The organism is Bartonella sp. B39, assembly GCF_053795145.1.
Genome location: NZ_CP200036.1, coordinates 57,672 through 288,357, shown reverse-complemented (window position 1 = coordinate 288,357; position 230,686 = coordinate 57,672). Strand labels below are relative to the sequence as shown.

At 38.9% G+C, this 230,686-nt stretch carries 176 protein-coding genes, 2 tRNA genes, 1 other RNA gene and 10 pseudogenes (2 of these 189 only partly in view); 94 read left to right on the top strand and 95 right to left on the bottom strand.

The features are described 5' to 3' along the window. The 3 genes from V4P57_RS01230 to V4P57_RS01220 form a co-directional block, all read left to right on the top strand. Positions 1-240, top strand: the 3' end of a protein-coding gene (locus tag V4P57_RS01230) for a major capsid protein (protein WP_455466395.1). 837 nt of this gene lie to the left of the window's left edge; only the last 240 of its 1,077 coding nucleotides appear in the window; its start codon lies beyond the left edge, outside the window; the stop codon is at positions 238-240. A 1-nt stretch (position 241) separates the two neighbouring features. Then, the gene (locus V4P57_RS01225) at positions 242-610 is read left to right on the top strand and encodes a head-tail joining protein (RefSeq protein WP_455466394.1); all 369 of its coding nucleotides are present in this window, start codon (positions 242-244) and stop codon (positions 608-610) included. A 145-nt stretch (positions 611-755) separates the two neighbouring features. After that, positions 756-5,699 carry a DEAD/DEAH box helicase gene (locus tag V4P57_RS01220; RefSeq protein WP_455466393.1) on the top strand — a complete coding sequence of 1,648 codons (4,944 nt, stop codon included), beginning with the start codon at positions 756-758 and terminating at the stop codon, positions 5,697-5,699. Positions 5,700-5,925: 226 nt separating this feature from the next. Here V4P57_RS01220 and V4P57_RS01215 read toward each other — a convergent pair whose 3' ends face one another. From V4P57_RS01215 to V4P57_RS01200, 4 genes and pseudogenes are all read right to left on the bottom strand, one after another. Next, positions 5,926-6,222 (bottom strand): HigA family addiction module antitoxin, encoded by a 297-nt coding sequence (locus V4P57_RS01215; RefSeq protein ID WP_455466392.1) that lies wholly within the window; start codon positions 6,220-6,222, stop codon positions 5,926-5,928. Positions 6,223-6,238: 16 nt separating this feature from the next. Continuing rightward, positions 6,239-6,520, bottom strand: a pseudogene (locus V4P57_RS01210) (type II toxin-antitoxin system RelE/ParE family toxin). 33 nt (positions 6,521-6,553) lie between these two features. After that, positions 6,554-6,826, bottom strand: coding sequence for a CopG family antitoxin (locus V4P57_RS01205; protein WP_455466391.1), 273 nt, complete (start codon positions 6,824-6,826; stop codon positions 6,554-6,556). Next, entirely contained in the window at positions 6,813-7,016 is a 204-nt protein-coding gene (locus V4P57_RS01200) for a BrnT family toxin (protein WP_455466390.1), read from the bottom strand. The genes V4P57_RS01205 and V4P57_RS01200 overlap by 14 nt, the downstream gene beginning before the upstream one ends. Positions 7,017-7,186: 170 nt before the next feature. Between V4P57_RS01200 and V4P57_RS01195 the strand changes: the two genes are divergently transcribed. The 10 genes and pseudogenes from V4P57_RS01195 (at position 7,187) to V4P57_RS01150 (ending at position 16,624) form a co-directional block, all read left to right on the top strand. Continuing rightward, positions 7,187-7,723, top strand: a complete 537-nt coding sequence (locus tag V4P57_RS01195; protein ID WP_455466389.1) for a hypothetical protein — start codon at positions 7,187-7,189, stop codon at positions 7,721-7,723. Next, the gene (locus V4P57_RS01190; RefSeq protein ID WP_455466388.1) at positions 7,716-8,405 is read left to right on the top strand and encodes a phage baseplate assembly protein V; all 690 of its coding nucleotides are present in this window, start codon (positions 7,716-7,718) and stop codon (positions 8,403-8,405) included. Before V4P57_RS01195 ends, V4P57_RS01190 begins: the two co-directional genes overlap by 8 nt. Beyond that, positions 8,402-8,743 (top strand): GPW/gp25 family protein, encoded by a 342-nt coding sequence (locus V4P57_RS01185; RefSeq protein WP_455466387.1) that lies wholly within the window; start codon positions 8,402-8,404, stop codon positions 8,741-8,743. The genes V4P57_RS01190 and V4P57_RS01185 overlap by 4 nt, the downstream gene beginning before the upstream one ends. Beyond that, on the top strand, positions 8,740-9,567 hold the full coding sequence (locus V4P57_RS01180) for a baseplate J/gp47 family protein (RefSeq protein ID WP_455466386.1): 828 nt from the start codon (positions 8,740-8,742) through the stop codon (positions 9,565-9,567). The genes V4P57_RS01185 and V4P57_RS01180 overlap by 4 nt, the downstream gene beginning before the upstream one ends. Continuing rightward, positions 9,567-10,673, top strand: coding sequence for a phage tail protein (locus V4P57_RS01175; protein ID WP_455466385.1), 1,107 nt, complete (start codon positions 9,567-9,569; stop codon positions 10,671-10,673). The genes V4P57_RS01180 and V4P57_RS01175 overlap by 1 nt, the downstream gene beginning before the upstream one ends. Before the next feature lies 1 nt (position 10,674). Next, positions 10,675-13,818 (top strand): DUF4815 domain-containing protein, encoded by a 3,144-nt coding sequence (locus V4P57_RS01170; protein WP_455466384.1) that lies wholly within the window; start codon positions 10,675-10,677, stop codon positions 13,816-13,818. Positions 13,819-13,831: 13 nt separating this feature from the next. Beyond that, positions 13,832-15,178: a Bgr_08870 family protein gene (locus tag V4P57_RS01165; protein ID WP_455466383.1), complete on the top strand. Its 1,347-nt coding sequence runs from the start codon at positions 13,832-13,834 to the stop codon at positions 15,176-15,178. Positions 15,179-15,447: 269 nt separating this feature from the next. Next, positions 15,448-15,678 (top strand): annotated as a pseudogene (locus V4P57_RS01160) (phage tail protein); the annotation flags it as partial. A gap of 307 nt (positions 15,679-15,985) precedes the next feature. Beyond that, complete coding sequence (locus V4P57_RS01155) at positions 15,986-16,261, top strand: type II toxin-antitoxin system RelE/ParE family toxin (RefSeq protein ID WP_455466382.1); 276 nt, start codon at positions 15,986-15,988, stop codon at positions 16,259-16,261. A gap of 33 nt (positions 16,262-16,294) precedes the next feature. Then, positions 16,295-16,624: a HigA family addiction module antitoxin gene (locus tag V4P57_RS01150; RefSeq protein WP_455466381.1), complete on the top strand. Its 330-nt coding sequence runs from the start codon at positions 16,295-16,297 to the stop codon at positions 16,622-16,624. 73 nt (positions 16,625-16,697) lie between these two features. Here the strand turns inward: V4P57_RS01150 and V4P57_RS01145 are convergent, their stop codons facing one another. Next, entirely contained in the window at positions 16,698-16,973 is a 276-nt protein-coding gene (locus V4P57_RS01145) for a hypothetical protein (protein ID WP_455466380.1), read from the bottom strand. Continuing rightward, positions 16,970-17,725 carry an antA/AntB antirepressor family protein gene (locus V4P57_RS01140; protein WP_455466379.1) on the bottom strand — a complete coding sequence of 252 codons (756 nt, stop codon included), beginning with the start codon at positions 17,723-17,725 and terminating at the stop codon, positions 16,970-16,972. The genes V4P57_RS01145 and V4P57_RS01140 overlap by 4 nt, the downstream gene beginning before the upstream one ends. A 391-nt stretch (positions 17,726-18,116) precedes the next feature. Between V4P57_RS01140 and V4P57_RS01135 the strand changes: the two genes are divergently transcribed. The 8 genes from V4P57_RS01135 to V4P57_RS01100 are packed head-to-tail and all read left to right on the top strand — an operon-like array spanning position 18,117 to position 24,390. Continuing rightward, the gene (locus tag V4P57_RS01135) at positions 18,117-19,508 is read left to right on the top strand and encodes a phage tail sheath subtilisin-like domain-containing protein (RefSeq protein WP_455466378.1); all 1,392 of its coding nucleotides are present in this window, start codon (positions 18,117-18,119) and stop codon (positions 19,506-19,508) included. Then, positions 19,508-20,014 carry a phage major tail tube protein gene (locus tag V4P57_RS01130; RefSeq protein WP_455466377.1) on the top strand — a complete coding sequence of 169 codons (507 nt, stop codon included), beginning with the start codon at positions 19,508-19,510 and terminating at the stop codon, positions 20,012-20,014. Before V4P57_RS01135 ends, V4P57_RS01130 begins: the two co-directional genes overlap by 1 nt. Before the next feature lie 2 nt (positions 20,015-20,016). Beyond that, on the top strand, positions 20,017-20,310 hold the full coding sequence (locus V4P57_RS01125; protein ID WP_455466376.1) for a phage tail assembly protein: 294 nt from the start codon (positions 20,017-20,019) through the stop codon (positions 20,308-20,310). 38 nt (positions 20,311-20,348) lie between these two features. Then, complete coding sequence (locus V4P57_RS01120) at positions 20,349-20,420, top strand: GpE family phage tail protein (RefSeq protein WP_455466940.1); 72 nt, start codon at positions 20,349-20,351, stop codon at positions 20,418-20,420. Next, positions 20,417-22,474: a phage tail tape measure protein gene (locus V4P57_RS01115; protein WP_455466375.1), complete on the top strand. Its 2,058-nt coding sequence runs from the start codon at positions 20,417-20,419 to the stop codon at positions 22,472-22,474. The genes V4P57_RS01120 and V4P57_RS01115 overlap by 4 nt, the downstream gene beginning before the upstream one ends. A 5-nt stretch (positions 22,475-22,479) precedes the next feature. Beyond that, positions 22,480-22,860 carry a phage tail protein gene (locus V4P57_RS01110; protein WP_455466374.1) on the top strand — a complete coding sequence of 127 codons (381 nt, stop codon included), beginning with the start codon at positions 22,480-22,482 and terminating at the stop codon, positions 22,858-22,860. After that, positions 22,857-23,078 carry a tail protein X gene (locus V4P57_RS01105; protein ID WP_455466373.1) on the top strand — a complete coding sequence of 74 codons (222 nt, stop codon included), beginning with the start codon at positions 22,857-22,859 and terminating at the stop codon, positions 23,076-23,078. Before V4P57_RS01110 ends, V4P57_RS01105 begins: the two co-directional genes overlap by 4 nt. A gap of 1 nt (position 23,079) precedes the next feature. Next, a complete protein-coding gene (locus tag V4P57_RS01100) occupies positions 23,080-24,390 on the top strand; it encodes a phage late control D family protein (protein WP_455466372.1) in 1,311 nt (436 codons plus the stop codon). A gap of 72 nt (positions 24,391-24,462) precedes the next feature. Here V4P57_RS01100 and V4P57_RS01095 read toward each other — a convergent pair whose 3' ends face one another. Together V4P57_RS01095 and V4P57_RS01090 are read right to left on the bottom strand one after the other, a co-directional pair. Then, entirely contained in the window at positions 24,463-24,774 is a 312-nt protein-coding gene (locus V4P57_RS01095; RefSeq protein ID WP_455466371.1) for a helix-turn-helix domain-containing transcriptional regulator, read from the bottom strand. Between the two features lie 12 nt (positions 24,775-24,786). Beyond that, positions 24,787-25,110 carry a type II toxin-antitoxin system RelE/ParE family toxin gene (locus V4P57_RS01090; protein WP_455466370.1) on the bottom strand — a complete coding sequence of 108 codons (324 nt, stop codon included), beginning with the start codon at positions 25,108-25,110 and terminating at the stop codon, positions 24,787-24,789. A 106-nt stretch (positions 25,111-25,216) separates the two neighbouring features. Between V4P57_RS01090 and V4P57_RS01085 the strand changes: the two genes are divergently transcribed. Genes V4P57_RS01085 through V4P57_RS01070 form a run of 4 tightly spaced genes read left to right on the top strand, consistent with a single transcriptional unit; the run spans position 25,217 to position 26,453 of the window. Beyond that, a complete protein-coding gene (locus tag V4P57_RS01085; RefSeq protein WP_455466369.1) occupies positions 25,217-25,879 on the top strand; it encodes a lysozyme in 663 nt (220 codons plus the stop codon). Next, positions 25,876-26,103, top strand: a complete 228-nt coding sequence (locus tag V4P57_RS01080; protein ID WP_455466368.1) for a hypothetical protein — start codon at positions 25,876-25,878, stop codon at positions 26,101-26,103. The genes V4P57_RS01085 and V4P57_RS01080 overlap by 4 nt, the downstream gene beginning before the upstream one ends. Continuing rightward, a complete protein-coding gene (locus tag V4P57_RS01075; protein ID WP_455466367.1) occupies positions 26,036-26,254 on the top strand; it encodes a hypothetical protein in 219 nt (72 codons plus the stop codon). Before V4P57_RS01080 ends, V4P57_RS01075 begins: the two co-directional genes overlap by 68 nt. Beyond that, positions 26,235-26,453, top strand: coding sequence for a hypothetical protein (locus V4P57_RS01070; protein WP_455466366.1), 219 nt, complete (start codon positions 26,235-26,237; stop codon positions 26,451-26,453). The genes V4P57_RS01075 and V4P57_RS01070 overlap by 20 nt, the downstream gene beginning before the upstream one ends. A gap of 111 nt (positions 26,454-26,564) precedes the next feature. On the opposite strand, the gene V4P57_RS01065 is transcribed toward V4P57_RS01070, so the two are convergent. Together V4P57_RS01065 and V4P57_RS01060 are read right to left on the bottom strand one after the other, a co-directional pair. Next, a complete protein-coding gene (locus tag V4P57_RS01065) occupies positions 26,565-27,722 on the bottom strand; it encodes a tyrosine-type recombinase/integrase (RefSeq protein WP_455466365.1) in 1,158 nt (385 codons plus the stop codon). A 762-nt stretch (positions 27,723-28,484) separates the two neighbouring features. After that, positions 28,485-28,778: pseudogene (locus V4P57_RS01060) on the bottom strand (hypothetical protein); the annotation flags it as partial. A gap of 1,356 nt (positions 28,779-30,134) precedes the next feature. Here V4P57_RS01060 and V4P57_RS01055 point away from each other — a divergent pair. The 5 genes from V4P57_RS01055 (at position 30,135) to lpxK (ending at position 35,527) form a co-directional block, all read left to right on the top strand. Next, a complete protein-coding gene (locus tag V4P57_RS01055; RefSeq protein ID WP_455466364.1) occupies positions 30,135-31,466 on the top strand; it encodes a TldD/PmbA family protein in 1,332 nt (443 codons plus the stop codon). Continuing rightward, a complete protein-coding gene (locus tag V4P57_RS01050) occupies positions 31,453-32,256 on the top strand; it encodes a 3'(2'),5'-bisphosphate nucleotidase CysQ (RefSeq protein WP_455466363.1) in 804 nt (267 codons plus the stop codon). The genes V4P57_RS01055 and V4P57_RS01050 overlap by 14 nt, the downstream gene beginning before the upstream one ends. Positions 32,257-32,301: 45 nt before the next feature. After that, positions 32,302-32,544 (top strand): DUF4170 domain-containing protein, encoded by a 243-nt coding sequence (locus V4P57_RS01045; protein WP_455466362.1) that lies wholly within the window; start codon positions 32,302-32,304, stop codon positions 32,542-32,544. Between the two features lie 651 nt (positions 32,545-33,195). After that, complete coding sequence (waaA, locus tag V4P57_RS01040) at positions 33,196-34,518, top strand: lipid IV(A) 3-deoxy-D-manno-octulosonic acid transferase (protein WP_455466361.1); 1,323 nt, start codon at positions 33,196-33,198, stop codon at positions 34,516-34,518. Further along, positions 34,508-35,527: a tetraacyldisaccharide 4'-kinase gene (gene lpxK, locus V4P57_RS01035; protein ID WP_455466360.1), complete on the top strand. Its 1,020-nt coding sequence runs from the start codon at positions 34,508-34,510 to the stop codon at positions 35,525-35,527. Before waaA ends, lpxK begins: the two co-directional genes overlap by 11 nt. A gap of 45 nt (positions 35,528-35,572) precedes the next feature. On the opposite strand, the gene V4P57_RS01030 is transcribed toward lpxK, so the two are convergent. Beyond that, positions 35,573-35,809 carry a DUF2093 domain-containing protein gene (locus tag V4P57_RS01030; protein ID WP_455466359.1) on the bottom strand — a complete coding sequence of 79 codons (237 nt, stop codon included), beginning with the start codon at positions 35,807-35,809 and terminating at the stop codon, positions 35,573-35,575. 120 nt (positions 35,810-35,929) lie between these two features. Continuing rightward, entirely contained in the window at positions 35,930-37,774 is a 1,845-nt protein-coding gene (gene mutL, locus V4P57_RS01025) for a DNA mismatch repair endonuclease MutL (protein ID WP_455466358.1), read from the bottom strand. A gap of 299 nt (positions 37,775-38,073) precedes the next feature. On the opposite strand from mutL, the gene V4P57_RS01020 reads away from it, so the two are divergent. Next, positions 38,074-39,162: a 2'-deoxycytidine 5'-triphosphate deaminase gene (locus V4P57_RS01020; protein WP_455466357.1), complete on the top strand. Its 1,089-nt coding sequence runs from the start codon at positions 38,074-38,076 to the stop codon at positions 39,160-39,162. Between the two features lie 827 nt (positions 39,163-39,989). Beyond that, on the top strand, positions 39,990-41,141 hold the full coding sequence (gene lldD, locus V4P57_RS01015; protein WP_455466356.1) for an FMN-dependent L-lactate dehydrogenase LldD: 1,152 nt from the start codon (positions 39,990-39,992) through the stop codon (positions 41,139-41,141). 390 nt (positions 41,142-41,531) lie between these two features. Here lldD and V4P57_RS01010 read toward each other — a convergent pair whose 3' ends face one another. From V4P57_RS01010 to V4P57_RS00985, 6 genes and pseudogenes are all read right to left on the bottom strand, one after another. Further along, positions 41,532-41,756: a transketolase C-terminal domain-containing protein gene (locus V4P57_RS01010; protein ID WP_455466355.1), complete on the bottom strand. Its 225-nt coding sequence runs from the start codon at positions 41,754-41,756 to the stop codon at positions 41,532-41,534. Next, positions 41,713-42,221: pseudogene (locus tag V4P57_RS01005) on the bottom strand (hypothetical protein). The gene V4P57_RS01010 and the pseudogene V4P57_RS01005 overlap by 44 nt, the downstream one beginning before the upstream one ends. A gap of 35 nt (positions 42,222-42,256) precedes the next feature. Next, the gene (locus V4P57_RS01000; protein ID WP_455466939.1) at positions 42,257-42,712 is read right to left on the bottom strand and encodes a hypothetical protein; all 456 of its coding nucleotides are present in this window, start codon (positions 42,710-42,712) and stop codon (positions 42,257-42,259) included. 208 nt (positions 42,713-42,920) lie between these two features. Then, positions 42,921-43,106: a hypothetical protein gene (locus tag V4P57_RS00995; RefSeq protein WP_455466354.1), complete on the bottom strand. Its 186-nt coding sequence runs from the start codon at positions 43,104-43,106 to the stop codon at positions 42,921-42,923. 604 nt (positions 43,107-43,710) lie between these two features. After that, on the bottom strand, positions 43,711-44,268 hold the full coding sequence (gene rsmD, locus V4P57_RS00990) for a 16S rRNA (guanine(966)-N(2))-methyltransferase RsmD (RefSeq protein ID WP_455466353.1): 558 nt from the start codon (positions 44,266-44,268) through the stop codon (positions 43,711-43,713). Continuing rightward, positions 44,255-45,649, bottom strand: a complete 1,395-nt coding sequence (locus V4P57_RS00985; protein WP_455466938.1) for a pseudouridine synthase — start codon at positions 45,647-45,649, stop codon at positions 44,255-44,257. The genes rsmD and V4P57_RS00985 overlap by 14 nt, the downstream gene beginning before the upstream one ends. 267 nt (positions 45,650-45,916) lie before the next feature. Between V4P57_RS00985 and V4P57_RS00980 the strand changes: the two genes are divergently transcribed. Further along, a complete protein-coding gene (locus tag V4P57_RS00980) occupies positions 45,917-46,363 on the top strand; it encodes a nucleoside deaminase (RefSeq protein ID WP_455466937.1) in 447 nt (148 codons plus the stop codon). Between the two features lie 127 nt (positions 46,364-46,490). Here the strand turns inward: V4P57_RS00980 and V4P57_RS00975 are convergent, their stop codons facing one another. From V4P57_RS00975 to gshB, 18 genes are all read right to left on the bottom strand, one after another. Beyond that, positions 46,491-47,003 carry a hypothetical protein gene (locus tag V4P57_RS00975; RefSeq protein WP_455466352.1) on the bottom strand — a complete coding sequence of 171 codons (513 nt, stop codon included), beginning with the start codon at positions 47,001-47,003 and terminating at the stop codon, positions 46,491-46,493. Between the two features lie 197 nt (positions 47,004-47,200). Continuing rightward, on the bottom strand, positions 47,201-50,116 hold the full coding sequence (gene ileS, locus V4P57_RS00970; protein ID WP_455466351.1) for an isoleucine--tRNA ligase: 2,916 nt from the start codon (positions 50,114-50,116) through the stop codon (positions 47,201-47,203). A 249-nt stretch (positions 50,117-50,365) separates the two neighbouring features. Beyond that, a complete protein-coding gene (locus tag V4P57_RS00965) occupies positions 50,366-51,526 on the bottom strand; it encodes an outer membrane protein (protein ID WP_455466350.1) in 1,161 nt (386 codons plus the stop codon). A 174-nt stretch (positions 51,527-51,700) separates the two neighbouring features. After that, complete coding sequence (locus V4P57_RS00960) at positions 51,701-52,531, bottom strand: outer membrane protein (protein WP_455466349.1); 831 nt, start codon at positions 52,529-52,531, stop codon at positions 51,701-51,703. A gap of 158 nt (positions 52,532-52,689) precedes the next feature. Continuing rightward, the gene (locus V4P57_RS00955) at positions 52,690-53,523 is read right to left on the bottom strand and encodes an outer membrane protein (protein WP_455466348.1); all 834 of its coding nucleotides are present in this window, start codon (positions 53,521-53,523) and stop codon (positions 52,690-52,692) included. 335 nt (positions 53,524-53,858) lie between these two features. Continuing rightward, positions 53,859-54,692, bottom strand: coding sequence for an outer membrane protein (locus V4P57_RS00950; RefSeq protein WP_455466347.1), 834 nt, complete (start codon positions 54,690-54,692; stop codon positions 53,859-53,861). A gap of 919 nt (positions 54,693-55,611) precedes the next feature. Next, positions 55,612-55,989, bottom strand: a complete 378-nt coding sequence (locus tag V4P57_RS00945) for a hypothetical protein (RefSeq protein WP_455466346.1) — start codon at positions 55,987-55,989, stop codon at positions 55,612-55,614. A 503-nt stretch (positions 55,990-56,492) separates the two neighbouring features. After that, a complete protein-coding gene (locus V4P57_RS00940; RefSeq protein ID WP_455466345.1) occupies positions 56,493-57,113 on the bottom strand; it encodes a ribonuclease D in 621 nt (206 codons plus the stop codon). Beyond that, positions 57,106-58,500: a M20/M25/M40 family metallo-hydrolase gene (locus V4P57_RS00935; protein ID WP_455466344.1), complete on the bottom strand. Its 1,395-nt coding sequence runs from the start codon at positions 58,498-58,500 to the stop codon at positions 57,106-57,108. Before V4P57_RS00935 ends, V4P57_RS00940 begins: the two co-directional genes overlap by 8 nt. A 74-nt stretch (positions 58,501-58,574) precedes the next feature. Beyond that, positions 58,575-59,450: a bifunctional DNA-formamidopyrimidine glycosylase/DNA-(apurinic or apyrimidinic site) lyase gene (gene mutM / locus V4P57_RS00930; RefSeq protein ID WP_455466343.1), complete on the bottom strand. Its 876-nt coding sequence runs from the start codon at positions 59,448-59,450 to the stop codon at positions 58,575-58,577. Between the two features lie 54 nt (positions 59,451-59,504). Further along, positions 59,505-60,752 carry an aminopeptidase gene (locus V4P57_RS00925; RefSeq protein ID WP_455466342.1) on the bottom strand — a complete coding sequence of 416 codons (1,248 nt, stop codon included), beginning with the start codon at positions 60,750-60,752 and terminating at the stop codon, positions 59,505-59,507. Positions 60,753-60,782: 30 nt separating this feature from the next. Beyond that, positions 60,783-61,634, bottom strand: coding sequence for a cell wall hydrolase (locus V4P57_RS00920; protein ID WP_455466341.1), 852 nt, complete (start codon positions 61,632-61,634; stop codon positions 60,783-60,785). Between the two features lie 595 nt (positions 61,635-62,229). Continuing rightward, on the bottom strand, positions 62,230-62,952 hold the full coding sequence (gene phoU / locus V4P57_RS00915) for a phosphate signaling complex protein PhoU (protein WP_455466340.1): 723 nt from the start codon (positions 62,950-62,952) through the stop codon (positions 62,230-62,232). A 21-nt stretch (positions 62,953-62,973) separates the two neighbouring features. Further along, positions 62,974-63,732, bottom strand: coding sequence for a phosphate ABC transporter ATP-binding protein PstB (gene pstB / locus V4P57_RS00910; RefSeq protein WP_455466339.1), 759 nt, complete (start codon positions 63,730-63,732; stop codon positions 62,974-62,976). A gap of 58 nt (positions 63,733-63,790) precedes the next feature. After that, entirely contained in the window at positions 63,791-65,083 is a 1,293-nt protein-coding gene (gene pstA, locus V4P57_RS00905) for a phosphate ABC transporter permease PstA (RefSeq protein ID WP_455466338.1), read from the bottom strand. Further along, the gene (gene pstC, locus V4P57_RS00900) at positions 65,080-66,540 is read right to left on the bottom strand and encodes a phosphate ABC transporter permease subunit PstC (RefSeq protein WP_455466337.1); all 1,461 of its coding nucleotides are present in this window, start codon (positions 66,538-66,540) and stop codon (positions 65,080-65,082) included. Before pstC ends, pstA begins: the two co-directional genes overlap by 4 nt. Positions 66,541-66,602: 62 nt before the next feature. After that, a complete protein-coding gene (locus tag V4P57_RS00895) occupies positions 66,603-67,649 on the bottom strand; it encodes a PstS family phosphate ABC transporter substrate-binding protein (protein WP_455466336.1) in 1,047 nt (348 codons plus the stop codon). 149 nt (positions 67,650-67,798) lie between these two features. Then, a complete protein-coding gene (gene gshB / locus V4P57_RS00890) occupies positions 67,799-68,737 on the bottom strand; it encodes a glutathione synthase (protein WP_455466335.1) in 939 nt (312 codons plus the stop codon). A gap of 87 nt (positions 68,738-68,824) precedes the next feature. On the opposite strand from gshB, the gene V4P57_RS00885 reads away from it, so the two are divergent. Continuing rightward, positions 68,825-69,613, top strand: a complete 789-nt coding sequence (locus V4P57_RS00885) for a molybdopterin-synthase adenylyltransferase MoeB (protein ID WP_455466334.1) — start codon at positions 68,825-68,827, stop codon at positions 69,611-69,613. A 641-nt stretch (positions 69,614-70,254) separates the two neighbouring features. Here the strand turns inward: V4P57_RS00885 and V4P57_RS00880 are convergent. From V4P57_RS00880 to V4P57_RS00870, 3 genes and pseudogenes are all read right to left on the bottom strand, one after another. Next, a pseudogene (locus V4P57_RS00880) lies at positions 70,255-71,424 on the bottom strand (MFS transporter). 441 nt (positions 71,425-71,865) lie between these two features. Beyond that, positions 71,866-72,504 (bottom strand): HesA/MoeB/ThiF family protein, encoded by a 639-nt coding sequence (locus V4P57_RS00875; RefSeq protein ID WP_455466333.1) that lies wholly within the window; start codon positions 72,502-72,504, stop codon positions 71,866-71,868. 846 nt (positions 72,505-73,350) lie between these two features. Beyond that, positions 73,351-73,938: a c-type cytochrome gene (locus V4P57_RS00870; protein ID WP_455466332.1), complete on the bottom strand. Its 588-nt coding sequence runs from the start codon at positions 73,936-73,938 to the stop codon at positions 73,351-73,353. A 123-nt stretch (positions 73,939-74,061) separates the two neighbouring features. Here V4P57_RS00870 and V4P57_RS00865 point away from each other — a divergent pair, with 123 nt between their 5' ends. The 24 genes and pseudogenes from V4P57_RS00865 (at position 74,062) to truB (ending at position 98,812) form a co-directional block, all read left to right on the top strand. Next, the gene (locus V4P57_RS00865) at positions 74,062-74,793 is read left to right on the top strand and encodes a 3-deoxy-manno-octulosonate cytidylyltransferase (protein WP_455466331.1); all 732 of its coding nucleotides are present in this window, start codon (positions 74,062-74,064) and stop codon (positions 74,791-74,793) included. After that, positions 74,790-75,653, top strand: coding sequence for a prephenate dehydratase (locus tag V4P57_RS00860; RefSeq protein WP_455466330.1), 864 nt, complete (start codon positions 74,790-74,792; stop codon positions 75,651-75,653). The genes V4P57_RS00865 and V4P57_RS00860 overlap by 4 nt, the downstream gene beginning before the upstream one ends. 557 nt (positions 75,654-76,210) lie before the next feature. Next, a pseudogene (locus V4P57_RS00855) lies at positions 76,211-76,607 on the top strand (hypothetical protein). Between the two features lie 924 nt (positions 76,608-77,531). Next, positions 77,532-77,629: signal recognition particle sRNA small type (gene ffs / locus V4P57_RS00850), an RNA gene on the top strand. A 233-nt stretch (positions 77,630-77,862) separates the two neighbouring features. Continuing rightward, positions 77,863-79,803, top strand: coding sequence for a DNA polymerase III subunit gamma/tau (locus V4P57_RS00845; RefSeq protein ID WP_455466329.1), 1,941 nt, complete (start codon positions 77,863-77,865; stop codon positions 79,801-79,803). 14 nt (positions 79,804-79,817) lie between these two features. Further along, the gene (locus tag V4P57_RS00840; protein WP_455466328.1) at positions 79,818-80,141 is read left to right on the top strand and encodes a YbaB/EbfC family nucleoid-associated protein; all 324 of its coding nucleotides are present in this window, start codon (positions 79,818-79,820) and stop codon (positions 80,139-80,141) included. Between the two features lie 36 nt (positions 80,142-80,177). Next, complete coding sequence (gene recR, locus V4P57_RS00835) at positions 80,178-80,783, top strand: recombination mediator RecR (RefSeq protein WP_455466327.1); 606 nt, start codon at positions 80,178-80,180, stop codon at positions 80,781-80,783. 67 nt (positions 80,784-80,850) lie between these two features. After that, positions 80,851-81,879, top strand: coding sequence for a YeiH family protein (locus tag V4P57_RS00830; RefSeq protein ID WP_455466326.1), 1,029 nt, complete (start codon positions 80,851-80,853; stop codon positions 81,877-81,879). Between the two features lie 105 nt (positions 81,880-81,984). Beyond that, a complete protein-coding gene (tsaB, locus tag V4P57_RS00825; protein ID WP_455466325.1) occupies positions 81,985-82,668 on the top strand; it encodes a tRNA (adenosine(37)-N6)-threonylcarbamoyltransferase complex dimerization subunit type 1 TsaB in 684 nt (227 codons plus the stop codon). Then, positions 82,668-83,159, top strand: a complete 492-nt coding sequence (gene rimI / locus V4P57_RS00820) for a ribosomal protein S18-alanine N-acetyltransferase (RefSeq protein ID WP_455466324.1) — start codon at positions 82,668-82,670, stop codon at positions 83,157-83,159. The genes tsaB and rimI overlap by 1 nt, the downstream gene beginning before the upstream one ends. A 31-nt stretch (positions 83,160-83,190) precedes the next feature. Beyond that, positions 83,191-84,567, top strand: a complete 1,377-nt coding sequence (gene miaB, locus V4P57_RS00815) for a tRNA (N6-isopentenyl adenosine(37)-C2)-methylthiotransferase MiaB (protein ID WP_455466323.1) — start codon at positions 83,191-83,193, stop codon at positions 84,565-84,567. Between the two features lie 161 nt (positions 84,568-84,728). Next, positions 84,729-85,829 (top strand): PhoH family protein, encoded by a 1,101-nt coding sequence (locus tag V4P57_RS00810; RefSeq protein ID WP_455466322.1) that lies wholly within the window; start codon positions 84,729-84,731, stop codon positions 85,827-85,829. A gap of 20 nt (positions 85,830-85,849) precedes the next feature. Next, positions 85,850-86,326: an rRNA maturation RNase YbeY gene (ybeY, locus tag V4P57_RS00805; protein WP_455466321.1), complete on the top strand. Its 477-nt coding sequence runs from the start codon at positions 85,850-85,852 to the stop codon at positions 86,324-86,326. Between the two features lie 99 nt (positions 86,327-86,425). Continuing rightward, positions 86,426-87,415, top strand: coding sequence for a hemolysin family protein (locus V4P57_RS00800; RefSeq protein WP_455466320.1), 990 nt, complete (start codon positions 86,426-86,428; stop codon positions 87,413-87,415). Positions 87,416-87,418: 3 nt separating this feature from the next. Beyond that, entirely contained in the window at positions 87,419-89,038 is a 1,620-nt protein-coding gene (gene lnt, locus V4P57_RS00795; protein WP_455466319.1) for an apolipoprotein N-acyltransferase, read from the top strand. A gap of 151 nt (positions 89,039-89,189) precedes the next feature. Further along, positions 89,190-89,603 (top strand): helix-turn-helix domain-containing protein, encoded by a 414-nt coding sequence (locus V4P57_RS00790; RefSeq protein ID WP_455466318.1) that lies wholly within the window; start codon positions 89,190-89,192, stop codon positions 89,601-89,603. 131 nt (positions 89,604-89,734) lie between these two features. Beyond that, positions 89,735-91,003, top strand: a complete 1,269-nt coding sequence (gene metK, locus V4P57_RS00785) for a methionine adenosyltransferase (protein ID WP_455466317.1) — start codon at positions 89,735-89,737, stop codon at positions 91,001-91,003. Then, the gene (locus V4P57_RS00780) at positions 91,000-91,743 is read left to right on the top strand and encodes a tRNA (guanine(46)-N(7))-methyltransferase TrmB (protein ID WP_455466316.1); all 744 of its coding nucleotides are present in this window, start codon (positions 91,000-91,002) and stop codon (positions 91,741-91,743) included. Before metK ends, V4P57_RS00780 begins: the two co-directional genes overlap by 4 nt. 85 nt (positions 91,744-91,828) lie before the next feature. Continuing rightward, the gene (gene rimP / locus V4P57_RS00775; protein WP_455467006.1) at positions 91,829-92,479 is read left to right on the top strand and encodes a ribosome maturation factor RimP; all 651 of its coding nucleotides are present in this window, start codon (positions 91,829-91,831) and stop codon (positions 92,477-92,479) included. 48 nt (positions 92,480-92,527) lie between these two features. Then, entirely contained in the window at positions 92,528-94,156 is a 1,629-nt protein-coding gene (nusA, locus tag V4P57_RS00770; RefSeq protein WP_455466315.1) for a transcription termination factor NusA, read from the top strand. After that, positions 94,157-94,792, top strand: coding sequence for an RNA-binding protein (locus V4P57_RS00765; RefSeq protein WP_455466314.1), 636 nt, complete (start codon positions 94,157-94,159; stop codon positions 94,790-94,792). Then, complete coding sequence (gene infB, locus V4P57_RS00760; protein WP_455466313.1) at positions 94,789-97,311, top strand: translation initiation factor IF-2; 2,523 nt, start codon at positions 94,789-94,791, stop codon at positions 97,309-97,311. Before V4P57_RS00765 ends, infB begins: the two co-directional genes overlap by 4 nt. Positions 97,312-97,440: 129 nt before the next feature. After that, the gene (rbfA, locus tag V4P57_RS00755) at positions 97,441-97,848 is read left to right on the top strand and encodes a 30S ribosome-binding factor RbfA (protein WP_455466312.1); all 408 of its coding nucleotides are present in this window, start codon (positions 97,441-97,443) and stop codon (positions 97,846-97,848) included. 4 nt (positions 97,849-97,852) lie between these two features. Then, on the top strand, positions 97,853-98,812 hold the full coding sequence (gene truB, locus V4P57_RS00750; protein WP_455466311.1) for a tRNA pseudouridine(55) synthase TruB: 960 nt from the start codon (positions 97,853-97,855) through the stop codon (positions 98,810-98,812). A 448-nt stretch (positions 98,813-99,260) separates the two neighbouring features. Here the strand turns inward: truB and V4P57_RS00745 are convergent, their stop codons facing one another. Beyond that, on the bottom strand, positions 99,261-100,889 hold the full coding sequence (locus V4P57_RS00745; protein ID WP_455466310.1) for an MFS transporter: 1,629 nt from the start codon (positions 100,887-100,889) through the stop codon (positions 99,261-99,263). 318 nt (positions 100,890-101,207) lie between these two features. Here V4P57_RS00745 and rpsO point away from each other — a divergent pair, with 318 nt between their 5' ends. The 3 genes and pseudogenes from rpsO (at position 101,208) to V4P57_RS00730 (ending at position 104,992) form a co-directional block, all read left to right on the top strand. Then, positions 101,208-101,477, top strand: coding sequence for a 30S ribosomal protein S15 (rpsO, locus tag V4P57_RS00740; protein WP_455466309.1), 270 nt, complete (start codon positions 101,208-101,210; stop codon positions 101,475-101,477). 243 nt (positions 101,478-101,720) lie between these two features. Next, positions 101,721-103,921, top strand: a pseudogene (gene pnp, locus V4P57_RS00735) (polyribonucleotide nucleotidyltransferase). Positions 103,922-103,993: 72 nt separating this feature from the next. Beyond that, positions 103,994-104,992 carry a class I SAM-dependent methyltransferase gene (locus V4P57_RS00730; protein WP_455466308.1) on the top strand — a complete coding sequence of 333 codons (999 nt, stop codon included), beginning with the start codon at positions 103,994-103,996 and terminating at the stop codon, positions 104,990-104,992. Positions 104,993-105,011: 19 nt separating this feature from the next. On the opposite strand, the gene hslU is transcribed toward V4P57_RS00730, so the two are convergent. Both hslU and hslV read right to left on the bottom strand, forming a co-directional pair. Beyond that, positions 105,012-106,322, bottom strand: coding sequence for an ATP-dependent protease ATPase subunit HslU (gene hslU, locus V4P57_RS00725; protein ID WP_455466307.1), 1,311 nt, complete (start codon positions 106,320-106,322; stop codon positions 105,012-105,014). Continuing rightward, positions 106,323-106,904: an ATP-dependent protease subunit HslV gene (hslV, locus tag V4P57_RS00720; RefSeq protein WP_455466306.1), complete on the bottom strand. Its 582-nt coding sequence runs from the start codon at positions 106,902-106,904 to the stop codon at positions 106,323-106,325. Positions 106,905-107,123: 219 nt separating this feature from the next. On the opposite strand from hslV, the gene V4P57_RS00715 reads away from it, so the two are divergent. From V4P57_RS00715 to V4P57_RS00700, 4 genes are all read left to right on the top strand, one after another. Then, positions 107,124-108,113 carry an asparaginase gene (locus V4P57_RS00715; protein WP_455466305.1) on the top strand — a complete coding sequence of 330 codons (990 nt, stop codon included), beginning with the start codon at positions 107,124-107,126 and terminating at the stop codon, positions 108,111-108,113. 119 nt (positions 108,114-108,232) lie between these two features. Then, the gene (gene coaA / locus V4P57_RS00710; protein WP_455466304.1) at positions 108,233-109,231 is read left to right on the top strand and encodes a type I pantothenate kinase; all 999 of its coding nucleotides are present in this window, start codon (positions 108,233-108,235) and stop codon (positions 109,229-109,231) included. Between the two features lie 14 nt (positions 109,232-109,245). After that, positions 109,246-110,613, top strand: a complete 1,368-nt coding sequence (locus V4P57_RS00705) for a leucyl aminopeptidase family protein (RefSeq protein ID WP_455466303.1) — start codon at positions 109,246-109,248, stop codon at positions 110,611-110,613. 166 nt (positions 110,614-110,779) lie between these two features. Continuing rightward, the gene (locus V4P57_RS00700; protein WP_455466302.1) at positions 110,780-111,646 is read left to right on the top strand and encodes a C40 family peptidase; all 867 of its coding nucleotides are present in this window, start codon (positions 110,780-110,782) and stop codon (positions 111,644-111,646) included. A 1,103-nt stretch (positions 111,647-112,749) separates the two neighbouring features. On the opposite strand, the gene mutT is transcribed toward V4P57_RS00700, so the two are convergent. From mutT to V4P57_RS00685, 3 genes are all read right to left on the bottom strand, one after another. Then, positions 112,750-113,163, bottom strand: coding sequence for an 8-oxo-dGTP diphosphatase MutT (gene mutT, locus V4P57_RS00695; RefSeq protein ID WP_455466301.1), 414 nt, complete (start codon positions 113,161-113,163; stop codon positions 112,750-112,752). 134 nt (positions 113,164-113,297) lie between these two features. Further along, entirely contained in the window at positions 113,298-114,536 is a 1,239-nt protein-coding gene (gene argJ, locus V4P57_RS00690; RefSeq protein ID WP_455466300.1) for a bifunctional glutamate N-acetyltransferase/amino-acid acetyltransferase ArgJ, read from the bottom strand. 128 nt (positions 114,537-114,664) lie between these two features. Continuing rightward, complete coding sequence (locus V4P57_RS00685; protein WP_455466299.1) at positions 114,665-115,618, bottom strand: peptidylprolyl isomerase; 954 nt, start codon at positions 115,616-115,618, stop codon at positions 114,665-114,667. Positions 115,619-116,053: 435 nt separating this feature from the next. On the opposite strand from V4P57_RS00685, the gene secA reads away from it, so the two are divergent. The 4 genes from secA to prmC all read left to right on the top strand — a co-directional run bounded on the left by secA (position 116,054) and on the right by prmC (position 121,341). Beyond that, positions 116,054-118,768, top strand: a complete 2,715-nt coding sequence (secA, locus tag V4P57_RS00680) for a preprotein translocase subunit SecA (RefSeq protein ID WP_455466298.1) — start codon at positions 116,054-116,056, stop codon at positions 118,766-118,768. Then, the gene (locus tag V4P57_RS00675) at positions 118,707-119,201 is read left to right on the top strand and encodes a Fur family transcriptional regulator (RefSeq protein WP_455466297.1); all 495 of its coding nucleotides are present in this window, start codon (positions 118,707-118,709) and stop codon (positions 119,199-119,201) included. Before secA ends, V4P57_RS00675 begins: the two co-directional genes overlap by 62 nt. Before the next feature lie 197 nt (positions 119,202-119,398). After that, a complete protein-coding gene (gene prfA / locus V4P57_RS00670) occupies positions 119,399-120,478 on the top strand; it encodes a peptide chain release factor 1 (RefSeq protein WP_455466296.1) in 1,080 nt (359 codons plus the stop codon). Beyond that, positions 120,475-121,341, top strand: coding sequence for a peptide chain release factor N(5)-glutamine methyltransferase (gene prmC, locus V4P57_RS00665; protein WP_455466295.1), 867 nt, complete (start codon positions 120,475-120,477; stop codon positions 121,339-121,341). Before prfA ends, prmC begins: the two co-directional genes overlap by 4 nt. Here prmC and nrdF read toward each other — a convergent pair. Genes nrdF through nrdH form a run of 4 tightly spaced genes read right to left on the bottom strand, consistent with a single transcriptional unit; the run spans position 121,338 to position 125,078 of the window. After that, positions 121,338-122,312, bottom strand: coding sequence for a class 1b ribonucleoside-diphosphate reductase subunit beta (gene nrdF / locus V4P57_RS00660; RefSeq protein ID WP_455466294.1), 975 nt, complete (start codon positions 122,310-122,312; stop codon positions 121,338-121,340). The two genes, prmC and nrdF, sit on opposite strands and share 4 nt — an antisense overlap. A gap of 11 nt (positions 122,313-122,323) precedes the next feature. Then, complete coding sequence (gene nrdE, locus V4P57_RS00655) at positions 122,324-124,474, bottom strand: class 1b ribonucleoside-diphosphate reductase subunit alpha (RefSeq protein WP_455467005.1); 2,151 nt, start codon at positions 124,472-124,474, stop codon at positions 122,324-122,326. Continuing rightward, positions 124,456-124,854 (bottom strand): class Ib ribonucleoside-diphosphate reductase assembly flavoprotein NrdI, encoded by a 399-nt coding sequence (nrdI, locus tag V4P57_RS00650; protein WP_455466293.1) that lies wholly within the window; start codon positions 124,852-124,854, stop codon positions 124,456-124,458. Before nrdI ends, nrdE begins: the two co-directional genes overlap by 19 nt. Then, positions 124,854-125,078 (bottom strand): glutaredoxin-like protein NrdH, encoded by a 225-nt coding sequence (gene nrdH / locus V4P57_RS00645; protein WP_455466292.1) that lies wholly within the window; start codon positions 125,076-125,078, stop codon positions 124,854-124,856. The genes nrdI and nrdH overlap by 1 nt, the downstream gene beginning before the upstream one ends. A 714-nt stretch (positions 125,079-125,792) precedes the next feature. On the opposite strand from nrdH, the gene V4P57_RS00640 reads away from it, so the two are divergent. The 7 genes from V4P57_RS00640 (at position 125,793) to V4P57_RS00610 (ending at position 133,908) form a co-directional block, all read left to right on the top strand. Beyond that, positions 125,793-126,545 (top strand): ABC transporter ATP-binding protein, encoded by a 753-nt coding sequence (locus V4P57_RS00640; protein ID WP_455466291.1) that lies wholly within the window; start codon positions 125,793-125,795, stop codon positions 126,543-126,545. 3 nt (positions 126,546-126,548) lie between these two features. Beyond that, positions 126,549-127,430, top strand: coding sequence for a metal ABC transporter permease (locus tag V4P57_RS00635; protein WP_455466290.1), 882 nt, complete (start codon positions 126,549-126,551; stop codon positions 127,428-127,430). Position 127,431: 1 nt separating this feature from the next. Continuing rightward, the gene (locus tag V4P57_RS00630) at positions 127,432-128,361 is read left to right on the top strand and encodes a metal ABC transporter solute-binding protein, Zn/Mn family (protein WP_455466289.1); all 930 of its coding nucleotides are present in this window, start codon (positions 127,432-127,434) and stop codon (positions 128,359-128,361) included. Between the two features lie 1,309 nt (positions 128,362-129,670). Next, positions 129,671-130,996, top strand: a complete 1,326-nt coding sequence (gene ugpB, locus V4P57_RS00625; RefSeq protein ID WP_455466288.1) for a sn-glycerol-3-phosphate ABC transporter substrate-binding protein UgpB — start codon at positions 129,671-129,673, stop codon at positions 130,994-130,996. A gap of 107 nt (positions 130,997-131,103) precedes the next feature. Next, positions 131,104-131,988: a sn-glycerol-3-phosphate ABC transporter permease UgpA gene (gene ugpA, locus V4P57_RS00620; protein WP_455466287.1), complete on the top strand. Its 885-nt coding sequence runs from the start codon at positions 131,104-131,106 to the stop codon at positions 131,986-131,988. A gap of 10 nt (positions 131,989-131,998) precedes the next feature. Then, the gene (gene ugpE / locus V4P57_RS00615; RefSeq protein ID WP_455466286.1) at positions 131,999-132,850 is read left to right on the top strand and encodes a sn-glycerol-3-phosphate ABC transporter permease UgpE; all 852 of its coding nucleotides are present in this window, start codon (positions 131,999-132,001) and stop codon (positions 132,848-132,850) included. Between the two features lie 2 nt (positions 132,851-132,852). Beyond that, the gene (locus V4P57_RS00610; protein WP_455467004.1) at positions 132,853-133,908 is read left to right on the top strand and encodes a sn-glycerol-3-phosphate import ATP-binding protein UgpC; all 1,056 of its coding nucleotides are present in this window, start codon (positions 132,853-132,855) and stop codon (positions 133,906-133,908) included. A gap of 103 nt (positions 133,909-134,011) precedes the next feature. On the opposite strand, the gene V4P57_RS00605 is transcribed toward V4P57_RS00610, so the two are convergent. The 6 genes from V4P57_RS00605 to V4P57_RS00580 form a co-directional block, all read right to left on the bottom strand. Further along, positions 134,012-134,734 (bottom strand): glycerophosphodiester phosphodiesterase, encoded by a 723-nt coding sequence (locus V4P57_RS00605; protein WP_455466285.1) that lies wholly within the window; start codon positions 134,732-134,734, stop codon positions 134,012-134,014. Positions 134,735-134,912: 178 nt separating this feature from the next. After that, entirely contained in the window at positions 134,913-136,469 is a 1,557-nt protein-coding gene (gene guaA, locus V4P57_RS00600) for a glutamine-hydrolyzing GMP synthase (protein ID WP_455466284.1), read from the bottom strand. A gap of 134 nt (positions 136,470-136,603) precedes the next feature. Continuing rightward, on the bottom strand, positions 136,604-137,890 hold the full coding sequence (locus tag V4P57_RS00595; RefSeq protein ID WP_455466283.1) for an RsmB/NOP family class I SAM-dependent RNA methyltransferase: 1,287 nt from the start codon (positions 137,888-137,890) through the stop codon (positions 136,604-136,606). A 784-nt stretch (positions 137,891-138,674) separates the two neighbouring features. Next, on the bottom strand, positions 138,675-140,174 hold the full coding sequence (gene guaB, locus V4P57_RS00590; RefSeq protein ID WP_455466282.1) for an IMP dehydrogenase: 1,500 nt from the start codon (positions 140,172-140,174) through the stop codon (positions 138,675-138,677). Between the two features lie 148 nt (positions 140,175-140,322). Continuing rightward, a complete protein-coding gene (locus V4P57_RS00585) occupies positions 140,323-141,894 on the bottom strand; it encodes a phospholipase D-like domain-containing protein (protein ID WP_455466281.1) in 1,572 nt (523 codons plus the stop codon). 426 nt (positions 141,895-142,320) lie between these two features. Further along, complete coding sequence (locus V4P57_RS00580) at positions 142,321-143,706, bottom strand: sigma-54-dependent transcriptional regulator (RefSeq protein WP_455466280.1); 1,386 nt, start codon at positions 143,704-143,706, stop codon at positions 142,321-142,323. 260 nt (positions 143,707-143,966) lie between these two features. Here V4P57_RS00580 and V4P57_RS00575 point away from each other — a divergent pair, with 260 nt between their 5' ends. Further along, positions 143,967-144,329: a hypothetical protein gene (locus tag V4P57_RS00575; RefSeq protein ID WP_455466279.1), complete on the top strand. Its 363-nt coding sequence runs from the start codon at positions 143,967-143,969 to the stop codon at positions 144,327-144,329. A gap of 259 nt (positions 144,330-144,588) precedes the next feature. On the opposite strand, the gene V4P57_RS00570 is transcribed toward V4P57_RS00575, so the two are convergent. After that, positions 144,589-145,584, bottom strand: coding sequence for a KpsF/GutQ family sugar-phosphate isomerase (locus tag V4P57_RS00570; RefSeq protein ID WP_455466278.1), 996 nt, complete (start codon positions 145,582-145,584; stop codon positions 144,589-144,591). Between the two features lie 39 nt (positions 145,585-145,623). Then, positions 145,624-146,523, bottom strand: coding sequence for a UTP--glucose-1-phosphate uridylyltransferase GalU (gene galU, locus V4P57_RS00565; protein WP_455466277.1), 900 nt, complete (start codon positions 146,521-146,523; stop codon positions 145,624-145,626). Positions 146,524-146,788: 265 nt separating this feature from the next. Between galU and V4P57_RS00560 the strand changes: the two genes are divergently transcribed. Both V4P57_RS00560 and V4P57_RS00555 read left to right on the top strand, forming a co-directional pair. Next, positions 146,789-148,045, top strand: coding sequence for a lytic murein transglycosylase (locus tag V4P57_RS00560; RefSeq protein WP_455466276.1), 1,257 nt, complete (start codon positions 146,789-146,791; stop codon positions 148,043-148,045). A 15-nt stretch (positions 148,046-148,060) separates the two neighbouring features. Beyond that, positions 148,061-149,127: pseudogene (locus tag V4P57_RS00555) on the top strand (SGNH/GDSL hydrolase family protein). A gap of 158 nt (positions 149,128-149,285) precedes the next feature. Here V4P57_RS00555 and V4P57_RS00550 read toward each other — a convergent pair. Continuing rightward, complete coding sequence (locus tag V4P57_RS00550) at positions 149,286-151,310, bottom strand: M3 family metallopeptidase (protein ID WP_455466275.1); 2,025 nt, start codon at positions 151,308-151,310, stop codon at positions 149,286-149,288. A gap of 349 nt (positions 151,311-151,659) precedes the next feature. Between V4P57_RS00550 and mgtE the strand changes: the two genes are divergently transcribed. The 3 genes from mgtE (at position 151,660) to ppa (ending at position 156,317) form a co-directional block, all read left to right on the top strand. Continuing rightward, entirely contained in the window at positions 151,660-153,036 is a 1,377-nt protein-coding gene (gene mgtE, locus V4P57_RS00545; RefSeq protein WP_455466274.1) for a magnesium transporter, read from the top strand. An 855-nt stretch (positions 153,037-153,891) separates the two neighbouring features. Continuing rightward, positions 153,892-155,718: a translational GTPase TypA gene (gene typA, locus V4P57_RS00540; protein WP_455466273.1), complete on the top strand. Its 1,827-nt coding sequence runs from the start codon at positions 153,892-153,894 to the stop codon at positions 155,716-155,718. A 68-nt stretch (positions 155,719-155,786) separates the two neighbouring features. After that, positions 155,787-156,317, top strand: coding sequence for an inorganic diphosphatase (gene ppa / locus V4P57_RS00535; RefSeq protein WP_455466272.1), 531 nt, complete (start codon positions 155,787-155,789; stop codon positions 156,315-156,317). Between the two features lie 39 nt (positions 156,318-156,356). On the opposite strand, the gene V4P57_RS00530 is transcribed toward ppa, so the two are convergent. The 25 genes from V4P57_RS00530 to V4P57_RS00410 all read right to left on the bottom strand — a co-directional run bounded on the left by V4P57_RS00530 (position 156,357) and on the right by V4P57_RS00410 (position 206,362). Then, complete coding sequence (locus tag V4P57_RS00530; RefSeq protein ID WP_455467003.1) at positions 156,357-156,686, bottom strand: DUF167 domain-containing protein; 330 nt, start codon at positions 156,684-156,686, stop codon at positions 156,357-156,359. A gap of 24 nt (positions 156,687-156,710) precedes the next feature. Continuing rightward, a complete protein-coding gene (locus V4P57_RS00525) occupies positions 156,711-157,004 on the bottom strand; it encodes a YggT family protein (RefSeq protein WP_455466271.1) in 294 nt (97 codons plus the stop codon). Positions 157,005-157,364: 360 nt separating this feature from the next. Further along, on the bottom strand, positions 157,365-157,925 hold the full coding sequence (locus V4P57_RS00520; RefSeq protein ID WP_455466270.1) for an invasion associated locus B family protein: 561 nt from the start codon (positions 157,923-157,925) through the stop codon (positions 157,365-157,367). 110 nt (positions 157,926-158,035) lie between these two features. Next, positions 158,036-158,557: an RNA pyrophosphohydrolase gene (locus V4P57_RS00515; protein WP_455466269.1), complete on the bottom strand. Its 522-nt coding sequence runs from the start codon at positions 158,555-158,557 to the stop codon at positions 158,036-158,038. A gap of 41 nt (positions 158,558-158,598) precedes the next feature. After that, positions 158,599-159,909: a S41 family peptidase gene (locus V4P57_RS00510; protein WP_455466268.1), complete on the bottom strand. Its 1,311-nt coding sequence runs from the start codon at positions 159,907-159,909 to the stop codon at positions 158,599-158,601. Next, complete coding sequence (locus V4P57_RS00505; RefSeq protein ID WP_455466267.1) at positions 159,899-161,170, bottom strand: murein hydrolase activator EnvC family protein; 1,272 nt, start codon at positions 161,168-161,170, stop codon at positions 159,899-159,901. The genes V4P57_RS00510 and V4P57_RS00505 overlap by 11 nt, the downstream gene beginning before the upstream one ends. A gap of 111 nt (positions 161,171-161,281) precedes the next feature. Beyond that, positions 161,282-161,764 (bottom strand): 23S rRNA (pseudouridine(1915)-N(3))-methyltransferase RlmH, encoded by a 483-nt coding sequence (gene rlmH / locus V4P57_RS00500; RefSeq protein WP_455466266.1) that lies wholly within the window; start codon positions 161,762-161,764, stop codon positions 161,282-161,284. 1 nt (position 161,765) lies between these two features. Beyond that, positions 161,766-162,194, bottom strand: a complete 429-nt coding sequence (gene rsfS / locus V4P57_RS00495; RefSeq protein ID WP_455467002.1) for a ribosome silencing factor — start codon at positions 162,192-162,194, stop codon at positions 161,766-161,768. A 73-nt stretch (positions 162,195-162,267) separates the two neighbouring features. Further along, on the bottom strand, positions 162,268-162,861 hold the full coding sequence (locus tag V4P57_RS00490) for a nicotinate-nucleotide adenylyltransferase (protein ID WP_455466265.1): 594 nt from the start codon (positions 162,859-162,861) through the stop codon (positions 162,268-162,270). Between the two features lie 29 nt (positions 162,862-162,890). Beyond that, on the bottom strand, positions 162,891-164,147 hold the full coding sequence (locus V4P57_RS00485; protein WP_455466264.1) for a glutamate-5-semialdehyde dehydrogenase: 1,257 nt from the start codon (positions 164,145-164,147) through the stop codon (positions 162,891-162,893). Positions 164,148-164,196: 49 nt separating this feature from the next. Further along, positions 164,197-165,336: a glutamate 5-kinase gene (proB, locus tag V4P57_RS00480; protein WP_455466263.1), complete on the bottom strand. Its 1,140-nt coding sequence runs from the start codon at positions 165,334-165,336 to the stop codon at positions 164,197-164,199. 1 nt (position 165,337) lies between these two features. After that, positions 165,338-166,363 carry a GTPase ObgE gene (obgE, locus tag V4P57_RS00475; protein ID WP_455466262.1) on the bottom strand — a complete coding sequence of 342 codons (1,026 nt, stop codon included), beginning with the start codon at positions 166,361-166,363 and terminating at the stop codon, positions 165,338-165,340. Between the two features lie 173 nt (positions 166,364-166,536). After that, complete coding sequence (locus tag V4P57_RS00470) at positions 166,537-167,265, bottom strand: RlmE family RNA methyltransferase (protein ID WP_455466261.1); 729 nt, start codon at positions 167,263-167,265, stop codon at positions 166,537-166,539. Positions 167,266-167,290: 25 nt separating this feature from the next. Further along, entirely contained in the window at positions 167,291-168,610 is a 1,320-nt protein-coding gene (locus V4P57_RS00465) for a Ppx/GppA phosphatase family protein (protein ID WP_455466260.1), read from the bottom strand. An 820-nt stretch (positions 168,611-169,430) separates the two neighbouring features. Further along, positions 169,431-170,021: an invasion associated locus B family protein gene (locus V4P57_RS00460; protein WP_455466259.1), complete on the bottom strand. Its 591-nt coding sequence runs from the start codon at positions 170,019-170,021 to the stop codon at positions 169,431-169,433. A gap of 7 nt (positions 170,022-170,028) precedes the next feature. Then, on the bottom strand, positions 170,029-185,610 hold the full coding sequence (locus V4P57_RS00455; protein WP_455466258.1) for a Vomp family autotransporter: 15,582 nt from the start codon (positions 185,608-185,610) through the stop codon (positions 170,029-170,031). Positions 185,611-186,434: 824 nt separating this feature from the next. Continuing rightward, positions 186,435-197,054, bottom strand: coding sequence for a Vomp family autotransporter (locus V4P57_RS00450; RefSeq protein WP_455466257.1), 10,620 nt, complete (start codon positions 197,052-197,054; stop codon positions 186,435-186,437). 824 nt (positions 197,055-197,878) lie between these two features. Then, positions 197,879-199,480: a Vomp family autotransporter gene (locus V4P57_RS00445; RefSeq protein ID WP_455466256.1), complete on the bottom strand. Its 1,602-nt coding sequence runs from the start codon at positions 199,478-199,480 to the stop codon at positions 197,879-197,881. Positions 199,481-199,545: 65 nt separating this feature from the next. Further along, complete coding sequence (locus V4P57_RS00440; protein ID WP_455466255.1) at positions 199,546-199,683, bottom strand: hypothetical protein; 138 nt, start codon at positions 199,681-199,683, stop codon at positions 199,546-199,548. Then, on the bottom strand, positions 199,661-200,038 hold the full coding sequence (locus V4P57_RS00435) for a phage DNA encapsidation protein (protein WP_455466254.1): 378 nt from the start codon (positions 200,036-200,038) through the stop codon (positions 199,661-199,663). The genes V4P57_RS00440 and V4P57_RS00435 overlap by 23 nt, the downstream gene beginning before the upstream one ends. 14 nt (positions 200,039-200,052) lie before the next feature. Continuing rightward, a complete protein-coding gene (locus tag V4P57_RS00430) occupies positions 200,053-200,235 on the bottom strand; it encodes a hypothetical protein (protein WP_455466253.1) in 183 nt (60 codons plus the stop codon). Positions 200,236-200,351: 116 nt separating this feature from the next. Next, positions 200,352-200,546, bottom strand: coding sequence for a hypothetical protein (locus V4P57_RS00425; protein ID WP_455466252.1), 195 nt, complete (start codon positions 200,544-200,546; stop codon positions 200,352-200,354). 196 nt (positions 200,547-200,742) lie between these two features. Beyond that, positions 200,743-200,934 (bottom strand): hypothetical protein, encoded by a 192-nt coding sequence (locus V4P57_RS00420; protein ID WP_455466251.1) that lies wholly within the window; start codon positions 200,932-200,934, stop codon positions 200,743-200,745. A gap of 11 nt (positions 200,935-200,945) precedes the next feature. After that, complete coding sequence (locus tag V4P57_RS00415; protein ID WP_455466250.1) at positions 200,946-201,221, bottom strand: hypothetical protein; 276 nt, start codon at positions 201,219-201,221, stop codon at positions 200,946-200,948. A gap of 443 nt (positions 201,222-201,664) precedes the next feature. After that, positions 201,665-206,362, bottom strand: a complete 4,698-nt coding sequence (locus tag V4P57_RS00410; protein ID WP_455466249.1) for a Vomp family autotransporter — start codon at positions 206,360-206,362, stop codon at positions 201,665-201,667. 1,309 nt (positions 206,363-207,671) lie between these two features. On the opposite strand from V4P57_RS00410, the gene V4P57_RS00405 reads away from it, so the two are divergent. From V4P57_RS00405 to V4P57_RS00355, 11 genes and pseudogenes are all read left to right on the top strand, one after another. Then, a complete protein-coding gene (locus V4P57_RS00405; RefSeq protein WP_455467010.1) occupies positions 207,672-208,004 on the top strand; it encodes a hypothetical protein in 333 nt (110 codons plus the stop codon). Positions 208,005-208,045: 41 nt separating this feature from the next. Then, positions 208,046-208,252: a hypothetical protein gene (locus tag V4P57_RS00400; RefSeq protein WP_455467001.1), complete on the top strand. Its 207-nt coding sequence runs from the start codon at positions 208,046-208,048 to the stop codon at positions 208,250-208,252. Next, positions 208,233-208,502 (top strand): hypothetical protein, encoded by a 270-nt coding sequence (locus tag V4P57_RS00395; RefSeq protein WP_455466248.1) that lies wholly within the window; start codon positions 208,233-208,235, stop codon positions 208,500-208,502. The genes V4P57_RS00400 and V4P57_RS00395 overlap by 20 nt, the downstream gene beginning before the upstream one ends. 2,184 nt (positions 208,503-210,686) lie before the next feature. Further along, positions 210,687-211,462: pseudogene (locus V4P57_RS00390) on the top strand (class I SAM-dependent methyltransferase). A gap of 1,772 nt (positions 211,463-213,234) precedes the next feature. Further along, positions 213,235-213,393 carry a hypothetical protein gene (locus V4P57_RS00385; RefSeq protein ID WP_455466247.1) on the top strand — a complete coding sequence of 53 codons (159 nt, stop codon included), beginning with the start codon at positions 213,235-213,237 and terminating at the stop codon, positions 213,391-213,393. 165 nt (positions 213,394-213,558) lie between these two features. Then, entirely contained in the window at positions 213,559-214,002 is a 444-nt protein-coding gene (locus V4P57_RS00380) for a hypothetical protein (protein WP_455466246.1), read from the top strand. Between the two features lie 40 nt (positions 214,003-214,042). Continuing rightward, entirely contained in the window at positions 214,043-214,261 is a 219-nt protein-coding gene (locus tag V4P57_RS00375) for a hypothetical protein (protein WP_455466245.1), read from the top strand. Next, entirely contained in the window at positions 214,258-214,515 is a 258-nt protein-coding gene (locus V4P57_RS00370) for a hypothetical protein (protein WP_455466244.1), read from the top strand. Before V4P57_RS00375 ends, V4P57_RS00370 begins: the two co-directional genes overlap by 4 nt. 13 nt (positions 214,516-214,528) lie before the next feature. After that, positions 214,529-214,690 carry a hypothetical protein gene (locus V4P57_RS00365; RefSeq protein WP_455466243.1) on the top strand — a complete coding sequence of 54 codons (162 nt, stop codon included), beginning with the start codon at positions 214,529-214,531 and terminating at the stop codon, positions 214,688-214,690. After that, complete coding sequence (locus tag V4P57_RS00360) at positions 214,684-215,265, top strand: hypothetical protein (protein WP_455466242.1); 582 nt, start codon at positions 214,684-214,686, stop codon at positions 215,263-215,265. The genes V4P57_RS00365 and V4P57_RS00360 overlap by 7 nt, the downstream gene beginning before the upstream one ends. Positions 215,266-216,111: 846 nt before the next feature. Then, on the top strand, positions 216,112-216,582 hold the full coding sequence (locus V4P57_RS00355; RefSeq protein ID WP_455466241.1) for a hypothetical protein: 471 nt from the start codon (positions 216,112-216,114) through the stop codon (positions 216,580-216,582). 1,624 nt (positions 216,583-218,206) lie between these two features. Here the strand turns inward: V4P57_RS00355 and V4P57_RS00350 are convergent. From V4P57_RS00350 to rplU, 4 genes and pseudogenes are all read right to left on the bottom strand, one after another. Further along, positions 218,207-218,296 (bottom strand) — tRNA-Ser (locus V4P57_RS00350). A gap of 489 nt (positions 218,297-218,785) precedes the next feature. After that, positions 218,786-221,292, bottom strand: a pseudogene (gene ptsP, locus V4P57_RS00345) (phosphoenolpyruvate--protein phosphotransferase). Between the two features lie 1,430 nt (positions 221,293-222,722). Then, complete coding sequence (gene rpmA / locus V4P57_RS00340) at positions 222,723-222,992, bottom strand: 50S ribosomal protein L27 (protein WP_455466240.1); 270 nt, start codon at positions 222,990-222,992, stop codon at positions 222,723-222,725. Between the two features lie 15 nt (positions 222,993-223,007). Beyond that, positions 223,008-223,499: a 50S ribosomal protein L21 gene (gene rplU, locus V4P57_RS00335; protein ID WP_455466239.1), complete on the bottom strand. Its 492-nt coding sequence runs from the start codon at positions 223,497-223,499 to the stop codon at positions 223,008-223,010. Between the two features lie 290 nt (positions 223,500-223,789). Between rplU and V4P57_RS00330 the strand changes: the two genes are divergently transcribed. After that, positions 223,790-223,879: transfer RNA gene (locus tag V4P57_RS00330), tRNA-Ser, on the top strand. 438 nt (positions 223,880-224,317) lie between these two features. Here the strand turns inward: V4P57_RS00330 and V4P57_RS00325 are convergent. The 8 genes from V4P57_RS00325 to V4P57_RS00290 all read right to left on the bottom strand — a co-directional run. Beyond that, on the bottom strand, positions 224,318-225,136 hold the full coding sequence (locus V4P57_RS00325) for a DNA adenine methylase (RefSeq protein ID WP_455466238.1): 819 nt from the start codon (positions 225,134-225,136) through the stop codon (positions 224,318-224,320). A 153-nt stretch (positions 225,137-225,289) separates the two neighbouring features. Then, positions 225,290-226,270 carry a phage late control D family protein gene (locus V4P57_RS00320; RefSeq protein ID WP_455467000.1) on the bottom strand — a complete coding sequence of 327 codons (981 nt, stop codon included), beginning with the start codon at positions 226,268-226,270 and terminating at the stop codon, positions 225,290-225,292. After that, on the bottom strand, positions 226,270-226,524 hold the full coding sequence (locus V4P57_RS00315) for a tail protein X (RefSeq protein ID WP_455465472.1): 255 nt from the start codon (positions 226,522-226,524) through the stop codon (positions 226,270-226,272). The genes V4P57_RS00320 and V4P57_RS00315 overlap by 1 nt, the downstream gene beginning before the upstream one ends. Next, positions 226,521-226,982: a phage tail protein gene (locus tag V4P57_RS00310; protein ID WP_455466237.1), complete on the bottom strand. Its 462-nt coding sequence runs from the start codon at positions 226,980-226,982 to the stop codon at positions 226,521-226,523. The genes V4P57_RS00315 and V4P57_RS00310 overlap by 4 nt, the downstream gene beginning before the upstream one ends. Positions 226,983-226,995: 13 nt before the next feature. After that, positions 226,996-229,338 carry a phage tail tape measure protein gene (locus V4P57_RS00305; protein ID WP_455466236.1) on the bottom strand — a complete coding sequence of 781 codons (2,343 nt, stop codon included), beginning with the start codon at positions 229,336-229,338 and terminating at the stop codon, positions 226,996-226,998. A 131-nt stretch (positions 229,339-229,469) separates the two neighbouring features. Beyond that, the gene (locus tag V4P57_RS00300; RefSeq protein ID WP_455466235.1) at positions 229,470-229,880 is read right to left on the bottom strand and encodes a hypothetical protein; all 411 of its coding nucleotides are present in this window, start codon (positions 229,878-229,880) and stop codon (positions 229,470-229,472) included. 38 nt (positions 229,881-229,918) lie between these two features. After that, positions 229,919-230,437 carry a phage major tail tube protein gene (locus V4P57_RS00295; RefSeq protein ID WP_455466234.1) on the bottom strand — a complete coding sequence of 173 codons (519 nt, stop codon included), beginning with the start codon at positions 230,435-230,437 and terminating at the stop codon, positions 229,919-229,921. Further along, on the bottom strand, positions 230,434-230,686 hold the 3' portion of the coding sequence (locus V4P57_RS00290; protein WP_455466233.1) for a phage tail sheath C-terminal domain-containing protein. It continues 1,037 nt past the right edge of the window; only the last 253 of its 1,290 coding nucleotides appear in the window; its start codon lies off the right edge, out of view; the stop codon is at positions 230,434-230,436. Before V4P57_RS00290 ends, V4P57_RS00295 begins: the two co-directional genes overlap by 4 nt.

The following is a 230,686-nucleotide window of genomic DNA, read 5'->3' as shown; positions in this document are numbered from 1 at the left end:
ATAGGGATTAAGCCTGATGAATGTCAGTTCTTTCCCGTTGATGCACCTGGTGTGTTCCAGAAAACCTTTGCTCCAGGGGAAAGTCTAGACTTTGTTAATACGGTTGGGAAGCCTCTTTACACTATGTTGATAGTTGATCACGATCGTAACGCATGGGTCAAGCCTGAAGTGTACAGCTATCCTCTTTATATTTGCACACGTCCTGAAATGCTCTTTAAAGCCGTTATAGGGGAAAAATAAGATGTTATGGCATGGGCTGTTGGATAAAATGGTTGAAAATGTGCGCGACACTTTCGGGCAGCCCATCATTTATACACGAAAGGAAACAGGGCAATCTTTCCGTATTACAGCGATTTATGGCATCAAGCATTCAGAATCGGAAGCTGGTGGCAGAATCCCCACAACAATCCCAAGAAAAGAACTTAATGTTTATATCAATGACATTGGCGGATTGCCACCAAAGCTCGAGGATAGTGTCATTGTTATGTCTTCTAAAAACACTGGAAATGCCCTTCAAGAGCATTTCATTGTGGCAGATGTGAAAGCTTCAGAATCCGGAATGTATAAGCTGATTTTGCGGGAGACGTCTTCGCCTAGCAAGCAGTTTTGATTATTTTTCTTAGAATCATATTTCATTGTACATAATCAGTAGATTAAGCTGTTTTTAAGTCTTCTAGGCAAAACAATAAGCATTGAAGAATTTGTCTAGATACAGTAGTTGAAGGCATAATTAATGAGGATGATTGAGAGGAAACATGACGACGCTACAATCGCTTTTACAGACATATCGTGATGAAGCGCTCACCGAACGGGACAAAGGTACATATTTTGAGCGTTTTGCTCTTGCTTATCTGACCCATGATCCTCTGCAGTTTGATCAGTATGAAAAGGTTCAAACTTTTAAAGATTGGGCTCACGAACATGGTTGGGATGGTCGTGATATTGGTATCGATCTTGTTGCCAAGATTCGTAATGAAGAGGGTTTTGCAGCAATTCAATGTAAATTTTATAATGCAGCGTATCGGATTAGAAAAGAAGACATTGATAGTTTCATTGCAGCATCAGGTAAGGATCCGTTCAAGCGGCGTGTTATTATAGATAGCACTGAAAAAGCTTGGAGTGAAAACGCTGAGACAATGATAAGAGGACAGGATATTCCTGTTATACGAATTAATCTTTCCGATATGCAAGAAAGTCCGATCCGTTGGGAAACTTTTGCAGCCAAAGGCAAAGTTGTGTTGGCGGATAAAAAGAAACTCCTTCCACATCAGAAGGATGCATTATGTTGCGTGCGTGCTGGACTTGCTGAAGCAGATCGTGGCAAGCTCATTATGGCCTGTGGTACAGGTAAGACATTTACCAGTCTCAAGATTGCTGAGGACTTAGCTGGTGAAGGGAAGTTTGTCTTGTTTCTTGTGCCATCTTTGGCTTTGATGTCACAGACGGTACGTGAATGGACAGCGGATACAGAAATCGGATTACGATCCTTTGCTGTGTGTTCAGATACACAGGTTGGAAAGCGTCGTAAAAATATTCATGATATTGCCGAAATTGATGTGTTTGATCTTGCTTTTCCGGCGACAACCGATGCTGCTAAACTTGCAGAATGTGCGAGAGATGGCATCGCAGATAAAATGACAGTTGTGTTTGCAACCTATCAATCCATTCAGGTTATTGCGGATGCTCAGAAACAGCATGGTTTTCCGACATTTGATCTTATCATTTGTGATGAGGCTCATCGTACAACAGGTGCAACGCTGGTTGGAGAGGATGAATCCAATTTTGTTAAAGTGCATTCTAATGACGTTATTCGTGCCAAGAAGCGCCTTTATATGACAGCAACACCACGCATTTTTGGTGATAATGCAAAAAGTCGTGCGAATGAAGTTGATGCAGTTCTTACCTCGATGGATGATGAAAAGCTCTTTGGTAAAACACTTTTTTATCGTGGTTTTTCATGGGCAGTACAAAATAATCTTTTAACAGATTATAAGGTTATTGTCTTAGCAGTGGATGAAAAATTAGTCAGTTCAGCTGTTCAGAAACGTCTTAGTGACGGTGAGTCTGAACTTGTTCTTGATGATGCAACGAAGATTATTGGTTGTTATAAGGCGCTCACCAAACAAGACATAAGGTCTGATGTTGGTGCTGATCCACATCCTATGCATCGTGCTTTGGCATTTTGTAAAGACATTCGAAGTTCCAAATTAATTCGTGATGAATTTTCTGCAGTTGTTAAAGAATATCTTGATTATACTAAAAAGGATATTGAAAAGGAGTACTCTCTGAAGTGTGACGCCAAGCATGTTGATGGCACTTTCAATGCGAAGGAGCGTGGTGCATTGCTCGATTGGCTGAAAGCGGATAGTGGTGATGATGTTTGTCGTATTTTGACCAATGCCCGTTGTTTGTCTGAGGGAGTGGATGTTCCGGCTCTTGATGCAATCATATTTTTAAATCCACGCAAGAGTCAGATTGATGTTGTTCAATCTGTTGGGCGGGTAATGCGTCGCTCTGAAGGCAAAAAGATGGGATATGTCATTTTGCCGATTGGCATTCCTTCTGGTATTTCGGTAGAACAGGCTTTAAACAATAACGAGAAGTATCGAGTTGTTTGGCAAATTTTGAATGCTTTGCGTGCGCATGATGATCGTTTTGATGCTACGATTAATAAGGCATCCTTAGGGCAAGATGTGAGCAATGTGATTGAGATTATTGGTGTCACTCAAAGTTCCGAATTACAGGCTGTTACTGCTGTTGTAGAGGATCTTCCTATTCGATCACAATCTGCACAATCGGGAATTGGAACACCGGAGTATGATTTCACGATCACAGAAAATGTACAAGGGGAACTTTCTTTTTCTGTCGATGAACTTTCTCGTGCAATCATGGCAAAGATCGTCAAAAAATGCGGTACGCGTGATTATTGGGAAGATTGGGCGAGTAATATTGCTGAGATTGCTCAGAATCATATCATGCGCTTAACAGGCATTTTAGCTGAACCAGATACTGAAGTGCGTCAAGCATTTGACAAATTTGTAGCAGAACTGCGTGGTGATTTAAACGATACTGTCACAGAGACTGATGCGATTGAGATGTTGGCACAGCATATCATTACGCGCCCTGTATTTCAGGTGTTATTTGAAGGATATCAGTTTACGCGTGAGAATCCTGTATCGCGTGCTATGCAGCGTATGCTCGATGTTCTTGATGAGGCGAACCTTGATAAGGAATCTAAAGATCTTAAAAATTTTTATGCAAGTGTAAAATTACGAGCAAGTGGAATTACGGATCCAAAAGCCAAGCAGAACTTGATTATAGAGCTTTATAATAAGTTTTTCCGTTGCGCTTTTCCACGCACGGTAGAAAAATTAGGGATTGTTTATACTCCCGTTGAGATTATAGATTTTATTATTCACTCAGTGAATGAGGTGTTACAAAATGAATTTAAGCAAACGCTTGGTTCATCTGGTGTTCACATCATGGATCCTTTCACGGGAACGGGGACTTTTATCACGCGGCTTTTACAGTCAGGTTTGATAAAACCAGAAGAGATGAAACACAAATTTTGTCATGAGATTCATGCCAATGAAATCGTGCTTTTAGCCTATTATATTGCCGCTATTAATATTGAAACGACGTATCATGGCCTTATGGGGGGTGATTATATCCCGTTTGAGGGAATTTGTCTGACCGATACTTTTCAGCTTTATGAGCAGGGAAAAGACCTGATTAGTGATTTGATGATGGATAATAGTACACGTCGTTCGCGCCAGAAGGAACTGGATATTCGTGTTATTGTTGGCAATCCTCCTTATTCTACTGGACAAAAAAGCGAAAACGACAATGCAAAGAATATCAGCTATGCAAAATTGGATCGTCGTATTCGTGAGACTTATGCTGCTCAATCTAAAGCAAGTCTTATGCAAGCGATTTATGACAGTTACATTCGTGCAATTCGATGGGCAAGTGATCGAATAAAAGATTGTGGTGTTGTTGGTTTCGTTACAAATGCAGGTTTTATCAATGGATATTCTATGGATGGTTTGCGAAAAGAATTAAGTAAAGAATTTTCGAGCATTTATGTTCTTAATTTGAGAGGAGATATTCGCAAAAATATGTTGAGCAAAGGGCGTGCTCAAGAGGGGCAAAATGTTTTTGGAAGTGGAAGTATGGCAGGTGTTGCTGTGACATTGTTTATTAAAAATCCAAATGTCACTGAGCGGTGTAAAATTTACTATCATAACATTGGTGATAATCTCGCAACAAAAGAGAAATTATCTGAACTTCAACGTTTTGGCAGTGTTGACGGTATTAAACGCGAACATGGCTGGCAGATAATTAAGCCAGATGAGCATGGTGATTGGTTGGCTCAACGCAACAGTGACTTTGAAAAATTTCTATCCTTAGGTGATAAGAAGGGTGGCGATAAGAAGCTTTTTGAAACTTTTTCTGGCGGTCTAAAAACTAATCGTGATTCTTGGGCATATAATTTCAGCCGTGAAGCTTTAGCGAAGAATATGAGCAATATGATCGCCTTCTATAATAGTGAAGTAGCGCGTTTTAATGTTGCGCATTTACATTCTGACCGTAAAGCGCGTGCAAATGCTGTAAACAATTTTGTCAATACAGATGCTAAAAAGATTAGCTGGAGTTCTCATATTAAACAAGAAGTAGTAAAAGGAAGGGTTTTTAAATTTGAAAGCGGTTGCTTAGTTCAAAGTCTTTATCGTCCTTTTACACGGCAGTGGCTCTATTATAATCGTACTTTTAACGAAAGAGTTTTACAAATACCACGGATATTTCCTCTAGAGGAAGTGGTTGAAAATAGGGTAATACAAGTCACAGGTATAGGAGCAAACAGTGGATTTTCTGTTCTTATGACTAAAAATTTACCTAATTTTCATACAATGGATACTAGTCAATGTTTTCCGCGGTATATTTATGAAAATGTTGAGTCCTTAGATGATAAAGAAGAGAAACAAATTCATTTATTTGCAAATTTTGCAGGGCAAACTAAGAGAGATGGCCTGCAGCGGCGTGATGCAATTACTGATGAAGGGCTGGCATATTTTAAAGCGGCTTATCCTGGTGAGATGATTACAAAGGATGATTTGTTTTATTATGTTTATGGGGTGTTGCATTCTGAGGATTATCGTGTGCGTTATGCGCATAATCTATACAAACAATTGCCGCGTATTCCAACAGTTAAAAGGGTAGAAGATTTTTGGGCTTTTGTTACAGCGGGTCGAAAGCTTGGTGATTTGCATATGAATTATGAAGAGGTTGAGCCATATCCCGTTACATATAAACAAGGTGATCCAAGCACTTGGATTATTTCTGATGAGGTAAGTTTTTATCGTGTCGAAGCGATGAAATTTGCTGGCAAACGAGATGCACTTGATAAAAGTACAGTGATTTATAATGCAAACATCACTATGCAAAATATTCCTATAGAGGCTTATGATTATGTGGTGAATGGCAGACCTGCTCTCGAATGGGTTATGGAACGGCAGATTATCAAGACCGACAAAGCAAGCGGTCTTGTCAATGATGCTAATCGCTATGCTATTGAAACAGTTGGTAATCCATCCTATCCCTTAGAATTGTTTCAACGGGTTATCACTGTAAGTTTAGAAACAATAAAAATTGTTCGCAATCTTCCAAAATTGGAAGTTAGAGAAACTGAAAATATTTAAAGAGTTATTTTTGAGATGCAACGAGTGAGCGTCCACGTTTATGGAGTTATTCTGACACATGTTTAAAAAAGGAAGCAGATAAAACTTTTTTTGTTTTCTTAAGGCGTATAAATTTTTCATTTGTCTTGAAAATGCGTATCTGTTTTAATTTAGAAGTTTTCATAAAGACCAATCTCTTTGTGGTATATTCTATTTTTTCTTCATCCTAAAAAATAAGAAAGGAGAATTAAAGCATACATTTAAATTTATTGATTTTGGCAAATTCTTCTGCTTTTTCTGATTGCAAAACATTGACGTCGTAAGCAGCTTGCATGTTAAGCCAGAATTCAGCTGTTGTATCAAAAAAATAGGCTAATCTTAGTGCTGTATCAGGGGTTATTGGACTATTTTCTGCAACAATACGTTCTATCCGAGTCCGTGGAACATTTAACGCTTTTGCAAGGGCATAAGCAGAAAGGGCATATTCTTTTAAATATTCCTTTCGTAAAATTTCTCCGGGATGAATAGCTATATAATTTTTCATCTCGCTCTCCTATAGATCAATGATAATCTACGATTTCAACTTCATAAGCGTTATTAGAACGCCATCCAAAACAAATACGAAACTGATCATTAATACGGATAGAATATTGTCCTTGTCGACTACCTTTCGATGCTTAGAGATGATTGCCAGGAGGGCTACGTAAATCTCTGAGATCAACCGCTTTATCAAGCATAAATAATTTCCTTTGGGCTATCCGCACTAGATTCGTGGGAAAGCCTTTTGGCGGGTTGTCTTCCAAAAGATCTTTACACCGCTTATCAGCAAAGGATTCAATCACCAAATCACCTTTATCCGTTTTATAGAGACAAAGCTAGTTCCGATGACTTTTTTGTAAATCTTGTTCGATGAGATATCGGATGTAGCGTGTGTAAGGAACAGCTTGACTTTTAGCTTTTTCCTTTAAAGCTTTCATAAGTGCCTGAGGCAATCGAACGTTAACAGATGTTTCTTTTGGTAGAAATTCGAAATGAACAGGCTTAAAGTTGGTTAAATCATAATTAGTAAGATCAGCAGTATCAATAAAATTTTCTGCTTCTTCATCCGTCTTGAAAACGGGTATTTTCTTTAATTTAGTTGTTTTCATAAAAATTGACCTCCTTTTGGTGCATATAACGTGCACTAATAGGGCACACAAATAATTCGTTATTCATTTTTCTTAAGGTAAAAACCAAAAAAATGTACCGTTCGTTATAGCTTTTTCCAATAGCTCTAAACCGCTCCTCTTTATCACTTGGATCGTTTTCCATGAAGAGATTACCGGAACTAGTAAACAAATACTCGATTTCTTTTTTGGAGACACCGTGCTTAGCGCATTTAGGTCAATTTCCTTTATCCCAGTTTATGCCATGAATTTTGATGTTTAATGTCATAACGTATGTATATTAAAATGTATCCACAAATACAACAAAATAAATAAAAATCCCATTATTAAACAGGAGCGTTTATGCAGCCGAGAGAGACGATCAGGGAAAGCTTTGTTGCGTTGATAAAGGCAGCAAAGACTGCTGCTGGTGAGCATGTTTTCAATATGCGTGATTTCAACTTTTCCCCTGAGAACACGCCGGCCATTAATATCTCCACACAAAGTGAAACAATTGAAGATGGACATGATTTTGGAGCAAGGCGGCGTGTTTTAACAGTGGACGTTGAGTGCTACGACACACGAGAAAACGGTGCACATTTTGTTGACCAACTAGCATGGGAAGTTGAGGAGATTTTCTATGCTAATCCCAATCTTAACAACACAGTTGAAACATGCCGCCTGCAAAATATTGCGATGGCCTTTGGTGATAACGGTGTTGTAGCGCTCCATGGTGCAATTTTAACCTTTGAGGTCATTTATGTGACGAATATTCCCAACATGGATGAAGGAGAAGGCAGTGTAACAGCACAGTTCATTGAACCTTTCCTAGGTTTTGAACCAGAAACAGGTGTGAGAAACAAAGACAAATACCATAAAATCAAGGATAGTCATGCTTGAGCGGCGCGATAAAGAAATCACCGATTTAAAAAGACGCGTAGCCAATATGGTTGTGGTGGGTAAGATTAGCCATGTCGACCATAAAAACGCCCGCTATCGGGTAAAAAGTGGCAACCTTATCAGTGACTGGATTGCAGACACCCAAGCCCGTGCTGGTAAAACGCGTTCCTACGAGGGACGCGATGTTGGAGAGCAAGTTGTTGTTGTGTCTTCATCAGGAGATTTATCGCAAGGGGTGATTGTTGGCTCTATTCATACCGATACTAACCAAGCAGCCGATAAGGGGAGCATTCACCGAACCATTTATCCCGATGGTACCAGCCTTGAATATGATGATGAACAAAACACTTATGGAATTCATATCAAATCAGGAGGAAAGTTTATCCTGACAATCTCTGATGGCGTGTCACTCAAAGGGGATGGTGGTAAGCTAGAGCTTAGCGCACCGGATGGTATAAAAATCACCTCAGAACGTGACCTGAGTTTAAAGGCAAAGGGCAACATTTCTGTAAAAGCAGATGGAAACATTTCACTCAATTCGCAAGATGGTGTTTCTCTTCATTCAAGCAATGAGGTTTCCATCAATTCAAGTGGCTTAAAGCATAACGGCACCAATGTAGGAGCAACCCATGTTCACGGGGGTGTTTCCCCTGGTGGCTCCATGACAGGAGTTCCCAATTGAACACAGGAATGGACCGCACAACAGGAAAACCATTGGTTGGCATCGATCATTTGCGGCAGTCGATTATTGATATTTTGTCAACACGGATTGGCACGCGGGTGATGCGTCGTGATTATGGTTCACGGGTTCCTGAATTGATTGACGCACCGATTAATGATGCTTTTGCGGTTACGCTTTATGCCGCCATTGCTGAGGCTTTAGACCAATGGGAACCACGTTTTAAGCTCAAAAAGATTGATTTTAAAGTGGTTGAGGCTGGACAAGTTTCTCTGTCCTTTGAAGGCATTTATTTGCCATCAGGCAAGCCCATCACCATGGAAGGATTATTGATAAAATGAATGGAGTGCTTGCAAAACCTGAAATTATCACAGAACTTTCTTTTGAGGAAATACGTGCCGCGGCTCTTGCCCATTTAAAAGAGCTTTTGCCTGAATATACGTTTCTCGAAAGTGATCCAGCCGTAAAAGTCATTGAGGCTTTTAGTTATCGAGAATTGCTTTTAAGGCAGCGTATTAATGAAGCAGCACGCAACAATATTCTTGATTTTGCCACCGGCTCTTCTCTTGACGCTTTAGGAAATTGGCATGGTGTTCAACGCATGGAGGATGAAAGTGATGAAAGATACCGTGAACGCATTCAACTTCATGCCCGTGGTGGCAAGGGTAGCGGGACAGAGCCCTATTACAAGCTTATAGCCTTAACTGCAGATAGTCGTGTCAAGGATGCCATTATCTATCGTAAAAGTAAAGACCCAACCATCTATGTAGCGGTTTTTGGCAACAATGAAGAAGGAACGGCGTCTGAAGACCTTATACAAATAGTTTCAGAGGCTCTTCACAGAAAAAATATCATCATGACCAATGATACAATCATTGTTCACGCTGCTGTTAAAAAAGTATTGGACTTAGAAGCAGATGTTTGGCTGCTACCGGAAACATCTTTGAAAATTCTCACGCAAATGGAAGCAAATTTAAGAACCGCATGGAGACAAGAACAAGCCATTGGTCGTGAATTAAGCCTCTCATGGTGGATTTCAAAACTGATGATTGCTGGTGTTCAGAAAGTGATTGCCATTGCACCAACAAGGGACAGTACGGTTTGTGATGAAGAAGTTTTATCGATTGGTAAAATCACCTTAAACTTTAGAGGGCGTGCCCGCTAATGGTTGGCTCTCTACTCCCCACACATGCCACAGAATTTGAGAAACGCCTTGCCGATGCTTGTGATTTTCATCAAGATGTTGATGGATCTATTTTGGAGATTTCACGTGCTAAACTGATTACGCGCCCTCCCCGCTTTTTACCATGGCTGATTGAAGAATACGGACTTGGAGAGCTTACACCTTATGTCCAAAACCTCTATGATTTGATTGATCGGGGTCTTTCCTGGCAGCGCTTGCGCGGTTCCCTTGCGGCAATAGAGTTGGGGCTTGAATGGCTTGGGATTACAGCACGCTTTACACCCGCATGGACGGGGCGCGCATGGTGGAACGCGTTTCAGCTTGAGTTTGACCGCCTTCCTGAACGAACGCTCCTTGAAGCCATTGAAGCAATCGTGAGACTTTCCAAAAGTTTGCGCTCTGATTTTCGCCGTGGTGTCAGTGGTTATGATGTGCAAGCCCTGGAAGGTAATATGTCGAGGCTTGATAACAGTATGCTGGAGTATGAGAGCGGTGTGCGTATAACAGCTGGTGGCACTTTGTTTTCCTTTGGACGCACGACAGAGATTAACCATATTCTCGAAGAAGAAGAAGGCAAACTTATTGGCAATTGGATGGATGATGGGGATGAAGAATTAAGCTGGAACCTTATTGATTATCCATGGGACATGGCAAATTTTCCGTGGTGTTCGGTCAAAAAGCATGAACGCGATATACTCATGGCAGAGTGGTTTAGCAACCGCACGCTTTATCTCGGGTTAAGAGACACTCAAAATGCGGTGATTGGTTATCGCAGATGCTATGCTGTACAGCCTGTCGAACAGGCTTTGGACGGCGTTTATAACCATTCAGGAAACAGATTTAAACCCTCTAAAACAGGCACAATGTTGTTTCTTGCTGCCCGTACAGATTTTAAGGATGTTGAGGACAAACAAGCCGCCTCTGTTTCCCTTCTCATTCATGGTTCCCTAGAAGAGCAGACACCCCCTGGCAAGCTTTGGTTAAAGCTTGATGAACTGAGTGGTGGTGTGGAAATATTCAAGACGCCCATCAACATTCCTTTGCGCGCCGATGTTCGTGAACAATTCAAGATTTTATTGAGGTTTTAACATGAAGCATGAAAGTGGTTTACCCTTTGCAATTGACCGATCTCGCGGCAAAGAGGAGCAACAAAGTGTTGTGTTTTATGGAGAACGCTCCTTTCTTCAAAGTGGGGAACTAAATGAAGTTCAAACCATCATAAGGGGACGGCATAACCGCTTGGGGCGTCTTGTGGCCAAAGAAGGTGACCGTGTTGAACGGGCTGATGCTTTTGTGAACAAAGAGAGCCAAACGGTCACTTTAACCGATGGCAAGATTTATATCGCAGGGGATATCTTTCCCGTTGCACCCGCTGTACTCAACAATGTTTCCATGATTGGGCGCATGGAAATTGGTGTTAAACTGCAAAAACAATGGATAACCCATGAGGATGATCCAGAATTGTTGGGGCAAGTTCCAGGCACCTTGGCTGAAGGTGAAGCAGGAGCAGCGCGTGAAGTCGCAAAGCTTGTTTGGGCACTAAAAGATGATCCACAGCAAGGCACTTTCTTTCCGGTTTATATTTTGCAAGATGGCGTTCTGATTGATCAAAAATCACCCTCGCTGCTTGAACCGGCCATGCAAGCCATTGCCACTTACGACCGTGCCCATGGGCATTATATTGTAAGCGGTTGCCGTGTGACAGCTTTGGGCAAAGAGGAACAAAATCAACGGTTCAGCATTCAAGAAGGGGAAGCCAATATCAACGGCTTTAAGCGCAAACGCTTAGCAGCTTTGAGATATGAAGAACTCGAGGACTTTTCAACAAGCGCGGTTCCCAGTGAAACACATCTCTTTTCGACAAAAGCAGGGGAAACAAGCTTTACCTTTCAAACTTATTACGCCCCCATTGCACATATTCATTCTGTTTTGCTGACAAAGGAAAAAACCGTCACGCTAACGCGCGGTGCGATTGTCTCAGGACGTGATGGCGTTCCCGATAAAAGTATCACCTCTTTTGTCAAAATTGTTCAAGGGAATAAAGAATTTAAAGAAGGCACGGACTTTAAAAAGACCGGCGATACGATTGATTGGGCTCCCGTGGGGGATGAACCGCGCCCGGGCAGCACCTATAAGGTGACTTACCGCTATCGTGCACAGGTGAGTGCTGATAAAGTGACAGCACAGGAAATTACCGTATCGGGTGGTGCTGAGGGCGGTGACATCATTGTCAGTTACACTTACAAATTGCCGCGTATTGATCGCATAGGGTTGAATGCGCAAGGCAAAGTTGTCTATATCAAAGGCATCTCAGCGGATCAGCCCATGGCACCAAGTGTCCCTGAGGATGTGTTATCCCTTGCAACCATTAGCAATAATTGGCTTGAAACGCCGCTTGTTGTCAATGATGGCACTAGGGTTGCCCCCTATGATGAGATGTGGCGCTATTTTCAACGGGTACTTTCCCTTGACCGGTTGATGCAGTTAGAGCGCATTAAAAGCAATGTTGACTCTAAAGAACCTGTCGCTAAAAAAGGTATGTTTGCTGACCCTTTTCTGGATGACTCTTACAGAGATGAAGGGTTTACGCAGACAGGTGCTGTGGGCAACGGCATTTTGCAGCTTGCCATTGATCCAACATTTTACACTGCATCTCTGAAAGAGCCTGTCACGCTTGACTGGACAAACGAAGTGATTATCGCCCAAGAGTTGACAACAGCTTGCGAAAAAATCAACCCTTACCAAAATTTTGCACCACTTCCCGGTACGGTTACACTTACCCCCGCGACAGATTTTTGGCATGAACAGCGCACCCATTGGCTTTCAAGCGTGACCAATCAACTGAATATGGGCTGGAATCGTGGCAGCACTATCCGGACAAGGGAAACAAAAGATGAATTGGTCAATGCCCATCAGGAACAAATTGATTTTTTAAGGAAAATAGAGCTTGTCTTTAAAATTGAAGGCTTTGCCAAAGGTGAAATCTTAGAGAGCCTTACCTTTGATGGCGTCAATGTCTTGCCAAAGAACCGCCTCGTTGCCAATGCTAACGGTAGCATTGAAGGCAGGTTTAAAATTCCTGAAAACATTCTTTCTGGCACAAAAAGCGTTGTGGCTGTTGGTAAAGGTGGAACGACTGCTACGGGTCTTTTTACCGGTCAAGGTGTGATTGATGTGAAAGTGATGCGACGCATAACAACGGTGCGGATATGGACACAATTTGATCCACAAGCGCAAGTGTTTACTCCCGATGAAACACGGCAAATAACCGGCATTGACTTTCATCTTTGTAAAATTGGCAATCGAAACCATGATTTGGTGATTGATTTGGTCACCACTCAAAACGGTTATCCGACAGCTGATATTCAAGCACAAACGTCTTATTCCATGAAAGAAGCTGAACCAGGATGGGCACATGCACGCTATGATGTTCCCTTGACGGTACCAAATGACCGCTTAACGGCCTTTGTCATGAAAACCGATGATGGTGAGCATGCTGTCTCTTTGGCAAAACTTGGAGGCTTTGATGAAGAAAAGCAAAGATATGTCTCAAGCCATCCTTATGTGACGGGGCCGCGTTTTTCTTCTGTTAATGCGCAAAGCTGGACAGCCCATCAAGATGAGGCCTTGACATTCCGGGTGCTGGCTGCGCGCTACACACAAACAGAAAAAACCATTGATCTTGGCAGTTTTGACCTTGTTGAGTGCTCTGATTTGCAAGTTCGTGCGGCCATTGAATTGCCTTCAAGCGATTGTTCTGTCATCTTTGAAATTGAAAGAAGCAACGGCACAATTTATCAACTCCTACCCTTTCAATTGTTGAGCCTTACCGAATATATCAGTGAAAAGGTTCAGCTTCGTGCCATTCTCAAGGGCACTGAAAAACTCTCACCGGTTTTATTTGCTCCTGTTCAGTTGATTGCGGGAAAAATTCATAAAACGGCAACCTATATTACCCGTGCTTTTGTCTTTGGCGAAAAGGCGCGATTGACCAGCTATATCAAAACATTTTTGCCGGGCGGTTCATCTTTTAGCATGGAGATGCAAGTAGATGATGGTGCTTTTGTCCCTCTCACATTAGAGGATACAGAACAATTGTCCGAGCCCCTTTGGGTGGAGAGAAAATTCATCAGTGGTGACAAAACAGCCAAACAGGCGCGCTTAAAACTCACACTCACGGGTGATCCATCAGCACGATCCATGGTGCGTGATTTTGGTGCCGGCATATTGTGAGGGGAGAAAAGAGATGGACAAAACAAAAAAATTGCAGATGGAACTGCCCAAAGAAGGCCGCTTTATCAGTTCTGAATTTCCAATTTTGCGGGAAAATTTAAGCAAAATTGATCAAGCCATAATGGACGTTGAGGAAAAGATAGATGAAAAGGCACCTTCAAAGCATACGCACACCATAGATGATGTCGCAGACCTTGAAGCGGCTCTTAAGGCCAAGATGGCAGCGGACAAAACTTTTACTTTTGCTGATTTAAGCGATGTCGAGGGTGCTAGTGATGCGGCCAACAATTATGTTCTCTACAAATCAAGCAACAAGAACTTTACCTTTGGCAGTGCTGTTTCCTTGTTGGGAGCACACCAACACAAAAGCGAAGATATTGTGGGATTGGATGAATTTAGAGCCAAGATTAATCAAGATATGACAGCTTATGGCCGCTTAGCACGGCCAAATGAATGGCGAAGTTACAACAAATTTACCAGCAAAGTCACCATGAGTGGTGGGTTAGAGCTTTTGGATAACACCTCACTGAATCTCACCCATAATAATGAAGTCATCACAAGTTTAAACGCAACAGGAAGCGCGTTGAAAGGACCACTCAAAGTCGATGGTGATCTTGTTTATACAAAAGCGCAAGTGGATGCGGCCATCTTGGCAGGAATAAAGATTCTTAAAAAAGATTTGATTGAGAATATTATAAATTGGCCGGCACTTGCTGATGCTGAATTACTCTATACGCAAGATGGAAAAATTGAGTGGCCCGATTGGGTAACAGATAAAACCAAGGTAGAAATTCAAGTATGGGGTGGTGGCGGTAGTGGTGGTGGATCTGATACTCCATATTTGGGTGGTGGAGGTGGTGGAGGCGGTTGTTCCGTGTGGTACGGCTATAAAGCCAGTTTAAATGGGCATGAGGATATAGTAATTGGGAAAGGAGGTATTAGTAAAGCAGGTCGAGGTTATTCAGGTGAATCTGGAGAAAAAACAATCGTTGGAAAGAATTTTATTACCGCTACAGGAGGGCGCCACGGCTATGGTGCTTCTTCATCTTATTCAGGCTCTGGCGGTTCTGGCGGAGATGGCGGAAACTTTGGCTTAGCGACGGACGATAAGCCCGGTTTTGCAAATGGTGGGAGTGGCAATCCTGGAATGAATGGCATCACTGGAAAAACAAGCGGGAGTGGCGGCGATGCTGGAGGCGATACATCAAGGGGTGGCGCTGGAGGAATAGGGCAAGGTTCCTATAGTTCAGGAAAAGCAGGGCGTGGTTTTGGCGGCGGCGGTGCTGGCTCGCATGCTGATTCTTCGCCAAGCGGTGCTGGAGCTGATGGTGCTGTCCTTATAAGATTATGGAAAGATTAAGCAGATGCACGGCTGACCAAAGAGAAGTCACAGGATATATGCAGACAGTAACGGAACCTATAAGCATTACCTGTCTTTTTCTTTTACTGCTTATGGTATGGTTTAATGGATAGTTGTTTTCTCATAACTTATAGATTTGCATATTTTCTTTATAGCCCTTTTATCGCTCTTTAAAAGCCCTTTAAAAGGTCTTTTTTTGACTGACAGTGTCAGGCTTATGGTACTCATTCGTTTGTTGTTATGGTCTCTTCATTGATTTGGAGAGCAAAATGGCAACAGAATTTAATCATAGGATTCGCCTTGTTGAGGCTGGTGAAGAATCGCGGCCGTTGGAGATGTTTAGTCAGACGGCCATTGGTGCCGTTGTCACGGCGCCTGATGCCGATGCACAACTTTATCCCCTTAATGAACCTGTACTTATCTTCACGCATGAAGTGGACAAAATCAACAAGCTTGAGCAAAAAGGCACGGCTGTTGATGTGATTAACGCTGTGTGTGCGTAGGGGAAAAACCACAAGAGAAAGCTTAAACGGGATAGTGTGTTGCTTCATACGATTCAATTAACGAAACAAGAGTTTTCATTCTATCAAATTCTGGAGTCCCCTCTTGAGGCTGATTGTCAAACATTGCAGACAATTTTTAAAGCTTCTTGATAATCTTTTTCAGTGCGTATAGGCTTGATATTCATTTCTTAAATTCTTTTAGTTCTACAGTGTTCGCATTAACAATATTTAACTGTAACATTTTTGTTGACAATTGTCACTTAATACATTACATCTTATTCAAAATAAAGTTATTGAGTTTGCTATGATCAAAACATTTAAAAATAAAAACCTACAATCTCTCTGGGAAACAGGAAAAAGTAAAATTGATAGCAGACTTCAACAGCGTATTATTCGCCGTCTTGATACCCTTGATGCGGCTTCTCAAGTTAGTGATATCAATATACCAGGTTATAACTTTCATATGCTTAAAAGCTTTACTCCGACTCGCTACACAATCCATATCAATGGTCCTTGGTGTATCACTTTTGAATTTAAAGACGGACACGTTTACCATGTTGATCTAGAGCAATACCATTGAAAATTTTAAAATCAATTGTAAAGGAAACTATCCATGACCACACGCAATCCTAATCGTTGTCCTACTCATCCAGGAGAAATTTTGGCAGAATCTTTGGAGCATTTAGACACAAGCAAAACTGAAATTGCTCGGATTCTTCAAATATCACGTCAACATCTCCATGGCATTCTTAAGGGAGAACGCCCTGTCACGGCTGTAACAGCGGCTCGCATTGGCAAATTATTAGGCAATGGACCTGCCTTATGGCTACAACTTCAAGCCAATTATGATACATGGCATGCATTGCGGGATATAGATGTCTCTTCTATTCCAACACTAGAAGCTAGTAAAAAAGTAGATGTGCAAATGGAACATAGCCGTTAAGAAGGTGCCATTTTGAAAGCATTTGATCTTCTCCCCGCCTTAAAAGACGAGGAGATAAAATCATGTTTTAAGTCTAAGCCACTTTCTTAACAGGGCTTTCTAACGTTGGATCGTAAGCTCTTAGCAAAGGATCGATACCACGAGGAAACTCTGAATCTCCAAAATCTGTAAGAACTACTAGAAGCTTAACAATATACGCATCTTTCTTGATCTTTGAAACCAAAGCTTTTTCTATCACACTCATGGCATTAACTATGGCTTTAGATTCTTCGCCTTCAATGCCATCACGATTACAAAGCTGAAACAATGCTATCCACAAATCACACAAAGAATCGATATTAGTATTCATTGCACACCTCCATGGATTTGTTTTCTCAAACATGCCAAGCCTTTCGTGGTGATCTTGGTTGAAGGTAGAACCTTTTCTGTGCCATCGGGTCTTTGAATGGTAATGGTCGGGCAATCCATAAGCCCCTTCTTTATCTTATCCTGATAAGGCAACAAGGAAGAACCTGGAGCACGGCGATAAACCCAATCATTGCTACGTAAGTAGTCAATTAAATCCTTTGACCGTACCTCCAATACCTTTGCCGCTTCTGTAAGACCGAACAGACCGTCAGAGCGTGTTAAACCTTCAAGTGCTTTTGCCTTTGGTTCTAATTTAGCAATAACATGATCTTTCTGCTCTATTTGACTTTGTAAGTGATTCAAAACACCAAGTAATGCTTCCGGTTTGGAATAGTCAGCTTGTGGTGTTGCTATCTGTGGGGTTGCTACTTGTTTTAAAAGCCGTTCACATTTGATAAAGTATAAACGAGCTTCTCTACCTTTCTTATTATTCTCAAGCATAGAGAGTTCTTTTGCTACACTTAAAGTTAGATGATAATCTTTAGAGGGACGACCGCCTTGGAGGTTTTCCCCAAAATTGGTGAAAACTAAATAATCCTGATTTTCTAATAAATTATATTTGTTGATGCGATATTTAATCCAAGTAGAGAAATCTTTACCTACTTCTAAAAACGCATGCAAATCACAAGCGTTAACAGTTTGAACAGTTTCCTGATCAATAACCTGTTCTCTAATTTCTATAAGAGTATTCATAATGAATTCCTTATGGTTAGATGTTTTTCATTGACACTCTGAAAAGAGTGCCGGGTGCTGAAAAACACGGCCATAAGTCCGTCGTTACACCTTTCCCGTGAGGGTATTATATAGCGTAACCACACCCGACAGATATTATTATACGCACGTAGCATATAATGAGTCAAAGTCTTTAATGTATAGAAGACTGATTATTTCGGTAACCAATCCGCTTATGGTTCTAAGGTGTTTTTCAAGCACCTGATTCGAAAATACACATTACAGAAATAATGTCAAGCAGCTTCCGATAGTTTTTTTATCTCTTGGTGCCGAGCACTAAAAAATACAGCATTTCGCCCCTCATTTTTTCCCATTCATTTTAATTCATCCCTCATTTAAAGGAGCATAAAGCATGGCAACAGGTTTTCTACATGGTGTTGAAGTTGTCGAGGTTGACGACGGCACCCGTCCCCTTCGCGCGGTACAATCGGCCGTTATCGGAATTGTTGGTACAGCACCCGATGCAGATGAACAAGCATTTCCTCTTAACACACCCGTTTTGGTAACGGGTTCTCTTTCACAAGCAGCTAAACTGGATAAAACAGGGAAACGACGTGGCACTTTGCCCAGTGCTCTTGATCTGATTTTCAAACAAGTAGGTGCCATTGTTGTTGTTGTCCGGGTAGAAGAAGGCGACAATGAAAATACAACATTGACTAATATTCTAGGCGGTGTGAACGCAAATGGTGCTTATGAAGGTGTTCACGCTTTGATTGGAGCGCAATCCACTCTTGGACAAACACCACGCATTCTCATTGCTCCAGGTTTTACGCATAAACGCCCTGTAACCCTTAGCAAGATTGATGTTACAAACCAAGGGAGTGGTTACACCAAAGCAAGCGTTAAAATTGCTGATGGTGCTAAAGCAGAAGCAATCCTTACCGATGGGAAAATCACCTCACTTGTCATCAAGGAAAATGGTTTTGATTATCAAACAGCCCCAAGTATTACGATTGAAGGTGATGGCACTGGTGCGACTGCTAAGGCTGAAATTCAAGCAACCTCTAACCCCGTCGCAGCAGAACTCATTGGCATTGCTGAACGCCTACGCGCCATTGTAGTGATTGACGCACCAAACACAACGGATGAAGCAGCTCTTGTCTCAGCAAAGGATTTTGATTCAAAGCGCGCTATCATGGTTGATCCATTTGTAAAGGTGAATCGTGCTGGAAAAATTGTAGAGCAGCCTGCAAGTGCAGCGGTTGCTGGTGTCATTGCCAAAACAGATTTTAACAACGGTTTTTGGCATTCCCCTTCAAATAAAGTGATTAATGGCATTGTTGGAACTGCGCGTCCGATTGATTTCTCCATTGGTGACAGGTCTAGTCGCGCTAACCTTCTCAATGAACAAAACATCACAACAATCATTCGTGAAAATGGTTATCGCTTATGGGGAAACCGTACGCTTTCAAGCGATACGAAATTTGCTTTTTTATCGGTGGTGAGAACTGCCGATATGATTAATGACGCCATTTTGCGCGGGCATCTATGGGCAGTCGACCGCAATGTCAAAAAAACTTACATGAATGACGTAAGTGAAAGCGTCAATGCCTATTTGCGTGATTTAAAAGCGCAAGGCGCCATCCTTGGTGGGCATTGTACTCCTGATCCAGAGCTCAACACAGCAAGCGCTATTGAGAGCGGCAGAGTCTATTTCAATGTTGAATTCACACCAACAACACCAGCAGAACACATCACATTCCGTTCACGCATTGTGAATGATTATTTAGAGGAGATTTTTTAATGACTATCCCTGTTTTACCAAGAGTTTTGAAATATTTTAACATTTTTGTCGACGGCATTCCTTATCAAGCAAAATGTGAAAGCGTGACGTTACCGAATTTGAACTTGATTGTTGAAAGTTATCGTGGTGGCGGCATGGGAACCCCCATTGAAATTGACCTTGGTCTTGAAACTCTCACGCTTAGCATGACCATTTCTGATTGCTCTCCAGAATTGATGGTGCTGTTGGGACGATCTGATGTCAACATTTCATTGCGAAGTTCAATGCAAGCGCAAGGCACACCCGCAGAAGGTGCTGTCATTACCATGAGAGGACTTTGCAAAGGTTTTGAAATGGCAGAATGGCAACCGGGAAGCAAAGCAACCTCCACGGCTACCTTTACATTGCATTATTTTAAATATGTCCAGAAAGACGTTGAAATTGTTGAGATAGACGCCCTCAACATGGTGAGAAAATTTAATGGCGTTGATGAATTAGCAGAACACAGAGAAAATTTAGGAGTATAAAAATGACAGTCCAAACAAGCTTTACATATGAATTACTTGTACCTGTTACATTTGAAGGAAAAGAGCACACTGAAATTACTTTACGGCGCCCCAAAACAAAAGATGTGCATGAGGTCTATAAACAGAAAAAGCCAGATATTACACAAATACTAGAAATGATTTCGCGTCTTTCTGGTTGGCCCATGGATGCCGTTGAGGGAATCGATTCTTACGATATGGATGTTATTGTAAAGAAAACAGAGTCTTTTACCAAACGGCAGGATTCCGAGACTGGGAAACTGCCACGAAACTCATAGCCGATATTGCCATTGCTTTTCATTGGCCACTTTCAGACATGATGGAAATGGAGCTGGAAGAATTGGTCTTTTGGCAAAATCAAGCAGTAGAAAGGTATAAAACAAAATGAGTGAAAAAGTTGCCGATGCAAAGGTGAAATTGTCTCTTGAAGACAAACTCACCGCACCTCTTAAACGTGTACAAGAGCGTTTTCAGAAATTGTCGCATACATTAAGTATGCCACGCTTTTCTGCTGCTATAAAGAACATGACAAAAAGCCTTCATGGTGTTCAAGGTGCTCTTAGCACGGCGGCAAGCCGTGCTTCGGTCTTTACCGGTGCTTTAGGGCTTGCTGGTGGTGGTCTTGTGGCAAGTGTGACCGCCCTCACCATGAAAACCATGCATCTTGGAGATAGTCTTCACCATGCCTCACGCCATTTAGGCATGAGTGTTGCATCGCTTCAGTTATGGGGTGATGCTGCTGATAATTCAGGATATTCTGCCGAGCTTTTTCAACAATCCTTGGCAACTTTAAATAGGCGTTCGGCACAAGCATATGCCGGACAAAAAAGAGGCATTATGGGCTTTGAGGCGCTTGGCATTTCTGTAAAAGACGCCTCTGGAAAACTCAAATCAAATTCGGCTTTGTTGGAAGAAATTACCGACAAGATGAGTGAGATGAAAAATCAAGCACAAAGACAACATATTGCCGCTCTGCTGTTTGGTGGTGATGGCAAGGAAATGGCGGCCATGCTTGCGCAAGGCATGGCACCAATCAAAGAACTGTTTGCAAAGGCGCGGAAAGGAAAATGGCTGATAGGTGCCGATGTCGCACGCTATGCAGCAGATTTAAGTGACAAACTTGGTGCTTTTAAGAAAAAAATAGGCGGTATCACGAGCTTTATTGGCGCACGTTTTATGCCCATTCTCAATGATATGATTGATGCTTTTTCAAAGTTGATTGATGAAAACCGTGTCCTCATTCAAACAACCGTTGCGGGATGGGCAAAAAACCTAAGAAAAGTCTTTAATGATTTGCTTAATCCTACCTCTGATTTGAGAAGAGGCATAAGCGATCTCACAGAGAGAATAAAAGGCTGGTTTCAATGGCTAGAGCCGTTGATTGGTGAAATAACCCTCCTTAAGGTTGGCCTTGTAGCCCTTGGTTCATTTATTTTTGGTCCACTGATTGCATCTTTAGCTGCAGCGGGAGCAGCGTTTGTCACGCTTGGCTATACTCTTATGACCACGCCTATCGGTTGGCTCATTGGCGGTATTACAGCGCTCTTTGTACTCTATAAATATTGGGACAAACTCAATGGTTGGGTGGCTGCATCTTTAGCCGCAGTTGGAGTAGTTCTTATAGCTTCAGCTATTCCAGCAATAGCAGCCGTTGGTTCTGCTTTTATATCGCTTGGTGTTGCTATCATGACCACACCTATCGGCTGGATTATCGGCGGTATTGCAGCCCTTGTAGGTGCTGGATATCTGCTCTACAAAAATTGGGATACAGTAGTGAACTTCATAAGCAAATTATGGGAATCTTTTGCCAGTTTATTCAGTAATGTTTTCAATAAACTCTTTACTCTGTTTAAAAAGTTTTCCCCGCTCTATTGGATAGCAAAAAAAATCAATGAACTGATTAAATGGTTGTTTGGCGTCGATTTAATGGAAGCAGGTGCCAATCTAATTAACGGGCTTTGGGAGGGCATAAAAAGCAAGTGGCAAGAGCTGTCCGAATGGTTTAATGGCATGACAAGCAAATTAACCAGCTGGATACCTGGCTGGGGAGGGAAAAAGTCAGAATTTAAGGCTACAATCAACAAAACTTCAACCCAAACAATTAAAACCTTTGCCAATGAAACCAATGCGCGCGTAAAGAGAATGGTTGGCACAGCAATTGTTCCAAATATTCTATCTGGAAAAGGCAAAAGTGGTTTTAATACAGGCATAGTCGAAACAGGACACATAGAAACTCCAAATGCAAAAGTGAGTGCCTTCAAAGTTTCCAAGCCAATTACGGTTCATAAGCCTGTTGAAATAGACGCCCGCGTGACCATTACAAATTTAAATATTTCCGTACCAAATGGTCTCAAGGACGAAATCAGAGACGCAGTCAATCAAGCACTTGAACGCTATGCGAAGCAACAACGTTTAGCCATAGCCTCTAGCCTTTCGGATTAGATACCATGATGTTAGCTTTGGGAGGTTTTATTTTTTCGATTGAAACAGCAGCTTATCAAACCCTTGATATGTCTTATGGGGTTCCATGGGTGGAGCAAGGGCGATTAGGAAGAAAGGCTGCTCTTCAATTGCCAGCTGTTGCAAATGCGGAATTTTCTTTAGCAGGAGTGATTTATCCAGATTTCAAAGGTGGTCACAGACAGCTCGAATATTTGCGACAAATGGCACATAAAGGACCTCACATCCTTGTGACCGGTCAAGGCAAAATCTTAGGCAAATTTGTCATTCTTTCCGTAGAGGAAAAACAAAGCGTTTTTCATCATAACGGCTCCCCGAAAAAACAAGAATTTAGCGTGAAATTAAGAGAATATGGTGAAGACCAATGAATGACCTTTATGTAACCAAAGAAGGCGATATGGTCGATGCCATTTGCTGGAAATACTATACCAAAGGTCAGCAAGCGCTTGCCGTTGAACGCGTCTATGCAGCAAATTTTGGTCTTGCAGACTATGGACCAATCTTAAAAGCAGGCATCACGATACTCTTGCCATCCCTCCCCTATCCTAAAGCCACACCAGTAATCAGAATTTGGGGACGCAAATAAAATGAAACCTTTTTGCACGGTTTTGGCAAATGGAGAAGACATCACAAAAACGCTCATGGATTATGTTTTATCAATTGAAATTACCGATGAAGCAGAAGACAAAAGCGACCGTATCACCATAGAGCTTGATGACCGCGCCCGTGAGTGCGATAACGGCTTTCTTGATATCCCTTTAATTGGGACGGTTATTTCCGTGACACTTGGCTATGAAGGTGGTAAAAACCGCGATATGGGAGCCTATCTGATTGATGAAATCTCTGTGAGCAGCCCACCACAGAGCTTAAGTGTTACAGGACGCGCCGCCTCCATGAACACATCTTATAGAACACCTAAAAGTCAATCCTATCACCAACAAACAATAGGCAATATTGTTCAAGAGATAGCACAGCGCAATGGCTATATACCAAAAGTTGATCCTGCACTTGCAAAAATTGTTGTGCGTCACATTGACCAAACTTCTGAGAGCGATATGGCTTTTGCCACACGTCTTGCAGAAGAATATGACGCGGTAGCAAAGCCTGTTGACGGCAAACTGGTGATTGCCAAACGGGGGGAAGGTAAAGCCATCACTGGTGAGACGCTTCCCGTCGTTTTAATCCACGAAAAACTTTGTATTTCTTGGGATTTTAAGTACAGTGCACGTGATGAAGCAGGTGCAGCCAATGGTTTAGCAACAGATGCGGGGGATGACCAAAAAACCGCTGCTGATGCACGAAAACCAGCGGAAATTGAGGAAGGTGAAGGCATTATCCATATGAATGATAGTGATATGCCAAAATTGCCTGAACCAAAAACAGAAGAAAAAGGCGGAAAAGAGCCTGAAAAGCAAGAAGAAGAGAAAAAAGGCGGTGTTCTCGCAACTTATCATGACATCCGCAGTGGTGAGAAAAAAGAGGTAAAAGTTGGTAAACCGCCATTTCATGAACTAAAATATACCTACCACAATCAATCAGAAGCGGTTGCAGCTATTGCTTCTTATCGCAATAAATCATTGCGCGGAAAATCTTCTTTCTCATGTGATATCGGTGGTGATCCCTTTGTGCAAGCAGAAGCAAAGCTTGTTCAAGAGCCGCCTTTCCGCCCTTATATCCCAGCAGAATGGCGTATCAAAAGCGTCAAGCACAAACTTGATAAAACCGGCGGTTACACAACAAAAATAGAGTGCGAACTTTTTGACAAAGCGCAAGAAGACACTGCTAAAAACGTAGCAAATACAACACCAGACAAAGACGATACCCTTGACCCAAGCGCTCCACCCGATGCATACGACGAAGGAGACGGCGTTATCCATATGGATAAAGAGGATACATGATAGGTTGCCATAACTTGCCGTAAAACACTATTGTTTAGGTCTAGAAAATGTTTAATACACTCAACACTGATATCAAATATGTGGAACTGATCGTTCAAGAGGTTGTACAGCCAAGCGAAATCCCATAGTACGCAGTAAAACATTTAAACTGCGGAGCTCTGGATTACCTTTTTCTGAAAGTGTACGGTAAAGCTGTGTTGGATTCAGGTTGGCTGCTTTAGCTACAGCTTGAACACCACCATAGGCTTTTGCCATTTGACGAAGCGTTACAAGCAGTTCACCCTGATCTCCATCTGCTAAGATAGCATCAAGGGTAGCTGCTGCCAACTCAGGGTCATCATGGAATACTTCTGCCATCGCATCATCATGGTTACGGTCTTTCATTCTCGCACTCCTTTAATCTTCACGGTTTTGCCAATCACGCCAGCAAGCACATGCACGAGTGATATCAGAGTTTTGTGTTTTTTTGGTACCACCGCATAATAGCAATAATACTGTCTTTCCAGATTGGGCATAATAAACTCGGTAACCAGAACCAATATTAATACGCAGTTCATAGACACCATCACGAAGCGGCTTAAAATCGCCAAAGTTGCCTTGCTCTAAACGATTAAGACGGCGAATAATTGCAGTTTTAGCCTGCACATCACAGAGCTTTCGCAGCCAATCAGCTATCAAGTCTTTGCCATCAGAGGCAAGGTAGTGACGTATTTCAAACATAATGTATATTCGTTTATAAACGAATATTTGTCAAGATGGAAATAAAGTTATTTTTAGATTTTCACTCAGCCTCACCTTGTATGGGGCTTTTTTTATGGAGAAGCATATGCGAAAAATATCACAAGAAGGGCTAGCACTGATTAAACAATGGGAAGGCTTGCGGTTGAGTGCCTATCAAGACGCCGTCGGAGTGTGGACAATAGGTTATGGACATACAAACAGTGCTGGAAAACCTTTTGTTCACACAGGCATGACAATCACCGAAAAGCAAGCCGAAGAGCTTCTTTGTCAAGATTTAAGACAATTTGAGAATGCTGTTGAACAAGCGGTTCAGGTTTCCTTAACGGATGAACAATTCGCAGCACTCGTATCCTTTTGCTATAATGTGGGAACAGAAGCTTTTTGCAACTCGACCCTTCTAAAAAAACTCAATAGAGGTGAATATGAAGCGGTACCAGCTGAATTACAGAAATGGATCAAAGCCGGTGGAAAATCTTTACAAGGTCTCGTACACCGTCGTGCAGCAGAAGCAGGGTTATGGGCTAAAGGGGCTTATGTTTCTTCCAACTACCAAACCGTTGAAACGCAAGCACCAACAGGGCTTTTCAAAGCCGAAGCCCTTGCCCCGATCATTGGTTCTTTTTCTGGGCTTGGAGGTTTGCTAGCAGGCAATGGTCCTATTCAATGGGCTTTAGCTGTTGTTATGGTTTTAGCCGCCTGTGCTGGAATTTTCTTTGTCACCAAACGTTTTCAGGAACAACGCTTATGATCTGGTGGATGAAAAAAAATCTGATGGTAACCGGTGCGGCTTTAGCCGCTTTTTTTATCGCTCTTGCAAGAGCTTTTACCCTTGGAAAGAAGAGTGAGCAGCAAAAGGAAGCAGAGCAAGCCTTAAAAGCAGAGACAACGCGACTGGAGATAGAGAATGAAATTAATCAGAAAAGTGATGCTGATGTGCGTACTGAGCTCTCTGACTGGTTGCGCGATCAATAAATATGCTTCTTCTTGTGTAGGTTGGTTGCCCATTTACTTAGATAGACAAGATATAAACGTCATCAGTACGCACTTAGCAAGAGATATCTTAAAACATAACAAACAGGGTGAGCGCTTGTGTGGGTGGAAACATGGTCAGAAAAAAAACTGAAAAAACAACAGAGCTTACGGAAGCAGAAAAAGAAATGCTTCAAGAAATGATTATTACTTACCAAAGTGTGAAAATGATGTCTCGCTTGATGAAGTGGATAGCATTCTTCATCTTTTTGTTGATCCTTGATTTTGCACGTCTCATAGATGCGATAGAGGATATCTTCACCCATTTAAAGCAATGGCTCTCAAAAAAATGAAAGCTCTATCCCCTCTCCGCTTTCAAAACGGAGAAAGAGAGATTATATCGTAATCCATCCGCTAATCGCTTAAGTGTTTCTTAGACACCTGACTCGACAATAGACATATTATCAAGCCTCTCCTGATATAAAAGACGCCCATTGTTCTAAGAGGACACAGCGTTGCTCTAAAAAGTCTGTTCGCATATAAGCTTTTGTCACTGAACTCCCAACTGAATGCGCAAGAACAGTTTCTGCAATCTCAAAGGGTGTTGACGTTGTCTCTGCTATCCAATCCCGTAAGCTTGAACGAAAACCATGTGGACGATAAGTCAAACCACAAACTGTCATATATTTTGCCATGCTTGCATCAGAAATTGGCTTGCCTGTAAGACCAGAAAAGAGAAAACCATTCTTTTCAAAGGGGAGAGTTTTTTCAATGACTCTCAAAGCTTCATCACTGAGTGGCACGCGAAAGTCTGAAACTTTCCCTACAATACCTTTCATGTTTTCTTTTGGTATCGTCCATATATTTTTGTCAATTTGTTCAAGACGCAAATATCGCAATGAATATGACCGTGCTCCAGTCAAAATTAGTAACTTCAGTGCTAAATTTGAGAGGATATCATCCTTTAAGTTTTGATAAAAAACCGGCACTTCTTGCCATGGCATAGCAGGAATATTTGTTGATGTAGCACGTGGTTTTCCTAAAAGAGCGCGTGCTTTCATACAAGCTTGTAGATCAACATCCAAACCAAGAGCCGCCGCATATTTCAAGCAAATGTTAATACGGTTTAACGCTTTTCGTGCTGTGTCTGCTTTTTCATGCCAAAGGGGCGCGAGAACATTGCGAATAATATTGGCTGTTAATTTTTCTATAGGTAATTTGCCTATGTGTGGAATAACGTGCAACTCTAGTGGAGAAAACCAGCGGCCGTTTTTACCTTCATTTTTCAATTCTGCTTTTTTGCTTTCAAAAGCCGCTTCTGCAATTTCACTGAATATGTTGCTTTGCTGTTTTAAGATAGTTTGTTCCCGAAAGACAATAGGATCATTGCCTTCTTTAAGAATATCACTATAATGCCTAGCAAGCTCACGCGCTTCTTTTAAAGAGAGTTTCGTAACAGAACCAAGCCCCATTTCACGGCGTTTATTGTGGTATGTGTAACGAAAAAACCAAGAGCGTGTATTGTCTTTTCGAACATTTAACCATAGCCCTGCCCCATCACAATATTTACCCTGCGGAGACGTCTTTACGAATGATGCTGATAACCGATGAATCGCCCTCACTTAACGTCCCCTCTCGTCCACCTTTTTTGGTCCACCTTTTAGACCACCTTTAATTTCTGATTTGAGATTTTTTCTTTAATACTTAATTTTTTTATTGAATCATAAAAAGCTATAGACATCAATACATCCTTGCGCTTCTTTATATAATTTGATTCTTGCTAATAAAGCCCGCTCTGCCGGCATGCGGCACCATCTTATTATTTTAATATATAGATTTTTTCTTTAATTGTATGTAGCTGTAGCTTGCCAGCGGGTTTTGCACTATTTGCCACCTAGTTTTGCACCAATTTATTTTTTTCACAGGGTTTTTTTAAAGGGTTCTCAAAGGTCACTTAAAGACCCTTTTTATGAGTCTTTATTTTCTGTTAAAAATCACGATTTAAAATGATGAGTTCTTGAGCCCAAGTCGGATTATTTGAGAAGCAGCCTTTATAAGATGTAGTGACCTCTTTTAGTCAAATTGACTGATAATTTTTCTGTATCATAAGCACATTACTAAAGAGACAAATGTTTAAGCAATTGGGTCAAGTTGACCGAATTGCTCTTCAGTATGCAATTGTGCAATGTTTGCACTATTGCTCTTTTAGGAATTGGATAAACATTACCCCATTGCTGTACTCATGCAATTGGATCAAGTTGTCCCTATTCTTCTCTCCCACCCAAAATGCAAACATTGCATTTTGATTTCAGGAGGCATCACGACAGATCAAAGGTGCAAGGTGCACTTTTGATTTTTTTCCTACCAGCCTCTATTTCCAGCCTTTATTTATTGTATCTCTCCTCCCTCTTGTTTGGTGCTTCCAGTGTAATTTCTGTGGTGTATCCGCTTGATTTCTCATAGCGATGGGTGACGGTTGCGGCTTTCCATGAACCATTGATTTCGCTGCGGAACCCCTGTAGCAAAAGAGGTTGATCGGCCATGATTTCTGGATAACCCTCAAGGGTCAAAGAACCACTTTCCACAGCACGGCAAAGTCGGTCTGATTCTGATGCCGCTGCTGCTAGCGCCTCTTCCTTGCAGGTATAACAAGTCCGCAGACGACGCACAGATCCGCTTCGCGATGCAATGATTGAAATGAGCCAGCGTGCTCTTACTGGCAATAAAACTATCTCATAGCGATGCTTCATTCATAAAGAAAATTGGTATTTTTTTTAAAAATAAATGATGTAGATATCATAGCCTATGCGAGAGTAGATCCTTTGTACTACAGATGTTTTATACCCCTCCACAAAACATTCTGGAATTATGTGTTTAAAACCAATCAAACTCTTGTGTAAAATTCATTATACACTAAAGCCTTTATAAAAAACTTTATTCTATTTTCTCATAAAAGAAGCTTATAATGTGCTTCTTTTGTTGAAAAGAAGAAAATTATAACTGTTAACTGTTATCCTATAAAAACATAAAAAATAGCTCATTTCTTCTTTATTATCTCTTTTAGAGTGTGCTGTTTGAAGACACGAAGTAATAAAATAAGAGCAATATCCACTCTATAAAAATTAGCCTTATCCCATTGGGCCTATCTCTTCAAAAAATGGTTGGTTTTTTATGTGCAGAGATGTTTCATTACTGGTACAGATTTTTGTGCCTGTTAAAACGATTATAACTTGTGATTTTGTCAGTATTCATTGGATCATATATGCTGATTTCCGAACTGAATTGTGGAATGTATACAGAGGAAGCTAATCAATCTTTTCGCTTTAATAACACAGTAGCTGATTAATTACGACGCATGAGAAATAACAAAGTACTATCACCACCTGACCCTGTAGTAGCGAAAAAGAATGTCATGATTACAATTTATTTTTGATAAAATAAATAATAGAAAGTCTAGGCTGACATCGCACGCAAGATTAAGAAAATATATAACTGTTGATGTTGGTAAAATCATAACGAAAGAAGTTGTTTTTCACACTATCTTTAATTTTTGTTTCATTCATAAGATTATTACATTCATGAAGAAAGAGCTCATAAGCATCAAGAAGGAGTATTATAGTAAGACATTTCTTACACTTGCGTGAGAATTAAAGAATGTTATAGGCCAGATAATACGAAGATTTCTTTAGTATTTAGTAGCCAAGAGACCCGTGGTTCAGGATATCTGCAAATTATCGGAACACTTGAATATTTGATTAAAAAGCCAAGTATCATCGTGTGATCGCATCTTTTTGGAATTATAAATGCAGATTTAGCTTGTGTCATGATATGAAGTGTATTGTAATGGTGGAACTCAAAAAATTGAGAACATATTGCACCTTTTTGAAAAGACGCTAAAAGAGAAATTGCTTAATTCATTGAAAGAAAAAGAGTGCGTTAATGACGCATAATTTTTTATTGATCAACATACAAAACCTACATTTTATGTAAGCTCGCCAAATGGCTTAACCATATAAATATTAAGGGAGTCCATGATGACTGACAAGAACCAGATTGATAAGGCTGCTTCACTAGTTGAATCAGCAAGACGTTCTGGGGCAGATGCTGCTGATGCTATTATTGTTCATACCCATTCTACAAGTGTGTCGATTCGTTTTGGAAAAGTCGAATCGACAGAAGCTTCAGAGAGCAATGATTTCACATTAAGGGTTTTTGTCGGCAAAAAAGTAGCGAGTGTTTCTGCTAATTTAGCGGCTTCTCCGCAAGAACTTGCGGAACGTGCTGTTGCAATGGCGAAAGCCTCTCCTGACAGTTTATTTGAAGGTTTAGCAGATAAAGATTCTTTGGTTAAACATCCTAAAGATCTTGATCTTTTTGATGATTTTGTTCCACACAGTCATTTTCTAACAGAGGATGCTTTGAAAATGGAAGCAGCAGCTCTTGATGTTAGAGGAGTGAGCAATTCTGGTGGAGCCGCGACAGCTTATGGTCGTAGCGGATTTGTTCTTGTGACCAGCGATGGTTTTTGTGGAGCCTATCACTCCAGTTGTTTTTCACGTTCTTGCAGTGCCCTAGCTGGTGAGGGTACAGCGATGGAGCGCGATTATGATTATACAACTGCCTTACATTTTTCTGATTTGGAATCTGCAGAAAATGTGGGAAGAAATGCAGGCGTTGGAGCAGTTCGACGCTTGGGAGCAGTTCGTGCTGCTACAGGGACGGTAAATGTTATTTTTGATCCGCGTACAGCTCGTGGAATTGCGGGGCATATCGCATCTATGGTGAATGGAGCATCTGTAGCGCGCAAAACGAGTCTTTTACAAAACCTCTTGGGAAAAGTAGTAATGAAATCGGATGTTAATGTGACAGATCAACCTTTGCGCCTGCGTGGAAATGCTTCTCGTCCTTTCGATGGAGAGGGAGTAGAAGGGCAAACATTGAACATTATTGAAAATGGTATTTTAAAGCACTGGCTTCTTTCATCGTCTTCAGCTCGCGAATTGGGACTTAAAACCAATGGGCACGGTGTACGTTCAGCGTCATTGGTTCAGCCATCCAGCACAAATTTTGCTATTGAACCGGGTTTAATATCGCCTCATGATATGATAAAAGATCTGCAAAGTGGATTTTATGTCACAGAATTATTCGGGCATGGCATTGATTTTGTTACGGGTCAGTATAGTCGTGGTGCCTCTGGTTTTTGGATTGAAAATGGCGAAATCACTTATCCGGTAAGCGAAGTAACTCTAGGTTCTGATTTGCTCCATATGTTAGCACATTTAACACCAGCAAACGATATTGATCGGCGTTATGGTACAGCAGCTCCAACATTATTAATTGAAGGGATGACACTTGCAGGAAGATAACACGCATCATTCTTCTGATTTAAACCTTTTGCTTGATGTTTGTCGAGAAGCAGGGGATTTGGCAATGAGGTATTTTGGATGTGCGTTGGATGTTTGGATGAAGGAAGGCAATTCACCAGTCAGTGAAGCAGATTTTGCAGTTGATCGCTTTTTGAAGGAAAGGCTTCTTGGGATGCGCCCAAATTATGGATGGATTTCAGAAGAAACAAAAGATGATCGAGGACAAAGAGCTTATGCGCGCTATTTTGTTGTTGACCCTATTGATGGAACGCGTGGTTTTCTTTCTGGCAGCACATATTGGTGTATCTCAGTTGCTATTATTGAGAACGGGCGCCCTATCGTAGGCGTTGTGCAATGTCCAGCTCAGAGGGATGTTTACGCAGCTGTTACTGGTAGAAGGGCAACATTAAATGACATAAAGATTCCTCTTTTGACATCTCAGACGAATAGAAAATATAAAGTTTCACTTGATAAATCGTTAGCACAAAAATTGCCGGATAATTTTTGCAGTCAGCTCAGTTTTTATCGTCACATTCCATCACTTGCATATCGTATTGTTCTTGTTGCTCAAAATGAGATCGATATCGTATTGATTCGCCCAAATTGTCATGCATGGGATATTGCTGCAGCTGATCTTATTTTACAGGAATGCGGAGGATGTCTTCTATCGCTTGATGCATCTTTTATATCTTATGGAATCAAACCTTATCAGTATGGACTTTTAATCGCTGGCAAAAATAATTGCTGTCAAGATATGATAGATGTTGTTCGTCACGTAAAGTTAGTTTAACCACGTAAAAATGCACTAAAATCTCTTAATGATATGGAGGCACATATGTCCAAAACCAACGAAAAGAAACAATATTTACATCTTGTATTTGGTGGGGAATTAAAAAGTCTTAGCAGTAACCAATTTAAGAATATTGATGATTTAGATGTGGTTGGTATTTTTCCAGATTACCAATCTGCCCAAAAGGCATGGCAAGCAAAAGCACAAAGCAGTGTGGATAATGCATTACAACGTTATTACATTTTAGACTTGTATCGACTTCTTGATACTGAAACAGACGATACGTAAGAAAAGTTGAATATTTAATCATTATTTTCTTAAACTTTCTGCATAAAGAGAGATTGAATATCGGGATGGGTGAAAAAATTTAGATAGCGTTGCGAAATTAGAAAACGTCTATAATTTACTTTCTTATCATTTTTTTGCATGAACAACGTATCTGAAATATCTTTCTTTGTTTTCAAAATAAAAAATTTTCTACCATATTTTTTCGTTTCACTCATTCAAAAATCAATGTCCAATTTACAAAAAGTGAAAGCTTCAATTTATGTATAGTTCAAGAAAACAAGAAAATATCTTATGTTTATAACGATGCGTATGGAAATTTTTAATGCTCAAAATGCTTTTAAATCTAACAAAAGACAATATAATTGTGGATATAAAGCGCGTAGAATAAGAAAACAGATTGTGTTATTAGCTGAATTATTTACCTGTTCTATCATATTCTGTGTACATGCATTTTTATGGGAGAATATTCTTGAAAAATAGGGAATAAGAATGTGATTCCATTTTCCTACAACCCTACAGTGTTTTTTATGGACTAAAATGCGCAAGATATCCTTTTATTAGCTAAAAAAATGAATCAATAAATAGGAACAATAAATCGTTTAATGGAAGAAGTTTATAGACGTCCCAAAACAGATAAATGAAGTGGTTTTAATGATGGAACTAAAGGCATATATGGTTCTTTTAATCTATCGGATGGTTGGTTTTTGCTTACATCCTGTTGTGCCTTTTTATTTGTTTCTTCGTGCTGTACGTGGAAAAGAAGAACGAAGTCGCCAAAAAGAGCGTTTGGGTAAAAGCCATAAGGCGCGACCTCAAAATCCGTTGATTTGGTTACATGCAGCAAGTGTTGGAGAAACACTTTCTCTTGTTCCGCTTATTAATTACATTTTATCATTGAAAATCAATATATTGTTGACAACAGGGACCGTGACAACTTCTTCCATCGTGAAAAAGCATTTTGGTAATCGGTTAATTCATCAATATGCTCCATTGGATTTAGACTTGGCAGTACGTCGTTTTATTAATCATTGGAAGCCTGATTTAGTACTGATTTGTGAATCGGAAATTTGGCCTCTACGTATTAAAGAACTTGCCAAAATGCGCATTCCACAGATTTTGGTGAATGCCCATATGTCGGAACGTTCTTTTAAAGCTTGGCAAAAGCACTCTGTTCTTGCTAAATATGTTTTTAGGCATATCGACTTAGCCATTTGTCAAAACGAAAAAGATGTCGCTTATTACTACGCACTTGGAGTAAAATCTGTTGCATTTTCTGGTAATCTTAAGGCTGATGTTTTACCGGTTGAAGATCAAGATTTGCTTACACATTATCGTGGTGCTATTGGAAATCGCCCAGTTTGGGCAGCTATTTCAACCCATGAAGGGGAAGAAGAAATTGCTTTTGAGGTCCATAAGATTCTTAGAAACTATTTGCCAGATTTATTGACGATTATTGTTCCCCGTCATCCTGAACGGCTAGAAAATCTTATCAGAAAATGCGACAATAAGAGCTTGCATTTTATCCGTAGAAGTAACAATGCTGTTCCAGATGCAAATACAGACATTTTGTGGGGCGATACGATTGGAGAAATGGGACTTTTTCTTCGCTTATCGAAAGTTTCTTTTATCGGTAAGTCCTTGTGTGGGAATGGTGGACACAATCCATTGGAGTTGGCCTTACTGAATTCAGCGATTTTAACGGGGCCCCATGTCTCAAATTTTCAAGAGATGTTTGAACAATTCTTAAAGCATGATGCAGCATATATGGTTCAAGATACAAAACAGCTTGCTATTCAAGTGTATAAACTTTTAACAAATGAAGCCTTGCGACGAGAAATGGTTGATAAAGCCTATGAAGTCGCAACAAGTATGGCAGGTGCACTCGAGCGTACGTTAAAAGTTCTTGATCCCTTTTTGCAACCTCTTGTGATACAAACAGGTTTAAGTCAACATCGGGATAACTATGCACATTAGCGCTCCGCATTTTTGGTGGAAAGATAAAAGTTTTTTGCGTATTCTGCTAACCCCCGTTTCTTGGATATATGGCTATTTTTCACGTCGTCATATGGCAAGAAAGCTCCCTGTTATTGATCTTCCTACCTTGTGTATTGGCAATTTTACATGTGGTGGTGCTGGTAAAACACCTGTTGTTATTGCTTTTGCTCAAGTGGCTAAAGAGCTTGGTTTTGTGCCTGGAATTGTATCACGTGGTTATGGTGGAGCAATTAAGGAAGTACATCTTGTAAATAAAGAATGTGACAATGCGCGCGATGTTGGAGATGAAGCACTTTTACTTGTACAGCACGCTTTTGTTGCCATATCAGCTGATCGTTATGCAGCAGCACAACGACTGAAGAAAGAAGGATGTAATCTGATTTTAATGGATGACGGATTCCAAAGCCGCCGTCTTTATATGGACTATGCACTACTTGTTGTAGATGCGATGCGTGGTTTTGGTAATGGAGCTGTTTTTCCAGCAGGACCTTTGCGTGTACCATTAGAAACACAGCTTTCTTTAACGGATAGTGTTTTATTAATTGGTCATTCAGATGCGTATGATAAAATCGCTTTTCTTGTCACACGTACTAGAAAACCTTTGCATCATGCACATCTTACATCACTAGCATCTGGTGAGGTTGCAGGAAAATCATTTTTGGCATTTGCAGGTATTGGTAATCCAGATAAATTTTTTAAATCCATTAAAGAACTTTCCGGTCATGTGGTGCAAACTTACTCTTATCCTGATCACTATTTTTTTACCGACACAGATTTTAAAAATCTTGCACAAAAGGCAGAAATGCAAAACCTATGGCTGGCTACAACTGCGAAAGATTACACACGCATACAAACAAACAGTGCGCAAAAAAACTTAAAAAATCTTATTGTATTTGATGTCAAAGTCGATTTTGCTCAAAAAGATTTTTGCCGTATGCTCCTTGAGGAGGTCATGACTCGCTTTAGAGAGCGCAAGCATCTTCTTTAATTTGCATTTTTGAAAGAAAAGGCTGAATTTATAGTTTTCAATTGGTTATTTTTTCTGTGTTTCTAACAATTGGCTGAGATATGGATTGCATTCAAGTTCACGATGATAGGAAATTTCACAACTAGCATATGCTTCTTGGCGGTTATGATTCCAATATTTTAAATCATCTATCGAGATTTTTTGTCCACTAACAGCACAAAGAGTATATGTTCCATATTTTATGATTTCATATCCATTATTAGAATAACGAATCTTTGCTTCACGTTCATCACTAGAAAACATTCTTTTATACTCTCTTTCTATTGTTGTGAGAGGTTCTAAAAATTAAAGTGCCATAAGATACCTATAAAGTCTAGAATGAATTCAAAATATTTCTTTCTTGCTAAAGTAGTGAATAGAAATTTATTTTCTACCGAAAAGCCTCTCTATATCAGCCAACTTGAGTTCAATATAAGTAGGACGCCCGTGATTACACGTTCCTGTATTGGGGGTTGCCTCTATTTGTCGTAACAATGCATTCATCTCTTCAGGACGCAAAAGACGCCCTGACCGTATAGAACCATGACAAGCCATAGTCGCTGCAACATAATCAAGCATTGCTTTTAAATTGTCTGTGGTATCATATTCAGCGGCCTCCTCTGCAAGATCTTTGATGAGCGCTTGTACGTTGATCTCCCCTAACATGGAGGGTGTTTCGCGCACAATGATTGCACCAGGCCCAAATGATTCTATTCCCAAACCAAACTTCTGTAAAGCATCTTTGTGCATTAAAAGGCATGTTGCATCTTCTTCAGAGAGCTCTACAATTTCAGGGATAAGCAGCAATTGTGACGGAAGCGGTTTGGAATAAAGTGCATTCTTAAGTGCTTCATAAACCAATCGTTCGTGAGCAGCATGTTGGTCGACAATGATCAAACTATCTTGGGTTTGGGCAATAATGTAGTTTTTATGAATTTGCGCTCTAGCTGCTCCTAATGGATAAGATAACTCTTCTGATGATGATGCAGTGCTTGGAATGTAGGCATCACCGCTTGGTGTATCTAAGCCCTCTATAAGAGAAGTAGCATCTTCTTTTAAACCAAAAGAGCTGGTAATATCTAGTGGTTTATGAATCATTGATGCAGCTGCTGGTGCAGGATGATGGGACTGTAAGCTATAAGAAAACGGTTGGTGAGTGCTCTTAAAAGTTCCAAACGGCTTTGGTGCCTGAAATGCAGACAGCATTGCTTCAGAGCTCGTTGAAGTAGGACGCACACCAGTCTGATGCAATGCTTCATGGATTGCTCCAACGATTAAACCGCGAATTAATCCTGGATCACGGAATCGTACATCAGCTTTGGTTGGATGCACGTTAACATCCACATCAGTGGGTGGTAGATCAATAAAAAGAATGCATACAGGATAACGATCCCGAGCTATGACGTCAGCATAGGCTCCTCGGATTGCTCCCCAGAGAACTTTATCGCGCACTGGACGTCCATTAACATAAGCAAATTGATGAAGGCTATTGCTACGGTTGAAGGATGGCAAACAGGCAAATCCGGTTAAACGCACTGTTTCACGTTCAGCATTAAGTGCGATGCTGTTGGGAGCGAATTCATTTCCCATAATTTGTGTAATACGCTGTAATTGCCCTTTGGTGTTATTTTGCGTGGCAAGCAGTTCCATAGAAGTTCTATCTGAACCGGAAAGAGAAAAACGAATATGCGGAAATGCAATAGCAATTCGTTTAACCATATCAGTAATGGCATTCGTTTCAGCGCGGTCAGTTTTCATAAATTTTAACCGTGCTGGAGTGACAAAAAAAAGGTCACGAACTTCAACGATAGTTCCGGAATTTGCAGCAGCCGGCTTTGGTCCGATAATTTTTCCTGCTGTGATGGTAATTTCACTAGCACTATCAGCATCTTGCGTTCGTGAGATTAATTTAAGTTTAGCAACAGAACCAATAGAGGGTAAGGCTTCTCCTCTAAATCCTAGGAAACAGATATTATGCACGTCATTGGTAATTTTTGAGGTACAATGACGAGAAACTGCTAAAGTCAACTGGTCTGCCGGAATGCCGCAGCCATTATCACTCACCTTTATAAAATTTTTCCCGCCGTTTGCTGTAACAATTTCAATTCGAGTTGCTCCAGCGTCAATAGCATTTTCGACAAGTTCCTTGACAACATTTGCTGGCCGTTCAATAACCTCGCCGGCGGCAATTTGATTAATAATATTTTCGCTGAGATGGCGTATGGTCATAATAAATCTTAGCAAGACTCTTGCGGACTCTACAAGAGTCTTTAACATAATAACATTATTTGCTCAACATTCAAGAATAAGAGTGTGTGAGAAATATTATTCTTAAAATAACTATTATTTACTTTCAAAGAATATTTTACAAAATGTTGTTTCATTGTTTGTGGCATCCTATTATTGATTGTGGTAGCAAATTAACTGGCAAAATTGGGAGGAAGTCATTTTTATCATCATAAAACATTTTGTACCAATCGATTATCTAGGTCAAAAAAGAAGCAAACTAAAGATGGAAGGCAAGACATATGGTTCGTATGAGCGGTATTTTGGCAGATAGTGATATACAAGCTTTAATTGATAATGACATTCTCAAAGCTCTTTGGCCGTTTGATGCAGCTCAAATACAACCTGCAAGTCTTGATCTTCGCTTAGGGGACAAAGCCTATCGTATACGTGCTTCCTTTATGCCGGGACTTGATGTAAAAGTTTTAGATAAACTCGAACGGTTAAAATTGCACGAATTTGATTTGCAAAACGGAGCAGTCTTAGAAACAGGATGTGTTTATATTGTTCCTATTTTAGAAAGTTTGGCTTTACCCGAAACTTTATCGGCCGTTGCCAATCCTAAAAGTTCTACGGGACGGTTAGATATTTTTACGCGTGTAATTACAGATAATGCTCAGGAGTTTGATAAAATTTGTGCAGGCTATCATGGTCCGCTTTATCTTGAAATTAGCCCTCGTACATTCCCAATTTTGGTACGTACCGGTTCGCATTTATCTCAACTTCGGTTTCGCAAGGGGCAAAGTTATTTAAATGAAATTGAGCTGCATGCTTTGCATAAAAATGAAACACTGATATCAGATGATTTGCCTAATATTAGTGAGGGTGGTATTGGGCTTTCCATTAATTTGAAGGGAGATGAAAACGGGCTTGTGGGCTATCGTGGTAAACGCCATACAAGTGTTATTGATATTGATAAACGTGCTGCCGCTCACGTTCTAGATTTTTGGGAACCCCTTTTTGATCGTGGTCAAAAGGAACTGATTCTTGATCCTGATGAGTTTTATATTTTAGTTTCGCGAGAAGCTGTCCATGTTCCTCCGCTTTATGCTGCTGAAATGAAACCTTTTGACCCTTTAGTTGGTGAGTTTAGAGTGCATTATGCAGGTTTTTTTGATCCAGGCTTTGGGCATATGAAGGCAGGAGGGAAAGGAGCAAAAGCGGTTTTAGAAGTACGCAGCCGTGAAGTTCCATTTATCTTGGAGCATGGTCAAATTATTGGCCGTTTAGTGTATGAACATATGCTCAATAAACCCTTTACATTATACGGACATAATGCTGGATCTCATTATCAAGCTCAAGGATTAAAGCTATCTAAGCATTTTAAATAGTTTAAAAACACGAACTTTGATAAAGCATTTGCAAGAAGCGCGTATTTCAATAAAGAGAAAACTTCATTTTTACGAATATGATACACTGTTGGCATATTCATTTCTCAAATTGAATATGCAAAATCGGTTGTTAGCACTCGCTCTATTTTAAAAAATTTAAATAAAGGAATCACGTATTTTTCCATATAAAATATCGTTAAATGATAAAAAAGCGACTATTTGAAAAAAATGATATTTTTCTGTTTATACATACTCATATTTAAAATTCTTTAAAATATCCTAAGTAACTCAAGGAGTATGTGTTTTGATAAATTTTGATGAGCAGAAGACTTACGAAAAAAACATTCTGTATGCCTGTAACAAATTGATTCCTTTCTATTAACGGTTTTCTAGCTTTGTAGAAAGCTTTTGTAATATATACTCAATAGTTAACTATACAACTTTTATGAGCTGTAATGTTAGATATCTTTACAACTATGCAAGGAGGATATCGCTTTAAAATTGGAATAGATGACTAAAAAACATCTCTCGAAGGGTATTGATTACAAAAATGCTATCACGTCTTACTTCTTGATTTTTCTATATATATTAATAACATGTGCATTTGTAAGTTATTGATTAAGGTTTTGCACCCACAGATTTTTAATCTAAAAAAAGAGCAATAAAAATTTTGTTTTCATTTATGTATTTTTTGAGTTGCAATCTTAATTGCTTGCATCTACTGAATGGAGTGTTTTGGGAGGACGTCAAATAGGAGGCGTGCGGGTTAATCCTTATTAGTTTTAAAATGTATTTATACTTTTCATTCAGGAATATTGGTGCTACTCATGATTATTTCCTCAACACTTGATTACCGCAAAGCAGCAGAACGTCGACTTCCTCCTTTCCTTTTTCACTATATTGATGGTGGAGCTTATGCTGAGGAAACGCTACGACGTAATTGTACTGATCTTCAAGCGCTTGCACTACGTCAAAGGATTCTGAAGCAAATCGGTAAAGTTGATCTTTCAACCAAAATTTTTGATCAAACACTTAATTTGCCAATTATACTTGCTCCCGTTGGATTAACGGGCATGTATGCACGCCGTGGTGAGGTGCAAGCTGCACATGCAGCCGTTGCAAAAGGTATTCCCTTTACTTTATCCTCAGTTTCAGTTTGTTCTATTGCAGAAGTCCAGAAAGCAGTTGGAAGTACATTTTGGTTTCAACTTTATGTGCTTAAAGATCGTGGATTTATGCGTGATGTATTGGAGCGGGCTTGGGCATCTGGTGTGCAAACATTGGTGTTTACAGTCGATATGCCGGTTCCTGGTGCGCGTTATCGTGATGCGCATTCAGGGATGTCAGGGCCTTATGCTGGGTTACGCCGTATTTTACAAGCTTTTACCCATCCCCATTGGGCTTGGAATATTGGTGTTATGGGGCGTCCTCATGATCTTGGAAATGTTTCTACCTACTTACAAAAGAGGATTGCATTGGACGACTATGTTGGTTGGCTTGGTGCTAATTTTGATCCATCAATTGGTTGGCGCGATCTGCAATGGATTCGAGACTTTTGGAAGGGAAAAATGATTTTGAAAGGTATTCTTGATCCAGAGGATGCGCGAGAAGCGGTACAATTTGGTGCTGATGGTATTGTTGTTTCCAATCATGGAGGGCGTCAACTTGATGGTGTCTTATCAACTACACGCGCATTGCCAACAATTGTAGAAGCTGTAAAGGGTGATTTGACCATTTTAGTGGATTCTGGTATTCGTTCTGGGCTTGATGTTATACGCATGATAGCACAAGGTGCGGATGCCGTTATGATTGGTCGTGCTTTTGTTTACGCGCTTGCGGCAGCAGGGGAGAAAGGCGTTGCTCACCTCCTTGATCTTTTTGCTAATGAAATGCGAGTCGCTATGACGTTGACCGGTGCACAAACGGTTAAGGAGATTACAGGTGAGAGTTTAGTGAACATGGATGCTTTTGCAAAATGAAGAAAGTGCATTATACTCTCTTTAGAAAACAGAGAGTGTTGTTTCATTAAAAGTAGGAAAAGCACAGTTTCATATGCTTATGTGTCTGATTTTCATATTCTTAATGATTTATGGTATTTTAACTAGTGAGTATATTTAGATGCAATTTAACGTTTTTATGTATTATTTCATTGCTAAAATAGTTTTCCTTATATTATCTTGGCTGATCCCATAATTTGCTAAAACGTCTAATTGGCTTCAATTACAGATTGGTTCATTCGGTATTCCTAGCGATACAAATTTGCATGCAATTCCCTGTTCCATAAGTAATCTAGCAGTTGCATCTCCAACTCCTCCATTTATACTGTGCTCTTCACGGACAATAACAAATCTGTGAAGTTTGCATAGTTTTTACACAGATGTATCATCCAAAGGTAGAATTGTTGGTATACTTACAACTTTTGCTATAACTTTATATTTTTCGAGTTCTTCAGCAGCATCGAGACAAATCTGAACAGTCTCTCCAGTGGCAAATAAGAGAATATCTTTTTCTATAACAGAAGCTTTGCTGATATTGATTTTTGAAGAATCTTTATGAATATTTGTAACAGGGTGCTTTCCTAAACCTATAAACATGTATAGAATTGATAAGTGTCAAGAGGATTGCAGCTTCTGTTTCTTTATTATCCGCCGGAGCAATGATGTGTATGTTAGAAATAGCACGAAGCGAATCAAAATCAGAAATGGCATGATGTGTAGCCTCCAGTGGTTCATAGCTAATATCGGCGCTAATACCGATCAATCGGACAGAATTTTCACAATAAGCAACATCTACCTTTATTTGTTCAAGTGCGCGTGTTGTCAAAAAACAAGCTTGCGAAACAACAAATGGCTTTTTCCACACGAGGCAAGACCAGCAGCAACGCCTATCAAATTTTGTTCAGCAATACCAACCTCTATAATACGTTCTAGATAGAGCTTCGCGAATTGATCAATCTTTTCAGATATTTGTGAATCGGCTGTTAGAACGATAATATCCTTATCAAATTGCGCTATTTTTATAAAGGTCTTATTCACAATTTCGAGGTTTGAAAATTTCATGACAGTTCGCGTTTTTTTATGAGGAGTATCCACGCTCATTCCCCCATTAATTGAATTTTTGTCTGAATTTCATCAACAACAATATTGTATTCTTCATCTGTTAAAACTTTACGGTTCCAGCATATATCGTTTTCCATGGTGGAAATTCCACACCCCTTTATTGTGTTTATCAGTATTTCTATTGGTTTATCCTTATGAAATAGAGAAGAGCCTAAGGATTTTTTCAATTGCGTTATACCGTGACCATCAATTTCTACAACATGCCAACCAAAACTTGTAAATTTATCTGCTAAAAGCTCTGTTTTCATTAAAACATCAGTTGTGTCAGTAAGTTGGATCCTATTTCTATCGACAACCGCGATAAGATTACTGAGTTTATAATGCACTGAGAACAGTATAGCCTCCCAGACTGATACCTCTGTCATTTCGCCATCACCAAGAAGCACAAAAACACGATAGAATTGAGAATTAAGCTGTCCAGAAAGAGCTATTCCCGCACCAAGAGATAAGCCATGACCAAGAGAACCTGTGCTTTATTCGATACAAAGATTTTTTTTGCTTACATGGCCAATAAAATACGAACAAAATTTTAAATAAGTATCGAGAAGTTGAGGATCAAAATACTCCATTTCTGATAATACAATATACAACGCTTCAACCGCATACCTCTTACTTTGAACATATCAATCGCGATTGGGATCATGGATATGTGTTGGATTTATTTGCAGAATATATTTTGTATAAGATATAAATGAAATCAACGAAGGAAAGACTGCTAGCTGTATGACCGGATTTTGCTTTTTTAATGAGATCAAGTATTTTAAGGCGTAAGCGAAGAGCATAAATTGCATCGTCAATATCTGCTTTATTGGTTGTATAAGTCATACATTATTCCCCCGTGAAAGATTTATAAATAATGATCTCAAATTATAATTTTATGCACTACATATCTCTTATTTTGAACGTGTAAAATAATTTTCATGATAAAAAAGATACTGTGTCTGATAAAATTTTTGCAGATAGTATGTTAAGGATACAAAAACAGCAGATTTATTTTAAAAATAATTTTTTATGTATTGCGTCGATATCTTTTACAAAAGCATAAAAAGCTATTAAAATATCGATTTTAAAAGGGCATTATTATATAATGTTGTCAAGAGTTTTATACGTGTGCAACAACATTGCAAGGGCAATTACACTTTTAATACTACTTATATTTCCCACCTGAAATTAGCATACTGTGATGATCAGGAGAAAATCACTCAAATCACGCTATATATCCTTAGATATACCGTGTTAAAAATAAGAAATTGTACGTTGGTAATGGAAAATAAGCGCATAAAAGCTTTCAACATCTTTACATGGTTTTAAAAAAACAGCTGTTAATTAATGAAGTAATCTCTTCATAAAAAAGTGCTATGAAAAAAGATACACAAAACAATCTCTCTCATCCTATCGGATAAAAATGAGAACTTTCTTGAGCCTGAAGTTATGAACATAGTTTATAAAAACGTATTGCTGTCTCACCATAAAAACGTTCATCATCTAGATAAAAAATATCAGGTAAATGAATAATTGAATCTTTCTTTTCTTCAAGCACAAAGAGTGTATCAGCTTTTGCCCACCCTCCTCTCAAGGCTTCTACAAAAGCACGCTCACCTAAATAATGGCCATAGGGAGGATCTGCGAAAATAACATCGAACGGAAGCATTGTCCCAATATTGCCTAATTTTGTTGCATCACGACGCAAGATACGTCCAATCGACTGCAATTCAAAAGCTTCAATATTTTTTTGAAGCAGTCCACGTCCCTCAACTGAATTTTCAACAAAAACTGCTGCTTTTGCACCACGCGATAGAGCCTCTATGCCCAAGGCACCAGTCCCAGCAAAAAGATCAAGGATGCGTTTATTGGTCAAAAATTGTTCTTCTCGGCTCGCAAGAATATTAAAAAGGCTTTCACGCGTACGATCACTCGTTGGGCGAATTGACTGCCCCACAGGCGCAAACAAAACACGCCCAGCAAACTTACCGCTAACGACCCGCACGCGGTCCTCCAAATGGCTTCGATGTTTTTGCATCACTACTATATGGTTTGGATTTTTTCATCGCACCATCAAATGATTTCTTTTTTCGCTTATTCTCAAAAAAACACTCATCATGATCGCCTTTCATAAACTTCCCCGCTTTCTTTAAAAAACGATCATTATTGCTAGAAACACGCGCCTCACAATAAGATTTTTTACCATGTTTTTTATCAAAATGCTTGCTCCTTTCTTCTTGCAGCTGAATTTTTGATGGCTTTTCCTTACCTTTATGAGCAAATCCTCGACCAGCTAAATTGCTTTTATGTTCATGAGGGGGATTCTCACTAAGGGGAGACTTTTTACGCGCGCTTTGCGGACGTGCACCAGGAGCCATCCAAACATTAGAACGGCGCGAACGAGGCAAAACACGCTCTGCTTTTTCTTCTTCACTCTTATCCTTACGCATAAACTTCTCATCAGATTTTGTACCCAATCTTGATTGATCATGCTTAACAGAACCACCTCGCTGTCTACGTTGCACATCTCTTCCACTCGAGAAAATCCAGCTATCATTGGTGACAGCAAGATTTTTATCACTTTGTTTTTCCAAAACAATAGCAGAATTTGAAAATGGCTTAAGAATAGGAGAATCAAAATCTGCATTGGCTTGCACAATTAAACGCTCACCTAATTGCTCACGTAACATCCGACCTTTTATTTCACGAACTGCTCCCCCTTCCAAGTCAGAGAGCTGAAATGGACCATAAGATATACGAATTAAACGGTTAACTGATAACCCTAATGCACCCAGAACATTTTTTATTTCACGATTTTTTCCTTCACGTAAAGCTACAGAAAGCCACAGATTTGACCCTTGTTCACGTTCAATCGATGCTTCAATCGAACCGTAGAAAATACCATCAATCGCGATACCATTTTTAAGGTTATCAAGTGCACTCTGTTTTACTCTTCCATGAGCACGAACCCGATATTTGCGCACCCATCCCGTTAAAGGAAGCTCTAATACACGTGCTAAACCACCATCATTGGTTAACAGCAAAAGCCCTTCCGTGTTAATGTCAAGCCTGCCTATAGAAAGAACACGAGGCATTCCTTTCGGCAAATGACTAAACACTGTTGGTCTACCTTCAGGATCACGGTTCGTGGTGACAAGACCCGCTGGCTTGTGATAAAGCCATAACCGTGTTCGTTCTATAGGAGACAAAGATTTGCCGTCAACTTTAATAACATCAGAGCGGGTAACATTAAAAGCAGGCGTCGTCACAACTTTACCATTAACAACAATACGACCAGCAGAAATCATCATTTCTGCGTCACGACGCGAGGCAACACCAGCACGTGCTAACCTTTTGGCAATCCGTTCACTTTCATTTTCATCCATTTGCTCTTCACACCAATCTTTTCCAGTACATTCAGAAAATCGTCTTCCTGCACTATACCGCTTATCCTGAAAAGGGGAAGAACACAATCATTTATCATTTTCTATCCTTTAGCAGCAATAATGCACCTGTTTACTTGCAAGTTGGTTTTAAATATTTAAAAAATAATACCCTTTTGTTAAAAAGGGTTATAGCTTATTTGTTTTACAGTACTCTTCTCTCCATGGAGAGACCTTTTCGATCCCCTACACTTCAGTAGAAAGAACATGATGACTTTGACGCCCATGGAAATAGCCCTCTTAGAAGCGCAAGAGGCAAAAAAAAAAGACGAGGTCCCTGTAGGTGCCGTTATCATGCGCGGAAAAACAATTATTGCACGCGCTGGTAACTCCATAAAAACCCCGCATGATCCTACAGGACACGCAGAAATGCGGGTAATCCGTATGGCTTGTGAAACACTCCAAAGCGAAAGACTTCCTGATTGCGACTTGTATGTAACACTCGAACCTTGTGCTATGTGTGCCGCAGCCATTTCATTTGCACGCATACGGCGTCTCTATTATGCAACAAGCGACCCAAAAGGAGGTGCTATTGAACATGGTCCACGCTTTTACCAGCAACCAACCTGCCATCATAGACCTGAGATCTATTCTAGTTTTAAGGAAAAAGAAGCTGCTCAACTTCTTCAAGAATTTTTTGCACAAAAGCGGCGTTAAAAACAATTCCTTTTCTTACCAACGCTCATCTCTAAAAACATGAGAAATCTCTGGCTATAGCTCTTCTTTTCATCAGACTCCATTTCTAGAGCACTTTTTCTTTGATGCCCTCTTAACGCCTTGACTCTCATTTGCCAACAGGCGCAATCTTTGCCGGCTGACGATAACTTAAAGGTGGCTCAGTGAGATATCGGCGATATTTTGCACTTCCGACCCGTGCTCTCTGAAGACGTAAATATTCCTGCCGTTGTTTCACATTCAACCGTGAAATACTTTCTGAATCAACAGTATCAGCATGCTCATCAACTGATGATACTTTCTTGGGAAGAACAGAACCCCTCCTTCCATCAAAATGCTGCTTCGATGTTTCTGCTCCACCAAAAGAGTTATCCTGCTGTGGCAAAGGTAAAACTCTGAGCGAACCGGGCTTCGGCATCACAAGTTTCGGATGAGATTTCATAACAAGCTGACTATTGTCATTTGCCGATGTTAGCGAGGCAAGGTTAGCAACATCTTCAAAAAACTGTAACGAAACTGCCTTATCTGTACCATAAGTAGGAGCAGATAGACCGCATCCTGTTAAAATAAAACACATGCTCAAAATGCTTGCTGGCAATATTTTTACTGCACATTTTTTCACTGTTTATCCCATTTTCCTAAGTATACAACTGACTGCTCTTCCCGCAATTTATCGGAGATCTGGTCAACACACACAACCCCCACGGAAAAACAATAGGTTCCACCACTATCATAAAATACTATATGCATCAATGACAGAATTCAAACCGTAATGATACTCTGCACAACTCTGTATTTCTACCTATTGATCTTAAAATCTTAAATCTTGCCAAGCATTTGCAATTCCCGCAAAGCAGCCGCATCGCGAGCAGATACATCAGGATAAGCTGGATCACTCCCAATATCTTGTGTATAACGCCATGATCGAGCACATTTTTTTCCCAGCGCCTTCTCTGGATACACACCAACACCTTCAACATCACCCAGATTAAAAGCATCCGCAGGTGCTACATCCTGACTAATTGTTAAAGCACTTGTGATACAAATTTCCGCCATATCCAAATTCTCTAACGCCTTCAGTAAAGCTGGGTTAGAAATAAAAACAACAGGTGCGGCTTCTAAAGATGATCCAATACGCTTGTTGGCTCGTTCAAGCTCTAAGGCACCCGTCACAACTTTACGAACTTGTCGAACTTTTTTCCAACGTTCAGCCAAAGATTCGTTTTTCCATTCCCTTGGAACAGAACGGAATTGCTCCAAATGCACTGAATAACTTTCGGGATAAAGCTCCAACCAAGCCTCTTCCATTGTAAAAGGCAACATTGGAGCAAGCCATGTTACCATTCGTTTAAAAACTTCACGGACAACCTGTAAAGAAGCTTTACGTTTTGGTGATGAAGGTGCGTCACAATAAAGAGAATCTTTACGGATATCAAAATAAAATGCCGATAACTCAATGATTGAAAAATCTAACAATGCACGCATAATCTTTTTGAAATCAAACTCATCATAGGCTCGATTAATCAATTGATCGAGTTCAAAAAGCCGATGCAATATAAATTTTTCAAGATCTGGTAATGCGCAATAAGATATTTCTTCTCCTTCATCATGCGCCAACGTCCCAAGCATCCAACGAATCGCATTACGCAATTTACGATATGAATCCACATTTGTCTGAAGAGTTTTTTTACCTAAACGCTGATCTTCCCAATAATCCGTTGTCATGACCCAAAGACGAAAAATATCAGCACCGGATGTTTTAATTATCTCTTGCGGAACAACCGTGTTTCCCAAAGATTTAGACATTTTTTTGCCATTCTCATCCAAAGTAAAACCGTGTGTAATCACCGTCTTGTAAGGAGAACAAGCGCGCGTACCACAGCTTTCCAAAAGAGAAGACTGAAACCACCCACGATGTTGATCAGACCCTTCAAAATAAACATCGGCAGGCCATTTCAAATCAGCCCGATCTTCTAGTACAAAACTATGACTTGCTCCAGAATCAAACCAAACATCAAGAATATCATAAACCTGAACCCAAGACTCATGTGCACGATCACCCAAAAAACGCTCACGCGCTCCTTCAGTAAACCATGCATCCGCCCCTTCTGCTTCAAAAGCCCGCAAAATACGCTCATTCACACGCTCATCTTTCAAAACAACACCATCTTCATTGGCAAAAATACAAATTGGAACGCCCCAAGACCGCTGGCGAGAAAGAACCCAATCAGGACGATCTGCTATCATAGAAGCTAAACGGTTTTGACCAGAAGAAGGAACAAAAAGCGTCTTCGAAACAGCCTCTAAAGCACGACTACGTAGGGTTGAACCATCGCCAAGATTTTTATCCATTGAAATAAACCATTGCGGTGTATTACGGAAAATAACAGGTTTTTTCGAACGCCAACTATGAGGATAGGAATGTTTTAAACGACCGCGTGCAAACAACCGATCTGCTTTAATTAAAGCATTAATAACCTCTTTATTAGCATCACCCATTTTCCCATTATCATCAATAATGCGCACAGCCCCTTCTTTACGGTCTGGTCCAAAACCGGGAACATCCTTCGTATAAAAACCAGCATCATCAACGGGGAAAGGTATAGAGGGATCAATACCCATCTGCTCCAATAAAGGCTTATAAGCATTCCAAATTTCAAAATCTTCACGCCCATGGCTTGGCGCCGTATGAACAAAACCTGTACCAGCACCCTCTGTTACGTGCGAACCGTCAAGCAGTGGAATTTTAAAGTTATATCCCCCAGCCAAACCTTTGAGTGGATGAGAAAGAACAAGCGTTTTAAGTTCATCAGGAGAAACAACGCGTAAACGCTTCAAAACAAGTTTCGCTTTTTCCGCACAGCTCATAGCTAACGCATCAGCAAAGAGAAGTTGTTCCCCAGCTTGAGGACCAAAATCATTTTCCGCGCTTTCAACTTCATAAATACCGTAAGAAATCTGCGACGAATAACTAACCGCACGGTTACCAGGAATTGTCCACGGAGTCGTTGTCCAAATTACAACATAAGCACCATATAAGTCATTAGAATCTGTTTCAAAAATAGGGAACTTAACCCAAATAACCTCTGATTCATGATCGTGATATTCAATCTCTGCCTCAGCCAAAGCCGTACGTTCCACAACAGACCACATCACAGGTTTTGAACCACGATAAATCTGATCTGACATAGCAAATTTCATCAATTCACTGGCAATGCGCGCCTCTGCATGAAAAGCCATTGTGGTATAGGGCGTCTTAAAATCCCCAACAACACCAAGACGTTTAAATTCTTCACTTTGAATAGTTATCCAATGTTGTGCAAATTCACGGCATTCTTGACGAAATTCGTTCAGGGGTACATCATCCTTATTTTTCCCTTGTGCACGATATTTTTCTTCAATCTTCCATTCGATCGGAAGTCCATGGCAGTCCCAACCGGGAACATAATTTGCATTAAAACCACGCATTTGGAATGAACGAACAATCACATCCTTTAGAACTTTATTCAAAGCATGCCCTATATGAATATGTCCGTTTGCATAAGGTGGACCATCATGGAGAATATAAAGTGGACGGTCTTTTGCTTGTTGGCGCAATTGAGCGTAAAGCCCCATATCTTCCCACCGCGCCATCAACTCAAGCTCTTTTTGTGGCAACCCTGCACGCATAGGAAAATTTGTTTGTGGTAAATAAAGAGTTTTTGAATAATCTATTGTTTCATTTTTCACAGCCATTGTGAAATATTCCTGTCCACTTTTACGATTTCATTTTTGCATAACTTCCCCGAACCCTGCAACTCTGGTTTTTTAATCTATAGGGAAAGCCGAGCTCATCATTCGTATTAAGCAGCGATCAAGAAGATATGTCATTATATTTTATGGGCTTTATCACGAAACTATCAAGAAAGGAAACCCAAAAATGATTTTCTTAAAAAAATACAGGCTCCACCAAGGTGGAGCCTCTCTGCAATTTACTTTAAAAAATTAGAATTTGTAAGCTACACCAACACGGAAATCATTGGTTTTAAAGTCAATTTCAAATTTTTCTTTTGCAAATTTCTTTTTGCCAAAATCAGAGTAACGATACTCTGCACGCAAAATAACATTGTCAAGAACTGCAAAGTCAATACCACCGCCAAGAGTATAACCAACCATTGTCTTTGTTTCATCAACTAAGTTATTGGATTCTAAATTTCTTTCATTTTCTTTCTTAAATGATACCGATACAATGTCTTGAAGCTTCGTATAAGCAACACCACCAGAAATATAAGGCATAAAGCGGTCAGCAGCAAAACCAATACGCAACCGTGTAGCACCAACCCAATTCTGCTTCAAAGTATGGCTTAAAGCTTCAATTCTACCATCTTGCCCATGGCTAAGCTCAGAAATCTCTCTTTTCAACTGCTCTAAACCATATAGACTTCCACTGCCATTGTCCTTACCCAGAGCTCTCGCACCATTTCTAACCATTCCCTCTGCACTGTGAGGATTATGACCAACAGCATGCGGATGAGCGCCATGTGGATAACCACCATAATGACCAGCACCCATTCCACCTGGATGACCACCATAATGACCATGACCAGCCCCTACCCCACCAGGAGAACCATCATGATGACCGCGATCAGCACCCACCCCACCAGCAGCATGTCTCACCGATGTTCCTGGTTGTTCTGGAGCTGGCCGCTCCGAAGCTGGCGATTCTGGTGCTGATCGTACTAATCTACCAGATCTTGCCACTGCTCTTTCCACTGTAGTATTATCAGATATATTTAGGGTAACGGCCTTTGTGTATTTTTGTCCAGACCATATTAAATCCGTATCGACACCAAAAACGAAGTTATCACCAAGATCAATATTAGAACCTGCGTAAAGGCCAGCACCTTCAAAACCTGAAAGTTTAGGTGATAAATCTTTAATCAGTGGTACACTCTTACCTTCATCAATAACATCGGTATCAGTTTTACTTGAAAAACCACCAACTTGACCACCAATGTAAGCACCGGTCCAAGTAAAAGCAGGAGCGACAAAAGCTGATGAAGTAACCGGTGTTGGCTGATGTGGAATCACCACATCTGCTGCCTGTGTTGCAGAAGCTGAAATTAAAGCAAAAATAGATGCCGTTATTAAACGTTTCGTGTTCATAAAATATCTCCGAGTATCCAAAATGGATCATATATAGTGCATCTATTTTAAAATATCTGTAGCAAAAATATCACATTCACAAAAAAATAGAGGCTCTATCAAAGATGAAACCTCTTTAGAAATTTAGTTTTGCAATAATAATAATTCAGTCTTGCACTAAACTAAAACACTAAATTAAAATTTGTAAGCTACACCAACACGAAAATCATTGGTCTTGTAGTCAAGTTCGTATTTATCTTTTGAGTATTTCTTCTTACCAAAATCTGAGTAACGATATTCTGCACGTAAAATAACATTATCGGCTATTGTAAAATCAACACCACCACCAAGGGTATAACCAACCAATGTCTTTGTTTCATCCGACAAATTACCAGAAGCAACTACTATACCATCTGCTTTTTTCTGTACCTTAATCGAATATATACCCTGCACTTGAGCATAGGTAATACCACCAGCGACATAAGGCATAAAGCGATCAACAACTGTAAAACCAAGACGTACACGTGTGGCTCCAGACCATTTTTCTTTATAGGTAGTACTCCTCGCATACTCCTTACCAACGTAAAGAGTGCTCCCTTCAGCTACTGTAATCTTAGCTTCTTCAAGCTCTTTTTTAATAGCGTCAACCTCATCTATGATTTTAATTTCCACTAGCCTATTTGTTTTTGTCTCTCCTTTATCAGCCCAAACGGCATCCGTTTCAACCCCAAAAATGAGATCATTACCAAGATCTATGTTGGAACCTGCATAAATACCACCCATGAAACCTGAAAGCTTAGGTGTCATATCTTTAGAAATTTTAGTGTTTGTTGCACCCACCTCATTTAGCTCAATCTTACTTAAAAAATTCCCAATCTGGCCACCAAGATAAAACCCCGTCCAAGAAAATGCAGGGGCAGAAACAACTGGTGCTATTTCATGGGGAATTTCTACATCCGCAGCCTGAGCAGCAGAGGCTGAAATTAAAGCGACAAACGAAGTCGTTATTAAAGATCTTATATTCATAAATTTTTGCTCCTATTTGGTTAGAGCCGAATACGATAAAATAAAGATTATGAAAAATCTGTAACAAAAATAACACAGTCTACAAAAATAGAGGCTCCATTAAAGATGGAGCCTCTTAGAAATCTCATTTTGTAATAATAACTTAGTTTTGCACTAAATTAGAATTTGTAAGCTACACCAACACGGAAATCATTGGTCTTATAGCTAAATCTCTGTGATTCTTTTGCAAATTTCTTTTTACCGAAATCTGAATAACGATATTCAGCACGGAACATAACATTATCGGACATTGCAAGATCAACTCCACCACCAAGGGTGTAACCAACCATTGTCTTTGTTTCATCATACAATTTACCACCAGACGAAACCGTTCTACCATCATCAGTTCTTGTTCCTAAAATCTCCTGAATGCCCTGTACCTGCGCATAAGCAATACCACCAGCGATATAAGGCATAAAGCGATCAGCAGCTGCAAAACCAAGACGTACCCGTGTAGCGCCAGACCATTTTTCTTTGTAAGTGTTATGATCCTTTACGACATCATCTTTTTTAAATTGAGACGCTTCTTTTAGCTTGATTTTAGCATCCGTGAATAGAGTGTTCAGAGTTGTGGCAGCGTTATCATTAGCAAGGGTTCTTTCATTTCTCGTTTTTGCTTCCTCACGTCCGGCCCGAACAGCGTCCGTTTCAATCCCTAAAATGAAACCATTGCCGAGATCTACGTTGGATCCTGCGTAAATACCACCTATGAAACCCGAAGGTTTAGGTGTCTCACCTTTAGTAAAAGTTGTACTAGTTTCTGGAACCCTTATCTCAGACTTACTTGAAAAATTCCCAATTTGGGCACCGAAATAAAAACCTGTCCAAGAAAATGCAGAGTCAGCAATAACTGCTGGCGCAGCTTCATGGGGAATGATAACATCGGCAGCTTGCGCAGCAGAAGCGGAAACCAAAGCGATAACAGAAGTTGTTATTAGAGATTTTATATTCATAAATTTTGCTCCTAATTATTTTATGTACGCAATGTTATACAATAGCGTAAAAAAAATCTGTAGCAAAAATGGCACAGCCATAAAATAAAGGCTCCGCTCAAAAACGGAGCCTCCTAGCAATTTCGTTTTGTACGAAAGCCTGTAAATTACACACATGCGGAACTCATTGGTTTTACAGTCAAATTCCTGCTTGTCGTTTACACATTTCCTTTACTAAAACCAACATACAGCAACATTCTATGCATGTAATAATATGCATCATGTAACATAATAGCTACAGAAAACACCAAAAATGCTGCCCAAATAAACCTCTTAATAATCTAACTTACAATACGTTAAAATTTGTAAGCTACACCAACACGGAAATCATTGGTTTTGTAAGAAGTTTCATATTTATCATTTGAGAATTTCTTTTTACCAAAATCCGAGTAACGATATTCCGCACGGACAATAAAATTATTGCTCATTGCAAAATCAACACCAGCACCAAGGGTATAACCAACAAACGTCTTGCTTTCATCAAACAAGTTACCAGAAGCTATTACTTTACCTGTCTCTTTTTCTGTTATTGATATCGACGCGATATCTTGAAGCTGTGTATAGGCAATACCGCCAGCAACATAAGGCATAATGCGTTCAGCAGCAAAACCAATCCGCACCCGCGTAGCGCCAGCCCACTTTTCTTTAAAAGTGAAGCTGTGCACTTGTTTATCACCCTCTTTAAGTACTTTGTCCCCAATATTAATACCAGCTTCTTTCAGAATCTTATTAACATATACTAAGTGATTTTTAGCAATCTCGTATGCTGTTAGCGTCTTGGTATCACCTTTATCAGACCACATGATATCTGTATCAACACCTAAAACAAGGCCATTGCCGATATCAATATTAGAACCTGCATAAAGACCCGCCATGAAGCCAGATGGTTTAGGTACAAAATTTTCACCAACAGGAATATTTTTTCCTGTGATAAGAATGTCCACTTTATTTTTACTCGAAAAACTACCAATCTGTCCACCAATATAAAAACCTGTCCAGGAAAAAGTAGGAGCAACAATAACCGGCGCAACGGGTGTAGGATTCTGCGGAACAATAACATCTGCCGCATGTGCTGCTGAAGCTGACGCAAAAGCGAAAGCAGAAATTGTTATTAACCATTTCATATTCATAATTTTCCTCCATAGCTGAATATTTGAACACGCAATTCCATATAGAGCCCCCTCTACAGATATCTGTAGTAAAAATGATACATTCATAAAAAAAACAAAAAGCCCACAAATTCCCCTCCTTTAGTCGTTTGGATCTATAAATGGGAATCTGTAAGCTATGCCAACGCAGAAGTTATTATTCTCTCAATGAAATTCAATACTGTCTTATGCGCGTGCTCCAAAATCTGAAAACAACATTCTTCATGAAAAACATACACTGCCAGTTATTATAAAATGCAATGCCTACCAAAACTATACAAGCAACGTACCCAGCTTTAACCATGACATTACCACACTCAACAGCTTGACTTGTTATACTTTCTCGCATCACAAAACTGGCATTATAACGAAAAGCACAAATAAACAGCACCCCTTCCCCACTTTTAAACTCGAAAAAACACCTTGCTTCTCCAAAATCTACTAGCTACACAAAATTATACCTCTTAACATCATTGATTCGCTTATTAAAAACTCACCTCATCCTACGATCATTTTGACCTCTTTGGGCTTTTCCTATATCCTAGGACTCTTTACTTAAACCGGATATGATACAGCTACAAAATGAATAACTGCTTCGTATTTACTATTATCAATACAAAAAACTCCTTTTGAAAAATCTTAGGTAACGCACTGCCCCCCGTTCATTGAACAAGAGAACTTTTAGAAAAAACAACAGAACTCATTCCTTGTTCCAGCTTTGGAGCGACCATAGAAGCCCCCCCCTGAGCGACAGAAACTGAAGTGAAAACCCTTAAAAAATGAAGCCCTATAGCATTTTCAATTTTAAGATAAATGAAAACTTTTAAGCTATCCCCCCCCTAAATTATACTTCTTAACGTCGCTTCTTCACTTAAAAAGGAAGCGCGTTAAAATAGTTGTCTTAGAAAAATAAAGGAGGTACATTGAAAACCTCTATATGTACTTTCTTTTTCTTTGAAGGTTTCCGAACCTTTCTTTTTTTAACAGTACGTGATGCAGCTACAAACTCAATAGCTGCTTCACATTTGCTATTACCAATACAAGAAAACTTCTTTTGAAAAACTTCGGATAATGCACCGCTAACCTGTTCATTAAACCGAGAGCTTTTAAAAGAAATAGCAGAAGCTATTCCTTGTTCCAGCTTTGGAGCGACCATAGAAGTCCCACCCTGAGCGACAGAAACTGAAGTGAAAATAGCAAAAGCTGCGATAAAATATCTTAGATTCATAAATCTTTCTCCATTCAAAGTATCATAATGTGTTTTATCTAGTGCCTTCACTTCAAATTTCCATAGAAAATAATATATTGAGAGATAAAAAGTGAAATTTCCTAAAAAACCAGGCTTTATGCACTTTCAATGCCAACACAAAAATCACTGATTTTGCAATAAATAAGAATACAATGTACCGTTAAATATAAAACCAACTTACGCAAATGTTCACTAACGCACTTCTTTCGCAGAGATTTTTCTCATCCTAATTGCTCAATGCGTTGTGGTAGTGTTAATACATAAAATCTTCAATCAATGTGTTACCAGTAGTCCCACCATAAAACTGTCGATTTTTTTAACCAACGGTTGTTACAAACACAAAAAAGCAAATCCTCATAATTCTATTTTTATTGTATAATCTTTAAATTTAATAACACTCATTAAACTAAAAATTATGTCATAGAATACTCTCATAAGAAGAGATAAAAAACACAATGCCCGTAATATACGGGCATTGTGTTCTATTGCATTATACTTCTTTTGACTCTGATTTTAAAAGCTCATTTTAAAATTCAGCTATGTGCAAAAATATCAACCTCCGACCATCCCAAAAGATCGAGTTTGGCTCTCATAGGTAAAAATTGAAAACATGCCTTTGCAACACTTTCCCGCTCTTCACGTCTTAAGCGTTCTTCAAATATATCTCTTAAACGATGCAAATATAAAACATCCGACGCGGCATATTCAATTTGCGCGCGTGACAAAGTTTCAGCAGCCCAATCTGAAGATTGCTGCTGCTTAGAGATATTCACATTCAGCAGTTCGCTGCAAACTTCTTTTAATCCATGACGATCCGTATAAGTACGCGTGAGTTTTGAAGCAATTTTTGTACAAAAAACCACATTCGGCATAACGCCAAATGTATGCGCTAAAATAGAAAGATCAAAACGCCCAAAATGAAATATTTTGGTGATTGCCTTATCTTCAAGCAATTTGACCAAATTGGGCGCACTCTTTTGTCCTTTAGCAATCTGTATAATGTCAACAGTACCATTTCCAGGAGAAAGCTGAACAACACATAAACGATCACGATGTGGTTGTAATCCCAAAGTTTCTGTATCAATCGCAACGGAATCAATTTGATAATTGTCTAAGTTTGGTAAATCACCTTGATGAACGCGAATCTCAGTCATTTGCCCTCCTATTTGCTAAAGTCGCAAGAATACGCGCCCAAGATCGCTGCCCTTTATGAAATGATTTTAGGTTATACTTTTCATTAGGCGAATGAATACGGTCGTCCGCCAGTGCAAAGCCAACCAAAATAGTTTCCATATCAAGAATTGACTGAAAATCTCCAACAATTGGAATCGAGCCACCCATGACTGTTAATAAAGCCGGTTTTCTCCACTCTTGTGATAAAGCATCTTTCGCTGCCTCGATAAAAGGAGAATCATAAGGAAGCTGAATTGCTGGAGAAGAACCATGCTCCTTAAATGCGACTGTACAGTCAGCAGGAATAAGACTGCGCACATAATCACGAAAAGCTTGGCGTATTTTCTTTGGATCTTGCTTATGCACTAAACGAAAAGATACTTTTGCATTCGCTTGAGAAGCAATAACCGTTTTGATTCCTTCTCCCTCATAACCACCACTAATACCGTTAATTTCTGCTGTAGGACGCGCCCATACCAGTTCTAAAATACTCCGTCCTTTTTCACCAGCAGGGACGGAAAGCCCTATAGGACCAAGAAAATTTTCAGCATTGCAATTAAGCTCATTCCATGATTGCAAAATATGTGGAGGTGTTTCTTCTACTCCATCATAAAAATTAGGAAGTGTCACCCTATTATTTTCGTCATGAAGTCCTGCCAAAATTTTAGCTAAAATACGAATGGGATTGGCTGCTGCTCCCCCAAAATAACCAGAATGCAAATCGCGATTAGCTGCTGTGATAATGATCTCTTCTCCTAGAATCCCGCGAAGAGCAACAGAAACAGATGGTGTATCCGCATCCCACATCGACGTATCACAAACCAATGCGCAATCAGCCTTAAGTTCATCACTATTTGCTTTCAAAAAAGGAACAAGTGAAGGAGAACCACTTTCTTCTTCACCTTCACATAAAATAGTAACTTTAACAGGGAGCTGCCCTGTCTCTTCCTTAAATGCACGACACGCTTCAATAAACGTCATGAGCTGGCCTTTGTCATCTGAGGCCCCACGAGCACAAATCACTTTCTCTCCATCTCTCTCTTTTAAAGAAGGTATAAATGGATCATCTTCCCATAAATTCAGCGGATCAACAGGCTGAACATCATAATGTCCATAAAACAAAACATGCAGACAATCATCTGAAGGCCCTGGATGATGCCCAACAACCACTGGATGACCCGGTGTATCACGCCGTGAAGCCTCAAAACCAATGCTTTTTAAATCATCCACTAACCAATCAGCCGCTTTACGACATGCACCCTTGTAAGCCGAGTCTGTAGAAATCGATTGAAAACGCAAAAGAGAAAAAAGGCGCTCAAGGCTCTTTTCTATATTCTCATCAAGATGTGTCAGTACTTTATTCAGCATAAAAAAACCCTCAAGCCTTGTGTAATTGTAAATATGACTTTAAGCCTCTTGTAGGATTTTGCAAGACACCTTATTCATTTTTGACACTGTGGACAGTAAAAACTTGAACGCCCAAACTGCAAAATACGTACAATAGGCGTTCCACATTGCAAGCATTCTTCGCCTTCTCGTCCATAAACTGAAAAAGTGTGTTGAAAATAACCAAGTGAGCCATCTACATGCATATAATCACGCAAAGAAGATCCACCAGACAAAATTGCTTCAGCAATCACATTGCGTATATTCTGTGCTAAAAAATCTGCAAATTCACGTGCACGTGTAGTTTTCAATGCTAATGTAAATGCACCACGCTGTGGAGATAAGCGACTACGCCAAAGAGCTTCACAAACATAAATATTCCCGAGACCCGCAACGATAGACTGATCAAGCAAAACTCCCTTAAGGGATATTCTTTTATTAACAAAAACTTCTTGTAAATAGCTACCAGAAAACGCATTACTCATAGGCTCGAGCCCTAGCTTCTTTAAAAGCGGATGCTCATAAAGTCTGCTTGTATCTGCTAAAAGCATAAACCCAAAACGACGAGGATCATTATAAGTGAGACGATAAACTTTGTCGTCTTGTGCTAAAACATCCATGACAAAGTGATCATGCGTGACAAATTTACTTTTAGAAGAAGACGTTTCTCTTAAAAGATCATTCTCTACACGCCATGATCCTGACATTCCTAAATGACTCAAAATCGTTTCATTCTGCGAAAGATGAAACAATAAATATTTCGCACGCCGACCAAGTTCCACGATCGTCCTGCCCATAAGCCGCTGAGAAAACGCCTCAGGAAAAGGAAATCGCAAATCTCTACGATTAAGCATGACAGATATAATCTTTGCACCAGTCATAACAGGCTCAAGTCCACGACGAACTGTCTCTACTTCAGGAAGCTCAGGCATCTATCTTCCTAATAATTATGCGCTTTCCAACAATACCATTGAAAAAATATAATATTAAGCCCATTCACCCTTACGAAATACTGGAACTCTCATACCATCCTGCGTAATGCCATCTATATCCATGTCATCTGATCCAATCATCCAGTCAATATGAATCATACTCTTATTACCACCACGTGCTGCAATTTCCTCTGCCGTCAATGATGCCCCATCTAAAAAACACTTCGAATAACACTGCCCTAAAGCAATATGACATGCAGCATTTTCATCAAATAATGTATTATAAAAAAGAAGGTTACTCTTAGAAATCGGTGAAGAATGTGGAACGAGAGCAACTTCACCCAATCGACTTGCACCTTCATCACTTTGCAAAACCTGTTGTAAAACTTCCTGACCTGTCGAAGAACGTGCATTAACAATACGCCCTGCTTCAAACTGCACCTCAATATTATCAATGAGCGCTCCTTGATAAGAAAGAGGCTTAGTCGAACGAACAAAACCTTCAACCTTATGAGCATGAGGAGTGGTGAATACTTCTTCTGTCGGAATATTAGGATTGCAGACAATACCATTTTTAGCAGCTGATGCACCACCATGCCATTCATGATCATCTGCCAAACCAACCATTAAATCAGTCCCTGGCCCTCTAAAATGCAAAGTAGAAAAACGCTGCTCATTAAGCCAAGATGACCGTTGCTTCAAAGTCATATTATGCACAGTCCACGCATATACTGGATCCTCTTCTGTAACACGTGAAGCAGAAAAAATTGCATCAGCTAACTTCTTAATCGCTTCATTAAGCGGCAAAGAAGGAAACATCGCCTCAGCCCACCCTATTGTTGGATAAGCAACAATCGACCAATTTATAGAAAAATTCGATATTTTTTTGAGAGCAGGCTTGTAAGCCATTGAAGTGGCCTTATTCAAACGTGCAACCTTATCAAAATCTTGATTGGAAAGCAGCAAAGGATTATCACCAACAATAGCTAAACGCGCAGCCCCATTTTCAAAAGCCTTCGCCATTCCTTCATACAGCCAAGAAGGTGCGCGATCAAAACTAGCAGCATGCGCATTTTCAAAACGTGTAAGCGATAACATATCATCACTAAAAAGTGGTGTAATTACACCAGCACCGACTTTATAGGCATGATATGCAATACGCCGAACAAAAGGTAATGCGGAAACTGGAGCAGTCAAAACAAGATCTTGCCCCTCTTGTAAATTCAGCCCGATTTTTACTGTAATCTCTGCAAGACGATTAAGCATTTCAGGCGAAATTGTCTCATGAATGTCAAAGTACATTACCAATGTCCTTCTTTGATTGTGAAAAAATTACCGGCTTCTGTACCGTTTTTCTAACACTGCAACAATCGCATTTAACTGATATGATGAGGGCATAGCATAGGCCACAAGCGACTTGCTTTCCGCTTCCTTATCTACACGATGAGGTGCATATGTGGGAATAGGAACTTTATCAAGTTGTACTGTAACAAAAGACGTAGTACGAACTTTGTTCGCCTGTGCTACTTCTATAGAAGAAGACACTTTTTGTTTTTCCTCTGCTTTTATTTCTTTACTTGCTACACTTACATCCATGAAACCCAATGGATTGCTGGAACGTTCTTGAGCAAAAGCATAAGCAACATCATAAGGACGATCATTAGTAGGAACCTGAAGTGATCCATCACGTGAGCGCTTTTCATAGAAGGCATTTCCCCCCGCAACCTGAACATAGTGCATATTTTTATAAGGAAAAGATAAACCTGCTGTATGAAAAAATTTAGCGTTTTTAAGTTTCTTATCTCTTCTGCCACGTAAAACAGCATCAGCGGCCTCTCTAGCACGAGCAACAGATGCCGGCTCCGTCATAGGACGCGTTAAAACACCGGGAGCAAACTGTTTGTATTGACCAACAACACCACAAATCGTTTTTGGATAAGCGCTTGAATTAACACGATTCATAACAACCGTTCCAACAGCAACCATTCCTTCAAAGCTTGTCCGATTTGATTCAAAATACATTGCACGCATAAGGCATTGACGTTCAGTCAGTGGATACATTACTACTTTTGTCTTCTTATTTTCATTCACTCTACCAATACCAACATGATTCGAAGAACACCCCACAACAACAAATGGTGCTAGAAAACAGGTCACAAAAACAGTCCAATAGTTTTTTTTCATCTTATACAACACATTCCCACATCTTTGAAGCATTCAAAATTTGAATGGGTTTTAAATGCATCTTCAAAGAAAGTATATGATTAATTGCCACTACTTGGTAAAATTTTAATACAGGTAGTAATTAAAAGCTATTTATGCGAAATAAAAAATAAAAAACTATTAATTTGTCAATCAATATTGTTATTATTATGAAAAATGAAGCCTCTCAATATCAATCCTAACGCTTTAATAGCGATAAAATATTATGCCTCCGAAAATTCTCCAATGATTTCACATACAAAAAGGTTGTGATACTAAAACTGTCTGCATCAGAAAAAACTAATACGAATATCCCCTTCAATACAAATTTGAGAAAATGACCAAAAAGAAGTTTTTCCTCCGCCCCAAACTAAATGAATGATACTCCCTCTGAATCAAACCTATCAAATAAGGAGTTAAAAATCCGCAATATTACCTTAAGAAAATTCTATATTGCTTCTTTGCACTCACTCATAATCCGTATACAATGCTCTGCCAATAGCCATACTGCAAGAAAGTGCTAAAATGGTTGTTATCTTTAATAACAAGCTCACTTTATACATCTGAGAGAAAAATTTTAATCTATTTTCTTCTCACTTACCCCAACTTTATAGGTAAGATCATCACGAGGACGATCAGAAGACATATGATCGCCCGTTATGATATAATGCAGCATTTCCGCGATATTGGTAACATGATCACCAATTCGTTCAATATTTTTTAAACAAAAAAGCAAGTGCGTACAAACCGTAATATTGCGCACATCTTCCATCATATAAGTCAGAAGCTCACGAAAAAGAGAAGTATATAAAGCATCAATTTTACCATCACGCTCACGTACTGCTTCGACACGTTCCAATAAACGGCCCGTGTAAGCACTCAATACTTCCTTTAACTGATTGAGTGCTAAAGCTGTAATCGTTTCAAGCCCATGATAAAAAGCAGCAGATTGACGTATTTCTGAAAGTGCTACCGTTCGCTTAGCAATGTTTTTGGCCATATCTCCAATCCGCTCAAGATCAGAAGCAATACGAATAGCACCAATAATTTCACGTAGATCAACAGCCATCGGTTGGCGTTTGCAAATAACGGTAATCGCTTTTTCATCAATATCACGTTCTGCTTCATCTAAAAACAAATCATCGGCAATAACTGCTGTCGCGAGTTGAAGATCACTACACACAACTGATGCAACAGAACGTTCAATCATTCTTTCTGCATAACTCCCCATTTCTGTAATCCTTGCTTTCAAATATTTTAGTTCTGCATCGTAAGAACGAACAGTATGGTTCATAGACATATCTTATACTCCTCAATTCGCCTATCCAAAACGCCCCGTAATATAATCTTGCGTACGTTGTTCTTTTGGTGAGGTGAAGATCATTTCAGTTGCACCAACTTCTACCAAATGTCCCAGATGAAACATAGCCGTATATTGAGAAACACGTGCTGCCTGTTGCATGGAGTGTGTCACAATAACAATTGTATAATTTTGTCGTAATGCATCGATAAGCTCTTCAATACGTGCCGTCGCAATTGGATCAAGAGCTGAACATGGCTCATCCATCAAAATAACTTCAGGACTAACTGCAATGGCACGCGCAATACACAAACGCTGTTGTTGTCCTCCTGATAAACTTGTGCCTGCCTCATGAAGACGATCTTTTACTTCTTCAAATAAACCTGCCTGCCTCAAACTCTTTTCAACAACATCATACAATTCTGCACGCGATTTGACTAAACCGTGAATGCGTGGCCCATAGGCTACATTCTCAAATATAGATTTTGGAAAAGGACTTGGCTTTTGAAAAACCATTCCAACACGGGCGCGCAATTCTACAACATCAATCTGCGAGTCATAAATATTCTCCCCATCTAAGGTAATAAGACCCGTTATTTTAGCCCCTTCAATCATATCATTCATACGATTGAAACAACGCAAAAAAGTCGATTTTCCGCAACCTGAAGGACCGATCAAAGCCGTGACCTGATGTTCAGGAATATCAAGAGTAATACCATGAAGAGCTTCTTTTCCCCCATAAAATACCTTCACATCCTGACCACGCATTTTAATCTTCATTACAGACTTTACCTTACTTTAGAATACAAACCTTATCGAAGCAGCCAATTTATCCAAACTATTGGCGCCATTCAAATCGTCGACGTAAAAAAACCGCAGAAATGTTCATGACAGCGAGAAACATCATTAATACAATAATAGCGCCCGACGTCTTTTCAACAAAAGCGCGCTCTGCTTCACCTGCCCACATGAAAATTTGAACCGGCAAAGCTGTTGCTGGATCCATGGGGGTAGCAGGAATATTGACAACAAAAGCAACCATTCCAATCAAAAGTAAAGGCGCAGTTTCACCTAGAGCCTGAGCTATACCAATAATCGTACCAGTCAAAATACCAGGTGCTGCTAAAGGTACAACATGATGAAAAACCATTTGTGTTTTCGATGCTCCTAACCCTAAAGCTGCTGCGCGAATAGACAGAGGAACTGCACGCAAAGCAGAACGCGTTGCAATAATAATTGTTGGGAGAGTCATAAGAGCCAAAACAAGCCCACCAACAAAAGAAGCCGAACGGGGTAACCCAAAAAAATTAACAAAAACAGCAAGTCCTAAAAGACCAAAAACGATCGAAGGAACAGCTGCAAGGTTATTGATATTAACCTCAATAAAATCTGTAAACTTATTTTTGCGTGCATATTCCTCAAGATAAAGAGCCGTTGCTATCCCTATTGGGAGTGAAAACACTAAAACTATGGCTATCATATAAAGAGAGCCGATTATCGCAACCCCTAGTCCCGCAGTCTCAGCACGACTTGAAGCACCAAATGTAAAAAAACCAAAATTAAATGTTTTATAAAGCGTGCCATCATGAGCTAAGCGTCTCATCCATTCTACTTGGCGATTAGAAACTTTGCGGTTTTTTTCTGCTACATGCAAATTAATCTGCCCTTTATAAGCGGAATCAATATCCGCTGCTGCTAAAACTTTGATTTTTTGCATTGTTCCAATTAGCTTTGGATTCTCTGTAACCATTTCACGTAGTTGAACGCGTACGCTGTTTGAAAACATACGGTTAATATCCCGCAAAGATGCGCGATCATTTTGATCTATATCAAGCTTTTTTGCCAAAGTATTGCGTACAAGAAGAGGATAATTAGCAGTTATGAGTACCTGCGGACTTATCTCACGTTGACCACTTGGATCGATTACCTTTTCATCTAAATAAACCGATAATACCATTTCACTTTGAAAAAAAGCTGTATAGCCTTGGCCAATAATAGACCATAAAAGCGCAAATAAAAAAAACAAACCAATAAAAATAGCAATAAGACCATACGCTCGGAAACGACGTTCAGCCCAATATCGGCGTTTAAGACCAATATTGCGACGAGGAAAAAGAAAATCTTTATTCATTCATATTGTTCCCGATATTTACGCACGATGTAAAGAGCAAGAATATTCATCAAAAGAGTCATCGCAAAAAGTGTCATCCCTAAAGCAAAGGCAACGAGAGTTTGTGGAGAATTAAATTCGAAATCACCTGTCAATTGATTAACAATCTTGACTGTCATTGTGGTCATTGCTTCAAATGGATTAAGAGTTAAGTTCGCTGCAACACCTGCCGCCAAAACCACAATCATTGTTTCTCCAATTGCACGTGATGCTGTCAACAAAATGGCTCCCATAATCCCCGGAAGCGCTGCCGGCAGAACAACTTTTTTAATCGTTTCAGATTGCGTTGCTCCTAACCCATAAGAGCCTTCGCGCAAAAAACGTGGAACAGCCGTGATAACATCATCGGACAAAGAAGAAACAAAAGGAATCAACATAATTCCCATAACAGATCCAGCTGTTAAAACACTTTGGGACATAATAAAACCAAAACCACCAGAAAGAGAAACAGAGAGATCACGTAAAAATGGTCCTACAACTTTCAAAGCAAAAAAACCGTAAACAATGGTTGGAATACCAGCAAGAACTTCCAACAAGGGTTTCACAATTGACCGCAATCGAGTAGAAGCATATTCAGCCATATAAATGGCAGAAAATAATCCTATAGGAACAGCAAAAAACATCGCTACAAACGCAATATAAAGCGTGCCGGCAAGGAGTGGTATGAGACCAAATTGCCCCACTTCATTGCCCGAACCGCTGGCTGAAAAACGCGGATCCCAAACCGTTCCCAAGAAGAAATTTGACAGGGGTACAGACTGAAAAAAACTCATCGTTTGAAAAAACATGGAAAGTGCAATGGCTGCTGTTGTTAGAACCGCAACTGTAGATGCGCAAATCAACCCCATAACAATTAAACACTCCACCTTATTGCGCGCACGCTGGTGCGGAGCAATTTGTATAATTCCAAAAATAAAACCAAAGGATGCAATGACAAAAAGGAAACAATGACCAATTAACTGTAGCCTTTGAGAAGAAGAGATCCATGACTGCGCTATACTTAACACATCATCTGGTGCTTCATAAGGCAAAGCAAACCCTTTTGCGAATAATTGTGCTCGCACTTCTTCATACGAAACGGAAGCAAGATCCCCCTCAAAGCGATGAATAATTTTAACCAGACTTCGAATAGCCTCTAAAACAAGGTCATGATTAATAACCTCTATCACCCGCGCACTATATGCCCCAACCTCTCGAGAGGCGCTATACTCCAAATAAATTGCACTCCCACAATCCCAAAAAAATAAAAAAATAAGTGCTGGAATAACAGTTAACAAGAATGTCCACCAACCGTAATAATACGCACGAGAGTGCATTTTATATTGTGCGTATTCAAGAGTGCGAGCCCGCATATAAGAAATACAAAAGCCAATAAAACCAAGAAAAAATAGGAGAAAAATAATGAAGGAAATACGCATATTGTCTTTCAATTTTTACAAAAAAGCACTACAGAAAACTCCTATACCGCAAATTCAGAGAATTATTCCAAACTCATCACTCTGCCAGAAGAAAAAGCAGAACGCTGTGCTTGTCTTTCTTTTTCAGAAGCAACAACCAAACCATATTCAGCCAATGGACCATCTGGACCAATCATTTGATCAGAAAGAAAAAAGTTAACATATTCCCGCAAACCTGGAACAATATCTAAATGCGCTTTCTTAACATAGAAAAAAAGTGGGCGAGAAACTGGATATTCGCCACGAGAAATTGTTTCAACGGTTGGCGCAAAACCATTAATATCTGCAACTTTTAACTTATCAGCGTTATTTTCATAAAAAGATAAACCAAAAACTCCAATTCCTGTTTTATTAGAAATCAACCGCGCAAAAGTTTCAGAATAATCTCCGTCAATATCAATAGCTTTTCCATCTCTACGTACAGCAATACAAGCAGCATGAATCGCTTTATCATCCATCCCTAAAGTTTTCATTACCTCAACCGCTCCACTAGCTTTACAGCCTTCAGCTAGCAATTTTTCTTCAAAAACTTCACGTGTTCCATGCTTTTCTCCAGGAATATAAGCTGCTATCATCCAATCAGGAAAATCACTATTGACAGCATTCCATTTTGAAACGTTATTGGACTGTAACTTTCCGTCTATAATAACCTGAGCAGCAAGTGCCTTATAAACATCTATTGGCTGCAACTTCCAATCAGGACCATTAATATTTGTTGCAAAAACAATGCTATCGTACCCGATGCGTATTTCCTCAACATCTTTTATACCAGCATCAAAACAAGACTGCAATTCACTTGGCTTTATTGCCCGTGAAGCATTAACGATATCTATTGTGTTCTCCCCAATACCACGGCAAAATTCCTTAATCCCAGCACCTGAACCACCCGATTCGATAACTGGAACCTTAAAATGAGGATAAATCTCTCCAAATATCTCAGCAACGATCTTTTGATAAGGCAAAACTGTAGATGAACCAGCAATTTGAATTTGATCGCGTGCATTGACGACATTAACGGACAACAATATCGTAAAAACCAGTCCCACTCCAACTGATAACAATTTGCTCATCCATAGACTCCCTAGAATGTGAATCAGTATCTTCTGTTTGTATCATATGATAATTCTAGTCTACATTTGCATCATAACAAATATAAAATAAAGCAGCATTGAAGACTTTTTCTGACAAAACCACGTTTTAGCTCTCGGCTCAAATAAATTTAATTTGAACGTTTGGACTCAATAACGTCCCAGAAAAGGTGAGCAACATCTGTACCACCAAAGCGTTTAATTTCACGAATTCCAGTAGGAGATGTCACATTGATTTCTGTTATATGATCTCCAATCACATCGATTCCCACAAGAAGAAGACCACGTTCGCGCAAAGCGGGAGCAATGCGTTCGCAAATTTCATGATCACGTTCAGTTAAATCAACATTTTCTGCCCGCCCTCCAACATGCATATTAGAGCGTGCATCCATTTCTATCGGAACACGATTAATCGCTCCAACAGGCATACCATCAAGCAAAATAATCCGTTTATCCCCTTTTCGTACTGCGTCTAAATAGCGCTGAACAATAAAAGGTTCATGATAAATTTGTGCAAACATTTCCAAGAGCGATGCTAAATTGCGATCATCCTTTTTTAAATGAAAAACACCAGCTCCTCCATTGCCATAGAGTGGTTTAATAATGATATCGCCAAACGTAGTTCTAAATTCCGTTATTTCTTCAATATCTTTTGTAATCAATGTTTCTGGCATCAAATCAGGAAATTCAGTAACAAAAATTTTTTCTGGACTATTGCGCACCCATGCTGGATCATTCACAACCAATGTCTTAGGGTGAATACGTTCTAACAAATGCGTTGTGGTGATATAATTAAGATCAAAAGGTGGATCTTGGCGTAAAAGAACCACATCCATATCCATCAACTGCGTACGGAAAGACTTCCCTAATTGATAATGATGTCCCTCTTCATCGCGTACAATCAATGGCTCTAATCGAGTAATCACACAACCATCGCGCATCGATAAGCAATCTGGTGTATAATGAAAAAGAGAGTGTCCACGTTCTTGTGCTGCTAAAGCAAGTGCAAATGTCGTATCTCCTTGAATCCGAAGTGTTGAAACATGATCCATCTGAATGGCAATTTTCATGAATAAAATCTCCCTATACCAAAAGCAGACTAGTCTATGCGCTATAAACTTAGTAAACAATAAAAGAACTATGACAAGAGAACTCCTATGATACAAGAAGTTGATAAAAAATTAAGCGATAAAGAAATCGAACGCTACGCACGACACATCATTTTGCCTGAAATTGGTGGCGCGGGTCAACAAAAGCTCAAAACTGCACGTGTCCTTGTCGTTGGCGCCGGTGGTCTTGGCGCTCCTGTCCTAACTTATTTGGCTGCTGCAGGTGTTGGAACCATTGGAATTGTTGATGATGACATCGTTTTGCTTTCTAATTTACAACGCCAAGTTATTCATAAAACCAGCACAATTAATCAATTCAAAATTGATAGTGCTAAAACCACTATAAAAGAAATAAACCCTTATATTGCAGTTGAAAAACATAATCTACGATTGGATAAAAGTAATGTGGATAAATTGTTAAATGCCTACGACATCATTGTTGATGGTAGTGATAATTTTGCCACACGCTGTCTGCTTGCTGATCACGCTGCCCAATGTGAAAAACCTTTAATAAGCGGTGCTGTGGAACGTTTCGACGGCTCACTAACAGTGCTCATGCCTTATAAAGACAACAATCCTCACTATCGCGATTTATTCCCAAACCTACCAGCTGCCGAGACTATCCCAACATGTGCTGAAATCGGAATCATAGGTGCTTTACCTGGAGTCATCGGGACACTGCAAGCAATGGAAGCCATTAAACTTATCGTAAATATTGGTGAACCCTTAGTGGGAAAAATTCTTCTCTACAATGGATTATTAGCGCAATTTCGTGTCATTACCTATAAGCGGTCAGGTTCTAATGCAAATGCAGAAACCATAAAGGTTTGCGTATAAGAATTTTTGAAGACGAGGAAAATACGCTAAGCAAAACCGTACTTAATCATCTCTTCCCCGCGCTTAACAATCACTTCATGTGTCAGTACTTTAACAGCCTTCAAATTATGACTGATAAACAGACAAGCCAAATGATATCTTTGCTGCAGATGATACAAAAGATCAATACCCTATTCCTGCACACTTATATCAAGAGAAAGGGTTGGCTTATCACGCATAATAAAGCGCGGAGTGGAGAAAATGATTGCACGTAGGAGAACAATGTTCTGTCTCTGTCTACTACGAAAAAACGCCTGCGAATAACGTAGTGGAGAAAAGGTACAGAACCAACCTCATACAAAGCTTCAATATATTAATAATCTCCTCTTTTCCGTATCATCACGACTTCTAAGAAAGTTTTTTCCTCTACACTCTTGAATAAAAGCAAAATTGCATTTTTTCAAAAAAATTCAGAAACTATGTTCGGTGAAATAAACCAGATTTAACATTACAAAATTCTGTATGATTTCAGTGTGCTTCACTTAAGTAATTTACGATATACAAACGTTTTTGGTCGCAGATTATCCTGTTTCTTCAGGAAAAGATCCTGATCGTTTTCCTGATCTATAGAACTTCAAAAACAATCACGTTAATTGTATTTGTCATATAGTTTTTTTCAAAATAGATTTACCAGAGAACGACATCCACCTGATTGTAACTAACCCGCACAGGAAAAAGGTTAAAGTCGGTAATACAAAGTGATAGGATGATAAAATTTTTGCTGGAAAAAGGAAACGACGCTTAACACCGCTATTGAAAATATTCTTCCGCTAAAAGATACAGTACCGATGATGCTAGAAATATGTTGGGTTTGTTTTTGGTTAAGCTCTGAGAAAAACAAACCCTTTGCTCATATCGGTAGAGTGCAAATAAATCCATGAATTAACGAAAATGCGATAACTGACGCAGCAATTTGATTGCTATGAACGAAAAAAATAAAGAGTAATACACATAAGGGCAGAGAAGAATGAAAAATACTTTATAGAATTATTGTATTTTTTATCAAACACGTGATACTTAGACATCAGTGAATTGGAAAAATATTGTGCTGAGAAGGCTCTGATGTGGCAGAACATGAGAACCAGCATTTGTGAACTGTTGAGGTGGTCAATTTTTCTATCAGAGAGTATTATTGGTTTCCAGAAGTGATAAATAACCTGAATACCAGCGCTGAAAAGACACATCAGCAAAATAAACTATGCTCCTCCTACGAGGTTCTGAAATATCCAGAGCGTTCCCCTAGCATTTTGCAAGATCGTTTTCGTTTTTGTTCCTTCATTTACAGATTTTTTTCTTCAGGAACAATAAGAAATACAAAGAAAATTATTCCCATCATCAGACATGAGATAATATATCCCATGAAATATTGCTTGGTATAATATATCGTTGCATTTCCTATAATACCGCTGATAATGCTACCAAAAGAGTTTATTTGGTGAGAGAGATGCGCATAATGCGAAAAGCGATCTTATCTGTTGCCTAGAGAATGGTAAATCCAGCCGTCAATGGCGCTGGCAATGAGACAAATTCCCGCTGCATAGAGAATTTGTGCAATCATAAGCACTATCATATTGGGAGCTTGAAGACAGAGAAGATAAAACGCTCCTGTCATAAAAACTCCAGCCGTAACGGAATATTTACGTCGATATCTGAAAGGAAATCAAGAAGCAAAACAGCTACCGAAAATGCAACTTGAAGCAAAGCCAATTGGAAAAGGCTAACCCCATAGATATTAAAAAAATGGCGTGATAAACACCGATTAACAATAGCAAGTATTCGAGGTCTGTTCATTGTTTTGTTCCACAAACTTTACAGTGAGGGTTCTTTTTTAGGGAACGCTCTTCTATAAAAAGTTTGCTACTCCATATCCTCACACAGCGATCCGCGGCAAGTAGATCACCATAACCACCAAAAAATTTAAGAGCATCATTAGCACACATGGCAGCTGAAAGAGCGTTCACGGGAGAAAACTTCGCAACTTTAAAATTATCATTAATAGCAGCGCAAGCCTCATAGATTAAACCGTCGCTTTTTGGAGAGAGATTTTCTATGAATGAGCTGAATGCATAGCAACCTATTTTTCTAGGTATGTAAAAAGATCCAAATACAGCAATGTCATTGACATAACCAGCATTTATATGAGCTTGTTGATTTCTTACACACCATTCATTTATCCATGGTACCAGATGGTCAGGTTCATCAACAGAAATGCTCTACAAATCGGCTCTGGGCAATTTGTTAATATCTTCTTTCACAGTGATCGACATTTGTAATTCACTAATCTCTATTTGACTGTTTCTTCGTGTCAGCTCACGTCGAAGAACGGTTGTCTTAGGAAATCCAACATCTTGTTCAGTAAAAAGAACTTGTCTGGTAAGGTTGGTTATATCGATCACATCATTGTCAACAAGAATTAATTTTCCCACGACAGAGAATACAAGTATCGCTAATACATGATTACCGATTCCGCTACACCCTAAGATAACCACCACTTTTTGTGAAAGAGTACATTGAACAGACTCTGGATCCATACCATAACTTTGATAATGAAGATGATTTCTGGAATATCGATTATTGAAGATATTGTCTGATGTCTCTGCTAAAATAAGAAAATGGTTAGAAAAAAGAAAATTAAATGCATGATTAAAATCTTCCCTTAACATGATTGACGATAGCGAATTATAAGCTTCTTCTGCCGTATTTTTCTCGATCAATTGTGCGGCGAGAAGTACAAAATTTTCCCAGTCTTTTTTCTTATTGATAACATACTGCTTTGAACCAGCACCGAAAATTGCATCCTCTTTACAGACAAGAACACGGGTGTATTTTCCCAAAATATATTGCTGTTTCATTGCTCCCCCCACTCATTCATTAAATAAACTTTTCTCTGAAAAGTTATTCCAGGGAAAAGAATCCTTTTTATCAATTAAAACCCATATGATCCATGACATCCCCCTTATATTTATATATTTCCGTTATTTATCACTCATGAATATTTTTACACCAATACTCATGGCGCTATTTAAAAAACAGAAAATACCCCAATGCATATTAAAACTCTCTTTTGTATTCGGAATATAAGCGAAGCTTAGTTTTATCGAGTTTTATCTTCTATGGCACTTAGTTGGTTCACTTCAACAAAATTCAAATGACGTACCACGCAACTATTTATTCACTTTCGTTGATAGAGCGCTAACTGGAGATGGTCGCAATTTTATTTTCAAGTGAAATTTTCAATGGAATTTTGTCTGATGCTTGTATTTTCCAACTTCGATTGGATTGTTTTGATCCAATCAATTATAGGCATATTTTGTTTCATTGCCAACAAGAGAAAAAAAAAGGAATACAGACAGAACCTTTATCACCAATGCACAATTTTAAGTGGCTATCGAACTCAACGCATTCTCCCACCTCTTTATCTAATAAATTTGAGATAATAAGTTTTTATTCTTGAGAATGAAAATCTGCTTATGCAGCAATATTCCTCCTCCGCATCATTAATTGCATAAATCTCAAAGTTTTAATGGAATAGCCTTTATATAAAAAACCAACATATGCCAATGATAAACCAACGCGTTAAAGACAAATACCTACATAGTTTTGTGTTATGTAGTGGATTCCACTATGCAACAAACAGTAAATTGATTGAGTGAATTAAAAACACATTGAAACCCCAATACATCTCTTTCTAGAATGCTTTATTTCTCAAATAGTTTATCTTTTGTCTGACTTGACTTACCTTCTTTACCATCCATTGGCAAAGGAACAGGATGATCAGATAAACTGCGTAAATAAAGTAAAAGATCGGCACGATCTTGATCATTTTTGATCCCACGAAAAGACATAATTGTTCCTGGAAACGCTTTACGCGGTGATTGCAGATAACGATCCAAAGTCATAAAATCCCATTTTTGATCAGAGTTCGCACGCAACGCCCTTGAATAGGCAAAACCTTTTCCAGACGCCAAAGGGCGGTTAACTATCTCCCAAAGTGGTGGCCCAACACGACTGGATTCATTGCGTCCAGAGGTATGGCATATAGCGCATTGGTGAAAAATTTTACGCCCATTTTCAAGTTTGCCTTGTTGAAGACGATCTTTTAGTGACAAAGAATTATCAGATACCTTCTGTTTTTCTGAGAATGTATCATTTTTTATCACTGTATGAGAAGGTTGAACTGATGTAGAATTATCGTAAATCATATCGCTGAGTGTGAAAATTCCTACCAAAATAATCAGTACAAAGAGACAAGCAAAAACAAAATAGACGACTGCCGAGCGATTCATAAAAATTCAAACATTTATATTTTTATTACCGCTTTTAGTTTAAGCTTTTTCCATATAATACACAACATTATAAACGCAGCATACAATTATAAATACAGCACACACAGCATTTGGAACTTTGCAATGGTACTTGAACCGATTATTCTTATTCCCGCCCGTATAGGCTCAACTCGTCTACCTCAAAAAGCCCTCGCTGAAATCGATGGAAAGCCTATGGTTGTTCATGTTGCGGAACGAGCAAAAAAAGCCGCATTGGGTCGGACTATCGTTGCAACAGACCATCATGGTATTGCTAAAGCTGTTACAGCTTATGGACATGAATGTATCATGACATCTTGTGATCATAAATCTGGCTCCGACCGCATTTATGAAGCTTTAATTCGTATTGATCCTGAACGGCGTTACAATGTCATTTTGAATCTACAAGGTGACCTGCCAACGATAACGCCTCATGAAATCATCAGTGCATTGCGCCCCTTAGAAAATAGCTTCACTGATATTGCAACTTTGGGCGCTAAAATTGTTGAGGACGATGAAAAAATAAATCCAAATGTTGTTAAAATTGTTGGTACACCACTTTCTCAAAATCGCCTTCGTGCTCTTTATTTTACCCGTGCAACAGCGCCTTATGGAGATGGTCCTCTTTACCACCATATTGGAATTTATGCCTACCGCCGCGAGGCGCTTGAGCAATTTGTAGCACTCAAACCCTCACCGCTTGAGCAATGTGAAAAACTTGAACAATTACGAGCATTAGAGCATAACATGCGTGTTGATGTAGAAATAGTGGATACAGTCCCCTTAAGCGTCGATACACAACGTGATCTTGAAAGGGCACGAAAAATTTTAGCATGAAAACACTTAAAAAAAACAATAAAATTTCCTTCCAAGGAGAATACGGTGCCAATTCTCATACAGCCTGCCTCAATATGTTTCCAAATATGGATGCTGTACCCTCTGCTACTTTTGAAGATGCGCTCAACTTAGTAGAAAACGAGCAAGCTGATCTTGCTATGATTCCTATCGAAAATACTCTTGCTGGCCGTGTTGCGGATATTCATCATCTCTTACCGCAATCTTCCCTTTATATCATTGGTGAGTATTTTTTGCCTATCCATTTTCAACTCATGGTTCTACCAGGTGTTACACATGATGAAATTAAAACCGTTCATAGCCATACACATGCTCTGGCACAATGCCGAAAAATCATACGTGAAAATGGCTGGGCACCTGTCACCTCTGCTGACACAGCTGGAGCCGCAAAATTTATTAAAAAAGATGCAAAACGTTCACAAGCAGCCTTAGCACCTCTGATTGCAGCAGAACTCTACGGACTTGATATTCTTGAAAAAAATGTTGAAGATAGTCCTCATAATATTACTCGTTTTGTTATCCTCTCGCGTTCTCAAAAACGTGTACCTAAACCCAAAAATGGCAAAAAGATCATCACAAGTCTTCTTTTTCGCGTACGCAATGTCCCTGCAGCCCTTTATAAAACACTGGGAGGATTCGCTACAAATGGTATTAATATGACAAAATTAGAAAGCTATCAAATTGGCGAAAATTTCAATGCAACACAGTTTTTCGTTGATATTGAGGGACATCCTGAAGATCCCATGATGAAACTCGCTCTAGAAGAGCTTGCTTTCTTTTCTGCTGAATTACGCATTATCGGTATTTATCCTGCTAAAAACGATCGAACGCCACATGTATGAAGAATAATTAAATTGCATAATTTTTCATGAACCGCACAAGACATCATGAAAATGCTATGATACAGCTTTCTTCGGAAAAACAGGCCTCTTTTTTGCTAAAACAGCTTCATAATGACACTGAAGAAGAAACTGAGCAATAACACCTGTGAATGGAATACTTAAATTATCTTCATAAAATTCTTCCATGAGTTATATAATGAAGGATATGCGTTTAAAAAAGATAAACAGAACACAAGTACTAAAACACAATTTTATTTTGCTATCCCATTTCTCTCATATAAGTCGAAAATACATATCATGTTTTATGGTAATTTATTGTAAATGAATGACTATAAATGTTTCAATTTAGATCATAAAATAATTTAAATTTCTCTCATAATACATCAAATAGTAATGCTTTAATTGTCTTAGATATAAGAAATATTCAATATGATTTTTATAAAGCTGCAAAATATAATTGTACCGTGCTTTTTGTATCAAGTTTGATCTTTTATATTTACGAAAACTGATTTATGATTATTCGTATTTTAGAATAAAAGGGGGAAAATAATGAAAGAATCTTCACTAAAGGATTATTAGCCGCGAACACTCTCGTTTTCTCCAGTGCTGCATTTGCTGGATTTGGCGAAAAAACGGGATTTTACACCATGTGAAAGTGTTACAATTGGTGTGTCTGATACAAGACATCAAGGTGCTGAATGCTCTTGCAAAGCATTTAAGCCCAAGAAAGCATCCTTTACTTTATCATACTCTTTCCCCTCTGACTTAGACAAATTACAAATTGTTGCTGATAATGAGGAAAAAATAACACATGATAAAGTACATGAAATCTTTACACTTAAAAGTATAAAATCTCTCGATATAAGCTTCCCTTCATTAGGAAATCATGTTTTTAAAAATATTACTAAGAAGAAAGTTGTTGGAACAGATTGCGATACAGGAAATTACGATTGATGGTATCTCCGATAGCAGAGAGATTCATACAGAATTATGCAATTGCTTAGATAAGATTTTTTTCAAAATCGGATGTGATAAATTGTTAATGCCAGGTTTTTTGTTGGTTTAAACTCTTAGTGTTTGTATCTAAAAACCAAATATAAGTGATTTTTGCAGCCAATTAAATTGTTTGTATTTTCATTATCGAAGCGAATTTTTTAACAAGGTTATCGCATCCATTTGTGCCGCAAGATTATATCAAAATTCTTAAAAACTGTATCATATATAAGCAAAAAAATAAAAGTCCTGCCTTGGATCCGTATGTGTGTTTCACATCTTGTCGCCATATAGAGTAAAGATGTAAAATGGTAGATATATTCTGTTAACAATAAAATGCATATCGCAACATACATGTGCAGGGAATCCTATTTCATTCTTTTAGTCATACTAAAACGTGTAATTGTACCGCATTTTAGTCTACAGTCATTTAAACTTAGTATAAGAGAAACTAACTTTACTTTTTCTCTCACAGTTCAAGAATTTATCAACCATTTAAAGCGATATCGTGCAGACTACGCCCAATATTTCGCAATAATATTTACCTCTCAGTTACCAATTTCAGCTAATTGAATAACCTGTATGCTCCATATAGTTTTTTACTGCCACAAACTTTCCATAATTCATTGAGAAAATTAAAAAAATCTTCTACACTAAAATCTTTAAATAAATATTAGTCAATGAGTATCTCCTTAATGTTGAACGAAAAACTATTTTTTCATACCCAATTAATATGTTGAACTACTTCAATAAAATTGATAGATTTCCACCCTCTTTATCACCTATAGTACAAAAATTAGGCGCAACGGAAAAAATTCGGTTGTTTTTTTCATACTTTTTGTTTCTTAGCTTGATTTTTCATTTTAAATCGACAATATGAGCGTGGGAGGTTGGTGGTGGACGAACTGCTCGCCAACTGGGTCAGGTCTGGAAAGAAGCAGCCCCAACGAGTTCTGGTACGGGTCATCGTACTAGCCTCCTATTTTGTTGAATAGATCGTGTTTTTGCTGTTTTTCAGTGGAGAATTCTCAATTTTTAGAGTTGTGTTATGTATGCAGCAAATAAAGAAGATGAATTGTCTTTAAGCAGATTGTTCTAATTCTTTCAAAAAATAAATTGATTGAGAGAAAATCCTTTTATATTAGACTACAGTATTAACCTGTGTTTTTATGTTACTGAAATATACGCATAAAGAGCTTCAAAGTTGGAATCGTTGATGGAAAATATGCCGGTAGAAACGACCTATCGTGTTCTTGCTCGCAAATATCGACCTCAGAATTTTTCTGACCTCATTGGTCAAGAAGCCATGGTGCGCACCCTCACGAATGCCTTTGAAAAAGGACGCATTGCACAAGCGTGGATGCTAACGGGAATTCGTGGAGTGGGTAAAACCACAACAGCACGTATTTTGGCACGTGCACTTAACTACAAAACAAAAGATATTGACCAACCAACAACCGTATTGAACACAATTGGTGAGCATTGCACAGAAATTATTGAAGGACGCCATATCGATGTTATAGAAATGGATGCGGCTTCGCATACAGGTATTGATGATATCCGTGAAATTATTGAACAGATACGTTATCGTCCCGTTTCCGCACGCTATAAGGTTTATATTATTGATGAAGTGCATATGCTTTCAACACAGGCATTTAATGGTTTATTGAAAACGCTTGAAGAACCACCAACGCATGTAAAATTTATTTTTGCAACAACAGAAATTCGCAAAGTTCCGATTACAATCCTTTCTCGTTGCCAACGTTTTGATCTACGACGTATTGAATCAGCTGTTTTGGTCGCTCATTTACGCCAAATTGCTCAACATGAAAACGTGGTAGTAGAAGATAAAGCACTCTTTATGATCGCACGTGCTGCTGAAGGCTCTGTACGTGATGCATTGTCCATTTTTGATCAAGCGATTGCTCATAGCAATGGCAACGTTAGTGCTGTTGCAGTGCGCGCGATGTTAGGATTATCCGATCAAGCACGTATTATTGATCTCTTTGAATTCATCATGAAAGGAAATGTAGTAAATGCATTGCATGAATTACGCAACCAATATGATGCAGGCGCCAATCCCCTCACTGTATTGACAGAGCTGGCCGATTTCAATCATTTGGTTACACGTTTGCGTTTCACTCCAGAGATAGCTGAAAATCTCTCGCTTACTGAAGAGGAACGTTTAAGAAGCTTAGATTTTTCACAAAAACTTTCCATTCCTGTTTTGTCCAGAAATTGGCAAATGTTGCTCAAAGGCTTACAGGAAATTAGTCAAACCGCGCGTCCGCTTCAAGCTGCCGAAATGCTCTTGATTCGTCTTGCTCATACTTCAAATCTTCCAACTCTTGATGAAGCTTTAAAAAAGCTTGAGCAAGAAAAAACTTCTCTTACAATTATCGAAAATTCTTCTCATCAAAAATCCACAAGTGCAAATAGTACAACAAAAATGGCAGCTGTAGATGCCCATTCTTTCCAAAACGTTTCAAATACATCAACAAATCAACCAGATTTTAAAACACCCTTGAAAAACCAATTGGACCAAACCTTAAAATCAAAAGATTCAGTCAAAATTCATACTCTCGAAAGCAGTAACACCCCTCAAATAACAGAAACTCTTGAAATTTCTCCGTTTGTTGTCTCGGCTAAACATATTGCAAATTTACCGCATTCTTCTCAGCAAACAACAAAAGAGATTACTGAACCCCAAACCATAGTTATTAATTCCTTGCACGACATTGTTAAATTAGCCGAACAGTATAATGAGATTTCTTTCAAACTCCTTGTTAAAGAATTTGTTCACCCTGTGTCTTTTAAACTAGGGCATATTACCCTAAGACTTGCTGAAGATGCTCCACATTCGCTTGCACGTGATATAGAAAAAAATCTTTTCCAATGGACAAAAAAACGCTGGACTATAACCTTTGTTAATGAAGGAGGCGGACCAACTCTACAAGAAGAAAGTTTGGCTATCCAAAAAACTCTTTTTTCCAATGCACAAACAGATCCTGATATCGCAAAAATACTTGACTATTTCCCAGAAGCAAAAATTGTCGATATTCGTTTGAATAAACAAGAAAACGATTTTGATTTAATTCCCAATAACTTTAAAAATGCTGATATTTGTAAAAATGAAAGTGATATTAATGATGAATAAGGATACCCATTCCTATGCGTGAAATGATGAACGTGATGAAAAAAGCCAAAGAAGTGCAAGAAAAAATGCAAAAAATTCAAGAGGAAATAGCGAATATACAAGCTGTTGGCTATGCAGGAGGTAACCTCGTTAGTATTTCCCTAAGTGGCCGAAATGTTATAACAGCGGTGCAAATTGATCCTTCATTACTCGAACCTGAGGAAGCTGAAATCCTTGAAGACTTGATTATGGCAGCCTATAATGAAGCCAGAGCGAAAATTGAAATAGCTATAGAAGAAAAAACCAAAAGCGTAACAGCAGGGTTACCTCTCCCATCAAGTTTCAAACTTCCGTTCTAATGAACTGGATTTTACCCAATCCCTTGGAATAAGAGTATGTCTAAATACATCGCAGGACCTGAAATTGAGCGTCTCATTCAGCTTTTAGCACGAATACCAGGTCTTGGTCCACGTTCGGCACGCCGTGCTGCACTTCATCTCATCAAAAAAAAAGAAGCATTACTGGAACCTTTAGGAGCGGCAATACAAGCAGCTGTAGACAAAGTCGGTATTTGTTCTGTTTGTGGCAATGTAGATACAACTGACCCCTGTTCAATTTGTACAGATCCCCGCCGCGATGCTACAACGATTATTGTCGTTGAGGATATTGCTGATCTTTGGGCCCTTGAGCGCGCAAGAACTTTAGCCGCACGTTATCATGTCTTAGGTGGCCGGCTCTCTCCCTTAGATGGAATAGGGCCTGATGAACTCAATATCACTTCTTTAATACAGCGTGTTGTACAAAATCCAATTACAGAGATTATTCTCGCTGTGAATGCTACAGTTGAAGGACAAACAACAGCTCACTACATTACTGATCAACTCTCTCATTTCTCAGTTAGAATTACGCGACTTGCCCATGGAGTACCCGTAGGAGGTGAATTGGATTATCTTGATGATGGAACATTAGCTGCTGCCTTACAAGCAAGAACCAATCTTTAAAACTACCCTCACTTGTCTATTGTTCTTTTTGTCCATCATTATTTTATTCTGTAGGAAAATACCCCAAATGCCCAAGAAAAGCTTCTCTCTTCTGAATGATTTTGGACCTGGTATTCTAGCGTGTCTGCTCATATCCGCCTTAGCTTATGGTTTAGAAATTATTGAAAAACAGTTTTTTGTAGAGACGTGGCTTGAAAGCCTTGTTTTAGCAATCTTACTGGGGTCTATTGCGCGTAGTTGTTTTACTTTTCCAGAATATTTTCAAAAGGGTATAAATTTTTGCGCAAAAACACTTCTCGAAATTGCTATTGTTCTTCTAGGTGCAAGCATTAGCATTCATGCTGTTCTTTCAGCCGGCTGGAATTTGCTTGCTGGCATCGTATTCATTACATTCATAACTATTCTTATCAGTTTTGCCATTGGGAAACTTTTTAGGCTTTCCCCACATTTAGCAATGCTGGTTGCATGTGGTAATGCTATTTGTGGTAATTCAGCTATTGTTGCAACTGCACCTGTCATTAATGCAAAATACGAAGATGTAGCCGCGTCAATTGCCTTTACCGCTCTTTTAAGCGTTATTATCATTTTACTTCTACCCTTTTTACAACCAGTTTTAAATTTATCATTTAGTCAATACGGCATGCTTGCAGGTATGGTTGTTTATGCTGTACCACAAGTTTTGGCAGCAACAGCGCCAATATCTTTCATGAGCGTTCAAATTGCAACAATTGTCAAGTTGGTGCGAGTTTTAATGTTAGGGCCTGTCATTTTTATCCTATCCATCATCTATCGTCGATCAGCACAAACACATTTTCGTTTACACACTCTCGTCCCATGGTTTATCATTGGTTTCATTATCATGATGCTTATTCATTCAAGCGGGCTTATTCCTGAAACGGCTATTAACCCGATCAGACTTACTGCTCAGTTGTTCACTGTTATCTCAATGGCAGCATTAGGATTAGGCATTAACATTCGTTCATTAAAAAAAGCAGGATGGCGGATTATTTTAGCTTCAACCTGCTCCATAGTAATCCTTGCTACTTGCAGCCTTGTTATGATAAAATTGGTCGATTTGAACCATATAATATTTTGAAACTGCATCTTCTTAAAAAATATTGCAAAGTACACCAACAAAAAAAACAATACTAAAAAATACAACAGTCTTTTGTGTATCACATTATTCAACGAGAATATTTTTATGCTTATCCTTGCTATAGACACTGCTTCAATCTATTGCGCTGTTGCACTTATTCATCATAAATCTGTTATTGCCCGTATCAGTGAACGCATGAATAAAGGACATGCTGAAAAACTCATTGGGTACATTGCACAAGTAACTGACCAAGCCAACATTACTCTTAATCAAGTTGATCGCATTGCTGTCAATATTGGACCTGGGTCATTCACCGGTGTGCGTGTAGGTGTTTCAACAGCAAGAGCTTTGGCATTGGCGCTCAAAATACCAGCTATTGGAGTAAGTGCACTTGAAGCATTAGCAGCACAAACAAGCAATCAAAACACTAGATCAGCAATCACTGTTGTTATTGAAGCAGGGAGAGATATGTTCTACCATCAAAATTTCAACGAAGACCTCACCCCTTTGGGGGATCCAAGATTAAAAACAATTGAGAATATCCTCGAAGATCTACCACAGCAAACGATATTAACCGGTCCAGCAGCTGATATCGTTGCACTGTACATTAAAAATAATAAATTAAACAGAAAAATCGTACAAGATCAAATCTTCCGCGAAGCAGCTGATGTTGTAAGCTATGCTCACCTTGCTGCAAATAAAAAACCTCAAGATTCGCCCCGTCCCCTCTATTTACGCAATGCTGACACAAAAAAACAAACCGATTTTGCTTTACCACGAAAAAAATAATGTCTCAATTTTCGCTGACAAACAAACATTTTGGGATTGCTCCGCTACAAACTGATGATAGCGCTCCCCTTCATAAAATTTATCAGAATTGTTTTATCCCTGCTTGGGAAAAACAAGCTTTTGATAATTTTCTACAAGATCACTCTATCTTTGGATATAAAGCCTTCTTCATTAGTAAACCAGATCAAATTTTAGGCTTTTGCCTATGCCGTCTCATTCTTGATGAAGCAGAAATCATCACAATTGCTGTCCAACCTCATTTGCGTCAACAAGGAATTGGTACCTTGCTTATCGATAGCATACTTCGCCATCTTCACCACGAAGGAGCTATAAAACTTTTCCTAGAGGTAGAAGAAACGAATCTTTCTGCTCTGAATCTTTATCAACGTTTCAAGTTTGAAAAAATTGCTAAACGTCCTGCCTACTACCAGTCAAAAAACAGTCGCACAGATGCAATCATTATGCAAAAAACTTTTAAGCAAATAGATTGAGATTTGTGTAGAAAACATTTAGACATGCGCTATGAATAAAGTAAATCCTAAAAATATACCTCCTATTTCTCCTAAAAAGGTTTTTATCAAAACCTATGGATGTCAAATGAATGTTTATGATAGCCAACGAATGACTGACAGTCTCAGTTCACAAGGTTATGTTACGACACAAACACCAAATGATGCTGATCTTATTCTTGTTAATACTTGTCATATTCGTGAAAAAGCAGCAGAAAAACTCTATTCTGATCTTGGACGTTTGCGCGTAATGCGTCAAGAACGAGCACCTGACAAACCTTTGATGATTGGTGTAACCGGTTGTGTGGCACAAGCTGAGGGGAGTGAAATTTTGCGCCGTGCTCCAACAGTGGATCTCGTTATTGGTCCGCAAATGTATCATCGCTTGCCAGACTTGTTAGAAAAAGCCAAAAAAGGGAAAAAAATTATCGAAACAGACTATGCTGTTGAAGATAAATTTGCGCATTTACCGCCTCATAATAAACGTGCTGTAAGAAACCGAGGTGTTAGTGCATTTTTAACAGTGCAAGAAGGCTGCGATAAATTTTGCACTTTTTGTGTTGTTCCTTACACACGTGGTGCCGAAATATCGCGATCTGTCGAGCAAATTACTGATGAAGCGCATCAACTCATTGAAGCAGGCGTCAAAGAAATTACGCTCCTTGGTCAAAATGTAAATGGTTGGCACGGACAAAGTGCTAATGGTAAGGTTTGGCGCCTTGGCGACCTTCTCTATCATCTCGCTAAACTAGATGGTTTAAAGCGTCTGCGTTACACAACAAGCCACCCGCGAGATATGGATGATAGCCTCATCGCTGCACACCGAGATCTTGACATATTGATGCCTTACCTGCATCTCCCTGTTCAATCTGGTTCAGATCGCATCCTAAAAGCAATGAACCGTCAACATAAAAGCATTCATTATCTTCGACTTATCGAAAGAATTCGTACCGCGCGACCTGATATTGCTTTTTCAGGCGACTTTATTGTAGGATTTCCAGGAGAGACAGATGAAGACTTTGAAGAAACCATTAAACTTATTCAACAAGTGCAGTACAGTTCCGCTTATTCTTTTAAGTATTCACCGCGACCTGGAACAGTTGGTGCAACAATGAAGAATCATGTTGACGAAACTGTAAAAGATGCTCGCCTCCAACATTTACAAGTGCTTCTTCTTGAACAGCAAAATGCATTTTTGCGTTCTAAAATTGGTCAAACAGCCGATGTTCTCATCGAAAAGGCTGGACGTCACTCGGGACAAATGGTAGGTCGTTCACCTTGGCTTTTACCTGTTGTCGTAGACACAGAAGCCTCTACAGGCACCGTAGTGACAATCCACATTAAAAATGTAAGTTCAAACAGTTTTGTCGGTGAAATGGCAAATGTATAGATATATTACTAATGCCTTGTTCATAATAAAGATTTTAGAAAACCCTTTTATTTTTAAAGAAAATAATTACATCTAAAGCCTATGCTCTATGAAAGATAGATTGTTTTTTATAAAGTTTACTAAAAACGTATACAAAACTTATATAAATATGGGAGAAGAGGTTGAAAGCTTCAACCGAAAAGATCAAGCGCATTAAAGAGAAAATAAATGCTGATCCTGACTGTACTGGTATCTTGAGAAAAGCAAGCGCATTGGATACTAATCATGTTATTTTAATTTTTGAAAATAATAAATATGCGAAAGCGGTTTTTGGTAAACTCGACGAAAATCTTGCTTATATCGAACAAAAACTCGAACTGAGCATTCATCCGCGTGGTAATGAAGTTCTCATCCATGGAAATATTGCTGCTATAAAACGTGCACAATATGTATTACAGCAGCTTTATGAACACGCCAAAACACATCAAGAGCTTACTTTATCAGATACAGAAGGAGCGATTGCTATGGCAAATTTGCTACAGGAACAGGAAGAAGCCCCAAAAATAACCCAACCTGCAAAAAAACGTATCCCTGCACGATTAAGTACTCATAAAAAAACAATCCATGCCAGGACCCCAACACAAGATGCTTATATACGTGCAATGGAGCGTAGTGAGCTTGTTTTTGGTGTAGGACCGGCAGGAACAGGAAAAACATATCTTGCCGTTGCTCACGCTGCAATGCTTTTAGAGCGTGGCATCATTGAACGAATTATCCTCTCACGTCCCGCCGTTGAAGCTGGAGAGCATCTTGGCTTTCTTCCCGGTGATCTCAAAGAAAAAGTCGACCCATACTTACGTCCACTTTATGATGCCCTTTATGATATGATGCCAGTCGAAAAAGTAGAGCGCATTTTGGCTTCTGGTGTCATAGAAATTGCTCCGCTTGCTTTTATGCGCGGGCGAACACTTGCCCATGCAGCTGTTATTCTTGATGAAGCGCAAAACACCACACCTATGCAAATGAAAATGTTCCTCACACGTCTTGGAGAAGGAACACGTATGATCGTCACCGGTGATGTAAGCCAAATTGATTTGCCTGCCGGACAAAAATCAGGTTTAATTGAAGCGATACGCATTTTATCACAGGTAGAAAATATTGTAATCATTCGTTTTAATGAAAAAGATGTTGTGCGCCATCCTCTTGTTACCGCTATTGTCCGTGCTTATGATCATGATTCTGGTATACAAATTCAAGAAATGCCATCTTCAAGCGCTTCATAAAAAAGTGAGTTCAATTTTTCATGATTACTATTGATATAACTGTTGAGAGTTCTGGGTGGAATGATAAGGAAACACTTTATAATATCACTGAAAAAGTATTAACAGCAACAATGCATCATCTTTCATTAGAAAATGTTGTAAGCGAAGTAAGCCTACTTTTTACGAATGATAAACATATGGCACAGATCAATGCGCAATGGCGTGGTAAAAATAAACCCACCAATGTATTGTCCTTTCCTGCTTTTCCACTTAAAATTGGACAAACTCCCGGACTCATGCTCGGCGATATTGTTATTGCGCGAGAAACTGTTTTACTTGAAGCAAAAAATGAGGGGAAGTTATTTCAAGATCATTTGATACATATGATTGTGCATGGCGTTCTCCATCTGCTTGGCTATAATCATGAAACAGATGACGAAGCTCATCAAATGGAAAAGCTTGAAAGAGAAATTCTTCGAAAGCTTTCCATAAACGACCCTTACACTAAAATGTCTTAAAAATGATAAAAATTAACTTTTGAAATTAATATCACCATCATACAATTTAAAAATTCTTATGCCTCTATTACAAAAAGAAAGTTTGAAGATTTCAAAATCATGGCAAACAAAATAAATGCACCAAATGACAATCAAACACCTTCTAATATTGAAGTTTCCTCCTTTCCCCAAGCAAATCAAAAATACTCCCTGATGAATCATTTATTTTCGTTTTTACGTGGACGCAATTCTACATCGCTGCGCGATGATCTTACCGTTGCACTTACTGCTGACAATGAAAAAGATACTACTCTCTTCTCACCTGAAGAACGTACTATGCTGCATAATATCTTACACTTGCGTGAAGCACGCGTTGATGATGTTATGATTCCGCGTTCTGAAATAAAGGCATTAGAAATAAACACTCCACTTGGAGAAGCTCTTCAATGTTTTGCAAAAATTGGCCATTCTCGCGTACCTGTTTATGCTGAAACTTTAGATGATCCACGAGGAATGATCCATATCCGTGATATCCTTAATTATGTGACTTACTTTATTATTAACTCAGTCCAGACCGAGAAAAAATCCGATTCGCTTCAGTTAAATCATACACATTTGCACACCCCAATCGGTAAATTAGATCTGATTCGAACAGTTCTCTTTGTTCCAAGTTCCATGCTAGCAAGCAAATTATTAACACGTATGCAAACCACACGAACACAAATGGCTTTGGTTATTGATGAGCATGGAGGTACGGACGGTTTAGTTTCAATGGAAGACATTGTCGAATTGGTCGTTGGTGATATCGAAGACGAACATGACGATGTAGATAATGCTATCGTGCGCGAGCCTAATAATAAATGGCTTGTGGATGCAAGAACCGAACTAGAAGATGTAGAAAAAGCTCTTGGCCCTGATTTCATCGTGGGAGAATATGGTGATGAAGTTGATACTATTGGTGGTTTAATTGTCTCCATTCTTGACCGCATTCCTGCAAAAGGTGAGGTTGTTGAAGCTGTGCCTGGTTATCGATTCCGTATTTTAGAAGCTGATAAACGTCGAATTAAGAGACTACGCATTTTTCGCATTCCAGAAAATGAGAATTTTTAAAAAATGCTTCCTTTGAAAAATAATCAAGTGTTTTTAAATAATCTCACATCTTTTTTATTTTCCATAACCGGTTGGAAACGGCAGATGTGGGTATTTCTGTGTGGTGCATTAACATCTCTTGCACTTCCACCCTTTTATTTAACACCTCTCTGCTTTTTAACTTTTCCTTTCTTTATTGTTCTCCTTGACTCAATCCATACCATCCAAAACAATAAAAAACGCTTTCTCATCTACGCTCTAAGTTGTGGAATATTTGGCTTTGGTTATTTTATTTGCAGCCTTTGGTGGATGTGTAATGCTTTGTTAACAGACCCTGTTGCTTTTGGTTGGGCGGTGCCATTTGCTATTTTTTGTCCTCCTCTTTATCTTTCTCTTTATTGGTTTTTTGCTGGTTTCATTGTCGGTTTATTATGGACAAAAGGAATAGCACGCTTCTTTGTCTTAGCCTTTGCACTGGGATTGGCAGAGTGGTTGCGCGCATTCTTATTCACAGGCTTTCCTTGGAATGCTCTTGGTTATACAGCTATGCCAACCCCTATGTTCATGCAATCCGATGCAATTGTTGGACTTTACGGAATGAATATTCTTGCCGTCTTAGTCTACAGTTTGCCCACTGTTTTATTAACAAATGAAAAAAAGAAATTTGCTCTTTTTCTTTGCTTAGCGCTTATATTCCTTCACAGTGGCTTTGGATTTTATCGTCTCAACGCTGTAGCCAACACAGCAGATGCCTCAGAGAATAGTTACTGGGTGCGCATTGTTCAACCTTCTATCCAGCAAAACATAAAATTAAGTAATACAACACGAGAAGCCATATTTGCAGCTCATATGCGCTTGAGTGCAACACCAACAGCCGACCACAATCCAGAACCTGACTTTATCGTATGGCCAGAAGCATCCATTCCTTACCTTCTCTCTGATAACTCTACAATCACAATGCACATTGCTTCTCTTCTAAAATCCAAACAATGGGCTATCATTGGTGCCATACGCGCTAACAATGATCCCCTCAATGCGCAACAAATGCAATATTTTAATACAATTGCAGTTATTAACAATAAAGGTAATATTTTAAACACTTCTGATAAACTTCACTTGGTTCCTTTTGGTGAATATCTTCCCTATAAAAGTTTATTAGAAAAAATTGGATTGCATATCCTTGCAGATAATATTGGTGGATACAGTGCTGCGAGTGTGCGCAACACTGTCATAATGCCAAACGGATTTTCTTATCTTCCACTGATTTGTTATGAAGTAATCTTTCCTAATGAAATGACTTTTAAGGGCCTCTCTCCTCAAGCAATCATTAATGTTACTAATGATGCATGGTTTGGTGTAACACCCGGCCCATACCAACATCTTCAACAAGCACAGCTTCGTGCTATTGAATTGGGAATCCCCCTCATACGAGCAGCCAATAATGGGATATCAGCTGTTATTGATTCTTATGGACGAATCATTGTAGCTCTCCAACAAAATGTTGTTGGCATTATTGATTCACCGATTCCATCATCCATTACCCCCATAGGAAGCAATGGATGCAGAATATTCTCTACTTTTATCTTATTCATTCTTATGCTATTGTGCCGTTTCGGTTTTGGTTCTACAAAACAGCTTAAATAATCAGATGCCCATATACTAAGGTATTATGTTGCGTATACCGGTATAATATTGGGAAAAAGTGTTACGTATTATTCTAATTATATGATAAACCAACCTTATATAGATCTGATGTTGGTTTAAGAGTAGGGTGCTGGAAATAAAGAGTTGCATTATGACCGAGACTAGAAAAAAACCTGATCCTATAGATATCTATGTTGGGACTCGTATACGCTTACGTCGTAATATTTTAGGAATGACCCAAGAGAAATTGGGTGAAAAGCTAGGTATCACTTTTCAACAAATTCAAAAATATGAAAAAGGTACAAATCGTATTGGTGCAAGTCGTCTTCAAGCAATTGCAGAAATTATGGATGTTCCTGTTTCTTATTTTTTTGATAAAGGCATTAATACGCAACATGTAGAAGGCTTTGCTGAAAGTGACAACAATTTTATGGACTTTTGCTCCAGCAGTGAAGGAATCCAGCTCATGCGTGCTTTTACTAATATATCTGATGCTAAGGTGCGTCGAAAAATTATTGACTTGGCAAAAGCGCTTTCTGAAGAAGATATGACAAACAAGTTATAAAATAAAAATTATATCTTTTCTCACTCATCTTATAAATCAGGATTGACGATTTGCCGTGGGATTGGCAAATAGGAGCAACTTTAATAAACAATTAATAAACCGTTGATTTTCTTTTTTTTGAAGGAGTTCCTATGCCGCATCAAGATTATCTTTTTACGAGTGAATCGGTATCGGAAGGGCACCCTGACAAAATTTGCGATCGTATTTCCGATGAAATCGTTGATATGATTTATAAAGAAGCTCAAAAAACCAGTACTGATCCATGGCTAGTGCGGATCGCTTGTGAAACTCTCGTCAGTGTAAACCGTGTCGTTATCGCTGGAGAAGTGCGTGTTCCTGATACACTCTTAAAAAGAGATAAAAATAAGAAATTTATTTACGATGAAATGGGGTTTCCACTCATTAATCCTGCCCGTTTTCGTGCAGTAGCGCGTCGTGCTATTCGTGCAATTGGTTATGAACAAGCAGGCTTCCATTGGAAAACTGTTAAAATTGATGTTCTTTTACGCCCGCAATCAACTGATATCGCACGCGGAGTTGATAATGCTACAGATCGACATGGTGAAGAGGGAGCAGGTGATCAGGGTATCATGTTCGGATATGCCTGTCGTGAAACACCTGCACTCATGCCTGCGCCAATTTATTATGCGCATAAAATTCTTAAACTTCTTGCTGCAGCCCGCCATAAAAATGAAGGAGAAACCGGAAAATTAGGACCAGACGCTAAAAGCCAAATAACAATACGATATAAAAATGGAAAACCTACAGAGGTAACATCTATCGTTCTTTCAACACAACATTTAGATGAAAGTTGGGATTCCAATAAAGTACGTACAGTGGTTGAACCCTATATTCGTCAAGCTTTACATGATATTCCTATTTCGGATCAATGCCGTTGGTACATTAACCCAACAGGAAAATTTGTCATCGGTGGCCCTCAAAGCGATGCTGGGCTAACAGGACGCAAAATTATCGTTGACACTTATGGAGGTGCAGCACCCCATGGGGGAGGAGCTTTTTCAGGCAAAGATACAACAAAAGTTGATCGTTCTGCAGCTTATGCTGCACGCTATCTCGCTAAGAATATTGTTGCAGCTGATTTAGCGGAACGATGCACCATTCAACTCTCTTATGCAATTGGCATTGCACAACCCTTATCCATTTATCTTAATCTCCATGGAACAGGAAAAGTCGATGAAAAAATTCTTGAAGTAGCTATCCGTAAAATAATGGATCTTTCACCGACTGGTATTCGAAAACATCTTGACCTTAATAAACCTATTTATACAAAAACAGCCGCCTATGGTCATTTTGGACGCAAGCCAAAACGTGATGGTTCGTTTTCATGGGAAAAAACTGATCTGATTAAAACGCTTCAAAAAATGATTAAAGTACCATGATTGACCACAATACACGCACACGTGAAGCCTTTTTTGGTCGCCGACAAGGAAAACGGCTACGAAACAGTCAGATTGCGCGTATAAAAATGCTTCTCCCAGCTCTTAAAATTGATTTAAATACCCTTCCGCCCTTAAATTTAACATCCTTATTTCCCAGTAAAATAAGAGAAGTCCGCCTTGAAATTGGTTTTGGTGGAGGTGAGCATTTACTTCATGAAATGGAACATTTTCCACAAACTGGTTTTATTGGTGTAGAACCCTTTATCAATGGCATGGCAAAAATGTTGATGTCTCTTGAACAGCATAACCAGCATCAAAATAATATTCGCCTTTATGATGATGATGCCACACACCTCCTTGATTGGCTCCCAAATGCATCACTTGATGGAATAGACCTCTTCTACCCAGATCCATGGCCTAAAAAGAAACATTGGAAACGGCGTTTTATCAACATAAAAAATCTTAACCGTTTTGCTCGCGTTCTTAAAACAGGAAAAAAATTCCGTTTTGTCAGCGATATAGATAGTTACGTAAACTGGGCCCTATACCATTGTGCACAACATAATAGCTTTGAGTGGAAAGCAGAAAGCCCTAAGGACTGGAAAACCCCTTATCCGCTATGGATAAGTACCCGCTATGAAGCAAAAGCTCTGCACGAAGGACGAACACCTGCATATCTTACCTTTATCAAGAAGGAAACGATGAGATACTTTTCTTATAAACAACTTGAAAAAAATTGAATTTGGGAGTATCAGTAACTAAATTCTTGGTCTTATGATGAGGAGTGGGTCGTTGGATCCGCTCTTTTTTAATATCATAAAGATTATGAAAACGACTTGGATAAAATGTATGAATGAAGCTGAAAAAATAAGCGATCTTGACGAACCGCGTCTATTTGAAGAAGATGGCATCGAAGCACACGTTGCTGCTTTTGTCATACCATTGCTTAAACCCTTAGGTTTTCGTTTAGTTCGTGTAAAACTCCTTGGTTTAAATGGTTTAACACTTCAGATTATGATTGAGCGCGCTGATGGCTCTATAACCGTGGAAGATTGTGAAACTGTTAGTCGAACTGTTTCCCCCCTCCTTGATGTGCAAAATATTATTGAACGCAAGTATCATTTAGAAATCTCGTCTCCTGGAATTGATCGTCCACTGGTAAGAAAATCTGACTTTTTTCATTGGCAAGGGCATATTGCAAAAATTGAAACCAAAATAACAATTGATGGGCGCCGAAAATTTCGTGGAACACTCACAAATATCACGCAAAATGGATTTACTTTAAACACTGATAAAGCTGCTTATGGAGAAGCCATGTATACCTTTATTCCCTTTTGTGATATCATAAATGCGCATTTAGTGCTTACCGATGAGCTTATTCGCGACGCATTAAAAAAAAATAAAGATTTGAGTCAACAATTAATTCCCGAAGATAATTCTAATGCCTCAGAACAGACGCTAAATTACAAGAATTAACATTACTGGGAAATGCCCTATTGTGTGGCATAAAGAAGGAGAAAATTGATGGCTACAAGCGCTAACAAGCTTGAAATTCTGCAAATTGCAGAGGCTGTTGCACGTGAAAAGTCAATTGATCGTGAAATTGTCATTTCTGCAATGGCCGATGCTATTCAGAAAGCGGCGCGTTCTCGTTATGGTCAAGAAACCAATATCCGTGCCGAAATCAATTCCAAAACAGGTGAAATTAAATTACAACGTTTGCTTAAAATTGTAGATGTCGTTGAAGATTATACAACTGAAATTACTTTGTCTGATGCACTCAAACGCCAAGCAGACGCAAAAATTGGTGAATTTTTTGCTGATCTTTTACCTCCTATGGACTTTGGACGTATCGCAGCGCAATCTGCTAAACAGGTTATTGTACAAAAGGTGCGCGATGCAGAACGTGACCAGCAATATGAAGAATTCAAAAATAAAATTGGTGAAATTATTTCTGGTACAGTAAAACGTGTGGAATATGGCAATGTTATCGTTGATCTGGGACGCGGCGAAGCCATCGTGCGCCGTGATGAATTAATTCCACGTGAATCTTTCCGCTATGGAGATCGCATTCGTGCCTTCGTCAATGATGTGCACCGTGAATCGCGCGGTCCACAAATTTTCCTTTCACGCACACACCCTCAATTTATGGTAAAACTTTTTACCATGGAAGTACCAGAAATTTATGATGGTATTATAGAAATTAAATCCGTTGCCCGTGATCCGGGTTCACGTGCTAAAATTGCTGTTGTCTCACGCGATGGTTCTATTGATCCTGTTGGGGCGTGTGTTGGAATGCGAGGAAGCCGCGTACAAGCTGTTGTTGCGGAGTTACAAGGCGAAAAAATTGATATTATTCCTTGGTCCCCTGATGCTGCAACATTTATCGTCAATGCGTTGCAACCCGCTGAAGTTTCTAAAGTTGTCCTCGATGAAGACGCAGAACGTATTGAAGTCGTCGTACCTGATGACCAGCTCAGTCTTGCTATTGGTCGACGTGGCCAAAATGTTCGTTTAGCCTCACAATTAACGGGATGGAATATTGATATCTTAACAGAACAGGAAGAATCTGAAAATCGCCAAAAAGAATTTACTGAACGCAGTAAATTATTTATGGAATCCTTAGATGTTGATGAAATGATTGGGCAGGTTATGGCATCGGAAGGTTTTTCCTCCATTGAGGAAATCGCCTATATTGATCTCGAAGAAATCGCCTCCATTGATGGTTTTGACCATGAAACTGCTGCTGAAATCCAAAATCGTGCGCGCGAATATCTCGAACATAAAGAAGAAGAACTTGATGAAAAGCGTAAAAAACTCGGTGTTTGTGACGAATTGCGAACACTTCCTGGAATGACAAGTGCTATGTTGGTTGCTGTTGGTGAAGATGGTGTAAAAACAATGGAAGACTTTGCTGGTTATGCAGTCGATGATTTGGTTGGATGGAAAGAACGCAAAGAAGGTCAAACACAGAGTTTTTCTGGTGTCTTGACCCCATTTGATATTACACGTGCTGATGCAGAAGCTATGGTTTTAGCCGCACGTGTACAAGCTGGCTGGATAGATCAAGTGGATCTTGTTGCAGAAGCCCCTGCGGAAAGTGAAAACTCTGCAAAAGATGAAACAGATAATTTGAACGTGGGTACACTTTAGATGAATGAACGGACCTGTATTGTGACAAGAAAAAATGCTTCAGCCGAAACGCTGATCCGTTTTGTTATTGGTCCCAATAATCAAATTGTCCCTGATCTTAAATCCAATTTGCCTGGGCGTGGCGTTTGGGTTTCTGCTCGCCATTCTGCCATTGAAGCAGCAATCAAACAGAAAGCTTTTAAGAGAAATTTTAAAACAGATGTTGAGGTTGCACCAAATCTTGCGAATATTGTTGATACACTTTTAGTAAAAGCGGCTCTTTCAAGCCTTTCCATAGCGCGAAAAGCTGGTGCCATTGTGATGGGGGCAACAAAAGTCGATGCAGCTATCCGCTCTGGTCAAGTTATTCTTGTACTTCATGCCAAGGAAACTACAGAAGATGGGAAACGAAAAATTGCACAAGCTATCCATACAATACAACAACAAACAAATCGAAATATAAAAATCATATCTTTATTTACAAGTGATGAAATGCGAGTGGCCTTTGGTGCTAATCCTGTAATGCATGCAGCCTTATTAGACACTAAAGTTGCCGAAGGATTTCTCAAAACAATATACAAACTACTCGCCTATCGTGATGAAAAGCACAGCAAGCCTGGTGAGATGACGGCACAGGCCGTGAAGGAAGTACAATGAGTGAAAATAATAACGACAAAATAACAGTCAAGAGGACATTAACCCTAAAACGGTCAGTCCTAGAAACGAGCACGGTCAAACAAAATTTCAGCCATGGCCGTACGAAAGCTGTAGTTGTCGAAACCAAACGGCGCAAAATTACGCGACCTGATGAAAAAGCTGAAATACAACAGCCAATTACGAAACCACATGTGGCTCGCCAACGCTCTAAACCACGATTCGAAGAAACCAAGCAGAGTGAACCTGTCGCTAAAAGCAATCTCTCATCGGCTGAAATGGAAGCAAGGTTTCGCGCGTTAGAAGAAGCACATATCCAAGAAAAAATAACACGTGAACAAGCTGAAGAAGAAGCAAAACGTGCAAAAGAACGTGAAGAAAGTTTTCAGCAGGAAATTCAAGAAACAGAAATACATCAAGAGGAAGAAAATCCACAGGTACAGACTTCCCCTCTTCCCTCTACTCCCTCCCTCATAGAACCGATAGATATCCCTATCACGCCTAAAAATACAACTGTGATTGAAAAACGCAAGGCAGATGAAAATAAAGAAGATGACCGACATAGCCGGCGCGCTAACCATGCAAAATCAGAAGTGCGTGCACCAAAAGTTGTAAAAGGTGCTGATGAGCGACGCCGTGGAAAGCTAACCCTCAGTAGTGCTCTGGATGAAGAAGGCAATGCACGTGGGCGCTCAATGGCTGCAATGCGCCGCAGGCAGGAGAAGTTTAAACGTGCACAAAACCAAGAGCCAAGGGAAAAAATTTCTCGCGAGGTTGTTCTCCCTGAAACAATTACTATTCAAGAACTTGCGCAGCGTATGACTGAGCGCTCCGTTGATGTAATTAAGTTTCTGATGAAACAGGGACAAATGATGAAACCGGGCGATGTTATTGATGCAGATGTTGCTGAGCTCATTGCCGTTGAATTCGGTCACACTGTTAAACGTGTTTTAGAATCTGACGTAGAAGAAGGTATCTTTAATATAGCCGATAATCCTCAAAAAATGCAGCAGCGTCCACCTGTTGTAACGATTATGGGTCATGTCGACCACGGAAAAACTTCCCTTCTCGATGCTATTCGAAAAGCAAATGTTGTTTCTGGTGAAGCAGGTGGTATTACGCAGCATATCGGTGCTTATCAAGTGGAGCAGAACGGTCAAAAAATTACCTTTATTGATACACCTGGACATGCCGCCTTCACTGCTATGCGTGCTCGTGGAGCTCGTGTTACGGATATTGCCGTTCTGGTTGTAGCCGCTGATGATAGTGTTATGCCGCAAACAATTGAGTCAATCAATCATGCCAAAGCTGCTGGTGTGCCAATTATTGTTGCTATCAACAAAATTGATAAACCAGCTGCTGATGCACAAAAAGTGCGTACAGAACTTTTGCAACACGAAGTGTTTGTTGAGAGCATGGGTGGAGAAACTTTGGAAGTCGAAGTTTCTGCTAAAACCGGTCAAAATCTTGATAAACTTCTCGAAGCTATTCTCCTTCAAGCTGAAATCCTTGATCTCAAAGCAGATCCAAAACGAACAGCAGAAGGCGTTGTTATTGAAGCTAAATTGGATCGGGGTCGCGGATCTGTTGCAACAGTTCTTGTTCAAAAAGGTACATTGCATCCTTCTGATATTATTGTTGCTGGCAATGAATGGGGTCGTGTGCGTGCCTTGATTGATGACCATGGTCGCCATATAAAAGAAGCAGTTCCCTCTACACCCATTGAAATTTTGGGCATGCAAGGAACACCACAAGCTGGTGACCGTTTTGCTGTTGTCACCCATGAAGCAAAAGCACGGGAAATTGCTGAATATCGTCAACGGTTAGCACGTGACAAAGCTGTAGCTCGGCAAACAGGTTCTCGCGGTTCTCTTGAACAGATGATGACTAAATTACAAACCACTGGTATCAAAGAGTTTCCTCTTATTATTAAAGGAGATGTACAAGGATCAATTGAAGCGATCGCTTCGGCATTAGAAAAGTTAGGGAATGAAGAAGTACGTGCACGCATTGTGCATTCTGGTGCTGGAGGTATCACTGAAAGTGATATTTCTCTTGCTGAGGCCTCTAACTCTGCTGTGATCGGCTTTAATGTTCGAGCCAATAAACAAACACGTGATGTAGCAAAAACACAAGGAATTGAAATTCGCTATTATAACATAATTTATGATCTTGTTGACGATATAAAAGCTGCCATGTCAGGATTACTCTCACCAGAGCAGCGTGAGACTTTCCTTGGTAATGCTGAAATTCTGGAAGTCTTTAACATTACAAAAATCGGAAAAGTCGCTGGATGTCGCGTTACAGAAGGTAAAATAGAACGGGGAGCTGGTGTCCGCCTTATTCGCGATAATATTGTCATTCACGAAGGAAAACTTAAAACACTTAAGCGATTTAAGGATGAGGTCAATGAAGTACAAAGCGGTCAAGAATGTGGAATAGCATTCGAAAGCTATGAAGATATCCGTGCAGGAGATACCATTGAAACCTTCCGCATCGAACATATTAATCGCACATTATAAAATAACCCAACGGCTTTACTCTTTCGTAAAATGAGAAAAGTTATTGGATTTTATGCATAGTGCCTCTGTTTTTTCTTAATCTTTTAAGCCAATCAAAAGAAGAGTAATTGTAACAAGGATAACATTTTGATGAAAAATGCAGAGCCATCACAACGGCAGTTAAGAGTAGGAGAGCAAGTGCGCCACGCAGTAGCTCATATGCTACAGCGTGGTATTTTACTCGATAATGTCTTGAAAAATATGGTAATTTCTGTCTCTGAAGTGCGTATGTCACCAGATTTAAAAATTGCCACCTGCTTTATTTCTCCTCTCAACACTCTTAAGAACGCATCTCATATTGATGTTGTTGATGTCCTCAATAAACATAGCCGTTTTATCCGTAAAGAAATCAGTCATGCGCTGCGACAAATGAAATATATGCCTGAATTGCGTTTTCGACTCGATAGCAGTTTTGATAATTTTTCAAAAATTGATGCCCTGCTTCGCTCACCTGAGGTAGCACGCGATCTTCACCGTAGTGATGAACTTGAGGATTAAAAATATGGCACGGCAACGCAAAAAAAAAGGCCGTTCTGTTTCTGGCTGGGTAATATTTGATAAACCAAAAGGGATGAGATCAACAGAAGCTGTCTCACAAATCAAATGGCTCTTTCATGCACAAAAAGCAGGACATGCGGGAACACTTGATCCTCTTGCGTCTGGTCTCTTGCCAATTGCATTGGGCGAAGCAACTAAAACCGTTCCCTACGTTATGCAAGGCACAAAAACCTACCGTTTTCACATCGTTTGGGGAGAAGAACGATCAACAGACGATCTAGAGGGAGAAGTAACGAAGACATCTCTCAAACGTCCAACACAAGAAGAAATACTCGCTCTTCTCCCCCAGTATACAGGTGTTATTTTGCAAACACCTCCACAATTTTCGGCAATTAAAATTTCTGGTAACCGCGCCTATAATCTGGCACGTGACGGTGAAAGTGTTGAAATTCCGCCGCGCCAAGTGGAAATAGAAACTTTTAAATTAATAGAAACTGCTACCAAAGAACGTTCTATCTTTGAAGTAACCTGCGGAAAAGGAACCTATGTACGCTCTTTAGCACGCGATATGGGACGTGATCTCGGTTGTTATGGGCATATTGCTGATTTAAGACGTATCGCAGTAGTACCTTTTTGTGAAGATGATCTCATCACATGGAACACGCTAAAAACGGTAGGGCTGAATAAAAGTGTAACAAATGAAAATGATGCTCTTCCCAAAAGAAATTTTTCAACACTTGATACACTTTTAATTGAAACAGGTGCTGCGCTGGATTGCCTCTCTCATTATACCCTTAGCGAAACCCAAGCACAGCGAGTCATGATAGGCAATTCAGTGCTCCTCTGCAATCACAATGCACCTATTGATGAAGATGAGGTTTGTGTCATCTACAAAGGCCAACCTCTTGCTATAGGCACTCTTGAAAAAAGCTTGTTCACGCCAAAGCGGATTTTTACAATTTAATCTGTTCTTTCTTCAAACCATCTCTCAGAAAAAGAGAGTTTCTCAGATCAATATCGCTCTACACTCAATTTTTTATGATAATTCATATCATAACCTAAATCAGTAATATGTTCATAAGTCTAATTCTAGCTTGCACGATAAAGCACAAGTATCTTTTTTATCGTTTTAAATTGTCTCTTTGATTATTACTGAATACACGTGCATATCTATAATGTTAAGAAGATTTTGTAGAATAGGAAACGCAGGATTTATCTTAAATAAATTTGTAATATTTATGATTTCCAACTGCTTGTTTAGCAGAAATTTATCCTCAACTCACCAATGGAATAAAGTGCTCACTGCAATATCTTATTTTTCTGCTGTTCTATTTATGCAGACAAATTTATTCCATAAAAATAAATTGCACACATTTAATAGTTTACAAAAAGCTGTTTTAGCTTTCATACCATTAAGGTAATTGATCGGCAGAGGGCTTTAAATGCATTTCACTAGCATGTGGTATTGTTTGCCGCTCAATCATCCGGTGTACTCTTATGCCGTCAGGCGCACGATTTAAGTGACGCAGCATCTTGTTTACCTCTGCATCTGCTTTTATGCGACGGTGATTATGACGCAAGTAATCTACCCATGTTGGCATATGATACGCTTCTGTCCAATATTCAGGCCTTTCAAGATCACGCAAAAGAACCCATTGACGAGCGCCATCACGTAAACGAATATGACGACGACGTGTCATCACTTTGAGAAATTCTTCGAGATCATTTTCATGAATTTGATAATCGATCATAATCATGATCGGACCACTTTGTGCTTTTAGATCAAGTAAAAGCTCTGGTTCTCTAAAATGATCAAGGGGATCTAGATCTATCTGGGGAATTTCCTGAATTCTAAATTTTATCCCTGTAAAAGCCCCAAAAATCAAGAATAGAGAACAAAGACTCAAAGCAACTGTTGGAGAATAACCATCAGCCAAAACGCCCCAAATTACGCTTCCAAATGCCATTCCTCCATAAGATGCTGTTTGATAAAGTGCTAAGGCACGTGCAACAACCCAGCGCGGTGTAGAAAGTTGTACAGATGTATTAAACAGTGATAATGCTAAAACCCAACATAATCCTGCAGGAAACAAAGCAATATGGCTTACAATCAATGAACGGCTTATTGCTAAAAAAAAGCAAGAAAAGGCAAAACCAATAAATGCACTTGTGATAATCGTTTCTAACCGAAAATAATGCCGTACAGATGAATTAATAAGACCTGCTGTCATGGCTCCAAGACCAAAGAAACCAAGCAATGTCCCATAAAGAAGTGCATTTCCTCCAAGAATTTTATGCACAACAATTGGTAACAGTGCCAAAATCGAAATCGCCCCGATACCAAACAGGAACGCTCTGACCATAATGCTCAAAAGATTGGGCGACATTGCAACATAACGTAAACCATCTGAGACAGCTCCTAAAAGTCTTTCTCGTGGTAACCTGTTGTTTTCATAACTTGGTTTCCATAAAAACAAAGCACCAATTAAAGGAATATAACTTATCGCATTGAATAAAAAAGCTGCGGCTGCACCTAGAGCAGCAATGATAGCACCACCAATAGCAGGGCCTACACTGCGCATCAAATTAAAGCCAACACTGTTTAAACTAACAGCAGCAGGAATATTTTCTCGGCTCACAATATCTCCTATTGTTGCTTGCCAAGAAGGATTATAAAAAGCAGTTCCACATCCAATCAAAAAGGTAAAGCATAATAAAATTCCAGGTGTTAAAAATCCCATATAGGATAAAATAGCCAAGCTCATTGATATAACCATCATCATAATCTGCGCGCACAACATAATTTGGCGGCGATTAAAATTGTCAGCTAAAGCTCCTGCCATTAAAGAAAACATAACAAGCGGTAATGTGGTAGCACTTTGAACAAGACCGACCATGGAATGCGAAGAACTAATCAACGCCATTAACCACCCTGCTCCTACAGCCTGTATAAGCCCTCCTAAATTAAAAATGAGAGTGGATAACCATAAATTCCGAAATACCGAATTACGAAAAAGTTCTAATGTTGAAATGTTTTGCATCTTTTGTCTTCCAATCGATATTTATCGCTTTTTTACCATACACACTCTCTAAAGCAGTAACCTTTGTAACAAAAGGATGCATAATTCTTTAAAAATTTCTCACAAACCCCTGTTAAAATCAATATTTCAAAACAAAATCCTTTATCTAAGGTAAGGCCTTTAAGATTCTTTTAAGGACTAGTATTTTTACATCCTTTCCTATATAAGTGCTAAAGCAGGTGGGAGTTTTTACTCTTCTTGTTTCTTCACAGACCCTTGCTGGACGACATCTCGGCTACGGGTGACTTTTGTTTCTTTGTTTTTTGAAAGGATAACACGATGTCGATTACAGCTGAACGTAAACAAGCTCTTGTCGCAGAATATGCAAACAAAGTCGGTGATACAGGATCACCAGAAGTGCAGGTCGCTGTACTTTCTGAACGTATTTCTAATTTAACTAACCATTTTAAATCTCATAAAAAGGATAACCATTCTCGTCGTGGTCTTTTGAAGATGGTGTCTCAACGTCGTCGCCTTCTTGATTACCTGAAAGGAATTGACCAAAATCGTTATCAGACACTTATCAAAAAATTAGGTTTGCGGCGCTAAAAGAAAAATGGGTGGATGGTTTTTTAAAAAAACCATCCATTTTTTCAGCTTGCTGCTTTTAGTTAAAAACTTAAAAATTGACGAATAATCATCATGGGGCAGAATTGCTAGTTTCTTCGCGTTTAAATTGCGATTTACTCCTTTCTTCTTGAAAAAAGACAGAAGTGTCTTGTTGTCCTGCCCATAGCTTTGAAATATGCTACGCAACACCAGAATGTGAGCGCTAGTCATTAAGGATAAAAAATGTTCAAAACGCATAAGATAGAAATTGAATGGGCCGGACGGCCACTCACCATCGAAACAGGAAAAATAGCGCGTCAAGCTGATGGTGCAGTGATTGCTACCTACGGAGAAACTATTGTCTTGGCAACTGTTGTATCAGCAAAAAGTCCAAAACCAGATCAAGACTTTTTTCCACTCACCGTTAATTATCAAGAAAAATCCTATGCTGTCGGTAGAATCCCCGGTGGTTTTTTAAAACGTGAAAGCAGACCGACCGAAAATGAGACATTGATTTCACGTTTGATTGATCGTCCCATTCGTCCCCTCTTCGCCGATGGCTATAAAAATGATACACAAGTTATTGTTTCCGTTATACAACATGATCTCGAGAATAATCCCGATATCCTTGCAATGATTGCAGCTTCTGCCGCATTAACTTTGTCAGGTATTCCTTTCATGGGGCCCATTGCTGGTGCCCGTGTTGGTTATTGTAATGGACAGTATGTTCTCAATCCTCATATCGATGAAATGCCTGAATCAAAACTTGATCTTGTTGTTGCCGGAACAGAAAGTGCTGTGTTGATGGTTGAATCAGAAGCACACGAATTGCCGGAAGACATCATGTTGGGGGCCGTTATGTTTGGACATAAAGGTCTTCAACCTGTTCTTGATACCATCATCAAGCTTGCCGAAGTTGCTGCAAAAGATCCACGTGATTTTGTTCCCGAAGATCTCTCTGATCTCGAAAAAGCTATGATGGAAATGGCCGAACAGGATATACGAAAAGCTTACACAATTACCGATAAACAAGAACGTTACGCTGTAATTGATGCACTGAAAACAGAAATTATCAATAAATTTATGCCGGAAACGGAAGAAGACTGTAAGTTTAATGCAGATCAAATTGCAACTGTTTTCAAACAATTGCAAGCAAAAATTGTTCGCTGGAACATTCTTGATACGGAAAAGCGTATTGATGGACGCGACCTTTCAACAGTACGCCCCATCCAATCAGAAGTTAGTATTTTACCTCGCACACATGGATCAGCACTCTTTACCCGTGGAGAAACACAAGCAATTGTTGTTGCAACATTAGGAACCGGTGAAGATGAACAATATGTTGACTCCTTAACAGGTATGTATAAGGAAACATTTCTCCTTCATTACAATTTTCCGCCATTTTCAGTGGGTGAAACAGGACGACTTGGTTCTCCTGGTCGACGCGAAATTGGACATGGCAAATTGGCGTGGCGTGCACTTCATCCCATGTTGCCGACTAAAGAATCTTTTCCTTATACCATTCGTGCTGTTTCAGAAATTACTGAATCTAATGGATCTTCTTCCATGGCAACTGTTTGCGGCACTTCACTTGCTCTCATGGATGCCGGTGTTCCTCTGGCACGCCCTGTTGCAGGTATTGCTATGGGATTGATTAAAGAAGGGGAACGCTTTGCTATTCTGTCTGATATTTTAGGAGATGAAGATCATCTTGGAGATATGGATTTTAAAGTAGCGGGAACAGAAAATGGTATTACTGCCTTGCAAATGGATATCAAAATTGATGGTATTACCGAAGAAATTATGAAAATCGCACTTGAACAAGCCAAAGATGGTCGAATTCATATCCTTAACGAAATGGCCAAAGCTTTAACCAGTGCACGCGCTGAACTCAGCGAATTTTCTCCACGCATCGAAATTATGAACATTTCGGTTGATAAAATTCGCGATGTTATAGGCTCTGGCGGTAAAGTTATTCGAGAAATCGTTGAACAAACTGGGGCAAAAATCAATATTGAAGATAATGGAACAATTAGAATTGCTTCTGCCGATACTAAAACCATTGAAGCAGCAAAACGCTGGATACATTCCATTGTTGATGAACCTGAAATTGGTGCTATCTACCAAGGAACAGTTGTAAAAACAGCAGAGTTCGGCGCATTTGTAAACTTTTTTGGCTCACGTGATGGGCTCGTTCATATCTCTCAACTCGCATCAGAACGCGTCACAAAAACAACAGATGTTGTTAAAGAAGGCGATAAAGTTTGGGTTAAATTAATGGGCTTTGATGAACGTGGTAAAGTTCGGTTATCAATGAAAATCGTCGACCAACAGACTGGTGAAGAAATTACAGGTGATAGGTTATAAAAGAAGAACAGGAAAAGTGCATGGATGAAAAAAATAAATCCGAAAACAAGCACCATCGTAAGAAAAAAGAAGAGTAATCTTTTCTCTTATCATGAAATAAAATGCCATCCTAATATCGGAATGGCATTTTTTCTTTGAAAGAGCCACGTGTGTTACTATTTTTACCTTTTGAAAACCATAGCCTCCCTCTTCCTAATTCAAACCAATCTTGGTTGAGTTTTGGTTTGATAGAAATTCCTGCTCCAGAATGGGCACAAAAGTTAAAAGTTGTTACGCCTTGGCGACCAGATTTTTTAAAATTTGCCAATGCTCAGTTTCACTGCTCTCCTCAAATAGACAAAACTTTCACCTATGATGGTGCACTTTTGCACTTAAGTAAATATCGTGGTTTAAACCAAAATTGTTTTCTTGATTTATTAGAATGTGTTAAACCTGGTGGATGGATTGTTATCGGTGGAAATAAAACTGCCGGTGCTGCTTCAATGATGAAATGGGTCAAAACGCTTGCTCCCATCGCTGATAAGTTGTCCAAAAACCATGGATTGGTGTTTTGGCTTCAAGTTCCACAACAGATAGAGAGACAGAATATTGCACAATTGCGCTTACCACCGCTTACTTTTGAAAATAAATTTCAGACCACTTCTGGCATGTTCTCGCACGGTCGTATTGATCCGGGATCTGCCGCGCTTGCTCTGCATATGTGTAAGGTTATTTCTGGAAAGACTGCTGATTTTGGTGCTGGCTGGGGTTTTCTTTCTTACGTAGCACTTGAAAGAAGTGAAAAACTAACAACTCTCGACCTCTATGAAGCTGATTACAACGCTTTGAGTGCAGCCAAACAGCATCTCAAACACATAACGGCTCCTTGTCCGATTCATTTTTATTGGCATGATCTTGTGCATGAACCGATCACAGATCTGTATGATACAATCATTTCAAACCCACCGTTTCACACGCAACACATTACAGATGTTTCATTAGGAAAGCATTTCATTATAAATGCTGCAAAATACCTAAAGCCAGGTGGCAATTTACTTCTTGTCGCTAATCGCCACCTGCCTTATGAAACATTGTTAAAAAGCATTTTTCGCACGGTATTCATACATGAAAAAGTTCATGGTTTTAAAATTATCGAAGCACGCCGATAGACGAAAACAAACAATAACTCTAAAGAATAAAACGTGAAAGATCGACATCAGCAGCCAGTTCGCCTATAGATTGTTTTACATAAGCAGCATCAACTTTAAATGATGTTCCAGCTTTATCCGGTGCAGTAAAAGAAATCTCATCCAAAACGCGCTCCATCACTGTTTGCAAACGACGCGCTCCTATGTTTTCAATCCTTGCGTTTAAATCTACAGCAATATCCGCTAAAGCATCAATTGCATCATCGGTGATTTCTAAATGAACCTCTTCCGTTGCCATTAAAGCAACATACTGCTTAATTAGGCTAGCTTCAGGTTCAGTCAAAATACGTCGTAAATCTTCCCTTGTTAGAGCATTTAGCTCCACGCGAATGGGCAAACGTCCTTGAAGTTCTGGCAATAAATCAGATGGCTTGGAAACATGAAATGCACCTGATGCAATAAAAAGAATGTGATCTGTTTTGATTTGCCCATATTTTGTGCTAATTGTTGTTCCTTCAACCAGAGGCAAAAGATCCCGTTGAACTCCCTCCCGCGAAACGGCAGCGCCTGCCCCACCATCTCGGGTTGCAATTTTATCAATCTCATCAATAAAAACAATTCCGTCATTTTCAGCAACACGTAGCGCTTCTTGAATAATTTGATCCTGATCAAGGAGTTTCTCAGATTCATCATCAATGAGTGGCTTAAAAGCATCCTTCACTGTTGTTTTGCGAACCTTTGTACGACTCCCTATTTTGCCAAAAATATCTGACAAATTCATAATTCCCATTTGAGCACCAGGCATACCAGGAATATCAAAGGTCGAAGCGCTATTGCTGTTATTATCTGCTACCTCAATTTCAATCTCTTTCTCATCCAATTCACCTTCACGCAATTTTTTACGAAAACTATCACGGGTAGCGGGGCTTGCTGTCTTACCAACAAGGACATCTAAAACACGCTCTTCAGCATTAACGTGAGCCTTTACTTTGACTTCATCCCGTTTTTTTTCACGTACAAGAGAAATGGCAATCTCAACAAGGTCACGAATAATTTGCTCAACATCACGTCCCACGTAACCAACCTCAGTAAATTTAGTCGCTTCTACTTTAACAAAAGGCGCTCCAGCAAGTTTTGCTAATCGACGTGCTATGCCTGTTTTACCAACACCTGTTGGTCCTATCATTAAAATATTTTTGGGCATAACCTCTTCACGCATTGGACCATCAAGCTGCTGTCTACGCCACCGATTGCGCAATGCAATAGCAACAGAACGTTTGGCATCATTTTGACCAATAATAAAACGATCAAGTTCAGAAACAGTCTCACGAGGGGAAAATACAACACACATTCAAATAGCTTTCTCTAAAGAAGATAATTCGGCATCCAATGTTTCAATCGTAAAATGATCATTGGTGTAAACACAAATTTTAGCGGCAATATCAATGGCTTTACGGGCAATGGTTTCTGCATCTAAATCCATATCCATAAGTGCTCGAGCAGCCGAAAGAGCAAAATTGCCTCCAGAACCAATTGCCATAACTCCGTCTTCTGGTTCTAAGACATCACCAAGCCCTGTTAAAGCAAAAGTTACTTTCTTATCAGCCACAAGCATCATTGCTTCGAGACGACGCAAATAGCGATCTGTTCGCCAGTCTTTTGCAAGTTCTACACATGCACGCATGAGCTGGTCAGGATATTGTTCAAGCTTCGTTTCCAATCTTTCCAACAAAGTGAAAGCATCTGCTGTAGCACCTGCAAAACCAGCTATAACAGCTCCACCCTTCCCAAGGCGACGCACTTTGCGTGCATTGCCTTTCATAATCGTCTGCCCAAGTGAGACCTGACCATCACCGGCAATCACTACTTTGCCACCTTTTCGTACAGTAATAATAGTTGTACCATACATTATATCTGGCTTATGTTCTGCCATAAGGAAACTCCTTAATATTGACTTCTATTCTTAATGTTAAGTTATTTTCAACAAATGCAAAATCCAATCATTATTGCCTTTATTTAAGAACATATACTGTAAAACACAATGATTCAGCACAATTCAATTTGTTGAAATAAAAAATGATCTCATTGTTATCAATGTAAATTGTTGCTAAATAGTTTTTGTAAACAGTTTGCGTCTTGCAAAGGAAAAATTATGAAAAAAATAGCCATAGGAACATTGGGAGGAACGATTGCAATGGCTGCTGACAATTTGGGTAAAATGCAACCGGCATTAACCTCAGATGTCCTTATCAAAAGTGTTCCTGAATTAAATAACGTTGCTAATATTCATGCGCAAACACTAACACAATTACCGAGTGGATCTTTGTCTTTTAAAATTCTTTTTGAAATAATAGAGTGGGCAACACAGCAAATAAAGGACGGTGCAGAAGGTGTTGTTTTAACCCAAGGTACTGATACAATGGAAGAAACAGCCTTTTTTCTTTCCCTTTATTGGGATAGAGCGGAACCGCTCGTTATAACTGGTGCTATGCGTATACCTTGTGAAGCAGGTGCTGATGGACCGGCTAATATTTTAGCAGCAACTCGCGTCGCAGCTCATCCACAAAGTCGAAACAGAGGTGTCTTAGTTGTAATCAATGATACCATTCACTCACCTTATTGGGTTCAGAAAAACCATACCGTCAAAATTGAAACGTTTCAATCAGGTCTGGTAGGTATTTTAGGTACTATTTTGGAAGGAAAACTAGTTTATTTTAATGATCGAAATTTTTTCCCGAAAACATTTGATCTTCCCAAAAACTATGATCATCAAGTTGCACTCCTATACTCCTCTTTATCCTCTGATACACAGTTAATCAAATTCTGCTTTGAAAGTGGGTATTATGCTGGTGTTGTCATTGCCGGTTTCGGATCAGGACATTGCAGTTTCGAAGAAGCAGATATTGTGCGACAATATACGAAAAAGATGCCAATCATTATCGCTAGCCGTACTTGCACTGGCTCAACAACCCGCACAACTTATGGTTATAAAGGTTCAGAAGTCGATATGATCGCCTCTGGTGTTCTCATGTCTGGTTATTTATCAGCAGTAAAAGCACGTCTGCTATTATGGGCTTTTTTAGCTCAAGGATACTCATTGGCACAAATCAGCACACGTTGGAACGACTGGACTATAAGCTAATGAAAGACTATCTAATTTTAAAAGAAGAGAATATGCAAAATAAAATTCGTTTGAACACAAAACAAGCTGTTTTTTTACCTTCATCATTGTGGCCATAAAAAAGACTTCGACCAATACAAATGACTGATATGATTTTATCAAAAATTGATCAAAAAGATAAGCTGGTCGAACCCATTTCTGATCGGCATTCACCCTATAGTGTCTTTACTGCACAGGAATGGTCTCAATTTCGTGCGGATACACCCCTCACTTTGTCCTTTGATGAAATCAAGCGTTTACGCTCAATTGGTGATCCGATTGATCTTGAAGAAGTGCAGCGCATTTATCTTTCCTTGTCGCGTCTGTTATCATGCCATGTTGAAGCAGTACAGGAACTTTTTCAAAAACGTCAACAATTTTTATATCCAAAAGAGACTCCAAAAACTCCCTTTATCATTGGAATTGCTGGCTCTGTTGCTGTGGGAAAATCTACAACTGCTCGTATTCTTCAAGAACTTTTGAAACGTTGGACATCTAGCTTTAAAGTTGATCTGATTACCACCGATGGCTTTCTCTATCCTAATGCTGTCTTACAGCAAAAAAATCGCATGAATCGTAAAGGATTTCCTGACTCCTATGATATCAAAAAATTACTGAACTTCCTTTCTGCTATAAAAGCGGGTGTCGGTAATGTCAGTGCCCCGCTTTATTCTCATATGGCCTATGATGTTCTCAAAAATCAAACAATTACCATTGACCGTCCTGATATCTTAATTATTGAAGGTATTAATGTGCTACAGGTCAGTGATCTTCCTAAGGACGGAAAAATCATTCCTTTCGTTTCAGACTTTTTTGATTTTTCAATCTATGTAGATGCTGAAACAGAAGTGATTCGCTGTTGGTATTTGGAACGTTTTAAACGTTTACGCAAAACGGCTTTTAAAAATCCTGAATCTTATTTTCACCGTTATGCATTGTTGAGTGAAGAAAAAGCTTTAAAAATCGCTGAAAATATTTGGCAAACGATTAATTTCAAAAATTTACAAGAAAACATATTGCCAACACGACCACGGTCTAATCTCATTCTACGAAAAGGAAAAAACCATTTGGTCGAATATGTCGCACTTCGACGACTGTGAGGATTCTTTTAAATATGTATATGCATCCTATTCATTTTACCTCAAAACGTGCCGATAATAGTTGTCCGATCTTCTTGGTAACCCCAAAAAGTCTTGCGGATTTATCACTTAATGTGTCAACAAGAACATGGATGAACGTGAATGACTTCACTGGAAAAGCGGGACAAATACTCTTCGTTCCTCATGAAACAGGGCATTTAAAAAAGGTGTTCTTTGGACTTGGCAATGGTGAGGAGCCTTTTATTACAGGGCTTCTTGCTAAACACCTCCCTGCTGGTCAGTGGCATTTAGAAGGAGCAGCCTCCCATGAAATGAATATCTATCTTGGGTTGGCATTCGGAAGCTATCAGTTTAACCGTTATCGTCAAAATTCCTCCCTCAAATCACTTTCAATTCATGTCAACGACATGGTTGATTTCGATGAACTTCAACGTCTTTATAAAACTGTCTTTTTTGTCCGTGATCTCATTAATATTCCAGCCAATGATATGAATCCTGACACTCTCGAGACAGAATCTCGCCAACTGGGAGAAACCTACAAAGCTCATGTTGAAAGCATTCGTGGAGATGAGCTCTTAACACATAATTTTCCGATGATCCATGCTGTAGGACGAGCCAGCAGCACTGCACCACGACTCATTGAGCTGCGCTGGGGCCAAGAAAACCATCCTAAAATAACGTTGGTTGGTAAAGGCGTAAGCTTTGATACTGGAGGCCTCGATATTAAATCAGCCAATAATATGTCACTTATGAAAAAAGACATGGGAGGTGGAGCTCACGTTTTGGGATTGGCTAAACTTATCATGGATGCCAAATTACCCTTTCGTCTGCGTGTTTTGATTCCAGCCGTTGAAAATGCAATTTCTGCTAATGCTTACCGACCAGGTGATGTTCTCCAAAGTCGTAAGGGATTAAGTGTTGAAATTGGTAATACAGATGCTGAAGGTCGACTTATCCTTGCTGATGCACTTGCCTATGGTGACGAAGAAAGTCCGCAATTCATGCTTTGTATGGCGACTTTAACAGGAGCAGCACGTATAGCATTAGGACCAGATCTTCCCGCATTTTATTGTAATGATTCAATCTGGGCGCAACAAATTTCTCAAGCTGCTTATTCTGTTTCCGATCCTCTTTGGCAAATGCCTCTTTGGAGACCCTATCAGGAAATGTTATCATCACCAATCGCTGATCTTAACAATATAACTGGAAATAACTTTGCTGGCTCTATAGTCGCTGCCTTGTTTCTGAACTCTTTTGTTGAAAAAGCTGAACATTTTGCCCATTTTGACCTTTATGGGTGGATTCCAAAGGAAAAACCAGGCCACCCCATTGGTGGTTCTGCACAAGCCATTCGTGCTCTTTATAATCTCTTTAAAAATTAATTTTGACATAAAATGAACACATAAATAGATAATTATGGAAATTTGAGGGCGATTGTTATTCACCTTTATAATTGTATCCTGTAATTTATTTGAGGATAAAAATCATACCAATGCTGATTATCGTGAGGTCATTTAAAGGTAAAAAACAAAAAATAAAAGGTAAAAAATGTTCTCTAAAGATCCAAGATTACATGCATTCAGGGATGATCTAGCAGACAAACGTCTTGAAAAGGAAGTTACAGCTCAGCGTTTTGTGCAAGGTGAAATAAGACGCGTTAATGTACCTGTTGCTGGACTGTTTAAAGAAAATAATAAAAAAAGTGAAATGCAGACGGAGTGCTTATTAGGAGAAGAACTTCGCGTCTTTGAACACGGGGAATTTATGTCGTGGGGACAATCTCTCAAAGATAGTTATGTTGGCTATATTGATACAAAAGCGCTTTGTACATCAACCGTAAAACAAACACATGTTGTTTCAGCCCCACGTACTTTTCAATATTTCCAAGCTGACTTGCGTGGACCAGTAGAATATCCTTTATCTATAGGAAGTAAGGTAAGCGTTGTTGATGAAATTGAAGTCCGTGGAACCAAGTATTCTATACTTGAAAATGGGAAAGCAATCATTAGCAATCACCTCAGTCCGATTGGCCAAGCATATAAAGATTATGTTACAGTTGCTGAAATGTTGATCCGTACACCTTACCTTTGGGGTGGAACTAGTGGTTTTGGAATTGATTGCTCAGGACTGATCCAGCTTTCTATGATAATGGCTGGTCATGTGGTTTTACGCGATACTGACATGCAACAAAAAACTATAGGCAAACAACTCTCAGATGATGATGAACTTCAACGAGGTGATTTAATTTTCTGGAAAGGTCATGCCGCTATTATGGTTGATCATGAAAATATTATTCATGCAAATGGTTTCTCTATGGATGTTATGGTCGAACCACTGGAAAAAGCAGTTACACGTATTGCGCAAAAATATCAACGATATCCTATAGAAAAACGTCGTCCAACACTGAGAATATAGTACGTGCTTTTGATATAAGCACGAGAGATAAATAACTCTGGTATTATATTTTTTCATGAGTTCGCTTTAAATCTTTATAACAAGGTAAACCGTGACTGATTTCTGGTCTCATATGAAAGAAAAGTACCTTCACAAAATCATTTATGTTGAATGGGATTAATCACTTGGTCTTTTTTTAGACCTCGCATTCAACATTCACACGTTTTGGGAATATTGGAAAAATCGTAACTTGTCTACTGAATAGCTTTTATTAAAATACTCCGTGCTAAACACAACACGTTGATTTAATATATATAAGCATTATGCATATTGAATCAAATCTCTTAATCTGTGTCATATTTCATTATGTTAAACACTCTTATTCTGAATTAGAAAAACTATTCGAAGATAAAATTATAAAGGTAAAAATTACTTCTTGGCCTTACTATTTCTTTTTCATTCAGCTCCACGTCTTTCAGAAATGTTCAGAGCGATATTTCAAAATAATGAAGAGTGCGCCGCACCTTATATTTTTGTTTTTAGCATTCTTTCATGGAATCTAGGATTTTGGTGAAAATACCTTCACGCTATTGCGTTGCTTATGTGCGTAACTGCTTAGATACTTCACTTTCTGCTAATCTCATCTCTCAATAAAACCCAATGAATGCATACCGCAAAATCTATTGAGGTCCAAGTATCTTTATGTTTATGAAGTCATATACTAGCCTCATCATATTTTAACCTACCACCGATGTTACACACTCTTATATTTAAAAAGTTCATTAACCGTATATTTCATCCATTCTAACATTGCTTTTCAAGTTACGCTTCCCCCTTATGATATGTCATTGAACAATTTTTGATCAGCGTAAGAGTATTTGAAATAACAAAATATGACACAGATTAAGAGATCTGATTCAATATGCATTATGCTTATATATACTATAAATCAATATATTATCATAAAGGTGTATCATAATAATGATTAAGGAGTTGGTCACCTAACAAAGAAAAGCCAGAAAGACTTTTCTGCGAAAGAATCTTCTTAAATCTGATCTATCATTAGCATCTCATGAAATAGAAATCTCTTATTTGTAATAAGTATTTTCTCCTCACAAATATTATTAAAGAAGGAGATTTTTTAATACCTGAACCAATGGCTTATCAGCATCAGGCATAGGATATTTATCAAGGTCACCAATAAAAATCCATTTTAAATTTTGCCCTTCTCGTCCTTGCGCAATACCCTTATAATGGTAACAAAGATACAATGGCATTAAAAGGTGAAATGTTTCGTAACTATGGCTTGCAAATGTTAAGGGTAATAAATTATTTAGCTGAACATGAATACCAAGCTCTTCCTCTAATTCACGAATCAATGACACTTCTGGAGTTTCACCATGCTCAACCTTTCCACCAGGAAACTCCCATAAACCAGCCAGTGATTTTCCCTGAGGACGCTGTGTAAGCAGAACATGATTATCTTGATCTAACAATGCGCATGCAACGACAAGAAGAAGTAAATTTTTTGTACACATACCACCTTCCACCAGGAACAGTAAAGATAATCATCTATTCTATCATGGCCCCATCTCTAAGATAAAAGAGTTAAAATACCTAGTCCTCTCCCCAAAATATACAAACATTCGATGCCAAATTTACGGTGCACAAGTTAACTTCTGTAATCGCCATTGATCATAACGTACTCTTTCGTCAAATCGCAAGACCAAACTGTCGCCTTACCACTACCTAGACCAATATCAACCCGAATTATGATGTGCTGCCCTTGCATATAAGCCCCTATCGTCTCTTCACGATATTCAGGATCTCTTTCGCCATTGATCGCCAAACGATGTTCACCAAACCAAATCGTCAACAGATCACGATCAACTTCAACACCTGCCTTACCAACTGCCATAACCACCCGTCCCCAGTTAGCATCTTCACCGGCAATAGCTGTCTTTACAAGTGGTGAATTTGCAATTGAGAAAGCAATAGTCTTCGCAGCATTGTCTGTTGTAGCACCAATCACATTAACCTCAATTAAATGACGAGCACCTTCACCATCACAAACAACTTGTAACGCAAGCTCATGCAAAAGCTCACTCAATTGCTTCGAGAACACCTCATAACGCGGATCGGATTTACTCATGAGAGGTGGCAAATCTCTCTTTGCTTTGCCTGTCGCAAACATCATGAGCGTGTCTGATGTTGAGGTATCACTATCAACAGTAATCGAATTAAAAGACTCCTGGACCGCCTCTGATAACATGGACTGAAGAATATCCGAAGAAATTCCTGCATCGCTTACAATAAAAGATAGCATTGTCGCCATATCTGGTGCAATCATGCCAGCACCTTTTGCAATTCCATTAATGGTAACAATTTCTCCCCCACAATCAAATCTGCGTGTAGCGAGTTTTGGAAATGTATCAGTCGTCATAATAGCTTTTGCAGCCTCCAACCAATTCCCTTCTTCTGCTGTCTCCGCCATAGTTGGTAAAATATTCACAACGCAAGAAGCATCCATCGGCTCACCAATAACACCGGTAGAAGCTATAAAAATCTCATTCTCTTTAACCTTCAAAACGCTCGCCGCAGCACGCACTATCGCATCGGTTGTTTGCTTTCCTGTACGCCCCGTAAAAGCATTCGCATTCCCAGAATTAACAACAACACCTCGTGCAACTCCATGGGGAAGTGACGCGCGACAATGCTCCACAGGAGAAGATGGACATTTTGAACGCGTAAAAACACCCGCAACACTCGCTGGCTCATCGAATATGATGAAAAGAAGGTCTGTACGACCTTTATATTTAATCCCAGCTTCAGCTGTTGCTATCCGCGCACCAGACAACAGCGGAAGCTCTTGTATGTTTTGGGGAGACAAAGGAGATATTTTTAAAGCCACAGCATGCTTTCCACGAAAACAGATAAAATGATTACAAATAAATAACCTCTAGCAAACAACCTCAAGCTTTTCGAACAAAACCAATCTCTTACCACCCAGCAGAGATACTACTCGCTCCTTCTTCTTCACTATTCCGTGTATTCTTCATCAGATGTTTCATCCGGAAGCAGTGTCCCATTCTGATTAAGTGATTGCATGAGTTTTGTGACATTAGGATCGGGATATTTTACGTCTAATTTGCTGCGCAAATCAACAATCAGTTTTCGGTAGCGCTCTTTTATCAACTGTGTACGCAATACCTCTTTAACATCATCAAATACAGGAGGTTGTTTCAAACGACGATCTTCTACCTTAATAACATGCCAACCAAAAGGGCTTTCAACGGGCTTTTTAGTGTATTCACCAACTTTTAGGCCAAACGCAGCATCTTCAAAAGGTTTAACCATTTGACCATGGCTAAAATAACCAAGATCGCCCCCAACAGCAGCAGAACCATCTGTTGAACTCTTTTTTGCAATCTCTTCAAAACTTTCCCCTTTACTTAAACGCTTAATGACAGCTTCTGCTTCTTTTCTTGTTTTGACCAAAATATGACGCGCTTTAACCTCATCTTCTTTGGGTAAAGCAGAAACTTCTTTATTGTAAAGAGCTTCCAAGTCAGTATCCGAAATATGGTCAACGATTGTCTGTTTAAAATAAAGCTGCTGAAGAACATTATCACGCATAACTGCCATACGTTTATCATAAGCTTCAGTCTTATTTATGCCCTCCTTAATTGCTGCTTTAGCAAGTGCCTGCATATCCAAGTAAGCTTTTAAAACCATTACACGGCGTTGTTCATCAGGAAACCGTGCTAAATTAGGATTTATTTCAAGAGCTAACTCATCCAATTGCCCTGCCGTAATATCCTTCCCGTCAATAACTGCCATCACATGAGAAGGAGAAACTGTTTTTTCAGAAGCTTTTTCCAAAGTCTTTAAATCATTGGATGGTGAATTCAAACTTTCTTGGGCTATCACCCCTAAACTCGTACTCATCAATAAAATTGATGTAAAAAACAGCGTGATAAAGTTGAATTTCATAAATATACTCCTTAAAAGTGAAAGTCAGTTCAAGATTCTTATTTTCTTTACCGTAACATTTTAACCTCTAAACATAGATAAATAAATCAGTAATTTTATTTTTAAAAGCATAAACTTGTCCTTTTATCTCAGTTTATTGCATACTATCTAATGTTAACGGAAAACATGATAATATAAAAAAATGACATATTGCATCCCAAATTACTCTGTATTGTGTCAACTAAAAAGCATTACTAAAGTTGACACACTGCACTTAGCCTCTTATCTCTATTTTACAATTAAAGTGATAAATTGCACACCAACAAATATAATGGTACCATGCATCTTATTATATTAAATGCCTTGGGGGGATTGCTTGGAGGTTGCAAAGTTATGGGCAGAGCATATGAATCTACCCAATAAAATAGTGATAACAATTAAAAGAAAGGGCCAGAGATGGTCGGTTTAGGTGTCTTTGCACGTAAATTTTTTGGTTCCGCTCATGAGAGACGTCTCAAAGTTCTTCGCCAAAAAGTTACACAAATTAACGCTTTGGAAGAACAATTCGTGAAATTAAGCGATACGCAACTTTGTCAAAAAACTGATGAGTTTCGTAAACGCCTCATGGAAGGTGAAACCATTGACTTGCTCCTACCAGAAGCTTTTGCAACTGTCCGTGAAGCAGCAAAACGTGTTTATGATATGCGTCCTTTTGACGTACAGCTCATTGGCGGAATGGTGCTTCATGATTGTGGCATTGCGGAAATGCGCACAGGTGAAGGTAAAACATTAATGGCAACTCTGCCAATTTATCTCAATGCATTGGAAGGAAAAGGTGTTCATGTCGTTACGGTAAATGACTATCTTGCCAGTCGTGATGCTGAAACAATGGGGAAAATCTTTAGTTTTCTAGGACTGACAACAGGTGTGATTCTGCATGATCTTGATAATGATGCCCGCCGAGCGGCCTACGCATGTGATATCACTTATGCAACAAATAACGAATTGGGTTTTGATTATTTGCGCGATAATATGGCTTTTGATCATAGTCAAATGGTTCAGCGTGGGCATCATTACGCAATTGTCGACGAAGTAGATTCGATTCTCATTGATGAAGCACGTACCCCTCTTATTATCTCTGGGCCTCTAGAAGATCGTACAGACTTCTACAACCTTATTGATACATTTATTCCCGCCTTAACTCCAGAAGATTATGAAATAGATGAAAAACAAAAAACAACAACCTTTACTGAAGTCGGTACTGAAAAAATTGAAAAAATGCTTGAACAGGCAGGACATCTTAAAGGTGAAAGTCTCTATGATATAGAAAATGTTGCTATCGTCCATCATATCAATAACGCCCTAAAAGCCCATAAGCTGTTTGTTCGTGACAAGGATTACATTGTTCGCAATGGTGAAATTGTTATCATTGATGAATTTACAGGCCGTATGATGCCAGGGCGGCGTTATTCTGAAGGACTTCATCAAGCATTAGAAGCCAAAGAGCATGTTGCTATTCAACCAGAAAATCAGACCTTAGCTTCTATCACTTTTCAAAATTATTTCCGTATGTATAGAAAATTGTCTGGTATGACTGGTACTGCTACAACAGAAGCAGAAGAGTTCAGTAATATTTATGGTCTTGATGTTTTCGAAGTTCCAACAAATTTACCAGTACAGCGCCGTGATGAAGATGATGAAATCTATCGAACAGCAGAAGAAAAATATCGTGCTATCGTACGTGATATTCGTCAAGCACACGAAAAAGGGCAGCCTATCCTTGTTGGAACAACTTCTATTGAAAAGTCAGAACAATTAGCAGAACGTTTGCGAAAAGAAGGTATTACTAATTTTAGAGTTCTCAATGCTCGCTATCATGAGCAAGAAGCATACATCATTGCGCAAGCAGGGGTTCCTGGGGCATTAACCATCGCAACAAATATGGCTGGTCGCGGTACCGATATACAGCTTGGTGGTAATGTCGAAATGCGTATTCGACAAGAATTAGAGGATATGCCTGATGGAGCAGAGCGAGAAACTAAAATTGAAGAGATCAAAAAAGATGTCAAAAAACTCAAAGAAAAAGCATTAGCTGTTGGTGGTCTTTACGTCATTGCGACGGAACGCCATGAAAGCCGTCGTATTGATAACCAGCTCCGTGGTCGTTCTGGCCGCCAAGGTGATCCTGGTCGCTCAAAATTCTTTCTCTCTCTTCAAGATGATCTTATGCGTATCTTCGGCTCCAATCGTATGGATGGCATGTTGCAAAAGCTCGGATTGAAGGAGGACGAAGCTATTATCCATCCATGGATTAATAAAGCTATCGAAAAAGCGCAAAAAAAAGTCGAAGCACGAAATTTCGAGATCCGTAAAAATTTATTAAAATACGATGATGTAATGAATGATCAACGTAAAGTTATTTTTGAGCAGCGTATGGAGGTCATGAACGCAGATGATCTCACTGAAATGATCCTTGAAATGCGTAACGAAGTGGTTGAAGATCTTGTGGAAACCTATATTCCAGCTGGAACATATTCTGAAAAATGGAATGTGAAAACTCTCCAAGAGGAACTTCAACAACTCTTCAATCTCGAACTTCCGATAGAAGAATGGGCAAAAGAAGATGGAATTGCTGAAGAACAAATCTTAGAACGCGTATCAGATGCTGTTACCAAACTTGAAAATGAACGAACTGAACGCTATTCTCCAGAAATTATGGCTTATTTTTACAAAACCATATTACTTGAAACCATTGATACTTTATGGCGTGAACATTTGGTAAGCTTAGACCATCTACGTTCTGTCGTTGGTTTTCGTGGTTATGCGCAACGAGATCCACTCAATGAATACAAGACAGAATCATTCGAACTTTTTCAGTCCATGCTCAGAAACTTACGCAGAAACGTTACTTCTAAGCTTATGCGTTTCGAGATCATTCAACAACCTACAGAATCACTGACGTCTGTGCCCAATGCTGATGACTCTAACTTTAATGGTCAAGGGGAAGAAAATGTCCCCAACTTATGGGCACGAACACAAGAAAATAAGTTTATTAACCCAAAAGATCGTAATCCAAATGATGTGACCACATGGGGAAAAGTTGGACGTAATGAGCGTTGCCCTTGCGGTTCAGAAAAAAAATACAAACACTGTCATGGGGCCTTTGTCTAAAAAGCAAAGAGTTCAAATGAATAAAGAACGAAATTATGAACAAGAATTACGCACTGCGGGTTTAAGAGTAACACGTCAAAGGCGTATTATTCTGGATATTTTGACTGATACAAACGATCACCCAAACGCGTTTGAAATTTTCCAGCGCGCCCACAAGATAGATTCCAGTATTTCGCTATCGACTGTTTACAGAACCATGAAAACATTAGAAGGAAATGGGACAATTCATCGCCATACCTTTGGTGGTGGACCGTCTCGTTTCGAGCAAGCAGATGGACAACACCATGATCATCTCATTGATGTGGAAACAGGACAAGTTATCGAATTTCAGTCTGATATCATTGAAAAGCTGCAAGAGGAAATTGCAAAATCCCTTGGCTATGATATTATTCACCATCGTCTTGAACTTTATGGGAAAAAACACAACTCCTAGATAGTTGATCTCGTATGTATCATCAAAAAAGCTCCTCATGCAAATCGAATTTTATACAAGTTCATTTTAAAAACCTATAGTTCTCATTGGAAAGAAAGTTTTTCTGCTTTATTACTCCCTTTTATCCGATGCTATAAAGCAATCGATTACCAGTGTTATAACAAAAAGTATTATAAACAAATTAGGCCAATATTATCATGGTTTCTTTGCCAAAAGATCGTATGCGACAGCTTGAAAAGCGCTTTGAAATAATTGAAAGCCAAATGGCTAAAAACCCAAATGCTGAAACATATGTAAAATTAGCTTCTGAATATGCGGAATTACAACCAATTGTTAGTTCCATACAAGCATTAAATGCTCTTTACACAGAGATCACAGAGCTAGAAAATATAATCAGTGATAAACTAACAGATACAGAGATGCGTAACCTCGCCCAAGAAGAGCTGCCATTATTATCTCAGAAAATGGAAAAACTTGAGCAAGAACTCCAGATTCTTCTTTTGCCTAAAGATGTTGCTGATGAAAAAAGTGCCATTGTTGAAATTCGAGCAGGAACAGGTGGGTCAGAAGCAGCGCTTTTTGCCGGTGATCTTTTCCGCATGTATGAACGTTATGCCGATGCTCATAATTGGAAAGTTGAAGTCGTTTCGCTTAATGAGGGGGAAGTTGGTGGATATAAAGAAATTATTGCTACCATTTCAGGTAAAGGTGTCTTTTCTAAATTGAAGTTTGAATCAGGTGTTCATCGTGTGCAACGCGTCCCTGAAACAGAAACAAGTGGACGCATCCATACGTCTGCTGCTACCGTCGCAGTCCTTCCAGAAGCTGAAGAAATTGATATTGAAATTCGTCCAGAAGATATTCGCATCGACACAATGCGTGCATCTGGAGCAGGAGGACAGCATGTAAATACAACTGATTCAGCTGTTCGTATCACGCACATACCAACAGGAATTATGGTTGTGCAAGCAGAAAAATCACAACACCAAAATCGAGCACGTGCTCTCCAAATTTTGCGTGCACGCTTATTTGACATCGAAAGACAAAAAGCGGAACGTGAACGTTCAGCTTCCCGTAAAAACCAAGTTGGCTCTGGTGATCGGTCAGAACGTATTCGCACTTATAACTTTCCACAAGGACGTGTCACTGATCATCGTATTAATCTCACGCTGTATAAGCTTGATCGCATATTGGAAGGAGATCTTGATGAGCTTATTCATGCACTCATATCCGATTATCAAACCGCTCTTCTTACTGAAATGAATGATAATAGATGAAAGATTGTTCTCTCAATAGTATCATCCGAAAAACGCAAGAAAAATTGCACACTCAAGGAGTTTCTGAAGCCAACCTTGATGCAAAAATACTCGTTGAGTGGATAACAAATACAAATGCATCTGACAGAATTTGCCAACCAGATATGCGTCTATCTTCTGAGCAAATTATACAATTGGAAAAAGCTGTACAACGACGTATTTCTGGTGAACCCGTCTACCGTATTATCGGAAAACGGGAATTTTATGGCATATCACTCGCATTGTCTCAAGATACGTTAGAGCCACGTCCAGACACAGAAACGCTTGTAGATCTTGTTTTACCACTCCTTCAAAAGCAGGTAGAAAAATCAGAAAAAATAACACTGCTTGATATGGGAACAGGAAGTGGTGCTATTGCTATTGCGATTCTCGAACAAATTCCCCAATCCTATGCAGTGGCTGTCGATATTTCTGAAAACGCTCTTAAAACAGCTACAAAAAATGCAAAAAATGTCAAAGTCATAAACCGCTTTACACCTCTTCTTAGCGATTGGTTTGATTCTGTCACAGGCCGATTTGATCTTATCGTTTCCAATCCACCCTATATTCCAGAAAAAGATATCAAAAACCTTGCAAAAGAGGTACGCCTGCATGATCCATTGCGCGCTCTTATCGGTGGAAAAGATGGTGTTTATTTTTATCGAAAACTCGCTAGTGAAGCAGCAAACTACTTAAAAACAAAAGGCTATGTCGCTGTTGAAATTGGCTACTCTCAAGAAAAAGAAGTCTGCAGCTTGTTTGAAAAAAATGGATTCCAGTGTCTAGAAATGCGCAAAGACCTGAGCGGTATACCCCGCGCACTGCTCTTTGTATGTAATCATTAAAACTCCCAATCCTCATCCGTGGTAGCAATCGCCTTGCCAATAACATAAGAAGAGCCAGCCCCTGAAAAAAAGTCATGATTTTCATCAGAGCTCGGCGACAAAGCTGCTAAAATAGCCGGATTAACACGGCAAACCTCAGGTGGGAAAAGAGCTTCAAAACCCAGATTCATTAAAGCCTTGTTTGCATTATAATGAAGAAAAACTTTAACATCTTCTGTCAATCCAATAGCATCATAAAGATCTTCAGTATATTTGCATTCAATATTATAAAGGTCGAAGAGCAAGTTAAAAGCAAAATCTTTAATTTCCTGCTTTTTGGCTTCATCAAGTTTCGCAAACCCCAATTGAAATTTATAACCTATATAATAACCATGTACAGCTTCATCACGGATGATAAGCCGAATTAAATCAGCTGTATTGGTCAATTTAGCGCGGCTGGCCCAATACATGGGCAAATAAAATCCAGAATAAAATAAAAAACTTTCCAGCAAAGTCGAAGCAATTTTCTTCTTCAGCGGATCATCTGCTTCATAACGCTCAAGCACTAATCTTGCTTTTTTCTGTAAATGAATATTTTCTTCTGACCACCTAAACGCATCATCGACTTCTACCGTCAAACATAAGGTTGAAAAAATAGAGGAATAAGAACGTGCATGAACTGCCTCCATGAACGCAATATTCGTCAATACTGCTTCCTCATGCTCTGTTATCGCATCCGCCATAAGTGAAATGGCTCCTACGGTATTTTGAATCGTATCTAGGAGAGTTAATCCCGTAAAAACACGAATTGTTAGTTTACGTTCTTCCTCCGTCAAACTCGACCATGAAGGAATGTCATTAGAAAGTGGAACTTTCTCAGGCAACCAAAAATTTCCAGTTAAGCGGTTCCATACTTCAAGATCTTTCTCATCATGCAATCTATTCCAATTGACAGCGCACACAACAGGGTTTTTTGTTGCAATCTTTGTCATATGATTATCTCCTATAAACTGCACGAAACACAGCCATCCACTTCTGTTCCACTCAACGCTACTTGCCGCAACCGTATATAATAAATACTCTTTATACCCTTTTTCCAAGCATAAATTTGTGCGCGGTTAATATCACGCGTAGTGGCCGTATCAGGAAAAAATAATGTTAATGAAAGACCTTGATCGACATGCTGTGTAGCAGCAGCATAGGTATCAATAATTTTTTCAGGGCCAATCTCATAAGCATCTTGGTAGAAATTCAAATTCGTATTATCCATATAAGGAGCAGGGTAATATACGCGTCCAATTTTTCCCTCTTTGCGAATCTCAATCTTTGAAGCAATCGGATGAATAGAAGATGTCGCATGATTAATATAGGAAATAGATCCCGTAGGAGGAATAGCCTGCAGATTGCGATTATAAAGCCCGTACTCAACAACTAAATTCTTGAGTTCCTGCCAATCTTTTTGGTCTGGTATAACGATGTTATTACGTGCAAAAAGCTCTTGTACAATCGCAAATTGCGGCTTCCACTCTTTTTCAATATATTTTGCAAAAAAACAGCCATCTGCATAAGCTGACTTCTCAAACCCTACAAACACTTTCTGACGTTCACGTGCAATTAAATTGGAAGCACGTATTGCATGATACGTCACAATATAAAAATAAATATTAGTAAAATCAATCGCTTCTGGAGATCCATAATAAATCTGTTCACGCGCTAAAAAACCATGTAAATTCATTTGTCCCAAACCAATCGCATGACTTTCGGCATTACCTTTCGCAATGGAAGGTACACATGCAATGTCGCTCATATCGGAAACAGCAGTAAGAGCACGAACAGCGGTTTCCACAGTCCGCCCGAAATCATGACTTTCCATTGCTTTTGCAATATTCATTGAACCAAGATTACAGGAGATATCACTTCCAATAGTGCGATAAGTTAAATCCGTCTCTAATTCACTCGCCTCACTCACCTGCAAAATTTCTGAACATAAATTGCTCATACTTATACGTCCGGCTATCGGATTGGCTCGGTTAGCGGTATCCTCAAACAAAATGTAAGGATAACCTGATTCAAATTGAATTTCCGCTAATGTCTGGAAAAAGACACGCGCACTTATTTTCTTTTTACGAATCTTTGCATTATCAACAAAAGATCGATAATGCTCCGTCAAAGAAATATCGCTAAAGGGTTTACCTGTGACGCGCTCAATATCATAAGGTGAGAACAGATACATATCCTCATTATTACGTGCAAGCTCAAAAGTAATATCAGGAACAACCACACCAAGCGAAAGCGTTTTAATTCTGACTTTCTCATCAGCATTTTCGCGCTTTGTATCCAAAAACTTCATAATATCTAAATGATGTGCATGCAAATAAACAGCACCAGCCCCTTGGCGCGCGCCCAGTTGATTAGCGTAAGAAAAGGCATCTTCTAAGAGTTTCATCACAGGTAATACACCTGAGGACTGATTTTCTATTTTCTTAATCGGTGCCCCTGCTTCACGCAAATTCGTTAAACAAAGTGCTACACCTCCGCCACGTTTCGAAAGTTGTAAAGCTGAATTGACCGAACGACCTATCGATTCCATATTGTCTTCAACACGCAATAAAAAACACGATACCAACTCCCCACGTTGCCTTTTCCCTGCATTCAAAAATGTCGGTGTTGCTGGTTGAAACCGGCCTGTAATAATTTCATCTACGAAACTCTCTGCAAGGGCCTTATCTCCTTGTGCTAAATATAAAGCCACAAGGCAAATACGATCCTCATAACGCTCAAGATAGCGCTTCCCATCAAAAGTCTTTAGTGTATAACTGGTATAATACTTAAACGCACCCAAAAAAGTAGGAAAACGAAACTTAAATGCGTAAGCGCGTTTAAAAAGCCTTTTGATAAAAGAAAAATCATAAAGCTCAAACAAAGCTTTTTCATAATAACCTTCCTCTATCAAATAGTCTATTTTTTCTCTAAGATTATGAAAAAAAACCGTATTTTGATTAACATGCTGGAGAAAATATTGCCGTGCAGCAAGCCGATCCATATCAAACTGGATATGACCATTTTCATCATAAAGATTAAGCATTGCATTCAGCGCATGATAATCCATAATCTGATCTGATTTTTGCGATTGTTCTATAGCAATTGTTTCCAAAATCTTTTCAATCCTTTTTTTACACAAATAACGTCTTCCTCAGTTCCACGAAGTTCAAAACGATAAAGGCAAGGCACAAAACACTTTTCAGAAATGATTTTGCTCGCTAAATTATAATAACGACCAAAATTACGATTTCCACCACCAATGACACCACGAATTAATTTGCGGTTCTCTACTTCATTGAGGAAACGAATAACCGCTTTCGGAACAGCCATTCTCCCTTCACCATCTGCATATGTAGGAACGACTAATACATAAGGCTCATCGACTAACACAGACATCTTTTTTTTATCAATCTTGAAGAGTCGTTGACCAAGCTGAGAGACAAAATGCTCGGTATTACCCGTTGCACTCGAATAATAAACAATAAGTCCCATTAAAGACAAAGACCACTAATCATATCTGGTCTAAAACCAGACCAATGATTTTCACCACAAACAACTACAGGAACTTGACGATACCCAAGAGATTGAACAAAAATGTATGCTTGTTCATCACGGGAAATGTCCACAACACGATAATTAATGCCTTTAGCATCAAAGGCGCGGCACGTGGCATCGCATTGGACGCAAGATGGCTTGCTATAAATAGTGATCGGCATTTTCTTCAACTTTCACAATTCTAAAAAAATCAACTCTAAAAAGAGTTAACCTTGACAATTTTGTAGATACTCAAGAATAACAAAAACCAGCAATCGTACGCGAACACGTGAGCCATATTTCTAGTTTAAATAACACATAGCTTCGTGAACTTAAATCCCCATACGCTTAATCAAATAGCAAAAAAACTCCAGCAAGAACAAATGATTATTCTACAACTTAAATGGTAAAGCCCCTCAGTTATAAAATAATTTTTTCTTGCATTACAATTCCCTCCTGCTGTCTAAGAAATCAATGCTCCCCCAACAGCCGCTTCCCAATACCTTAGTGTTATCTTTCATGACAAAAATCAACTTACAAAAACGAAAGGAAATTCCCCCGAGAGAGATGCGCCAGTAGAAATACTACTCTACTGTTTAGTCAATAAACTCTTCGTGATCACATTACGGAAACAACTTAGACGCCAAACGAAACACACTATACCCTCACTTGTGCTTATTTAGAATCACCAATCATTTTGATACTATATATAGTATACACACTCTCTCTTTCGTCAAGGAAAATTCAACCATTATTTTAAATTTTCCACGATCTTCCCACTAAAATTCTCAACTCTAAAAATATACTAAAACATATGTAATAATATAACATTTTGTTGACAAATGTTATATTATTACATAACTTACCCGAATAAATAATCAAAGATGGTACAAATTATGGGTCTGCATTTCGACAGTGCAACATTAGGTTATGTAAATAGAATAGCAATAAAGAATTTTTCAGCAAAGTTAAAAGCCGGTTCGTTGATAGCGATAACGGGTGATAACGGTGCTGGAAAATCTACACTGCTGAAAGCCATCGCTGGATTGATTAAACCTATCAACGGTAGAATTACAAAACCGAAAAAAATTCGGATTGCTTATCTTGCTCAGCAATGTGATATAGATCAAACATTTCCGATTGATGTAGAATCGCTTATAAAAACAGGACTTTGGTCTTTTTGTGGATTATGGAAAAATCATCGCCCTTATTACTCTAAAATCCAGAATGCACTTGAAATGGTTGGCCTTACAGCACTCGCATCCCGTTCACTTGATACATTATCAAGTGGCCAGTTACAACGCGCCCTTTTTGCACGTATTATTGTACAAGATGCCGATATTATCCTGCTTGATGAACCTTTTAATGGTATAGATCGTAATACTCAAAAAGACCTTCTTGCGTTGATCACACAATGGCAACAACAAGGACGAACAGTTCTCACCGCACTCCATGATCCTCTTATCGTGCAAGAATATTTCCCCTATATGATTCAAATTAATAAACAAAACGCCTTTTATGGAGAAACAACACTGTTTTTTCATGACAAAATTCATCACGTTATGTCACCTCTTATATCCAACTCTTTCCCTATCAGCGCGCTAAAACAACATCTTCTCATCAATGGTTCCCGCTCTATTAGGTTATAATACGTGTACGCATTTTTTCTTTCCCCCTTTGTTGATTTTCATTTTATGCAAAGCGCTCTTATTGGTTCAGTCTTGCTGTCCATCAGCGCCTGTCCTGTGGGTGTATTTTTGATGTTACGCGGGATGAGTCTCACAGGAGATGCTATATCCCATGCGATTCTTCCTGGTGTTGCGGCTGCATTCCTCTTTTGTGGCTTCTCGCTTATATCTATGACACTTGGCGGCATATTAGCTGGTGTCATTGTTGCTTTAGCAACTGCCTTGATTTCACGAAATAGTTTTCAGAAAGAAGATGCATCAATGACGGTCTTTTATCTTATTGCACTCGCGGCGGGAGTCATTATTGTTTCATTTAAAAATTCAACGATTGATCTACTTCATCTCTTATTTGGCTCAGTGCTTGCACTTGATACACAAGCCCTCTTGCTAATAACCACTATAATGCTGATCACAATGTGCAGTCTTTGTATTTTCTGGCGCGCACTCGTATTAGAAAGCTTTGACCCCCTCTTTTTTAAATCTCTCTCTCCATTGAGTAAATACGTTCATATATCATTGCTCGTACTTGTCGTATTGAATTTGGTTGGTGGTTTCCAATCATTAGGAACATTACTTTCTGTCGGCATTATGATGATTCCAGCTATTACAGCCCGTTTTTGGCTTTCGCGTCTTGGCCCTATCTGCATACTCTCTATTCTCTTAGGAATTATTGCAAGCACATGTGGACTCCTGCTTTCTTTTCATCTGTCCCTTCCCTCTGGTCCAGCTATCATTATTGCCGCAGGGTTTATTTATCTTCTTTCTTGCTTAGTAAGTCCACGCGGCTTTATTGTAGCATGGTTTCCTCGCTTTTTTTATATGTCTCTTCCCACTTTAAGGAAATAATATGCCTAAACTTATCCAACAATTTGTTCTACTTGGAACTCTTTTATTTCTTATCCTTTTTTCATTTTTTGCTTCTGCGCATAATAAGATTAAAGTTGTCGCAAGCTTTTCTGTTCTTGCAGATTTAGTGAAAAATGTGGGAGGCGACCATATTTCTATGACCACTCTTGTCGGTCCCAATGCGAATACCCACACTTATGAACCTACCCCCCGTGATACACAAGCTCTTAGAAATGCTCATATTATTTTCATCAACGGACTTCATTTAGAAGATTTCATGAACCGTCTCATCACAGCAAGTGATACAAAAGCGCTTCTTGTCGAAGTGAGTGCCAACATTTCTCCTCTAGAAATTAAAACTCGAGAACACAGCGTCCAACAACAGCATCATCACCATAGCGGTGTTGATCCACATGCTTGGCAAGCAATTCCTAATGTTGAAATTTACGTCAAAAATATTACTGCTGCTTTTTGTGAAATCGATACACAATCCTGTGCAAACTACCGAAAAAATTCGCAAATCTACATCCAAAAGCTTAAAACAGCACAAGAAAAACTTAAAACAAAAATTGCCACCATCCCAAAAGATAAGCGTATTATTATCACATCTCATGACGCCTTTGGCTATTTTGCTCAAGAATATGATTTTACCATACTTGCACCTCAAAGCGCTTCAACGGAAACTGAAGCGACTGCAGCCGATGTGGCCGAACTTATACAACAAATTAAAACCAATAAGGCAACTGCCTTATTCGTTGAAAATATCTCTAATCCCCGCCTCATAAAACAGATTTCAAAAGAAACAGGCTTAAAAATCGGTGGAACACTCTATTCTGATGCATTATCAAACGAAAATGGTCCTGCCGCAACTTATCTCGATATGATGGAACATAATGTTAATACCATTATCGATGCAATAGCAAAACACTAGGACGTATCCATGCGAGAAGATAACAAAATAATAAAGTTATAATTAGCACTAGAAATAACTAAATCGCCAGTATTTACGATATTTGAAAGGATATCCACTCTCAAAATCTCCATCATGCTCATAAAAAGTGTGATCACTTAATTGTGCTTAACGAAGGAACTAACTAACCTTGATCCTTAGGAATAAAGAGATCTCTCTGAAACACCTTACAGTAACGTTACCCTATAAAAATGGTTTGTTTTATCTTTTTTCATACAACGCTAAAATTATGCTTATGGGAAAAGTTCTTCCTTAGTCATCCCAAATAAATCCAATGACTCTGTAAATAGAAAAATACTCAGAAAAGCTTTAAAAAACCTCTCACAAAGCTTTTTAAAAATATCATGGAAATTATGAGAACTAAATCAACAACATCCATAATCAAATTACAAAACGTTTTTTCATCATTTTTAAAAACACCATTCTCAAAATCATCAGTAGATCTCGTACAAATAAAGCACCACGTAGGTTTGAGCTTACTTTTTCATTTTTGAAATTTTCTAAATGCGCATTTATCTGTTCCTGAAAAGAGCTCGTTTATGCAAAATTTTTGCAGAGCACAATTATACATTTTATTTTAAAATTGTTTTTTACCCATAAAATTAATTTCATTTACTTGATAATTTTTTCAGTTTGATGTCTGTAGAAACACTTTATACTATAGTTTTTAAATCGTATAGGAACGCTTAAATAAACCACTTTTTGTTATAGATAAAATAACGTTAGACACCTCGAAGTGATCTCCTTAACCTTAAGGACAAGGCTCATTAGGCAGCTCCTAAAGACGAATCCAAAGCATGTTTCGATAATCGGACTGGAGAATTTGAGAAAACACTAGCCTCGCAATAAATTAAAAAACCCGCTCTCTTAAACATTATCATAATTAGAATGCAAAAAATTGCCTCAAAACTATCGTTCGCAAATTATAAGATAAATACCATAAAACCAAAAAATCTTTTGAAAAAGAGTAACCTTAAATAAAGATAGCCATAACTGAATAACATTTATTGTTTTTATCCTTGAGCTTGCTCTTTGCTTCTCTCATTTGCACCATCTCCGTTCTCTATCAAATGTTTACAGTGACCGTATCAACACACGATAGCACTCATAAAGGAAAAACTGATAAGTTTAAACAAATTCGTTTGACCTTTTGGTGGTTCCTGTTTAAATGAACTAACATATTTTTGTAATAAAATCGTCATGGCATGTTCATGTGTAATACTATAAATCAGGGGAAATTTGTATTCCATCACTTCAGAAAGGCTAAACCATGAGTCGTTTTTATCTTTCTATAGCAGCGTTTACAGTTGCTATCAGTGTGGCAACAGCGGGTTTTGCGCAAACAAAAATCAGCTTTTGGCATTCTATGAGCGGGGAGCTAGGAAAACAAACTGAAAATCTTATTAACGACTTTAATGCTAGTCAATCTAAATACAAAGTTGTTCCTTCCTTTCGTGGCGAATATGAAGAAGGTATGATCTCACTCATTTCAGCATTTCGCGGAAAACAACAACCAGTTCTCGCCCAAATCTATGAAATTGGCACTGGAACCATGATGGCTGCAAAAGACGCGGTTTATCCCATTTATCAACTTATGGCTGATACAAAGCAAGAATTTGATTCTGCAGATTATTTACCTGCTATAAGTGGTTATTACTCCGATGTTCAGGGACGAATGTTCTCTATGCCATTCAACGCTTCAACACCGATCCTTTATTACAATAAAGATATCTTTAAAAAAGCGGGGCTTGATCCAGAAAAACCGCCAAAAACATGGCAAGATATCGAAAATTTCTCCAAAAAAATTCTCGAAACTAAAGCAGCAAACTGTGGTTTCACAATGGCTTATGCTTCTCAGTGGATTGGCATGGAAAATTTTTCAGCTTTGCACAATATTCCTTTTGGGACAAAAGAAAATGGGTTTAGTGGTCTTGATTCAGAGCTTACTTTTAATGGGCCTTTACAAGTGCGTATGTGGAGTGACCTTAAAAAATGGTCTGATCAAGGTATTTTCCGCTATGGGGGACCTGCCGGTGCATTAGATGCAACCCCAATGTTTATGACACAAAATTGTGCAATTTTTATGCAGTCTTCAGGGTCACATGCTGGTATTGTTTCCGAAGCACAATTTAATGTTGGCTTTGGAATGCTCCCTTACTATGATGATGTAGAGGGAGCACCACAAAATTCAATCATTGGTGGAGCCTCTATCTGGGTTTTAAAAGGTCATACCTCTGAAGAATATGCAGGTGCAGCTGCTTTCCTTAAGTTTCTATCAAGAGCCGATAACCAAGCCAAATGGCATCAGATAACAGGTTACCTTCCAACTACAAAAGCTGCCTATGAACTAAGCAAAAAACAGCATTACTACGATAAAAACATCGGTGCGGATATTGCTATTCAACAGATCACTCTTAACCAACCAACTGTTAACTCAAAGGGTATAAGATTTGGTAATATGCCGCAGATTCGTTCCATTCTTGATCAAGAACTGGAAGCTGTTCTTAACGGCTCAAAAACACCAAAAAATGGATTAGATGAAACCATTAAACGTGGAAATAAACTTTTACGTGAATTTGAGAAAGCCAATCATTAAAACTTCATTATTGCTATTAAAGAGTAAAAACTTAACTAGGCAGTTGAGTTTTTTATATTTTTTTTGTTCACCCTTCTAAAGACTCTCTATTTAAAGAGCCCCTACGAATGCAAGAAAAACATGCGTATTTCAAAAATAGTCTCCTTTCTTACTGGCTGCTTTTTCCTCAGCTACTTGTGACTTTTTTGTTTTTCTTTTGGCCTGCTGCCCAGGCAATAAAATCATCTTTCGAGCGTGAGGATCCTTTTGGCTTTACAACAACCTTTATAGGTTTTGAAAATTATGTGACTATTCTTTCTGATCCTACTTATATCCAATCACTACTCACGACAGCGATATTTTCTGTCTCTGTCACTGTTGTGGCAATGACGATATCGCTTCTTTTGGCTGTCTGCGTTGATCGTGTTATACGCTCAAAAAAGGCTTACACAACGCTCTTGCTCTGGCCTTATGCTGTTGCCCCTGTATTGGCAGGCATATTGTGGTTGTTTATCTTTCATCCAACTATCGGGACAATCCCTTTTCTTCTTAAAGAAATAGGTATTATATGGAATTATCGTATCAATGGCACTCAAGCAATGATACTTATTGTGATTGCAGCCAGCTGGAAACAAATTTCCTACAATTTTCTTTTTTTTCTTGCGGGTCTTCAATCCATTCCACGTTCCCAAATAGAGGCAGCAGCAATTGATGGTGCGGGGCCTTTTAAACGGTTTTGGACAGTAGTTTTTCCGCAGATTTCGCCAACTACCTTTTTTCTTCTTATCGTCAATGTTCAATATGTTATGTTTGATACATTTGGTATTATTGACAACATAACTTCTGGAGGCCCTGCACGTGCAACAAACACTCTCGTCTACAAAGTGTATGATGATGGTTTTAAAAACCAAATGATTGGTGCAGCATCAGCACAATCAACGATATTAATGTTGATGGTTATTATCCTAACGTTTGTTCAGTTCCGCTGGCTTGAACGCCGCGTACAATATTAGGAAGAAAATCATGGTTGAAAATCGTCCTATTCTGAAATTTTTAACCCATCTCATCCTTATTGTTGGTATTATCATTATTTGCTTTCCGGTTTATATTGCTATCATTGCATCAACTCATAGTTCAGCGGCGTTTAATTCCGGAACACTTCCTCTTTTACCGGGAACACATACTCTAGAAAACTATAAAACAATCTTTGGTGATGGCCTTGTGCAGCTCGGCTTGCCTAACCTCTGGCCACTTTTAATGAATTCGCTCATTATGGCACTTGGTATTAGTATTGGAAAAATTATTATTTCGCTCTTTTCTGCTTATGCAATTGTTTACATGCGCTTTCCTTTCCGCAAAACTGCTTTTGCTCTCATCTTTGTCACTCTGATGCTGCCTGTCGAAGTTCGTATTATCCCAACATATGCAGTGGTCGCACAGTTGGGCATGATAAACACCTATGGCGGGATGATTATTCCACTCATTGCATCCGCAACTGCTACATTTTTATTTCGCCAGTTTTTTTTGACTGTTCCTGATGAACTTTTGGAAGCTGCTCGTGTTGATGGTGCAGGACCATTTAAATTTTTTAAAGATATTCTTCTCCCTCTTAGCAAAAGTAATATTGCTGCTTTATTTATCATTATGTTCATTTATGGATGGATACAATATCTTTGGCCTCTTATCGTTACAACTGATCAAAATCATCAAACTATTCTTGTTATTCTAAAACAGCTTGTCGTAGAATCACTTCAGCATGATCCTCAATGGAATATACTCATGGCAGTATCAGTCATTGCTATGATACCACCTGTTCTTGTCGTTATTTTCATGCAGCGGCTTTTTATCAAAGGCCTTATTGAAACGGAGAAATGACTGTGGCCACAATCCAGTTATCAAATATAAAAAAACAATATGACAACGGCATTTTGGTCATTGACGATTTAAATTTAACTGTTGCCGATAGCGAACTTCTTGTCCTTGTCGGTCCTTCAGGATGTGGTAAATCAACCTTATTACGTATTATTGCAGGACTCGAGCAAGTTACTTCAGGCGAACTCTATATTGATAATGAGCGTATCAATGATCGTGAACCTGCTGATCGCGATATTGCTATGGTTTTTCAAAATTACGCTCTTTATCCCCATATGACAGTTCGTGGAAACTTAGAATATGGTCTTAAAAATCGTAAAACACCTAAAGACGAAATAAATAAGCGTATCGCGCATGCTGCAAAACTTTTGGAGATAGAGCAATTTCTTGACCGTAAACCGCGGCAATTATCAGGAGGACAACGCCAACGTGTTGCAATGGGACGTGTGATTGTGCGTCAACCGCGTGTCTTTCTCTTTGATGAACCTCTTTCAAATCTTGATGCAAAATTGCGTGCTCAAATGTGTATTGAGATTAAAACTTTGCAGCGTTCACTAGAAACAACCAGTCTCTATGTTACCCATGATCAACTAGAAGCCATGACATTAGCCGATAGAATAGTCGTTATGAATAAAGGAGCTATCGAGCAAATTGGAACACCAATGGAAATTTACGATACTCCAGCAACAACATTTGTTGCTGATTTTATTGGTTCTCCCCCTATGAATTTTCTTGATCGAAAAATCTTAGAACAACATTTAAATCATTCGTTTTCTTATAACGAAGAAACTGATCTTTTGGCATTCAGACCAGAAGTAATCTTGTTGGGTGAACATCCAGATAAAGGACCTGTCTTTCATACACAAATTGAACTTATCAAGCCTATAGGAATGGGATGCCATGTTTTAACGCATTGGAATGGCGCTATTTTTACTGTTGAAATAAAAGAGCGTCTTACAAACGATTATGGTAAAAAAATGAGCTTTACTGTCCCTCATCAAAACTTCCATACTTTTAATAAAACCACTGGAAAGCGCACGAGTAATCAGTCAATAAAGTAAAAAGTCTTACTCTTCTTAGAACTCTCGGCAAGTACTTTTTTACTTTCTCCTATTAACCTTATTTTTGTAGAATATATAGTTCCTTTTGTATTATAGATGTATGTCATCTTTGTGCACGTAATTGTAAAGCAAGGTCTGGTTGATCTGTTGTGATATAGTGTACGGGCATATCAAGCCAATGCGATAACCGAGCTCTCCCATTAATTGTCCATACTCCCACAGTAAAACCAGCCTCAAGTGCCGATTCAATAAAGTCCTGTGATGCAATAGAGCCATCTAAACTCAAATCAGAATACCCTAATTGTTTCCATTCAGAAAAACGACGATGCATATCTCCTTCAAAACTATCAATACATGGACCAGATGTGATTCCTGCTTCAATGAAGGGACGAAGACTTGTAGGATCAAAACTGATGGCAGAAATCCGTTTTTCTAAATTTCGGCTTTTTATCAATGCAAGTGCTTTTTGAGATAAAATTGTTTCACGCTCAACTTCACCACATGTTTTTATTTCAAGATGCAATGCAACATTGGTTGGTTCCAAAAGATCAAGCACTTCTTCTAATAAAGGAGGAGCTTCACTGCTTCCTTTTATGCAAAGTTGTTTGCGTGTTTCATTATCAATATCATGAATATATCCTGTTTTCCCAACCAATTGTTCTAGACGAAAATCATGAAATACAACTACTTCACCGCTTTTAAGCAAATGAACATCGCATTCAATTTCATCAACTCCCAACGCAACTGCATGGCAAAACGCCGAAAGTGTATTTTCAGGATAAAGATGAGCTCCACCACGATGTGCAACAATTTTTTTTTCAAACATGCAAAATTCACACTTCTCAATTTTAAACGATACTGGTCGATATAAGTGAGATAATGACTTTTTAAAAATCATACAAAGTGCAAAACAATTTCTTAAAAATTATTTCTTTTTTCTCACTTCCAAAAATATCAAATACCGAACAACATTCCTTACTTAAAAAGACTGCACTTGATTTGAATTATTCCCACTCAATAGTGCTAGGAGGCTTTGATGTTACATCATAAACAACACGATTAATACCCTTAACTTCATTAATAATACGTGCCGCTGCTTTGCCTAAAAACTCCATACTATACGGATAGAAATCAGCGGTCATTCCATCTACAGATGTTACTGCGCGGAGAGCACAAACAAATTCATAGGTGCGTCCATCACCCATAACACCGACAGTCTGAACAGGAAGAAGAACAGCAAAAGCCTGCCAAATTTCATCATAAAGACCAGCTTTACGAATTTCATCAAGATAAATAGCATCCGCTTCACGTAGAATTTCTAGCTTTTCACGTGTAACTGCACCTGGACACCGAATTGCAAGACCGGGACCTGGAAAAGGATGACGGCCAACAAATTGCTCCGGTAATCCTAACTCTCGCCCTAACGAGCGAACCTCATCTTTAAAAAGCTCACGCAACGGCTCTACAAGTTTCATCTTCATCCGTTCTGGCAATCCCCCTACATTATGATGGCTTTTAATTGTTACTGACTTACCGATCGCTGATACACTCTCAATGACATCTGGATAAAGTGTGCCCTGCGCTAAAAAATCTGCTCCTCCTATTTTTTTCGTTTCCTCTTCAAAAACTTCAATAAAAAGGCGGCCAATCGTTTTGCGTTTTTTCTCTGGATCTATCATCCCTTCAAGAGCATTGAGAAACATATCAGCAGCATCTACGTGAATAAGCTCTATATTATAATGGTCTCGGAACAATGTAAGAACTTCTTGAGCCTCATTTTTGCGCATCAATCCATGGTCCACCAAAATACATGTCAATTGATCTCCTATTGCTTCATGGAGAAGCACAGCTACAACTGATGAATCCACACCGCCTGAAAGACCACAGACAACACGACTTTTTCCAACTTTTTGCCGTATCTTGGCAATTGCCTGCTCACGATAAGAAGCCATTGACCAATTGCCTTTAAGACCAGAGATGTTATGGACAAAATTTTGCAACAACTTTTTGCCATCCGGTGTATGGACAACTTCAGGATGAAACTGCAGTGCATAAAAGCGCCTTTTTTCATCAGCAATGGCAGCATAAGGAGCACCTTTTGATGTTCCTATTACACGAAAGCCTGTCGGCAAAACCGTTACGCGATCACCGTGACTCATCCATACTTGATAACAAGAGCCTTTTTCCCAAACACCATCAAACAGTGGACTTTCTTCTCGCACTTCCAAAAAAGACCGCCCAAATTCACGCTCATGTCCGACTTCAACCTTTCCACCAAGCTGAACACACATGACTTGTTCACCATAACAAATCCCAAGAACTGGAACACCAATTTCAAAAATTTCCATTGAAGCACGCGGCGAACCATCATCATGAACCGAATAAGGGCTGCCTGATAAAATAACCGCTTTAGGTTTTATCCGCTTGATACCTTCTAAAGCTAATTGAAACGGAACAATTTCACAATAAACACCCATTGCTCGCACCCGCCGTGCGATGAGTTGTGTAACTTGTGAACCAAAATCAATGATAAGAACAATGTCTAAATGTGATGCGCTCATAGAAAACCAATCAGTAATTGTAAAAGAGAACCAATGGGATTTATTAATCAATCTTTCACTTTTCACAAGCCTATTCGTTTAAGAAAAAGATTGTTTTCATAATAAGTTAAAATAAAAAATGCTAAAAATATGTATTACTGTTTTTTTTGTAACACCGATAAAAAGAAACCATCTGTTTTTGTTGTCGCTGGCGATAAAGTAAGTCCATAATTTGAAAAGTTCGGTTGCACAGGCGAAAAACTAAAATGTTGCTGCCACAATGCGTGCATATTTATTGGATCAAAATTGGAATGCTGTTGAAGAAAATGAGAAATTTGTTCCTCATTTTCATCCATAAAAAGAGAACATGTAACATAAACTAAGCGCCCGTTTGGTTTAAGATAGTCTATAGCCTCATTCAAAATTGCCCTTTGTTCTACTTGGCGCTGTCTTACCTGTTCTAATGTCAAACGCCATTTCCTATCTGGACGCCGCCGCCATGTTCCTGTACCACTACATGGTGCGTCTAGTAAAATGACGTCCATCTGACCTATTAATGGTTTCAATTCGTCTCTTTGTACCAATGGCTGTACATTACAAACACCAGCGCGTCGAAGACGATCAAAAATAGGAGCCAAACGAGCTTTGTCTGAATCATAAGCATAAATTTGTCCCTTATTTTTCATACTAGCAGCTAAGGCTAGTGTCTTTCCACCAGCTCCGGCACAATAATCCAATACCTGCATACTGGCTTTTGCTTCTACAAGGTAAGCAACAATTTGAGATCCCAAATCTTGTATTTCAAAATGCCCCTTTTGAAAAGTTGGTTTAACTTGAACATTGGGATGACGGTCAAACTTTTCAATCGGTGCAATCCTTAAAGCTTGCGGAAACCATGATAATGATTGGACTTTAGTTTTTGCTAATTCCTGAAAAACTTTTTCCGGTGTTGCTTTCAAGCTATTCACGCGTAAATCCAAAGAAGGGCGTGTTGCTAACGCAGCGGCTTCCGTTACCCAATTATCGGCTAACAAAGGATGTAAATGCGCTTGACACCATTGAGGAACATCACCACGAATATAATCTGGTGCATCAACCAATTTTCGTTTTTGCCATGATTGACGTTGCCTAACCCCTAATAACTGAGGTGCAAATCGATCTCCTGCCAATTCACTATCAATTTGTTCAATTGTCATTTTCCCAGCATCTAATAAGGTGCCGAAAACGATATCCCTCATATCATCACTCTCCATACGCCATTGTAAAGAATAACGCCGTCTCAAGACATCATAAACGATTGTAGCAATTGCTGCGCGATCTCCTGCTCCAGCAAAGCGATGAGAAATCCCCCAAGATTTTAAAGCTTCCCCTACTGGGCGATGCCGAGTTCCTATCTCTTTTAGAATATCTATCGCCGCCTGTAAACGCCCACCTAAGCGCATTTATTTCTCCTATTGAATTTCTACAAAATTCTAAACAATTTAAGTAAAGAACAACATTATCTCTCTTACCGCCAGTGGAATCTTCTCAAAACTATCTCAAATTTATATATTGCACACTCTATGATTCCGATCACACTTTTTAGCGCATCAAAACTCTTTTTCTCATACGCTATCTGTTTACATTCCTCTCATTCTAAAATGCGTAGTTTCTCACTTGATACTACAAGGTAGGATGTATCCTTAAAATCTCTCTTCCAATGTACATACGCAAAAGTCATCCTCCTTTATTTTATTCGTAAATTAAATTTTCATAGCTCTCTATAAACAACACATATTAAGACCAGCACACGCATCTTATTCTTAATAAAATATTAACTTTTTAGAAAACGCTTGGAACCACTATTTGACATAACCGTTTTTATTGTACTGGTCTTAAACCAGATAATTTAAAAGGAGAAAATAATGAACACTTACAATAATGGGAAAACAACTTCATCTAAAAGCCGTCACAATACAACGCCCTCAAACAACGGAAAGAAATCCATCCAAAGTGATCAGACTAACACTCGCCAACGCGCGTCAAAGACGGGGTGGAAGACTACAAAAAGTTAATTCCCTTAATTTCCTATAACGCATGGAAGGAATTGGAGCGTTAACCTCCAATTCCTTTCTTTGTATTTTTGAAATTATTGTAAAAAACCACAAAAAGCAAAAATAGTAATTTCCAGATATGTTCTAAAAGGTTTTTTATGCTCTCGCAAAACGACTGTAATCATTTTACCTATCAAACAGGACGCCGATAATTCGGACTTTCCCGCGTGATAGCAACATCATGTGTATGACTTTCATGAAGTCCAGCATTGGTAATACGAACAAACGTTGCTTTTTCACGAAATTCTGTTAGATTTCTTGCCCCAACATAACCCATCGAAGCACGTAACCCACCAGCCAACTGGTGTAAAACCGATGCTATAGGACCCTTGTAAGCAACTTGCCCCTCGACCCCTTCAGGCACCAATTTGAGCGTATCACGAACTTCATCCTGAAAATAACGATCTGCCGATCCCCTCGCCATAGCACCAACTGATCCCATGCCGCGATAAGCTTTAAACGATCGCCCTTGATACAGATAAACTTCACCAGGGCTTTCTTCCGTACCAGCTAAAAGAGAGCCAATCATAGCAGCACAAGCCCCACCTGCCAAAGCTTTAGCAAAATCACCAGAGGCTTTTATCCCCCCATCAGCAATAATAGGAATACCTGACTTTTCAGCAACTTCTGCAGCACTCATAATAGCTGCAAGTTGAGGCACACCAACACCTGCAACAATGCGCGTTGTACAAATAGAACCAGGACCAATACCAACTTTTACAGCATCTGCACCACTATCAATCAAAGCCTGTGTTGCCTGTGGAGTTGCGACATTACCAGCAATAATAACTGTAGAGGACACCATTTTTTTAATACGCCCAACCGTGTCTAATACACGCTGAGAATGTCCATGAGCGGTATCAATCACTAGAATATCAACGCCTGCGTCAATTAATCGTTCAGCCCGCTCAATCCCATCATTCCCTACACTACTAGCAGCTGCAACACGCAAGCGACCTTGCGAATCTTTGGCAGCACTTGGATTTAATTGTGCTTTTTCAATATCCTTAACTGTTATCAAACCGACACAGCGACTTTGTTCATCTACAACCAATAATTTTTCAATACGGTGATGATGTAAAAGGTATTTCGCTTCATTGAGTTGAACATTTTCACGCACTGTGATTAAATTTTCATGCGTCATTAATTCATAAATTTTTTGTTTGGGATCTGATGCAAAACGCACATCTCTATTGGTTAAAATGCCAACAAGCCGTCCAGCAGTCTCACCTTTAGCGCTATTTTCAACAACCGGAATACCAGAAATACCATAAGAGTGCATCAAAGCTTTCGCCTCTTCAAGTGTTGCATTTGGCCCAATTGTCACCGGATTAACCACCATCCCAGATTCAAATTTTTTCACCTGACGAACTTCTTCAGCTTGCTCTGCAGGAGACATATTGCGATGGATAACACCAAGGCCACCCGCTTGAGCCATAGCAATAGCCAAACGCGATTCCGTCACAGTATCCATTGCAGCAGAAAGCAATGGCAAATTCAGTTCAATATCAGCTGCGATACGTGTTTTAAGATCCACTTGGCTAGGCATAACAAGAGAATGACCCGGCTGTAAAAGCACATCATCAAAAGTCAGTGCCAGTGCACCCGTCCCTGTTTCAACAATTTTTGCCATAACCAAATTCCTTTAATAAAAAAGCACCGCAAGTGGCTTTAAATACAGCTGCGGCTCTCATAAGTCGTGGATTGGCACAGAATTATGCCATTTTACAACAAAATGAAAAGAAAAATTAAAATAATTTTCTAATTATGGTTTATAAAATCTACAATTGCGATTCAATGGGTAACCAACTTATTATTTTAGCAAATGCACGACGCCAAAAATTGCTTTCTGGCTCATAATCAACGCTATGCTGCCTTTCATTTTCTATAAAATCCCAATAAATACGGTTATTATCACCAAGGCGGAGATGATAACTCATTTCACCGGTTGTTTCTTCAGAAAAAAGCAAATCTAGCCTCGCTGTAATCGGCGCACATTCAAAAAGAATGCCCATTTCCGTATTCAGCGCAGCTGATCTGGGATCAAAGTTTAAAGACCCAATAAAAGCAGTTTTACGATCGACTAAAAAAGCTTTGGTATGTAAACTTGCCTTACTTGATCGAAAGAGCCGTAATCCGTGCGTATTTCCGCCTGGTTTTAATTCATAAAGTTTAACACCACTTTTCAATAGCGCCTTACGATATGGTACATAACCACCATGTACCAGTGCTACGTCAGTGGCAGCTAAGGAATTCGTAAGAATTTTGACATCAATACCCTTTGAAACCAGTTTGCTAAAATTTTGCGTGCCTGCCTTACCAGGGACAAAATAAGGTGATGTAATCTGAACTGTTTTTTTAGCCTCCCCTATAACCTGTGAGAGCGCCTTCATAAGCCAATTTCCCGCTTTTTTGCGCAATGCTTTTTCCGGAGGATCAGAAAGAACAACAACTTTATCTGCCAAAAATAACCGCTTTCCTGTCTCAATAAAACAATCAAAATTAATATGCTTTTTGACATAATCTAAATAAACTTTTGCAACTCTAGAATCACGAAATTCTCGTAATTTATCCTTCCAATAGCGAAAGTCTCTTGCATTTTTAGGAATAACCAAAGTATGAATCGGTAAAACCACAGCACTATTCCAAAAGTCATCAAAAATAGCTTCTACTTTTTTAACAGAAGGGCCAATTAACATTAGATCTAAATCTCGAAAATGTGATTTCTCACCAACATCAAAATAAGAATCTGCAAGATTGCGTCCTCCTACAAAAGCCACCCGACCATCCACAATAAAAGCTTTATTATGCATTCTACGTGTAACAGTAATTGCCCGCAATATAATCTCTAAACCACGGCGTAAACCACCCTTACGTGATCGTCCTGGATTAAACATTCTCACCTCAATCTGAGGATGTTTATCCAGCGCAATGTAAGCTGGATCACGGGCTTGAGCATTAATATCATCTAAAAGAAGGCGTACCCGAACGCCACGATCAGCTGCCTCCACTATTTCACTTAATAATAAGCGCCCTGTTAAATCATCGTCCCAAATATAATACATCAGATCAAGGCTACGCCCCGCCTGTGCTGCTCCTATCGCACGGACACAAAAAGCATCCAAATTGCTAATGATGAGTGAAAGGGCGTCTTTATCAACCCCTAACCCATCTGCTTTCTCTGCCAATTGACTTACTATACGGTCAAACGGCGTTTCATCTTTCTTAACAGTCAATGCATAAGAACACTCCCCCCTAGCGCTTTTAATAAAACGTCCATATGTGTAAATTGCCAACATAGACGCAACAAAAAAAAATGCGATAAAACCGATAACAATTTGTAACAAAGTCAAAGAGGATAAACTTTCTATTTTTAAGCCATCGCACCACCATCGATACGAACCACAATACTAAAATCAATAATCCTATCTTAATCACACAAAAGACAGAATGCCACCTCTTGCTTAAGAGAATATAAATCCAATACCAATGATTATAGAATTTTAGTTTCAATGCTAAAAAAGCATAAAGGCTTTTTTTCTTATTTTAAATGTAAACTTAGCTAAAATTGTAAAAACTGAAACAAGAAAAGGGAGTTGAAAAGAGTACCATCAAATAAAATCGATACTTATTGAGTTTTCAAAATCATAGTCAATACCTAGACTCTATAAGAAATAACATCTCTTTTAAAAGCGAAAACCCCTCTCCTGCTTTTACTAAAATCCACTATACTTTTTTAAAAAATCATGCCTCTCATAAATGAGAATTTATTGTGGGCTTTACTTCCGTTCCTGGCTTTTTATTGCTTTCAATTCCTCCATTTTTCGATAAAGTGTAGAGCGACCAATATGAAGACGGCGAGCAATCTCACTCATATGTCCCTTATAATGTTTAACCGCTTTCTCAATAATATCATGTTCCATCTCTATAAAAGTGCGAACATGCCCATCAGCATTTAAAAATTGTATCGATTCTTGTTCATGATTTTTTTGGATATCACTCTCAATGATATTTGGAACATTTACTAATGGATTCCCCATTAATTGAGGGAAATCCCGAACAGTTAACAATGGCCCCTCACTGAGTAAAACCGCACGAAATAGAAAATTCTCAAGTTCATCCCGATTACCAGGCCAATCATACTGCATAAGCAAGGAAAGAGCTGATCCTGCTAAACCATGTACATGCGATCGTCCCGTTTCAGCAATAATACGGTCAATCAAACGTTGCGTAAGCTCTGGAAAATCATCCCTCAATTCCCGTAAAGCAGGGACAGTGATCGATAGTGAGGAAAGCTGTTCAAATAAACTGCACGAAAAATAATCCTCTTTAACCAAATCTGAAAGCCGCGATGTTGAAATAGCTATGATTCGAAAAGGAGGAGGATTGTTCTTTGTTGCTTTTTCCCTCTCTTGAAGATAACCAGAGAAACGCTTTTGCTGTATGGGCTCGAGTCGATCAACATCACAAAGGCAAAGTGTCCCTTTTTCAAGAGAAGAGACCAATGGTAGAAATTCTTTAAACCACTGACGTTCTTCTTCTTTTGAGTCAACGATAGCTGAACATTGAAAGCGAACAAAGGCTCCATCCGATGACAAACCCTCATGATGAATAATGCGTGCTAATGTTTCACGACCAGTTCCACCTTCACCTTCTATCAAAAGATTCTGTAAGGAAGCCGCCGCATTCCTCGATTGTTCCAGAACTATCTGCATTGCTCTACTTTTTATGCAGAGGTCAGAAAATCGCAAATGATTCTCATTTTTTCGCCGAATATAACGAACCTCACGCTCTAATGCAGAAATAAGAGCAAGAGTATCAAAAGTAACTCTTAACCGTAATGATGTAACTGGATAAATCCAATAATCAATAGCTCCAGCTGTTAAAGCTTTCTGGAGTAAATTTTGATTCTCTTGTTGTGCTATCACAATAATAGGAACAGAAACACCAGCAACTCTAATCATTTTAATCAAATCACCTACACTCAGATCACTCATGGCAACATCAAGGAGTGCAAGCACAATATTTCTACGTCTATGCAAAAGATCAATCGTACGGAGACCATTTTCTGCTTCAATGACACGGTGACCAAAACCTCGGAGCATAGCAGAAAGCTCTATACGTCTTCCATAATCTTCACTCGCAACAAGAATGGGACCAACCATAATTTTAATAATCTCCTCTGAGACTATTAAACAGCTTAATGTCAAAATTGTTGTAAACCATAAGAAATATTTCGCCTCTTGTGTTTTATCTACGATATTTCACCAAGCTGTCAGTTAAATACAACATTAAGGCATTTTTTTCCATTTTTTTTGCTTTTTCATTGATTTTCATCAAATTTTTCATATTAACTCATAGAATAATTTAACAATGTTATAGAAGCTAAAGAGCAAAGTAACATAAATTAAATAGAGTATAACAAATGAAACATACCTGCCGTATTATGTATCTTGCAATCATCGCTTTGGCATTAGGTGCCTGTGGCTTTTCTCAATATTATGGCCAAAATACACCAGCTGGAATTGATGGTGAATGGGTTGATACGAACGGTATCATTTCTTCTTTCCACAATGGTGTTTTTGAAACACGTGCAGCGGATACAGAAGAAAAACTATCAGAAGGTACATATAATTATGTTAGTACCCAACGTATAGAAATTGAAATACGTTCCATTCTCCGTGGAACAATATCTAAAGTCAGTTGTATGATATCACGCGATGCAACACACCTTCTCTGCACATCACATATGGGATCACAATTTTCTCTTAGGAGAACATTTAAATAAAATAAAAGTTACTATTGCTGTTAAAAATATAATGAATACAGACATGTCAAGAGGCGATATTCTCCCCTCTTGATGGGGGTTTTTTGCTAAAATAAGTAAAGGCACCGATACAATCCTCTACCAGAAGAACTCACAAACACTGCAGAATGTATAAACAACCGTCTTTGCCAAGAAACATTAATAAAGTGACTGCACAACAAAATCTTATTTTTGAATCTAACCCTAAAATAAAAACTTTATCTTATATGAATTCTCCAACTTACGCCGCACCAATACGCAAAAGATCGTGAAAATGAACAATTCCTACCGGTTTCTTATTCTCAACCACGAAAAAAGCACCGATGTGATGATCATTAATAAAAGCTATTGCCGCACCAACCAGTGTATTTGATTCCACAATCTTAGGATTTTTTGTCATCACCTCATCAACATTAAATTGTGATAAGTCAAAGTGAATGTTGCGTGCAAGATCACCATCGGTCACAATCCCGATTAATTCACCTTTTTGATTTACAACGCCAACACAACCAAAATGTTTTTCAACCAAAACATTCATAGCTTCAGTCATGGTTGTACCCTGCACAACTAAAGGAATACTATCACCCCCATGCATAATATCACGCACGTATTTAAGGCTTGCACCAAGAGAACCACCAGGATGATAAATTTTGAAATCTGTTGCAGTAAAGCCACGCATTTCTAAAAGAGCAACAGCTAATGCATCTCCCATTGCTAATTGCATAACTGTTGAAGTTGTAGGAGCAAGCCCATGGGGACAAGCCTCTTCTATCTTTGGCAACAAGAGTACAATATCAGCTTGTCGCCCTAATGTAGAACTCTCGCCCGATGTCATCGCAATAAGTGGTGTGTGAAAACGCGCAGCATGATTTATAATACCACTTAATTCCAAGGTTTCACCTGACCATGATAAGGCAAGAATAACATTATCAGATCCAATCATACCAAGATCACCATGATTGGCTTCTGCTGCATGGACGAAAAAAGCAGGTGTTCCCGTTGAAGCTAAGGTTGCAGCAATTTTTGTTCCTATATGACCACTTTTACCAAGACCAGTAATAACCACATGACCCCTAGCGCGTCCAATGACTTGAACCGCAGCTTCAAAAGAAGAAGAAAGGCTCCCAAGAAAAGCAGTTTCAAGGGCTTCAAGCCCCTGTTTTTCACTCGCAAGTGTTTTAAGCGCTGATGTAACAGCACCCTGCAAATTCAGTATAAGAGAAGATTGTATTGTCATGATAAAATTCGATAAATGAAATTAAATGGAAGATCTATATCATTTTTCAATTTTAATGGTTTCTAGTAAATTTTTTAATGCAGCAGAAACTTGGTTATGTATATCAGCACGCGCCAAAGAAAATGCAACGTTGGCTTCAATGAAACCAGCTTTAGAGCCACAATCAAAGGTGAGTGCTTCTAACTGGTAACCAAAAAAATTCTGTTCATTTGAAAGTCTTACCATCGCATCTGTTAATTGAATTTCATTTCCTGCCCCTCGTTCTTGATTGGAGAGAATATTAAAAATTTCTGGTTGCAAAATATAACGCCCATTGATATACAGATTTGACGGTGCTGTTCCTTTCGTTGGTTTTTCTACCATTTTTGTGATTTTAAAACCATTTGCAATCTGTTCGCCTTTGCCAACTATACCGTATTTATGGGCTTCTTCAGGATCGCATTCTTGAACCGCGATAATATTTCCTTCACCGGTTTCTTCATAAAGACTGATCATCTCAGAAAGGCAGCTCTTTTTAGCGTGTATAAGCATATCCGGTAATAATAAAGCAAAAGGCTCATTCCCAACTAATTCATGCGCACACCAGAGAGCATGTCCTAGCCCCAATGATTGTTGTTGTCTTGTGAAAGAAGTCATCCCTGGTGAAAGTTGTAAATCTTGTAAATGCTCAAGCTCTTCTCTTTTGCCACGTTCAGCAAGTGTTGTATATAATTCAACTTGCGCATCAAAATAATCTTCAATGACTGCTTTATTGCGTCCAGTGACAAAAATAAAATGCTCAATACCAGCTTCACGTGCTTCATCTACAACATATTGAATAACAGGCTTATCAACAACCGTCAGCATTTCTTTAGGAATTGTTTTTGTTGCAGGAAGAAAACGTGTACCAAGACCAGCCACGGGAAATACTGCTTTCCGGATTTTGCGAACTCTCACCATATTGCTCCCCATTAATCATATAATTTACTGATTTCATTTAACATATATTTTTACTAAATGGTAAAAAAGATACCTTATTGTTTTGATTGCCGTTATAATGGACAAGAAAAAGATGCAAGAGTATGATAATTTGTTGAGAGTGTTCCTTCAAAACAAATAATCCGTCCCAGCCTTTCTTATTCGTTTGATAATATTATTGATAACACCATATACAAAATAAAGTTCTTGCATATAAAAATATTTGGATATTGAGGGGAATTTTAAAATGCAAAAAATAGAATCTAAAACTTTCTATCCTTTAGAGAAATCAATAAATCGGAAGACTCTTACCATAAGTTTAGCCATTCTTTTTTCTGCTTTTTTAATGTTTTTTACACCATTTTTACATGCCGATAGTGGCTTTAAACAATGGATTAAAGAGTTTAAAAAAATAGCTCTCGCCAACAATATTTCACCTTCTACATTTGACATGGCTTTTAAAAACATTAATGCAATTGATCCAGAAGTTTTAGAAAGGGCTGCATACCAACCAGAATTTGTCGATCATCCATGGAACTATTTTGATAACCGTATTCATGATTTTGCAATTTTGGAGGGACAACGCCAAGCTCAAAAATGGAAAGACTGGCTTCTTCAAATTGAGAAACGTTTTGGTATAGATCGTAATATTCTCTTAGCTATTTGGTCGATGGAAAGCAATTATGGAAAAATTTTAGCAAATAAAGGTGTGATGCGTGATACCATTCGTTCACTTGCAACCCTAGCCTATGCTGATCAAAAACGTGCAAAATACGCACACAAACAACTCATTGCTGCCATGCAAATTCTCCAACGTGGTGAAATCACACGCGCGCAACTTACTGGATCTTGGGCTGGGGCAATGGGACACACACAATTTATTCCAAGCAGTTATCTCGCTTATGCCATTGATATGGATGGGGATGGACGACGTGATATCTGGACCTCTGTTCCAGATGCTCTTGCAACTGCCGCTAACCTTCTTCACATGAATGGTTGGCAACCTAAACTCCTTTGGGGAGTAGAAGTTAAATTGCCACAAGGGAGAAACTTCCCTGAGAATTGGTATTCCTTTGAGCAATGGGCAAAGCTAGGCGTAAAACACGCGAATGGACAACCTTTACCTTCATCATCTGAACGAGCAATATTAAAATATCCAGATGGAAAAAAAGGGCCTATATTCTTGGTAACAAAAAATTTCTTTGTTCTTAAACGTTATAATAATGCAGATCGTTATGCTTTTGCTGTTGCTCTTCTCGCTAACCGCATTGCTGGACATCATGGATTAGTTCAAGATTGGCAAAGACCATTCAAACCGCTTACTTTCCATGAACGCAAAGAACTGCAATCTCGCTTAATGGCGCTTGGCTACTATAAAGGGAAAGTTGATGGCAAGATTGGTACAGCCTCTCAAAAAGCACTTAAAGATTTTCAGTTGCGCCATGGTTTAAAGGCAAATGGATACCCCACCCCTGCAGTTCTTTCTGTTCTGCGAAAACAATAATCTGGAGTAAAGTGTTTGTCTTATTTCCGCTCGATACACTTAATCTTCTTTTTTTTTCTCTCTTCACTGCGAGTGTTATAAAACCATCTCCAAGTAAAGCGACGAACTTTTTTAAATGGTTGTTAGAACGTAACAAACAAGAGCAAGTACACAAACAACCGCAAACTACGGAACAAAAAGTATATCGACCAAAGAAAAAAGCTGTCATACAAAAACCCGTACAAACATTGAAAGATACAAATGCAAAACGAATTCTTGTTATAGGGGATTTTGTAGCTTCTACTGCTGCCAATGAACTCAAAAAAATTTTTACTGATGATACCGATATTATCATCATAAACAATGCAGTACCATCTTCTGGCTTAGTTCGAACTGATCACACTTCTTGGAAAGATAGTATTCCTCAACTCATCGATAAAAATAAACCTGATACCATTGTTATGATAATAGGCGCAAATGATAACCAACCAATCGCAGACTCTCATGGCGTATTCAGCCCTCTCCAGCCAGAATGGATGGATATCTATAGGCAAAGAGTTGTCGAAATTACTGAAAGCCTTTATGCCTCTGGAAAACCATGGATATGGATGGGACAACCAGCCTTTGAAAGTAATAATTTAACACAAAAAATAAAAACCTTTAATGAACTTTATAAAAGTGCAACAGAAGCCGCAGGAGGATATTTTATCAATATTTGGGATGGTTTTATTAACGCACAAGGTCAATTTTCTTTTTCAGGTTATGATATCAATGGAAAAATAACCAAGCTTCGCACCAACGATGGCATTAATTTTACTTTTGAAGGAAAGCGAAAACTTGTCTCTTACTTAAGAAAACCATTAGAAACTATTTTAAATCTTCCTGTCTTTTCTCATGAAGACACACACCTTACCAACGCAAATACTCTGCGACCTGTACAAGGTTTACATAATATTGAACGCAAACCACCTATAAGCCTCGATGAGATGGCGCAACAAAATACACATTTACTCAACAAAATCGATCAGAGCCTTATAAAAAAATCGTGGTCATCCCCAAACGGTCATCAGAAAGAGAGAGCTGATGATTTTTCTTTCCCATGATCTGTTAAAAACAGAGAGTCTCATTTTCTTCATAAAACAAAAACCTAATAAAATAGAAAACCCCCTTTTCATATGACCATGATGGGGGCCTGTGTAATCTTAAACAGAAAGAAAAACGAAAGGAAATAACGGTATAGTTTAGACCATACCGTTATTATTTACAGTCCACGTTTTTTAATCATTGCCTCTGGTGAAGGCAACCATCCCCGAAAAGCTTTATAAAGCTCCTCTGGATCACGACTTCCCCCAGCAGAGTAAATAAAACGTTTCAACTTATCAGCAAGCTCTGAATTAAAAACATCTCCTGTTTCTTCAAAAGCCTGAAAAACATCGGCATCAAGGACTTCCGACCACATATAAGAATAGTAACCAGCAGCGTAACCATCACCTGAAAATATATGCGTAAAATGTGGAGGACGATGGCGCATAATAATTGTATCAGGCATTTGCAGCTTTTCTAATTCTTGGCGTTCAAACACTGTTGGATCAGTTACCTTTTGTCCTTTATGAAAAGCCATATCTATGAGAGCTGATGAAGTAAATTCAACTGCAGCAAAGCCAGCATTAAATGTCTGTGCTGATAAAACCTTATCCATTAATGCTTGCGGCATAGAATGTCCTGTTTTTGCATGCGTAGCATAAGTCTGTAAAATCTCTGGTACAGTTAACCAATGTTCGTAAAGTTGAGAAGGCAGCTCAACAAAATCACGCGAAACGGATGTTCCCGAAACAGATGGCCATGTTACATCAGAAAGCAAACCATGTAACGCATGTCCAAATTCGTGGAAAAGCGTACGCGCATCATCAAGTGATAAAAGAGCAACCTCCCCTTTAGGTGGTTTAGCAAAATTACAAACATTGTAGATAATAGGCTTTTGTCCGCCATTTAATTTATGTTGTGATTGTAAACTACTCATCCACGCACCGGAGCGTTTTGAAGAACGCGCAAAATAATCACCAATAAAATGCCCAAGTAGACTCCCATCAGACTTTTTTACTTCCCATAAACGTGCATCAGGATGCCAAAGTGTAACAGCCTTTTTTTCTTCAAATGTAATCCCAAAGAGTTTTTCTGCTACCCAAAAAACTGCCTTAATCATACGATCAAGCTGAAAATAATATTTAATTTCAGATCCATCGAAAGAAAATTTTTCAGCGCGAAGTTTTTCAGCGTAATAACGCCAATCCCAAGCTGCTAAAGTTTCATTGCTTCCCTGATTGTGTGCAAAATTTTGCAATTCAATTTGTTCGCTATAAGCTTTAGTTCTTGCCCGTTCCCATACAGGAGTGAGCAAACCCATAACCGCATCAATATTTTTGGCCATGGTATTATCAAGTTTTAAATCTGCGAAGGATTTATATCCTAGCAATTTAGCCTTCTCATCACGAAGTGTAAGAATCTCTAAAATAATTGCTCGATTATCATTATCATTATTATTTTCACCACGTTTGGACCAAGCTTGAAATGCACTCTCACGTAAATCACGGCGATGAGAAAATTTCAAAAAAGGATCAATAATTGAGCGCGTCAATGTTAATGCATAGGCTCCCTCATTACCCCTTTCGCGTGCAATTTCCTTCATTGAAGCAATAAGATCATCAGGCAAACCAGATAAATCTTTTTGTTCTAAAAATAAAATCCACTCAGCTTCATCTTTTAAAACATTCTGGCCAAAAGTAGCATTTAAAAAAGCAAGCTTTCCATTAATTTCAACGAGCCGTTTTTTACCTTCTTCATCAAGTTTTGCACCACTACAAACGAATTTTTTCCACCATAATTCAAGCACACGTGTTGTTTCACTATCATACATGCCCTGTTGTGACTGTTTATAAAGCACATCTATTTTTGCAAATATCCGTGCATCCATCATAATTTTCGAAGAATAACGAGAAAGCTTTACAACAAATTCTTGTTCTAACTGCTGAATCAACGCATTACTATGCGCCCCTGAACGCAAGAAAAATATTGAACACACACGATCAAGCGCTTTGCCAGAAAGCTCAAAAGGTTGCAAAAAATTCTTAAGTGTTGGAGATTCTTGCACCGTCGCAACCATCTCTAGTTCTTCTTCTGCTTCTTGAAGAGCCTGTTCAAAAGCGGGCTTAAAATCTTCATCACTTATTAAAGAAAAATCAGGAAGCCCTGAAAATCCCTTCCAGTCCAGCACTGCTGCTTTTGTCATAATAATCTCTATCTCCATTATAAATTCAATGTATAATAATTACTTTGCGACACAAATTGATAATATATTAAAACTATTGTGTGAACTTTAAAAATTCCTCTCAGACCTCTCTCTTAAAAGCAGACATCAAGGATATCTTTGCCATTAGAAAATAAACAAAAATGAAAATTTCTATATGTCTGATTTATGAAATTGTTTATAACCTGTAATCTATCCTTGACTTTATTTCAAATATTAACAATTGGAGGATTACAATCGGGGGAGACTTTTTAAAATCTTCCATATCTTTTTTTTTATTCTATCCATGATATAAATCTATATTCTCCAATCCTTCGGAAGGTACTTTATTATGACTGAAATTAAAACGACCTTCGACTTCAAGAATTTTTCACCTGAAGTTCTCGCCGAGGAATTAAAAAATCATCACTTTGCTGACTCGATTGATATCATTAATGATCTCGATATCACGGAACGCGTCGCTACTCTTAGCCTTTTACCTCTTGATTATGCCATTGAACTCTTTGACAAACCAGAACTTGAACAACCAGCAGCTATTCTTGAACTTCTCCCTGTTAATCGTTCAGTTGAAATTCTTGATGGCATGTCTGCTGACGCCGCTGCCGATGTTTTTCAGGAAATGGATAAAGAAACCCGCAAGAAGCTTTATACGTTACTCAAACCCTTAACGCGCGCTGAATTAAAAAAACTTACAAGTTACCCTGATCATACAGCAGGTGCACTGATGACAACAGAGTTTATAGCTGTCCCCGCAAACTGGAGCGTAAAAAAAACTCTTGATCATATTCGTGATGTTGAGCGTACACGTGAAACAGTTTACACGAGCTATGTCATTGATCCTAAAACGGGAACTCTTCTCAAGGCTGTTTCACTGCGTAACCTTATCCTTGCTTCACCTGATGATCAAATTCTAAATGTCTCTACACATGACATCCCCATTACAATATCGCCCTTCACACATCATGAAGACATCGCTCGCCTTTTTCAGCGCCATGATCTTCTTTCTGTACCAGTTATTGATGAAAGTAATCATGTTATTGGTATTGTAACAGTCGACGACGTACTTGATACAATGGTTGAGGAAATGAATGAAGATGCATATAAGTTTGGTGGTATGGAAGCTCTTGATAAGCCCTATATGCAAATCAACTTTCTAGGGATGATGAAAAAACGTGGTGGTTGGCTTGCATTACTTTTTCTTGGCGAAATGTTGACAGCAAGTGCTATGCAATATTTCGAAACAGAGCTTGAAAAAGCCATTGCTCTCACACTATTCATTCCCCTTATTATGAGTTCAGGAGGAAACTCTGGTTCTCAAGCAACATCGCTTATTATTCGCGCTTTAGCTTTACGTGAACTCACACTTGAAGACTGGTGGAAGATTATACTCCGTGAAATTCCAGCAGGGATATCCCTTGGCCTTTTACTCGGAATTATTGGAATGATGCGTATTGCTCTTTGGCAAGAACTCGGTATTTATAACTATGGTGAACATTGGATTTTTATTGCCATAACAGTGGGCGCAGCTTTGGTTGGAATTGTCACCTTCGGTTCTTTATCCGGCTCCATGCTTCCTTTTATCCTTAAACGTTTTGGATTTGATCCAGCAAGTGCTTCAGCTCCTCTTGTAGCAACTTTAGTGGATGTTATGGGAATCGTGATATATTTTTCTGTTGCCTCCTTTATCTTGTCTGGAACTCTACTCTAATATGGAAAGCAAAAATACATCTCATGCGACTTAAAATTTCTGCTCTGTAAGCAACACATTGATTTTTTTAAAATCATAAAACAGCATTATACATTTTAAATAAGATCTTTTAATATTCTCATCGTTCATTATTTAAAATGCCCTTATTATGAATAAGCATGAACTATTCAATAACGAGTCAAAAGGAAAAAGAAATTTTAGAAAAAATCTAATGTATGCTAACACACTATTTAAATAGAGAGCAAATATAAGCTGACATCGTCATTCTATTTACCATCTTCCAATATTACAAATGCTCTTGCATTAAGACAGTTCATGAGAGGTATATCCAATTCTTTCTCAAACGGATTTTATCCATACATAACTCTCTCTTAAGAATATGCAAATAAGTGATTTTTTTAATTCATAATAAAATGCGTATAAAAGAGAAAATATTCTCTGTATTTAATACCCCAACACAATAAGAAAACGATAATGATATTATAGTGAGCAAATTACACTATTTGTTTTCTAGCGCATACCTCATATAAAATGCTCACACATTCAAAGATTTTTGAAAAAAATTCATCAAACCAACAGAACATCAAAAACCTTTTATACAAAACACAGATTATAAAAACTCGCTCTTGAATCGCTTAAAAACTCCCAAAAATTAGGGGTAATAATTCAAAAAATATAATAGAATCGATAATCACTAAGTCCCTTACTTCTAAGAAACAGTAATTGATTGAATTGTTTTTCTCACCCCTCTTCCAAAATTATAAAAAAACATGTAAAAGGTCCCGTAATAGTAAGGTAAGGAACGCAAAAGCGTTGCCTCAAATGAAGTCTCATTAAGCGAAAAGAAGAAAATTTATGCAATTGCGTAACATTGCCATTATTGCTCATGTTGACCATGGAAAAACAACGCTTGTAGACGAACTACTCAAGCAATCAGGAAATTTCCGTGATAATCAGCGTACCAGCGAACGTATGATGGATTCAAATGATATTGAAAAAGAACGTGGAATTACAATCCTAGCGAAGGTAACGTCTGTTGTTTGGAAAGATACTAGAATTAATATCGTTGACACTCCTGGCCACGCTGATTTTGGTGGTGAGGTTGAACGTATCCTCAATATGGTGGATGGAGCAATTGTGCTTGTTGATGCCGCTGAAGGTCCTATGCCACAAACCAAATTTGTTGTTGGCAAAGCATTGAAAGTAGGTTTGCGCCCTATTGTTGCTATTAATAAAATTGACCGGGCTGATGCGCGCGCTGATGAAGTTATTAATGAGGTTTTTGATCTTTTTGCTGCTCTTGATGCAACTGATGAACAGCTTGATTTTCCGATTCTTTATGGATCAGGACGCGATGGATGGATGGCTGAATCTCCTGAGGGACCAAAAGATCAAGGACTTAGCCCTTTGTTTGATCTCGTAACGCGCCATGTCCCTTCTCCGATTGTGGCAGAAGGACCATTTCGTATGATCGGAACTATTCTTGAAGCAGATCCTTTTCTTGGGCGAATTATTACAGGCCGTATTCATTCGGGCTCTATAAAATTTAATCAAAGTGTTAAAGTCCTTGGACAAGATGGAAAGCTTTTAGAAACTGGGCGTATTTCAAAAATTTTGGCATTTCGTGGGTTAGAGCGACAACCTATTGAAGAGAGTATTGCCGGTGATATCGTAGCAATTGCCGGGCTACAAAAAGGCACAGTTGCTGATACTTTCTGTGATCCTACGGTCAATGAACCTCTTATCGCTCAACCAATTGATCCTCCCACTGTTACTATGAGCTTTCTAGTCAATGACAGCCCCCTTGCAGGAACTGAAGGCGATAAAGTAACAAGCCGTGTCATCCGTGATCGTTTGTTGAAAGAAGCAGAAGGAAATGTAGCCCTTAAAATTGAAGAATCAGCTGATAAAGATTCTTTCTATGTTTCAGGACGAGGAGAACTGCAGCTTGCAGTTCTTATTGAAAATATGCGCCGTGAAGGATTTGAGCTTAGTGTTTCTCGTCCACGTGTCGTGATGCAAAAAGATGAAAATGGAGTAACTCTCGAACCAATCGAAGAAGTTGTCATCGATGTTGATGAAGAATATTCCGGAACTGTCGTTCAAAAAATGTCTGAACGTAAAGGCGAAATGGTTGAATTACGCCCCTCTGGGGGAAATCGTGTCCGTATTGTCTTTTACGCACCAACTCGAGGGCTCATAGGTTACCAGTCCGAGCTTTTAACTGACACACGTGGTACAGCTGTTATGAATCGTCTTTTTCATGCCTATGAACCTTATAAAGGAGACATTAGTGGCCGCGTCAATGGTGTTATGATTTCAAATGATAACGGTGAATCTGTCGCTTATGCTCTTTTTAATCTTGAAGACCGTGGGCCTATGGTGATTGATGCTGGCGTTAAAGTTTATCAAGGAATGATTATTGGTATACACTCACGTGATAACGATTTAGAAGTGAATGTTTTAAAAGGAAAAAAGCTAACCAATATGCGTGCTTCTGGAAAAGATGAAGCGGTAAAATTAACTCCTCCTATCAAAATGACACTTGAACGTGCTCTATCGTGGATACAAGATGATGAACTTGTAGAAGTAACCCCTAAAAATATTCGTCTACGCAAACTCTATCTAGATCCCAATGAACGCAAACGTTTTGAAAAAACACGTTCATCAATTTCAACCTAATTTTATGACTTTTTCAATAAAATATTTTCTTGTATCGCGTTTAATTATACTCTAGAAAGGATATTTATATGAATATTCAGGAAATACCCATTGGTAAAAATCCGCCAGAAGACATCAATGTTATCGTTGAAGTCTCTGTTGGTGGTCAGCCAATAAAATATGAGATGGACAAAAAATCCGGAGTGTTGTTTGTTGATCGCGTCCTTCAAACATCAATGGTTTATCCCGGAAACTATGGTTTTGTTCCACATACACTTTCAGACGATGGTGACCCAATTGATGTTCTCGTTTGTAATACTCGTCCCCTTATTCCCGGTTGTGTCATCAACGTTCGCCCAATCGGCGTCCTTATTATGGAAGATGATGGAGGTAAAGATGAAAAAATCATTGCTGTCCCTACTCCAAAGATAACGCAAAGATATACAAATATTCATGATTACACAGATCTTCCCGAAATTACACTAAAACAAATTGAGCATTTCTTCGGACATTATAAAGATCTTGAACCTGGAAAATGGGTTAAAATTGAGGGATGGCAAAATAAAAACTGTGCACGCGACTTAATTAAAGAAGCTATTGAGCGCAATAACAAAATATAACTATATCTAAAGAATAAAGCCTGTTTTTTGAACAGGCTTTTATTTATTTTTGTGGAGAGGTATATCTCCTAAAGATTGTAATATACCCCTTAACTCTTCTAAATATTCTGAAAAATAAAGTTGTTTGTAGCGTGATGTTGCGCCACTCTTAAGAGTAATACAAGAAGATGGGATTTTCCATTGCTTCGCTAAAAATTGAATGAGTGCTTTATTTGCCTTTCCATCTTCAGGAACAGCACGAAGACGTATAATTAAATACTGCTTTCCGTCATCCCTGCACTCAATCCCCATTATTTGATCGATAGAAGCCTTTGGAGTGAGGTGCACAAACAGATTCAAGCCATTCGTATCATCGCCTTGATAAAACATTTTCATGTATCTCATGCAGTATTTCTACAGATACATGCCCGCATAAGCGCGCCACATGAAAATACGAATAAAATAAATAATTATAAATACTACAATAGGCGAAATATCAATTGTTCCAAAATTTGGTAAAATCCGCCGGATACGACTTAGAATTGGCTCCGTCATCTGATACAAAAAGCTCTCTATCAAAACAACAAAGCGGCTGCGTGCATTTATAATATTAAATACATAAAGCCAAGAAAAAATAACACTTGCGATTAAAATATCTATATAAATATTGAAAATGAGATCAATCACTTGAAGCAATGCATAAGCCATGTTTTATTCCCCTTTCAATCAAAGAAACAAAAGATCGTATATAGAGTTTTCATTAAAATAAGCCTGTTTACGCAACAATAGCTTTATACTCCATCGTCCCTTTTTCCATAAATAGAAAAATCAAAACATCATAATTCTTTGTCTCTATTCTATGTTATAATGATGATGAACCTAATACACAAATATGAGAAACAAAAAATATCTAATCAAAAAAGAAACAACAGTGAATAATCTGAGAATATTCAAAAAAACTCTGAATATCATTTACACAATAATTTTGTCTTGTTCATCATAAGCATGTTACAATGAATCCTTAACTAAAAACGGCCTTTAAAGGCCGTCTTTGTTATATTTTTAAGATTATTTCTGTAAAGCAATCAAACGATTAAGAGCATTGCTAAAACCATTCAACTGAACAAATAAATCATTCAAAGGTGGTTCGCCTGGAGCAGCAATTGTCATAGCCAACTTCAAATGCTTTCCAGAACGTAAAGCTGCTACGTGATTTTTATCAAACACTATTGGAACAATACAACCTGCTGGTACACACGCCCGAATACCGGTTTCGATAGCAGCCTTTCCCTCATCAACTTGTAAACGAACAGGCTTAGAGACCAAAATGCCAAAAGGAACCGTTAAATTACCAGAAACAACACCATCATTATTGAGAATAACGTTCATAGCCACAACAACACGACCCTGATCATTCACTTCTTGACGGTGCATAAAACAAATCTTTTTCCCCTCTTGTATACCGCAGTTAATGCTCCATAAACCATAGGTTTCAGTTAAAGAAGAAGCACCATTAGGTAACGTAGCTGCTGCAGGTTTGGTTGCTGCCGGCTTTGAATCTAATGCAAATGCCACAGAAGAAATACTCAAAAGAGTAAAAACTATAAGTAAATTAAATAACTTTTTCATCTGATATTCCAGTTTTTTACATAAAAGAAAAACATCTTTATTGTCTTTTAATGATTAAACATATTATAAAGCATCTTGATAAAAAAGAGCTTCCTGTATTTATATAGCTTTTATAATCGCCTAAAGCTACCTCGAAATTCATTGACAACTTTCCTATAGACATGCTTTTTAAAAGAAACAACAATCGAAGGAAGAGCTTCCAGATTAATCCATTTCCACTGGTCGAATTCTGCTTTATTACCATCTGGCGGAGGATTTATCGCGATTTCAGAAAGATCTCCAGTAAATTGAAAAGCAAACCATTTTTGCATTTGTCCACGATATTTATTGCTTAACGTACACCCAACAAGTTCTTGTGGAAAATCATAATAGAACCAATCCTTTGCTTCCTTAATCAACTTTACAGATCGAATACCCGTTTCTTCGTAAAGTTCACGACGCGCTGCATCCAATGGCTCTTCACCCTCATCGATCCCCCCTTGAGGAAGTTGCCAACGATGAGACATCTTGGTCTCTGCATGAACGCACACCACTAAACGACGCCCAACCCAAACTTTATTCTCATGATTAAAGACAAGGATTCCAACACATTTCCGATAAGGAAGAGCCCTCAAATTAACAACTGCATTCATTCAATCCCCCCCAAAAAAGCATAAACTGCACACACCCCTTCTCATTTTAAAACATCCTTATTGGGATCTGGTGGAAATGCGGCATTTGCCATTTCACCCCGTAACAACTTATAAGCCTCACGCAATTGAACATCATCCTTAGGATCTTGTGGAACAAAAGCAGCTGAGCCAGATCCTTCATTGTTTTCTCGCTTCCCTTTGATGTGCCCTTTTAATGCAGATTCACCAATCTTTACATCATAACCTTGATATTTTTCAGGGAGTGGTTGCTCTACAATAATATCAGGTGTAATTCCAGTTCCTTGAATTGAAGTACCAGACGGCGTATAATAAAGTGCTGTTGTTAAGCGTAAAGCGCCATCTTCACCTAGAGGAATAATTGTTTGAACAGATCCCTTACCAAAAGATTGCGTACCTAAAATTGTTGCACGACGATGATCTTGTAGTGCACCTGCAACAATTTCAGAAGCACTTGCCGAACCACCATTAATGAGAACAATGAGAGGTTTTCCATTGATAATATCTCCTGGCTTAGCATCGAATCTCGTCACATCACTCTTTTTACGACCGCGGGTCGACACAATCTCACCTTGATTAAGAAAGGCACTCGAAACACTCACAGCCTGATCTAAAAGCCCGCCAGGATTAAGTCGTAAATCAAGAACATAACCCTTTAACTTATCTTGAGGAATTTTAGACTGAATATCTTCAATTGCAGCCTGAAGATTGCCAAAAGTCTGCTCCGAGAACTGAATAAGTCTTAAATAGCCAATATCACCTTCAACGCGGTATTTCACTGCCTTTATTTTGATGATATCACGAACAACCTTAATTTCAAGCGGTTTATCAACACCAGAACGGATAATTGTCAACGTAATCGGTGTTCCAGGAGCGCCTCGCATCTTATTAACAGCTTCATTCAATGTATGACCATTCGTCTGTACACCATCAATTTTTGAAATGAGATCCCCTGCAAAAATACCTGCTTTTGAGGCAGGTGTATCATCTATTGGAGAAACAACTTTAATTAAGCCCTTCTCCATAGTGACTTCAATACCAAGACCTCCGAATTCTCCCTTCGTAGAATCGCGCATCTCCTTAGCTTCTTGCGCATTCATATAAGATGAATGGGGATCAAGTGAGGTGAGCATCCCATTGACAGCATTTTCAATAAGCTTTTTATCATCTGGAACCGTTACGTATTGCATACGTACGCGCTCAAAAATATCGCCAAATAGGGCCAGCTCTTTATACGCATCATTTTCATTATTGGCAGCAACAGACTGCACCATTATCATTGAACTGGCGCCGAGCAATACCCCAGCGACCAAAAGAATAACTTTACGAATCATTTTGGTTCCTTCTCGTTTTTTCAGTCCGCCACCAAGGAGTTGGATTCACAGGCTTCCCCTGCTTTCGAAATTCAATGTAAAGCATTGGAGCAGTTTTGCCTATATCCAATGAAACACTGTTCGCAACAAATTGCATCCCCATCGTTCCAAGAGGTTCGCCAGCAAGAACAAACTGCCCCTGACTTACGTTGATTTTCGACATCCCAATAAGAACAATATGATAACCATTTCCAACATTGAGAATAATTAACTGCCCATAAGAACGAAATGGCCCAGCAAAAGCAACAAGAGCATCCACAGGGGATATAACAACAGCGGCTGCTTCTGTTTCAATCATTTCACCAAAGCGTGTAATCTGAGAACCATTATGGGTATGCTGCACTCTTTTTCCCAAAACAGGTAAAAGTAAAGAACCTTTTCGGCTTTCAAAATTGGACTGCTCTAACAATTGCAAATTTTTCCGTACCTGTATTGATGCATCAAAACTAAGTTTTGATTGACGCTCAAGCTCTAAAATTAATTCTTCTAAAGACCGCGCTTTCTTAGCAAGAACAATGTTTTTTTGTTGCTGCTCTGTAAGTTCTTCTTCTGATTTTTTTTGTAATTTTGCTTTTTTTTCTAATAAAAGCTCTAAACGCTTTCGCTCCTCTACTTGATTTTGCATTTTAGTCTTTAGTGCTGCATATTCCATGGAAATTGAATTGCTCAAATTGATCAACTCCTTAAGGCTTTCCTTTAAAGCCTGTGTTTTCTCTTGCATCTGAGGTACGAAAGTCCCTAGTAAAACAGAACTACGTACAGAATCTAACACATCCTCAGGCCGTACCATAAGAGCAGGAGGGGGATTTAACCCCATACGCTCTAAGATGGCAAGAACTTCTGCAAATTCAGCGCGACGACTTTTTAAATTTTGATGAACTTGTGCACGCTTTTCTATCATTTTTTCTAGATTTTTTTCTCTTTCGACAATATCATTTGTTATCGCACGTTCTACTTTAGCAGCTTTTATGAGTGCATCGCTTAGAGCACGCTGATCTTTTTTTAAACCTTCAACTTGACTCGTAAGAAAAGCCACCCGCTCACGCGATAGTGAAATATTTTGGTGAATTTCCACCAACGCTTTATGCGCTTCTTCTACACTACTTATTGTATCTTCAGCATGCGATACAGAAAAGCAAAATACTACACTTAAGAACAGCATGATAAATATCACGCATTCCTCATATAAACGTTGCATCTTTCTATGAAGAAGCTTCCTCATTTATTCAACCATTAGGCCTCATCGTATAAATCAGTAGTGATGCTTTAAATGGTGTCAGCTAAAACAACATTAATAAATGTATTAATAGATGCAAAAAATTGCATAAAAATGTTAAACACGATGATAAGGATGATTACTCGCAATTGTTACTGCACGATAAAGCTGTTCTGTGAGAAGTATACGCGCAATTTGATGGGGCCACGTCATAAAACCAAAAGATAAAAGGAAATCAGCGCGATTTCTTATCTGTTCATTATGCCCATCAGGTCCTCCCAAAGCAATGATGACATCACGAACACCTTCATCACGATAAAACCCTAATTTTTCAGAAAAAGCAGATGATGAAATTGACTTTCCACGCTCATCTAATACAATTAGTCGGCACTTTTCAGGCAAAAATCCAATAAGTCTTCTCCCCTCTTCTTCCATGCGTTGACAGGCTGTCTGAGCACGACTTTCTGATATCTCATAGAGTGTTTTAAAATGAAACCCTACTGCACCAGAATTTTTAGAAAAACGGTCCAAATAATGATCAACCAATTTGTGCTCCGCCCCTTTCTTCATGCGACCAACAGCAAAAATAGAAATTTGCATATCAGTGATCCCCGAAGAGAACCGATTTTGTATTATTTAAGTTGGGAGCGAGCCACATCTTTTCCAAATTATAAAAGAGACGGACTTCTGGACGAAAAAGATGAACGATAATATCGCCTGTATCAATTAATACCCAATCACCTCCAGAAAGCCCTTCCACGCTTGCTCGGCCGTATCCACTGTCTTTCCAAGCACATAACAAATGATCAGCAACATAAGATACATGACGCTGTGAATTTCCTGAAGCTATGACCATGTAATCAGCTAAAGACGACCTCCCCTGAACATCAATGGAGACTATATCTTCTGCTTTTGTATCCTCTAAACTTTTGAGAATAACTTTGAGACCGTGACTGGTAGAAAAGATTTTTTTCTCTGCCAGAGGTACAATATTGCGAGCATATTTTTGTGAAATGTTTTCCAGACTAATATCCTTTCTTATTGTTTATAATAGATAAAAAGAGGAACTTCTTCAAAAAGAGAAGCAGAATCTTATAAATTTTTCAAGAAAAATCATTCTCCTTTAGACGAAGATTCGTTGAAGACTGAAAAGATAAAGGTCCATGTAAATAAGTCCAAGCCGGTGGTTTCATAAAGGGTAATCGTATACTTTTGCTCTCATCTAAACGAAAATAACGGTAAATGTATGCCATAGGAGAAGAGAGTGCCGCCATATGCACAAAAGGACGATCGATAATCGCAATAGGAAGCATAGATATGATATCACGCCACCGATACCAGTGATGAAATGTCGCCAAACTGTCTGCTCCCATAACCCAAACAAAATGTACCCCACGGCAATACGCAAGAATATGAGAAATCGTATCTACCGATACTGTGCTGCCTATAGTTTTCTCAAAACCTGTTATACGAATCTTTGGATGATCAATCAGTTCAACACTTAATCGCATTCTTTCTTCTAAAGACGGTAAATGTGTATTATCTTTTAAGGGATTACTTGGAGTTACCATCCACCATAATTGATCAAGACATAAACGCCGAATTGCAATTTTTGCAACAAGAAGATGTCCGGCATGCGGTGGATTAAAGGACCCACCAAAAAGACCAATAACATTGGATCTTTCCACATGTGGCATACGATCCTTCCATGGAAAAAATAGCTGTTTCAAGGTCTAACTTGCCCATTTCCTTTAATATGATATTGGAATGATGTTAGCTGTTCAACACCTATGGGACCACGCGCATGCATTTTTCCTGTCGCGATACCAATTTCCATTCCAAAACCAAATTCCCCCCCATCAGCAAATTGCGTAGATGCATTATGCAATAAAATGGCTGAATCCAAATGATTAAAAAATTTCTCCACCACAGCCATATCCTCAGCAATAATCGATTCAGTATGTCCTGATGAATAACGTTTGATATGAGCAATGGCTCCCTCGACACCCTCAACCGTTTTAACAGAAAGAATTGCATCAAGATATTCTTGTGACCAATCTTCTTCAGAGGCTAATCTAGCCTCTGGCATTAACGAAACGATGTCTTCTGTGACGCGAATTTCACATCCTTTTTCCTGTAAAGCTACAAGAACAGGAAAAAACTTTTGTAATGCTTGGCTGTCAATTAAAACTGTTTCAACAGCTCCACATATGCCCGTACGCCGCAATTTTGCATTCAACACAATATCACGAGCCATATTTAAATCTGCTGATTTATCAATATAAATATGACAAATTCCCTCTAAATGTGCAAAAATTGGAACACGCGCATCAGACTGAACACGTGCAACAAGACTTTTTCCTCCACGAGGCACAATCACGTCAATCGCTCCATTCAATCCTTTTAGCATTTCTCCAACGGCATCGCGATCTTTCGTTTCAACCATTTGAATGGCATCTTTAGATAAACCAGCTTCCTCCAATCCTCTTACCAACGCCGAATGAAGTGCCTGAGCAGAATGAAAACCATCCGAACCACCACGTAAAATTGCAGCATTTCCAGCTTTTAAGCACAAAACACTTGCATCAATGGTAACATTTGGCCGACTCTCATAAATAATACCAATCACACCAAGAGGTGTACGAATACGGCTGATATGAAGCCCATTTGGACGTGTCCATTCACTTATCACTTGTCCAACAGGATCAGGCAAACAAGCAACTTGGCGGACACTGTCTATGATTGCACGCAAACGCCCTTCATCTAACTTCAACCGATCAATCATCGCTACCTTCAAATTATTCTGAGCAGCATTCTCTAAATCTTGATGATTAGCTCTTAAAATTTCATCTGACTGATCCTCTAAACACAAAGCTATCATTTCCAAGGCTTTGTTCTTTTGTTCAGAAGACATAACCGCTAACGCAGCGGCAGCACAACGTGCTTTTCTCCCCATGTCCTTCATTTGCTCTTCTAAAGTCATATCATCACCCACTCTACCAAAACAATAAATAAGGTAAAAGATAACTTTTTTAAGAAGAATGGGTCAAGCAGCGTAAAACCATATCATTACGATGCACCATAGCAGAACGCGCTTCATATCCGAGGATAGATTCAATTTCTTCGCTTTTACGCCCCATAATGCGCACAACCTCATCTTTGCCATAACTCACAAGCCCACGCGCAATCTCAACTCCATTTGCATCAATAATCGCAACGGTATCTCCACGATGAAACACCCCATCAACCGCTACAACTCCTGCAGCTAATAAAGATTTTCCAGATTCAAGGGCTTGAACTGCTCCCTGATCAATCATCAAAATGCCAGAGGGTTCTAAATGACCAGAAATCCAAGTTTTCCAAGCATTGATAGGCTTTTCACCAGCAGCAAAAAAACTTCCGCGCTCTCCTCTATCAATCGCAGCAAGAGGGTTCATACGCTTACCTGAAGTAATAATCATAGCCGTTCCAGCAGAATTCGCTATTTTTCCAGCATCAAGTTTTGTCTTCATTCCTCCTCGAGAAAATTCTGAAGCAGCAACATCTGCCATTTTCTCGATATCACTCGTAATTGAGGCAATAAAGGGTATAAATTCAGCCGTTGGATCACGGTGTGGAGACTTCGTATAAAGACCATCAATATCTGATAAAAGTATCAAAAGATCTGCCCCCATCATTGTTGCTACCCGTGCCGCTAAACGATCATTATCACCATAGCGAATTTCACTTGTTGCGACAGTATCATTCTCATTAATAACGGGCACCGCTCCAAAACGCAAAAGCACATTAATCGTAGCACGTGCATTGAGATACCGTCGTCGCTCTTCCGTATCGAATAGAGTGAGTAAAATTTGACCCGTTTTTAATCCATATTGAGCAAGCTCATCACCATATGTTTTGGCCAATTCAATTTGCCCCAAAGCAGCACACGCCTGACTCTCTTCTAATTTCAAAGCTCCCTTAGGAAGATGGAGTAACGTTCTCCCTAAAGCAATAGCCCCTGAAGATACCAGTAAAATCTCAACGCCATTTTGATGCAATTTAACAATATCACTTATTAAACTTTTAAGCCATTCAGCCCGTAAACCTGTCTGAGGATCAACCAAAAGCGCAGATCCCACCTTGACCACGATGCGTTTATAGTTTGAAAGCTTTTGCAACCTAACTGCCATTTTACTCAATCCTGCTATCCCTATCAACATCCTCTTTGCATGCCATTTCAATAATATGTGCACCAGCACGCAGCGCATTTTCTAAACCTTCGCGACTAACCGCAGAAACCATCATCACAGATTTACCCGTTGCACTTTGCAAAACCTCTTGTTTGGCTTTACGCTCTTCAACAGAGAGAGTATCTATCTGACTTAAAGCTACAATTTCAGTCTTATTTCTTAGATTATTTCCATATGCTTCGAGTTCATTACGCACAATCTGATATGCCCTTGCTACATCCTCTTCTTGAGCAGAAATCAAATGAAATAAAACACGACAACGTTCTACATGCCCTAAAAAACGATCTCCGATCCCCACACCTTCATGTGCCCCTTCAATTAGACCGGGAATATCAGCCAAAACAAATTCACGGGCATCAATTCGCACAACACCAAGATGAGGATAGAGAGTGGTAAAAGGATAATCTGCTACTTTTGGCTTTGCAGCTGTCACGGAAGCTAAAAAAGTTGACTTTCCAGCATTTGGCAAACCAATCAGTCCCGCATCAGCAATTAACTTCAAGCGAAGCCAAAGTATGCGCTCTTCTCCAGCCAAACCTGGATTTGCATGGCGAGGTGCCCGATTCGTAGATGTCGTAAAATGAAGGTTCCCAAAACCACCATTCCCACCTTTTGCAAGACGGTAACGTTGTCCAACTTCCGTTAAATCACAGATTAATGTCGTATTATCTTCTTCAAAAATTTGCGTCCCAACCGGCACTTTAAGGATAATATCACCACCCTTTTCACCCGTCATGTTACGCCCTTTGCCATGCCCCCCTGTTTTTGCTCTAAAATGCTGCTGGTAGCGATAATCAATCAACGTGTTAAGTCCGTCAACAACGAGAGCCCAAACATCACCACCACGTCCTCCATTTCCTCCATCAGGCCCCCCAAATTCTATGAATTTCTCACGACGAAATGAGACTGCCCCTGCTCCTCCATTACCAGAACGAATATAGATTTTAGCTTGATCAAGAAATTTCATTGGAAACGCTCACTGAGGAATCAATCCTCCTACCTCTACAGGCAATGCATCAGTTTTACTAGTTTTTCATTATTGACAAAAGAAAAACCACCAATAATATCACCGACAATTGTTTAAAAACACCCTTACATTATAAATATTTAAGTAAACTTAAGCCTTCTGAACAGAAGAAATCACTGTTGGTTTCCTGTTTTTTCCTTAAATCCGAGTGCTAAAAGATATAGCTCCACTGATTCTGTTCGGCTCGCGGGTGGTTTGACATGATGAACTGTTTTAAAGTTCTGCTTTAATGTAGTGAGAAGGGTATTTTCTGCTCCACCCTGAAAGGCCTTTGCTAAAAAATGTCCTCCAGGCTTGAGAACTGAAAGAGCAAAATCGGCAGCAACTTCACACAGATAAATCGTCCTTAAATGATCCGTTTGACGATGACCTGTCGTTGGTGCAGCCATATCAGAAAGCACTACATCCGGCTTTGTCCCTAAAGCATTAATTAATTTCTGCGGTGCATCTGCATGCAAAAAATTCATTTCCAGCATTACAACCCCAGGCAACGGATCAACATGCAAATAATCAATACCAACCACGCTAGGATTTTCATCATTTGATCCTACTATACGCCCAGCCACCTGACACCAACCACCCGGTGCCGCTCCCAGATCAATAATCTTTTGACCTTTTTTGAGAAATTCATAGCGCTCATTAATTTCGATTAATTTATAAGCCGCACGCGAACGATAGCCATCCACTTTTGACTGATGAACATAAGGATCATTGAGATGCCTCTCTAACCATCGTCGCGACGATGCTTTAATGGTTCCTGATTTTTTCTTTACACGTTGATACAATTCACGCGATCCTGAACCACCATATCCGCCAGTCAGGGTTTTTATCGTTTTTTTCATAGCTATTCATTGTCTCCGTATTCTGCTAACTGCTAGAGCGTTTGAAGCTTTTTCCCTTCCTATGTCGACACCATACACCATCGCGTAACATCAGCTCTATCAAAATTCCTTCTCTCAAGCCACGATCAGCAACTCTTAATCGTCGACTTGGCCAAACTTCTCGAATAACATCCAAGATTGCACAGCCGGCTAAAATTAAATCCGCTCTCCCTCGCCCAATACAAGGATTATTTACACGTTTTTTGATGTCCCATGACAATAAGCGCTCCATTATCAGAGTAATATCTGCATTGTTCATCCAAATGCCATCAACTTGCCTTCGATCATAGCGTTCTAAATTAAGGTGCATTCCCGCTAAAGTCGTAATCGTTCCAGAAGTTCCCAAAAGATGAAACCTTGATCCTTGAGCTAGAGTCCCCAGTTTATAACGTCCTGAAAAATTATTTAGCAAACTTCGCACATAACTTTTCATCTTTTCAAAATCGTCTAAGCTAACATCATTTCCTCCAAAGCGCTCAGCAAGAGTGACAACACCAACAGGAAGAGAAGTCCATGCCGTAATCTGTTCAGTTAAACGTAAAGAACGCCTTTTGGAAACATCAAGGAGCACAATTTCCGATGATCCCCCACCAATATCAAAAAGCACAATTGCATCAGTATTCGGCTCAACAAGTGTACCGCAACCTGAAACAGCAAGGCGCGCTTCTGTTTCCCTATCAACAATTTCTAATTCAAGGCCAGTTTCATTCAAAACACGTTGAATAAAATATCTACCATTTTTTGCCGAACGGCAAGCTTCCGTTGCGACCAAACGATAACGCCTAATACGCCTTTGTTTTAGCTTTAAACGACAAACTTTTAACGCTTCAATCGCCCTATCCATTGCTTTTGCATTAAGAAAACCGTTATTTACTAAACCTTCTCCCAATCGTACGATACGTGAAAAAGCATCAACAACCTTAAAATACCCTGGCTTACTAGGAGATGCGATAAGAAGACGACAATTATTCGTTCCTAAATCAAGTGCCGCATAAAGAGGCAGAGATTCTAATTGAGAGAACCTTGGAAAAAAATGCTTGTTGAAACTTTTGTTTTTTTTGATATCTACAATTGCTCGATCGTGAAATTCAAAAGCTGTATCAGACTGAATAAATACCCGCTTCTGTTTACAATGTCTTTTTCGCTGTTGTTCCTTTATATTAACAGAAGTAGAACACGTCCCTGTCTGTAACAATGCAGAATGATTATTTTGATTGCCACCATAGTGACTGCAAAATTGTTTTACTCTAGTATCGTACGCTCTCCCTCGCTTTGGCTTTTTTGTACCATAATCTAACGGAGTCATTTTTCCTTATCCTTTGAGCGCTCTTCCCCCAAATAATCAAACACGAGAACTATTCTGTTAACATTAAAGCTAAATGCAACAATGCGGCATCAAATTACCAATATCAAGAAAAAATTATCTATTTCTCGTCAAGATTTTCCGATCTAGCATATCCAGCTTTTTGAATAATCTTTTGCTTATTCCCATAAAGTCGTATCTCTATTTATGTACTTGAAACTATAAATTAATCGTTCAGATTTACATCTGTTTTTGTAATTTGCTAGCCTCTCTTCATGTAATTCACATGGAGTGCATCTCTATTGTAAAAAGATAAATTTATACTCCTAGAGAGTTTTTGAACTATAATCCTCCTTCGTATTCATGAAATAACAGCGTTGTAATTGCATTTTACAGAATGACTGAACTCTTTATGCCATTACTATCAACACTACTATAGTACTTCAATTGAAAGTTATTGATATCAAATAAGATTGCTATAAAAATCCATAATAAGCTTTTACAGAAATAAATTAACTCATCCCTTGTCCGATGTATGGGTATTTTTACTATTTTAGACTGCTTACTCTCAGTAATTTTTACTGTTAACCACTAACGTAATTCACTCTATAATCCCTGTGGAAAGCTCTATCTTGATTTTCTATTATATATAAACAACTTATTGTGATTTTATATCTGCAAAATGCACCATAATTTGGATAAAATATCTCTACATCATGGTTGTATAAAGCTTCTTGCTACATTGCACTCTTCACTCAAATTTTGAAAATGCAATGTAATGATTTATGAGAAAATAACCCCTGTTAAAAGCACTATATACAGTCTATCGTTGTAAAGAATAAAGTGCTGCACTCAGCCCTTTAAATGGCACAGTGAAAGAAAATATTTTTCCTTCTTTAACCTTATAGGAAATACGTACTTTTTTGCTCTGCTCTATTTGTTTGCTAAAAATCGATCCTACAGGCGATTGTGCCAAGCAAACCGTTTTACTACATTGCGTATAATGAACAAGGATAGGATTTTTAATACCTTCCACAAACATTCGAATAGGGACATTTGTATCAGCATCTGGTAATGTTCGAAAGAGCATTACTGGTTGACCATTTTTCGTAGAAACAAGAGACCAACTAAAAATAGTATTATCCTCTTGATCATGAACGGTCTGCGTCACGTTACATACACCTTGCTTAAGATTTTGTTTTTCATCGCAAATCAAAGTCCAATAATGAAACTGCATAATAATTCGGCGTATTTCACCAGGTTCCCCTTTAGGAATAGATAAGTGTGGTGGATGCACTGTATAAACACTGTTGTTCCCGTCGGCAAGGCTTTCGCCCTTACTTATTAAGGCAAGGACGAACAGAATATTTACTAAAATATTTTGCCTTTTTATAATGATATCTGTTTTTTTCATTATTATATTATCTCAGCCTCAGGGTAATCCCCGCTCCAATTCCCCAGTGACCTCCAGCACTCGTTACAGATAAATTAGAACGAACATTTCCATCTTCAGACGTATAACCAGCTCCAATAGCAAAGGCTGATTGACTGCGCCAGACACCTGTACCAAATGAAACACTTAAAGACCCAGGTGTATCATAGTAACGTAAATTAGATACAGCCAAACCAATAGCCGCTGCTTGTCTTGCCTCCTTCCGGACATCTTCAATATCATAACTTAACGCTTCAAACTTCATATCAGTGTAAGCTGTTACATCATTCAGAACATTACCCATAGCATTCGTTAAACGTTCATCCGTGTACTTATTCGCATCATCAAGAACTATCTTCATCTGCTGTTCAGTATAATCATGTAATTGACCGCCATTAACCGCTTCCTTAGAACCTGTCTCAATTGTGCCATCTCCAACATTATCTATCAATACCGGTGCACTTTCATCTCCACCAACTAACGTGATCCTGTTCTTTTTCTTTCCATCACTATCCTTATCATACTTAACAGCACCATCCGCGGCAACAGCTACACCTTGCACCTTTTTATCAATAGTATTTACCTTATCCTCAACTGCTGTAACCTTCTTATTCGTCTCCCAAAGCTGTCCTCCATTCACAACTTCCTTAGAGCCTTCTTCTACTTTACCATCCGCTACATGCGTAATCTTACTGTCTTCTTCATTATGACGACCGTCATAAGCCCCTTCTGTCTTATTCCAATTTAAACCATTTGAGGCAACATTCTTTTCAACACCACGAATGCGATCGTTGATATTCAACATACTGCCACTAACGCCATCAAATGCCTCTGCTACACTGTTGTACCCATACTTCTTGTCATCCGCTGTACCATCTTCCTTGAAGTGTACAACATTGAATGTTGGACTTGTCCATTTACCATCATTATATCCTGCACCACCTCCAAAATAAGCAGCAAGCGTCTGATTCAGAAAATAAACTTGAGAACCATTAACCGCATCCGTTGACAATTCTGAAAGTGCTCCTGCTTTTACACCTGTGAGAGTCCGTGCAGCAGCATCAACGTTTGCAAGAGTAACTTTAGTGCCGCTTTTTTCACCACCAATCTTGATAATCTTTGTGTCAGCATCTTGCTTAACAAGACTATCAGCCACTACATTGTTAATTTTATTGTTCACCTCATTTTTAATATTCGTGAAGGCAGTATTAACACCTGCAAAAGCTTCCGCTACATTATCGTAGCTTTTCTCATCTTCTGTGCCATCAGTACCAAAAATCTTCACTATAAAGCTAGGAGCTTTCCATTCTCCATCCTCATATCCAGCATCACCACCAAAATACGTCGCAAGCGTCTTATTAAGAGAATAAAGCTGCGAACCATTCACCGCATCCGTTGAATTCGCTGAAAGCGCTCCTGTTCTTACCCCTGTGAGAGTCCGTGCAGCCCCATCAATGTTTGCAAGAGTAACTTTAGTACCGTTCTTTTCAGCACCAATCGCGATAACATGTGTATCCGTATCTTGCTTAACAAGGCTTTCAGACACTACATTGTTAATCTCATTATTGATCTGGGTGGTTAGCTCATTTTTAACATTCGTGATAGAACTACCTACTCCAGTCAAGGCTTCAGCCACACTCGTATAGCTCGTCTCTTCAGACTCACCACCTTCCTTAACTGTCTTAACTATAAAACTGGGAGCTTGCCAATTTCCTTCCGCATCATAGCCAGCTCCGCCATCAAAATACTTCGCAAGCGTGCTCTTCAACGAATAAAGTTGACCACCCGTGACTGCTTCCGTAGAGCCAGAAGCAATATTGCCATCTGCAAGGTGCGTAATCTTGCTATTCGTCTTTGCACCATCCTTGCCATGTTTGACAACAAATGCTTCTTCTTCCTTGTCCCACAATAAGGCATCACCTTTAACTTCTTCAGTAATATTCGTTATGCTTTGATTAAGTTCGTTGAACTTATTCGTTAGATTACTATTCACATTCTTGATATTCATATCAAGACCAGTAAAAGCAGAACCAACATCATTGAAAGATTTATCTAATACCTGACCATCTGCATCAACCTCAGATAATTTATAGGTTAGACCTGTAAACGCACCATCCTTAAAACCTGCATCTCCACCTAAATACTGCGCAACATCTTGAGAGATTTTATCAATCTGACCACCATTGACTGCATCATGTGAACCACTCGCAATCTGACCGTCCGCCACATTATGCAAACCAACGGGGGCGGAATCATTTCCTTTCCCAAAAGTCACACTCGTATAATTGGTTTCTCCATCTTCTTTCTTATCGTAAAGAACAACTGCAGAATCATCAGACTGAATATTTGCAGAAAGTTCCGCTAAACTTTTATCAAGCTGACCTTTGTTAACAGCCTCATTATCATTCTCAGCCGCCTTCACACCAGAAAGAATTCGATCTATACCATTCTTGTTCGTGATATTGATTTCACTGCCTTCTACTTCCTTACCAAGGTTGATGAGATGCGTCGTTTTATCTTGCTTAACAAGATTCTCGTCTTTCACACTACTAATCTCATTATTAATCTGGGCGGTTAGCTCATTTTTAACATTCGTGATAGAACTACCTACTCCAGTCAAAGCTTCAGATACATTCGTATAGCTCGTTTCTTTAGACTCACCACCTTCCTTAACTGTCTTAACTATAAAACTAGGAGCTTGCCAATTTCCTTCCGCATCATAGCCAGCTCCGCCACCAAAATACTTCGCAAGTGTCTCATTAAGCGAATAAAGCTGCGAACCATTTACTGCTTCTGTGGAAATTGCAGAGAGTTCACCAGCCTGAAGGTGCGTAATCTTGCCATTTACTTTTGCTCCATCTTTCTCATGAAGCGCTACAAAGGCATTGTCAGCATCACTCCACAACAACGCATTCTGCTTAATCTGCTCAGTAACCTCTGTATTGCTTTCAGTAACCTCTTTATGAAGATTCGCAAAAGATGTACCAATACCCTCAAAGGCAGCTGCAACACTGCTATAATCTTTATCCTCAACCTCAGTACCAGCTTCATTAACGATCTTAACTTTGAAAGTAGGAGCTGTCCATATACCATTCTCATAGCTAGCGCTACCGCCTAAAGTTGAAGCAACCCCAGTACCCAAGGTATGAAGCTGACCACCTGTGACCGCATCCGTAGAGCCATCAGTTATATCTCCATTTGCAAGAAACTTAATCTTGCTGTTAGTCTTTTTGTCTTCTTCCCCATGAAGCGCTATAAAGGCATTGTCAGACTTGCTCCACAATAAAGCATCGCCTTTGACGTGTTGAGCAATATTAGTGATTTTTTCATCAAACTTTTTGACCTCATTCGTTAGATGAGTATTCACATTCTTGACACTCGCATCAAGACCAGCAAAGGCTGAATCAACATCGTTATGGGATTTATCCGTTACCGTACCATCGTCAGTAATATTAGAAATTTTATAAGTCGGAGCTGTAAATACACCATTGCTAAAGGCTGCTTCACCACCTAAGAATTTCGCAACATCCTGAGAAATTGTATTAATCTGACCACCATTGACTGCATCATGTGAACCACTCGCAATATTCCCATCCGCTACATTATGCAAACCGACAGGGGCAGAACCTTTGCCTTTCCCAAAAGTCACACTCGTGTAATCAGTCTCTCCATTGTCACCTTCTTTTTTATCATAGAGAACAACTGCAGAATCACCAGACTGAATATTTGCAGAGAGATCCTTTAAACTTTTATCAAGTTGACCTTTATTAACGGCTTCATTATTTTGTGTCGCTTCCTTCACACCAGAAAGAGTCCGTTCTGCACCTTCATTGTTTGCAATATTGATTTCACTGCCTTCTACTTCTTTACCAATATTGATAACATGCGTCTTTTCATCCTGCTTAACAAGACTGTCACTTATAACTTTGTTAATTTCAGTTTTAATCTCATTATGAACATCTGTAATAGAACTACTCACACCGGCAAAAGCAGAACCAACATCATTATATTCCGTACCTTGAACAGTATAACTAGGCTTCTTATCTTGAAGCACATCGGCACCACCACCTAAATATTGTGATATATTTGTACCAAGAGACCATATATCAGTCTTAACGTGCACTATGTCAGCAGCATTCCTAAAAATATCGTTGTTAGCTTGTGCTAGGTCGGTAGTATTCTTAGTAACGTTACTGTTCGTTTCAAAAAGCTGCGAGCCAGTTACCGCATCCGTTGAGCTCTCTGAAAGTTCACCAGCCGCAAGATACTTAATTTTGCTATTTGTTCTTTCTGATCCATCTCCGTGTTGTGCAACAAATGCACTATCATTCTTGCTCCACGATAAAGAATCTTGCGCAACACCTTGAGATACTTCCTTAATACGCTGATTCACATTCTTGATACTTGTATCAAGTCCATCAAAAGCTGTACCAACATCGTTAAAGGTAGCATTTTCCACATTACCATCTATATCAACCTTAGATAATTTATAGATAGGACCCGTAAATGCACCATTCGTAAAGGCTGCATCTCCACCTAGGTATTTCGCAACATCCTGAGATATTTTATCAATCTGACCACCAGTGATCGCATCACGTGAACCCTTGGAAATATTACCATCAGCAACATTATGGAGACCTACAGCTGTAGAACCATTACCTTTTCCTAAAGTTACGCTCGTGTAATCAATGGCATCGTCTTCACTTTTTTTCTTATCGTAATGAACAACAGCTGAATCATCTGACTGAAGACTGTTCGAAAAATCTTTCAAGCCTTTATCAAACTGACCCTTGTTAACAGCTTCATTGTTTTGTGTCGCTTCCTTCACACCAGAAAGAGTTCGATCTGCGCCACTATTGTTCGCGATATTGATTTCACTGCCTTCTACTTCTTTACCAATGGTGATGCGATTCGTTGTGCCTTCTTTCTTAACAAGACTATCACCTTTTACATCGGTAATCGCATTATCAATCTTTTTGCTAATCTCATCTTTAACCTTCGTGATAGAACTACTCACATTTGTGAAAGAGGTACCTACACCTGCAAAAACAGAAGCTATATCAGAATAATCCTTACTTTCAGAATTCCCATCTTCCTTGATTGTAGTAACCTTGAATGTAGGAGGCGTCCATGTACCATTCTCATACTTAGCTTCACCTCCAAAGGATTTGGCTATATTCATGGCTGCTGTTTGTAGATTACTAGTTACAGTATCCACCTTCTGGTTCGTAGAATAAAGCTGCGAACCATTCACCGCATCCGTTGAACTCGCTGAGAGTGTGCCATCCTTTACGCCTGTAAGGGTACGATTCTCCTTATCTTTGTTGATAATATCAATTTTATCGCCATCTACTTCTTTACCAATGGTGATAAAATTAGTTTCCTTATCTTTCTTAACAAGACTATCACCTTTTACATCGGTAATCGCATTATTAATCTCTTTGCTAATTTCATTTTTAGCCTTCGTGATAGAACTATTCACATTTGTGAAAGAGGTACCTACATCTGCAAAAACAGAAGCTATATCAGGATAATCCTTACTTTCAGAATTCCCATCTTCCTTGATTGTAGTAACCTTGAATGTAGGAGGCGTCCATGTACCATTCTCATATTTAGTGCCACCTCCAAAGGATTTGGCTATATTCGTTGCTGCTGTTTGTAGATTACTAGTTACAGTATCCACCTTCTGGTTCGTAGAATAAAGCTGTGAACCCGTTACCGCATCCGTTGAGCTCTCTGAGAGATCACCAGCCGCAAGATACTTAATTTTGCTGCTTGTTTCTTCCCCTTTTTCTCCGTGCTTTGCAACAAAGGATCCTTCAGAATCATCCCACAACAAAGCATTTCGATCAACTTTTTTAGCAATTTCATTGTGAATTTTCGTAATAGAACTGTCCACACCAGCAAAAGCACTGGTAACATTATCATACGTGGTATCTTGAACAGTATAACTAGGCTTCTTACCTTCAAGCACATCGGCACCACCACCTAAATATTGTGATATATTCTTATCAATAGACGATATATTACTGTTGGCTTTTGCTATGTCAGTAGTGTTCTTAGTAATATTACTCTTAGCCTCTGTAACATCATTATTAGTTTTAAAAAGTTGTGAACCCGTTACCGCTTCTGTGGAAGTTGCAGAGAGTGCACCATCTTTTACACCAGTAAGTATACGCTGCTTTTTATCTTTGTTAGTAATATCAATTTTATCACCTTCTACTTCTTTACCAATGGTGATAAGATTCGTTGTATCTTCTTTCTTAACAAGACTATTACCTTTTACATCGGTAATCGCATTATCAATCTTTTTACTAATCTCATCTTTAACCTTCGTGATAGAACTATTCACATTTGTGAAAGAGGTACCTACATCTGCAAAAACAGAAGCTATATCAGAATAATCCTTATCTTCAGAATTCCCATCTTCCTTGATTGTAGTAACCTTGAATGTAGGAGACGTCCATGTACCATTCTCATATTTAGTGCCACCTCCAAAATAGGTAGCAAATTTATCATTTGTCTCAAAAAGCTGCGAACCATTCACCGCATCCGTTGAACTCGCTGAGAGATCACCAGCCGCAAGATACTTAATTTTGCTACTTGTTTCTTTCCCTTTTTCTCCGTGCTTTGCAACAAAAGATCCTTCAGAATCATCCCACAACAAAGCATTTTTATCAATTCCGGCAAAAGCGGAACCAACATCACGATACGTTTCACCCTTAACAGTAAAAGTCGGTGCCTTACCTACCAATACATCAGCATCACCGCCTAAATATTGTGACATATTCTCATTAAGAATCAATATATTATTGCTAACTTGTATTATGTCAGCAGCATTCCTAAAAATATCGATGTTAGCTTGGGCTAGATCCGTAGTGTTCTTGGAAACATTACTGTCCGTTTTAAAAAGCTGCGAACCAGTTACTGCTTCTGTGGAAGTGGCTGAAAGTTCACCAGCCTTTATGCCCGTGAGAGTACGCTGATTTTTATCTTTGTTGGTGATATCAATTTTATCACCTTCTACTTCTTTACCAATGGTGATAAAATTAGTTTCCTTATCTTTCTTAACAAGACTATCACCTTTTACATCGGTAATCGCATTATTAATCTCTTTGCTAATCTCATCTTTAGCCTTCGTGATAGAACTATTCACATTTGTGAAAGAGCTACCTACACCTGCAAAAACAGAAGCTATATCAGGATAATCCTTACTTTCAGAACTCCCATCTTCCTTGATTGTAGTAACCTTGAATGTAGGAGGCGTCCATGTACCATTCTCATACTTAGCTTCACCTCCAAAGGATTTGGCTATATTCGTGGCTGCTGTTTGTAGATTATTAGTTACAGTATCCACCTTCTGGTTCGTAGAATAAAGCTGCGAGCCAGTTACCGCATCCGTTGAACTCTCTGAGAGATCACCAGACGCAAGATACTTAATTTTGCTGCTTGTTTTTGTACCGTCCCCGCCATGCTTTGCAACAAAAGATCCTTCAGAATCATCCCACAATAAAGCATTTTGATCAATTCCGGCAAAAGCGGAACTAACATCACGATACGTTTCGCCCTTAACAGTAAAAGTCGGTGCCTTACCTACCAATACATCGGCACCACCGCCTAAATATTGTGATATATTCGTATCAAGAGACCATATATCAGTCTTAACATGTACTATGTCAGCAGCATTCCTAAAAATATAGTTGTTAGCTTGTGCTAGGTCGGCAGTATTCTTGGAAACATTACTGTCCGTTTCAAAAAGCTGCGAGCCAGTTACCGCATCCGTTGAACTCGCTGAGAGTGTGCCATCCTTTACGCCTGTAAGTGTACGCTTCTTTTTATTTTTGTTGGTAATATCAATTTTATCGCCATCTATTTCCGCACCAATCGAGATAAGATTCGTTGCTTTATCTTTCTTAACAAGACTATCACCTTTCACATCGGTAATCGCATTATTAATCTGGGTGGTTAGCTCAGAGGTAAATTTATCTTGTACATTCGTGAAAGAAGAACCAACTCCAACCAAAGCATCAGATACATTATTATAAGTTTTCTCTTCAGAACTCCCATCTTCCTTGATTGTGGTAACCTTGAATGTAGGAGGCGTCCATGTACCATTCTCATATTTAGTGCCACCACCAAAGGATTTGGCTATATTCGTGGCTGCTGTTTGTAGATTACTAGTTACAGTATCCACCTTCTGGTTCGTAGAATAAAGCTGCGAACCATTCACCGCATCCGTTGAGCTCTCTGAAAGTTCACCAGCCGCAAGATACTTAATTTTGCTGCTTGTTTCTTTCCCTTTTTCTCCGTGCTTTGCAACAAAAGATCCTTCAGAATCATCCCACAACAAAGCATTTTTATCAATTCCGGCAAAAGCGGAACCAACATCACGATACGTTTCACCCTTAACAGTAAAAGTCGGTGCCTTACCTACCAATACATCGGCACCACCGCCTAAATATTGTGATATATTCGTATCAAGAGACCATATATCAGTCTTAACATGTACTATGTCAGCAGCATTCCTAAAAATATAGTTGTTAGCTTGTGCTAGGTCGGCAGTATTCTTGGAAACATTACTGTCCGTTTCAAAAAGCTGCGAGCCAGTTACCGCATCCGTTGAACTCGCTGAGAGTGTGCCATCCTTTACACCAGTAAGTGTACGCTGCTTTTTATCTTTGTTGGTAATATCAATTTTATCGCCATCTATTTCCGCACCAATCGTGATAAGATTCGTGACTTTATCTTTCTTAACAAGACTATCACCTTTCACATCGGTAATCGCATTATTAATCTGGGTGGTTAGCTCAGAGGTAAATTTATCTTGTACATTCGTGAAAGAAGAACCAACTCCAGCCAAAACATCAGATAAATTATTATAAATTTTCTCTTCAGAATTCCCATCTTCCTTGATTGTGGTAACCTTGAATGTAGGAAGCGTCCATGTACCATTCTCATACTTAGCTTCACCTCCAAAGGATTTGGCTATATTCGTGGCTGCTGTTTGTAGATTACTAGTTACAATATCCACCTTCTGGTTCGTTTCAAAAAGCTGCGAGCCAGTTACCGCATCCGTTGAACTCGCTGAGAGATCACCAGCCGCAAGATACTTAATTTTGCTGCTTGTTTTTGCACCGTTCCCGCCATGCTTTGCAACAAAGGATCCTTCAGAATCATCCCACAACAAAGCATTTTGATCAACTTTTTTAGAAATTTCATTGTGAATTTTCGTAATAGAACTGTCCACACCAGCAAAAGCACTGGTAACATTATCATACGTGGTACCTTGAACAGTATAACTAGGCTTCTTACCTTCAAGCACATCGGCACCACCACCTAAATATTGTGATATATTCTTATCAATAGACGATATATTACTGTTGGCTTTTGCTATGTCAGTAGTGTTCTTGGCAATATTACTCTTAGCCTCTGTAACATCATTATTAGTTTTAAAAAGTTGTGAACCCGTTACCGCTTCTGTGGAAGTTTCAGAGAGTGCACCATCTTTTACACCAGTAAGTATACGCTGCTTTTTATCTTTGTTAGTAATATCAATTTTATCACCTTCTACTTCTTTACCAATGGTGATAAGATTCGTTGTATCTTCTTTCTTAACAAGACTATTACCTTTTACATCGGTAATCGCATTATCAATCTTTTTGCTAATCTCATCTTTAACCTTCGTGATAGAACTACTCACATTTGTGAAAGAGGTACCTACACCCGCAAAAACAGAAGCTATATCAGAATAATCCTTATCTTCAGAATTCCCATCTTCCTTGATTGTGGTAACCTTGAATGTAGGAGACGTCCATGTACCATTCTCATATTTAGTGCCACCTCCAAAATAGGTAGCAAATTTATCATTTGTCTCAAAAAGCTGCGAACCATTCACCGCATCCGTTGAACTCGCTGAGAGATCACCAGCCGCAAGATACTTAATTTTGCTGCTTGTTTCTTTCCCTTTTTCTCCGTGCTTTGCAACAAAAGATCCTTCAGAATCATCCCACAACAAAGCATTTTTATCAATTCCGGCAAAAGCGGAACCAACATCACGATACGTTTCACCCTTAACAGTAAAAGTCGGTGCCTTACCTACCAATACATCGGCACCACCGCCTAAATATTGTGATATATTCGTATCAAGAGACCATATATCAGTCTTAACATGTACTATGTCAGCAGCATTCCTAAAAATATAGTTGTTAGCTTGTGCTAGGTCGGCAGTATTCTTAGTAACGTTACTGTTCGTTTCAAAAAGCTGCGATCCAGTTACCGCATCCGTTGAACTCGCTGAGAGTGTGCCATCCTTTATGCCTGTAAGGGTACGATTCTCTTTATTTTTGTTGGTAATATCAATTTTATCGCCATCTATTTCCGCACCAATCGAGATAAGATTCGTTGCTTTATCTTTCTTAACAAGACTATCACCTTTCACATCGGTAATCGCATTATTAATCTGGGTGGTTAGCTCAGAGGTAAATTTATCTTGTACATTCGTGAAAGAAGAACCAACTCCAACCAAAGCATCAGATACATTATTATAAGTTTTCTCTTCAGAATTCCCATCTTTCTTAATTGTAGTAACCTTGAATGTAGGAGGCGTCCATGTACCATTCTCATACTTAGCTTCACCTCCAAAGGATTTGGCTATATTCGTTGCTGCTGTTTGTAGATTATTAGTTACAGTATCCACCTTCTGGTTCGTAGAATAAAGCTGCGAACCATTCACCGCATCCGTTGAACTCGCTGAGAGATCACCAGCCGCAAGATACTTAATTTTGCTACTTGTTTCTTTCCCTTTTTCTCCGTGCTTTGCAACAAAAGATCCTTCAGAATCATCCCACAACAAAGCATTTTTATCAATTCCGGCAAAAGCGGAACCAACATCACGATACGTTTCACCCTTAACAGTAAAAGTCGGTGCCTTACCTACCAATACATCAGCATCACCGCCTAAATATTGTGACATATTCTCATTAAGAATCAATATATTATTGCTAACTTGTATTATGTCAGCAGCATTCCTAAAAATATCGATGTTAGCTTGGGCTAGATCCGTAGTGTTCTTGGAAACATTACTGTCCGTTTTAAAAAGCTGCGAACCAGTTACTGCTTCTGTGGAAGTGGCTGAAAGTTCACCAGCCTTTATGCCCGTGAGAGTACGCTGATTTTTATCTTTGTTGGTGATATCAATTTTATCACCTTCTACTTCTTTACCAATGGTGATAAAATTAGTTTCCTTATCTTTCTTAACAAGACTATCACCTTTTACATCGGTAATCGCATTATTAATCTCTTTGCTAATCTCGTCTTTAGCCTTCGTGATAGAACTATTCACATTTGTGAAAGAGCTACCTACACCTGCAAAAACAGAAGCTATATCAGGATAATCCTTACTTTCAGAACTCCCATCTTCCTTGATTGTAGTAACCTTGAATGTAGGAGGCGTCCATGTACCATTCTCATACTTAGCTTCACCTCCAAAGGATTTGGCTATATTCGTGGCTGCTGTTTGTAGATTATTAGTTACAGTATCCACCTTCTGGTTCGTTTCAAAAAGCTGCGAGCCAGTTACCGCATCCATTGAACTCGCTGAGAGATCACCAGACGCAAGATACTTAATTTTGCTGCTTGTTTCTTTCCCTTTTTCTCCGTGCTTTGCAACAAAAGATCCTTCAGAATCATCCCACAATAAAGCATTTTGATCAATTCCGGCAAAAGCGGAACTAACATCACGATACGTTTCGCCCTTAACAGTAAAAGTCGGCGCCTTACCTCCCAATACATCAGCATCACCGCCTAAATATTGTGACATATTCTCATTAAGAATCAATATATTATTGCTAACTTGTATTATGTCAGCAGCATTCCTAAAAATATCGATGTTAGCTTGGGCTAGATCCGTAGTGTTCTTGGAAACATTACTGTCCGTTTTAAAAAGCTGCGAACCAGTTACTGCTTCTGTGGAAGTGGCTGAAAGTTCACCAGCCTTTATGCCCGTGAGAGTACGCTGATTTTTATCTTTGTTGGTGATATCAATTTTATCACCTTCTACTTCTTTACCAATGGTGATAAAATTAGTTTCCTTATCTTTCTTAACAAGACTATCACCTTTTACATCGGTAATCGCATTATTAATCTCTTTGCTAATCTCGTCTTTAGCCTTCGTGATAGAACTATTCACATTTGTGAAAGAGCTACCTACACCTGCAAAAACAGAAGCTATATCAGGATAATCCTTACTTTCAGAACTCCCATCTTCCTTGATTGTAGTAACCTTGAATGTAGGAGGCGTCCATGTACCATTCTCATACTTAGCTTCACCTCCAAAGGATTTGGCTATATTCGTGGCTGCTGTTTGTAGATTATTAGTTACAGTATCCACCTTCTGGTTCGTAGAATAAAGCTGCGAGCCAGTTACCGCATCCGTTGAACTCGCTGAGAGATCACCAGACGCAAGATACTTAATTTTGCTGCTTGTTTTTGCACCGTCCCCGCCATGCTTTGCAACAAAGGATCCTTCAGAATCATCCCACAACAAAGCATTTTGATCAACTTTTTTAGAAATTTCATTGTGAATTTTCGTAATAGAACTGTCCACACCAGCAAAAGCACTGGTAACATTATCATACATGGTACCTTGAACAGTATAACTAGGCTTCTTACCTTCAAGCACATCGGCACTACCGCCTAAATATTGTGATATATTCTTATCAATAGACGATATGTTACTGTTGGCTTTTTCTATGTCAGTAGTGTTCTTAGTAATATTACTCTTAGCCTCTGTAACATCATTATTGGTTTTAAAAAGTTGTGAACCCGTTACCGCTTCTGTGGAAGTTGCAGAGAGTGCACCATCCTTTACACCAGTAAGTGTACGCTGATTTTTATCTTTGTCGGTAATATCAATTTTATCGCCATCTGTTTCCGCACCAATCGTGATATGCTTGGTCTCGGTATTTTGTTTAACAAAACTACTGGATGCTACTTGCTGTTTTATTTCCTTTAGCTGAGAAAAATTTACCGCATCGTTATCGTCAGTGCCATTTTCCACATTTGTAATCTTACTACTTGCAGCATTAATACCAGTAGTCGTTATCTGAAGGCCCTCATTAATGTGTAAACCTGTCTCATCTAAAACAATCCCTTCGATTTTCAATCCTTTTGTATCTAAAGTACCCTTCCCGACTTCTACACTATTAACTATAACATTCTGAGCTAAATCAAATTTTACCTTATTGTCATTATCGCCTTTTGTAATATTTAGGTTGCTACTTCCAGTTACCAAATCCATTGAGTTGGTTGAATTAACAATCGTCGCATTTGCACCATTAACAGAGAGTTCCCAACTTAGGTTCATAGAGTCTTGTAGAGCTTTTAACTGCGCAACATTCACTGCATCAGTGTCCTCCAAGCCAGCAGCAACACCTACAATCTGCCTGGTTCTTTTATACTGGCCACTACCAATACTGAGTGCACCAAAAGAGGATACCCATGCGTTGCCCTTTTCATTTGAGTTCTTTCTAAGTCTAGGATCATAACCCGAAATACCACCTGCAACATCAGCTACAGAATAACTTCCCAGAGCAATACCATTATAAGCTGATGCTTGTGCTTGAGAACCAAAAGCAATAGAATATCTGCTGTTTTTTTCAGTCTTTGCATATGCACCCAAAGCAATCGAATCACGTTCTAAAGTTTGTGTGCCATCACCAATAGCAACCGAAGAAACAGACTGAGTTTTTGCATTGAAACCAATAACAACCGAGCCTTGGCCATTAGTTTTTGCGTTGTGACCAATAGCGATCGAATCCACCATGGATTCTGTAGAAACACCAATAGCAACACCACCTGTGCTGGAAAATGCATTAGCACCAAGAGCAAACGCAGATGTACCCTCAGATTTTGCGCCAGCGCCAATAGCAACACCATGAGTACCAGATACAGATGCACCTGCACCTAAGGCAATTCCATTTAGCGAACCAAATACAGAATCCTTACTGGATTTATAATCCTTTACAGATGCGCCAACACCAAGAGCAAGCGAACCGCTGGAGAGTTTATCAACGCTGGCCTTGCTACCAAGAGCAACCGAATTTTCTGCAGCAGCCGTAGCATCTGCAAAGTCTTTGCCAGTAGTGTTAATTTGTAAACCTTTTATAACCGCTGTTTCTTGTGCTGCCTTTAGCAGTGTAAAATTCACTATATCGGTATCTTGAGTGCCCGTGGCTACATTTGTAATCTTTTTATTTGCAGCATCAATACCAGTGGTCGTTATTTCTGGGCTATTAGCAATTATTAAGTCTGTTGCGTCTAAGGTATCTTCTCCAACTTTTGCACTGCTCAACGTAATATCTTCAGCTAAATCGAATTTTAGCTTATTGTCGTCTTCGTCTTTTGTAATATTTAGGTTGCTACTTCCAGCGGAAAAATTTACTGTCTTGTCTACACTAACAGCTGTATAATCCATACCACCAACAAGGAGTTTCCAACCTTTGTCTACGTAGTCTTGTAACGATTTCAACTGTGCAACATTTACTGCATCCGTATCTTGAGTACCAGCAGCAACTCTTATAATTTGCCTCGTTATGTTCTCATCAGAACTACCAACACTTACAGCACCTTGCGTACTTTTCCATGCGAGACTGGTATCTGTCGCATTCTTCTTCAAAAGAGGAGAATAACCTGCAACCCCAGCAACAACATCAGACAAAGAATAAGCCCCTAGAGCAACACTTCCCGCTGTCCTTGCCTCCGAATAATATCCTATTGAAGTAGACCTGTCACCTAGTCCATATGAGCGATGACCAAGAACAGTTGCACCATGCGCCAGAGCCTTAGAAGTAGCACCTATAACTAGTGAATAATCATCCTTTGCAATTGTATAAACACTCTCTTTATCTTTCTCGTTATTATACTCGTTACTATCATTAAATGCGGAATCTATTGCGGCACTGCCCTTACCCAAAGATTCAGTCAAGTGGCCCATAGAAATGCTATTCTTACCTGATGCTACCGACTTGTCACCTAAAGAAGCAGCGTAAAATTGTCCTGCCGGTACACGATCACTATCCATGAAAGTGATGCTCTCAGAATTGCCAAGAATGGTATTATTAGTGCCTAGGGCTGATATCCTGAAATCTTCCCTGATCACACCGCTCCGCGAAGCATCAGATACATCAATAATATTTGCATCTGCACCATTTTTACTTAAAAGCATTTTTGTTAGAAAATTTGCATAGTCACTGTCCGTAGCAGAAGGCGTCCCTAGTCTATTCAGTGCGGCTAAATATCTTGTCTTTGGTACACTGGGATTGTCAAAGAGATCCACATCACTGTTATGACTGTCATAAGCAGAAACAATACTTCTATCATTTGCTTGAGAATAAACTGCCGTCGCATTCCTCATGCTTTGAAGAACTTGTTCTATTAAATCGAAATTTCCCGCAAAAACAGGGAAAACACTCGATAAAAACGCAGTCATTGCAGCCAGCAAAGAAACATTAACAAAAGAAAAACGAGAAGATTTCATATTGCTTGCTGTTCGTGTGGCATACAATTTTTTCATGACAAACTCTCCAATGAAAAAAATTTAAAAACACATACAAAACATAAAAAAACCACACTTCAGCGCTACTAAATCTCTCCAATGGAATTTAGGGTTGGAGATAATCGCTTGAAGCGGGAACGTTTTGAGTCTTTTGTTTTCGTTTTTCATGTGCTTCCTATAATGAGATCTAAATGAGAAAACTGGGAAATATGTTAAATTGACATAAAAAGGACACATTTAGATTCTAATGTCGATCAGTCGTTGTAAGCTTTAACTGATGGGTTTTGTGTGTTTTGAATATTAAAAGCATTTTATCTGACAGAGAATTAGTTACTGGATGATTTTTTTGGCAAAGGGCATGCAACTTTCAACAAGAAGTATTTTTTAAGTTAAAGTAAGAAGATGTAATACTTAAGAAAACTTTAAATCTGTTAGAATTTTTGAATTATTTAGATAGAGTTTTCTTTTATAAGGTGTAATGCAACAGTGTAGATATGTATTTATGTTGCTTCTTTGTTTTGTACATATCATCATACCCCCCTTTCAAATACTCTCTCAATCAAAATGAGTCTTACTAATATACCCTTTTGTATTTTTAGGGCCTATCAAATAAAATAGCAAGAAAAATAAAACTTTTTAGCATTCGAAGGCTATTTAATGTAAGTGGTGATGCAATTTTATTACACCTACACTAAAAGGCTTTCGTAAATCTTTAAGTTTTGTCAGAGTACTTATCTTTAAGGTAGTTGTATATTTATGATTTTGACCGAGGAATATTTTGCCACTGCTTAATTAAAGCAAGTGTAAGCGGAGGAATTCATTAAAATATTTTGTTTTTATTGTTAATTTAGCGTTAAACTTATTCCTACACCCACACCCCACTGACCTCCAGCACTCGTTACAGATAAATTAGAACGAACATTTCCATCTTCAGACGTATAACCAGCTCCAATAGCAAAGGCCGATTGACTAAGCCAGACACCTGTACCAAATGCAACACTTAACTTTCCAGGTGTATCATTGTAACGTAAATTAGATACAGCCAAACCAATAGCCGCTGCTTGTCTTGCCTCCTTCCGGACATCTTCAATACCATAACTCAACGCTTCAAACTTCATATCAGTGTAAGCTGTTACATCATTCAGAACATTACCCATAGCATTCGTTAAACGTTCATCCGTGTACTTATTCGCATCATCAAGAACTATCTTCATCTGCTGTTCAGTATAATCATGTAATTGACCGCCATTAACTGCTTCCTTAGAACCTGTCTCAATTGTGCCATCTCCAACATTATCTATCAATACCGGTGCACTTTCATCTCCACCAACTAACGTGATCCTGTTCTTTTTCTTTCCATCACTATCCTTATCATACTTAACAGCACCATCCGCAGCAACGGCTACACCTTGCACCTTTTTATCAATAGTATTTACCTTATCCTCAACTGCTGTAACCTTCTTATTCGTCTCCCAAAGCTGTCCTCCATTCACAACTTCCTTAGAGCCTTCTTCTACTTTACCATCCGCTACATGCGTAATCTTACTGTCTTCTTCATTATGACGACCGTCATAAGCCCCCTCTGCCTTATTCCAATTTAAACCATTCGAGGCAACATTCTTTTCAACACCACGAATGCGATCGTTGATATTCAACATACTGCCACTAACGCCATCAAATGCCTCTGCTACACTGTTGTACCCATGCTTCTTGTCATCCGCTGTACCATCTTCCTTGAAGTGTACAACATTGAATGTTGGACCTGTCCATTTACCATCATTATATCCTGCACCACCTCCAAAATAAGCAGCAAGCGTCTGATTCAGAAAATAAACTTGAGAACCATTAACCGCATCCGTTGACAATTCTGAAAGTGCTCCTGCTTTTACACCTGTGAGAGTCCGTGCAGCAGCATCAACGTTTGCAAGAGTAACTTTAGTGCCGCTTTTTTCACCACCAATCTTGATAATCTTTGTGTCAGCATCTTGCTTAACAAGACTATCAGCCACTACATTGTTAATTTTATTGTTCACCTCATTTTTAATATTCGTGAAGGCAGTATTAACACCTGCAAAAGCTTCCGCTACATTATCGTAGCTTTTCTCATCTTCTGTGCCATCAGTACCAAAAATCTTCACTATAAAGCTAGGAGCTTTCCATTCTCCATCCTCATATCCAGCATCACCACCAAAATACGTCGCAAGCGTCTTATTAAGAGAATAAAGCTGCGAACCATTCACCGCATCCGTTGAATTCGCTGAAAGCGCTCCTGTTCTTACCCCTGTGAGAGTCCGTGCAGCCCCATCAATGTTTGCAAGAGTAACTTTAGTACCGTTCTTTTCAGCACCAATCGCGATAACATGTGTATCCGTATCTTGCTTAACAAGGCTTTCAGACACTACATTGTTAATCTCATTATTGATCTGGGTGGTTAGCTCATTTTTAACATTCGTGATAGAACTACCTACTCCAGTCAAGGCTTCAGCCACACTCGTATAGCTCGTCTCTTCAGACTCACCACCTTCCTTAACTGTCTTAACTATAAAACTGGGAGCTTGCCAATTTCCTTCCGCATCATAGCCAGCTCCGCCATCAAAATACTTCGCAAGCGTGCTCTTCAACGAATAAAGTTGACCACCCGTGACTGCTTCCGTAGAGCCAGAAGCAATATTGCCATCTGCAAGGTGCGTAATCTTGCTATTCGTCTTTGCACCATCCTTGCCATGTTTGACAACAAATGCTTCTTCTTCCTTGTCCCACAATAAGGCATCACCTTTAACTTCTTCAGTAATATTCGTTATGCTTTGATTAAGTTCGTTGAACTTATTCGTTAGATTACTATTCACATTCTTGATATTCATATCAAGACCAGTAAAAGCAGAACCAACATCATTGAAAGATTTATCTAATACCTGACCATCTGCATCAACCTCAGATAATTTATAGGTTAGACCTGTAAACGCACCATCCTTAAAACCTGCATCTCCACCTAAATACTGCGCAACATCTTGAGAGATTTTATCAATCTGACCACCATTGACTGCATCATGTGAACCACTCGCAATCTGACCGTCCGCCACATTATGCAAACCAACGGGGGCGGAATCATTTCCTTTCCCAAAAGTCACACTCGTATAATTGGTTTCTCCATCTTCTTTCTTATCGTAAAGAACAACTGCAGAATCATCAGACTGAATATTTGCAGAAAGTTCCGCTAAACTTTTATCAAGCTGACCTTTGTTAACAGCCTCATTATCATTCTCAGCCGCCTTCACACCAGAAAGAATTCGATCTATACCATTCTTGTTCGTGATATTGATTTCACTGCCTTCTACTTCCTTACCAAGGTTGATGAGATGCGTCGTTTTATCTTGCTTAACAAGATTCTCGTCTTTCACACTACTAATCTCATTATTAATCTGGGCGGTTAGCTCATTTTTAACATTCGTGATAGAACTACCTACTCCAGTCAAAGCTTCAGATACATTCGTATAGCTCGTTTCTTTAGACTCACCACCTTCCTTAACTGTCTTAACTATAAAACTAGGAGCTTGCCAATTTCCTTCCGCATCATAGCCAGCTCCGCCACCAAAATACTTCGCAAGTGTCTCATTAAGCGAATAAAGCTGCGAACCATTTACTGCTTCTGTGGAAATTGCAGAGAGTTCACCAGCCTGAAGGTGCGTAATCTTGCCATTTACTTTTGCTCCATCTTTCTCATGAAGCGCTACAAAGGCATTGTCAGCATCACTCCACAACAACGCATTCTGCTTAATCTGCTCAGTAACCTCTGTATTGCTTTCAGTAACCTCTTTATGAAGATTCGCAAAAGATGTACCAATACCCTCAAAGGCAGCTGCAACACTGCTATAATCTTTATCCTCAACCTCAGTACCAGCTTCATTAACGATCTTAACTTTGAAAGTAGGAGCTGTCCATATACCATTCTCATAGCTAGCGCTACCGCCTAAAGTTGAAGCAACCCCAGTACCCAAGGTATGAAGCTGACCACCTGTGACCGCATCCGTAGAGCCATCAGTTATATCTCCATTTGCAAGAAACTTAATCTTGCTGTTAGTCTTTTTGTCTTCTTCCCCATGAAGCGCTATAAAGGCATTGTCAGACTTGCTCCACAATAAAGCATCGCCTTTGACGTGTTGAGCAATATTAGTGATTTTTTCATCAAACTTTTTGACCTCATTCGTTAGATGAGTATTCACATTCTTGACACTCGCATCAAGACCAGCAAAGGCTGAATCAACATCGTTATGGGATTTATCCGTTACCGTACCATCGTCAGTAATATTAGAAATTTTATAAGTCGGAGCTGTAAATACACCATTGCTAAAGGCTGCTTCACCACCTAAGAATTTCGCAACATCCTGAGAAATTGTATTAATCTGACCACCATTGACTGCATCATGTGAACCACTCGCAATATTCCCATCCGCTACATTATGCAAACCGACAGGGGCAGAACCTTTGCCTTTCCCAAAAGTCACACTCGTGTAATCAGTCTCTCCATTGTCACCTTCTTTTTTATCATAGAGAACAACTGCAGAATCACCAGACTGAATATTTGCAGAGAGATCCTTTAAACTTTTATCAAGTTGACCTTTATTAACGGCTTCATTATTTTGTGTCGCTTCCTTCACACCAGAAAGAGTCCGTTCTGCACCTTCATTGTTTGCAATATTGATTTCACTGCCTTCTACTTCTTTACCAATATTGATAACATGCGTCTTTTCATCCTGCTTAACAAGACTGTCACTTATAACTTTGTTAATTTCAGTTTTAATCTCATTATGAACATCTGTAATAGAACTACTCACACCGGCAAAAGCAGAACCAACATCATTATATTCCGTACCTTGAACAGTATAACTAGGCTTCTTATCTTGAAGCACATCGGCACCACCACCTAAATATTGTGATATATTTGTACCAAGAGACCATATATCAGTCTTAACGTGCACTATGTCAGCAGCATTCCTAAAAATATCGTTGTTAGCTTGTGCTAGGTCGGTAGTATTCTTAGTAACGTTACTGTTCGTTTCAAAAAGCTGCGAGCCAGTTACCGCATCCGTTGAGCTCTCTGAAAGTTCACCAGCCGCAAGATACTTAATTTTGCTATTTGTTCTTTCTGATCCATCTCCGTGTTGTGCAACAAATGCACTATCATTCTTGCTCCACGATAAAGAATCTTGCGCAACACCTTGAGATACTTCCTTAATACGCTGATTCACATTCTTGATACTTGTATCAAGTCCATCAAAAGCTGTACCAACATCGTTAAAGGTAGCATTTTCCACATTACCATCTATATCAACCTTAGATAATTTATAGATAGGACCCGTAAATGCACCATTCGTAAAGGCTGCATCTCCACCTAGGTATTTCGCAACATCCTGAGATATTTTATCAATCTGACCACCAGTGATCGCATCACGTGAACCCTTGGAAATATTACCATCAGCAACATTATGGAGACCTACAGCTGTAGAACCATTACCTTTTCCTAAAGTCACGCTCGTGTAATCAATGGTATCGTTTTCATTTTTTTTCTTATCGTAATGAACAACAGCTGAATCATCAGACTGAAGACTGTTCGAAAAATCTTTCAAGCCTTTATCAAACTGACCCTTGTTAACAGCTTCATTGTTTTGTGTCGCTTCCTTCACACCAGAAAGAGTTCGATCTGCGCCACTATTGTTCGCGATATTGATTTCACTGCCTTCTACTTCTTTACCAATGGTGATGCGATTCGTTGTGCCTTCTTTCTTAACAAGACTATCACCTTTTACATCGGTAATCGCATTATTAATCTCTTTGCTAATTTCATTTTTAGCCTTCGTGATAGAACTATTCACATTTGTGAAAGAGGTACCTACATCTGCAAAAACAGAAGCTATATCAGGATAATCCTTACTTTCAGAATTCCCATCTTCCTTGATTGTAGTAACCTTGAATGTAGGAGGCGTCCATGTACCATCCTCATATTTAGTGCCACCACCAAAGGATTTGGCTATATTCGTGGCTGCTGTTTGTAGATTACTAGTTACAGTATCAACCTTCTGGTTCGTAGAATAAAGCTGTGAACCCGTTACCGCATCCGTTGAGCTCTCTGAGAGATCACCAGCCGCAAGATACTTAATTTTGCTATTTGTTCTTTCTGATCCATCTCCGTGTTGTGCAACAAAGGATCCTTCAGAATCATCCCACAACAAAGCATTTCGATCAACTTTTTTAGCAATTTCATTGTGAATTTTCGTAATAGAACTGTCCACACCAGCAAAAGCACTGGTAACATTATCATACGTGGTATCTTGAACAGTATAACTAGGCTTCTTACCTTCAAGCACATCGGCACCACCACCTAAATATTGTGATATATTCTTATTAATAGACGATATATTACTGTTGGCTTTTGCTATGTCAGTAGTGTTCTTAGTAATATTACTCTTAGCCTCTGTAACATCATTATTAGTTTTAAAAAGTTGTGAACCCGTTACCGCTTCTGTGGAAGTTGCAGAGAGTGCACCATCCTTTACACCAGTAAGTGTACGCTGATTTTTATCTTTGTTGGTAATATCAATTTTATCACCTTCTACTTCTTTACCAATGGTGATAAGATTCGTGACTTTATCTTTCTTAACAAGACTATTACCTTTTACATCGGTAATCGCATTATCAATCTTTTTACTAATCTCATCTTTAACCTTCGTGATAGAACTATTCACATTTGTGAAAGAGGTACCTACATCTGCAAAAACAGAAGCTATATCAGAATAATCCTTATCTTCAGAATTCCCATCTTCCTTGATTGTAGTAACCTTGAATGTAGGAGACGTCCATGTACCATTCTCATATTTAGTGCCACCACCAAAATAGGTAGCAAATTTATCATTTGTCTCAAAAAGCTGCGAACCATTCACCGCATCCGTTGAACTCGCTGAGAGATCACCAGCCGCAAGATACTTAATTTTGCTGCTTGTTTCTTTCCCTTTTTCTCCGTGCTTTGCAACAAAAGATCCTTCAGAATCATCCCACAACAAAGCATTTTTATCAATTCCGGCAAAAGCGGAACCAACATCACGATACGTTGCGCCCTTAACAGTAAAAGTCGGTGCCTTACCTACCAATACATCGGCACCACCACCTAAATATTGTGATATATTCGTATCAAGAGACCATATATCAGTCTTAACCTGTACTATGTCAGCAGCATTCCTAAAAATATAGTTGTTAGCTTGTGCTAGGTCGGTAGTATTCTTAGTAACGTTACTGTTCGTTTCAAAAAGCTGCGAACCATTCACCGCATCCGTTGAACTCGCTGAGAGTGCGCCATCCTTTATGCCTGTAAGGGTACGATTCTCTTTATTTTTGTTGGTAATATCAATTTTATCGCCATCTATTTCTTTACCAATAGTGATAAGATTCGTTGCTTTATCTTTCTTAACAAGACTATCACCTTTCACATCGGTAATCGCATTATTAATCTGGGTGGTTATCTCAGAGGTAAATTTATCTTGTACATTCGTGAAAGAAGAACCAACTCCAACCAAAGCATCAGATACATTATTATAAGCTTTCTCTTCAGAACTCCCATCTTCCTTGATTGTAGTAACCTTGAATGTAGGAGGCGTCCATGTACCATTCTCATATTTAGTGCCACCTCCAAAGGATTTGGCTATATTCGTTGCTGCTGTTTGTAGATTACTAGTTACAGTATCCACCTTCTGGTTCGTAGAATAAAGCTGCGAGCCAGTTACCGCATCCGTTGAGCTCTCTGAAAGTTCACCAGCCGCAAGATACCTAATTTTGCTATTTGTTCTTTCTGATCCATCTCCGTGTTTTGCAACAAATGCACCATCATCCTTGCTCCACGATAAAGAATCTTGCGCAACACCTTGAGATACTTCCTTAATACGCTGATTCACATTCTTGATGCTTGTATCAAGCTCCTCAAAAGCTGTACCAACATCGTTAAAGTCAGTGTTTTTCACATTACCATCTGTATCAACCTTAGATAATTTATAGATAGGACCCGTAAATGCACCATTCGTAAAGGCTGCATCTCCACCTAGGTATTTCGCAACATCCTGAGATATTTTATCAATCTGACCACCAGTGATCGCATCACGTGAACCCTTGGAAATATTACCATCAGCAACATTATGGAGACCTACAGCTGTAGAACCATTGCCTTTTCCTAAAGTCACGCTCGTGTAATCAATGGTATCGTTTTCACTTTTTTTCTTATCGTAATGAACAACAGCTGAATCATCAGACTGAAGACTGTTCGAAAAATCTTTCAAGCCTTTATCAAACTGACCCTTGTTAACAGCTTCATTGTTTTGTGTCGCTTCCTTCACACCAGAAAGAGTTCGATCTGCGCCACTCTTGTTCGCGATATTGATTTCACTGCCTTCTACTTCTTTACCAATGGTGATACGATTCGTTGTGTCTTCTTTCTTAACAAGACTATTACCTTTTACATCGGTAATCACATTATCAATCTTTTTGCTAATCTCATCTTTAGCCTTCGTGATAGAACTACTCACATTTGTGAAAGAGCTACCTACACCTGCAAAAACAGAAGCTATATCAGAATAATCCTTATCTTCAGAACCCCCATCTTCCTTGATTGTAGTAACCTTGAATGTAGGAGGCGTCCATGTGCCATTCTCATATCTAGTGCCACCACCAAAATAGGTAGCAAACTTATTATTTGTATCAAAAAGTTGTGAACCCGTTACCGCTTCTGTGGAAGTTGCAGAGAGTGCACCAGCCTTTATGCCTGTAAGGGTACGATTCTCTTTATCTTTGTTGGTAATATCAATTTTATCACCTTCTGCTTCCGCACCAATCGTGATATGCTTGGTCTCGGTATTTTGTTTAACAAAACTACTGGATGCTATTTGTTGTTTTATTTCCTTTAGCTGAGAAAAATTCACCGCATCGTTATCGTCAGTGCCATTTTCCACATTTGTAATCTTACTACTTGCAGCATTAATACCTGTAGTCGTTATCTGGAGGCCCTCATTGAGGTGTAAACCTGTCTCATCTAAAACAATCCCATCGATTTTCAATCCTTTTGCATCTAAGGTACCCTTCCCGACTTCTACACTATTAACTATAACATTCTGAGCTAAATCAAATTTTACCTTATTGTCATTATCGCCTTTTGTAATATTTAGGTTGCTACTTCCAGTTACCAAATCCATTGAGTTGATTGAATTAACAATCGTCGCATTTGCACCATTAACAGAGAGTTCCCAACTTAGGGCTTCAGATTCTTGTAGAGCTTTTAACTGCGCAACATTCACTGCATCAGTGTCCTCCGAGCCAGCAGCAACACCTACAATCTTCCTGGTATTTCCAGACCGAATATCACCAATACTGAGTGCACCCAAACCGGCTATCCATGTGTTGTTCTGTATATCTAAGCCCTTTCTAAGTCTAGGATCATAACCCATACTACCAGATTCAACATCAGCTACAGAATAACTTCCCAGAGCAATACCATTATAAACTGATACTTGTGCTCGATAACCAAAAGCAATCGCATTTGAGATGATTCTTTCTCTGCCGGCTTTTTCTCCAACTTCTCTTTCAACCTTTGCATCTAAACCCAAAGCAATCGAAGCATATCCTAAAGCTCGTGCGCGGCTACCAATAGCAATCGAATCTGCCACGGATTCTGTAGAAACACCAATAGCAACACCACCAGCGTCGATCAGGTCTTCCTGTCTAGGAACAGACGCAAATGCACCCTCAGATTTTGCGCCAGCGCCAATAGCAACACCATGAGCACCAGATACAGATGCACCTGCACCTAAGGCAATTCCATTTAGCGAACCTAATACAGAATCCTTATTGGATTTATAATCCTTGAATTTATAATCCTTTACAGATGCGCCAACACCAAGAGCAAGCGAACCGCTGGAGAGTTTATCAACGCTGGCCTTGCTACCAAGAGCAACCGAATTTTCTGCAGCAGCCGTAGCATCTGCAAAGTCTTTGCCAGTAGTGTTAATTTGTAAACCTTTTATAACCGCTGTTTCTTGTGCTGCCTTTAGCAGTGTAAAATTCACTATATCGGTATCTTGAGTGCCCGTGGCTACATTTGTAATCTTTTTATTTGCAGCATCAATACCAGTAGTCGTTATTTCTGGGCTATTGGCAATTATTAAGTCTGTTGCGTCTAAGGTATCTTCTCCAACTTTTGCACTGCTCAACGTAATATCTTCAGCTAAATCGAATTTTAGCTTATTGTCGTCTTCATCTTTTGTAATATTTAGGTTGCTACTTCCAGCGGAAAAATCTACTGTCTTGTCTACACTAACAGCTGTATAATCCATACCACCAACAAGGAGTTTCCAACCTTTGTCTACGTAGTCTTGTAACGATTTCAACTGCGCAACATTTACTGCATCCGTATCTTGAGTACCAGCAGCAACTCTTATAATTTGCCTCGTTATGTTCTCATCAGAACTACCAACACTTACAGCACCTTGCGTACTTTTCCATGCGAGACTAGTATCTGTCGCATTCTTCTTCAAAAGAGGAGAATAACCTGCAACCCCAGCAACAACATCAGACAAAGAATAAGCCCCTAGAGCAACACTTCCCGCTGTCCTTGCCTCCGAATAATATCCTATTGAAGTAGACCTGTCACCTAGTCCATATGAGCGATAACCAAGAACAGTTGCACCATGCGCCAGAGCCTTAGAAGTAGCACCTATAACTAGTGAATAATCATCCTTTGCAATTGTATAAACACTCTCTTTATCTTTCTCGTTATTATACCCGTTACTATCATTAAATGCGGAATCTATTGCGGCACTGCTATTACCCAAAGATTGAGTCAATTGGCCTATAGAAATGCTATTCTTACCTGATGCTACCGACTTGTCACCTAAAGAAACAGCGTACAATTGTCCTGCCGGTACACGATCACTGTCCATGAAAGTGATGCTCTCAGAATTGCCAAGAATAGTATTATTAGTGCCTAGGGCTGATATCCTGAAATCTTCCCTGATCACACCGCTCCGCGAAGCATCAGATACATCAATAATATTTGCATCTGCACCATTTTTACTTAAAAGCATTTTTGTTAGAAAATTTGCATAGTCACTGTCCGTAGCAGAAAGCGTCCCTAGTCTATTCAGTGCGGCTAAATATCTTGCCTTTGGTACACTGGGATTGTCAAAGAGATCCACATCACTGTTATGACTGTCATAAGCAGAAACAATACTTCTATCATTTGCTTGAGAATAAACTGCCGTCGCATTCCTCATGCTTTGAAGAACTTGTTCTATTAAATCGAAATTTCCCGCAAAAACAGGGAAAACACTCGATAAAAACGCAGTCATTGCAGCCAGCAAAGAAACATTAACAAAAGAAAAACGAGAAGATTTCATATTACTCGCTGTTCGTGTGGCATACAATTTTTTCATGACAAACTCTCCAATGAAAAAAATTTAAAAACACATACAAAACATAAAAAAACCACATTTCAGCGCTACTGAATCTCCCCAATGGAATTTAGGGTTGGGGATAATCGCTTGAAGCGGGAACGTTTTGAGTCTTTTGTTTTCGTTTTTCATGTGCTTCCTATAATGAGATCTAAATGAGAAAACTGGGAAATATGTTAAATTGACATAAAAAGGACACATTTAGATTCTAATGTCGATCAGTCGTTGTAAGCTTTAACTGATGGGTTTTGTGTGTTTTGAATATTAAAAGCATTTTATCTGACAGAGAATTAGTTACTGGATGATTTTTTTGGCAAAGGGCATGCAACTTTCAACAAGAAGTATTTTTTAAGTTAAAGTAAGAAGATGTAATACTTAAGAAAACTTTAAATCTGTTAGAATTTTTGAATTATTTAGATAGAGTTTTCTTTTATAAGGTGTAATGCAACAGTGTAGATATGTATTTATGTTGCTTCTTTGTTTTGTACATATCATCATACCCCCCTTTCAAATACTCTCTCAATCAAAATGAGTCTTACTAATATACCCTTTTGTATTTTTAGGGCCTATCAAATAAAATAGCAAGAAAAATAAAACTTTTTAGCATTCGAAGGCTATTTAATGTAAGTGGTGATGCAATTTTATTACACCTACACTAAAAGGCTTTCGTAAATCTTTAAGTTTTGTCAGAGTACTTATCTTTAAGGTAGTTGTATATTTATGATTTTGACCGAGGAATATTTTGCCACTGCTTAATTAAAGCAAGTGTAAGCGGAGGAATTCATTAAAATATTTTGTTTTTATTGTTAATTTAGCGTTAAACTTATTCCTACACCCACACCCCACTGACCTCCAGCACTCGTTACAGATAAATTAGAACGAACATTTCCATCTTCAGACGTATAACCAGCTCCAATAGCAAAGGCCGATTGACTAAGCCAGACACCTGTACCAAATGCAACACTTAACTTTCCAGGTGTATCATTGTAACGTAAATTAGATACAGCCAAACCAATAGCCGCTGCTTGTCTTGCCTCCTTCCGGACATCTTCAATACCATAACTCAACGCTTCAAACTTCATATCAGTGTAAGCTGTTACATCATTCAGAACATTACCCATAGCATTCGTTAAACGTTCATCCGTGTACTTATTCGCATCATCAAGAACTATCTTCATCTGCTGTTCAGTATAATCATGTAATTGACCGCCATTAACTGCTTCCTTAGAACCTGTCTCAATTGTGCCATCTCCAACATTATCTATCAATACCGGTGCACTTTCATCTCCACCAACTAACGTGATCCTGTTCTTTTTCTTTCCATCACTATCCTTATCATACTTAACAGCACCATCCGCAGCAACGGCTACACCTTGCACCTTTTTATCAATAGTATTTACCTTATCCTCAACTGCTGTAACCTTCTTATTCGTCTCCCAAAGCTGTCCTCCATTCACAACTTCCTTAGAGCCTTCTTCTACTTTACCATCCGCTACATGCGTAATCTTACTGTCTTCTTCATTATGACGACCGTCATAAGCCCCCTCTGCCTTATTCCAATTTAAACCATTCGAGGCAACATTCTTTTCAACACCACGAATGCGATCGTTGATATTCAACATACTGCCACTAACGCCATCAAATGCCTCTGCTACACTGTTGTACCCATGCTTCTTGTCATCCGCTGTACCATCTTCCTTGAAGTGTACAACATTGAATGTTGGACCTGTCCATTTACCATCATTATATCCTGCACCACCTCCAAAATAAGCAGCAAGCGTCTGATTCAGAAAATAAACTTGAGAACCATTAACCGCATCCGTTGAGATTTCAGCAATATTACCATTGGCAAGAAAAGTGATCTTGCTGTTAGCTTTCGCATCGCCCGCTCCATGCTGTGCTACAAAGGCGTTACTCTCATTACTCCATGATAAAGAATCTTGTGCAACTCCTTCTGAGACTTCCTTAATGCGATTGTTAACAATCTTGATATTCTCATCGAGTCCTTTAAAGGCTTTTTCAACACCTTCATACGGTTTACCTGTTACAATTCCATCTGTGGCAATGTGCGATAATTTGTAAGTTGACTGTGTAAAAGAATCCTCTTTAAATACCGCACTACTACCTAAGAACTTGGCAGCATCTTCACCGATTTTGTTAACCTGTCCACCCGTGATTGCATCATGTGAATTCTCTGCAACTTGACAATCGGTAACATTATGGAGACCTACAGCTGTAGAATCCTTACCTCTTCCTAAAGTCACACTTGTGTAATTAATGCTGCCATTTTCATCACCTGTTTCATCATAATAAACAACAGCTGGCTCATCAGACTGAAGACTGTTCGAAAGATCTTTCAAGCCTTTATCAAGCTGTCCTTTGTTAACAGCTTCATTGTCTTGTGTCACGTCCTTCACACCAGAAATTGTACGGACATCACCTGATTTGTTTGCAACATTAATCTCTATGCCTTCTATTTCCTTACCGATGCTGATATACGATCCGCTTCTCCACCACCTTGCTTAACAAGACTATTTCCTACTATTAGAGCCTTTATCTCTTGTAGCTGCGCAAAATTCACTGCATCCTCAGATCTTTCCCCAGCTGCCACTCCTGTAATCTGTTTTATGATGATTTTTTAATTCAAAAAAGTCGAAATATGGGTTAAATTGAGAAATGCTATTACCTAAGCATATGATACAACCATCGTCACGATGTCTAAATATTGTTTCACATAGGCTAATTAATTTTTCAGGTTTATTTTTTAGATATTTACTCCGTTTATTGCCAGCAGAAATACCATCCACAGTTATTCTATCCCCATCAGACAACAGAATGCCATCATTACTTATAGAGCTTCTTCCAGCGCTAACTTGCTCCACTGTAATATTCTTAGCTAGATCAAATTTTACATTATTATCTTCCACACCTTTTGTAATTGTAAGGTTGTCACTTGCAGCCGACAAATCTACAGTATCTTTTATACCAACGGATTTAGCAGTTTTACCTCCAACAGATAATGTACAACCTTGGCTACGTATGATTGTAATGTTTTTAGCTGTGTAAAATTAGCGGCATCATACAATTCAATACCAGCTGCCACTCCTACAATCTGGCGCGTTTTTTCTGAACAAACATTACCAACACTCACCGCACCTTGCATACTTTTCCATGCAAAGTTGTCAGACTATGAAGAACCTTTAGTATAAGGACCATAACCGATAGCGTCAGGAGCAACATCAGCCAGAAACTCGCTCCCAATCACAACACCGCTCTCCACTAACGCTTCAGCAGAAGTACCCAAAGTAATAGAATACTTTTTTTCTTTGCTTTTGAAAAAGTTCCTAAAACAGAGCTATAGTGAGCGCCTGCCCATGCACGGTGACCAAGAGCAGTCGCGCCACTGTCTAAAGCCTTAGAAATCGCATCTACAGCTGTTGTATAATTACCCATTGCCCATTGATAATCGTCCATACTTAATTCATCTGGTGGACCACTATTAAATTAAGAACCTATAGCAATAGCACTATGATCCGTTGCATAAGCAATTTTACCTATAGCAATAGCATCTATACTTAATGCCTTTTCCCATGGACCTGTAGTAATGGAACTATTACCATCTGTCTATGCTTGATAACCCGCTGTATAAGAGTGACTAGCCAAAAAATTTTTATAATTCTTCCCTCTGTCCTACTGCTCTCGTTGTATATTCACCAGCGATTGGAATTGCTCTTGCCACTAATGTCGTTGAATAATTACTTGATGCCATTACTTGCCAAATTGTAGGCGCAAAAGATTCAACACAAAATTCCGATTTCTTATTCACATTTTCAGCTTTTAAACCTTCAACTCCTGCAGTCATATCCACACTCATCACACCAACACTCGATGCCTTTGAATCATTATCAGGTGCGGTTTTTTCTTACTATCCAGCTTAGAAACTTGAACGGATTTACCTTTCTCATTCACCACGACATTATTGGAGTGCACATCTTTAGTGTTTACAATCACACCAACGGTTACAAGAGAAACATTTGATAAAAATGCGACTGCTACAGCTAACAAAATTCCCATAACTACATATAACGAATAAGAAAAGCGAGGACAATTCAAGTCATTCGCCGTTGTTGTGGTATATAATTTTTTCATAATACCCCCCCTCATAATAATAGATTAAAAACACAAAAAAGGTATGCTCTAGAACTCTAAAGCCTTCTTATTTCTTGCGTGTTCCTGCTTTCACAGTGTGTTTTATGGCATAAATAAAATTAAGACATAAGCTGTTGTTTCTACAGCGGCTTTAGAAGGTAACTAAGGACAGATTCGTGAAATTCAATTTGAGGAAGGTAGAAAATACTTAATATTAGAATTGATTTTGTTTTTCTATCAAAGGTTGCGCATCATTTTTAGCTTTGACATCTTTGAAAGAGGTATAATTTTTGTACCTATTGATCATCTGTTTAGGCTTCAGTTTATTTTTCGTGGATAAGATTTTTTATTTCATTAGAGGATTTATGAAAGCTTTTTACTAAAATGCCCCTACTTTGATGAAGCAGGGGCAAGGAGCATATTTAAGAACAGTTTTTTGCTTATCAGTTCAGTGTTAAATTAAGCCCAACACCTACGCCCCAATGACCACCAGAACTCGTTGCAGAGAGGTTTGAGCGGATTTTTCCATCCTCAGAAGTATAACCAGCACCAAAAGCAAATGCCGATTGGCTACGCCATAAGCCGCTACCAAATGCAACGCTTAGCTTTCCAGGTGTATCATTGTAGCGTAAATTAGACACTGCTAAACCAATAGCTGCGGCCTGTTTTGCTTCTTTCCGTACATTTTCTATCCTATAATTTAAAGCCTCAAACTTTATATTGGTGTAGTTGTTAGCACGTTCAACGGCATCATCAATAGCATCGATAACGATATTGTTTACACGTTGGTCTGTGTAATGCTTTGATTGATCAAGAACAATCTTCATCTGTTCTTGGGTGTAATCATGCAACTGACCACCATTTACAGCTTCTTTTGAACCCTTCTCAATACGACCATCAGCAACATTGTCAATTAATACAGGTTCACTTTCGTTGCCACCTTTTAGAGTGACTTTGTTGGTTTTTTTGCCATCCTCATTTTTGTCATAGAAAACAACCCCATCAACAAGATTATCAACCCTATCTCCAATATTATAGACTTTGTTCTCAATATTGAAAACCGTTTCACTAATATCCGTAACTGTAGTGGAAATATTATCGACTCTGTCTCCAATATGCTTAATATCTTTTTCAACGCCAGTGATACGCTCATTAGTCTCCCAAAGCTGCCCACCATTTACTGCTTCTTTCGAATCTTTTGCAATTTTACCATCAGCTACATTGATAATCTTACTTGCTTGACCATCATGGCTAGCATCATAGGCTTTTTCATCCTTATTCCACTTTAAAGCATCTGTATTACCTACCTTGTTTATGACATCATCAATACGATTGTTTATGTTGACCATACCACTACTAATACCACCAAGTGCATCAGCAACATTATTGTAGGTTTTCTCCTTCTCAAAAGTGCCATCAGCATTAAATTGCACAACCTTGAAATTTGGAGCCTTCCATTTATTTTTCTCGTACTTAGCACCACCACCAAAATAATCAGCAATATCAAGAAACCCAACGGTTATTCTATGATCAACCGCAAAGACATTTTTATTAACTACATCCAAGGCTTTGCCAACATCAGTATACTCCTCTATAGTTATTACATCATGGTCATTAATAGTAGTTAACCTATATTTTGGTCCTGTAAGGACACCACTCTCGAATGAGGCATTGCCACCAAGAATTGCCGCAACTTCACTACCCACAGAATGAAGCTGTGAACCATTTATTGCATCAGTTGATTCTTCATTAACGTCACCATCAAAAATGTGAGTAATTCTATAATCTATTTTATTTCCTTCTTTTTCGCGATTTGCAACAAATGCCTGTTCATCTTCATCCCACAACAGAGCATCTTTAGAAATCTGCTCTATGCTTTTATCAAGTTGGTCTTTGTTAACAGCTTCATTACCGTTCACTGCTTCTTTCACACCTGCGATAATCCGATCTCCCTCACTGCCCGCGATATTAATTTTAGTACCACCTGTTGCCATACCAATGGTGATAGGTCCGGACTTTTCTTCTTGCTGAACTAAACTATTTTCTGTTATATTTGAAATTTGATTGTGAATATTCGCGAAAGTATTGTTCACGCCCTCAAAAGCATCAGCAACATTTTGATAGGGCTTCTTAGAAATAGTACCATTATTGTCAATATTATAGACATGGAAAATAGGAGCATGCCATTCCCCATTGTTATCGTATCCAGCGCCACCACCAAAATAAGAAGCAATATCATTTACCGCATTTATCAAGTTGTGGTTAACATTTTTGATATTTGCATCAAGCCCTGTCAACGCTGAGCCAACATCATTATGTTCCCTCTGTTGTACCTTGCCATCTACACCAACATGGGATAAATTATATCGCGGTCCGACAAAAGTACCGTTCTCGAATGAGGTATTACCACCAAAAATTTCTGCAATTTTGCTACCCATAGAATGAAGCTGGGAACCATTTATTGCTTCAGTTGAAGCTACAGCAATTCTCCCAACTGCAACGCCATCAATATTCCGCGCACTACCTTCATTATTTGCAATACTAATTCTTGTGCCACTTTTTTCCTCACCAATGGTGATAAGTTTTCCATCCTCTTTCCATTTTACAATACTATTTCCTGTTACATTGTTAATCTGATTATAAATATCCGTGATGGAAGCGCTGACATCACCCAAGGCATCAGCAACATTATGGTGTTGCTTCTCAACAATATTACCATCATCCCCACGCTGAAAAACCTTGAAAGTAGGAATCGTCCATTGGCCTTTCTCATACTCAGCACCACCACCAAAATAATTAGCAACGTTATTCATCGCATTTTGAAAGCTTTGATTAACATTCTTGATATTTGTATCAAGCCCTGTTAAAGCTGAGCCAACATTAACATGCACCTTCTGCACTACCTCACCATTTCCATCAACATTGGATAAATTATACTGCGGTCCGACAAAACGACCAGTCTCGAATGAGGCTTTACCACCAAAATAACGAGCAATGTCTGTACCCATATCAAAAAGCTGGGAACCATTTATTGCATCAGTTGCATCTGCGGCAATTCTCCCAACTGCAACACCATTAATATTCCGTACCTGGCCTTTATCATTTCTAATACTAATTCTCGTACCCCCTTTTTCGTCACCAATGGTGATAAGTTGCGTTCTTTCCTGCCATTTAACAAGAGTATTGCTGGTTATTTGATTTTTTACTTCATTCAACTGTGCAACATTTACCGCATCATTATCTGAAATTCCTTGTGCCAATCTAGTAATCTTTTTATTTTCAGCATCAATACCGTTTACAGTTATTTTTGGACCACCAATAATCTTGAAACCATCATTGCTCATAGAGGCGTTCCCTGCTGTAACACTCGTCACCTTAATATTATCAGCTAGATCAAATGTTACATTGTGATTATTATCTTTTTCGATTGTGATATTATTTTTATGGCTATTCGTCTGCAAATTTACCGTACCGTTTTGACCAATAGCCGTAGCATCTCCACCGTTAACAGAAAGCTGCCAGCTCATTTTGGTGGCATCTTTTACAGCTTGCAGCTGTTTATAATTCACTGCATCAGTATCTTCACTTCCTGCCATCACACCTGTGATTTTTTTATTGCCAGCAGAAATACCTTCACTCTTTACACTTGGCCCACCGGTAATCACTAATCCATTGTTGGTTAAAGAGCTATTTCCTGTAATAATACTTGTCAATTTAAGAGTATCATTTAAAGCAAATTTAACTTTATGCTTATTATTTTCAGTTTCTCTTTCAATCTTTAAGTTGTCTGGTCCTACTGCTGTACTTTTTACTGAAAAATCTACAACATTGCCTCCTTGAACAGGCTCTTCATTTTTTCCGTCAACAGAAAGTTTCCACTCTCCAGCTGCCAATGCTCTCAAAGCTTTTAGCTGTGCAACATTGACTGCATCAGTATCCTTAGTGCCTGCTGCAACATTTGTAATTTGCCGTGTTACATCCTGATTAGTATTACCAACACTAAAATCACCCGCAGTGCTTTTCCATGCAAGACCCTGCTCTGTTGTCTCCTTATTTGTTACAGGATCATAACCCAAAGCACCCTTCTCGACACGAGAGACAGCCCCTCCACCCACAGCAACACCATCTATAACATGTACCTGTGCATTTATACCTATTGCAACTGAATGAGCCATATCAGCAAAAGTATGAGACCCTATAGCAATCGAATTTTTACCTTTTGCTATTACTTTTCTTTCATCCCCGTTATCTGCAGGCTCCCCACCACCTATTGCAATAGAACCAAGAGCTTGAGCTTCAGCCTTCGAGCCCATAGCAATCGTGTAGTCGTTAGTTGCTTTGGTCTTTAACCCTAACGCAATACTATTGTAACCAGATGCAGATGCGAGCTTACCAATAGCAACACTATTTATACCGTTCCCTTTTGTATCTGTACCAATCGCAATCGCATCATCCAGCGTAGCTTGAGAACTCTGACCTAGAACAATGCTATTTTTACCAGATGCAGTTGCAAGCCCTCCAATAGCAACTGCAGACTGCCCTGACGCCTCTGAACCAACACCAAAAGCAACACTTGCTATACCACTTGCAAGCGCAGAAACACCAAAAGCTTGTGCCCCTCCAGCCTTTGTTGTCGCGCCTGCACCAAATGCTGTTGAATAGTTCCCTGATGCATAAGCTCCACAACCGGTTACAAAAGAATAAATACCATAAGCCTCTGGCAATATATTCGCATCACCATAAGTGGGGGTTCCCATATAACCACCACCATTGGTCGTGATTCCATCACTAGTCCAAGTAACTTTTTCAGTGGTTGTGCCATAAGGCATACGACCTCCAAAAACTTTTTCACCAACAAATCTCTCGTACTGTTCCTTTGCAGTTATTTTTGTACCTGCTCTTGATGGGTTACTACGACCAACAACATTATCCGCACCGCAGTAATCATCATCACCAGCAAAAACAATACTGCCATGACTACCTTTCGAATAAAACACATCGACACTATTTGTACTTAAATTAGACTGTCCTGTTAGTGCGAGATTCGCAGCGAAGACAGGAGAAACACTGGATAAAAGCACAGTCATTGCGGTTCCTAAAGAAACCGCTTTAGTCTTTGATGTTGAATACAATTTTTTCATAAGAACCTCCTCCAACAGAGTCTAATATCAATACAGCGTGCAAAAACCCCACGGCAAAACCCTGTTTGCGCGCACAAAAAATAAATTTAAAGACAGACTTCTCCCCCTCTGATGCCAGCATTCTTTACGGCATCATCCTAAAATCTCTGTAATAACATTGAATCTAGAAAAGTCCCCAACCCTTTTAGCTAGAGGGATTCAAGCTAAAAATAAATAAAACACAAACTTTGAAAATATTACATAATCTCCATCCAAAAATATCGCGATTCAGCTCATAACAAAAATAACTTCTAAAAGATCAGTTCTATCTTTCAAATAAAGCGCATAATAAGAATGGCAAGAGTATGAAAAATAATTTTTCATTAATTTGTAAAAATACTTATTATTAAATACAAAAAGATATTTTTATACAATATATTTTTTATAATCATAATTTTATGATTTTTTTAGACTTATTATATAATATAATTCATGATTCCTATCATGATAACTGCACTATTTGTTATTAAATAACATGATATGTGTCTTTTATAAAAATATTTTACCCTATCATTAAGTAATTTCTATAACAGAATTTCCACGTTTAATTTTGTAGTTTTCGTAAAAAATATAATAGTTATATAAAGTTTATTTTGTTATTATATGGCTTTATGTATGTTTCCTTTTATATTTTCTCTATTTCAATCAACTTATTGTAATAACTATTATATTTCATTGAAAAATGTTTTTTATAAATAATAGATAAATAAAAATGAGATATTTTTTTAGATATTATTTAACAAATAATCAGTTCTATTTTTATTGTTATCCATATTATTTTCTTACCAAAGAATATTGTATACGTGGTTTCCATAATAAGTATTTTATTTTTGAAAAATTTTCTATTGTATTAAACTGTACGTCGATTTTAACTTTTTTATGAGTGACTTTAGCTTCATAAAACAAAGTTTTTCCGTAAATCTTACTTAAGAGAAATCATATACAACACGCTTTAGAAACATTTTTCATAGACAAATTGTGAAAATTCTCTAGAATCTTTCGCACGAACAAAATAAGATGTCGCCTGAAAATGCATATGTTATAGATTTTTGACTGGACAGGCATTATGGAAAATGCGTAAAGCTTAGCCTGGATTGTTGTTTGAAATACAATTTTTGATATTCATCACAATCTGAAATGGTATTTGAGGTATTGGTACGTTTAAAGGTACATCATATAATCTACAAAAACACATATTTCAGTAAAGTATTTTCCTTATTTATCAAATATAGGATGCTTACGGCTTTCTCTTCTAATGCAATGGTATATTTTGAAAAATTACAAATTTTCTTTTATTGAGGAAATACAAAAACTTTACAAAAAGCGATACCAATACTGGAAAAACGAAATCATTCGCAAATTAAGCTTTTTAACCCGCGCCATTGGCAAAAAATTGAAGCGTGTGAAAAACGGTATATTGTTGCTTATTGATAAAACCCAAAACCTTATCCCTAAAGGGCTTACTCGGTTGCAAAATTTATTGATATCAATAGCAATGCCTTGGCTTTCATTGGCAATTACAAAATCTTCAGGCATTTGGTTCATCATCAAAATGGTCAATCTTACACGCAAATTAAAAAAATCATTTGGCAATACATCTTAAATACTGCAAACTCTATAGCGGAAACATTACTACGCATTATCATGATGGGGGAAATTAAAAATTCTGGAGCGATAAAGTTCTTGATAGGCATTGGTTTAAAAGATGGCGCCTTGCACCAAATTGACAAAATCATGATGTTAGTATACATGGCAACTGTTGGTGATGACAATGGGATGAGACCTAAACACATCAAAGCCGCACAGAAATACGCAACTTGGAGGAATTGGAATGACCTCTTTATGCGATAAGGAATTATCCGATACACTTGTTGGTCTTTATGATGACTATCAACGCGGTTTTGACATTGGAGAAGAGCTTAAATTGTGTGTGGATTTAGCTTTATCCCTTGAACTGGAATTAAGTATTCATCGTTTAAGCGAAGCAGATGCAGTTTTTAAAAAGGAAGTTGTACAAACATTGCGCCGTTGTAGAGAATTTCATTCCAATGAGGATGAGCCTGACACAGTAATTCATATGGATTTTAAAGAAAGCAAATAATGAAACATAACTTCTGTAAAGTGGAAGACTGCCCTATTATTTTGTTTGAGCATGAAACTAAAAAATTTTTTAAAATTTCAAAGCATTTGTATTATTACAATCTCATAATAATGAGGTTAAATGAGGGGGGATATCAGAGATTTTTGGTGTTTCATACAAAAACGATGCGCATTTTATAATACACACAAGATTTATGTTTTATTTGCTAAAAGCTCTAACCTTGATATCAATTGCTCTACGATTTCAAAACAACCCGTTAAATATGAAGCATCATAAATGCTCGCAGAACAGCATGTATTTACAGCACTTGAATACAATTCTCTGTTCTTCATTTTCGTAAAATAGAACGATAAGCTTTCCAGCAGCCGCGATAATACTTTGAAAACGTATATAGGCTAAGATGAAATACCGTTGTAATCTCTTGCTATAGTTAAGTAGATTTCAAGGATAAGGTATCCAGAGATGCCATTAAATTGGCCTAGAATCTTCCCTGATATTGAGAATGACAATAAAGTTGTAATAAAGAAATCGAAAGAGCCCTACTGGAAAGCTCAAATCCAATCATGAAATAAGCGGGAAACACAGTAAAAGCACATTTATTGACAGATAAAACGACAAGATCGATAGCCATAACAGCTAATAAAAGTACTTATATTTTTCTGATGGATAAAACTTTACAAAAAAGTGGCAGAAGAAATGCACCAGTAAAAACGCCCGCTGAATAAAGCGCTTCAAACATTGCAAAAGTTCTGCTATTGTCTTTAAAAACCTCTTGTGCATAGGGAACAAAAATAACAGGAATGATCATCAGAAAGAGTCATAATAATCATCTGACTTACATAAGACATAAAAAGAGTTAGATTGTGCTTAAAATAACCAAGTAAGGATATATAATTTTTTATCAGCTTTGCTGGTTTTCACTTTTATGTCCTCGGGGTTTAGGTGTTCTCATTGCAAAGTTAAATAAATCAGAAATAATAAAGAATATACCACTTATTAGGAGTATTCCTTTTGTTCCTGTATGGGCGAATATAAATCCACTTAATCCCATACCTATGATAGTGCTAAGTTTATAGACCATATCGATGGTCACATTTGCATTAATCAACTGTTCTTTTGAAACAATATGTTAGATTCAAGAAATAGCTGATGGCATGTGAAAAGAGATCACCCCAAGAGAGTAGATAGAAATATTAAATCAATTTCTATGCCAAACCACCAAAGTATTACACAGCCCACAACCACCAAACCTCTGACAAAGTTTGAAATGATAATCTGTATTTTACGATTGTATCTATCCACCAATACACCGCAAATGGATGAAAAAATAATGCTCGGCATCCAAATAAAAAACATCAGCAGTGCTGCACAACTAATTAAATTTTTCTGACTGTAAACAAGCCATGACAATAGGGTATAATTTAGCCCATTTCCAAATGTAGCAAACAAACTGCTCAGCGTAAAATGGAGAAAAGTTTTATTCTCAAATAAAAGAAATGCGTTCCTTAAAATTTAATGCAAACATAAATTATTCCCCTAATATAAATATAATTCGGTGTATATTTTAACTCGTTTTAAAATAGCTATTTTTTATAATTTAATATTTTAACCAATTCAGTTTGAAAAAGTAAAATTCCCCACTTTAATGCTTTTAAAACATTTATTTTTTCATAATATGATTAACCTTTCTATAAAAATAGAGGGTCTTAAGAATAATGGAGGATAGTTTTACAATATTTGATGTTTCATAAAGATTAGTATTTTCATTGAGTGTTTCTATTTACGTTGTAGAGTGCAATTTGGTAGCGTTGAAATCAGTTATTGTGGGCACAAAAGAATAACAGCTAAAAAGCAAATCGAGGATCTCATCTTTTGCAATGGAATGATCGGAATTGACAATTCCCGTGAGAAGATCGTAAATTCATCAGGGTATAGAAGCGGTTATCGCACCAGAATTTGGATGATCTTTCAATTGAAATCCGTGGAATTTCAACCTCATTGTGGTTGAGCTCAAAAATACATCACTGAAAAAAAAGGAATATAAGTATCAATCTTACAAAAGGAAATAAAAGGTATCAAAGGGCAGTCCCATTCCGCTCTCCTTTGGGATTTGTGCTTAAGATCCCAGCCAAAGAAGGACTGTTCAATTATATATGCCAGCAATTGTAAGGATGGCAATACACTATGATACAAAGCATTCAACCACAAAGTGAAAATTTGACGGATTAGCCGATGATTATGACCGCTATCGTCCGCGCTATCCCCTCACCTTATTTAAAGGTATGCTCCTTCCTTTTAATGATAAAAGGCATTTGTCCATTGTGGATGTGGGAGATGGGACAGACATTGCATTAGAGGGAATTGTTAAATTTCTGGGAAAAGAACACCAATATCATGCTATCGATATATCGACAGACATGATTAAGCAGGGGCAAAGAAAATTTCCTACTGTGCAGTGGTATCAAGACCAAGCCGAAAGCATATTGCATAAAATCAGCGAGATCGATCTTATCGTTGTGGCGCAAGCGTTTCAGTGGATGGATCACCCTAAGTTGCTTTGCGCTATCTCTTCCAAACTCAAAGTCAATGGTGTAATGGCTATCATTCAAAACAATCGCGATTTTAATCATAGCAAATTTCTAGCCGCTTATGAGACATTGTTAGAAGAAATGAGCTCCTAACTATTCTTGTTATTATCGTAATTTTGATTTTTACAGGAAATGAGTGATGGATTGGAGGTAAATACAGAAAAGGTTGCTTTACATACACACAATTTAACGATGACAGTCTCATCCGAAGCCTTTATTGGAATGAGCCGTTCCTCAACTCAAGCGCAACGCGCTATTGCTCGTCACGGGGAAGAATATTTGCGTCAATTGATTGCATTGATAAAGCAATATGAAGTACAGGGAAATTTGGAGATTTTGTATCGAAGTGAACTCTACATATATGCAAGATAATCCTACATCTATGGTTACCTCCGTTGTCTTTCGGCATACTAGAGCAGACGATGTATAAAAAATGCACGTATTATTAAAACGCGGATTCCAAGGACATTGACAGCTCTTCTCCTTCGGTTCTCAAACAAACTCCTCGTTGCATTCGATCTTCACTGTCCGCTTGGTAGGTGAAAATCCTCGACGAGAAACTTATTAATTACGCCATGATATTTGAGAAAAAGCATCTCCTTGCCTTCTGCTCCATGACAATCAATCCTGATTATCGACAGATTATGCCAGAAAAGCGTCTGTTATAGTTGTGGTGCGTGAAAGCTCAAAGGTCAATTTGAGTGCATTAAACTTATTTTACAAGAAGCATTGACTAAAAACATTCGTTTTTTACTAACCAGTGGTTTATCCGTATGACATCCTTTAAGCCGAGCTTCTATTGTCTATATGCGCTAGAATTAATTAAATGAATGATAGATCGTTGCGTGTTTTGGTTACTGTAATTGCTTGTTAAATAAGTAATTCAAAATGAATGCAAAGCATTCATCATTACTACAAAGTAAAAACATGATCTTGATGATTTTCAACATTGTTTTGTTTAATAATTTAAAAAATGCTCATGAAGTATTAAGGCTCGTCAACTAAACAATACCCCCATCAACAAGCATCAATGTCAGCATTGATCATGAAGATGGAATATTTACAGCAATGACCATCCGAAACTGTCTGTAACTTCCTAACCCAAAATCTTACAGCTTATTGTTTTATTCTAAGATAAATACCTCAGAAATTGTTACTTAAAATCACATTATTGCGCGCGATCTCTATAACTCATCGGATTCCATATGCGGATGTTGTTTTACTCATTGGATAGCCTATTCATAATCAAACCTGACAATGACGGGATTAAAAAGCAACAGAACAAATCTAGGAAAACATCGCAGAGGTATTGAGATGCTCCTCGCAAAAGCGTTTGAATCAAATGTGTTTCTTATATATTTTTCAGTATACTAATACGCCAATTCTCAGAATGTTATAATAATCCCCAAAACAAAGACACCGCTCTACCCAAATTTGCTGTATAAAAATCCTGCTAAAGTTCAATCAATGGCACTCCCTCTATGAAAAGACCACTATGTGAAAGCCGTTAACCACCACGCATCTCAGCCTGAGACTGTCAATGATTTTTGCCCAATAACGAGGTTTGTTATCACACAAAAATTCAAGCTTATCGAGGGAAGGGTCAACAGTAAAACCTCAAACCCTAAGCATAAACAGGATCAATTCTAAAAGCGCAAAACATACCCCTCTCGAGAGCATAAGCTATGTTCGTCACTTAGCGAAGCAGCACCTTATGGATAAAGCGGCTTCGCAATAAGCGCAGTGAAAACACAAGCCACCCTCGCTACTCTGTTGCCTGAAAATTAGCTATTGCTACGATAAATGTCATCGTTCAAATTCATATCATGCCCCTATCGAAAAAACTTGACATGCCCAGCAATACTTGCACTAATTGTTAATAAATATGTATACCAATTATAATACTGCTTATAATACTTAATACTGCGTTTTTTAGATATGCGAATAGGTGGGGAATATGTACGAAAAGAACTTTTTTCGGTCTTATGGGCTTATGGGCTTATTGTTGTGCTGTATCTTTCTAACATGGTACTCTTCTTAAGTGACCTTTGGAACGTTTATCGCATAACATCCTCATCAGTTTTCTTAGGCGTAACCATGGCTTTGGGGGTTCTTACACCCATCTTTTGAAAAAAAGCGGCCTTGTGCACATTAAATTCTTGCTGCGATTGGTGGATTTATACAAAAGGCAGATTATCATCTATAGTCTCCTTTTATTGATTGCTCTTTTTCGTTATGTTGATTCCTCCTTTGGTTTTATTGCTGTATCTATCTCTATCGGTTATCTCTCTCTGATCACTTAAATACGCTCGAGACTTATAATACCAGACTAGCTCTTAGTGGTTATATTAGTGCCCAAATTGCTTCCCGCATCATGCAAACAGTAGTGCAAATTGGCGCCTTTTTGAGAACAGCCCTTAGTGGTTATCTCTTAGAAGTAACAAGCCCGCGAAGGGCAGCAGCTGGATTTGGTTATAATGGTTTTATCGCGGCAATTTGTATGTTTGATATCATCCATAAGCCTCGTAGCCGGATATGCCATCTTTCGCGATGAATATAGTGCTACAGGTGCCACGCTGCCTGCAACTGAGAAAGAGCAAAAAACTGCGCCAAAGGTAGATCAACTTTCCCTTGAACTTAAACTTTTATGCGTCTGCATAGGTCTTATTGGTTTTCATATTTGCGCCTATAATACACTGGCGACCATTCTTTTTCAGAGTGTGAAAAATTTTGGCTCTGAATATTATGGACTTTGCAGTGCAATTGCGAGTGTGGGCACTTTCTCGGCTGCTTTTCTCAAAAGCCCTCGCTTTGAATTCATCCTACCAGCCCTTATGTTAGGTTTGGCTAATCTCATTTTTAGCACCACCAAATTTACCCTATTTGGCTATGATCTTTTGCTTTTTTATTGACTTTTCAATGAACACCATGTGAATTAACGCCCGAAAGCATATGATTGAAGCTACCCAAACCGAAGCTCAAGCAGAGCTTGCGGGAGGCTGTAGTGGCATGCTTTATACTATCTCCCAATCAGCGGGTTATGTTATCCTTGGTCTTCTTACAAGTTCTGCTCTAATGGGACTGCAGGCGGCTGTTTATCTTTTACCCCCGATAGGGCTGATAATCTTTATTTATGTCCGTTTCCTTTTATCAGGGCAGGCCAAAGCATGAGCAAATCCATTCTTATTGTCGATCCTTTTTCTACAGGATCCCTCTATGATTCTGCTTTGCAAAAATTAGACTATGCCTGTTACGGTGTTGTCTCTCAATCAGCCCTTTCTTCATACCTTATACTTTACTATCAGGGTGAAGGCATGGCAGAAGCGAAACTTCATAGTTTAGATGACATAAAAAAACGCTTTCCAGCTAGCACGATAGAGGCCGTGGTAGCAAGCGTCGAAGGAGGTATTTATTGTGCAAAGTAATTAGCTGCTTATTATGGTTGTTGAGAATAATCCCTTGACTACCGATTGGCGACGAAAAAAGGCAACGATGCAAAAGCGCCTTTATAAAAATGATTTATCTTATATTCAGTCGAAGATTCTTACAAAAGGCGATTGTGCTATCGATGATTTTGAAAGCCACACGGCTATATGGTGAAGCCAAATGATTCTGCTGGGAGTGATGGCATTTTGTTTTTCTTCTGCCACGACGAAGTAATGGCGTGGACGTCCGAGATCGACTGGACACAGAAAAATATTTTTGGCACGCTTAACGAGGCTTATTTACTCCAAGAAAGATTGGCAAGAGAGGAATACATAATAGACGCCGTTGTAAATGGAGAGGTGATAAAGATATGTACTTTATCGCGATATAAAAAAGGTATCCACAATAAAAGTGCCTTTGTTTATGAATTGCTTGATATTCTTTATGCTCAAGATCCCCTTTATGCCGCTCTTATCTCTTATGCAAAACAATGCATTCACGCGGTGGGAATTGAATATGGGCCTGCACATATGGAAATCATGCAAACTGCCCATGACCCAGTGATAGTCGAAGTAGGAACCCGCCCCCACGGAGGAATTGCGCCTGTCTTGTTCGCACATCGCTATGAAAATGGTTTACTTGAAAGCTCCGTTAACCTTATTGCGGGGTATTTTCGGAAAAACAAAGTCGCTTTAAGAAAAAAAGGCGCATTATTTTTCTTATTAACAGAGCCAACAGCCGTATCATAAAAGATATTGATTTATGGAAACAAAAGCTTCATTCTTGGAAAAATGTGGTTCATTTTATGCCTTTTTTTAAAAAAAACGAGCCGCTGCAGTTGACAATCGATTTAAATATCTGCCCGGCAATTATAGCTATTTTGGGCTGAAGTGATGATGAATTATCTAACGCAGAAAGGATAATTCGTAGCAATTTCCTATAAAATGCAAAAGTTGGGAAGAAAATCCAAATTTAGTAGTATAAACCACTAAAAATATAGACAAATATGAAAAATGGAAGCAGGCTTGTCCCTTGCCTATTCGAGGTGAAATGATACCAGAAAGACATGCTTAAACTTTGGTTCTACAAAAAATCGACCGCAAAAAATATTATGGAGGACCTCATTGCGATAATCATAAAAACTTTAGAAAAAGAGGGATGTTGTTAGAAATAAAGTACCATATCTTAGTTTTTAAACTCAATATGAATTCTATGATAAAAAAATAATATAGAAAATGCGTGCTGTCTATTTGAGAGTGCTGCTTCTTATCATATAGGTGGGAGATAATCTAGGTCTGATTTTTTTCATTTGATGAACAAAGTTACCTTCAACGTGGGGAGTGCGCTGTTACATATCAGGTGTAGCTACAGCAAATGCTGTTATTGGACTATTTATTACCCCAGATAAGACTAGATGTTACTCATATCTGAATCAGAATCATATGCAGGATACCATTCATTCTTTTTTTCAAATATCAAATTGATAGGACTGAAGATCCACATAGCGGCTACTACCATATTTGTAATAAAATGTGAGCTTTTATATTTATATAAAGTAATTAATACATTACTTCATTGGCGCTATTGGTGAATAAATGAAGAGTATATTAGTATTTGGATTTTTATTTAACGGTATAAGGATTTTAACAAGCGCCTTTATTGTATTTTATATGCTTGCAAAAAACTTAACTCTTATTGACATAGGTATCATTAAATCATTTCAAGCTTTTATTATGATGGTTACAGATATCCCTCTTGAGTATTTTGCAGACAGAAAAAGTTATAAAATATTTATCATTTTGGCAGCAGCTTTTGCTACCGCACGGCTCTTTCTTATAGGCGTTTTTACAAGCTTTTACGGTTTTCTTTTGGCAGAAACCTTTAATGCATTGTCGCTTACATTGATTGCTGATGCCTATAATGCTTTACCTGTTCAATATGCAAAAACAAAATTTATATCTACTAAAAAAGTGATCGGTTCCAGCTCTCAGTATAATTACATTGGCATGTTTCTATTTAGTTTGATAGGTGCATATTTTGCTGATTATTCTAGACAATATATATAGTATATATCTGCATTTTTAATGTTAATGACAACAATCTTTGGTCTATTTTTTGGGATGATCTAAAGGGAGAGAAAAAACCAATAAAAGCGAATTCTTTACGTTATGATGCAAGAGAAATGTTCTCTATTTTTGTTAAAGTTCCCTATATTTCTCTATATTTTTATTTTTCACTTATTTTTTTCAATATATTTTCGCAGTATTGGCAGTAGATATTTAAAGATTATGATATCAATGTAACTTATTTTATCTTGGTATTACATTTTCTCTTATATTGCTTTCCCAGCTACTGGCTAGTTTTCTCTTTAAAAAACTGAGTGAGAAGATGAATTTTATCTTACTGCTGTTTCTTGCAGCTTCTATGATTTTTACAGTTGCTTTCTTTGAGCCGAAAAAAGAAATCGCAGTTATTTTAGTCTGTACGATTTTTTATTTCATTAACTATACATATCTTCGTGTAGAAGTTATCCTGTACGATAGTATTAACGATAACCTCAGAGCCACGCACGAATCTTTTTTGTCAACTGTTGAAGACTTAGCTTATTGGTACTTTTTTACATGAGTGCATATATGGTCAATATGTTTAGCTTTTTGTCATTAGTTTACATTTTGGAGGTATATTTACTCATTTATTTGTTTGTAGTGCTTTTTTTAGAGGGAATTCTCAAAAAATCTTAGTAAAAATATTAACTTATCATTATCACACGCATTTTATGTGATTTTAAAATGGTACATTTACATATCACATTAGAGTTTAGGGTTTTCGGCTTTCAGTAATCGCTTTTTATACAATTGGGCATCATGGGTATAGTGGTGCATAGCCATTAAATCTTCAACCAATCACAACCACAAAAAATACAAAGTGGTGGCCATTGACTTTTTTGCAGTGAAAAACTCAAACCCGACAAAGTGAATCCAGAAGATATCCAGATCTTCAAAGGCATAGCCAGCAGAAAATATCTGCAAAATTTTTCCCGAAAATCCTTCATCTTTTAGCGTGTTACTATATTCGTACTGCAATTTACGGCTGCAATTTTCCCCAAAGCGAAATACCCCTAGTGTAGTTTAATATGAGATTTTATACTCAGTGAAAAAAGATGAGATAAGAATACCTGATAATTCTTTGTGTTTACGAACATTTTTACCATTAAATGCACTTTGAATTTTGCTAGCAGAAAATCGAAAAAAGAATAAAAAATGGTAAAAATAAAAATTTGGCAGCAAAAATGAAAGAAATCTTTGAAAGGTCTTTTTAGACCGTTTGAGGACCCCTTTGAAAAAAACAAATTGGGCTCAAACCTGGTATCAAACGATATAAAAACCACTGATAAGCTACAATCAGCACATGGATTGGTAAAGTTAGAAGCAATACGTGCAACTAAATAAAGATGCTAAGATTTCGTAAACGATAGCGCTTTTGGATGGACAGGGGATCAAGTGGCATCATTCTATAACTAAAATATTCGATAGAAAACGCCTAGCAACAGAAGCAATCGAAAAGCTACAAAAAGATTCGGGATAGACAGAAGAACAAGTCACAGAAACAAAATCCCCAAACTTTTGTTAACGCCCCTGCACTTTAAAAAAGATTATATAGAATCAATAAGTTATACATGGATAAATTTGATGGCGGAGAGAGAGGGATTCGAACCCTCGATATGGTTTCCCATATACACGCGTTCCAGGCGTGCGCCTTCAACCACTCGGCCACCTCTCCAGAGGCTTGCACACTATACCCAGAAAGAAATGGCGTGCAAGCCTAAAACTATATACTCAAAATTCAAAAAACAACTTCATTTATCAAAATAAGATGTGATACTTGTTGAATAACAAGCACATCCTCTCCTTTCAATAAGTAAATTTTTTCAGTGGATATTATATATCTAAAATGCAATCTCTAAATTGTCATAGATAATACATTTTTTCCCATACGCGTGCCTTCTTACTCATGAACAGTGTTGTTTTCAGATTGATTATGTTGCTCATGTTGTTTCAAAAATCAAATGATTAAACACCATCATCAACCCATTAATACTCATTCTATCCAGTAACCAGTAAGATAAGCTATTGTATTAACCTTTTGATCCTCAAAATGAAAATGTACCTCACGAAAATAATGAAATTGATTCCAACAAAAATGATTTATAATGCGCTTGCCTTACCAAACTGCAAATTGGCGCACTCTCTTCTCCTCAAAGGTTCCTTGTTATTTTATATCATTTCTAAGAGTGCGTACAGCTCGCGCAGTTTCACACTGTAATGCTTTTTTTGCTAAAATTTTCATATTTTCAATACTATGTGCCTGCAAATATGCTTTTACTGCAGAAATGTCACAGGATATCATAGAAAGTTCATTAATCCCTAGCCCAGCCAAAATCATCGCTGCGAAAGGATCTCCAGCCATCCCGCCACACACGCTAACCCAGCACTTATGTTTTTCTGCACCCTGAATAGTCTTATGAATCATACGCAAAACCGCTGGATCAAGACTATCAGCTTCAGAAACAAGATAAGGATTCTGTCGATCAACAGCCATGGTATACTGTGTTAAATCGTTTGTTCCAATCGAGAAAAAATCAACATAGGCACTCAAAACATCTGCCATAATGGCAGCTGCTGGAATTTCAATCATAACACCAAGCTTTAATTTTGGCGCCCCAATATCGTTGCGAATTTCTTCTGCGATCTTTTTTATAGCAAAAATCTCTGAAACAGACATAATCATCGGAAATAGAATCCATAAATCTCCACCCTCTTTTGCTGCTCTATACAAAGCACGCAACTGAGGAACTAAAAGATCACGCCGACGTAACAAAAGCCGTGTTCCCCGAACACCTAAAAAGGGATTGTCCTCTTTAGATAAATGTAAATGGTTAACCTGTTTATCCCCACCAATATCGAGCACACGAATAATTAATGGTTTACCCTCTACTGCTGCAATTACTGCGCGGTACACGTCAAACTGTGCTTCTTCATCTGGAATATGTGGATCATCTAAAAACAAAAATTCTGTACGCATGAGTCCAATACCTTCAGCCCCTAAATTTAGTGCAACAGGAACTTGATTTGCGCAGTTGACATTAGCCATGATACGGATCCTTTGGCCATCTATCGTTTGCACTGGTAATCTACACACACGTATCCCACTATTACGCTTTTGCAAAACTATACTCATCTGCCTTTGAGCATCTTCAACATCTTCAGGAGCAGGATCAAGATAAATGAACCCATTATCACCATCAATAATAGCCTGAACATCACACTCAATTGCTAAAACATCCACACCCGTAGCAACAACCATTGGAATACCAAGAGTGCGTGCCAAAATAGCTGTATGAGATAGTGCCCCTCCCCATGCAGTTGCTAGCCCCTGCACTTTTGTACAATCAAGCTGAGCTATATCAGAAGGAGAGAGATCATCTGTAACAAGAATAACACCGTGCGGAATATCATTTAAAAAAAATGATCTATACGATGGATTGATTTCACCTAGAACACGACGACCAACATCAATCAAACTAACAGCACGCGCCGCTAATAAAGGATTATCTATCTTCGAAAACATATCTGCAAATTGCCGGACAGCTCTATCCCAAGACCAGGCAACGCCATGACCTTCTGCCATAAAACGATAAGCTTGAGCTATCAGATCTTCATCTTCAAGCAAAACCATTTGTGCAGAAAAAATCACAGCAGAATCCGCCCCCATACGCGCCGTGATATCAGCAATAACAGATGCCATTTTATGTTTTGTCATCGTGAGAGCGTTTTCAAGATATGCCGCACCAACTACAAAATCTATTGGTTGATCTATTATGGAAACAGTATTTTGCTTTAAAATAAAAATCTTGCCAAAAGCTAGCCCTGAACTTGCTCCAACACCAGAAATACTTTTTTGTCTAGAACGCGGATACCAACCATGAAAAGCCTTCGTTTGAGATTCCATTTCTCTCATCATACACTTTTCACTTACACTTACTTTCTTTACAACAGAAATCGCGTCCTCAAGAAGTCGCGCGCCTTCTGCAGCATCCGTCGAAAAAATCAGAACATCTCCGTTTTTTGCCCCTAATTGCAATAAACCAACCAAATTTTTCATTTCAGCGGCATACTGACCATGCCGAACTCTAATAGGGCTTTGAGCTTTTTTTGCGAAGTCAACCCAAAGAGAAGCTGGTCGCGCATGAAGACCACTTGGATAATCTAAAATCCATTCCTGACACACTGCAAGGTCACCTATAAAAACCTTCCCCATTTTCATATCCTGACCAAAAAGAGTTGTAATAATCTGTTGTTTGTCGGCAGTCGTCAAAAGTGCTTCAAGCTGTTCCTTATCAAATAAAAGACGCATCAATTGTTTGCAAATCTCTCTATAGAGATCTGGACAAGCTGCAATAGCAACAACTAAATGCGCCCCGTACTTCCTTCCCTCCACTCAATACCAGCAAGAATCTGTATAACAGCAACAGCATCTCTGATAATTAAATCACAACTTTCAACCATTCCATGGAGAATTGCTATAGCATTCCCAAGCCAAGTATTCGTTATTGTCTCACGCTTTAGCATTCTTGCCAGACAACATTTATCAACTGCACAAACCTGCACAAGAAATTCAGAAGCCGCATGAATTGCATCATTTTTATGATCAAAAGCAGCTGCAAGTTGCGCAGATCTTACAGACAAGATTTCACTCTCATTAAAATCTGTATTCATCACTTCTACTTCCTCATATCTCATAATGAATTTAAACTACTTCACATTCGAATATGTCTGATAAATTTCATTTCAAAGCAACATTCCCCAAAATCCAAACTATAAATAACACTACCATTTTGCTTTTTTATACGGAATACAACTAAGTAAGGCGCCTCTGCCCCTCCAAATATGAACTATAAAGATTGTATATCGCTGTTCCCAAAGTGGCGTAAAAATACTATAAGAGTTTGATTCCTACTTTATTACTACACGAAGAAAAATAGCCTAATTTTTTATATACTAAATTAATTGAAAAGCTATTTTTATAACGCTCCCATTATTTCAAGTTATCCTATATAAATTGCTATTATTCCTCGTATAAAAAAGCAACTTCCCAATCACTCGCAACTTCAATTAACATTCTAACTGATACCCCTAAACTGAACAATCAACCTTTTCCTCTTTCTGATTCATTACAGGAGTACAAATTTCTACATGTAGCCTATCTTCTTAAAATTCCACGTGGCTAAATATCTCATAACATAAAATCTTTAGAGCATAACTTTAACGATATTGTAGGGTTTCTCTTTTTTAAACAAACATAGCAACAACAGAATATTCTTTATCTGCACATCCAAGAATCTCTATCTAAAAAACATATGCTAAACAGATAAAATCAAATAAAATACCATACACAACCTTAACTTCTAGGTATTTTTATAAATAAAATCAATAAATTTACAAAATAAAAAATGATTTTATATTAAGTAAATATTTTCTGTTAAATAATACTGTAGATTATATTAACAATGCTCCATAACAGATAGATAAAAAATACTCTTGATATCAATAATTACACGTATGACATTTCGATTGCCTAAAACCATAACTCCCTCAATGCCATTTTACTCTAGATCTATTGCCCCTCTAAACGTATATCATTTGCAAAACAGCTTTTATCAATACTTGTATAGTCTATCTTACATATTTGCTTTCTTCTAAATAGGGAGCCTAAATAATATCCATAGCCGTTAAAAAACTATTATGAACACAATTAACTCCCACAAATTAGATCCTCTTTACCAAAACGATCGTGCAAAATACTTCCCGTCAAATTTCTCTCAAATTCTTCGAAAATGAACTGTTTAGCACTTTTTCGTGCATAAAGAGAAAAAACTTCTCTCATTACTATCATATATACCAATTTATGGATAAATTCTGTCACCACGTCAATGTTCTCAGTGCAAACCAAACAGAGTACTAATCTTTTGGTTATTTTAGAAAAATAATTGCCCCACTTTTTCCTCTGCGGTTTTCTATATACCATTACATTTTATTATGGCATCAACGCAAAAAAGGAAAGATAGCATTCTATCTTTCCTTTCTAAAGCTCATAATCTCATAACCGAAGTCCAACAAAACACCGGTTTATGGAAAGAAATTACAGCCTATTCTGCTGCTTCTACCACAGGAATGACCGAGACATACGAACGGTTGTTTGCTTTTCTTTGAAAAGAAACTTTTCCATTTGACAGCGCAAAAAGAGTATGATCTTTCCCAATCCCGACATTATCACCAGGATGCCAGCGTGTACCACGCTGGCGAACAATAATATTTCCAGCGATAACGGCTTCACCACCAAACTTTTTAACGCCAAGACGTTTTGATTCTGAATCGCGACCATTACGCGAGGAACCACCAGCTTTTTTATGTGCCATAGACGTTGTTCTCCTTTAATTTTCTTCATCATTTGATGCTACAGCCGCTCTTTTCTGCGATGTAAGCTTTTTTTCAGCAGCTTTCTTGGCTGTTTCTTTAACAGAAGCAGTCACTTTTGTTTCCTTTGTTGTTTTTTTCAATTCAACCGCTTCTTTTTTAATTGGTTTTGCAGTCGCTTTTTTAGGCTTTGAACCACCCGTTAGAATTTCTAAAATACGAATTGTTGTCATTTCTTGGCGATGACCACGCGTGCGTTTCGAATTTTGACGACGGCGCTTCTTAAATGCGATAACCTTACGCGCACGTGCCTGCTCTACAATCTCAGCCGTAACCAAAGCATCAGCAACAACAGGTGCACCAATAATGGTATCATCCTCTTGCCCAACGATCAATATGTCATTGAGTTCAATAACATCACCAGCATTTCCAATAATTTTTTCAACTTTAACCACCTGATTAGCAACAACGCGGTATTGCTTACCACCAGTTTTAATGACTGCGAACATTTTTTATCCTTTCGTTCACTCCAGCTCTTATTTGATTTCTGCCTTGTCAATAAGGGAAAATAGGCTGCTTTTTGTCAGTCGTAATAGAGTTAAAAGAGAGATAAAAACACTCTAAAAAACAAAAACATGCGCAGATTTCTCCACGCTTGCATTTCAGACATATATGACGGAATTTCTATTCTCTGTCAATAAAGTCTCATAAAAAAGCAAAAAAGGGTTGTGCTAAAAGCAATTGAAGGTTATCTACCCGCCATATACTCAAACAGTGCAAATTTTGTTGCACTTTTATTGGAGAGATGGCTGAGTGGTTGAAAGCACCGCACTCGAAATGCGGCATAGGGGCAACTCTATCGGGGGTTCGAATCCCTCTCTCTCCGCCACAACAATTTTACTGACTGTAGCTTGCCAGCAGGTTTTGCACTATTTGCCACCTAGTTTTGCACCTGTAGCTTGCCAGCAGGTTTTGCACTATTTGCCACCTAGTTTTGCACCAATTTATTTTTTTTCACAGGGTTTTTTAAGGGGTTCTAAAAGGGTCTTCAAAGATCATTTAAAGACTCTTTGAATGAGTCTTTTTTTTCTGTTAAAAATTACGATTTGAGATGATCAGTTTTTTTGCCACAATCACATGATTTGATACCTACAGTTTGTAAGATCATGAGTGCAGAGCACCATAAAATTTTGTATAATTTGTATCGTATTTTGTAAAAACTACCTCCTTTTCAAAGGATTTTCATTTTTTCAAAGGGTTCTCAAAGGGTCTTCAAAGGCCTTTCAAAGGTTATTTAAAGACCCTTTAAATGAGTCTTTTTTTTCTGTTAAAAATCACAATTTGAGATGATCAGTTCTTTGGCAGGAGTCGCACGATTTAAACCACATGTGTAAGATGTTGTGACCTCTTTTATCTGAAATTTACTAAAGGTTTTTCGTATCTCTGGCACATCATTGAGTGAAAGAAGAAACTTCCCCTTTAATTGCGCAAGGAGCGCAGACATGGTCTGGTAATCCTCCCGCTTAAACAAATCCTTTCCATAATAGTGCTCAACGCCAAAATAAGGTGGATCAAGATAAAACAACACCTGTGGACGATCATAGCGAAGAATAAAGTCAGACCAATTTAAATGTTCAATGGTGACCGTGGATAAACGACGGTAAATAAGCTTTAACAAGGCTTCAAGTTTCAAAGGATTAAACTGTGCAGTGCAGTGAGGATCAACTCTAAACCTACGATTGGTTACCTGACCACCAAAACTCAAACGCTGCAGATAGAAAAATCGTACAGCCCTCTCTAAATCCGTAAGGGTTTTGGGATCTTGTAAAGAGAAGTGTTGAAATACTTCACGGCTGCTAATCTGGAACTTTAACAAATCCGTAAATGGCTGATAATGGCGTTGCAACACCCGAAAAAAATTCACCACATCACCTGAACGATCATTGATCACTTCATATAAAGGTTTCAATTTTCGTCTAAAGAATATTCCTCCCATGCCAACAAAAGGTTCTGCATAAGTTTTATGAGGAATGCTTTCAATGATTCTGATAAGGGTTTTAGACAACTTGATTTTACCACCAATATAAGCACTAGCTGGTGTGATAGGATCAACAGATTTTAATGTTTCAGCATAAAGTGTATCCATACTTTTTTAACTTCTTCCATACATGATGGCCGCCTTCTCATTGCTTCAAGTGATAAGAAGTGGCTGCGATGTTATGTCTTTTGGCATCGGACGGGTGTGTCGCTAAACTATCCCCGTTGGCTGGGTAACCAGCCCAGCCTCTCTTTATTTATTTTATCTCTCCTCCCTTTTGTTTGGTGCTTCCAGTGTAATTTCTGTGGTGTATCCGCTTGATTTCTCATAGCGATGGGTGACGGTTGCGGCTTTCCATGAACCATTGATTTCGCTGCGGAACCCCTGTAGCAAAAGAGGTTGATCGGCCATGATTTCTGGATAACCCTCAAGGGTCAAAGAACCACTTCCCACAGCACGGCAAAGTCGGTCTGATTCTGATGCCGCTGCTGCTAACGCCTCTTCCTTGCAGGTATAACAAGTCCGCAGACGACGCACAGGTCCGCTAACCCCTGTCTTATGTTTGACTTGGTATTGCTGCCCTTTTGAGCGATCAAAATAAGAAGCTTCCACCACACCGTATTGCGTGCGTGGCTCTAACGTGAATTCCCAACTGGAACAGTCGTGCTTATAAAGGTCGAGTGCTGGTAAATTGTCTCCGCTTAAAAATAAAAACTTATTGTCCTTGATCAAAAAACGTGCCTGCATGCGGTCAGCAAGGCGGGTTAAAAAATCAACCGCAGATTGATCTGTACGAATCACATAAGGCAAAGCTTGTTTGGTCAACTGGGGACTGATCTTTGCTTGATAGCCATGGCGCTTGGCGAGTGTCTCAACAATCTCACCAATGGTTCTGTGATCAAAATGTTCACTAGCTTGTTCTTTGAGTTCCTTACGCATCGAGGCGCTTTTGCCACAAAGGCGTAAAATCTCTCCTTCACTGCCGCCTGAACTTACAACCGATTCAACAACAAAACGCCCCATAAACGCACTGATGATGTTCTCATAGCCAAAGATCACCTGTAGAGTGCTGTTGCTGGCCGGAACACTTAAATCATGACCGCTATCGTCAAATTCTGCTTCAAATGTATCGGCTTCATTACCGGCATTATCAGTGATGGTTGCCGTTAAAAGACGCTGGTAAAAAACTTCATGAACAGGTCTGTCTCCCACCTTAACCACAATAAAAGGGTATGTACGCATTAATCCCATAGCCGCTTCACCATGCTTTGGGGATTAGACAACACAAATTCAGGAAGTATCACACGCAATCCACGTGGCAAAAGCACACCATATTTGGCAATCTCTGGATTGGCCTCCAATGTGGCTTCTAAATAACCTTTTAAAGCTCCCACGCGAGAGCGATCCCCTAACACAGCCATGGCATGGTGAAAGCAGATGAGGTCTAAGCTCATATCCTCTAGCTCTACAACAATGTGCTTTTCTGCTATCTTCATTGGCATTGTCCCATCTGATATTGCCCCATCTGATACTGTCCTTGAGGTTTTCCCCCATCAAAAAAGGGCAAGAGACTAATGGAATAGCGGAGACGCTGAGATTGGCCAGAGCGGCTGATATAATCATGGTCTTTACTAATACTGGTGAGCACCACGCAGCCATGCATAATGGCGCTATAGGTGGTATCATTGATCCAACGGATCATCGCAACGGGTTTGGCTGCTCGAATCGTTTGGGTAATGGCATCTATCGCTTCACGGTCGCCAAACTCTTCTGGAAACAAAACCCCATGGATGGTTTTGGGATCATTACCATAGCCGGTAAATTGCAAACCAGGTGCCTTGCCAAAACGCTCCATACAAACCCAGGAGGCAGAAAACTCTTCTTCAAAGGATTGGAAATTCAACCAGTCCACATAAAATTGATGTGGTCCTAACATCATCAAAGGATCTCTCATAGGCTCCCTCCCCTCATTCTGTTCCCCCATGCAGGGCATTGGCACGTGCACGTTGAATGGCGTGACTTACCGCACGACCAGTGGCAATAGGATCACGGGCACCATTGACATGTACCGTGACATTTTGATTATGGGTGATGGTGGAGCGGTCTTTGTCCCTTATCCCTGTGTCAGGAGCCTGTTTGTGATGGCTTCCCGCAAATTGCACAATCGGTTGAATGGCTGTTTTGCCCCCAAGCCAACTTGGCAAATGGAAAAGGTCCGATAAATCAATCGACCCAATCCATGTCTTGATGCGGCGGGGCAAGGATGTAAAAAAATCGCTCAACCCCGTGATGGAGGCCATAAAACCATCGACAATCCAATTGGCCAAGTCCTCCCCCGCCTGTTCCATACCGGCTTTGGCATCCTCAGAGAGCTTTTCTTGAGCAAAAAAACTAACCAACCATTGCCAAAAGTTGGAAAGGCTTTGTTTAAACCCATCCCACACATTGCCAAACCACCTGCCAACAGCGTTAAGTCCTTGTTTGAATTTTTGCCAAGCTTGAGAGAAATCAAAAGCAGCGGCAATAATATTTTTCCACTTGGTGATGGTTGCGGTATCAGCACCAAAAAAGCGCATGACGGCTTCAAAGGCACGACTAAGAGCGCGTGTTATTCCCCGTGCAAAGCCTTTGACAAAGGAAGAGAAACGATCCCAATATTTCCACAAAGCAAAGCAAGCGGTAAGGATCACAGCCACAACAGCAGCAATCAGAGCCCCTATCGGGGTAAAAACAGCACCAACTACAGAGGCAATGCCAGCCCCAACCACTTCTATCGCTGTCCCTATCGAACCAAAAGAGGCGGCGAATGCAGAACCAGAGACCATAAGCCCCCGAAACGTAGCCACCAGTAAAGTTATCGGCCGTAAAAGACGCAGTGATCTCCCACCAAGCCCTGCCGCCATTATTCCCAGTGAGCGACCTGAAGCCGCTAACCCTCGCCAATTTGCCTTAAGACCACGACTGAGTGCTCCAAGCTTGATAAAAGAGCTGATCAACTGCAGAAACCCAAGACGTGTACCAGCCATGGTAAAACGCAACACACGCAGAGCAATATTAAAAGCCATCAGGGCGGCAATGGTTTTGATGATAGCGCTTGTTAAAGTGGGATGGGCATTCGCCCATGTCATCAACCCATTGGTAAAATTGCCAACACTTTCCATCAAACTGTTGACAGGGGGCAATAAAACTTCACCAATGGTAATCCCCAAAGCCACGATACGGTTTTGCAAAAGTTCAAATTGCCTCATAGCACCGGTTGCTTGTTTGTCCGCCTCTTGCTCCACCGAGCCTTTAAAGACTTTTGGATCTCTCACAAACTCTAGAGCTTGCCATAACAATTCGGGATTGCCGACCAATTTAGCAAAATCACCGGTAAAATCGCGTCCAGCGATGGCAATCAGGGAACGCATACCCTGTTCTGATTTGCCCAAAACATCAAAAAAGCGAACCAAGGTACCGGTCGCATCTTTATCGAGATCTTCCATGAATTTTTCACGGGATAGCCCGATATTGGTAAAAGCATCCTCAATATGCTTGCCTCCCGCCTGAATGCGGGCACTGATTGCGTTAAAGCCACGCGCTGCGCTTTCTGGAACAATACCAGCAGAAATCATTGCTGTACCAAACGCCGCTGTTTCACGCGCCGTGAGTTTAAACATGGTTGCCGCACCGGTGGCACGATTGGTAAAATCGGAAACCTCACTGGCCTTGGCGGCCATATGATTGGAGAGATGATTGATGGCATCACCTAAAGCCTCAATACCTTCCTGATTGAGTTTAAAGACATTGCGCAATTTAGCAAAGCGCTCCCCAATCTGATCCCCCGTCATATCAAAAGCCACTGCAGCTTTAGCAGCATAAACGCTAAAAGCTTCTAGATCTTGCTCGCCGATGCCGGCTTGGCTGGCACTGGTCATCAGCTCCAAAACTTCACGTGCCGCTAGCGGAATCTTGGTGGAGGTTTCCAAAGCAAAACGGCGCAATGCTTTTAAGCGCTCAAGGGGCGCATCCAGAACCTTTTCCAATCCTTTCATCGATTGGTCAAATTGCATGGCTTTATAGAGAGGGGCAATCAAGGTTGCTGTTTGCGCAATGGCACCCACCATGCGCCCACGTGCTTGATTGAAAGCATTTTCCGCATTTGCTGTTGCCTCCCTCAGATGCTCAGGGTCAAACCAATTTTTAAAGTGCTGCCTTGTCTTGTTTTGGAAATGCGCAACATCTGAACTAAAGGCTGCAAGATCCCGCTTGGCAGAAGCTATCCCCTCTTGCAGATGATTAACAAAACGCACAACAAGGGAAACATCCATGAGAGTATTTTATCCTAACTGATGGCTTTCATATTCTAGGGCTTTAAGGCGTGCTAATTCGCTGCGATAGGAAATCACATCCCGCCAATCCATCTGGTTAATTTCTGAAGGTGCCCAGTGATAATAAAGCGCTAGTTCTGCTCCAAATTGTCCAGCATAAAGGATTGGCGTTGCGTAAAAAAAGCAAAAAAAACCTTGAAGACAGAAATAATGTCAACAACATCAAGACGATCAATCAGTTCAACAGATTCATGTGACATATCGGCTAAAAGCGCTGTGATGCCTTCTGTCGCCTCACTTGTGAACAAAACTTGAGAAAGCTTTGTGATAAGCACATCATTGGTGAGTGTTTTTTGCTCTCCAAGTTCAGAACCAAGCAACTCTGTCAACTGTGGTCCAATCAGCACCGCTAATTGCTTGGCTTGTTTGAAGGTGGGGCGATAAAAGGTCAGTTTCTTGTATAGAGATTCTTTGCCATTTTTGTCTTGATAAAGAAGAGGAACCTGCAACTCCACATCAATGGTTGTTTGTAAACTTGTCATGATCAATTCCTATAAATGAGATCCCTAATAATGAGAGCTTATAAATTGAGAATAGAGCGTCGACGGCCACCGATATCTTGTCCATTGCGTACAAGCCAGCCGCCTCGTTTAAAAGAAAAGCGATGCAGGACAGAACCATCCCAAAATTCCGTATAATCCCAAATATTTTTAATCTCGCAATCATAGCCTGTGGCTTTCCCACCAGACAGACCTTCACTATCAACCTTAACTAAGCGGCCTATGACATCGATGGAATGTTCATGCTCGCGCCCATCTTCTTCACAAACCACATGCTTTTTGCCGGTAAATTTATGACGAACACCAGGGGCACCACCAAAGATGCCAATGATTTCTGGGGTATGGCTGCGGATTTTCATTTGCAAACCAAAAGCTTTGACACCAAGGCCAGCAACATCAATTTGCATATCAGAACCACCTGGTTGATAGGTTTCGGTGATTTCTTCCAATGTGGGAAGTTTAAGTGTCTCAAGATCAAGATGTAGATTGACATCATCATCAACAATCAGGGTAAAACCGCGTATAATGCGTAAGGTCATATTTCACTCCTTGCTGCTTTGCGATAACCCTCAAGCGTATCGCCAAATGCGTAAGTCATTTTATTTTGGATATCCTCGGCCAGCCGATTAAAGTAAGTGCCATTGCGGCGACTGCCAAAACTTAAATCTTCTAAAGGCGGAACTTCTTCCGCATCAAATTCCACCCGTAACTTTCCCAGCTGTAAATTGCTGTTTGAATTAAAAGCACGATCAAACCAAACACGCCCACCCAAAAGGGCGCCACGGGCA

Coding starts and splice junctions, on each gene's coding strand:
- V4P57_RS01225 (WP_455466394.1), top strand. CDS start 242: ATGTTATGGCATGGGCTGTTGGATAAAATGGTTGAAAATGTGCGCGAC.
- V4P57_RS01220 (WP_455466393.1), top strand. CDS start 756: ATGACGACGCTACAATCGCTTTTACAGACATATCGTGATGAAGCGCTC.
- V4P57_RS01215 (WP_455466392.1), bottom strand. CDS start 6,222: ATGAAAAATTATATAGCTATTCATCCCGGAGAAATTTTACGAAAGGAA.
- V4P57_RS01205 (WP_455466391.1), bottom strand. CDS start 6,826: ATGAAAACAACTAAATTAAAGAAAATACCCGTTTTCAAGACGGATGAA.
- V4P57_RS01195 (WP_455466389.1), top strand. CDS start 7,187: ATGCAGCCGAGAGAGACGATCAGGGAAAGCTTTGTTGCGTTGATAAAG.
- V4P57_RS01190 (WP_455466388.1), top strand. CDS start 7,716: ATGCTTGAGCGGCGCGATAAAGAAATCACCGATTTAAAAAGACGCGTA.
- V4P57_RS01180 (WP_455466386.1), top strand. CDS start 8,740: ATGAATGGAGTGCTTGCAAAACCTGAAATTATCACAGAACTTTCTTTT.
- V4P57_RS01175 (WP_455466385.1), top strand. CDS start 9,567: ATGGTTGGCTCTCTACTCCCCACACATGCCACAGAATTTGAGAAACGC.
- V4P57_RS01170 (WP_455466384.1), top strand. CDS start 10,675: ATGAAGCATGAAAGTGGTTTACCCTTTGCAATTGACCGATCTCGCGGC.
- V4P57_RS01165 (WP_455466383.1), top strand. CDS start 13,832: ATGGACAAAACAAAAAAATTGCAGATGGAACTGCCCAAAGAAGGCCGC.
- V4P57_RS01155 (WP_455466382.1), top strand. CDS start 15,986: ATGATCAAAACATTTAAAAATAAAAACCTACAATCTCTCTGGGAAACA.
- V4P57_RS01150 (WP_455466381.1), top strand. CDS start 16,295: ATGACCACACGCAATCCTAATCGTTGTCCTACTCATCCAGGAGAAATT.
- V4P57_RS01145 (WP_455466380.1), bottom strand. CDS start 16,973: ATGAATACTAATATCGATTCTTTGTGTGATTTGTGGATAGCATTGTTT.
- V4P57_RS01140 (WP_455466379.1), bottom strand. CDS start 17,725: ATGAATACTCTTATAGAAATTAGAGAACAGGTTATTGATCAGGAAACT.
- V4P57_RS01135 (WP_455466378.1), top strand. CDS start 18,117: ATGGCAACAGGTTTTCTACATGGTGTTGAAGTTGTCGAGGTTGACGAC.
- V4P57_RS01130 (WP_455466377.1), top strand. CDS start 19,508: ATGACTATCCCTGTTTTACCAAGAGTTTTGAAATATTTTAACATTTTT.
- V4P57_RS01125 (WP_455466376.1), top strand. CDS start 20,017: ATGACAGTCCAAACAAGCTTTACATATGAATTACTTGTACCTGTTACA.
- V4P57_RS01115 (WP_455466375.1), top strand. CDS start 20,417: ATGAGTGAAAAAGTTGCCGATGCAAAGGTGAAATTGTCTCTTGAAGAC.
- V4P57_RS01110 (WP_455466374.1), top strand. CDS start 22,480: ATGATGTTAGCTTTGGGAGGTTTTATTTTTTCGATTGAAACAGCAGCT.
- V4P57_RS01105 (WP_455466373.1), top strand. CDS start 22,857: ATGAATGACCTTTATGTAACCAAAGAAGGCGATATGGTCGATGCCATT.
- V4P57_RS01100 (WP_455466372.1), top strand. CDS start 23,080: ATGAAACCTTTTTGCACGGTTTTGGCAAATGGAGAAGACATCACAAAA.
- V4P57_RS01095 (WP_455466371.1), bottom strand. CDS start 24,774: ATGAAAGACCGTAACCATGATGATGCGATGGCAGAAGTATTCCATGAT.
- V4P57_RS01090 (WP_455466370.1), bottom strand. CDS start 25,110: ATGTTTGAAATACGTCACTACCTTGCCTCTGATGGCAAAGACTTGATA.
- V4P57_RS01085 (WP_455466369.1), top strand. CDS start 25,217: ATGCGAAAAATATCACAAGAAGGGCTAGCACTGATTAAACAATGGGAA.
- V4P57_RS01080 (WP_455466368.1), top strand. CDS start 25,876: ATGATCTGGTGGATGAAAAAAAATCTGATGGTAACCGGTGCGGCTTTA.
- V4P57_RS01075 (WP_455466367.1), top strand. CDS start 26,036: ATGAAATTAATCAGAAAAGTGATGCTGATGTGCGTACTGAGCTCTCTG.
- V4P57_RS01070 (WP_455466366.1), top strand. CDS start 26,235: ATGGTCAGAAAAAAAACTGAAAAAACAACAGAGCTTACGGAAGCAGAA.
- V4P57_RS01055 (WP_455466364.1), top strand. CDS start 30,135: ATGACTGACAAGAACCAGATTGATAAGGCTGCTTCACTAGTTGAATCA.
- V4P57_RS01045 (WP_455466362.1), top strand. CDS start 32,302: ATGTCCAAAACCAACGAAAAGAAACAATATTTACATCTTGTATTTGGT.
- waaA (WP_455466361.1), top strand. CDS start 33,196: ATGATGGAACTAAAGGCATATATGGTTCTTTTAATCTATCGGATGGTT.
- lpxK (WP_455466360.1), top strand. CDS start 34,508: ATGCACATTAGCGCTCCGCATTTTTGGTGGAAAGATAAAAGTTTTTTG.
- V4P57_RS01030 (WP_455466359.1), bottom strand. CDS start 35,809: ATGTTTTCTAGTGATGAACGTGAAGCAAAGATTCGTTATTCTAATAAT.
- mutL (WP_455466358.1), bottom strand. CDS start 37,774: ATGACCATACGCCATCTCAGCGAAAATATTATTAATCAAATTGCCGCC.
- V4P57_RS01020 (WP_455466357.1), top strand. CDS start 38,074: ATGGTTCGTATGAGCGGTATTTTGGCAGATAGTGATATACAAGCTTTA.
- lldD (WP_455466356.1), top strand. CDS start 39,990: ATGATTATTTCCTCAACACTTGATTACCGCAAAGCAGCAGAACGTCGA.
- V4P57_RS01010 (WP_455466355.1), bottom strand. CDS start 41,756: ATGTTTATAGGTTTAGGAAAGCACCCTGTTACAAATATTCATAAAGAT.
- V4P57_RS00995 (WP_455466354.1), bottom strand. CDS start 43,106: ATGACTTATACAACCAATAAAGCAGATATTGACGATGCAATTTATGCT.
- V4P57_RS00985 (WP_455466938.1), bottom strand. CDS start 45,649: ATGGATGAAAATGAAAGTGAACGGATTGCCAAAAGGTTAGCACGTGCT.
- V4P57_RS00980 (WP_455466937.1), top strand. CDS start 45,917: ATGACTTTGACGCCCATGGAAATAGCCCTCTTAGAAGCGCAAGAGGCA.
- ileS (WP_455466351.1), bottom strand. CDS start 50,116: ATGGCTGTGAAAAATGAAACAATAGATTATTCAAAAACTCTTTATTTA.
- V4P57_RS00965 (WP_455466350.1), bottom strand. CDS start 51,526: ATGAACACGAAACGTTTAATAACGGCATCTATTTTTGCTTTAATTTCA.
- V4P57_RS00960 (WP_455466349.1), bottom strand. CDS start 52,531: ATGAATATAAGATCTTTAATAACGACTTCGTTTGTCGCTTTAATTTCA.
- V4P57_RS00955 (WP_455466348.1), bottom strand. CDS start 53,523: ATGAATATAAAATCTCTAATAACAACTTCTGTTATCGCTTTGGTTTCC.
- V4P57_RS00950 (WP_455466347.1), bottom strand. CDS start 54,692: ATGAATATGAAATGGTTAATAACAATTTCTGCTTTCGCTTTTGCGTCA.
- V4P57_RS00940 (WP_455466345.1), bottom strand. CDS start 57,113: ATGACTGAGATTCGCGTTCATCAAGGTGATTTACCAAACTTAGACAAT.
- V4P57_RS00935 (WP_455466344.1), bottom strand. CDS start 58,500: ATGCTGAATAAAGTACTGACACATCTTGATGAGAATATAGAAAAGAGC.
- mutM (WP_455466343.1), bottom strand. CDS start 59,450: ATGCCTGAGCTTCCTGAAGTAGAGACAGTTCGTCGTGGACTTGAGCCT.
- V4P57_RS00925 (WP_455466342.1), bottom strand. CDS start 60,752: ATGTACTTTGACATTCATGAGACAATTTCGCCTGAAATGCTTAATCGT.
- V4P57_RS00920 (WP_455466341.1), bottom strand. CDS start 61,634: ATGAAAAAAAACTATTGGACTGTTTTTGTGACCTGTTTTCTAGCACCA.
- phoU (WP_455466340.1), bottom strand. CDS start 62,952: ATGTCTATGAACCATACTGTTCGTTCTTACGATGCAGAACTAAAATAT.
- pstB (WP_455466339.1), bottom strand. CDS start 63,732: ATGAAGATTAAAATGCGTGGTCAGGATGTGAAGGTATTTTATGGGGGA.
- pstA (WP_455466338.1), bottom strand. CDS start 65,083: ATGAATAAAGATTTTCTTTTTCCTCGTCGCAATATTGGTCTTAAACGC.
- pstC (WP_455466337.1), bottom strand. CDS start 66,540: ATGCGTATTTCCTTCATTATTTTTCTCCTATTTTTTCTTGGTTTTATT.
- V4P57_RS00895 (WP_455466336.1), bottom strand. CDS start 67,649: ATGAGCAAATTGTTATCAGTTGGAGTGGGACTGGTTTTTACGATATTG.
- gshB (WP_455466335.1), bottom strand. CDS start 68,737: ATGAAAATTGCCATTCAGATGGATCATGTTTCAACACTTCGGATTCAA.
- V4P57_RS00885 (WP_455466334.1), top strand. CDS start 68,825: ATGATACAAGAAGTTGATAAAAAATTAAGCGATAAAGAAATCGAACGC.
- V4P57_RS00875 (WP_455466333.1), bottom strand. CDS start 72,504: ATGAAACAGCAATATATTTTGGGAAAATACACCCGTGTTCTTGTCTGT.
- V4P57_RS00870 (WP_455466332.1), bottom strand. CDS start 73,938: ATGAATCGCTCGGCAGTCGTCTATTTTGTTTTTGCTTGTCTCTTTGTA.
- V4P57_RS00865 (WP_455466331.1), top strand. CDS start 74,062: ATGGTACTTGAACCGATTATTCTTATTCCCGCCCGTATAGGCTCAACT.
- V4P57_RS00860 (WP_455466330.1), top strand. CDS start 74,790: ATGAAAACACTTAAAAAAAACAATAAAATTTCCTTCCAAGGAGAATAC.
- V4P57_RS00845 (WP_455466329.1), top strand. CDS start 77,863: ATGGAAAATATGCCGGTAGAAACGACCTATCGTGTTCTTGCTCGCAAA.
- V4P57_RS00840 (WP_455466328.1), top strand. CDS start 79,818: ATGCGTGAAATGATGAACGTGATGAAAAAAGCCAAAGAAGTGCAAGAA.
- recR (WP_455466327.1), top strand. CDS start 80,178: ATGTCTAAATACATCGCAGGACCTGAAATTGAGCGTCTCATTCAGCTT.
- V4P57_RS00830 (WP_455466326.1), top strand. CDS start 80,851: ATGCCCAAGAAAAGCTTCTCTCTTCTGAATGATTTTGGACCTGGTATT.
- tsaB (WP_455466325.1), top strand. CDS start 81,985: ATGCTTATCCTTGCTATAGACACTGCTTCAATCTATTGCGCTGTTGCA.
- rimI (WP_455466324.1), top strand. CDS start 82,668: ATGTCTCAATTTTCGCTGACAAACAAACATTTTGGGATTGCTCCGCTA.
- miaB (WP_455466323.1), top strand. CDS start 83,191: ATGAATAAAGTAAATCCTAAAAATATACCTCCTATTTCTCCTAAAAAG.
- ybeY (WP_455466321.1), top strand. CDS start 85,850: ATGATTACTATTGATATAACTGTTGAGAGTTCTGGGTGGAATGATAAG.
- V4P57_RS00800 (WP_455466320.1), top strand. CDS start 86,426: ATGGCAAACAAAATAAATGCACCAAATGACAATCAAACACCTTCTAAT.
- lnt (WP_455466319.1), top strand. CDS start 87,419: ATGCTTCCTTTGAAAAATAATCAAGTGTTTTTAAATAATCTCACATCT.
- V4P57_RS00790 (WP_455466318.1), top strand. CDS start 89,190: ATGACCGAGACTAGAAAAAAACCTGATCCTATAGATATCTATGTTGGG.
- metK (WP_455466317.1), top strand. CDS start 89,735: ATGCCGCATCAAGATTATCTTTTTACGAGTGAATCGGTATCGGAAGGG.
- V4P57_RS00780 (WP_455466316.1), top strand. CDS start 91,000: ATGATTGACCACAATACACGCACACGTGAAGCCTTTTTTGGTCGCCGA.
- rimP (WP_455467006.1), top strand. CDS start 91,829: ATGAAAACGACTTGGATAAAATGTATGAATGAAGCTGAAAAAATAAGC.
- nusA (WP_455466315.1), top strand. CDS start 92,528: ATGGCTACAAGCGCTAACAAGCTTGAAATTCTGCAAATTGCAGAGGCT.
- V4P57_RS00765 (WP_455466314.1), top strand. CDS start 94,157: ATGAATGAACGGACCTGTATTGTGACAAGAAAAAATGCTTCAGCCGAA.
- infB (WP_455466313.1), top strand. CDS start 94,789: ATGAGTGAAAATAATAACGACAAAATAACAGTCAAGAGGACATTAACC.
- rbfA (WP_455466312.1), top strand. CDS start 97,441: ATGAAAAATGCAGAGCCATCACAACGGCAGTTAAGAGTAGGAGAGCAA.
- truB (WP_455466311.1), top strand. CDS start 97,853: ATGGCACGGCAACGCAAAAAAAAAGGCCGTTCTGTTTCTGGCTGGGTA.
- V4P57_RS00745 (WP_455466310.1), bottom strand. CDS start 100,889: ATGCAAAACATTTCAACATTAGAACTTTTTCGTAATTCGGTATTTCGG.
- rpsO (WP_455466309.1), top strand. CDS start 101,208: ATGTCGATTACAGCTGAACGTAAACAAGCTCTTGTCGCAGAATATGCA.
- hslU (WP_455466307.1), bottom strand. CDS start 106,322: ATGTGTGTTGTATTTTCCCCTCGTGAGACTGTTTCTGAACTTGATCGT.
- hslV (WP_455466306.1), bottom strand. CDS start 106,904: ATGGCAGAACATAAGCCAGATATAATGTATGGTACAACTATTATTACT.
- V4P57_RS00715 (WP_455466305.1), top strand. CDS start 107,124: ATGAAAAAAATAGCCATAGGAACATTGGGAGGAACGATTGCAATGGCT.
- coaA (WP_455466304.1), top strand. CDS start 108,233: ATGACTGATATGATTTTATCAAAAATTGATCAAAAAGATAAGCTGGTC.
- V4P57_RS00705 (WP_455466303.1), top strand. CDS start 109,246: ATGTATATGCATCCTATTCATTTTACCTCAAAACGTGCCGATAATAGT.
- V4P57_RS00700 (WP_455466302.1), top strand. CDS start 110,780: ATGTTCTCTAAAGATCCAAGATTACATGCATTCAGGGATGATCTAGCA.
- mutT (WP_455466301.1), bottom strand. CDS start 113,163: ATGTGTACAAAAAATTTACTTCTTCTTGTCGTTGCATGCGCATTGTTA.
- V4P57_RS00685 (WP_455466299.1), bottom strand. CDS start 115,618: ATGAAATTCAACTTTATCACGCTGTTTTTTACATCAATTTTATTGATG.
- secA (WP_455466298.1), top strand. CDS start 116,054: ATGGTCGGTTTAGGTGTCTTTGCACGTAAATTTTTTGGTTCCGCTCAT.
- V4P57_RS00675 (WP_455466297.1), top strand. CDS start 118,707: ATGAGCGTTGCCCTTGCGGTTCAGAAAAAAAATACAAACACTGTCATG.
- prfA (WP_455466296.1), top strand. CDS start 119,399: ATGGTTTCTTTGCCAAAAGATCGTATGCGACAGCTTGAAAAGCGCTTT.
- prmC (WP_455466295.1), top strand. CDS start 120,475: ATGAAAGATTGTTCTCTCAATAGTATCATCCGAAAAACGCAAGAAAAA.
- nrdF (WP_455466294.1), bottom strand. CDS start 122,312: ATGACAAAGATTGCAACAAAAAACCCTGTTGTGTGCGCTGTCAATTGG.
- nrdI (WP_455466293.1), bottom strand. CDS start 124,854: ATGGGACTTATTGTTTATTATTCGAGTGCAACGGGTAATACCGAGCAT.
- nrdH (WP_455466292.1), bottom strand. CDS start 125,078: ATGCCGATCACTATTTATAGCAAGCCATCTTGCGTCCAATGCGATGCC.
- V4P57_RS00640 (WP_455466291.1), top strand. CDS start 125,793: ATGGGTCTGCATTTCGACAGTGCAACATTAGGTTATGTAAATAGAATA.
- V4P57_RS00630 (WP_455466289.1), top strand. CDS start 127,432: ATGCCTAAACTTATCCAACAATTTGTTCTACTTGGAACTCTTTTATTT.
- ugpB (WP_455466288.1), top strand. CDS start 129,671: ATGAGTCGTTTTTATCTTTCTATAGCAGCGTTTACAGTTGCTATCAGT.
- ugpA (WP_455466287.1), top strand. CDS start 131,104: ATGCAAGAAAAACATGCGTATTTCAAAAATAGTCTCCTTTCTTACTGG.
- ugpE (WP_455466286.1), top strand. CDS start 131,999: ATGGTTGAAAATCGTCCTATTCTGAAATTTTTAACCCATCTCATCCTT.
- V4P57_RS00605 (WP_455466285.1), bottom strand. CDS start 134,734: ATGTTTGAAAAAAAAATTGTTGCACATCGTGGTGGAGCTCATCTTTAT.
- guaA (WP_455466284.1), bottom strand. CDS start 136,469: ATGAGCGCATCACATTTAGACATTGTTCTTATCATTGATTTTGGTTCA.
- V4P57_RS00595 (WP_455466283.1), bottom strand. CDS start 137,890: ATGCGCTTAGGTGGGCGTTTACAGGCGGCGATAGATATTCTAAAAGAG.
- guaB (WP_455466282.1), bottom strand. CDS start 140,174: ATGGCAAAAATTGTTGAAACAGGGACGGGTGCACTGGCACTGACTTTT.
- V4P57_RS00580 (WP_455466280.1), bottom strand. CDS start 143,706: ATGGTTGGTCCCATTCTTGTTGCGAGTGAAGATTATGGAAGACGTATA.
- V4P57_RS00575 (WP_455466279.1), top strand. CDS start 143,967: ATGAAACATACCTGCCGTATTATGTATCTTGCAATCATCGCTTTGGCA.
- V4P57_RS00570 (WP_455466278.1), bottom strand. CDS start 145,584: ATGACAATACAATCTTCTCTTATACTGAATTTGCAGGGTGCTGTTACA.
- galU (WP_455466277.1), bottom strand. CDS start 146,523: ATGGTGAGAGTTCGCAAAATCCGGAAAGCAGTATTTCCCGTGGCTGGT.
- V4P57_RS00560 (WP_455466276.1), top strand. CDS start 146,789: ATGCAAAAAATAGAATCTAAAACTTTCTATCCTTTAGAGAAATCAATA.
- V4P57_RS00550 (WP_455466275.1), bottom strand. CDS start 151,310: ATGACAAAAGCAGCAGTGCTGGACTGGAAGGGATTTTCAGGGCTTCCT.
- mgtE (WP_455466274.1), top strand. CDS start 151,660: ATGACTGAAATTAAAACGACCTTCGACTTCAAGAATTTTTCACCTGAA.
- typA (WP_455466273.1), top strand. CDS start 153,892: ATGCAATTGCGTAACATTGCCATTATTGCTCATGTTGACCATGGAAAA.
- ppa (WP_455466272.1), top strand. CDS start 155,787: ATGAATATTCAGGAAATACCCATTGGTAAAAATCCGCCAGAAGACATC.
- V4P57_RS00530 (WP_455467003.1), bottom strand. CDS start 156,686: ATGTTTTATCAAGGCGATGATACGAATGGCTTGAATCTGTTTGTGCAC.
- V4P57_RS00525 (WP_455466271.1), bottom strand. CDS start 157,004: ATGGCTTATGCATTGCTTCAAGTGATTGATCTCATTTTCAATATTTAT.
- V4P57_RS00520 (WP_455466270.1), bottom strand. CDS start 157,925: ATGAAAAAGTTATTTAATTTACTTATAGTTTTTACTCTTTTGAGTATT.
- V4P57_RS00515 (WP_455466269.1), bottom strand. CDS start 158,557: ATGAATGCAGTTGTTAATTTGAGGGCTCTTCCTTATCGGAAATGTGTT.
- V4P57_RS00510 (WP_455466268.1), bottom strand. CDS start 159,909: ATGATTCGTAAAGTTATTCTTTTGGTCGCTGGGGTATTGCTCGGCGCC.
- V4P57_RS00505 (WP_455466267.1), bottom strand. CDS start 161,170: ATGAGGAAGCTTCTTCATAGAAAGATGCAACGTTTATATGAGGAATGC.
- rlmH (WP_455466266.1), bottom strand. CDS start 161,764: ATGCAAATTTCTATTTTTGCTGTTGGTCGCATGAAGAAAGGGGCGGAG.
- V4P57_RS00490 (WP_455466265.1), bottom strand. CDS start 162,861: ATGCCACATGTGGAAAGATCCAATGTTATTGGTCTTTTTGGTGGGTCC.
- V4P57_RS00485 (WP_455466264.1), bottom strand. CDS start 164,147: ATGACTTTAGAAGAGCAAATGAAGGACATGGGGAGAAAAGCACGTTGT.
- proB (WP_455466263.1), bottom strand. CDS start 165,336: ATGGCAGTTAGGTTGCAAAAGCTTTCAAACTATAAACGCATCGTGGTC.
- obgE (WP_455466262.1), bottom strand. CDS start 166,363: ATGAAATTTCTTGATCAAGCTAAAATCTATATTCGTTCTGGTAATGGA.
- V4P57_RS00470 (WP_455466261.1), bottom strand. CDS start 167,265: ATGAAAAAAACGATAAAAACCCTGACTGGCGGATATGGTGGTTCAGGA.
- V4P57_RS00465 (WP_455466260.1), bottom strand. CDS start 168,610: ATGACTCCGTTAGATTATGGTACAAAAAAGCCAAAGCGAGGGAGAGCG.
- V4P57_RS00460 (WP_455466259.1), bottom strand. CDS start 170,021: ATGAAAAAAACAGATATCATTATAAAAAGGCAAAATATTTTAGTAAAT.
- V4P57_RS00455 (WP_455466258.1), bottom strand. CDS start 185,610: ATGAAAAAATTGTATGCCACACGAACAGCAAGCAATATGAAATCTTCT.
- V4P57_RS00450 (WP_455466257.1), bottom strand. CDS start 197,054: ATGAAAAAATTGTATGCCACACGAACAGCGAGTAATATGAAATCTTCT.
- V4P57_RS00430 (WP_455466253.1), bottom strand. CDS start 200,235: ATGCAAGGTGCGGTGAGTGTTGGTAATGTTTGTTCAGAAAAAACGCGC.
- V4P57_RS00425 (WP_455466252.1), bottom strand. CDS start 200,546: ATGGACGATTATCAATGGGCAATGGGTAATTATACAACAGCTGTAGAT.
- V4P57_RS00420 (WP_455466251.1), bottom strand. CDS start 200,934: ATGACTGCAGGAGTTGAAGGTTTAAAAGCTGAAAATGTGAATAAGAAA.
- V4P57_RS00415 (WP_455466250.1), bottom strand. CDS start 201,221: ATGAAAAAATTATATACCACAACAACGGCGAATGACTTGAATTGTCCT.
- V4P57_RS00410 (WP_455466249.1), bottom strand. CDS start 206,362: ATGAAAAAATTGTATTCAACATCAAAGACTAAAGCGGTTTCTTTAGGA.
- V4P57_RS00400 (WP_455467001.1), top strand. CDS start 208,046: ATGATGGGGGAAATTAAAAATTCTGGAGCGATAAAGTTCTTGATAGGC.
- V4P57_RS00395 (WP_455466248.1), top strand. CDS start 208,233: ATGACCTCTTTATGCGATAAGGAATTATCCGATACACTTGTTGGTCTT.
- V4P57_RS00375 (WP_455466245.1), top strand. CDS start 214,043: ATGATTGAAGCTACCCAAACCGAAGCTCAAGCAGAGCTTGCGGGAGGC.
- V4P57_RS00370 (WP_455466244.1), top strand. CDS start 214,258: ATGAGCAAATCCATTCTTATTGTCGATCCTTTTTCTACAGGATCCCTC.
- V4P57_RS00365 (WP_455466243.1), top strand. CDS start 214,529: ATGGTTGTTGAGAATAATCCCTTGACTACCGATTGGCGACGAAAAAAG.
- V4P57_RS00360 (WP_455466242.1), top strand. CDS start 214,684: ATGGTGAAGCCAAATGATTCTGCTGGGAGTGATGGCATTTTGTTTTTC.
- V4P57_RS00355 (WP_455466241.1), top strand. CDS start 216,112: ATGAAGAGTATATTAGTATTTGGATTTTTATTTAACGGTATAAGGATT.
- rpmA (WP_455466240.1), bottom strand. CDS start 222,992: ATGGCACATAAAAAAGCTGGTGGTTCCTCGCGTAATGGTCGCGATTCA.
- rplU (WP_455466239.1), bottom strand. CDS start 223,499: ATGTTCGCAGTCATTAAAACTGGTGGTAAGCAATACCGCGTTGTTGCT.
- V4P57_RS00325 (WP_455466238.1), bottom strand. CDS start 225,136: ATGGATACACTTTATGCTGAAACATTAAAATCTGTTGATCCTATCACA.
- V4P57_RS00320 (WP_455467000.1), bottom strand. CDS start 226,270: ATGCGTACATACCCTTTTATTGTGGTTAAGGTGGGAGACAGACCTGTT.
- V4P57_RS00315 (WP_455465472.1), bottom strand. CDS start 226,524: ATGAAGATAGCAGAAAAGCACATTGTTGTAGAGCTAGAGGATATGAGC.
- V4P57_RS00310 (WP_455466237.1), bottom strand. CDS start 226,982: ATGAGAGATCCTTTGATGATGTTAGGACCACATCAATTTTATGTGGAC.
- V4P57_RS00305 (WP_455466236.1), bottom strand. CDS start 229,338: ATGGATGTTTCCCTTGTTGTGCGTTTTGTTAATCATCTGCAAGAGGGG.
- V4P57_RS00300 (WP_455466235.1), bottom strand. CDS start 229,880: ATGACAAGTTTACAAACAACCATTGATGTGGAGTTGCAGGTTCCTCTT.
- V4P57_RS00295 (WP_455466234.1), bottom strand. CDS start 230,437: ATGACCTTACGCATTATACGCGGTTTTACCCTGATTGTTGATGATGAT.